Genomic DNA, 230,686 nt, shown 5'->3' with positions numbered 1-230,686 from the left:
ATGCTTTTTCGGCACCAGCTCTGGATGAACCAAACAGAAGACTTAGAAAAACTGAAGCATGAACTCATGCTCCACAAAGATCAAATGAATGATCAACTGCAATATTATTTTTACTTTTTTCTCGGTTTATACGAATCTTTAAAGAGCGATCAAAATGATGCCATTCATTATCTTGAAAAAGCAGAAGAAAAACTGCCCCTGCTAGACGATGAACTTGAGGAAGCGGAGTTTCATTTCCGTACAAGTGGTGTTTATTATAACAACCGCTATTCACTGTTATCCATTCGACATGTTGAAAAAGCCATGGATATCTTTGCAAAGCACGGGGATATCCACAGCATTTATCGGTGCAAAATTGTGCTCGCCCTTAACTTTAGTGATCAAAAAAAATATGAAGAAGCAGAAGCTATTTTGATTGAAATTATCGAATACGTGAAAATGATTGATGACCAAGAACTGCTTGGTATCGTGTATTATGACGCTGGTTTTATCAAGTCGAGACAGAATCGTCATAAGGAAGCACTAGAATACTTTAAAAAAGCGCTTCGGCTCCCAGCATACCGGAAATCTGCCCACTCCTATGTATCGTGTCTCTATGAAACTGTGCGTTCCTGCTTTAAAGAGAATTTAACTGATGAAGGAATGAAGTATATTCAAAAAGGGCTAAAAGAAGCCGTTGATGCCCAATTTGATCTATTAAGAATCAAGTTCCAAATTTTATTCCTTCTCTACAGCCAAACGCCCAAGGCAGATGAACAGATTGCTACACTCGTCACATGTCTTGAACGAAAAGAAGCCTGGATTGATCTTGAAGATCTGCTTGCAGATGTCTCAGATTTTTATAAAAAAAAGGGCGACTTTGAGCGAGCCGCCTTTTTTATCATGAGAGGCTGACATCCGCCTGCTCATTATCGAATGGTATTAATGAGTCCTAGCATCTGATCGCCCATCGTAATGGTTCTTGAGTTCATCTGATACGAACGCTGTGTTGTCATGAGGTCTGTTAATTCTTTAGACATGTCCACATTCGACGTTTCAAGTGCACCTTGCTGAAGTTGAATGGCCTGACGGTTTGCCCCATTCAGTGCCATTAAAGCGCCTTGATAGTTGCCGTCGACTGAGAACAAATTTTCTCCTTCAGAGATGAGTGCTGAAGAATTATTCACTTGAACAACCCCAAGATTCACCTGCTGATTCGGTTGATTGCCTCGAGAAATAGCTGTAAGCCGGCCATTTTTATCGATAGAAATATCACGGAAATTCGCATTTAAGACAATCTCATTCCCGTTTTCGTCAAGAATCGGATGGCCTTCGCTTGTCACCAGCTGGACTTGATTCCGATTATTTCCTGGCTGTAAATAAAGAGAGCCATCTCTTGTATACCGGATGTTACCGCCAGCATTAACCTGCAAATACTGAGATGGCGCACCAAATGCAACATCAAGGTCACGGCCTGTTTCTTTAATAGACCCTTGCAATGAGTTAATGGATGCATTGACCATCGTTCCAGTTCCAAGCCTTAAACCAGCAGGTGTCAGACGACTGTTTGCCACCTGCTCATTTTTTTCATCTACCTGATTAAACTGTTGTCTGACCAGCTCTGAAAAACGGGTGTTTTTCGCGCGATACCCTGTTGTTTCACTGTTTGCGATGTTATTACTAATGATATCAAGCTGCTTTTGCACCTCGTTCATCGACACAGCTGCATTGATCATCGTTCTAAGCATGAGAATCCTCCTCTCTCTTCATTTCTTCATTAATACACTCTTCCGATTTCGTTCACTGCTTTTTCTAAACTCTTATCATATGCCTGAACCACTTTTTGGTTTGTTTCAAATGCGCGGTAGGCTGTTGTCATTTCTGTATATGATTTCGTCACATCAACGTTCGACAGCTCTGATACACCTTGGCTTAATGTATAGGACATTTGACCGTTATTGACCGCACTTGGAAGAGGCTGATTATCAGCTGTACGGTATAAATCATTTCCTTCACGCGCAAGGTTTCTTGTATCCATTGCAACACGTACATCAATTTGTCCAAGGTTTTGTCCGTTTTCACTCACGGTTCCATCTGCGTTCACTTTGAAATTCTCACTTTGAACGGTAATCGGCTGGCCCGTCACGGAAAGAAGGGCACGTCCATTGATCGTCAACTGATTTTGATCATTCAATGTAATGGAACTGCTTTTCGTATAACGAACGCCTTCTGGTGTATTCACAGCATAAAAAAGCGCTGACTTTTGATTTGTCTCTGGGTTGATGGGTACATTATTTTCTACTAATGCGATATCCGTTGTTTGATCCGTTGTTTTTAATGTTCCTTGTGTAAATTGAGGAATTAACTCCTGCATGTATGTTCCCGTATTAATTCCGCCAATCGCCGTTTGCTGCGGGATACTAAAGCCTTTGCCTGAAGATGTTTGGAAACGTCCTGATTCCATTCGGCTTAGCAGCATTTCTGGAAATGCGCGCATGGCCCCTTCATCTGCTTTATAGCCTGGAGTATTCGCATTTGCGATATTATTTGAAAGCATTTCTGTCCGCCGCTCTTGAGCGATCATGGCAGATGTTGCGGTGTATAGTCCTTTTAACACGTGCTCACCTCATTCAAATTCTTTCACATGACCTAAGATCATCAGTACACAATCTTCTATGAAATATATCGGCATATTGGCAGGCTTCTTTAATAAAAATCCCCCATTCTTTCTAAAAAGAATGAGGGAAATCATTAGCTGAGTTTACGCTTTGGCAGCTTGTCCATATTATCAAGCATCACGCCAGTACCAACTGCTACACAATCCATTGGATTTTCTGCAACGAAAACTGGTACTTTCAGCTCTTCTGCAAGCAATTGATCAAGCCCGTTTAGAAGCGCTCCGCCACCAGTAATGATGACGCCGCGGTCAATGATATCAGCTGATAATTCAGGTGGTGTTCTTTCAAGAACTTGTTTCGCAGCCTGAACAATGGCAGATACAGATTCACGTAATGCTTCTTCTACTTCTTTGCTTGTGACGGTAATCGTTCTTGGTAATCCTGTCACCATGTCTCGTCCACGAATCGAAATCTCTTCGTGACGTGCGTCTGGGAATACCGTTGCAACTTGGATCTTAATGTCCTCTGCAGTTCGCTCACCGATCAACAGCTTGTACTCTTTTTTAATGTAGTTTAGAATTTCCAGGTCAAATTTGTCTCCAGCCATTTTAATAGAAGAGGCGGTTACAATGTCACCCATCGAGATGACAGCGATATCTGTCGTTCCGCCTCCAATATCTACGACCATGTTTCCACTTGGCTGAAAAATATCCATACCAGCACCAATTGCTGCTACTTTTGGCTCTTCTTCAAGAAATACATGCTTCCCGCCGCTTTTTTCAGCAGCTTCTTTGATTGCCTTCTGCTCAACAGATGTAATGTTTGTCGGGCAGCAGATGAGCATACGCGGCTTAGAGAACAGCCCTTTCACATTCAATTTGTTAATAAAATGCTTGAGCATCGCTTCAGTTACTTCAAAATCAGCAATTACGCCATCTTTTAATGGACGAATCGCAACAATATTCCCAGGCGTACGTCCAACCATACGTCTCGCTTCTTCTCCAACAGCTAATACTTTCCCGCTGTTTTTATCAAGAGCGACAACAGATGGTTCATTTAACACAATTCCTTTTCCTTTGACATGAATCAGTACATTTGCAGTACCAAGATCAATTCCAATATCCCTAGCAAACATCTATATATATCCTCCTTGAAAATCTGTTTCCATAGCAAATACCACATTCTGCCCTAATTATATATTCTATCATAATTTGCAGAAAAAAAGATATTTCTTTACAAAAGTCTTTACAAAATTTGTGGTTAGAAACTACCGATAAGAGGAAGATATATATATCATGTTTATGAACAAAGAACTAAAGCTTACTGTTTTACAGGCTCACCTTCTAAAATTTCTTCTTTTTTATACTTTAACTTTGTGGCTTCTCCCCCTCGCAGGTGACGGATTGATTTATGATAATCCAGTATCTCCTTCACTTCGTTAGCCAGATCTGGATTAATTTCTGGCAGTCTTTCTGTTAGATCCTTGTGTACAGTACTTTTAGAGACTCCAAATTCTTTCGCAATTACACGAACGGTTTTCTTTGTCTCCACGATATACTTTCCTATCTTGATTGTTCGCTCTTTGATGTAATCGTGCACACCACTCGACCTCCCTAAAATGGATGTGAGAAGTGTGAAATGAGATCCGTATCAATATTATCCATTTTCAGCGGCGCTTGTTCGTCTAAATTTCTCATCCATTAGGTAGCAAATGCCAAACACGATCCCTCACCTCAAACACTCTCTTTGTCAGGTTTGTAACAGTGTATTAGCATTGCATAGGGAATATGCTAAAAATGAAGATGGGACAAGGGATTTATCAGAAAAGACAAAACAAAAAATCATTTCGAGTGCCGAAAATTTTCACTTTACAAGCATCGGTGTAACACGTAAAATAGGAAAGGTGAATTTATTTACCTAGATAAATAATGAATAAAGGTGAGCCTATGGATACGTTAAACAGAGAGTGTTTACATCAAATACATCAAAGCGCGCGGCTGCTGTCTAAAAAAGCGAACGAAGCGCTTGCTGCTTATGACTTGTACATGTCCCAGTGGACTGTACTTTTTTGTTTGGATACATTCGGCCCTAAAACGCAAAAAGACATTTGGACCTATTTGAACGTTGAAGCACCGACGACTACAAGAACCGTGACGCGTCTAGAAGCAAACGGCTGGGTGAAACGAGTCCAAGGAAAAGACAAACGTGAGAATCTCATCGTCATGACAGACGATGCAAAAGCAAAGTTTAAAGAAATCAAACAGACGATGGAACAATTTGAAGAAGAGTGTCTTTCAGATTTTACCTACGAAGAAAAACAACTCCTCCATACACTTTTACACAAATTATCAACTGAATAGGAAGTGACATACACCATGAACGAACGCATTTGGACAAAAGACTTTATCATGATTGTCCTGGTGAATTTATTTACATTCACCTCTTTTTATGCCCTTTTGACACTACTCCCCATTTACACAATGGATGAATTAAATGGAACAGAATCACAGGGCGGCCTCCTTGTGACGGTCTTCTTATTATCAGCAATTGTGACAAGACCATTTTCAGGGGCCATTATTGAGAAATTCGGCAAGAAACGCATGGCGATTTTTTCTTCAACGGCTTTTGCCCTGCTCACTTATTTATACATTCCAATTGATCAATTCCAAACACTTCTCATGCTGCGTTTCGTGCAAGGAATCTTCTTCAGCATTTTGACAACCGTAGCAAGTGCCATTGCAGCTGATATGATTCCGAAACATAAACGAGGAGAGGGTCTTGGATACTTTGTGATGTCAATGAACCTTGCCGTGGTCATCGGTCCGTTTATCGCACTGAATCAAGTCGGAAAAGTAGGATTCCATTCTTTATTTCTTCTCTTTTCGATCATCGTCTCTATCGGTGCAGCTTTCACGATGCTGATTAGACAGCCAGAGCCTGAAAACGGCGGAAGTGTCATCTTTCGATTCACTTTTTCTCACCTGTTTGAAAAAGGTGCTTTAAAAACGGCAGCAGTTGGAATCATTATCTCCTTCTGTTACTCGCCAATCATTTCATTTATTTCAGTCTATGCCAATTCCCTGAACCTAATGGGTGCAAGCAGTTATTTCTTCATTGTATTTGCAGCTGCGATGCTTGGATCACGTCCATTTACAGGCAGACTGTTTGACCGAGTCGGGCCTCATATTGTGATCTATCCATCGATTGCTCTCTTTGCGATTGGTTTATGGATGCTGACCGCTACACAAACAGCCACCATGCTTCTTTTATCCGGCGCTGTCATCGGCCTTGGCTACGGCTCTTTGGTGCCATGTCTACAAACACTTGCGATACAGCACTCACCAGCACACCGTACAGGCTACGCCACAGCAACTTTCTTTACCCTATATGATACGGGGATTGCCGCTGGATCATTTGTCTTCGGACTGCTTGTCAGCTTCACAGATTTTTCAAATGTATATCTCATTGCGGGCGTTGTCGTGTTACTCAGCATGGGCGTTTTTTATTGGAGCGAACGAAAACCGCAAGAAGCAAAAGCACAAAAGGTTTCCCTATCAGAATAGGATACTGTTTTAAACTTCACTGAAAACATGCTAAAATATAGGATATTTCAAATGAACAGATAGGTCTTTTGAAAAATAGTTGGCGTTAAGCGAAAGTATAGGTGATGTTTTGAATTACGAATTGTTTAAAGTCATACACGGGATGGCTCATCATTCTGAGTTTTTAGATCAGGCCATGATTTTCATTACGAAAAAGGCCATTCTCGTATATGCCCTCGTCTTATTGATTTGCTGGTTTTTAGGTAATCACAAATTTAAGAAGCATGTCTTCTTTTCCGGTGTAACAGGCATCGTGGCACTCATCGTCAATTTTGCCATTACGCTGTTTTATTATGAAGAGCGGCCGTTTGTGGCGCACAAAGTCGACACACTCATCCCGCACTCAGCAGACGCTTCCTTCCCAAGTGACCACACAACAGGTGCACTGGCTCTTTCACTAGCCATTCGATCCCGTAATAAAAAACTCGGCAATATTTTGCTTGTTTTTGGATTACTGACAGGGTTCTCCCGCATCTGGGTCGGTCATCATTATCCATTTGATGTATTAGGCAGCTTGATCGTATCGATTGTGGTTGTCTTTATCATGAATAAATTATGGAAGTTCTTTGACTCTCCAATTGACCGTATCGTGACATTTTACGAGAACATTGTGGGCAAAATTTTCAGAAGGAAGCAAAAGGACCAAGGGTCAGACCTGTCCAACTCTTAAGCGGCTTGCGATAAAGTATGGAAGACCTCTCTTCTACTTTATCCCAGCCGCTTTTTTCATTGTTTGTTTTCCTCTGACCATACTCGAAAAATAAAGGCTGACGCTAATGCCGACAAGAGAAATCATGATCAATGTCCAGCCTAATTGGTCAAAATGAGAACCTGCAATTTCCTCACCAAACAGCATGCCAAGCACGGCAGATGACAGAATGGAACCGAGGTACCTGCATGTTTGAAAAAGCCCAGAGGTCGTGCCAATCATTTGTTGAGGGCTCGCTTTTAACATCGCAGCTTGAAGCGCAACATTTCCAATCCCGTAACTGAGTCCAAGCAAAGCAAGAACCAGTCCTTTCCCCCAGAATGGCGCAGGAATAAAAAAGAAAGTCATGGCGGAAGCGCCGGCCAGCATGAGCACAGCACTTGCCAAAACAGGATGCCGTTCATCGCCGCGATCTACCCACTTGCCAGTCAGCGGCGATACCATAATGCTCACGCCAGACATGCAAAGCATAAAGAGACCCGTCATCTCCACACGCCAGCCCAATTCATCCTGAAAATAACTTGGCAAGCCAAAAAAGAGACAATAGAAGAAAATATTTAAAATGATAAATTGCACATACACAAGTGAAAGCCGTTTCTCCTGCCTGAACATCCGAATTTGGATAAATGGCTCATCCACCTGATGCTCCCACCATATAAAAGCACCCGCACTCAAAAGACAGAGAATGCCCTGTACATACTGAATACCATCAGATAGTGATAATAAAAAAGAAAGCAAAAGGACAATACAAACTGTAAATAGCAACATCCCTGGCAAATCAAGCTTTCGGACAGTGTCTCCGATACGCAATTTTTTCTTCTTCTCCTTAGGAAATAAGGAAAAGCCTAGAAAAAAACTGATCAATATGAATGGCAGATTCACTAAAAAGATCGCCGGCCAGCTGCCGATCGTCATCAAAAACCCGCCAAGTGTCGGCCCGAGTGCTGTCATCGCTGAAGCAAAGATGGACAATACCGCTAAAGCAGAAGCTTGTCGTTCCTTCACATGATCCCGAATCAGTCCAACACCTGAAGGATAGATCGCACTGCTTCCAATCGCCTGAAGAAGCCGGATCACAATCAGCACCGCAAAAGTCGGGGCAAACGGCGCACAAATGGCTGAGACTGCCACTAGAACTAGTCCAAATAAAAATAAGGTTCTCCGGCTCATCACATGATCTCCAATTCGTCCACTCACCGGCTGCGTGACCGCGCTGGCCAAATAAAAGGTTGAAATGAGCCAAGATACCGTCGTAAACGACAAACCGAACTCATGCTGAATTTGATGCAAGGCTAAAGAAATCATCGAGGAATTCAGTGGATTTAACATCGTGCCAAAAGCAATCGCCGTTAAAAAAACATTCCGGTTGTCTTTCCATTTGATCATACACCCGCCCCCTTCTTTTGACATACACGTTCTTTGTCTATCTCCTCGTTATTATGAGATTCATTTCCCTTTTTTACCCTTAGCAATTCAAGTTCTCTCTCCGAAAAGCAAGACATACATTCTAAAAAGGGCAAGTGTTGGAAAAGCGCATATAAAATTGAGAATATGAGGAACAAATGGTAAGATGCTACACATATTTAAAAGCCTACTTTCTCCTTATACGGAGAACGGCTGAAAAGGAGGAGAAGCTTATTATTAAAAAAAGACGGTTTTGGGTCCCAGCCCTTTTCTCGGTTGCAGTATTACTTCTGTCTTCGTGCGGTTCAAATGAAACAAATGGGAACGGAGATAAACGTAATTCTACAGCGAAAGGGTCGCCGATTTTGGAAGATGGGAAATTTATTTTTGCAGCATCAGGTGAATTCCACCCATTCAGTTACATGGATGGAAACCAGATGTCCGGCTTTGATATTGATGTCGGCAATGCGATTAGCGACAAGATAGGCCTCGAGCCTGTACAGAAAAAATATAAATTCGCAGGCATCGTCGAAGGCGTCAAAGCAGGCAAATTTGATGCGGCCGTTGCAAGTCATACCATCAACGAGGAACGAAAAAAACACGTCCTTTTTTCTCAACCGTATTACTACTCCGGTCCGCAAATCTTCACAAGACCCGGCGCAGACATTCACAGTGCAAATGACTTAAAAAACAAAGAAATCGCTGTCTCTAAAGGTTCGTCCTATGCGGATATTGCCAAAGAACATAGCGGGCAGGAACCAAAATATTACGACAGTGATGTTGTCGCTTTAGAAGCACTAGCCAACGGCAAACACGATGCGGTCGTCACTGATTTTGCCACAGGTGCAGAAGCCATGAAGAAAAAACTTAAAATTGAAGCACAAGAAAGACTCGGGCAAAGTGAGCAAGCAATCGCTGTCTCTAAAGACAATAAAGAGCTCATGAAAGAGATCAATGATGCGATTGATGCACTCAAAAAAGACGGAACATTAAGACAAATTAGCGAAAAGTATTTTGACGAAGATATTACCGTCAAACAGGATTAAAACCACGATTGTGCGCCTTTCTCTAGGCGCACTTTCTTCAAATGGAGATGATTGTTTTGCCTACCTTATCACACTTTTTTCAAACGCTGATTGATTCTAGAGGCGTTTTCTTAGAAGGAATGCTGCTTACCTTACAACTCACTGTCATCAGTATTTTCATCGGCATGTTCATCGGGCTTTTCTTTGCCTTACTAAAAATATCCCGCGTAGCCGTTTTCGGTTATATCGCAAATGCCTATATCTTCCTTGTACGCGGGACACCACTCATTGTGCAGATTTTTATCCTGTATTTTGGGCTTACAGAATTAAATATACCCGACTTTTGGGCAGCCTCTATTGCGCTTGCCTTCCATAACGGTGCCTATATAGCAGAAATATTTAGAGGTGCGATTCAATCAATCGATCAAGGTCAAAAAGAAGCAGGACGTTCTCTTGGCATGGGGCGATTTCTAACCATGAGACGTATCATTCTCCCGCAAGCGATGCGGCGTGCCCTTCCCCCTCTCGGCAATCAGTTTATTATCGGCTTAAAAGATTCATCACTTGCCGCCTTCATCAGCGTCAATGAACTCTTTAACATAGCCACCACTCAAGGTTCCAACAGTTTTGACAACATGACGTACTTACTTGTCGTGGCTGTCTATTACTTAGTTCTTGTCCTGCTGTTAACATTCGCTGTGCAAACCGTTGAGAAGAAACTTTCAGTCAGTGATCATTAGGAGGAGAAGCATGACAGAATCAAAAGAGATCATTCGTGTTGAAAAACTGAATAAATACTTTGGAGAGCTGCATGTCTTAAAAGATATCGATCTCACTGTATATGAAAATGATGTCGTCGTCTTAATTGGTGCAAGCGGCTCTGGGAAAAGCACCTTGCTCCGTTGTATGAATTTTTTAGAAATAAAAAATGACGGTCAGATCATCATTGATGGCAGTCCCGTTCATCCAAAACGAGATCAATTAAACGAAATGAGGCAGAAAATAGGCATGGTGTTTCAGCATTTTAATCTCTTCCCGCACAAAACCGTGCTTGAAAACATCATCGAAGCACCGGTCATGGTGAAAAAAACAAAGAAAGCACAAGCGATAACTGAAGCCAATGTCTTATTAGAGAAAGTCGGACTAGCGGATAAAGCAAAAGTGTACCCTTCAAAGCTATCAGGCGGTCAAAAACAGCGCGTTGCCATCGCACGAGCTCTCGCCATGAAGCCCGATGTCATGTTATTTGACGAGCCTACTTCTGCGCTGGACCCAGAGCTTGTAGGCGAAGTGCTGCAAACCATGAAAAGTCTTGCCAAAGAAGGCATGACAATGGTCATCGTCACTCATGAAATGGGCTTCGCAAAAGAAGTAGCTGACCGAGTTGTTTATATGCATGAAGGACGAATCGTCGAACAAGGTACCCCATCAGAATTATTTGATTCTCCTCAAGAGGAGCGAACCAAATTGTTTCTCAGTTCGATTTTATAGGTCAAACGCCCTTTATTTTTCGTGATTCATGCACGTTTATTCTCATTTTTTACGAACTTTTCATCCATTTATATTGATAATGACCAAAAAACCATGTTAGATAAACTTACATGAATATGTTATATATGACTTTTCTCTCTATAATGAAGAATTAAGAAATCTATTAATTCTGAATGATTCGGGGGAATGCAGCATGCAAATGGGTGATACAGTATTTATGTTCTTCTGCGCACTACTCGTGTGGTTAATGACACCGGGTTTAGCCTTATTCTACGGAGGACTTGTGAGAAGTAAAAACGTGTTAAGTACGACAATGCACAGCTTAACCTCACTAGCCATTGTCTCTATCGTCTGGATCGTGTTTGGGTATTCACTCGCCTTTGCGCCAGGCAATGCATGGATCGGAGGCTTTGACTGGGTTGGACTAAAAGGCGTTGGCTTTGAACCTGGTTCATATAGTGACACGATTCCACATTCATTGTTCATGATGTTCCAAATGACCTTTGCCGTCCTCACAACAGCCATTATCTCTGGTGCCTTCGCTGAACGTATTCGTTACTCAGCGGTGGTCGTGTTTACACTCCTTTGGGTCACATTTGTATACGCTCCAGTCGCACACTGGGTATGGGGCGGCGGCTGGATTGGAGAAATGGGAGCACTTGACTTCGCCGGTGGAAACGTCGTCCACATATCATCCGGTGTGGCTGGTCTAGTCGTAGCCATTGTTCTCGGGAAGCGAAAAGAAGCGGCAAGTTCTTCTCCGCATAACTTGATCTACACACTTCTTGGTGGAGCTGTGATTTGGTTTGGCTGGTTTGGGTTTAACGTAGGAAGTGCCCTCACATTAGACAGTGTCGCCATGTATGCCTTTATTAACACCAATACAGCAGCTGCTGCAGGAATCATCGGCTGGCTGTTAGTCGAATGGATGATCAACAAAAAACCAACGATGCTAGGTGCAATCTCTGGAGCCATTGCAGGCCTAGTAGCGATTACACCTGCCGCAGGCTTTGTCACACCATTCGCTTCGATCATCATCGGAATCATCGGCGGAATCGTTTGTTTCTGGGGCGTCTATTCACTCAAAGCCAAGTTCGGCTATGACGATGCACTGGATGCATTCGGTCTCCACGGAATCGGCGGTACGTGGGGAGGCATTGCTACAGGCCTTTTCGCCACTACATCTGTCAATGATGGCGGAGCCAACGGCTTATTTTACGGCGATCCAAGCTTACTTTGGAAACAAGTTGTCGCCATCGTGGCCACATACGTCTTTGTTGCAGTTGTCACATACGTGATCATCAAAGTCGTCAACATCTTCTTCAAGATCCGCGCAACTGAAGAAGAAGAATCAGTCGGTCTTGATTTAACGATGCACGGCGAAAAAGCATATCAAGATTAAAGAAAAAAGGGGTGTCTCTATGAGCAAAATGTATAAAGTGGAGATTGTCACACGTCCAGCTAATTTTGAAACATTAAAGGTGGAGCTTGGAAAGATTGGTGTCACCTCGATTACCTTTTCCAATGTGCACGGCTGCGGATTACAAAAGGGACATACGGAACTATACCGTGGCGTCAAAAAGGAAAGCAATGTGTACGAACGTTTAAAGATTGAAATCGTCTTAAGCAAAGTACCTGTTGAACAGGTCGTGGAAACAGCACAGAAAGTACTGCGTACAGGCGAACCAGGGGATGGGAAGATTTTTATATATGAGATAGAAAATGCAATCAACATTCGGACAGGTGAAGAAGGACCTGCCGCCTTATAGCATCCCCTCCGCCATATGGCGGAGGTTTTTTTAAAGACAGAAAAAAACCTCTGTGCATTTATCTACACAGAGGATCTGACATGACATTAAGATTGTTTTGTTTCTTCTGACTGACTGCGGTCTTTAGAGGAATCAGAAGACTTTTCTTGATCAGAGGATTTCCCCTTCTCATCAGACTTATCTTCAGATTTTTCTTCAGCCGGCTCTTTTGCCTTATCGTCAGCAGCAGGTTCCTTCGTTTTTTCATCAGCCTTTGGCTGTGCAGGTTCTTTTGCTTCTTCTGTCACTTCTTGCGCTGCTTTTTCAATGGAAGAAACAGGCTTATCAATGAAGCTAAGCGGATTAAGCGCTAAACCTTCCATACGAATTTCAAAGTGAACATGGTTGCCGCTTTCAGCACCATATAGATTCTTACCAGAAGCACCGATGACATCATTCTGCTTTACTTCATCGCCTTCTTTTACACTCACTTGAGACAACGATTGATACACAGTAGACAATCCATCTTCATGTTCAATTTCAACAACGTGACCGAGAACTGGATCTTTTTTCGCCTGAACGACTGTTCCACTAAGAGCAGCTGTGACATCAAACACTTTGCCATCTTTATCTGCAAGATCAATACCTTTGCTTAAGGTATAGGTGTTATTATAGTTTACAAGTGCTGCTTCTTTTTCTTTTTGATCAGCATCTGCTTCATAGAACTTTTTCACGACAGAAACATTCTCAGAATTCTGGACCGGCATAGCAACATTTTCAATTGGCTTTCCAACTTCAACGGCATCATCACGCTGTTCTTGTCCTGTTTGATTTCCATCAGATAATTGGTCTTTCACATCTTTCGATACAGCTTGATACCAAAGAACGGCTGTTAACACGACCGCTGCGCTGACCAAGTAAATAGCAGGGAATACCCAGCGCTTACGGAAAAATTGCTGAACTTTTGTGATTTTGGAAGTACGTTTCTTTTCTTCCTCTCTCATTTTTCATCACCTCAGCAACATTCTGAACACTTTTCAAAAAATATATACACACGAAATCATTTTTCTTTTTATTTTGCGCAATCGCATCAATAATATGTATGATGAATGAAAAAAGATGGGGGTACATATGGTGAAAACTTTCAACCGCATGGCAACAGAAGATGACCTCAAAGAGATCGTCGATATCTACAATTCAACGATTGCTTCAAGAGAAGTAACGGCCGATACAGAACCTGTTACAGTAGAAGACCGCCGTCAGTGGTTTTTGAATCATTCAGAGAAACGTCCTCTCTATGTGAAAACAGATGAGGAAGGAAATATCTACGGCTGGCTCAGTTTTGAAACGTTTTACGGCAGACCTGCATACAACGGTACTGTTGAAATGAGTATTTACTTGAACCAAAACTATCGAGGAAAAGGTTTAGGGTCACTGTTCTTACAAGAGGCGCTCGAATTGGCACCCTCATTAGGCATCCGAACGTTACTTGCCTTTATTTTCGGCCACAACGAAGCCAGCATCAAATTATTTAAGAAGCACGGATTTGAGACTTGGGGACATTTGCCACGCATCGCAGAAATGGACGGCAATCGGTACGACTTAGATATTTTAGGAAAAGAATTATAAACTGAGCGTCTCTTGAAGAAAGACACGCTTTAGATTGTTGACAAAGGGCTAAAATGAACTTTAATTTAGCCCTTTGTCTTCTTTTCAGCGTGATAGAAAACCTTTGCAGCCCGAGGAAGGACGAGTACTGGCGCGGAGCGAATGTCACATTCGTGAGCACCAGCACGCAGGACTGACAAAGAATGCGAAGGTTTGTCTACACGCTGGAGCGTCTCTTGAAGAAAGAGACGCTTTTTTATGAAGCATGCACCAACTGCTCAAATTGCTTCGCATTTTGAAGCGATTTTCTTTTCAGAATGATACCATGTTCATCAATCAGAAGCGCTTGCGGAACAACTGTTACTCCATACAACTCCATAATTTGTGATGAGCGCATATAAACAGCTTGCTCCGGCAGCAATTGAAGAAGCGAGGCATCATCGGCTTGTTCATCTCCATTAATAACAATCACATGAGCATCATCATGTGAAGTTTGAGGCTGCACATCAGACAAAATACTTTTACAAGTCATACAAGTAGAATTCACAAATAACAGCATCACAGCTCGCCCATTTTGCAAATACTCCTTCAAGATCACCTTTTCACCTACATGCGAATAACTGCGAAATAACGGAGCCGGGTCACCAATATCCGCTTCCTTCAATTCAATTCCATCAAGAGATTTTATTTTATTCATAAATCTCCCGATAAAACGGGCAAGCAAAAACACGACAGCCAGCTGGGCAATGACAATTAATAACACAATGATTAATAAAATATCTGTCATTTCATTTTATCTCCTTCTATAATTGATCCATCTGCAATCTGGAATGAGTCGATCCACTTTCGCTTCAATAGCACAATTTCTTGGCTGACCGCTATGATCAAACAGACAGCCGCTGCAATGAGAAAACAAATCATTTTCAACCGCAATGAAATCATTTCAACACTAGGATGTACATAAAATAACCCTGCCACAAGAGTAAGCATCAGCAGATTACGAATCACAATCCCCCAATGCAGGCGATCGTTTTCCAGTAATCCTCCACAACCGCACGAAATATCACGATGCCCCCTCATTAAATTGAACGTAACCGCTCCAGAGTAAATACATAACAGGGCTGTAAGGCCCACTGCAGGCAGGACAGACATGTTCCATATAAACAAATGAATCGTACAAACCAACTCAATCAACAAAAATAAATAAAACATGGGTGCCGCGAAAGAAGGCGGCAGCAGCCGATAAGCATTGATCTGCTGGACATGTGCCTTCTGTTTCCTTGCTTTATCCAGCCATGCACCTGCAAAAATGATTCCTAGTAAATAGACTCCTATGAAATAAAAGACACTCACCTTACACCATCTCCTTTTGTTGAAATAGTTGAGATTGTGCCTCGTATAGCCTTCTGTATTCTCCGTGTAATGCCATCAGTTCATCATGGTTGCCCTCTTCAATGAAAGCACCATCTTTCATGACGATGATACGGTCTGCTAAGCGGGCCGCTCCCATACGATGTGTAATAAACAAAACACCTTGATCCTGCGTATGATCGAACAACTTTCGAATGAGTGAGATCTCCGACAATGGATCGAGAGCAGAGGTCGGTTCATCTAAAATAATAAAATCACTTTCTCTAAAGAAGGTTCTCGCCATCGCAAGCTTTTGCCATTGTCCGCCAGACAATTCATGTCCCTCTTCAAAAAAGCGACCTAGCTGCGCATCATATGTGTCTTCCATTTCATTAATTCTTTTCTCTATACCTGCTTGACGGGCGGCTGAAATCAACCGCTCTTCCTCTTCTATATCATCAATACGGCCAAACCCTATGTTTTCTCTCACAGTGAACTCGTACTTCATAAAATCTTGAAAAAGAACAGCCATTCTCGCATGATAGGTCTTTTTATGGATGGTGGAAATATCCTCTCCATTGACTTTGTGCATATTCTGTTGATCTGGATCGTATAAGCCGGTTAAACATTTGATTAAAGTGGTTTTACCGGACCCATTATCTCCTACTAATGCAATTCGTTCACCTTTATTCATATGAAAATGAATATGCTCAATCGCTGGTTTTTTCATATTCGGATAAGTAAAAGAGAGATTGTCTAATGTAATGGACTGGATATGCTCAATTCCCTGAAGCGACGCTGCCTCTTCCGTCTGTTCATGCATTTCCTCTTCTCTCTTTAGAAAAGCTCTCATTTCATCAACATATAGGCTCGTTTCATATAAACTAGAACATTCCCTCGTTAAATCTTGAAACCCACTTTGAATGTTTTGTACAGCTTGTAGCACTGCAACAAACGTACCCGCAGCTAATTTTTTTTGAAAAATAAGAAAGACAATCAATAAACCACAGCACACATAGGCCAATGTCATGAGCAACCCGCCTGCCATCTCCCAGCGCACTTGGCGTTTCAGCAAATTATATTTTTCATCTGCACTTTTAACGTAGTGACCTCTCCACTTTTGAAGAAGATAATTCCCTATTCCATATAAACGAACTTCCTTTAAAGAATCTCGCTGTGCGACGAGATCAGATACATACATTTCTCTTCGATCATTAGCCGTTAACAAACGATTTAATCGATAACGTGCGCCTCCAAAGAAAAGTTCAATCCATAATACTGGCAAGGTAAACAAGAACAATATGACCGCTAAGCCCCAATGAATACCGATCATATAAATAAGAAGTGATACAACAGTAATCAACGCGCTCATCATTGTAAAAATACTTCTCACCATACTGAGAACATGCTGATGACTGTTCATCACACGTTGACTTTCATTGTAAAAGGACGGGTGCTCAAACGTAATAAACGGCAGTCTTATCGCTTTTTGAAGCAATTCACCTTTCAAATGGAGACCGATCAGATTTGTTGCTTTCTGTTGACTAAGCTGAAGAATAAATTGAAGCCCATATCCTAAAATCACAATGACCATTTGCAGTCCAAATAACCACAAAACCTTTTGGATGTCACCTGAAGACGTCATAAATAAAATAATTTCATTAATCAAAGTTTGAATAATCCAGACACTAGCCAAAGGCATAAAACCAACGATCACTTGAATGAACAAAGTTAAAAGAAGATAAGAACGACTTTTTTTCCAAGTATAGGAGATTGCATATAAACAATGGTTCACTGTACTCATGAGATGCTCCACCTTACACCATTTAGTATAATTGACATATTTTTGATATTTGTAATATGATAGCTTTGCGTAACTTCACTTTGAGAGGACGATATACGATGAATTCAATTTTTCTTATACAGCTCGCTCTTATGATTTGCAGTCTTCTATTAACGGCTGGAATTATCATCTATTTAAAACAACAGATGCAGCTTATCATCTTACCTATAGAACACGTGGGGCAGAAACTTGCGCATCCACTTCTCGAACAGCCATCACCCATTCACATGAATGATCTGCTGCAAACAAATCGTACACAACAATTACTGATCTTCACTGACACAGCATGTCCGCACTGCATTCCATCACTCGAACAATTCCTAGAAACAAAAAAGCAGCGTAAACTAAACGTTTCATTGAGTATTTTGTTGAAAAACGGGCAAAAAAAGGACCAAGAATTATATCGTGATAACGAAACAAACTTGCGAATTATTCCGGTAGACGAACAATTGATAAACGCATTCCAAATTCAGGAGTTTCCGTTCTACATTATGGTAGAAGACAATGATACCATCTCATATGCAGCACCTTTTCCAGACGGTCTTTATTCAAGACTAGCTGCAAACTAAAGATAAATGAGGCATGTGAAGAGCATCAAACACATGCCTCATTTTTTATTATTGTGAATTCGGCTGAACATCCTTCCCTTTTTCCTCTGCAGCGATTTCATTAGCTTCGCTTGAAGCGGATGTTTGTTCCTCAGCTTGTTCAAACTCACTGCGAGCTTCATTTGAAATGTCAACTTGATCACCGTGCTGATTCACAGTAACGGAAGAAGACCCCTCTTTTTGAACCTCTTTCTCTAGTTCCTTTAATTTAGAAACATGAAGCTCTAAATCTTTTCCTTGCTGAACTAAAGTCAGTTGTTGAAATAACGCCTTTCTCTCTTCTGGAGAATGGTCGCCTTGAACAATTTGCGCTGCTTGGGTCAAAAAAGAATTTGATGTATGGCCAGCTTGACGCTTATTTGACGTCTGCATAGCATTTGTTACTAATGAAATTGGAGTTATGCTCATGCGTTCACACCCTAATAAATAAGATACTTAAATTTAGCAGCCACATTTAACGCGTTCTTGGCTAGTACAAATCTCACCTGTGTCACGATCCACATAGTAACGGAAAGTTCCAACGCCTTGAAGGAAACAAGTTGGTGCTGATTGGCAAGAAGTTACCAATCTTTGCAAAATACATCTAGCAGCTGCAGGTTGAACATTGGTCATTTTGTTTAAAATTCGATCTAACATATGAATTCCACCTTCCAATTTTTATGGTAATACAATACAATAATAACCAATGGATAGACAACTAACAACATATTTTGATAAATTTTCTAATTACTTCAAACTACTTTTCTTATTTACGACAAAATTTTTCGATTAGAATTGTAGTAATTGTTACTTTTTTCGTATTCGAAAATAATTTATTTATCCATAAAAAGTAAATAAAAGATAGAAATAAGGTCAATTCACTCTTCCTAAAGTACTACTTGCTCAAGTATGATATAGAGTGAATACATAAAGGAGTGAACACAATTGCAACAAACTGAGAAAATCATTCAATCTCTTCATTCAATAACAAAGTGGGGAAAGGTTGGGAGCATCTTTCTCTATATTTCAGGTGGTCTATCCATCCTCAGTGGGTTTTGGCTTGTTCTTCCTGCTGCCATTGGCGTTTTTCTGATTATGATGGGAATTCATGTCCAAAAATCCGTGAAAGCAGCTGAACAATTGATTCAAGCGCCTGATACTTCTTACGAAGAATTATTGGAACAATATGCTAAGATGATGAAAATGCAGACACTGTTTGCCATTTCAAGTATTGCCGCAGTTATTCTCTCATTCATCGCTATCGTTTTGATGTTTATACTAGGCGGGCTAGCCTTTCTCCAAGAGCTTCCTACCGATGTCCAACAGTACGAAGATTATTACGAAGAAGAACTTGGTGACTTTTATTAATAGAAAGGGGTATCAATAAAATGCGATACCCCTTTTTTATTTGAGTTGGCATAGCCTTGATACTAAACTTGACAATCAGCCTTTATCATTTTAAAATACAAATCGTAATCATTACGGAATAAAGGAGGGTTATAGCACTTATGCGCGTGAAAATCACCTTAGCCTGTACAGAAACAGGTGACAGAAACTATATCACTACAAAAAATAAACGAACGAACCCAGACAGATTGGAGTTAAAAAAATATTCTCCACGATTAAAGAAATACACCCTTCATCGGGAAACAAAATAATTTTCGGGATTCAAATCGTAACAATTACTATTTAAGCGAGGCGGCATACAAAATGATTATGTTCAAAAGGACTAAACCAAATGGATAAGAGAATACCTGTCACAGTTCTAAGCGGCTTTTTAGGAGCTGGAAAAACCACGATATTAAATCATGTTCTACAGAATCGTAAAGGGCTAAAAGTAGCTGTTATTGTCAATGACATGAGCGAAATAAATATTGATGCAGAATTAGTTAAGCAAGGCGGAGAACTCTCTCGATCAGATGAGAAACTGGTTGAACTATCTAATGGTTGTATTTGTTGCACATTGAGAGAAGATTTATTAATTGAAGTAGAACGCCTTTGTAAGGCTGGGAATATCGATTATATTGTCATTGAATCTACAGGTATTAGTGAACCAATTCCTGTCGCTCAAACTTTCTCTTACATTGATGAAGAAATGGGCATAGATTTGACACGTTTTTGCAGATTAGACACGATGGTAACGGTGGTAGATGCAAACCGTTTCTGGACAGATTTCCAGTCAGGAGAAAGTTTATTGGATCGTAAAGAAGCAGTTTCAGATGATGATGAACGAGAGATTTCCGATTTACTTATTGATCAAATTGAATTTTGTGATGTGCTCATTATCAATAAATGTGATCTTGTATCAGCATCAGAACTAGATCGGCTTGAGCACGTGTTAACCAAACTTCAACCAGAAGCAGCCATTATTAGAACCTCTAAAGGTAACGTACAGCCTAGTGATATTTTGAATACTGGTTTATTCAATTTTGAAAAATCTAGTGCTTCTGCGGGCTGGATCAAAGAAATTAATGCTGGACACTCTCAGCATACGCCTGAAACAGAAGAATACCAAATCTCATCTTTTGTTTATGAAAGAAGGCTTCCTTTTCATACTGGCAGACTGAATGCATGGTTAGATCAAATGCCAGAGCAGATTGTTCGAGCGAAAGGATTTATATGGCTAGCGACACATCATGATTTAACCATTTTAATTTCACAAGCCGGAAAATCTGTTGCAATTGAACCAATCGCATACTGGATTGCTGCCTTACCTGAGCAAGAACGATCACGGATCTTAAATCAGGAACCAGAAATTCTAGATGAGTGGGATGCAGAGTTTGGTGATCGACATACAAAACTTGTCTTTATCGGTGTAGATTTACCTAAAGCAGATATTATTCGTACACTAGATCAATGCTTACTCACACCTGAAGAATTTGATCAAGATTGGACAACGTTTGAAGACCCCTTTCAATGGAACATACACACTTAAACCAGGAGGGTTTTAAATGGCAAAGAAATCAAAAATAGCAAAAGAAAAAAAGCGGCAGCAGCTCGTTTTGAAATATGCACAATTAAGGAAAGAGCTAAAAGAAAAAGGTGACTATGAAGCTTTGCAGAAACTACCTAGAGACTCTTCACCCACTCGCTTAAAAAACCGCTGTGAATTAACTGGCCGTCCTAGAGGTTACTTGAGAAAATTTAAAATGTCTCGAATTGCTTTTCGTGAGCTTGCCTATAAAGGACAGATTCCAGGAGTGAAAAAATCGAGTTGGTAAATATTGATTTGATCTTAGCATAGTTCCTGTCAATGTAAAGTAGGACAAAATGAATAAAAATCTTTTTTTCATCCTTACTCCGTCAATTTTGAGGTACAAAATAGCATTTTAAAAAAACAGCAGAATCTCTGCTGTTTTTTTATGGGGATGAGCTTATAGGAAAAATTGTCCTGATGTTAAAAGAAGATTTTCAACAGTGATTATAGCATTTTCTCTTCTTTTCAAAAATCGATGATCATGATACTTTGTTGTCATTACCCGCCGATGTAGGACATCTCAACTTTTTTCTGATCTTTCTTTTGCTCTCTCTCAGCTGAATATTGATCCTGTCTGTTTGACCAAAGTTCCTTCAATATGTTCACTAGATATTCATCATTTTCTGAATTACGGATAAATCGTCTCAGATCAAAGCCCGATGATGCAAAAAGACAGGTGAATAATTCGCCACGTGCAGATAGTCTAGCTCTATTACACGATCCACAAAAAGCATCTGAAACGGAAGAAATAATGCCAATCTCTCCTGACCCATCCTCATAAAAATAACGCTTGGCTACTTCACCTTGATATCGAGGGGGTTCTGGTTTAATAGGGTATTTTGAATGAATTAGCTCCATAATCTCTTTTTTCGTCAATACATGCTTGAGATTCCATTTGTTCGTATTGCCAACATCCATGAATTCAATAAATCGTAGAATGTGTCCTTCTTTTTTAAAATAGGCTGCCATTGGTAAGATATCTTGATCATTCACACCTTTTTGGACAACCATATTGATCTTAATAGCAAGTCCAGCTTTTTTTGCAGCCTCTATCCCATCAAATACTTTTTGGATAGAAATGTGTCTTCCATTCATCTGCTTAAAACGATCTGGATTTAAAGAATCTAAACTAATGGTGACTCTATTCAGACCTGCTTTCTTTAGCTTATCTGCGTACAAAGGTAACAGCGTTCCATTGGTTGTCATCGCGATGTCTTCAATACCTGGAATTTTTGCGAGTTTTTCTATCAAAACGGGCAAATCTTTACGCATTAAAGGTTCACCGCCCGTAATACGTAATTTCACCACACCTAATTCCTTTGCAAAAAGCGCAGCAAGTCGTTCAATTTCCTCGAAGCTAAGCAGCTCTTCTTTATCTAAAAAAGGATAATCTGGTCCAAAGATTTCAGCAGGCATACAGTACGTACATCTAAAATTACAGCGATCTGTTACGGATATTCTTAAATCGCGCAATGGTCGATGTCTTTTATCCAAAATACTGACCATACTTAGCCTCCTATTCTGTAATACGCTGATGATGAGTATAGATATTAAAAGATTCTCCTCTTACGAACCCAACTGTTGTTATATTTAATTCTTCTGCCATTTTAAGTGCTAACTCAGTAGGAGCTGATTTTGATATGACGATTGATACTCCTAATTTTGCTGCCTTCAACAGAACTTCAGATGATATCCGGCCGCTAAATACAAGGATTTTATCTCTCAGTGGGATTTTATGAAGTAAACAATATCCATAGATTTTATCCAACGCATTATGCCGTCCTATATCCGTCCTAGTGATGAATAGCTTTTCTGTATCACACAGTCCAGCATTATGGACACCACCAGTATGCTGAAATAGCTGACTTTCCTCCTGTAAACATTTCATTAAATGAATACAAGTTTCAGCAGAAATGCTGATTCGGTCAATGGCTGTTTTTGCCGTCTTCACATCTTGGAGAAAATAAAAATGTCTTCCTTTCCCACAGCAAGATCCGATCACTCGTTTTGTAAAATCTGAGGATTGGAAATGAGTTGAGTGATGTAAGTCAACATATGCAAAACCCATACTTTCATCTATTGTAAACCTTTTAATCTCTTTTTCAAATCGAATGACTCCTTCTGAAGCTAAAAAACCGATCACCAATTCTTTCAAATGATCCGGTGAACAAACGAGTGTGACAAACTCTTCACCATTCACTAGCACGGTTAAAGGGAATTCTTCTACAACTTCATCTGTTTTACATGTCATTTGACCTTTGCGATATTGGTGTATGCGTCGTTTCGTTTTAACAGAAGGATTCATGATCTGATCTTCCTTTCAACACAAATTTAGTTATATGAACCAGACGAATTGTGATATTATTTTAAAAAGTCATAAAAATGTAACATATTTCTATCTTATCAAACTTTTTGTTTGCTTTATATGGAGGGAACACAATGAATAAAACAAAAAATCGTTGGCTGATCGCTACAAGTGCTGTGGGGATTCATTTATCTATCGGATCTGTTTATGCATGGAGTGTTTTTACGAATCCTTTACATCAAACCTTTCAATGGTCATTAACAGAAATAAGCCTGACATTTAGCATCGCTATTTTATTTTTAGGTTTATCGGCTGCCTTTATGGGGCATTTCGTTGAAAAGTATGGGCCGAGGGCATCAGGGCTCTTCTCAGCTATTTTCTTCGGCATTGGGATGACTGGATCAGGGTTTGCTGTCCACATGTCTTCATTACCTCTCCTCTATTTATTTTATGGTGTACTCGCTGGAATCGGATTAGGTGTAGGCTATATTGCTCCAGTATCCACATTAGTCAAATGGTTTCCAGATCGAAGAGGACTCGCAACGGGTTTAGCCATTATGGGTTTTGGGTTTGCTTCTCTGATTTGCAGTCCCATTATTCAATTTCTCATTGAAAAAGTTGATATTGCAAACACCTTCTATATTCTCGGAATCTCTTATTTTATCATCATGGTCGTTTCATCTCTTTATTTATCACCACCAACACCTGATGATGTCAAACAATTTAACGTGCTAAAAACAAGCCAAAGGAAAATTCCTCAAGATTTATCACAGCTCACAGCAAATGAAGCCATTAAAACACGGCGTTTTTATTATTTGTGGGTCATGCTCTTTATTAATATCACATGCGGAATTGCCATTATTTCTGTAGCATCACCGCTTGCTCAAGAAAGTGTTGGTTTCACGGCCGGTGCAGCAGCTACTCTTGTTGGAATTTTAGGTGCTTTTAATGGGCTAGGACGGATCGGATGGGCATCCTTCTCTGATTATATCGGAAGGCCAAATACGTATACGATTTTCTTTACTATACAGCTCATTGCTTTTCCCTTACTTCCCTACTTAAAAGAACCGCTCATCTTTTCAATCGTGATGGCAATCATTTATACGTGCTACGGAGGAGGGTTTGCTTCAATTCCAGCCTATATCGGAGATTTATTTGGTACGAAGCAGCTAGGTGCCATACACGGTTATATTCTCACCGCTTGGGCCGCTGCTGGTTTAGCAGGACCTTTATTTTCCTCCTTTATTCGTGACATTACAGGCAATTACACACAAAGTCTCATGGTCTTCTCTGGCCTATTTTTCATTGCGTTTATCATATCTCTTCTCATTCGGAAGGATATTAAACAACTTCGTGAATCAAATCTTACTGCTCCTTCTTCTGTCACGGTCCGCTCTTAAGATGAATTTGACAGAATGACAATCTACAGGTAATTTTTAGATATGAAAACGCTTTACAAAGTGATAGGAGGGTGACGATATCATGGGAAAAACAAAACACAAGGGGCCTATTAAACTCAACAAAAAACCCTCACCAAAGCTATGGGCCTCTTTTGCTCCTATGGGGCTTGGAAAAGTAAAACCGAAACACATTCGAGACACACTGAAAGTGGCATGGGAGAACAAAGATAACCTCCCCTATGCGTACCGTATATTGACTCAGGGCGTTTGTGACGGCTGCGCTCTTGGTGTATCAGGTTTATACGATCAAACACTAGCAGGACCCCATATATGCACAACAAGACTGAATGTGCTACGGCTTAACACAATGCCAGCTATTGATCCAAAATGGTTCGAAGATATTGAGCGGCTCAAACAAATGGATAGCACGTCTCTTCGAAAACTTGGGCGTATTCCTTATCCCCTGATTCGAAAAAAAGGTGAGAATGCCTTTACACGCATTTCTTGGGATGGTGCATTAGATCAAATCGCCGCTAAAATCAAATCGATTGATAAACGTCAGCTTGCTTTCTATTTAACAGCTAGAGGGATTACGAATGAAGTGTACTATACTGCGGCGAAAGCTGCGCGATATATTGGAACAAATCATATCGATAATGCTTCTCGTATTTGCCATTCACCAAGCAAAACCGCTCTTAAACGCTCCCTTGGTATAGGTGCATCCAGCTGTAATTACAGTGATTGGATTGGAACAGATGTATTGATTTTTTGGGGCTCTGTTGCAGCAAACAACCAGCCGGTTTCCACTAAATATATGTACGCCGCTAAAAAGAAAGGAACCAAGATCATTGTCATCAATCCATATAAAGAGCCTGCAATGGAAAAATATTGGGTCCCTTCTATCCCAGAAAGTGCTTTATTCGGCACAAAAATAGCGGATGATTTTTATCAAGTCAATATAGGCGGCGATATTGCGTTTATGAATGGTGTCATCAAACATTGGTTTGAAATGGAAGAGCAAGCGCCTCATTCCGCTCTTGACCATGAATTTATCCAAGCGCATACAACCGGCATAAAAGATGTAAAGCAGCATGTCACTCAGTTAAAATGGTCGGATCTCGAAGCATCGTCAGGCTTATCTAAAGAAAGAATGAAGGAATTCGCTGTACTGCTTGCCAATGCCAATTCAGGGGTGTTTATTTGGAGTATGGGTCTCACTCAGCATCGCTTTGCCACTGATAATATATCACAAGTCGCAAACCTTGCCATGTTACGCGGGTTTATTGGCAGAAAACATTGTGGCGTTATGCCTATTCGTGGCCATAGCGGTGTCCAAGGTTCAGGCGAAATGGGTGCCGATCCATTCGTATTGCCCGGCAGTGATTTTGATGAAGAGAATATTAAAAGAATCGAGAAGATATGGGGATTTGATATTCCAAAATGGCATGGTGACACGATTGGGCAATCATTTGAAAAAATGGCTCTTCCAAAAGAACACCCGCAAAAGCTGAAGATGCTGTTTACTAGCGGTGGAAACTTTTTAGAAACAATGCCAAATCCTGAAGCGATTGAAAAAGCACTATCCGAGCTTGAACTCCGTGTCCATCAAGATATTATTTTGAACACCTCTACACTGGTAGAAGCAGAAGAGACTGTGATTGTTCTGCCTGCAATGACAAGATATGAACAGCCAGGCGGCGGTACATCAACCAGTACGGAACGCATGGTGTATTTCAGTCCGGAAATTGAAGGGCCACGCATTGAAGAAGCCAGAGCTGAATGGGACATTTATATTGACCTAGCAAAAAGGGTTCGTCCAGAAGATGCGAAGCTGATTCATTTTGACCATGCTGAAGACATTCGTCGTGAGATTGCCATCGCAAATCGGAACTATGATGGGATCCAGCATTTGCGTCATAAAGGGGATGTCTTTCAATGGGGTGGCGCATGGCTTTGCGAAGATGGGGTGTGTCCAACACCGGATGGAAAAGGACACCTGCTCCCAGCACAGCTGCCCCAATATCGAAAAACTGAGGGGCATTTCAATATCACGACAAGACGAGGCAAGCAATTCAACTCTATGATTTACAGTGAAAAGGATGCCTTTAATGGTGGAAAGCGGCATTCTATCTTGATGAATGAAGAAGATGCGAAAGAGCTTTACGTCCAAGAAGGCGATCCTGTTGTCCTTTTCAATCAATATGGATCCTACCAAGGAGTTGCTCAATTCGGAGAGCTGAAACGTGGAAATATTGCAGTTTATTGGCCTGAAGGAAACGTGTTAATACCAAAAGGAGTTTACGAAAGCTATTCCCAGATTCCAGAATACAATACCACCGCGATATTAGAAAAAGCCGAAACCTTTCATGCAAGAAAAGATCAGCACTACGTGGAGAAACGGATTGATGAATTAGAAACGACTTTAAATTGATCCTTTATGAAAAAACAGCTGGGGGTTTCTCCCCAGCTGTCTATTCACATCTTATTGACCAAAAGCGTTCGCTTCTTTTTGAAGAATATGATTCAATTCTTCTGCATTTGCTGCTGGTTGATATTGTCCACCACCAGCTTTGGCAACAGATTTTAGACTTTTTGCTTCTTTTTCATTTACATCGAAGCCAATGATATTGACGATTGTGTCAATACCTTCTTCATGTAATTGCTTCGCTGCTTGTGATGGGCTTCCGCCGCATGTTTCCTCACCATCGCTGACAACATATACAATATTTTTTCCTTTAGCTTGGTGATCTTCAAAATCTTGTTTCGTATCAGTTAATGCTTTGGCAAGTGGTGTCCAGCCTGTTGGACCATACACATTTAGCGCTTGTTGAAAGGTTGCTTGCTCATATGTTCCAAATCCATAAACTGCTTCGGAACTTGCACAAGAAACGGCTTTTCCTGCATTTTTATTCGTTCCTTCATGACCAAAAACACGAAGCAAGACTTGTGTATCTTCTGATAAAATACTTGCGAAACTTTGGATCGAGCGTTTTGCGATATCGATTTTCTTTTCGCCTTCAACCGATTGTGCCATGCTTCCGCTTAAATCAAGTAAAATCACCACATGAGCAGGCTCCTTTTTCGTTACAGCATGAGCTGGTGAAGAAAGAAGCAGAACAAGACTCGCTAAAACGGTTAATATAATATTTCTTTTCATTAAAAAATCTCCCTTTTTTTCATTTGTACAGAAAAAGAGAAACGAAAGCATCAATCAATCGTTTCCCTTTTCTTCAGCAAGTTATTCGTGTAGTTTTAATGATTCTGCTGTAAGGATAGAACCCATTTCTTTCCCAGTGCTTGCTTGGTAGTAATGACCTTTACCAGCTTTAGCTACTTGCTTCAATTGACCTTCATAGCCATCGTTAAAGTCTAATCCAATCACATTGACTACAGTAGATCCTTTTGAGTTATGAAGCTCTTTCGCTACTTTCACTGGATCTCCACCACAAGTTTCTTCACCATCAGTAATTAAGTACACAATGTGTTTTGTTCCCTTATGAAGCTGTTTATCCGCTTGCTTTGCACTTTCAAGAGCACGTGCAATCGGTGTCCAGCCATTTGGTCCAAGACCGTTTAGAGAGTTTTCGAAACTATCCTTTTCATAAGGCTGAACGCCATAAACGCCTCTAATGACTTCACATGATTGAGCTTTACCTGAGTTTTTGTTGTTTCCTTCAGACCCAAACAAACTCATACGGATTTTAGCATCTTTCGGAAGAGACTGAGCAAATTTAAATACCTCTTGTTTTGCTAAATCGAATTTGCGCTCTCCATCCACTTTTCTTGCCATACTTCCACTTGCATCAAGTAAGATGGTCACTCTTACATCTTTCTTATGTTTTTTGGCTGATGCTGCTTCTGCAAATACTGGTGAAGAGATTGACATTGATAATGTCAATACAGCTAAGGTTACGAGTGTAAATACTTTTTTCAACATGCTTTTCCTTCCTCCTTATGTATTTGATTGAAACATCTTAATCGTAAAATATTCTGTCTTGGAATGGTATAGGACTCGATCCCTTTTTCTCTTTCATCAAAATCACTAAAATTCTGTCAGATGTCTAGATATATTCACCTAAAGACTCTTTTGTCACCCTCGTTTTCTCATTCTTTCGAGGGGCTTTGTATCGGCCATCGGTTCTTGTCGGGATGTAAATGTTTAAGATTTCCTGAGGTGCGTCTTAAGTCGCAATTTGTCACATTCTGTTCAAACCTCTTCACACATAAAAAAAGATGCCCCCATTTTGAGGCACCTTTGCTTTTATTTCTTAGCCATATATGTGTTCAGAAAGCGATCAGCTGATTCAATTTTTATCCCTTGATAATAATGTTTCACGATCGCCTCTACTTTTTTGCCTGACTGTGCCATATAATGTGCACCATACTGACTCATGCCCACACCATGGCCATACCCTTTTGTCGTAATCACGATTTGCTGACCCTTTCGTTCCCATGTAAAGTCTGCAGAGTGCAATCCTAGTGATTCGCGAATGTCTCTGCCCGACAATGTTTTTCCGTTAATGACGGCTTTGGCTACTTGATTGCCTGGTGTTCGTTCTACAATTTCTCCCACCTGCTGCTGGCCAAGGGTCACACCCAGTTTTTGCTGAAATTCACTCACTGTGATGGTTTTCTTGTTTTGGAATTTGGGTGATTTTTCGTCCCATTTACTTGAGACGCTTTTCAAATAAGGGATTTCATTTTTCCAATAAGCTTCTGCATTTTCGGTTTTCCCATTACTTGTTGAAAAGAAGGAAGCATCAATTGGTTTTTCGTCATACGTCAGTACTTTCCCTTGTGTACTGGCAACCGCTTCTGTGACCTTTTTTAATTTCCAATTGTACGCTTTTCCCCAAATTTTCTTCAGTTCCTGTTTATTTTTGTACACTTGGAACATTTGGGTGTCATCTACAAGAGAACCCTGTGGAGATTTGACGGTTTTATCAATGATCATTTGTCTGACGATATACGTTCTAGCGGCGAGTGCCTGTGCCTTGAGCGCCTCTATTTCAAAATCGGCTGGCATTTCAGAAGCGACGACACCGATCACATACTCTTCTAAGGGGATGTTTTCTACCTGCTGATGCGCTGAACGGTAGACGGGAATGGAGACGGGTGATTGTTTCAATTTGACTGAACCTTTCACTTCTTTTTTAACTGATGGTTCTGCTGCTACGTGTTGGCTGGCTGCTGGTTTTCCTTGGAACGTCGGCAACACGAGTAAGGTTGGAATCATTAAAATGATGATGCAAATTCCTGCGATTGTCCATATCATTGGTTTCATATTGGCTGCCCCCATTTGTCATTGAATCTCTTTTATCCTATGGGCAAGGACAAGCTAATATGACAGCTTCTTTCATTCATTGGACAAGTCTTTTGGTGATATGTTTGTGCTCTTCATCATTTGATTTACTGTTCGTCTTTATGAATAAAATTTAAAACGATTGGATACACTAATGATAAGCTTTTGAAAATGAAACCAGTCTATGATTCTAAAAAAAAAAAATCAGCATACCCAAATGGACACACTGATTTCTTTTATGATTATGCGTTTAGATCTGATACAACTTGTTCTTGTGTCACATCTGCTGATTCATCATTTACTCTTTCAATGTCTGCACCGATTGCTGCTAGTTTTTGGTGGAAGTTCACATATCCACGGTCAATATGCTTCAATTCAGTGACACGTGTATGACCTTCTGCCACTAATCCAGCAAGTACAAGTGCTGCTCCTGCTCTTAAATCAGTCGCTGCCACTTCAGCACCTTGAAGTTGAACAGGTCCATTGATTATCACAGAGCGACCCTCAATTTTAATATCGCCATTCATGCGGCGGAATTCTTCAGCATGCATAAAACGATTTTCAAACACAGTTTCTGTGATCATGCTTGTTCCGTTCGCACGAAGCAATAGCGCCATCATCTGAGATTGCATATCCGTTGGGAAACCAGGATGCGGCATTGTTTTTAGATCGATTGGCTTGAGCTCAGATGGTCCAATGACTCTTAAACCTTCTTCTTCTTCAATGATCTGAATACCCATTTCTTCCATTTTCGCCACAAGTGAAGTCATGTGCTCAGGCACAGCGCCTTTTACAAGAACATTTCCTTCAGTAATGGCTGCTGCCACCATAAACGTACCAGCTTCAATTCGGTCAGGGATGATGTTGTGTTTTGCACCGTGAAGTGTTTCTACACCTTCGATTTTGATTGTACCAGTTCCAGCACCGCGAACCTTACCGCCCATGGCATTGATATAGTTTGCCAAATCAACAATTTCAGGTTCTTTTGCTACGTTTTCTAAAATCGTCGTTCCTTCAGCCAATGCTGCTGCCATGATGATGTTTTCAGTTGCCCCTACACTTGGGAAATCCAAATAGATTTTTGCACCTTTTAAACGGCCATTTACTTCAGCCTCGATGAAACCATTACCTACTTGAATTTTAGCTCCCATTGCTTCAAAGCCTTTTAAATGCTGATCAATTGGTCTTGAACCAATCGCACAACCACCAGGTAATGCAACTCTTGCATGACCTGTTCTAGCTAAAAGTGGTCCCATGACGAGCACAGATGCTCTCATTTTACGGACGTACTCAAACGGAGCCTCAGTTTCTAGTGCATGAGATGCATCTACTGATACTTCGTTATTTTCAAAATGTACTTCTGCTCCTAAATGACGTAACACTTCATTGATTGTATATACATCGGAGAGCGTAGGTACATCACAAATTACGCTTTTTTCTGTACTTGCTAACAAAGATGCAGCGATAACTGGTAAAACGGCATTTTTTGCGCCTTCTACTTTAACTGTGCCGTTTAACTTTTGACCGCCGCGGACGATGATTTTTTCCAAGGTCTTCCCCTCCGCGTCCCAAATTCTCTATATTAATATTCAGTCGTTACGATTGGTGTGCCAACCGTAATCGTATGATTTTCGTTCATTTCCGAACTTCTGATGGCAATTTGAACATTCATTTTATCATTTGAAGTCATAATGAACTGTTCCCACTTCTCTGTGTAAGCGGAAAGCGACACAAAATTAGACTCAACGAGATACTCAACTGGTTTTGCTTGAAATTCATTTGCTATCATTTCAGCTTTTTTTTGCAAAACAACATCCATCATACCATTTACATGACCATCGAGACAAGTAAAAATCACAAATTTTTCTTGTAATATGCTTTTTGCATGACGTACGAACTGATCATATGTATGCTCCCAGGTATTCAGTGGGCGAGCACCTTTTTGCTCATATAATAAATACGACTTTTGGTTTGATTTTGTGTCGGTCTTCACGAGTAAAATTTTCGATAATGTATCATTTTTTTCATCTTTGTAAATTCCTGTGACTTTGGTGACATGTTTCTCTTTTTTTTCGGTCCACTCATACTGTCGTAGTTCGTCTTTCAAACGTTTCACTTTTTTTGAAAATTGTTCGGATGAAATGTCTATATTTGTTTTGGCATGAAGCGTCCATCCACTTACTTCGATTTGCTGGTTTTTCATACCTTCTGCTATTTGGGCGAGCGTCGATGTTTCTTCTGCCCGAACACCTTGAATCATCAGAACAAAAAAAAGAATAAATGCAAATAATGGCCAACCTTTTAAATACTTTCTCACTTGTCATTCCCCCTTGCTACAAGTGTTGCCGCAAGGAGATCAATGCATACGTGGAAAAGTCATCAAAGGCCATATTTTTGACACTTCTTTTTACGTTCCCGCAGAAGGCAGTGACCAAACCTTTTATGTTAAAACATATAAGGGATTTGTCTGGAGAAATTTAAATAATCAAGGAAGAAATTGCTGACTGCCGATGCAATAGCAATCGTGAGCAGCATCATGAGCAATCTAGCTTGAATAATTTTTCCTTTTTTAATCAGTGGATCGATATTCACCGCAAGCAATGCCCACCACGTAATGGCGATAAAAAATAGGTGGATCACAATACTGACAATTGCTTGTTGTCCTACGTCTTCCATACACTTGAATCCTCCTTTTATTGATTTCTGTAAAGGAAAACTCCCTTTCATTATATCCTCCAAAATCGGAAAGATGAATCATTTGGAAAAAAGAGCTACATTTAGAGTGAATCCCCTCTTATTCTGATGCGAAGGAGATGATATACTGCGGTGGAAGGAGCTGATCATATTTGAAAGATTCTTTTCCTGACTTTGTTGATTTGTACGGAGAACTGGTTCCCTCATTTGAACATGAATGGGAAGCCATTGCTTTCTACTTTGATTATAGACAGACACAGCTAGAAGAATTAGCACAATTGTGTCATTTTCATAACATTTCTTTGGATTACTCAGAGGAAAGCCTTTATCAGTTAGAGTCATTATACTTCGATGCCTTCCGTCAGCAGCTTTTTGCTGAGTGGAAAATGCCTATTGATGCATTGGAAGCGATGTTGAGTGTGTACATGGGAGAGGTTGTCATCAAGCATCATTCAGATGCTGATTGGGTCGTGCGGCCTTATATGGACTCTTCGCATCAATATACCCTTGGCTTGCGCCGAAACAATAAAACGTGGCATAGTACGCATTTTTGCGAGCATTTATATCTTGAAAAGCAAGCATCTCATCCGTATGTGTCGATGTATCAGTCTCTCATGTCATCCTAAAAAAATCCTTCTTATCGCAATGATAAGAAGGATTTTCTGTTTTATTTCCCTGCTACATTTAAACGGTTTAATGCCCGTTTTAATGCGAGTTCCGCCCTGCGTACATCACTTTCATTCGGGTGGTTCAAATGCTCTTCAGCACGCTGTTTCGCTGATTTAGCGCGATCAACATCAACTTTGTCTGATGTTTCAGCAGCCTGAGCAAGAATGGTTACTTTTTCGGGGCGAACTTCAACAAATCCACCGCTTACTGCAACCAATTCAGTTGATCCACTATGTTTTAAGCGAACTGCACCGATTTTTAGCGGAGCAACCATTGGAACGTGGCCAGCTAAAATCCCAAGCTCACCGCTTTCTGCTCTTACACTGACCATTTCCACATCCGCTTCATACACTGGGCCGTCGGGAGTAACGATATTGACTTGAACGGTCTTCATGCTTTTACCCTCCTAAGGACCAGATTAGGCCTCTACACCCATCTCTTTGGCTTTTTCAACCACTTCTTCAATGCGGCCGACTAAGCGGAATGCATCTTCTGGAAGGTGATCGTATTTACCAGATAAGATTTCCTTGAAGCCTTTAACAGTTTCTTGCAATGGCACATAAGAACCTTTTTGGCCAGTGAACTGTTCTGCTACGTGGAAGTTTTGAGATAGGAAGAATTGAACACGACGAGCTCTGTGTACCACAAGCTTATCGTCCTCAGATAATTCATCCATACCTAAAATGGCAATGATATCTTGCAATTCTTTATAACGTTGCAATGTTTGCTGAACTTCACGCGCGATCGCATAATGCTCTTCGCCAACAATCTCAGGTGCAAGGGCACGAGATGTTGAAGCAAGTGGATCTACCGCTGGGTAAATCCCCATCTCTGTCAACTTACGCTCAAGGTTTGTCGTTGCATCAAGGTGAGCGAACGTTGTAGCTGGAGCTGGATCTGTATAGTCATCCGCAGGTACATAAATCGCTTGAATCGATGTAACCGATCCTACGTTTGTAGACGTGATACGCTCTTGAAGCTGACCCATTTCTGTTGCAAGAGTTGGCTGATAACCTACCGCTGAAGGCATACGTCCAAGAAGGGCTGATACTTCAGAACCTGCTTGTGTAAAGCGATAGATGTTATCGATGAAGAACAATACGTCTTGACCTTGTTCATCACGGAAATGCTCTGCCATTGTCAAACCAGTTAGAGCTACACGCATACGTGCACCTGGTGGCTCGTTCATTTGGCCGAAGACCATCGCTGTTTTTTCGATAACGCCAGAATCTTTCATTTCGTAGTAAAGGTCATTTCCTTCACGTGTACGCTCTCCAACACCAGCGAATACAGAAATACCGCCGTGTTCTTGTGCGATGTTGTTGATCAATTCTTGAATCAGAACGGTTTTACCAACACCGGCTCCACCGAATAGACCGATCTTTCCACCTTTGATGTAAGGAGCAAGAAGGTCAACAACTTTGATACCTGTTTCAAGAATTTCAACTTCTGTAGAAAGTTGATCAAAAGAAGGCGCTTGTCTGTGGATTGGGTCTCTTTGCGCTTCCACACCAAGTGGCTCATCTAAGTCAATGTTATCTCCCAGTACGTTGAATACACGTCCAAGTGTTACGTTACCAACTGGTACTGAAATTGGTTTTCCAAGGTCTACAGCTTCCATACCGCGCTTCACACCGTCTGTTGATGCCATTGCGATGGTTCTCACTGTATCATCACCTAAATGTAGTGCTACTTCTAAAGTTAAGTCGATATCAACTTCACTTTCGCTTTCCGCTTTATGCGAAACTTTGATCGCATTATAAATCTCAGGCAAGTGACCGTCTTCAAAACGAACGTCTACGACTGGTCCCATGATCTGACTGATGCGTCCTGTTTTCATTGCATTCCCTCCTGACAATTATTTCTATTCTAAGGCAGCTGCTCCGCCGACAATTTCTGTAATCTCTTGTGTAATCGCTGCTTGACGAGCACGGTTGTAAGAGAGTGTCAGGCTGTCGATCAATTCTTTTGCGTTGTCTGTTGCACTCTTCATCGCTGTCATCCTTGCAGCATGTTCACTTGCTTTGCTGTCAAGAAGCGCACCGAAAATCAAACTCTCTGCATATTGAGGAAGGAGAACTTCAAGAATTTCTTCTTCAGAAGGCTCAAACTCATAAGATGCGGAACGTTTATTTGGTGTCGCTGCGGCCGAAAGGTCCGTTAGCGGCAATAATTTTTTCTCTGTTACTTCTTGTGAAATGGCACTGACGAAATGGTTATAGAACATGTAAAGCTCATCAAACGCTTCATCAGAGAACATTTGCACTGTACTGCTTGCTAATTCTTTAATATCAGCAAACGCTACTTCGTCTCCAAGCCCTGTTACTTCAGAAATAACTGGAATACCACGCTTTTTGAAGAAGTCGCGTCCGATTTTACCAATCACAATCACCGCATATTCATCAGCAGATTGATGACGAGATTGAATGGCTTGGTAAGCGGCACGTAAAATCGAGCTGTTAAAAGGTCCTGCAAGTCCTCGATCAGATGTAATGACGAGATACCCTGTTTTCTTAACAGGTCTTGAAAGAAGCATTGGGTGCTTAGCACTTGTTCCAGTTGCGATTGCCGCAACGACTTCTTGGATTTTCTCCATGTATGGAACAAAGGACTTCGCATTATTTTCAGCACGATTCAGTTTCGCAGCTGATACCATTTGCATCGCTTTTGTGATCTGACTCGATTTTTTTGTTGACGTGATCCTTGACTTAATATCGCGTAATGAGGCCAAAGATTTCACCACCTTTTTTCAGGAATCCGTGTTCATTTACGTGAAAAGAGAGAAAAAGAGAATCTTTTTCTCTCGGAAAGATTACTAATTAGTTGCTTGGTGCAAACGTACGTTTAAAGCCTTCGATCGCTGCTTTCCACTCTTCATCAGCAGGCATGTTTCCTGTTTGAGAGATTGTGTCAAACAAGTCTTTATGGTTTTCTTCAATGTACATGAATAACTCAGCTTCAAAGCGTTTGACATCAGCAATCGCTACATCATCTAAGTATCCTCTTGTCAGTGCATAAAGAATCGCTACTTGTTTTTCAACTTTCAGCGGTTTGTTCAAGTCTTGTTTTAAGACTTCAACTGTTCTAGCACCACGGTTTAATTTGGCTTGAGTCGCTTGGTCTAGATCAGATCCAAACTGAGCGAATGCTTCAAGCTCACGATAAGAAGCAAGATCCAAACGAAGTGTACCTGCTACCTTTTTCATCGCTTTGATTTGTGCAGAACCACCTACACGAGATACAGACAATCCTGCGTTTACCGCTGGACGTACGCCTGAGAAGAAGAGGTCAGATTGTAAGAAGATCTGTCCATCTGTGATTGAGATAACGTTTGTTGGGATATATGCAGAGATATCACCAGCTTGCGTTTCTACGAAAGGCAATGCTGTGATAGAACCGCCACCCTTTTCATCACTAAGCTTCGCTGCACGCTCTAATAAACGAGAGTGAAGATAGAAAACATCACCAGGGAATGCTTCACGACCTGGAGGACGACGAAGCAATAATGAAAGCTCACGGTAAGCTGCCGCTTGTTTAGAAAGGTCATCATACACAACAAGCACATGCTTGCCGTTATACATGAATTCCTCACCCATCGTTACACCTGCATAAGGAGCAAGGTAAAGAAGTGGAGCTGGCTGTGATGCAGAAGCTGTGACAACGATTGTGTAGTCAAGCGCACCATGCTTACGAAGTGTTTCAACAACACCACGAACAGTTGATTCTTTTTGTCCGATCGCTACATAGATACAGATCATGTCTTGATCTTTTTGGTTCAGGATCGTATCGATTGCAACAGATGTTTTACCTGTTTGACGGTCCCCAATGATCAATTCACGCTGTCCGCGTCCGATTGGAATCAAGGCATCAATTGCTTTAATTCCCGTTTGAAGCGGCTCATGTACCGATTTACGATCCATAACGCCTGGTGCTTCACTTTCGATTGGACGTGTTTTGCTTGTTAAAATTGGACCTAGTCCATCAACAGGCTGACCAAGTGGGTTCACAATACGTCCGATTAACTCTTCCCCTACTGGAACCTCCATGATACGACCTGTACGTTTTACGTCGTCACCTTCACGGATATCTTTGTAAGGTCCTAAGATTACGATACCTACGTTAGACTCCTCAAGGTTTTGAGCCATACCCATTACACCGTTAGAGAACTCAACAAGCTCTCCTGCCATAATGTTGTCAAGGCCATGTACACGCGCGATACCGTCCCCTACTTGAATGACTGTACCGACATCTTTTACTTCAATTTCAGATTGATAGTTTTGGATTTGCTGCTTTATCAGCGCGCTAATCTCTTCAGCTTTGATACTCACTAAGGTTTCACCCCTTCTAACGATTTTCGCCTGCAAGCTGACGTTCAATGCGGGAAAGCTTTCCGCTGACACTGCCGTCATAAATGCGGTTTCCGATACGGATTTTCACTCCGCCTATTAGATCCTTGTCAATCACGTTTTCAACACGCAGTGATGTGACTCCGGCTTTTTTGGCAAATACTTCAGATAAAGATTGAATTTCAGCTCCGCTGAGCGGTTTAACTGAATACACGATCGCATCGTCTATTTGTTTCGTACGGTTTGCAAGTTTCACAAACTCAGACGCCATTTCAGGAAAAATATTCGTGCGTCCGCGGTCAATCAATAAATACATTGTGTGCAAAACATATGTCGAAACACCTTTGAAAGCTTCTGCAATCAGATGTTTCTTTTTGTCTGCCGTAATCTTCGGATGAACAAGAAAGTCATTTAATTCTTGGTCAGCCTTCAGAACTTTTTTGATCTCATTCAGCTCTTTTTCAGTTTCGTCTACTGCCGAAGAAGCAAGAACGATGTCAAAAAGAGCAGAAGCGTAACGCTTAGAGACAATAGTCACGCTCATCGGCTTTCGCCTGCCTCTTTAAGATACTCTTGGATCAATTTCTCTTGTGCTTGCTCATCAAGTTCTTTTTCAATCACTTTAGAAGCAATTAATACAGAAAGTGATGCAACTTGCTCGCGCAGTGCAGCCACAGCTTGTTCTTTTTCTTTCACGATTTCAGTTCTAGCAGACTCTTTCAAGCGCTCTGATTCTTGACGTGCTGCTTGAATGATGTCTTCTTTTTGTTTCTCACCAATCTTTTTCGCATTTTCGATGAGTGTATGTGATTCTTCGCGTGCTTCTTTTAATAAGACACGTTGTTCTTCAAGAAGCTTTTCAGCTTGAACGTGCTTTTCTTCAGCACTTGAAATTTCATTTCCTATATAATCTTCACGCTGTTTCATAATCCCTAATAAAGGCTTAAGCGCAAATTTCTTTAAAAGTGCAAGCAGGATGAGCATAGCGATTAGCTGGAACAACATATCCCCGGCATTAAAACTTAAGCCCCCTGCTCCTAAAACCACTGGTAACTGAGACATTTAGTACGGCAACTCCCTTCTTTAAATAATATGTTAAGAAACAAAACATAAAGGAATGGCGAAGTTTCGAACTAATCTGATCTTCGCCATTAAAATTCATATTAGAACGCTTCTCACATATTAACCAAAGAATGCCAAGAATGCGATAACGACAGCGATAATTGGAAGTGCCTCAACTAAAGCTACCCCGATGAACATAAGTGTTCTTAGTTCTCTACCAGCCTCTGGCTGACGAGCGATTCCTTCAACTGTTTTAGATACGATTAGACCGTTACCAATACCTGCTCCTAGTGCTCCTAAACCGATTGCAATTGCTGCTGCTATTAAATTCATTAAAAAGCTCCTCCTTTAAAATAACGTCCTTTTTGGACTCTCAATTTTTTAGTGTTCGTCGCTGACTTTATGGGAGATATACACCATTGTCAGCATGGTGAAGATAAATGCCTGGATGGTTCCGACAAACAAACTGAATGCCTGCCATACAATCATCGGCACGATGGCACCTAATGTACCAATGATACCTAGTGCAAGGTTTTGCGAATAGAAATTAGTCGCAAGTCCTGCAAGTAAACCAAGAAGAATCTCTCCAGCGAAAATATTTCCATAAAGACGCAAACCAAGTGTTAATGTGTTTGCAAATTCTTCAATAATTTTCAGCGGTACTAAAAGTGGGATTGGTCTAAAGTAGTCTTTTGTATATTCCTTGACTCCTTTTGCTTTAACACCATAGTAGTGTGTCAATCCCATGACCATAACCGCTAGTGTCATTGTGATTGCAGGATCAGCAGTTGGTGATTTCCACCATAAGTTGTGATCGACCGTAATCGAGAATGGCAGTCCAAGCATGTTTGAAACAAATATGTACATGAGTAATGTAACGCCAAGCGCTAGAAATGGGGCTCCTGTTTTCATGTCCATCGAACTACCTATGATATTTCGAACAAAATCAACAATCCATTCCATGAAGTTCTGCGCCTTTGTCGGACGAATAGCCAGAACACGAGTAGTCAGCACCGCTATGAGAAGAACGATGATACTAGCAATCGTAATCATGAGAACATTGGATAAGTTGAACGTTAACCCTAAAAATTCTGTAGTTTTTGAACTGTGACCCAAAGAGTATTCACCTCTCTTCCATAGTAGAACGTTTAAGTTGAATGAAGGAATCTATCATAATGACAGGATATATTGTCATTAATCCTATAACAACACCTGCCAGATGAACTTCGTTAGGGTAACGCCAAGCAATCGCTACTGCGAGAATTGCGTTGGCCCACCTGGCTGTACTTCCCATTGAACGAATAGATTTTCCTTTTTTAACTGCTCGATCAAAAGCATGCATTCTCCGAATAAGCAGGAATAAATTAAAGAAAGCAAAAATTGTGCCGATAATGAAACCAAGAAACAGTGGTTTAAAACCAGGCATGGCATAGCCAAACACAAAAATTGCCAATAAATAGAACATATATTTACTCTGTCTGCGGAAAATGACGTTTGGATCGTTCATTCATCTGACTCCCGATGAAAAATATTGTAAAAAAGGTGATAAATGGTGATGAAAACTGCGTAGAAGACGCTTATGATAAGCCGTCCTGTTTGAAAAAAATCAATCACCCATCGGTCTAATTGTGCAATCAGACTTGAAATCTTTAGATCTATGGGATTCTGCTTCATTCGCTGATACAAACCCTGATTATTAAAGGGTTCACAATGAGGATTAGTAGAGTGCTATAGGCTATGAAAACCTTACCATAATACCCTCGTTTAGCATACAATAGCGTCTATGATGTGTCAATCCGTTGAAAGTTAAAAAACTTTTCTATAATGAGAGAGCACACAAAATGTTCACAATTTCATCAAACTTTAGGAGAGTTGTGACATTCATGCAAAAAAACTGCTAATGTTCAGTATACATTGATTTTTCTAAGAACGATATCAACCGTTTGTCATATTTTTCAAAAAAGCCCACATGCACGTTTGCATGTGGGCTTTTCATGAATCATTCTTATTTTGTTCCATACATACGGTCACCAGCATCACCAAGACCTGGGATGATGTAACCTTTTTCGTTTAACTTCTCATCTAATGCCGCAATGTAGATATCAACATCTGGATGATGTTTTTGCATTTCTTCTACACCTTCTGGCGCAGCAATCAGACACATGAAGCGGATGTTTTTCGCACCGCGTTTTTTCAAACTGTTTAATGCTTCTACTGCTGATCCGCCCGTTGCAAGCATTGGGTCTACTACGATAAATTCACGCTCTTCCACATCAGATGGAAGCTTCACATAATATTCAACAGGCTTTAATGTCTTCGGATCACGGTATAAACCGACATGTCCCACTTTGGCAGCTGGAATGAGTTTCAAAATCCCGTCTACCATTCCAAGACCTGCTCTTAAAATCGGCACAACTCCGAGTTTTTTACCTGAGATCACGTTTGATTTAGCGACTTGTACAGGTGTTTCTACATCTACCTCTTCAAGCGGTAAGTCTCTTGTGATTTCAAATGCCATTAATGTTGCGACTTCATCCACTAGCTCTCTAAATTCTTTTGTTCCTGTATGAACGTCACGAATATATGTAAGTTTGTGCTGAATAAGCGGGTGATCAAATACATAAACCTTTGCCATTGCTTGCTACAACTCCTTTTCTGTCATCTTCCGGTGAACTTTGCACACTTCCTACAATTCTACATAAAAAGACATCATCTTTCAATATGATTCGCAAATCCTACAAAAAAAACCCACATGCCAAAAATAGGCAAATGGGTCTGCATCTTAATAATCTAATTCTTGATATAGAGGGAAACGAGCTGTCAGATCAGATACACGCTTTTTCGCCTCTTCTAATTTCGCTTCATCTTCATGATGTTTCAGCGCAAGCGCAATGATGGAACCAACTTCTTTCATCGCTTCTTGATCGAAGCCACGGCTTGTCACTGCTGCTGTACCTACACGTACACCACTTGTAACAAATGGTTTCTCTGGATCATAAGGAATCGCATTTTTGTTCACTGTGATACCAATTTCATCAAGAACGTTTTCTGCAATTTTTCCTGTAATGCCAAGAGAGCGCAAGTCGATGAGAACAAGATGGTTATCTGTTCCACCAGATACAAGCTGAATATCCTCAGATAAAAGTGTTTCAGCTAGTTGTTTTGCGTTATCAATCACGTTTTGTGCATATGTTTTGAAATCTCCGTTCAATACTTCACCGAAAGAAACAGCTTTTGCAGAGATCACATGCATGAGTGGTCCACCTTGAATACCAGGGAAGATCGATTTGTCGATCTTTTTACCAAACTCTTCACGGCATAGAATCATTCCGCCGCGAGGTCCGCGCAATGTTTTGTGAGTTGTCGTTGTCACAAAATCAGCGTAAGGAACTGGATTTGGATGAAGACCTGCTGCAACAAGACCCGCGATGTGAGCCATGTCCACCATAAAGTAAGCACCGACTTCATCGGCAATTTCACGGAACTTTTTGAAATCAATTTGACGTGGGTAAGCACTTGCACCCGCTACGATTAGTTTCGGCTTATGCTCACGTGCTTTTTCAAGTACATCTTGGTAGTCGATATGTTGTGTTTCTTTATCTACACCGTATTCTACAAAGTTGTACTGTACGCCGCTAAAGTTTACAGGGCTTCCATGTGTTAAATGCCCGCCATGTGATAAGTTCATGCCTAGCACTGTATCGCCATGCTCAAGGATTGTAAAGTATACGGCCATATTCGCTTGAGCTCCTGAGTGAGGCTGTACGTTCACATACTCAGCGCCAAAAATTTCTTTTGCGCGGTCACGTGCGATATCTTCTACAACGTCTACATGTTCACAGCCGCCATAGTAGCGTTTACCAGGGTAACCTTCTGCATATTTGTTTGTTAAGACAGAGCCCTGCGCTTCCATGACTGCTTCGCTTACGAAGTTTTCTGATGCAATTAATTCGATTTTGTCCTGCTGGCGTTTCCGCTCTAGTTGAATTGCTTTGAATACTTGTGCGTCTTGCTCAGGTAAATGTTTCATCAGCGAAATCCTCTCCAATCTATTTCCATTCGATGTTTTCACCATCTCATTGTACACGGTTTTTGAGTAAAATGTAAAAGTTTTTTTGGAAAATCGACTTCTTTTTTATGAAAACCCGAATATTCAAAGGGTGAAGCGTCTTCATCATTCAACATTATATTAGAAATATATCCGAACTATGATCTTGTATAAACGGCTCGTTCTCCGCCAATCAGCTTTGGACGAGTTTTTGCAAACGTCACATGTGCTTGTCCTAATTGATGACGGCTGAGACGGATCGGTACGGCTACCCGCTTTAAGTGCATGCCGATGAATGTATCACCGATATCAATCCCTGCATGCGCTGAAATGGATTCAACCAGCACAGGGTGTTCCATTTGCTGATACGCATGAGCCGCCATAGAACCACCCGCCTTACGGACAGGTACAGCCGCTACAATCTCTAAGTTAAGCCGGTACGCCACCTCTTCTTCCACAACGAGGGCACGATTCAAATGCTCGCAGCATTGGAAAGCCAATTCGATTCCTGTCTCGCGTCTCAGTTGATCGAGCTCTTGATAAATAGCTTCAGCAATTTGCTCACTTCCCGCTGTCCCAATGTGCTCGCCAGCCACTTCTGACGTACTGCAGCCAATCACTAAAATGTGGCCGGCTCGCAGTTCAACTGTTTGATGAAACTCTTTTAACATTTCAAGCCAATCTTGACCAATGTTCATGTTAAGCGCTCCTTACAGGTGCTTTTCTTCGTAATCAGCGATTTTACCAATCCGCACAGCATGACGTCCTGCAGTAAATTCTGTTGTCAGCCAAATGTGAGCAATCTCTCTTGCCAATCCTGGTCCAATGACTCGTTCTCCCATCGCAAGAACATTTGTATCGTTATGTTCTCTCGTCGCCTTTGCACTGAATGTATCATGCGCCAGTGCACAGCGGATGCCTTTCACTTTGTTTGCTGAAATGCTCATACCAATACCTGTCCCGCAAATCAAAATGCCACGATCGACTTCTCCGTTTGCCACCATGTTGGCTACAGGAAAAGCATAGTCTGGGTAGTCTACAGAACCTGATCCACATTCACAACCCATATCAATGTATTCAATCTTTAATTCATCCATTAATTGTTTGATTTCTTCACGAATATTCGTTCCGCCGTGATCGGATGCAATGGCTACTTTCATCGGGCAATTCCTCCTAAGGGTGAGTTGATCTGTCATGTCTTACATTCATTCTTTATTTACAGTTATATTTTAACCTCTGCCTAGTCATTTGCAAACAAAAGCAGAAAAACCGTTTGCGCAACGGTTTTACAGGTTGTCCATTTATGAGGATTTGTGATCCTGTTTAAGCTTTTTAGCAAGTTGATACAATAGCGTTTCTAGTTCATCTCGTGTCTCCTGATAAATGGAGAGACTCCCTCCAAATGGATCCGACACGTCACCTTCTGATCCTGTCGCAAATTCTTTTAGAGTGAAGACCTTGTCTTTCACATGAGCATATTGCTCCACAATCAACTGCTTATGCTGAATCGTCATGGTGAAGACATAATCTGCTTCATGAAGAAGTTCTTCTGTTAGTTTAGATGATGAGTGATTCAGTGGAATGCTTTTCTCAAATAATGCTTCGACTGCTTGAGGAGAAGCCTTCCCTGCATCAGAGGCGAAGATGCCCGCTGATTTTACAGTGACCTGTAAGCCTTTTTCATCTGCAATGGAGGAAAAAAGGGCTTGAGCCATCGGACTTCTGCAAGTATTTCCCGTACAAACAAATAAGATATTCATCTTTCGACCTCCTTTTCTTCTATTATATAGCATTTCATTCTACATGTTATGTAAGGAGACTGGCTAGAGCGGAAATAATAATTTGATTCCAAAGGCTAGTAAAATAAACCCGCCAAGCGCACCGCTATATGAACCTACCCATGACCGAACCTGTTTACCGAGTAATAATCCAAGCCATGTGAGCATCATACTAAAAAAGCCAAACAATAAAATGGTCATCAACACCCGAGAACCGTAAATCCCCAGGCTTAAGCCAACGGAAAAACTATCTAAACTCACACTTGTTGCAAAAAGAACGAGACCGGCCCCAACAGGTGCGATAAATGGCTTATCTTCTTTTCGGATAGAAGCGATGATCATTTGCAGACCCAGCACCAAAAGCAGCGCCCCGCCAATATAGGTTGCTAGGAGCCCAAGCCAGCCAGATAAAAGCTGACCTGTCAGCATGCCAAAAAGAGGCATAAACATATGAAATATCCCAATGACAAGTCCAATATAAAGGATCTGGCGGAATCTCAGCTGAATCATCCCCATGCCGAGTCCAACCGAAAAGGCATCCATTCCAAGTGCAAAAGCCATGATACTGAGTGTCAGCAATTCGCCAGCTAGTTCATTCATGTAAATCCCCCTTGGACACGCATTCTCCTTTAACCTATGTTTGTCCAAGAGAGGTTAGAACTATTTGAACGAAGAGAGGGTACGCCCTCCTGCCGCTTTTTGCAGACGGTTCATGATCGCAGAACCCACTCCCTGCTCTGAGAAGGCTTCTGAAATGATCAAGTCTACATCCGTTTCATCAAATTGTCTCAGCACACGATATAAGTTTGCCGCAACCGTTTCAGGCTTTTCTCTCCATCCACAGCTAAAGATAACATCTGCCGCAAACCATTCCTTCTTTTCTTCTGTCGTCAGCACACCTACTTTTAGCCCTTCAGCTCGGTACTTCTGAATGTGCAGCTGCATGTCTTCATCACTTCCATGAAATATATACATTTGTGCTTCAGGTGCATAATGTGTGTATTTCATTCCCGGCGATACAGGCGCCTCATCCTTTTTCGTCAGCCCTGGATCTATGTTGACTGTTCCTACGACCTCTTCTAACGCTTCTTTTGTAATACCGCCCGGCCTTAAGATCACTGGAATCTCGTCTATACAGGATACAACCGTTGACTCCACGCCAATACCTGTTGAACCACCATCGACAATGCCAGCAATTTTCCCATCAAGATCACTCGCGACATGATCCGCAAGTGTCGGCGACGGTTTTCCCGAACGGTTGGCACTAGGCGCGGCAATTGGCAGACCAGCTGCTCGGATGAGTTCAAGCGCAACAGGATGATCAGGCATTCTTACGCCTACTGTAGATAAACCTGCCGTCACCTGCTTTGATAATGTGCCCGGCTTACAAGGTAGAACAATGGTGAGAGCGCCTGGCCAAAAAGCATCCATCAGCGCTGTTACTTTTTCATTTTCTATTTGCGCAAATTCATGAAGCTGTTGAACATCCGCAATGTGAACAATCAACGGATTATCACTTGGGCGTCCTTTCGCTTCATAAATTTTCTTCACAGCCTCTGTCTCTTTTGCATTTGCCCCTAGTCCATAAACCGTTTCTGTCGGAAAAGCGACCACTTCATTCTGTCGCAACAACAGAGCTGCTTGTTCAATTTGTGGATAGTATGTGGATAAATCCTTTTTAAAATCCACAGACCACCTTTTTGTATTTAACATCATACAAACTCCTTTTAAAAAAGATAAAACTGTTGATATATCTCAATTATCCTTTTGAAAGTATAAAAGATGATGCTAAATAAAACAAGCGTTGTCCACAATTTGTGGATAACGCTTGTTTTACAGTGGATAAGTATGTGAATAAGTCCGGTGTTTTGTGATTAACTAGCTGTTTTTTGCAGCACAACCGCCTGCTCTTTTCCCAATGACTCTTTTGCATGCGCAGATACCCACACACTTTCTGGGATTTCCTCTATAGGCGTAAAGCCCATCAGCGCTAAAAAATCATGCGAAGAGGAGTGATTGGCTACAACATAAAAGGTGTCCACACCTTGTTTTTCCCCTAGCGTTTGAACACTTTGGAACAGAGAAACGATATGCCCCTGACCCAGTTTATCTGATATCACAAGTGATCTTAGCAATCCTTCTTGTTCATTTAGTCGTTCAAGACCTAAACAGCCTGCAAGCTCACCGTCTGCATCTTCCATGACCACAAATGACGTACGCTCTGCAATCGTCACCCCGCCTTTTGCTTGGCCTTTTTCAAGAAAGGCATTAATGGCCGGGGCATCTTCTTCTGTCGCTATTCTTAATTGATAATACATGCTTTCACCTCTTTTTGTTCTCTTACTTCAACTCTATGAGGCAAAAACAGATTTAGACCTTTTTTAAGAGAAAAGACTAGAGACCCATTCGAACAGAAAGAATTTCACTTCACCCGTCTCTTCTTCTTTTACCACTTCATTGACAGATTCATTTGATGGCTCTGCGGCTACCTGCTCTTTATCATCTCCTTCTGGTGAGGCGATCGCTTCTCCGTTTGAAAAATCGATAAAGCAGAGAGGTGGGAATAACACACACCACCAATTGGCTCCGTCTCCTTCCCCTAACGTAATCAAAATGGCTTCATATTTCCCAGCAGGATAAACAAAGTTGCCATAAAGCTTTGTTGGAAATGAGGCTTTTTGAAAGCTGACCGATACGGATTGATCAATGTGTTGTTCCTTTAATTTTGCTTTGGCGATACGATTGATGTCTGGAAGCTTTGAACGAATTACACGTCTGGCTTCTTCAATGGATGTGAGGTCTTTCACCCACTCTGTTATATTGGCATTGACCTCATCTCGAATACTTCGTTTCACATCTTGATCTGCCGACTGGTCACTGTTGGCTAAAATGCGTAAACGAATGGCTTCATCTGGAATCACAACAGGCTGATTAGCAGAAGCAGCCGCCGTCTCCTCTTTTCCAAGGTTTGCAAAAGCACCACATAATAATAGAAACATATAAAGACAAATCATCATTTTACTTTTGAACATGATGTGTTCCCCCCACTTTTTCTCTTCGCTACAAACATTGTGTCCAGGAAACGCATCTCGTAAACAGCAAAAATGATTTTTTTAATAGATTATGAGTAAAAAGCAACTACATGAGGTGAGCGAATCAATGTTTTTTCTGCATGCAAAAAAGCCATTCAACAACTTATGAACGGCTTTTTAGTGAGGATTGGTAATCGGAAGGGTACAATCTCCCATCCCAATCTCGGCTGATTTTTAAACCCGAATCTGTTTTGATGACTGTCATTGCGCCTTTTTTCTCAATTTCCTTTTTGACCTTTCCTTTATGGTCAATAAATTGAATGATCATTTCATAGTCAAATTCAATCCTGTCATCGCTTTCATCTGAAGGTGTAAACGTAATTTTTTTCAGTTTAATTTGACAATCTTGATCTTTTGCTGCTTCTAATACACTTGGAAACATGCTGTCTTGTGTATATTCTTGATACTCATGCTCGGTTAAATAATCCTTCAACTTCTCCTTCATGTCAGATAGGTCATCCGTCCGATTCACTGTGTATTGTGCTTTTTTATAGTTTTCCCCAAATGCTGCTGCTTCTTTTTTAAAGCTCGGTTTACCGCAAGCACTCACAATCAATAGTACACTGACGATGACCAACACCATCGCATACCTTCTGTTCACACCATTCGCTCCTTCAAAACAAATTTATGTAAAAAATCATGATCAGAATGTTCATTCTTCTATATATACGTTTCCCTTTTACCATAAGTTTCATCTTTACATAATAAAATAGTCCGACTTTATTCAGCCGGACTTCCGTTTTGAATGTGTGCGCAAACCGCTCGATCCTTTCCGTTGATGTCCTTGATGATATGAACATCAGCTGAAGGGAACGCCTGCAAAAGAAGCGCTTTTACATCTTGTGCTTGTGTATGTCCTATTTCAAAGACAACCACCGCTTGCTGATGAAGTACCTTGTGGAGATCACAGGCGATACGCTCATAAAACCACAGGCCATCACGCCCATCTGTCAGCGCATTGACAGGTTCATGCTTTGTGACAACCTCTGATAAACCATCCATTTCTTCTGCCGCAATATAAGGCGGATTGGAAATAAACACATCGACTTTGATGCCTTGAGCCATAATCGGTTCAAGTAAATCCCCTTGGACAAAATGAACGTCTGCACCAAGCGCTTCTTGATTTCGCTTTGCTACTTCAAGTGCTTCATGTGAAATATCCGTCGCTGTCACAGTGAGAGATTCTTTTTCAAGAGCTAACGTAATCGCAATTGCACCGCTACCTGTTCCTACATCAACAGCTTTGAGCGGCTGATCATCAGGAAACACACGATTCATCATGTTCAATGCCGCCAGCACCACTTCCTCCGTTTCAGGACGAGGAATCAGAACGTGTTTGTTTACCTCAAAAGGACGCCCATAAAAAAATTCAACACCCGTTAAATGCTGCACAGGCACTCCACGCTTGTGCTGCGCGACGAACTCGCGGAATTGTGAATCTTGCTCCTCTGGCAGTGGATCATGAAAACGGGCAAGAAGTTCACTTCTGCTCCATCCAAGCACATGCATCAACATTAACTCTGCTGCGTTTTGGTCTCTGCCCGCTTCCTTTAACAAAGAAGAAGCCCATTTAAGGGCTTCAAAGATCGTTCGCTCTTTATTTTGCATTTTGAAGTTTTCTTGCTTGGTCTTCCATAATTAATGCATCAATGACCTCGTCAAGTTTTCCTTCTAAAATTTGATCAAGCTTTTGAATCGTCAATCCGATACGGTGGTCCGTCACGCGGTTTTGCGGGAAATTGTACGTACGGATACGCTCTGAACGATCCCCTGTTCCAACAGCAGATTTACGGGTTTGGTCATATTCAGCTTGTGCTTCACGCTGGAATTTATCATAAATTCTCGCACGCAAAACTTTCATCGCTTTTTCTTTGTTTTTGATTTGTGATTTCTCATCCTGACAGGAAACCACTACACCTGTTGGAAGGTGAGTCAAACGAACAGCAGACATTGTGGTATTAACACTTTGTCCCCCTGGTCCGCTTGATGCGAATGTATCCACACGAATATCTTTTTCGTGGATATCAATTTCAACTTCCTCAGCCTCAGGTAATACAGCAACTGTCGCAGTTGATGTATGAATACGGCCGCCTGACTCAGTTTCAGGAACACGCTGCACGCGGTGTGCACCGTTTTCAAACTTTAGTTTAGAATATGCACCTTTACCGCTAATCATAAAGATGATCTCCTTATAACCGCCAGTTCCAGTGACACTCGCTTCCATGACTTCCGTTTTCCAGCCTTGCATTTCAGCATAACGGCTGTACATACGGTACAGGTTTCCTGCAAACAGCGCAGCCTCTTCTCCGCCCGCTGCACCACGAACCTCCACAATAACGTTCTTATCGTCATTTGGATCTTTCGGGATGAGCAAGATTTTCAGCTCGTCTTCTAAACGTTCTGTTTCATCTGTGAGCTCTGAAATTTCTTCTTTGACCATGTCGCGCATGTCGGCATCCAGCTTATCCTCAAGCATGGCTTTCGCATCACTTAGCTGATCGTATGCCGCACGATATTGTCTATATACCTCAACAGTTTCTTGAATATCAGATTGTTCCTTCGAGTATTCGCGAAGCTTCTTAGGGTCGTTCACCACTTCAGGGTCACTTAAATATTCATTTAGCTTTTCATAGCGTTCTTCAATTGATTTTAAACGGTCTAACATGGTCTTCACCTCTGTTTTGTGCGTAACAGTCTAATTATAGTATAGCGGGGTATGACAGTCAAAAAAATTTCCAAAACAATTGATTTTCTGCAATTTTTCACTAGAAAACACGATCTTTGGCGATTGGTTACTTGTTTTGTCTAACGTGAAGGAACGGATGCTCCCGAAAGAGAATGGTACTTATAATTGAAAAAAGGGAGGGCATTTGGTTTGAATACAAATGAGGTTGCAAAGGAAATTGGTGTATCTTCAAAAACAATTCAGCGCTGGGTCAAACAGCTCAACATCCCTGTCGCCCGGAATGAACTTGGACATTACGAATTTCACGATGATATTGTCCAGCTGCTCAAAGAGGTCAAACACCAAATGAACGAAGGTGTGATTTTCCATGACATTAGACTGCCGATCCATGAAGAAACCGCCCAGCAATTATCACCTGCTGTAGAAACTTCTGACTCATCAAAACGGATAGAAGCCTTAGAAGAACAAGTGAAACAGCTCCTTCAAGAGCAATCACACGTCAGTCATATTGAAGCGCGTTTTCAAGAAATGGAACGGAAACTCGCTAAGAAAGCAGATGAAGGTGTCTCCTACCAGCTCCTCCAGCACAGAAGAGAAATTGAAGAATTAACTGCAAAATTAGAACGCCTCACAGCCACATTGACAAAACCAAAACCATCAAAAGAAGAAGAAAAGGAAAAGGCACATCCCGAAATGAAAAAAAAGCGTGTGCTCTTCCCTCTGTTTCATTCATTTCGCTAAGAAAGGCTGCCTATAAGGCAGCCTTTCTACTATATTATACGGTAAGTGCAATAATGATCGGTAATGTAATGAGTGACATGATCGCACTGATCACAAATGCCGATGCTGTTTCTGCTTCCTGTTTCTCAAATCGAGTGGCGATCATGGCCGCAACAGCTGAACCTGGGAAGGCAACAAGCAATACAGCTTTTGTAATTTCATCCGCCGAAAGACCCATAAGAATGGCGATAAAATACATAAGTAACGGTTGTACAGCTACTTTGAGCAATGCGATACTGAAAGCTGGTAAGCTCAGTTTAATTTTGCGGATACCGACTGTGACACCGACTGCAAAGAGCGCAACCCCTGATGTCACACTTCCGATTTCCTCTAGCATTTCATGTCCGATTTCAGGAAGTTTAAATCCTAAAAGAACAAGAATGATACTTGCTAACGGTGCAAGCGCAAGCGGCTCTGATAAACCGTGCAAAATCGCTTTCGTCGTCATTTTTAGGAAACTTTCGCCGTCTTTGGCTTTTCCTTTTGTTTTTTCACCGACAGTTGACACAATAATAGCAATTGGATCAAGCAATGCATTTACAACTATTCCGGTAATAGCAATCGGAATTGCAACTTCTTGAGCCCCAAATAAACTACCCAAGACCGGAATCCCCATAAATGCAAAGGTCGGTTGTGCTGAGTTTAATGAGAAAACAGATGAATCTGTTAAATCATATTTAAAAGCAAATTTCGTAACTAAAAGGATAATGATATAAAAGCCTACGATTCCGAGAATCAATGCAACGAAAAATGGAATTTGACTATAGAATTTATCTTTTGGAGTTGACAGAATGCTGGCGATAAAGTGCGCTGGCAAAGCATACTTTGTAACAAGTGTACTTACACCTTTTGCAGATTTAGCGTCATAGCTGCCGAAGTTCCCTGCGAACCAACCCAGCGCGATAACGAAAAAAATCGGTGCTAGGAGGATCAAAATATTTAAAAAGTCCATCTTACTATTCCTCCTTGAATCCTTTACATGTTTCTTATTTTATAGCGGCATTGCTTACATTACCCGAAACAATGCCGCATTACACATTTTATTATGCTCTTACAATTTTTTTATATTCAGGAATCCACATAGCATCTTTCACAGCTTGTTCGATGTTGTCAGGCGTTCTTCTTGCGACACCATCTTTAATTGCTGCTTTTGCTACTTCAACAGCTACCTTGATTGATACTTCTTGCAATTTATCAATGCTTGGAAGCAGTCCAGCGCCTGGTTTTTCATGATCAACCATTTCAGCGATCGCATTTGCAGAAGCAACGAACATGCCTTTTGTGATAATTTTTGATTCCGTTACGATTGAACCAAGACCAAGTCCAGGGAAAACGAACGCATTGTTTGATTGTCCGATTTCATGTTCAATTCCGTTATACTCGACATTTTCGAATGGGCTTCCAGTTGCAACAAGCGCACGACCGTCTGTCCATTTGAATAGATCTTCCGGTACTGCTTCAGCAAGTGGAGTTGGGTTAGACATCGGCATGATCACTGGACGCTCTGTATGAGCTGCGATTTCTTTAATAATTTCTTCAGTGAATGCGCCACCTTGACCTGATGTACCAATAAGAATGGTTGGCTTCACCTTGCGAACAGCTTCAGCAAATGAGATTTGTCCTTTTTCATCACGAGCCCAGCCTTCTACTTCATCAGAAGAACGAAGGTATGGTTTTTGGAAATCAAGCACTTCATCTTCAAACTGATCTGTTAGCAATCCTCTGTAGTCTAACGTCCAGAATGCATTGTTTGCTTCTTCTTCACTTAGACCTTCAAGAACCATTGTGTCACGCATTTGATCGGCGATTCCGATTCCAGCTGATCCAGCTCCGAAAATCATCACACGGTGATCTTTCAATTGAGTACCAGTTTTCTTGACAGCTGCAAGAACACCCGCTAAAGTAATGGCACCAGTACCTTGGATATCATCATTAAATGTTAAGATGTTGTCGTTGTATTTTTTCATGATGTTACGCGCATTTTTGTTTCCAAGGTCTTCCCAGTGAAGCAATGCTTTCGGGAAGAATTTAAGCGCTGCTTTTACATACGCATCAATGAACTCTTCGTATTTTTCACCTTGTACACGTTTGTGGTGGTTCCCGATGTACAATGGATCATTCAATAATTTCTCATTGTTAGTTCCAACATCTAATACAACTGGAATCACGCGGCTTGGATCAATCCCTGCTGCAGCCGTGTAAACAGCTAATTTACCAATTGCGATGTTGATACCACCAACACCCCAGTCACCAATTCCAAGAATACTCTCAGAGTCAGTTGCTACGATGAGGTCGATGTCGCCTGCTGTTGCATGTAAGTTTTCAAATGCTTTCTCAATACCGTCAATGTTGTCGATTGAAAGGTAGACACCATGAGGTCTTCTGTATTCATGGCTGTATTCTTGAATCGCTTCACCAACAGTTGGTGTGTAAACAACAGGAAGCATTTCACGAAGCTTGTCCGTTAGAAGCTTATAGAATAATACTTCGTTACGGTTTTGCAAATCACTTAAGTATACGTTTTGACGAAGACGATCTGGCTGAGCTAGAAATTGCTTGTATGCTCTCTCTGCTTGCTGTTCTAAAGTCAGAACAGTTGGAGGAAGTAATCCTTCTAGTCCAAGCTCTTGTCTTTCTTCTTCAGAGAAAGCAACGCCTTTGTTCAACGTTGGAATCGATAATACATCTTTACCTGTCAAAGTGGTTTCGAGGTACCCTTCTTTTGTTTTCTTCACGTTGTTCATCAAAAACTACCCTCTTTCTAAAATATAAATAAAGTGAACTATTAATACAAAGAACGATCAAGGAGAAAAATCCTTAATCAAAAAAATTATGACAAGAAATCGAACTTTTCGTTTAAATGCTTTACACTACAGTTAGTCATTTTATGCCTGCTTATACCAAAACGCAAGCGTTGAAAATTAGATAATTTTTTCGTAGCGTTATTTAATTTATTTAAGTACAAATGATGGGTGTTCAGCCAAAATCTCGAAAAACGAAACACAGCGGCATTTGCTATTTTTTTAATTGTCAAGTGTTGTACCAACATCTAATTTTGGTACTTCATGGTGATGTCTGCATCGTGCTTCGTATGATTCCTGCGCACCTACTAAAATAATGGGATCATCATAGGATGCGGGTTTACCGTCGATCAAGCGTTGTGTTCTACTCGCTGGGGAGCCGCATACCGAACAAACTGCCTGAAGTTTTGTTACAAGCTCTGCACATGCCATTAAATGCGGAACAACACCAAATGGCTCTCCTCTGAAGTCTTGATCAAGGCCTGCAACAATGACTCGGTAGCCTTTATCAGCCAACTGAGTGACAATATCAATGATTGTCTCATCAAAAAATTGCACCTCATCAATGCCAATGACATCGGTTCGTTCTGATATGTGCGTTATTATGTCTTTTGGTGAGGTTACTGCAATCCCATCGACCGATGAACCGTTATGTGACACAACTGAGCTTGTGCTATACCGGTTATCAATCGCTGGTTTGAATATTTTTACTTCTTGTTTGGCAAAGGTGGCTCTTTTGGCTCTCCGAATCAATTCTTCCGACTTTCCAGAAAACATACTTCCGCAGATGACTTCAAGCCAACCGCTTTGTTTCATCACATACATAAGGTCTTCTCCCCCGTTTTAAAGTTCCATCAATCCACGTAAAAAAACAGGCAAGAACGGATTCCTGCCTGTTTATTGTATCTATTATTACTTAAGACCGTATTTTTTGTTAAAGCGGTCAACACGTCCATCAGCAGAAGCGAATTTTTGACGGCCTGTATAGAAAGGATGGCACTCAGAGCAAATCTCGATGCGTACCTCTTCTTTTACTGATCCAGTTTCAAACTCATTTCCACAAGCGCATTTGACTGTAGCTTTTTTGTAGTTAGGATGAATTCCTGTTTTCATCTACTGTCATCTCCTTCCGCCCTGAATCCAATTCGGAAACAGAGTTAATATCTCAGAATAAATTCTGAAACGCACATGATAAAATTATAACAGTGTGAGTCTATGATTGCAAATGTATTTTTTTAAGAAGCTATCTTCTTGATGCAGACATATTTGCTTGTTTCCACTCTTGCGTTAAAATATCGAAAAATTCTTGGTTTGTCTTTGTTTTTCTCATTTTGCGCATGAATTTCTCAGCGAAATCAGGTGTATCTGACATTGATTTTCTCATCGCCCATAGACGATCAAGATGTTCTTTAGGCACAAGCAGTTCTTCTTTTCTTGTACCGGAACGACGAATGTCGATGGCTGGGAAAATTCTTCTTTCTGCAAGAGAACGATCTAAATGGAGCTCCATGTTTCCTGTTCCTTTAAACTCTTCATAAATCACATCGTCCATACGTGATCCCGTATCAACAAGTGCAGTAGCTAAAATGGTCAAGCTCCCACCTTCTTCGATGTTACGCGCAGCACCAAAGAAGCGTTTTGGACGGTGGAAAGCCGCTGGATCAATACCGCCGGAAAGCGTTCGGCCGCTTGGCGGGATGACAAGGTTGTATGCACGAGCAAGCCTTGTGATGCTGTCCATTAAGATGATGACATCTTTTTTATGTTCAACAAGACGCATCGCACGCTCTAATACAAGCTCTGCTACTTTAATGTGGTTTTCCGGTACTTCGTCAAAGGTTGAGCTAACGACATCACCTGCAACAGAACGTTCGATATCTGTTACTTCCTCTGGACGTTCGTCAATAAGAAGAACAATCAGTTCTGCCTCTGGATGATTTTCAGAGATGCTGTTGGCAATTTCTTTGAGCAAAATGGTTTTCCCAGCCTTAGGCGGTGCAACAATTAAACCACGTTGCCCAAACCCAACTGGCGCCATCATATCCATAATTCTAGTAGACAGGTGATTAGGCTGTGTTTCAAGAATCATTTGACGATCAGGGAATAGCGGCGTGAGTGCAGGAAAGTGAACACGTTCCTTAGCTGATTCTGGGTCGTCCCCATTTACCGCTTCGACATGAAGGAGGCCATAGTAGCGTTCATTCTCTTTTGGAGGTCGTACCTTTCCAGACACCTTATCACCATTTCTTAAATCAAAGCGTCTGATTTGTGAAGCTGAAATATAAATGTCTTCAGAACTTGGGGAGTAGTTAATTGGTCTTAAGAAACCAAATCCCTCTGACTGAATAATTTCTAGAACCCCTTCCATAAATAAGAGATCCTCTTGCTCAGCATTCGCCTTTAAGATGGCAAAAATTAATTCTTTTTTTGTTAGTTTGCTGTAATAAGAGATTTTGTACTTTTTTGCTAACTCATACAGCTCTTTTAATTTCATATTTTCCAAAGATGAAATCGAAACATCTTTCAATATGGACACCACACTTTTCTAGTCAATGTATTTCATTACAAATGCATGACCATTGTATTTGATTAGCTTTTAATTCCGTTTTTGTTGGAATGACCTCGCTCTCATGGTAACGCTCCCACTCGTTTTATCGTAAAGATAGGAACAATGATAAATTGAGCTTTGTCAACATAGAGAAGGATAATGAGTATATCGTCATGATGCGGCAGTATTTAAACTTGTTGAAGCTTAAAAGAAGTAAATTCGCAGAAAATTTCGCAGCACTCTTTAGTTTTACCTCATTTGCAGGGAATATTCAACTTTAAAAAGAAAATGATATATATTTGACACCTATATGAAAAGCGGGTAAAGAATACCCGCTTTCAGATTACGGACGAATGACAAGATTCGGTTTTTTCTTTAAACTGTGTCTGCCATCGACGAATCGAACAGTACCTGATTTCGCACGCATGACAACACTATGTGTTGTTCCAACAGAGCCTTTAAATTGAACACCTTTTAATAACTCGCCATCTGTTACACCTGTCGCTGCAAAAATGGCGTCATCGCCTTTCACGAGGTCTTCCATTCTGAGGACTTTTCCAACATCCAGTCCCATTTTCTCACAGCGTCTCAGCTCTTCTTCACTTTGTGGAAGAAGCTTACCGTGGATTTCTCCACCAAGTGCTTTTAACGCAACAGCAGAAAGGACACCTTCAGGCGCTCCACCTGAACCAAATAGAATATCAACACCTGTGTGATCAAATGCTGTATTAATGGCTCCTGCAACGTCACCATCATCGATCAGCTTGATTCTTGCTCCAGCTTCTCTCAGCTCAGCAATGATCTTTTCATGTCGCTCTCTGTTTAAAATTGTCGCAACAACATCTTCAATATCTTTGTTTTTCGCTTTTGCAACAGCACGAAGATTGTCAATGACAGGCGCTTCAATGTCGATGCAGCCTACCGCTTCTGGACCTACTGCGATCTTATCCATGTACATATCAGGTGCATTCAGCAAGTTGCCATGATCTGCAACAGCAATAACAGCTAAAGCATTCCAGCCGCCGCTTGCCACAATATTTGTTCCTTCCAATGGATCAACAGCGACATCCACGCGAGGTCCATATCCGTTTCCAAGCTTTTCCCCAATATAAAGCATTGGCGCTTCGTCCATTTCTCCCTCGCCGATGACCACAGTTCCCTTCATCGGAATCGTATCAAATACATCACGCATGGCACTTGTTGCAGCATCATCCGCTTCGTCTTTTAAACCTCTACCCATCCAACGAGCAGATTTTAATGCAGCTGCTTCTGTCACCCGTACTAGTTCCATCGATAAACTTCTTTCCATTTTTGTCCAAATCTCCTCTCACAGTCAAAGCCTTATGAATTTTGAAGTTCTTCTATTTCTTGGTCATTCAGCTTTTCACGCCAGATGGTTGCACCCAAGCCTTCAAGCTTCTCCTCAAGCATACTATATCCTCTGTCTATATGTTCAAGCCCTGTGATTTCGGTCACACCGTCTGCCATTAACCCTGCAACAACGAGACAAGCACCTGCTCGCAGATCACTTGCTTTGACCTTTGCACCTTGAAGCTGCGTTTGACCTGTAATAATGGCAGATCTTCCTTCCACCTTCATGTTAGCACCCATTCGACGCAATTCGTCAATGTGTTTAAAGCGGGCAGAGTAAATGGTATCTGTCACGACACTCGTGCCTTTCGCCTTTGTTAACAAAGCCGTCATCGGCTGTTGAAGATCGGTCGGAAAGCCCGGATACACAAGGGTTTTGATATCGACAGGCTTGAGTCCTTCATTTCTGCCAACGATCAGCATTTGATCGTTGCTTGTTTCAATTGTGAATCCCATCTCTCTAAGTTTCGCCGTAATTGATTCTAAATGAGTTGGGATCACATTATCAAGCACAACTTCATCCCCCATCGCTGCACCTGCAATTAAAAATGTACCTGCTTCTATGCGGTCAGGGATGATGGAATGCCTGCAGCCATGAAGAGATTCCACACCTTCGATCCGAATCACATCCGTCCCCGCACCTTTGATTTTAGCTCCCATGCTTGCAAGCAGTGTCGCTACATCAATAATTTCGGGTTCTTTTGCGGCATTTTCAATCACTGTTTTCCCTTCAGCTAGCACGGCTGCCAGCATGATGTTGATGGTCGCACCTACACTGACAACATCAAGATAAATACGGGCTCCGACTAATTTTTCAGCGCGCAAATAAATCGCACCCTGTTCGTTTGTCACCTCGGCTCCAAGTGCTTCAAAGCCTTTGATATGCTGATCGATCGGTCTAGGTCCTAAGTGACATCCTCCTGGCAATCCAATGACAGCCTGCTTGAATCTACCGAGCATGGCGCCCATTAAATAATAGGATGCTCGTAGTTTCTTCACTTTCCCATTAGGAAGCGGCATACTGATCATGGAGGCAGGATTGACAACCATCTCACCTTTTTCAAACGTGACCTTTCCGCCAATCTCTTCTAACAGATCTCGTAATGTGTCAATATCTGAAATATGCGGAAGGCCTTCAATGGTTACTGGAGAATCAGCGAGAATCGTGGCAGGAATCAGTGCCACAGCACTATTTTTCGCACCACTAATATGTACGGTCCCGCGCAAGGGGTCACCGCCGGCAATGTTTAACTTTTCCATATTTGTCTCCCTTCTTAAAGAAGATCACTGTTGGAGTTATACTGTTTGTGGATGTCGCGCTTTAAAAGGTCTTGTCCAAAATTTAGCCAATATCAAGAGAAAGAATACAGGTTAAACGAAATTTGTCGGAAGAAAAATAATCGAAGCTTTGCGAGGCTGTGATGTTCTCTTCTTTGCACAAAACATTTCTTAGCGTATTTAAGGAAAACTGCGGCAAACGGATGCGTATCCGTCTGCCACAATCACTTATTTATTCCAGTCTGCTAAAAATTGCTCAATGCCTGCATCCGTTAATGGGTGTTTTGTCAGCTGCTTGATGACTTTCAGCGGCATTGTGCCGATATGAGCACCTCTAAGCGCAGCTTCTGTCACATGTTGCGGGTGACGAATGGATGCAGCAATGATTTGTGTATCTAATCCATGAACATCAAAAATGGTTTTCACTTCACTAATGAGATCAAGACCATTTTGGCCAATGTCATCTAAGCGGCCGAGGAATGGAGAGACATACGTCGCACCAGCTCTAGCTGCAAGAAGTGCCTGGTTTGCACTAAAAATCAACGTGACGTTTGTTTTAATCCCAAGGTCTGTTAACGCTTTGACTGCTTTAAGACCGTCTGTTGTCATTGGGATTTTCACTGTGATATTTGGTGCAATAGCAGCCAGCTCTTTTCCTTCTTCAATCATTTCTTCTGCTTTGAGAGAAATGACTTCCGCACTAACTGAACCTGATACCACGTCAGTGATTTCACGAAGGCGGTCGTGGAACGATACATCCTTTTCTTTCGCTACTAAACTAGGGTTTGTTGTCACGCCTGCTAAAATGCCAAGCTCGTGTGCCTCTTTGATGTCTGCGATATTCGCTGTGTCTACGAAAAATAACATAACTGTGCCACTCTCCTATCAATAAATTGTCTGAAATGTAAATTTGATTGCGCTTTCTCAAGATATGGAGAAAACCGCCTGTGACTCAGGCGGCTTTCGGTTCTCATCAAATTATGCTTGGTTAGAAGAACCAAATTCACGCATTTTGCCGATAACAGTCGCTTTAATTGCGTCACGAGCTGGTCCAAGATATTTACGTGGATCATACTCTTCTGTTTTTGCAGCAAGTGTTTCGCGAACTGCTTTCGCAGAAGCAATTTGGTTTTCAGTGTTTACATTGATTTTTGCTGTACCAAGTGAAATCGCACGCTTGATGTCAGCAGTTGGGATACCTGTTCCGCCGTGAAGAACAAGTGGAAGTCCAGTTGTTTTACCGATTTCTTCCATTTCAGCAAAACCAAGGTTTGGTTCACCTTTGTATGGACCATGAACTGAACCTAGTGCAGGCGCAAGGCAGTCAATACCAGTACGTTCTACAAGCTCTTGGCACTCTTTTGGATCAGCATAAATAACGCCCTCAGCGATGACGTCGTCTTCTTGTCCACCAACAGTTCCAAGCTCTGCTTCTACAGATACACCGTGGAAATGTGCAAGCTCAACTACTTTTGCAGTTGTCGCTACGTTCTCATCAAATGGATGGTGAGAAGCATCAATCATCACAGAAGTAAATCCTGCATGAATGGCTTTTGCACAAGATTCAAAGCTTGAACCGTGATCTAAATGAATCGCAACAGGAACTGTTACATTATATTCTTCGATTAACGCTTTTACCATTGCGACAACTGTTTTAAAGCCGCCCATGTAGCGTCCTGCTCCTTCAGATACTCCTAAGATAACTGGAGATTTCTCTTCTTCAGCAGCTTGTAAAATCGCTTGCGTGAATTCTAAGTTATTTAAGTTAAACTGTCCAACAGCGTAACCTTTTTCCTTTGCGTCTTTCAACATTTCTGTCATTGAAACTAAAGGCATGATGAAAAATCCTCCCTATGTAGCTAATTTGCTTACTAAAAAAAGCTCTCCACCCTAGCATGACCAGAATTTCTCGCCATATGTAAACTTTCAAAGTCAGATCGCTTTCTTCTTCTTATCTAGAATACCAATTATTCGACAAATCGGCAACAGAATGACTTGATTCAATCATTTCCATCTAGCCATTTGTTTCGAGCGGCAAGTATTCTTTGACCGCATCACGGATTTCATCAATATCAAATGGTTTAGCAAAATGCGTTAATGCACCGAGCTCTTTAGACTCTTGAATCATATCTAGTTCGCCATAAGCTGTCATAATGATCACGCGGATGTCTTCATCAATTAATTTCATGCGTTTTAAAATCTCAATGCCATCCATTCCGGGAATCTTCATATCAAGCAGGACGAGGTTTGGTCTATGGTTTTTCACAATATCTAATGCCTGTAGTCCGTTAGCGGCTTGAAAGGTTTGATAGCCTTCTTTATGAAACACTTCATTCAGCAATATTCTAATACCGTACTGATCATCGACAATTAAAATTTTCTCATTCATCTGTTACACCCCATTGCTTTCATTTTTCGCCATAAAAAGAGCTGTTGTTAAATAATTCTGTTTGATTTTCACATTTCCTTTAATTATAATAGTTTACTTTACGACATTTTCTGAGCATTTTTCCTAATATTCTCTTTATATTCTATTATAAAATGATCTGACAGAAGGAGGAAATGAGTCTTGTTAAAAATTTTCACTACCCAATTATCAGGTATTTTTTCACGTATTGGAGATAAGCAGGCCGAAGCGATCGAAGACGGTGCACGCCTTCTTGCTCAGGCCGTTGTCAGTGGACATGCCGTGTATTTTCATGGCAAGAATGAACTGGCGGCTGTAGCCTTAGAGGCATCTGAGAGCAAGGAGCCGTTTCCGGGTGCGAAGGTTCTGCCGCTGGATCAAAAGGAGCGCAGCTTACTTCATCCAAGTGACAGGGTGCTTTTATTTTATTCAGATCCAGAAGATCAAGAGATTCAATCCCTTGTCAAAGAGCTGCACGAACAAGGTACACCTATTGTCGGGGTCGGTCCTGCACAAAAGGAGACGTCATTCATTGAAGAGCATTGTGATGTCCACATTGATTTTCAGCTCAAAAAACCACTTGTGCCTGCTGAAGATGGAACAAGGTTCGGCTATCCTGCACTGATGACCTGCTTATATGTCTACCATGCTCTATCGTTTACTGTGAAAGAAATCGTTGAGGAATATGAATAAAAAAACTGCCGAGAAGATGATATTCTCGGCAGTTTTTTGTTTTATTTTGATTCAGATGCCTGTAGTGAAGCACCAACGAAATCTCTAAATAACGGCTGTGGTCTTGTCGGTCTTGAAATGAATTCTGGGTGGAACTGAGAAGCAAGGAACCATGGGTGATCCTTCAGTTCAATGATTTCAACAAGGCGTCCGTCTGGGCTTGTACCAGAGAAGACAAAACCTGCTGCTTCCATTTGCTGTCTGAATTCGTTATTAAACTCATAGCGATGACGGTGGCGTTCGTACACGACTTCGTCATTGTATGCAGCAAATGCTTTTGAGTCTTCGTTTAATTTACAAGGATATAGGCCGAGGCGAAGTGTTCCACCTAAGTCATCAACATCCTTCTGTTCTGGAAGAAGGTCGATGATTGGGAATGCTGTTTCTGGATCAATTTCAGCGGAATGTGCTCCCTCTAAACCTAGTACGTTTCTCGCATATTCGATAGATGCGACTTGCATACCTAAGCAGATTCCGAAGAATGGCACTTTGTTTTCGCGCGCATATTGTGTTGCAATGATTTTCCCTTCTACTCCGCGGTCTCCGAAGCCTCCAGGAACAATAATGCCGTCTACATCTTGAGCGAAATCAGCCATATTTTCTGCTGTGACTTCTTCTGCGTTGATCCATTTGATTTGAACATCCGCATCAAATGCATAGCCCGCATGACGAAGGGATTCAACGACAGAAATGTATGCATCCTGCAGCTCAACATATTTCCCTACAAGACCGATCGTGACTTGTTTTGAAAGGTTTTGCACTTTATCAACAAGCGCCGTCCACTCCGTCATGTCCGCATCTTGACAGTCAAGCTTCATGTGCTCACATACAAGCTTGTCTAATCCTTGTTTTTGTAAATCAAGCGGAATCGAATAAAGGGTATCTGCATCCTGACATTCGATGACTGCTTTCGTATCAATATCACAGAATAGCGCAATTTTGTCCTTCATGTCTTGTGCCAATGGCATTTCAGTTCTGACCACAATGACGTTTGGCTGAATACCTAGACTACGAAGTTCTTTTACACTATGCTGTGTTGGTTTTGTTTTCAGTTCGCCTGCAGCACGGATGTAAGGAACAAGAGTACAATGAATGTACATCACGTTTTCACGGCCGATGTCACTCTTCATTTGACGAATCGCTTCAAGGAATGGAAGGGATTCGATGTCTCCTACTGTTCCACCGATTTCTGTAATGACCACATCTGCACCCGTTTCTTTCCCGGCACGGTACACACGGTCTTTGATTTCATTTGTAATGTGGGGAATAACCTGTACTGTTCCACCTAAGTAGTCGCCGCGGCGCTCTTTCTTCAAAACAGTAGAGTAGATTTTACCTGTTGTAACGTTGCTGTACTTATTTAAGTTAATGTCAATGAAACGCTCGTAGTGACCTAAGTCAAGGTCTGTTTCAGCACCGTCGTCTGTAACAAATACCTCACCGTGCTGGTATGGACTCATTGTCCCTGGGTCTACGTTGATATATGGATCAAATTTTTGAATGGTGACATCCATCCCTCTATTTTTCAGAAGGCGGCCTAACGATGCAGCCGTGATCCCTTTTCCAAGTGAGGAAACAACTCCTCCTGTTACAAAAATATACTTTGTCATTTCGTATGCTCCTCTCTTTTTTACCCTTGCATGACTAGACATGCACAGCTTCATCCTTTTAGAGTGTATCCCTAAATCTCTTGAAAAATAAGAAAGCTCCCTTTCAAATAAATGAAAGGGAGCGTAAATGAACGTATCTTTACGTACTCTTTTTTAGAGAGCCCAAAATACATACTACATAGTTCGCTCTGGAAAGTCAAGACGGTTTTGTCCTGTTTTCAGGACCGGTTTGTGAGGGTTATTTGTCTTCCTCATCATCGTCTAAATCGTCTTCATCAATTTCCGTTAAGCCGTCATCATCTTCATCATCATCTTCGTCGAAGTCTTCTATCTCTTCATCGATTTCTTCATCATCTAGGTCAAGGTCCTCGTCGTCTTCAACAAGATCAAGATCTTCTTCAAGCTCGTCGATTTCTTCTTCCTCTTCAATATCATCGAAGTCTTCTTCAACGACAGCAGCTTTTGTTTTTTTCTTTTTCGCTTTTGTTTTCACAGCTGGCTGAACTTCTTCTTCGATTTGATCAACTGGATACCAGCTGCGAAGTCCCCATCTCTGATCACCTAACGAAATAAAGCGGCCATCTATATTTAAGTCTGTATAAAATTGAGCAAGTCGATCATCAAGATCTGATTTTTGTATCCCTTGCAAACGGACCATTTCATCTATTAACTCGGAAAACGTAATCGGTGTTTTGCTGTCTCTGAAAATTTCATAAGCAAGTTCAACTAAAGACATTTGTTTGAGCTGTTCCTGTGAGTATTCTTTCAAACTCAAGGTCAGACACTCCCTTTCTATTACATGTATGTATCCATTTATCAGTGAAATAATAAGTATTTATACCTTATTCTTACGACAAACCATACCTCTCATTATAAACAAATTAGGGGAGTTTATGCCACCTTTATTGATGTTAATTTTTGATTTTTTCGTATGAAGAGCGTTAAAATCCAGTCATTTGCGTTAAATTGGCGTTATTCCTGTGTGTGATATACTTTTTGCAAGTGTCCCTTCTATGAAAGGCAATGTTAGGAATGAATACAATAAAGACAATGCACCTGATCGGCTATCGATTGAACGAAGCGATTATCCATTTTATAAAAAGGTACACATAAACGGGTTTAAGTCTACGTGTACCTTTTTATAAAACTTCTTGTACATTTTTTAGATGCATCTTTTCTTAACTTGCATTAATATGCTTCCCCTTTTTCACAGACCTTGTTTATAAACTACCTATAAGTGCAAGTTCATGCTCTACTTATCATACATCACAGTATAGAGACAATTTCTTTCCCTAAGGAGATTAATGCATCAATGATAAACGGCGCAGCAAAAAGAATTGATGCTTTCCAGTTCTCTTTTTTGTACTGGAAAAAGAGCAAAATGAGAACAGACCCTATAAGCGCTGTCAACATGTACAACAATAAGTTATCTATCTGCAAAATCCCCATGCATATTACATTGATAAACATAATGAGAATCTTAGGAATCAGAGCATAAAACAACTTACTCTTAACTTCAGGAGCAAAGATCATCAATAAGAATTTACCAATTAGATACTGCACTAAAAGGCTTATTGTTGTTAAAGTTGTAGTGATGACAACAATTAGATTCAGCATTGTTTCATAGGAGATATCCTCTAACAAAGCTTTCAAATCATCTAGTTTAGAAATGTAGCCATTCAACTCAATAGCAAAAGTTACAAAATAATAATTGACAAAAATAAAAATGACCAATGATATCAGTGATGTTATTCTTGGACGTTGTTCCATAAAAGCATCCCATCTCCTATACTAAAAATGCTTGAATTATCATTTAAGTGTTTATTGACCATGCTATGGGAAACATAAATAATGGTTGCATTTTTTTTAGAAATTTTCACTAACCTTTCAGATAGCATATCTATACTTTCTGAATCGAGCGATGACATGGTTTCATCAATTAGTATTGTTTCCCAATCTTTTACGAACACTAAAGATAACCCTACCTTCGCTTTCATACCCGTAGATGCTCTACTATACGAACCATCTAGGTTGCCATCAAAAAAATCATTCACATTACACATTTGTTCTTCATTAGGTGTAATATTAAACGTATTCCACAAGATCTCTAGATTTTCTCTAATCGTAAATGGGTGAATACCAATAGAGTCCACATTTAAATAAAGAGTCGATTCTTTGTTTATCTCAATAACCCCAGAGTATCTTTTATCTAAACCAGATATCATTCTAAGGAGAGTACTTTTACCTGCACCATTTCGGCCTACTAAATGAAAGAGACCCGATGGAATTGAAAAATTCACTTTATCCAGTATCATATTATTTTTGAATTTCTTTGTACATTCTACAAATTCTAATCCCACTTGAATCCCCTTCTCTGTAATATAGAGTCTTCAATAAAATCAGCTAATGTTGATAATGATAGAAAATAATAAGGAATCATACCCTTCAATAAAGGCAGCTATTATTAGGATGACTAACGATAGGACATAATAAGGAATCATTTTTTTCATGACACCTAGAGCAGCTTTAATTGACTTCGTATAGATTAATGTGAAAAGCACATACTGGCTTATTCCTTGATACAGCAGCATATTTGGGAATTCTAATAAACCATGAGGAATTAATTTATCTAAAGCTTCTTGCGCTCCTAACGTCCTAAAACCCATTGTAATAACGAAGGACGAACCTCCGAAATCCATTATTTGAAATAATGGCGAAAATAAAAAACCCAATAAATACATTCCAAAATTCGTTAAGTTATGCATCAGCACTACAGACATAAAATCTTGACCCGAAGTTGGCGGTACTGCTTCAAATAATTCTTTGTTGACTATGTTTCCAAAATAAATTCCTATACTAATCAGTAATATACAGTAGCTAGAATAGTACCAAAGAAAACATTTAAATCTTTTATTTATCATTTTCCTCCTCTTTTCATGAAGTAATAGTAAATATTGTAATGCATATTAGTAATAAAATAGGCAAAGAAAGTTTCAGCAATGTATGTTGATAATCGTTGATTAATAGTTCGGTTTTTCTGAAATATACAACCCCAATAAAGATTATTATAGGAATCGACAACATATTTTTAAGATTAATTGAGATATCAGAAGTGTTTATCATTACTCCGACTATTCCACACGCACTTATAAAAATGAGCACAAGGCATAGTAAATAAATCGTACTAGATTTAAATCTCTCATATGGACCTACAATCAAAGATGCTTGTAACATCTCAACTCTGGCCTTATCAAGCATGATCTCTTCCTTTTTTGACCCTATTAAAATTTCTAAGATCGTTATAAAGTTTATATAGACTAGAATTAGCGCAGGCAGGTTTTCTACTTTTGTTAAAAGAGATTGGGCAAAATAAGTAAGCACTGAAGCTAGGGTACCTATTAAGACTATTAATATTTTATTGCTATTCATATAGGATAAAAATAGATGCAGAATATTACCAGATCTATATTTCTTATTAGCACTTTTTAAAAATGAAAGTCCAATTGTCATCGGTATTCTATGAGAATTACTTATGTAAATATAAATAAGAAGAGATTGTACTATCTGCAGTATAATAACTGCTTCAAGAATAGATGTTATAATATACCAAAATTGCAACAAAAGAAGTACTCTATTCATAATGTTGAATAAACCCGACAATAATTGAGATGCAAATGAAAGTATTATAGCAACAATAGATAGTATAATAATTAAATATTCCTTTTCTACTAACAAAAAGATTGAAGAGATTAAACAAGCAAGAAGTAGTTGAACTGCATATCCTTTTTTCATAGTAAAGAATAAATGTTTCATCAACAATTGTTTAGAGATAAAGACCAAGCCTGGTTGTTGTCTTCTGTATGGTAATACACAACGATTGATATTAGCTGTAGCCACAATATATATTGAAGTAAAAATAAAGCTGTTCAGGTAAGAGTTAGGAATCATGCCACGATAGAAAATAATCCCTACCATGACAATAAAAGAAAAAAGGATCGTCCCAATATAATTGAGGTACCCCATTATACTTCGATCATACATTTTAAATAACTTATTTAGTTTGTACATAAGTCACTTTAACAAGCAGTAGCTTTGGCTTTCCCATGCACAGCCAAAATACCAGCATTCCCATTACTAACACCCAACTTTACTTCAATCAAAGAACCTCTACCACCAAAAAAAGCTGCCATTGTAACTGCAAATAACAATGATGAGAATAAGTAAGTTTTTTTGGGTTTTATCATCAAAAAAATACCTCCTAATTGATGTTTTATAATAATCCAAAATGGGCATACAATGTTAAATTATCTTTAAAGTTACCATTTATTGACCATACAATAATATTGGAAAAAATCATCTCAATAAAGATTGAGATGATTTTTTCTGAGATTAAAAAGCAGCAGCTTTAGCTTTTCCTTTTTTCTTGAGGATAGCCAAAATAGAAGCAGCTACACCTGCACTAATTGTTCCGACGCCAGTGAACATGCCAACGATAGTAATGACAGTTGCTACCGAGGACCAAGTATCTAAGAAATTAACTATTGTAAATGCGGTTCCAGTACTAACACCAAGATTTGCTGCAATCAAAGAACCATTACCAATCACTAAAGCTACTGATGTTACCGCCAGAAGTGACAGCGATAATAAAACATAAAACCTAGAATCTGTTGCTTTCGTCATAATTTGACCTCCTTCGATTATTTACTACTCCTTTAGTCTAACAAGAATTAAATTACATTTCAATATTTTTTTGGAAAATTTGTAATAATTATTTATATAGAGGTATTTATAATCAATTTTTTAGGGATTAAGCTCTTTTTCCATTTTACAGGTTACTTATGTAATGGCATAAAACACTCTAATTCGCCAAACTCTAGTCAAAATTTCTAATAAAACACTATTAAAAATCAATTCATCTCATATCTTTAGTCTTAGAGGTAGGTAACTTTTATCATGACTGAGATAATTATGGCATTTATATTTTTAAGATATGATTAGCTCCTTTATTTCTTGAATTTATTAATATAATGTTCTTAATAAAATAAGTCCATCTTCACTAAAGACAGAGGCAGAGCCAAATTTAATGATTAGATCTCTCTCATTTTATTTTCTATAAACTGCTCACGGATGTAGAATAAAAAGGGCGTTCTTGGGCATTAATCGAATCAATGAATTGAATTGGCAGTACTAATCCTACCCCCTTGAACCTTGTAAAGACAAGATCTTTATAATTTTTTAAAATTATATTAGTATGATCGAACATGTCAGTATCTTTATACATCGCAATTCCTATGAAAGTCTTCAAAAAGTTGAAAAATATTAGAAAATACGATAAACATGCTACTCTTAAAAACCCAACATAAGTCCCTGTATATGGATGTTGAAAAAGACTGGAACGGATGAAGTCAACCAATGAAATTGTACCAATTTCTTGTATTCCAAAAAATCGAGACACTCATTATGAGATGTCCCGATTTAGGTTGATAACAGAATAAAGGTACTTTAATAAAGGTTTTATTTTCATTTTAAAGGTTACTAGTATTAATTTTGGCTATTTTGTATTAAATACCTCACGGAGATCTTTTCAATTTCGGACAAATAAAATTTTTTCCTCATCTATGTTTGAATAATATCCAGCATTTTAGAAATTCATTCTCTTTTAGAAATAAGCTAATTATTGATTTGTTATATATTTCTCAAACATTGAGATTTGCTTTAAATATGTAATGTCTGTGAGACGATCGCCTCACTTATAAATATGTTTAAAAATTAAATGATGAAAACTTTATAGCTATACACTTTTATTTATCTTAATCTAAAGTTTTTGAAATAATGAAATTACTACAGCTATGGTCAATACAATTCCTGCAAACATTAATACAATTAATTTTCTACGACTGTTTTCTTTTTGATCACTGTCCTTTTTTGAATTCTTAGAAAGTTCTGTCGAAACCAAAATCCATATAACCATTGTTACGATTCCTAAGATGGTAGTAGTGGTCATAATAACCTCCAAATATTTATATTTCTTCAATTTTAACATAACCCCATGATAAAATGGGTCGATACTGGAAATTATCTTAAATTCAGGAAAAAACGGCTATTACCTTTTGTACAGATTTAGTTACTCCTTTATTTAGTGTCTAATACTTTAGTAGGTTTGTTGCCAGTTCATATGAATCAATACTCTCTACATCATCGGTGACAGATCACTCTTAAGTTAAAGCTGGTTATATTACTATACAATCCTTTTCCACCCTAAAAAAACCTTTAGATTTTGTTACTGTTTTAAAATTTTAAAACTAATTGAACCGTACCAAAAAAGACCCCCTCACATCAGGTGGTCTTTACTTGGTTTCTACATATCTAGCAGTTTCCGTGAGATGACCAGCCGCTGGATTTCTTGTGTCCCTTCATAGATTTGAGTGATTTTCGCATCACGCATGTATCGTTCGACTGGGTAATCCTTTGTATAGCCGTATCCGCCGAAGATTTGTACGGCTTCTGTCGTCACCTTCATGGCTGTATCACCGGCAAAGAGCTTGGACATAGCTGATTCTTTCCCATACGGAAGCCCTTTCGTTTCAAGCCATGCTGCCTGATAGGTGAGCAGTCTTGAGGCCTCAATTGCCGTTGCCATATCCGCTAACTTAAAAGCAATGCCTTGCTGCTGAATGATTGGTTTGCCGAATTGTTTGCGCTCCTTTGCATAATTGACTGCTGCATCCAGAGCACCTTGAGCAATGCCAACAGCTTGTGCGGCAATACCGTTTCTGCCGCCGTCAAGTGTCATCATCGCTATCTTAAAACCTTCGCCTTCTTGACCAAGCCGGTTCCTTTCGGGTATACGACAGTCTTCAAAGATGATTTCTGTCGTTGGCGATGAGCGGATGCCCAGTTTGCTTTCTTTTTTGCCGATTGAGAAGCCTTGCGTCTCTTTTTCTACTATAAAAGCGGTTGTATTACGGGATGAAGGATCTTGGTCGGTAACGGCAAACACAATATAATAATCCGCAATGCCTCCATTGGTAATAAAAATCTTTGCCCCGTTCAAGACGTATTCATTCCCTGCTTTTACTGCTGTTGTTTTCATTCCGCCGGCATCTGAGCCCGAGCCGCTCTCGGTCAGTGCGTATGCGCCGATCTTCTGTCCTTCTGCAAGCGGCTTTAAATACGTCTCCTTTTGCTCATCTGTTCCGAATGTATAGATTGGCCATGAGGCGAGTGATGTGTGAGCAGATAGGGTGACGCCTGTTGAGGCGCACACTCGTGAGAGCTCTTCAACCGCTATGACATAGGCCAAATAATCACTACCAATCCCCCCATTTTCTTCTGGCCAAGGGATTCCCGTTAAACCAAGCTCCGCCATTTGACGAAAAATAGCGGGATCATACGATTCTGTTTCATCTCGCTCTGCTGCTGTTGGCTCCACTTCATTTTTCGCAAAGTCTCTCACCATTTTTTGTATCATTTCGTGTTCGTCACTTAATTGGAACTGCATCATGAGCCACCTCACTTCATATTAGCTGTTTACAAATAACCAGCCTTTGTATTTCACTTGTTCCTTCATAAATCTCACAAATTTTCGCATCACGAAAGTACTGCTCTGCTCGGTATTGCTTCGTGTAACCGACTAGACCAAGCAAATGGATGACTTCTGTACTAATATCAACCGCTGTTTTAGATGCAAATAACTTCGCCATCGACGCTTCCTTCGTGACAGGGCGATTGGCCTCTTTATAAGAGGCGGCTTGATAGACAAGAAGTTTTGCCGCTTCCAGCTTGGTGCCCAGATCGCCCAACCGAATGGTCGTTTCAAGGCCAGCTGGGTGCTGCTTTAAATACGTCACCGCCTCATCTAATGCGGCTTCTGCAATGCCAAGGCTTTGAGCCGCAATGCCAATTCTCCCCGCATTTAAGCTAGACATGGCAATCCGAAAGCCTTCTCCTTCTGCACCGAGCAGCTGTTTTTTTGGAATTCGAACACCGTCAAAATGAAGTGTGACTGTTTTTGATCCATGCAGGCCCATCTTCTTCTCATCTTTTCCGATCGTAAATCCTGGTGTCCCTTTCTCCACAATAAACGCTGATATATTTTTCTTAGTAGAAGCAGGGTCTGTCACAGCAAATACAAGATACACTTCCGCTTCACCGCCGCTTGTGATAAAAATTTTCGTTCCATTTAACACATAGTGATCGTCTGAGCGCTCTGCTTTCAACTGAATACTAGAGGCATCTGATCCTGCCTTCGGTTCAGTTAGACAAAAGGCGCCCAGCTTCTGCCCGGACGCAAGCTTGGGAACGTAGGATTCTTTTTGTTCAGTTGTTCCAAACGCCAAAATAGGCATCGTCACAACAGATGTATGAACGGATACAATGACACCGATGGTTGCACTTACTTTGGATAATTCATGAATCGCCAAGATATAGGTTGTGAAATCTGCCCCTAATCCATGATACTTATCTGGGATCGGAATGCCTAAAAAGCCTTGCCGACCCATTTCAGCTAAAAGCGTTTTCGGGAACACGCCCTGTTCCATCACTTCTATTTCAGGGAAGACATGCTGGCGTGCAAATTCTGCTACTCGTTTTCTCCAAAGACGTTGTTTTTCTGTCAGCAACACATCCATCTTGACTCCCCCTATGAGTGGTCGTGGTAAGTGTAAAAACCTCTCTTTGTCTTTTTGCCCAGCCAGCCTGCGTTCACGTATTTTTTCAAAAGAGGACAAGGTCGATATTTGCTATCTCCAAGACCCTCGTGAAGGGTATTCATAATAAATAAACAAGTATCGAGCCCGATGAGGTCGGCGAGACGAAGCGGGCCCATTGGATGGTTCATTCCAAGCGTCATGATGCCGTCAATACTTTCTACATCTGCTACGCCTTCATAAAGGGTGTAAATGGCTTCATTAATCATCGGCATTAAAATGCGATTTGACACAAAACCGGGGAAGTCTTCCACTTCAATTGGCGTTTTGTCTAATGTCTTTGCTGTATCAAAAACAACTTGGTACGTGGCATCATCCGTTTGCAGCGCACGGATCACTTCAACAAGTTTCATCACGGGAACTGGATTCATAAAATGCATGCCAATCACTTTCTCTGGCCTGTTCGTCACGGCTGCTAATTCTGTGATCGACAAGGAAGACGTATTTGTCGCAAATATCGTGTCATCAGGTGCAAATTGATCGAGGGTTTCAAAGATTTGTTTTTTGATCTTCATTTGTTCAGATGCGGCTTCAATCACTAAATGCGCCTGCTGTACATCCTTTAAATCTGTTGAAACAGCCAGCCGCTGTGTAATATCACGGACTGCCTGATGTGCCAGCTTTCCTTTTTCTGCTCGTTTCGTCAGTTGTTTGGTCATTGAGGAAATGGCTCGATGAATCTGCTCCTCTTCTGTATCATGGAGCAGGACTGTATAACCTGACTGTGCAAATACTTGGGCAATACCTGAGCCCATTTGCCCAGCCCCAACGACCATGACGGTCTCTTCTATACTCATGACAATGAACGCCTCCCTTTTAATCCACCTTGATCATGATCGCATCACCTTGACCCCCGCCGCTGCAAATCGCCGCAATGCCGATCCCGCCGCCTCTTTGTCTGAGTGCATGGATCAAGGTCAATATAATACGTGTTCCGCTTGCTCCAATCGGGTGACCAATCGCGACTGCCCCTCCGTTCACATTCATTTTCCGCCGACCCAGCCCAAGCATTTTTTCGCATGCCAATGCAACCGCTGAAAAAGCCTCATTGATTTCAAACAAATCAATATCCTCTACTCGCTTCCCTGTTTTCTTTAACACTTTTTCGATGGCATAGGCTGGTGTTTTCGGAAAGTCCTTTGCCTCTACTGCTACTTGCGCATGCCCAAGCACAACTGCCAGAGGTTTTTCACCTTGCTGCATGGCGTATGTGTCTTTCATTAATAGAAGCGCACCTGCACCATCATTGACACCAGGTGCATTGCCAGCGGTGATCGTACCTGCCTGATCGAAAACGGGCGTCAGTTTTGACAAACGTTCATATGACGTATCACGCCTCGGGGCTTCATCTTCTGAAATCAGCTGATCTCCTTTTTTATTCTTGACGGTAACGGGGATGATCTCATTTTTAAAAAAGCCGCTTTTTTGCGCCTCAATGGCTCGTTCATGACTTCTTAACGCCCAAAGGTCTTGTTCTTCTCGTGTGATGCCAAGCTCTTTCGCCGCCATGCTTCCATACTCACCCATATGAACACCTGTAAACGAACAGGTTAATCCATCTAAAATCATGGCATCTTGTACAGCACCATCTCCCATTTTGTAACCCCATCGTGCTTTTTTTAGAAGATAAGGAGCATGGGACATGGATTCCATGCCGCCTGCCACGATCACCTTGGCATCTCCCGCTCGAATGATTTGATCGGCTGTCGTGACACTGCGCATTCCTGAAGCACAGACTTTGTTGATGGTTTGCGTCGGAACCGACCAAGGAAGATCTGCATGTCTAGCTGCCTGCCTTGAAGGAATTTGACCTTGTCCTCCTTGAAGGACACTGCCCATGATGACTTCATCCACTTCATGAACATTTGAGGCTCTTTCCAGCGCAGCTTTTATCGTCATCCCCCCTAATTCTGCAGCAGTCAAACGACTTAAAGTTCCACCTAGTTTTCCAAATGGTGTTCTCGCTCCAGATACAATGACCGTCGTGCTCATTTCTTTCCCCTCCTATTTGTTACCGCTTACATAAATGCTAGACATTTCATAAAATATCGGTGTCCACTGGCCGATGGACAGTAGATCCATCGGCCTGACACCTTTATGAAGCCTGCGTTCTCGTTTCGCCAAACACTGATTTTTCAAGAAGTTCTGCGACATCAAATGTGCCGACCTGCTCTTCTACTTCCTTCGCTTTCGTCCCATCCCCAAGCATGGTTAAACAATATGGGCACCCTGAGCTGATAATGGATGGCTGTACCTGTAAGGCCTGCTCCGTTCTCGCTGTGTTAATTCGAGTACCTGTCTCTTCTTCCATCCACATTAAGCCGCCGCCAGCACCACAGCACATCCCCGATTCACGATTCCGTTCCATTTCTTTCAGTGTCACACCAGGAATGGCTTTTAAAATATCTCTTGGCGGATCATAGACCTCGTTATATCTGCCTAGGTAGCAAGAATCGTGGAAAGTAATGACTTCGTTCACTTCATGAATAGGCGTTAATTTCCCCTCTTTTACTAGCTCTGCCAGTAATTCTGTATGATGGTACACCTCTGCCTCGAGCCCAAAGTCTGGGTATTCATTTTTAAATAAATTGTAAGCATGCGGATCGATCGTGACGATTTTGGTTACGTCATTTTTTTGGAATTCTTCGATGTTCTTTGCAGCAAGTTCTTGGAACAAAAATTCATTCCCAAGTCTTCTCGGTGTATCGCCTGAATTTTTCTCTTTATTGCCTAGGATGGCAAAAGAAACCCCTGCTTCATTGAGCAGTTTTGCGAAGGCAAGAGCAATCTTTTGGCTTCTATTGTCATATGCACCCATCGATCCAACCCAGAATAAATAGTCGAAGGTCTGATCTGCTTTTTTCAGTTCTTTCACCGTCGGTACGTGCACATCTTCTCTTAGTTCACGCCAGTTTTCTCTTTCTTTTCGGTTCAATCCCCATGGGTTCCCTTGTCGCTCGATGCTTGTCATCGCACGCTGTGCATCTGCATCCATTTTTCCTTCTGTCAGCACTAAGTATCTGCGCATATCAATGATTTTGTCGACGTGTTCGTTCATGACAGGACACTGATCTTCACAGTTTCGGCATGTCGTGCATGCCCAGATTTCTTCTTCTGTAATGACCTCACCAATGAGAGAAGGATGGTACATTGCGCTCGCCGCAGATTCTTCCGCTCCAGCTCCCCTTGCCTGTAATGCCAGCTGATTTCCTGTCGTCTGTTTGAAAGCAAGCTGCGGAACCCACGGTGTCTTTGAAGTAATGGCAGCCCCTTTATTTGTTAAATGATCTCTTAATCGTAAAATCAAATCCATTGGAGACAGCATTTTCCCCGTCCCTGTCGCCGGGCACATATTCGTACAGCGCCCGCACTCCACACAAGCGTAAAGATCGATCAGCTGAGATTGACGGAAATCTTCAATTTTCCCAACGCCGAACGTTTCTTGTGTCTCATCTTCAAAATCAATTTTTTGCAGTTTGCCTGGCGGGTCCAATCTGCTGACAAATACGTTGACCGGGCCAGCGATGAGATGGGCGTGCTTAGACTGCGGGACGTACACTAAGAACGTCAGTAAAATAAGAAGATGCACCCACCATGCGACATAGAACACAGTTGTTGCTACAAGTGGTGAAAGCCAGCCCAGCAAGAAAGCAATGCCGGAAGCAATTGGCTCAGTTGCTGATAGTGAGTGCCCATGCCAAATGATGTTCATTCCGTTTCCCAGTAATACGGTCAGCATCAATCCGCCAATAAACAAAAGGACAAGCCCTGATTTAAAGCCCCTTTTTAAACGGACTAACTTCTCGACATATCTTCTATGGAACGCCCAAACCACCGCCACTAAAATGAGAAGTGTGACTACCTCTTGGAAGAACGTAAAGACACCGTAAAGCGGACCTAATGGTAGCCCGCTGTCTGGAACAAGTCCCTTCATAATAAAATCAAGGGCTCCGAACTGCACTAAAATAAATCCATAGAAAAACAGCACATGAATGATGCCGCTCTTCTTGTCCTTCAGCAGTTTCTTTTGCCCAAACACATTCACCCAAACACGTTCTAAGCGTTTTTTCATGTCTTTTTGAAATTCTTCTTTTTTGCCAAGACGAATATACGCCGCTCGTGTTCGAATGAGATAAATAAACAAATACACAGCGTAAGCGGTCACTGCCGCAAATGCAATCAAGTTAACAATTAAAAGGCTATTCATCTTGCTCCCCCTTTCATTCCCCAAGACCCACTTTGTTCCGTTTCCATGTTGTACCTCTATCATAAATAATGAATGAGTATTCAGTCAATATTTTTTGCCCATTTGGGTACACTATCGTCATATGTAAAAAAGGAGGAACCTTCATGATCGCATGGATCATTTTACTCGTCGTCTTCGTCATTGTTCTACTCGTCAGGCTAGATCTTTATATAGGGAGAAAATATTTTTCTACCCATGCTTTTGAACGGTCTTTTGACCAAACAAGCGGCGATGCAGCCTTTTATCATGATGGCGAACCACTGTTTGATCAGCTTCTTACGGATATACAGCAAGCCTCTTCTTCTATTCATATGATGTTCTTTATTGTAAAGAACGACAAGATTGGGCAAAGGATTCTGCAAGCACTTAAAGCGAAAGCAGAGCAAGGTGTTTCGGTTTTTTTGCTCACTGATCGGTTAGGCTCCTATTCATTTGATCAAACATCCATTCAGATGCTAGAAAAAAGCGGCATTCAATTTTACTTTTTAAATAAACCACGTTTTCCTTTTTTCATTTATCGCTTGAACATGAGAAATCACCGGAAAATCACGGTGATCGATGGGAAGATCGGCTACATTGGCGGGTTTAATATTGGCGATGAATATGTAGGGAAAAACGGTAGGTTTGGCATTTGGAAGGACTATCACCTGCGCATGACAGGACAGGTTGTCGCAGACCTCCAGCATGTGTTTCTGAATGATTTGTACCGGTCATCTGGTATTCACCAGCTGCAATACGAGGTTTTTCCTACACTGGAACCGGGAACATTACAGTGCACAACACGTGCGACGGCAGGTTTTTCTTTAGAAGCCTTATTTCTTCACGATATTCAACAGGCGAAAAAGCAAATCACCATCTGCACGCCCTATTTTATTCCATCTGCTCCTCTTCTAAGCGCCCTTCTTGACGCACGGAAGCGAGGCGTGACTGTCGACATCATCATCCCAATGAAGGCAGATCACCCGCTTGTGAAAGAAGCTGGATTTCATTATTTGAAAGATCTGATCGCTGCCGGATGTCTTGTGTATCGTTTTTATAAAGGGTTTTATCATGCGAAAGCCATTCTCATCGATCATAGCCGTTGTATGATCAGTACGGCGAACTTTGATAAACGAAGTTTGTTTTTCAACGAAGAAGTGGATGTGGCCATTGATGATCCCGCCTTCACCGCACATGTAGAGGAAAAGATTCGTGAACACATGGAAGTTTCAGAACTGATGACTGAAGAAAAATACAAACAACGCCCACTTCTCACGCGTCCAATTGAGTGGATAGGCGCCCTGTTCTCGTATTTTTTATAAAGGAGTTGACCTATGCGTTATCGATTTGGTTATGTATCCAACGCCGTCACTTTATGGGAAGCTTCACCTGCCAAGTCGCTGACCTTTGCAAGATACAGTAAGCTCTCAAAGGAAGAGAGGACAGAGGCTCTATTGCGAACGACGAAAGCCAACCTCGTCAATACATTAAGAACACTTTATTTTGCGATTGCCCATGATATTCCGCTTTACCGTTTTTCAAGCTCGATTGTCCCGCTCGCCACCCATCCTGAGGTGCGGTGGGACTTTGTGACACCCTTTCGCAAAGAATTTCTAGAGATTGGTCAACTCGTAAAGCGGCACGGATTACGAGTGAGCTTTCACCCCAATCAATTTACTTTGTTCACAAGTCCAAAGCCATCCATTACAGAAAATGCCGTCATTGATATGACCTATCATTATGAAATGCTTGAGGCCATGGAGCTTGAAAAGGAAGGCTATATGAACATTCATGTCGGAGGTGCATATGGCGACAAGGCATCTGCTTTACAGCGTTTTGATGACAATATAAAGCAGCTTCCTGCACATATCAAGGCGAGAATGACGCTTGAAAATGATGACAAAACCTATACGTCATTAGAAACGCTTGATGTTTGTGAAAAGCATAGCATCCCGTTTGTATTTGATTACCACCATCACATGGAAAACAAAGATGATGATGCGGCGCTTGATGACATTCTGCCAAGAGTGTTTGACACGTGGGCAAACACTGGCATACCGCCTAAAATCCACTTATCCTCACCAAAATCAGAAAAGGCGATACGAAGCCATGCGGATGGAGTGGAGATGTCGTTTGTTTTGCCACTTTTTCAAGCTTTAAAGCCGTATGGTCGTGATGTGGATTTTATGATTGAGGCAAAGAAAAAGGATCAGGCCTTACTCCGTCTTGTTGAGGAGCTGTCAGCGATCAGAGGCAATCGGCGGACGGGCGGAGGCACCATTGAGTGGAAATCGTAGAGAAAGGTTTACCTCTATCACAACGGGGGTAACAAAGCTATTGTGAGAAAGTATTTAACAGGAGGATATGAAGATGTCACAAATCTATTCAATCCGAATTGCTGCGAAAGCATTGAATTTACATAAGCTTATTTCTCTATACGAAAAGTGCCAGCACGCTCAGCATCGTTTATATGTATATTCTAAAAAAACAATGTGCAACATTAAGAACATCGTAGAGCTAGAAACCTTTAGGCTTACTCATTTAGAATCAGACTATTTAATCGTGGTAGAAGGAAAAGAGGCACAAGACCTTCTACAGCCATTTGAAAAAGAACATGCTTCGTAAAGAAGAGCAGTATTAGAGCTGCTCTTTTTTCTATATCCACGCTTCTGTCAGCCAAACCTCGCGTGACGTTGCATTCATTTTTACTTGTGTACCGATTGGCATCGTGAGCATCGGATGCGTATGGGCACTGTCAAATTCTGCGATGAGCGGCCTCTTTGTATCTCCCAGTACTTCAAGTAAGAGATCGTGCGGCCTTTTGCCCGTTCCTTCATCATCAAACAGCTCATGTTTCCCTAAGAGGATACCAGATACCCGTTCAAACACACCATTTATCTTTAACAGAGAGAAGTTCTTTTCGACGATGGAGGCGGTTTTCATACAATCTTCAATGAGAAGGATATCGCCTTTTTGGATTTGAGGCATGAATTCACTTCCCCATATGCCATACATGGCATTTAGGTTCCCGCCGATCAGTCTGCCTTCTGCCTGCCCTTCAATGACGCACATCCACTCGTTTGGACGTTTTTCTTTTTCTCGTATTTTCTCTTCCCAGTTGATCCGTTCTTCCGTCCAGAAGGGCGGTTTTTTCACCTGATACGGGATGGGCTGCGGATGAATGAGAATGTCCTCGAAAGATTGATATGTATGATTGACAAATGGTTCAAACTCTCCAAAAGACGGCACAAGTGCAGGCCCGTAAAAAACAGGAAGACCCGTTTTTTCATAAGCCGCTAAAAGAATTGCCGTCGCATCTGAATAACCAATCATGATTTTCGGATGCTTCATCAGCAGCTCAAAGTCGAGATAAGGAAGCAAACTATTCGAGTTCGTCCCCCCAATCATCGACATGATACAGGACAAATCTTCTCTCGCCATCAGCTCATTCAGCTCAGCTGCTCGTTCTTGAATTGTTCCCGAACGATAGTGATCCTCTTTCCCTGTTAATGATCCTGGTACCACAATGAATCCTTTTTGTTCAAGCCATTCCTTCGCCCGCTCATACCTAAGAGGCGAGGTGGCAGATGCTGGACTTGAGGGAGAATAAATACCTATTTTATCGCCCTTCTGTAAATGCCGAAGCCCCTTCATTCCATCAGATCCTTCCTACACGAGTTTTTACTATCCTAGCAAAAAAAGCCCTTTTTCAAAAGGGCCTCGATTTAAAAATAAAGTACACTTCAATTTAACAGCTTAAACAGGCCAAATATGATGACAGTAAAACTGATGGCCAGCGTCGCAAATATCTCAATATGAAAAAGAGCCCAGCTTAATAACTGGACTCATTCAATCACTTCTCTTCAATGACCAAACTGCGCTTCATGCAGTCTGCTATAGACGCCGCCCATTTGGATTAAGTCTTGATGGCGGCCTTGTTCTTGGGTGCCTTCCTCTGTCACGACGATGATTCGGTCTGCATGTTTAATTGTCGCAAGGCGGTGAGCAATGACGAGTGTCGTCCGACCGACTGCCAGTTCGCTTAGTGCGTCTTGGATCGCTTTTTCTGTTTCTGTATCAAGTGCTGACGTCGCTTCATCCAAAATAAGAATAGACGGGTTTTTCAAAAACATCCGTGCAATTGACAGGCGTTGCTTTTGACCGCCGGATAGCTTAACACCGCGTTCACCAATGACCGTATTCAACCCTTCTGGGAAACGCTGAACGAGCTCCTCTAAATGGGCACGTCGCACCGCCTCCCAAATGTCTGCATCACTCGCTTCTAGGTTGCCGTACGCAATATTCTCACGAATGGTGCCTGAGAATAAAAAGACATCCTGCTGCACAATGCCAATCTGCTGTCTTAAAGAGGACAAGGTCATCGATTTCGTGCTCACACCATCAATGGTGATGTCTCCTTCGTCCACATCATAAAAACGAGGCAGCAGACTGCAAATGGTCGATTTCCCCGCTCCTGATGGCCCGACAAACGCAACCGTTTCTCCTTGTTTGATCTTTAAGTTGATATCCTTCAATACATGACTGTGCTCATCGTAGCCAAATGTCACGTTTCGATACTCAATTTCACCTTTCAAGCCGTAAATATCACGTGCTCCTTCTGTATCCTTCACATCTGGCTCTGTTTCAAGCAAATCGACATAGCTTTTAAAACCGGCAATGCCTTTTGGATACATTTCAATCACCGTGTTGATCTTATCAATTGGTCTGAATAACACATTTGTGATCAAGACAAAGGCGATAAATCCGCCTGCCGTTAATTGACCTTGAAGGACAAACCATGTACCTGCCAGAAGGACAAACAACGTCACAAGCCTTGTGAGAATATAGCTGATTGATCCGTTAACCGACATAATTTTATAGGAAAGAAGTTTCGCTTTTCGAAAGCGGTTGTTGTTTTCAGCAAAGCGCTTTTTCTCAAAATGTTCATTTGCAAAGGCTTGAACAAGACGAATACCGCCAATATTGTTCTCAACCCTTGCATGAAAATCTCCAATGTCATTGTTGAGTTGTGTAATTGCCTGTGTCATTTTTTTATTAAAATGAAGGGCTAACCAGATGATGACTGGCATAATCAAGAAGGTTAAAATGGCAAGCTGCCAGTTAATCATGAGCATGACGGCAAAGGCGCCAAGAATGGTCATAATCGCAATAAACAAATCCTCAGGTCCGTGATGCGCCACCTCACCAATATACATGAGGTCATTTGTCATCCGTGACATGAGTTTGCCTGTTTTGTTATTATCGAAAAATTTGAAGGACAGACGCTGAAAATGATCAAATAGCTTTTTTCTCATATCTGTCTCAATATTAATGCCAAGCATGTGCCCCCAATATGACACGATAAATTGCATCACTGAGCTGAGTGCGTAAATGACAAACAGCGCAAGTGCGGTCCAGGCAATGACCGTCCAGTTCCCTGTCGGCAGTAATGTATCAATGAAGTAGTTCACGATCAGCGGGAAACCTAGTTCCATGAGTCCGACGGCCACAGCACAAAAGAAATCTAAAAAGAACAGACCACGATAGGGCCTGTAATAGGCAAAAAAGCGTTTTAGCATATGTAAAAGAACCTCACTTCCTCTATAATTGATAATCATTTTCAATTATAGAGGAATCATTATCGAATTACTAGATCAGGAAATGATTTCTTCCCCTAGAAACCCTCACAATACACCTGAAAACAACCGAGCAAACGATTCCTTTAAACGTTCCTTTAAACCCCTTTTATAAAAATGAACCGGCCCCATTTGCTCACATTCTTTCATATCTTCCTCATAATGAGCCATCAATTGCTCGATCGGTTTCTTTGCCGCTGTAAAGACATTGACCTCAAAATTGAGTTGAAAGCTTCTCATATCAACATTGGCCGTTCCGACAGAGGCAAGTTCTCCGTCTGCAATCATGACCTTTTGATGCATGAATCCTTTTTGATAGTGATACACCTTGATGCCCTCTTTCAAAAGCTCAGAAAAATAAGATCGTGTGGCGTATTGCGTGAGAAATCCATCATTAATCTCAGGCACCATCACACGCACATCCACCCCTCTTGTCGCCGCAATTTTTAATGCTGTGCGGATGGATTCATTTGGGACAAAATAAGGCGTCGCAATCCAAACAAATTGCTGTGCATTCGAAATGAGCGCATCGTATAAATCACTCATACTTTCCTTCATATCAGGTCCAGTCGGCACGACCTGAATGACATCTTCTCCTGTCACAGGATGCGGGGTGTGATATTTCGGATCATCAATTAACACTTCATCTGATACATACTCCCAGTCCAGCATAAAAATGGAGTGAAGTGTCTGAACGGCTTCACCCTTTAACATCGTATGCGTGTCACGCCAAAAGCCGATATTTTCATCGCGTCCTACATATTCCTTCCCGACATTGAGCCCACCAACAAATCCTGTTTCTCCATCAATAATCACGATTTTTCGGTGATTTCGGAAATTGAATTTTTGATTAAAGAATCCGTATTTTAATGGCAGAAAAGGAGCGACCTTTATCCCCGCCTGCTTCAATCGTTTAATATCTTTTCGTGAGAAGCGAATGCTGCCAGCCGCATCATAGATGAATCGAACCTCTACTCCTTCTTTCACTTTTTCAATCAAGATCTCCATCATCCGGTGACCGAGAAAATCAGATTTGAACATGTAATATTCTATATGGATGAACGTTTTTGCCTTTTTTAATTCTTCAAAAATACGTGGAAAGGTTTCCTCTCCATTCTTTAAAATCTCCATATCACTATTTGTATTTACATGCATCCCTGTTGCTTTTTCTGTGTAATGAAAAAAAGCACGCTGATTATCGGTTAAACGCGTCTCATCCGGCTTACTCTCAAGCTCTGATATTCTGCGTAATTTTTCTCGGTTATACATTCTCTTTGATTTAAACAAATGTCCTTTGACATAAAGCTGTCCTGAGAACAAATAAAACATATAGCCGATGATCGGGAAAAAGATCAGTACATACATCCATAACAGCGTGTGCTGTGATGTCCGGTTCTCTAGCATAAGCGAGATAATACTAAATAAAATGATGGCGATGTAACTAGCTGCGTAAAGCTGAAAACCCCACGCTGGAACCGGCCACCAAAACACCACATATGCCCCAAATATCATGAAATATAAAAATAGAAATTCCAGTCTCCTCTTTTTCACATTCTCCGCCCTCATTCTGTCTTTTTCTTTTCCATACCCTTTGCACAGCTTGTCTGAAACGCACGGTTTGCTGCTTTCTTTTAGCTTTTACAGACTGGAGCGTTTTGATCCGATATAATGGAAAATATGTGAAGGAAGGGACGAATGACTGATGCGTACACCATCTGCTTTAAAAAAGGGAAGCCACATTCGGGTAATTGCTCCAAGCCGAAGTGCCAGCATTTTATCAGAAGAAGGAATGGCTCAGGCGAAAAAACGTTTAGAGGCATTAGGGTTCACTGTTTCTTTTGGACAACACGTGTTTGAATGTGATCTGCATTCCACTTCTTCTATTGAACACCGTTTATCTGATCTACATGAGGCATTCTCAAATGATGAAGTCGACGGTATTTTGACAGCAATCGGCGGCTTTAACTGCAATGAGCTTTTGCCTTATATAGATTATGATTTGATCCGTCAGCACCCAAAAGTTCTTTGCGGCTACAGTGATATTACCGCACTTGCAAACGCCATTACCGCCAAATGTGACATGGTGACGTACTCAGGTCCTCATTTCTCCAGTTTCCAAATGGAACAAGGACAAGAGGAGCAGACAGCCATGTTTCAAGCGTGCGTGATGAGTAGCGAGCCATTTGATGTCACCCCTTCTACAAAGTGGAGTGATGATGCGTGGTATCTTGATCAAGCAAATAGGCAGTTTCATCCGACAACATGGGGGATTTATCAGGAAGGAACAGCTGAAGGCACCTTGTATGGCGGAAATCTTTGTACACTGAACTTATTGCAAGGGACACCCTTTATGCCTCACCTCAAGGATGCCATCTTATTTGTGGAGGATGATGACTTGGTCTTTCCTGAAATGTTTGCCAGAGACCTTGCCTCGCTCTTGCAACATGCCGAATCTATTAAAGGGTTAATCATCGGACGTTTTCAAAAGAAATCCAAGATGACAGAGGAACATTTGAGGTTCATTCTAGATAAACATCCAATGCTCAAACACATCCCGGTGATCTATGATGTAGACATAGGACATACACAGCCGGTCTTCACCTTGCCGATTGGCGGGAGTGCTGAACTATCCTGCTACGGCGGACAAATCCAATGGCGTGTTCATCCATAAATAAAACCTAAAAAGCACCCTCATTTGTTGGTGCTTTTTCTATGCCATCATTTCTTTTTAAAATTTTTTAGAAAAAGTGATCCAACCCTTCATCCCCTTCGTTAAGTAGATGTAAAAAGAAAAGAGAGGAGGCAAAAACATGTTCTCTGATGTACTTAGTCAATTATTCGATTCTATTTCTAACATTATTAATACACTTGGATAATCCCATTAACGCACACATACTACATGCTTTCTGAAGGGAGGATACAAACTATGTTCTCTGATGTACTTAGCCAATTATTTGATTCTATTTCTAACATCATTAACACACTTGGGTAATTCCTATGACACGCACATACTACATGCTTTCTGAAAGGAGGATACGCTCATGTTCTCTGATGTACTTAGTCAATTATTCGATTCTATTTCTAACATTATTAATACGCTTGGTTAATCCCATTAACGCACACATACTACATGCTTGCCGAAGGGAGGATACGCTCATGTTCTCTGATGTACTTAGTCAATTATTCGATTCTATTTCTAACATTATTAATACGCTTGGTTAATGTTCAAAACCCGCTATCTCTCGAGAATAGCGGGTTTTTTATATAAAGAAGCCCCGCTCATAAAATAGAGCGGGGCTTTTTGCATTACATTTTTTCCGGTGCAGATACGCCAATGAGTTTTAATGCATTCGCAAGCGTGATTTGTGTTGCTTTCATGAGCGATAGACGTGCTGTTGTTTTTGTTTCATTTTCAACATCAATGACCTTCTCGGCATTGTAGAAACTGTGAAGGGCTGATGCTAGATCATAGATATAGTTTGTGACGCGGTGCGGAATACGTTTTTCTGCTGCTTCTGCTACAACCTCTGGGAAGCTGCCGATGATTTTCAGAAGATCGTATTCTTTATCGGACTGAATGTGAGAGAAATCTGCTTTTTCAAGGTTTGGCTCGTAGCCTTTTTCTTCCCCTTGACGGAGCATGCTGCAAATTCTCGCATGTGCATATTGCGCGTAGTACACAGGGTTTTCGTTAGACGTAGAAATCGCTAAGTCTAAGTCAAAGTCCATATGTGTCGCCGCACTTCTCATCGCAAAGAAATAACGAGTAGCATCTAAGCCCACTTCTTCAATCAAGTCACGCATTGTGACGGCTTTACCTGTACGTTTACTCATTTTCATCTTTTCACCGTTTTTGTAAAGGTGAACAAGCTGAATGATTTCGACTTCCAGTTTGTCCTCTGGATATCCGAGTGCTTGGATCGCCGCTTTCATTCGAGGAATGTAGCCGTGATGATCCGCTCCCCAAATGTTGATGAGCTGGTCAAAGCCTCTGTCTAATTTGTCCTTGTGATATGCGATATCTGGAAGCAAGTACGTGAAGCTGCCGTCTTTTTTAATCAGGACACGGTCCTTGTCATCACCAAAATCAGTTGAACGTAACCATGTTGCGCCATCTTCTTCAAAGACATAGCCTTTAGCGCGAAGTGTTTCTAGCGCTGGTTCGATTTTTCCGTTTTCATATAAAGACGTTTCAGAATACCACACATCAAATGGGACACGGAAATTCTCTAGGTCGACACGTAGTTTTTCTAGTTCATATTTTAAACCGTACTCACGGAAGAATTTCATACGCTCTTCTTCTGATTCATGCACGAAACGGTCACCAAATTCATCAGCCAGTTTCTGCCCGATGCCTTTGATGTCTTCTCCTCTGTACCCGTCCTCTGGCATTTCTTTTTCAAGACCGAGCGCCTCAAAGTAACGTACTTCTACAGATAGAGCAAGGTTATTGATCTGATTGCCTGCATCGTTGATATAGTATTCACGGCTCACGTCGAAGCCTGCTTTATCAAGGATGTTGCAAAGAGAATCTCCTACAGCTGCACCGCGGGCATGTCCAAGATGAAGGTCACCTGTTGGGTTGGCTGAGACGAATTCGACTTGCACTTTTTGACCGCCGCCTGTATTCGTTTCGCCATAAGCCTCTTTTGCTTCAAGAACTGCCGGAATCAGTTTCGTTAAATATTGATTGTTCATATAAAAGTTGATGAATCCTGGACCTGCAATATCCAGTTTTTCAATTGACGCTTTGCCTTTGTCAAATGCATTCACAATGTCCTCGGCGATTTGACGTGGTGCTTTTTTCGCAATGCGGGCAAGCTGCATCGCCATATTGGTGGAATAATCACCGTGAGTTTTGTCTTTTGGCACTTCCAAAAGAACATCCGGCACCTGGCTTTCATCAGCAAGTCCTGCTTTGACGACTGCCGCAATGATTTCTTCTTTTAACGCATCTTTGACCTGTTCTGCGATATTCATGAACGTAAATCCTCCTTATATGAAATCGATAATGTATGTAAATGCTTTTGATCTTCACCTGTCAGCATATCGTACGTAATGTGCAGAAGCCCATTGTCTACATCAAGATCAATGCCATGTGTGTGCACATCGAGCTGAAGTGTGCCAAATGGCATCGTGTAATGTGTCACGGTCGTTTCTCCAATGAGAAAGCGCTGCTTCATTTGAATTGCACCTGATCTCATGACAAAAATTTCTTTTTCACTTATTTTGACAACAGTTTTTACTTGACCCATTTCATGTTCTTCATGGTAAGTGAGATACGTTTTGTCATTCTTCTCTTGATACGTTCCAGTTGTTCGGAATTCGATCGTTTCAGCCGGTTCCGTCTCTGGTTTCATCACTGACTTTACATGAATTGAAATTTGGTTTTGTGTCATTTTGCACTTCCTTTGCTAAGACCCGTTTAACTAAAATAGTATACCATAATCCCGATTGCCTATCATCCCATCATTTCTCATCTTCGTGTGGATGAACCCCCCTTTTTGATCTTCACATGTCTCTTTAGAAAAAAAGAAAAATGAAGCTCACGCCTATCACGAGTCCAGTCTTGAGCCCTGCGCTTTTTCGATTGATGAGATAAAACAGTGCTTGGATACCTGAACTTGCCAAAAATGCCTGAAACAAATCAAATGGGAGAAGATGCCCTTGCTTATAAACAAACTGCAGCAACAGCGCAATGCCAGTGAGATAGAAAAAGCCTCGATCCTGAAACAGATGAACCATCTCATCCTTTGCCTCTTTTTTCGAGGTAAAAGTAGGCGGACTCGCTGCAAGCTCTCTTTTCAGCGTAAGAAAGCCTGCCGCTAACACACATAAAGCGAGTAATACCATCAATACAGAAGAAAACATGACCTGCCTCCTTTATCATGTCACCAATGTAAAAAAAGAGCTTGTCCATATGAGATGACAAGCTCCTCTATCAATGTTATTTCACAAAACCAAGCAGCATTTCACGTAAAAGTTTGCTTGCTGTATTCGCCGTTTGATCGGAATGATCATATACAGGCGCTACCTCTACAAGGTCTGCACCGACGACATGCACATCAGAACCAGCAATGGCATGAATAGATGCCAGTAATTCTTTTGACGTAATACCGCCAGCATCCACAGTTCCAGTACCAGGCGCATGTGCCGGGTCAAGTACATCGATGTCAATTGTCACATAAACTGGGCGGCCTTTCAGCTTTGGCAATACTTGCTTCAATGGCTCCAGCACTTCAAATTTAGAAATGTGCATACCTGCTTCTTTTGCCCATTCAAATTCTTCTTTCATCCCAGAACGGATGCCGAAAGAGTATACATTTTCAGGTCCAATAAGTCCTGCCACTTTACGAATCGGTGTCGAATGTGAAAGCGGCTCACCCTCATATTCCTCACGAAGATCGGTATGTGCGTCCATATGGATGATGGCCAAATCAGGGTATTTCTTATACATCGCACGGAAAACCGGCCAAGACACAAGATGCTCGCCGCCCATTCCTAATGGAAACTTCCCTTTTTCTAAAATGCTGTCAACATACTCTTCAATTAAATCTAAGCTTTTCTGTGCATTGCCAAATGGAAGCGGGATGTCGCCAGCATCAAAGAATGGCACCTCGTGCAGTTCACGATCTAAATAAGGGCTGTATTCCTCTAATCCAATGGATACTTCACGAATACGGTTCGGGCCAAAACGTGAGCCTGGACGGTAACTGACGGTCCAATCCATCGGCATCCCGTATAAAATGACTTTTGCATCTTCCCATGTCGGATGACTTCCAATAAACACTTTTCCTGAGTAAGCCTCGTCGAATCTCATGCAAGATTCCTCCTTTTACGCTTCAAAAAATGCGCAAACTGACATTTGCGCATTTCCATTTCGCTTGATTTATTTGATTAAATCGCTCACAAATTTTGGCAGAACGAATGCCGCTTTGTGCAATTCTTTTGTGTAATATTTCGTATCAATATCAAAGAAACGGCTGTCTTCTACAGCAAGTGGATCATACTTCTTAGAACCGATAGTAAATGTCCAAAGACCGCTTGGATATGTTGGGATATTCGCTGTATAAAGCTTCGTAATCGGGAAAATTTCTTTCACATCACGCTGTACATTTGTAATTAACTCAGGTGTGAACCAAGGGTTGTCCGTCTGTGCAACGAAAATACCGTCTTCTTTTAGTGCTTTTGAGATTCCTGCATAGAAACCTTTAGAGAACAAGTTCACAGCTGGTCCAACTGGCTCAGTTGAGTCAACCATGATCACGTCATATTCGTTGTCGGCTTCCGCAATGTGCATAAAGCCGTCTCCGACTTTTACATCTACACGAGGATCGTCTAGTTTCCCAGCAATTGAAGGAAGGAACTTCTTCGAGTATTCAATGACCTTGCCATCAATATCAACAAGTGTCGCTTTTTTCACACTTGGGTGCTTGAGGATCTCACGAATAACACCGCCGTCTCCTCCGCCTACAACAAGGACATTTTCCGGGTTTGGATGAGTGAAAAGAGGAACATGTGCCACCATTTCGTGGTATACAAACTCATCTTTCTCTGATGTCATCACCATACCGTCTAAAAACAGCATATTGCCAAACTCTTCTGTTTCCACCATTTCTAAATGCTGAAAATCTGTTTGTTCTGTGTGAAGGGTTTTGTTCACCTTCAATGTAATGCCAAAATTCTTCGTTTGCTTCTCTGTATACCAAAGTTCGCTCATTGTTCATCTTCCTCTCATCCAATAATAAACAAACATCTATTGTTAGCGCCTTTTATCAGCTATGACTATATCGATTGTCCAAGAAAAAAGTATAGTGGATTCATATCAAATTGTAAAGAACCGCATGAGATAACTTCATTTTTAAAGCGCACCCTTGCAGTCGCCTGTTTAAAACGGTTTTCTTTGTCCCATACTGATAAAAAACCGTCAAAATGGGGGCTTTGCATGGACACAATCATGAGTAATAAAAAAATCCGCATGACCGTGAAAACGATTCGAGCCTGTTTTTTTATCGGCTTGCTCGCTTTTCTATTTGCAGGCACAGTCTTTTTGACGATTCTTTTACTTGCTAAGTGGCAAGGCGCTCCCTCTGTTCAAGTTCCCCAATCCACGACCATTTATGCAGCCGATGGGTCTAAACTTGGCGAATCAAACTTTGGAGAAAAGAGATATTGGGTTCCGTTAAAGGACATGTCCCCTCATATACAGCAGGCAGTGGTCGCGGTTGAGGATAAAACCTTTTATCAGCATCACGGCTTTGATGTGAAACGCATGGCGGGTGCTGCGGTGGCAGACATTCGTGCAATGGCAAAGGTACAAGGCGCCAGCACGATCACCCAGCAATACGCACGAAATTTATATTTAGATCATGATAAAACATGGAAGCGAAAGTGGAATGAAGCCTTTTACACGATCCGCTTAGAACAAAACTATACAAAAGATGAGATATTAGAAGGATACTTGAACACCATTTATTATGGCCACGGCGCATACGGCGTGGAAGCGGCATCCCGCCTTTACTTTGGAAAAAAAGCGAAGAACTTAACTTTAGCTGAGTCTGCCTTGCTTGCCGGTATTCCTAAGGGGCCTTCTCTCTACTCCCCTTATGTGAACGAAGAAAGAGCCGAAGCAAGAAAAAAGATGATCCTAAAGCAAATGCAAGAGGATGGCATGATTACGAAAAAAGCGGTTGCTGATGCCAGCAAGGAAAAGCTGTCCTATCGCCCGCTCAAACAAAAACAGCTACAAGCAAAGCAGGCCCCGTATTTTTATGATGATGTGATTCGCGAACTGAAACAAACGCTGGGTTTAACCGAGGAACAAATTGAAACGTATGGTCTTCATATCGAAACGACCTTACAACCTGAATTACAAAAAATCGCTGAAAAGACTTTAACCAACATCATGGATGCTGAATCAGATATCCAAATCGGCTTTGCTGCCATCCATCCCCAAACAGGTCATGTCCTTGCCCTCATCGGGGGAAGAGATTACGAGAAAAGCCCATTCAATCGGGTCACACAAGCGAAAAGACAGCCGGGTTCAACAATGAAACCGCTTCTCTATTACATGGCTTTGCAAAATGGGTTTACACCAGCAACCGTGATGCGCAGTGAAGAAACCGTTTTTGAACTGGATGAACAAGGAAGCGGCGCTGCTTATTCACCAAGCAACTATCACGGCTATTACGCCAATGACGGCATTACAATGCTTCAAGCTTTAGCGCTATCTGATAATATTTACGCTGTGAAAACCCATCTATTTTTAGGAATGGAACAGCTTGTACGTGCAGGCAAGACGTTCGGGATTCACGAAAAACTAGATCAAGTGCCTTCACTTGCGCTAGGTACTTCACCTGTCAAACCAATCGAAATGACCAATGCTTACGCGATGCTGGTCAATGGAGGAAAACGCGTCAAGCCAACCTTTATTACGAAAGTAACGGACGCAAAGGGCAACGTACTCTTTGAGGAGAAACAAAAACGAGAGCAAGTACTAGATGAAAAAGCAGCATTTGTCACCACTGACATGATGTCAGGGATGTTCAATCATCAATTAAATGGCTATACAAGTGTCACAGGTCGTACCATTTCAAAAGATCTTACCAGAACGTATGGAGGGAAATCGGGGACGACAGGTGCTGACAGCTGGATGATCGGCTTCTCTCCCCAACTCGTCACAGGTGTGTGGACCGGCTACGATAAAGGACGCACCATTGACTCGGTCAAAGAAACCGCCTATGCGAAAAAGATATGGGCTTCCTTTATGGAATCAGCCCTCTCGAATCAGCCAGCCTCCTCCTTCATGCCGCCAGACGGTGTAAAAGGCGTATATATCAATCCAAAAACCGGTGATCTCGCAGGCCCAGGATGCGAATCAAAGGTATTTACCTATTTTATAGAAGGAACGGAGCCGACCGGTGTCTGCTATGGTGCCGAGAACAAAGCTTCTGAGCAAGACAAAGCTCAAGATCAACAGCCTAAGAAATGGTGGGAAAAGTGGCTGAAACGTTAAAAATGGACATGAAAAACCCCGAGATCTGCATCTCGGGACTCTCCATGTCCTAGCTTTAACACCAGTTTACTGAAAAAACGCTTGGAATTGGTATCCATTCATCATTCTTCACAAAAATTTCACAATTACTCAGGAACAGCCAATCCTTCTTTTAATTCATCTGTAGATGCTTCCCATAACGCTTCATTGTGACTCTTCAAGAAATCAGCGAGCACCTTTTTCGATACATCATCCATATGACTGACAACGATTTTACGCTTCATGGATTTATCCATTAAATTCACATGCTCAGGAAGTGACTTATATCCTCTGCGGATCGAGCGGTCAACTGTCATTTCACAAGCTGTGACTCCTGCATAATATGGCCCCTCTTCTCTGCGGTCAATCGTCACCCATACGAGCCAATACGGTTTTCCGTTAGGTACCTCTTCTTTGGTTTTTAAAAATTTAATTCCTTTTTCGACGGCACTTCTTGCATGCATCGCACCAATATCAATGACGGCTTCCTTTTCCTCCACATCAATGATCACCGGCGAGATATTATCAAGGCTGAGGGCACCTGCCCCAAAACCTCCATGTCCATCCGTTGCATCTGTTTTTTTAATGATATTAAAACCAATTGGTTTCTTCTTTTTACCTTCCATTCATTAGACCTCCTAAAGCAGCGGCTTCAAAATAAGATTAAACCAGTATATGATTTGATCCCGCATTCCGATCAATGGAACAAAAACAAACTGACCTAGCGGTGTGATGACGAAGATGAGGAAAATGATGATCCCATACTGTTCAAATTGCGTCATCTTTGCACGGATGCCGGGACTGACAACATCCTCAATAATACGATATCCGTCCAGCGGCGGAATCGGTAATAAGTTAAATAGGAACAAAATCACGTTCAAGTTAATAAAGATTTGGAAGAAATAATCAACCCCCGGCTCAAAGCGCATGAGCGACTCCCCGCCAAATTTCTGAAGAAGCGCATACACACAAAAGCCCAAAAATGCCAAAACCAAATTGCTTAAAGGTCCTGCGATCGACACACATATCCCTGCGAGACGTGGGTTTTTGAAATGGTACCGATTCACAGGTACAGGCCTCGCCCAGCCAAACCCAGCCACAAAGATCAAGATCGTCCCGAAAATATCAAGGTGCTTCAATGGATTGAGCGTCAGTCTCCCTTGATTTTTAGCTGTCGGATCTCCAAAACGATACGCAACATATGCATGCGCCAGCTCGTGCATCGTAAAAGCCACAACAAGCGTAATGGCGACATATGGAATCAGTTCTAATGGATAAACAAGAAATTGGTTCAAAGGCATGAATCCCTCTTTCTTTCTATACAATGATTTACTTCATTCAGTATACTATAAGAAGTCCCTTAAACTAAAGGGAAGCGTAGCACTACAGGAAAAAGGAGGTTGCCATTATGCCGATTATCACCGTTCAAATGCTTGAAGGAAGAACAGATGAGCAGAAAAGAGCTCTTGTGGAGAAAGTCACAGATGCCGTTGTTGAAACAACAGGTGCAGGTGCAGAGAAAGTCTCTGTCATTATTGAAGAAATGAAAAAAGAACATTATGCTGTAGCAGGAAAGCGAATGAGCGACCTGTAAGCATATAAAAAGGACAAACACTTTTTCGGTGTTTGTCCTTTTTTCTCTTACCTTATCTGTACCAAGCTTTATTACGGTTCACTTGATTTTTATGAGCCGCATCGAAGAAATCGACAGTGTAAGAATAATCATAATTCATTAAGCAGACAATTCCGCTTCCTTGAGGATCATGCGGTAAGCCAAAGTTATGGCCGTATTCATGCGTAGCCGCTTTTGCTGTATTCGCTGTTCCTTGGTCAAGGTTAACGGCGAATGCACTTCCGCTTGGTGCACTATTGTAGACATAAGCGATTCCGCCAGCATCAAAGTTTGGATTTGCTGTAAATCCTGTGACAAAATCGTATCCTCTGCCATCAAAGCTGCGCTGAAGGTTAGACAAAATTTGTGATGCATTTGATCCTGAAGACGTCCAAGACCCTACGGCTTGTACGACAAAGTCCACATCATGATCACGGTTAAATGTCACATCCGCTTGCTCAATGATGCTGACAATGCGCGTCTGCCAATCACTATATTTCGCACGATACTGCGCATCAGCTACTGCATAGACGGTCACTTTCTGACTGCCTGTACTAGCTTTTGTTGAAATCGAATCTCCTGTATTTGCTTTAAAGGTTCTAGACCCTACCTGTTTACCAGACTCATCTAAAATCTTTGTTGTCACATCTCTTTCAATAGGAGGTGCCTTCGTCAAATCTTTAAAATCGTTTGCCTTTGGCAACCCTTCACTAATATGTGTTTCAAACGGCGCATGACCATGATCATGCCCATGACCTGCACTTGCAACTGGTGCAGAAGCTGAACTTACCCCCGGTAACAAACTACCTACCAATAAAAATGACAAAAAGACTGAACGCTTTTTCATTCCTATCCCTCCTTTGTTTTTCACAAGGTTATATATTCACTGAAAATTCACCATTTTCCTTCTATTCAGTCAAAAACAGGGAATTGGATATACAGGAAGAAAGTCGAAACATGTCATTTTCACTAATTTTTCGGATATTTTGACACACATTTTATTCAAAAATAGCGCTTTCGGTCCGGGTCTTACAAAACAAAAAAAGCCCAAAAATTGGGCTTTTGCAAAGTTAGTTCAATTCCTTCAACTGATCAATATACGCAAGGGCTGCCTCAAATTCTTCGTCCGTATAGCGCTGCTTGCTTTTAATGGTGAAGACCTTTTCCTTTACCTCATCTTTTGGCAGATCATCAAAGTATAAAATCGTTGAGACAAGCTCTAGAAAACGAGACGATTGCTCATTCATCTGCTGCGTCAGCACTTTGAGGTCAGGCATGTCCACTTCACACTGATCGAGAAACTCTTTCCCATTGTCCGTCAGCGAATAGCGATATTGAAAGTATCCGCCCTTTTTTTCCTTCATTTCGTCCAAGAATCCAAGGTTGCACAGCTCTTCAATTCTGAGCGTCAACTCCTCTGAATAAGGGCCATAAAAATGAAAATCGTATTTCTCGTAAAAAGGCAAATCTAGCTTTTTTGCTATGTAAATCATTTTTTGCAGCTTCTTCCGTCCAACGATTTCCCCAGATTCAGAGAACACCTTCATCAACTTTGCATGCTCTTTCAACAAATTCCCGACATCTCCTTTTTCAGTACTTCCTTATCCCAATCCAAGCAGCTTCATGATCGCCTTCTTTTCTTCAGCTTTTTCCGACATATCTACAATTAAGTCCATCGGGAAATAAAGTTTATGATCGGTTCTTCGTTTACCGGAAATGGCGTCAACAATATCTGACTGTCTCGACAGTTCTTTAATATGACCACTTTGCGTCAAGAGATGGATCGGCAGCCGTTCTTCTTCTTCGCCCGGTCTATAGAAGTCATAAGGCAAATCAGAGGAAGAGTCGACCACTAAATAATAGTCAGGATCAATTCCTGCTTCTTTGAACAAAGCCGTCAGCTTGAAATATTTCGTCATTTCTTCATTTGGATTAAACTCTGTATATTGGAATAAACGGCGGTTCATAAAACGGCGGCACAAATCAGCCAGCACGTGATCTTCTTCATCTTCCCACGCCTGAAAATAAAATAAGACAATGGATTCATCCAGCTTAATATAGTCCTCTGTGGTGACATTTCCTTCAAAAATTGAATAAAAATGCACAGGAGCATGTGTGAAAATATAGCCCGTTTCATGCAGCTCTTTTGCACGATGGAGAATTTTCGTTAAAATGACTTCCGCACTGCGTGTCACTGGGTGGAAATAGACTTGCCAGTACATTTGATAGCGGCTCATAATATAATCCTCTACGGCATGCATCCCGCTCTGTTTCATCACAATCTGATCTTCTCTTGGACGCATTACGCGTAAAATACGTTCCATATCAAAGTGACCATAGCTGACGCCTGTATAGTAAGCATCACGCTGCAAGTAATCCATTCGGTCGGCATCAATTTGACTTGAAATCAAACTGACCACCTGTTTGTTTTGATACGTTTTGGCAATGACTTCTGCTACATGCTTTGGAAAATCGTCACTGACCCGGCGCAGCACTTCATTTACTTCCGTCTGCCCTAAAATGATATCTCTTGTAAACGATTCATGATCTAAATGAAAGACCTTTTCAAAGGAATGAGAAAACGGACCATGTCCAAGGTCATGAAGTAGGGCGGCACTCAGTACAAGCTCACGCTCCCCTTCATCCCATTCGGGTCTTCCTTTAAACACATCATCCACAATTCGTCTGACAATCTCGTATACACCGAGTGAATGATTAAATCGGCTGTGTTCTGCCCCATGAAACGTTAAATAAGTGGTGCCTAGCTGTTTAATTCGTCTAAGGCGCTGGAACTCTCTCGTTCCGATTAAATCCCATATCAATGCATCCCGTACGTGAACATAGCGGTGCACAGGATCTTTAAATACCTTTTCTTCGGATAATTTCCCTTTTGGATACGCCATCGTTTCGTCCCTCTTTTTTTAAGACGTGTTTCTATTATATCGGGTAACTTTTCCCGAAAACATCCTTGAATTTGCTGGCGAATGTGTTCTCATAGATTGAACGGACGTAAAAAGCCCGACCTGACAGGGACGGACCTCTTTTTAGGTCGACTGAACACATTCAGTGACATTTATTTGACTTTTTTTTGAACCTTTTCGAGTAACTCATCTTCTGTTGGTGCGGATAATGGGCGATTGTTCACAAACGCAAAAGCCTTTTTTCGTCCTGGACCGCAATACGATTGACAGCCAATCTCAATTTTTGCATCAGGGTCAACCGATTTAAGTCGAGGCAATAACGTTTTTAGGTTCGTCGCATCACAATCGTCACATACGCGAAACTCATTAGCCATGTTCTTACGCTTCCTTTCAATGATGAAACTTCATTCTATATGAAACAGTTGGACAACTAAGAGTGAATAATATACCACCCAACATTGTACATCGAAGCGACTGGAGTTGCAAGAAGCATTGTCAGCACAGAGACGTATTCACATAAAAGCTAGTATTTTCCACTATCCTTTTAGCAAACTTGTATAAACCTTCTTGAACTTGGCTAATCTAATACCATCAAATCTTATGGGGGTTTAAACACATGTCAAAACAAAGACAAGATGCTTGGTCAGAGGAAAATGATCTCCTTCTGGCAGAAACCGTCTTACGTCACGTCAGAGAGGGCAGTACACAACTGAACGCATTTGAAGAAGTTGGAGACAAGCTAAACCGTACCTCAGCGGCATGCGGATTTAGATGGAATGCTGTCGTGAGGCATCAATATGAAAAAGCATTGGCACTTGCCAAAAAACAGCGTAAACAACGCATGCGTGCACTCGGCAATGGACAGCCTGCGAAAAAACGTTTGCTCTATCAGCCGCAAGTTGAAGAAACGATCACACAGGAAGAGTTCTCTCAAGAACTGGAACCTGCGCAAGAAGAAACATTTGCACCTGCAGCCGAAACAGCCGAACAGCTTCAGTTTGTGGATCAAAGCTACAATGAAGAGTTAGCTAGTTTATCACATTTATTGTCACAGGCTTCTCAAGTGACAGAGAAAAAGCCAGAAGCCAATCCATTTGGGCAGCGCCAAGAGTTAACCATTGAGGATATCATTGATTTCTTACGCCGCTATGAAGGCGATGGACAGCAATCATCTGCCTTACGGATGGAAAACAGCCGGTTAAAACGAGAAAACAACGAACTTTCACATAAAGTGTCTCAACTAGAAGCTGAAGTGAAAAAGCTTGAAAAGGATCAGCTCACCATTCAAGAAGATTATGAAACACTCGTCAAAATCATGAACCGTGCAAGAAAACTAGTTTTGTTTGAAGAGGACGACAGTGCCGCACCAACCTTTAAAATGGACCGGAACGGCAACCTTGAAAAAATGGCAGAATAACCAAAAAGTGCTCCCCACCTGCGGGAAGCACTTTTTTAAATATCCAAAAATAGCATCACGCTAAAAAGGACATTGATCAAGAAGACGAACATAAAAATGTACCTAACTTGCCTCACCTGAAAATCACCAAAGATAAAAATATAAAGCCCTGCGATACCAAGCGTCAGTACAGGCTGAAGAAACGGCACGAAAAGCGAAATGCCGTAGCCGGCTCCTATGATGACAGGAAGCCATAGTAAATAGAGGTAACCGCCATTTTTAGATTTCAAGAAACCACTCCCTCTCTTTCTTCTATCTGCTTGATTTCAGGCTGAACAAACTTGAGTCCGGCCATTGTACGACCTCGCTTTTGTGATGTCCAAATCGCAATCGCCGGCTGATCCGTTAGAGATTCTGTGTCAATGGTGATCAGCACTTGCCCATTTAATTCAATTGAATCTTCAAACTCAATTTTGCACCCAGATAAACTGATATCATGTATGATCACCGGCATCTTCTCTGCTAGTCGGTCCTCATAGGCGATCGTGCCTGTCACACCTTGCAATGGCCTTCTCATCCATTTGCGCCGTAGAGCCTTTGGTACCTTCTCCGTTTCTCTTAAAAAGCGGAGAAACGTCCGAACAGCATACGATTTTTTCTCACGATCCGTCACCGCTACATGCTCTCGTGTGAATAAGAAACGGATCAGTGATAAATACTCTGATTTTTGTGTGTCAGTAAAAGCAACACCAACCATCAGCTTGTCTCCCTCTGGATAGCTCCAAACCACGTCACACGCCACACTTTCATCCTCTGAAAAGAATAATTGCGTTTGTCCTTGATAAAGAGAAGACGCTTGGTCCAATGGAATGGATAGACGCGCACCTGAATCACTCATATCTAGTAGAAAACAAGCAATCGACTGATCTTGATGATCAGAACGAAGATGCCCCTCTTTTTCAATGACAAATCGCTCTGATTTCCGATAACGCGGTCGATCAAACGCCACAAGCAGTGCCATGAATAAGCCTGCACCGTTATAAAGCACCCAAAAAATATTAATCAACATGAGATCAGCGTTCATCGTCCCATTTACCTTCACATCGTAACCTATTTTCACAAGGGCAAGCAATGAGAGCAACAAGAAGATCAGATGGGGAATCATCGTTTTCAGATGAAAATGCCTTTTGTCCGTTTGAATCCCCTTCGGTGTCACCAGAAATTCAACACGTTTTTTCAAGAACAGTTCACTGAGTGCCACACCAGCTAAGTGGAATGCCATTGAACTTTCATAAATATGACTCCAAAACATACTTCTTTTTTGATTCGACACAAGTTTAAATGCTAAATACGAGCTAAAGAACGCCGGCAGCCAAAACATGAAAACGGACTGGAAATCTGCCCAGAAACTTTGAATACCAAACAATAAAAACAAAATCGGTGTGAGAATATAAATCATTTTAAACAAACCGTTAAACCAATATACAATGCCATCTAAATAAAGAACACGCTGCATCAGCGTTAAGCCGCGAACCTTCAAAGGATTAAACTTACGGGCACACTGAATGTTCCCTCTCGACCAGCGATCTCTCTGCTTTAACAGATCAAGCCAGCTTTCAGGTGCCAGACCGACGGCTAATACTTCTCCGACAGACACAGATTTTAATTTCCCTTGGAGAAGCATTCCTGTTGCCATGTCTTCTGTAATCACTCCAGTCGCAAATCCGCCAATTTCATCTAATGCCGTTCTTCTAAAAACCGTATTACTCCCAACATACATGACGGCATTAAACCGATCCTTACCAGCTTGGAGAGTTTGCATGAAGAAGTCCTGCTCATTTGGAATTCGATCTTTCGAGAACATATTATATTGGAAAGGATCTTCGTTATAAAACGCCTGTGGAACTTGAACAAACGCAGTTGCCCCATCATGAAAATAGGGCACTGTTTTTTCTAAAAATGAAGGAAGAGGAACCATATCTGCATCAAGCGTCAGAATCAGCTCTCCATCCGTTTGAGACATCGCATGATTTAAATTACCTGCCTTAGCAAATCTGTTATCTGTTCTTGTCAGATAATGAACACCAAACTCAGAAGCAAGCTGCTCTACAACTTCCCTATTGCCATCATCACATAAATAAATTTGAAAGCTTTCCTTCGGATAAGAGAGATTCAAACAACCTGCAACAGTGCGTTTCAGCACCTCAATCGGTTCATTATATGTAGCTATGAAAATATCAACTGTTGGCAGCCTGTCAAGATCACTGATCATGACTTGTTTCCGATTTGAAGGCTTCCAAACCAGTGTATAAAACACAAGCAGCTGGATAAACCCAATGCATTCACAGGCAACAAGCAAAATGCCCATGACAATATTAAAAGTACCTTCATGCGGCAATGTAAAGAAGAGGCGCCAGCAAATATAGGCAGCATTTGTTAACACACATAGCACAATGATGACTTTTTTCACAGTAGAGGCCATTGGCTGGATACGATATATCATATACAACAGAGACAAAATACAAAGCATAAACAGCGGGTAATACGTGGTGATGAGTGACAAAACATTTTCCTTCTTTCTTATGTCATAAAGGACTATCACATATAAAATGTCATAGCAAAGGAGGGGATTCTTCCATTACATTGCCCCTCCATGTCTATATAAATCATTTCCACAATCGATCTAACTGATTTGAATAAAAATCAATGGCCTTTCGATAACTCAAAATAGCAGGATCATTTGTCGTCTCAGTTAAACAGTTCAGTAATATTTCCATTGCTTTGCTATGTTCATTTAAATTATACAAAGTCATGGCATAAAACGTTTGAATGGCTTTATTATGCGGATAAGCTTCCATCGCATGGAGGAATATTTGTTTTGACTTTTCATATTCCCCTAAGGTTCTGTATGTACTTCCTAATCCTAAGAAAGCATCTTCTCTTTCTTCTGAAGACAAACCTAGTTCAAGGGCCCTCTCATAAAAAAAGACAGCTTGTTTTTCCTTCCCTAACACATCATAGCTCCAAGCACATTGATAGTGAATGGAGGCATGATCTGGATACTCTTCTACAAGACGGATGAGCATGTCATTGGATTCTTGAAGATGGCCATTTTCTCGAAGTTCAATCGCTTTCAGAAGTTTCGTTTCCATTACATCACCCCTATTTTTAAGATGGCTGGAAAGATATGTTTACGAGAACACTTTCTCATTCCGCTCAATCATCCGTGTCATGTTTTTCTCAAACTCCAGTTGTTCCTCGGTGGTCAACCCTGAAGCGGTCAGTTGCTCGCTCAGCTTTTGAAGTTCTTCTAGTAAAAGACGCATGAGAAGCGCACAGTCAATGGGTTCTCCAGTTAATTCTGATAGGGATGCCATCGTATCAGGCTGTATATCAGGGAATACCGCTTTCACCTCATGCCGTTTATCCTTTAAGGCTGCCTCATAAAAACGGCGAATCAAATCAGCTCGTTCCCGGCCGCTTCCATCTGCACACAAATAGATTTGCACAGCGACCCCTCCGCGTAATCTACGCTGAGAAATGCCGGCAAATTTCTTTCCATTGATGCTCAAATCGTAGCTACCTGGACAGTAAGAGCCGACAATTTCATAGGCTTCAATGTCCACCTCATACATCGACAGCATCCGGCGGATCAATTCCACCATCGCATCATATCCTCGGTCAATATCAATGCCCTTCTTTTGTTCCGCAAAGATTAAAGACACATTTAGTACGCCTTCATCCAGCACAACAGCAAGACCGCCTGAATTGCGTACAATCACGCGATATCCCTCTTCCTCAAGAAGCTTTACACCCTCTTGGAGAAATGGAAGCCTTGTATCCTGAATCCCAAGAACGATCGTATTGTGGTGCACCCAAGAACGTGCTGTCGCTGGTGAGAGTCCTTTCCCGACCGACGCACAAAGCGTATCATCCATCGCAAAAGATTGCTTTGGGTCTACATAGAGACCAAGGCTCGATTGATCTATGATTCGCCATGTCGGCTGCGTCAATAACTCAATAGGTTCATTTTTCATGTCCTGCATATCCTCTCGTTCATAAACTGTGTTTATTATAACATGGAGGGAGAATGAGAGAGAAAAAAGCTCTATGACAAGGAACGTCACAGAGCTTTTCAACTGGATTTGGTTTTCTTGTTCTTCCTTTTCGAAATGAAATAAACAGCTGCAATCAAAACGACAGGAACCCCAACCACGAGGCATGCAGCGATCAATGTGTTCCACGGCAAATCGATCATCTCCTTAATAGACTAAACTTCTATGAAACAGCCGTGACTTACCCAGCTTAACAAGTCTTCAGCCACCAATTCCGCATGCTGAGGGTCCATCACACCAGCATCGACGATCCACACTTTTTTCTCCTCTTCTGCCTGCCGCATAAGAAATACTCGCCCGCCGCCATCGTCACCAATGGCTACATAGCCGCTGGCATAATGATGGACTTCCCATGTTTTATTGCGTTCTACTATGTCTTCAGTTCCGTATAGAAGAACATCGCCTCCAATGGAACATCCATCTGATTGTTTCAGTAAGACTTGATGGGCATGAGGAAACATCATATTTAGTTCAGCTTCTGCCTCTTTGATATGTATGTCACTTGCTGGTTTGTTTATGATCAGGTTGGGAATCTGAGAAAAATGAATCATTTTGAACGCCTCCTAAAAGGTTGAACTAGCGTTTATTCAGCTGATTTTGTCATAATCCTTTTATACACCCGCAGGAGCACCTTTAATAGAAAATAGAAAATGATGACATCGAGTATAAAACCTAAAAATAGAAATTCAACACCATAATTTGAATGCAGGACTAGCCAATCAATGGGAAAACCTCGATAATCCGAACCGGCATGTGGGACATAAACCCCTCTCATAAAAGCTGTCCCAATGACGAGAAGAACACTGATGCTTAATAGCCAATTGAATGTTTTTTTGTTGATGTGTTTTTTCTGATTCATACGAATTCCTTTCTGTGTTTTTGTATCGCTTTCTAATACAAAGACTTCTACCTATCACTATATAATCAATACAACAATTCTTTTAGTAGACTTTCCGCTTTATGTAATTCATCTAAAAATGGATTTAGATAATCATTATGACTATCCAAGTAAGCCCTAACTCCGCCAATAATAAAGACCTTTTGGAGATCATCATTTGCTTGCATGATTCTTTGGGCATTCTTGTATCTTCTATATATTAATTCAAGTACACCTTGATTGATCTCTTGCGAATATTCTTTTTCTAGGATGTTGATGACCGTTTGGATTTGTTTTGTTAGTTCTTGTTTTTTGTGCATTTAATGCTCCTTAAGACTTTGGCTCATACTAATAAATATCTAACCGTTGACAATTAAAACTTATAAAATCGCCTTCATTTATATCTCCCGGTATATTGTAATCTAATTCTAATAAAAGTCCGCCTACCTTCACTTTTTCATCACGCTTATCAATTAATTGTCCTAAAAAACTATAACTGAAATTATCATCTAATTTTTCAATTCTATACTCTGACAATTCAGCTTTCACTAAGTCTGACACGTCTAAACAATAAATAGGTTCTAATAGTTCATTTTCTTCAAGGTAATTTAATGGTTGAGCAAAACACATTATTTCCAGTTCGCCATCTGTTACAATCACTTCAGCTTCTGAGGCTTCTTGTGAAATCCAGTTTATTTTTTTTATTTTCAATACGGTCACCTTTTCTATCACTTATTCTCATTTTTTTCGAAAAGAACCTGGTCTTTCCCACTCCTATTAGAGGTTCAGTTAACGATACATTCAGGTGAAAATTTCACAAAAACAGAGTTTGTACCATCATCCATCATTCTTTTTAATTCCTTACCTAATGAATAATTAGAATCTGGTTCTGTTTGCAATACACAAACAATATTTCCACCCTCACCTTGAGTAAGACAGGTTAATTGTAAATATTCATTGTTATCATAAATAAAAGAAACGATGTAATCATAGAAATTACGTTCTAGGTTATCCTTATTTAATTCCTCCGTAAAAACTCTAACTACGGTTCCGGCCCATATTTGAGTATCATCTTCAACTTCCTGAACAGTTATCCAATCATTATTCATCATTCTATTACATCCCTACTTTAATCCTACTTTCACTTCACCATTATGAAATATTTCAATAACATAACCAGAAGATGGTGAAAAAATCCATGTATCAAAACTGACTGCAGTAACATCATCTATAGCTTCAAAAACTTTATCTAAAGTAGATTGAATAATTGGTAACGTCCCTTCATCCCAAATGATATAAACAACATCATTATACTCATCCATTTTTTGATTTAAAAAGGATTGTATCTCATCAAACGTATTCACTTCAGCATAAGAAGATAAATTTTTCCATTCAATTTGCCCCCAATCAGAAAATGGAAATGAACTTTCAAAATGGCTTAATATTTTCTCCCTACTATTATCATATAAAACGTGTACATTCTCACCAAGTGCCTCAATACATTCTTCAAATAAACTCATATAAAATCTCCTTATCTATTCAGATGTTTTAATAAAGATTTAAAAGTACCTTCGTTACCTTCAAATGGTATAGCGATTTTCTTTGCATTAGCTCCTTTGCCATTACGAAAATCTTCAATATTTATATGTGGTCCCTTATTAGGATCATAATCTAATCTCCATCTTACTTTTCCGTCAGCAGACTGCCTACCAACAACTTTACCATACCCAGCACTCGACTTAAGCGTACCTGTATATGGTTGTGCATTGGGTCCTAGGTCTCCAACTAAGTCTACTGTCTTATTTCTGGCTTGTTCATAGGTTTTAACTTTATCTAATATTTGTTCTCCTCTTCCAATACCCTTTGCACTCTTCTCAACCCTCTTAGCTACCTTCTCCCCTTTAATAATCTTAAAAACATATTTCCCCACTTTAACAATGTTAGCGCTTGGAACCATGTACACCCCTGATACCAAACGATCCATACCTGCGACTTTATCACCTGTTATTGGATCTCTTCCTGTAATAACCCGAATCGCGTCGTTTATTCCTGTAAATTCAACTGCTGCATTTAAAATATTTTGGGGTTGATCGCCTGTTTTCACATCAGAAATCGGTTTAACGCTCTCAATCGTTACTTTGTTTTTTTCTGATATCCGTAACCGATACAGCATTCCATCTCTCATGACTTCAACCGTCTTTGCATTTTCGAAGTTAATCTTTTTGTACTCATTTAACTTGTATACTTTTCCATTTAAGGTTACGGTGGTTTGATTAATTTTACTAGACGACATTTCCCGAACCACCGTCTCCACATCCGCCTGTTGTTTCTCTCTCAGCTTCTTCAACATGATCATCATCGGGTTTTCTTTCATGTTGTCTATTTTGTCATTCAATCCGCTGATCGTGCTGCTTATTTTTTCTTCTTTTCCATTTTTGAAAATAGACCCTTTTTGATAGCTCGTGATGTCAATTTTTGGGCCGGTGAACATGGTGCTTAGCGTGTTGATGTATTGCTTCATTGTTTGCAATGCACTTGTTGTTTCATTCATAGCACTTGTTTGTTCTCTGTCAAAGGCATGGAGCAGTCCAATGGTTCTGGATGTCTCAAGCCACGCTTTTTGATAGCTCTGTTGAAAAGCAGACTCGTCTACATGAGGCAAGTGAACGATATGACTGACCCTGCCGATCGCCTGGCTCACATCTGAAACGATGTCAGAAATCGCTCGCTCCGCTTTTTTTAAACCTGAATCAAGTTCGTGTTCAATAAATGCTTGTGATATAAAGCCTTGCTGATTTGATTCAAGTGCATGAAGCGCCTGCTTTGTTTGTTTGAGCTCAGAGCTGTATTCCTCAATGACAACCTGAAAAAATTGCAGGAAGGGAATATGGCATTCTGTATAAAAGGAGCGGATGGCTTGTCCCGCCTCTCCCTTTAGTGCGCCATCAAGTGAGATGATCTGTTGGATTTGTTTTTCTATGGAGCTAATCTGTTGTGATTGCTGTTTTAATGTATTCAGCGTTTGGTCAATTCCGTTTATTAGCGCAAAAGCATCAAGGGTTTTCATTGCGTTCTCCTTTATTTTCTTTTACTGCTGGAAGCAAGCGCCTTGTCCGTTTCGATCATGGTGTTCACCGCTTGTTCTGTTTGTACAAGTTGTTTCTGAAGAATGTCTATATAGGATGTACTTAATTCGTTCAGCTGCTGATTGACTTTTTCTAATGTGTCTGCCGTCAGGAGCTGATTTCTTCCTTTGATGGTTGTTGGAAGTGTTGCATTCATTTGAGCGCCTGATTGTTTTGCATGCTGCAATACTCGTTTGACCTGACTGGCATCTATTTTAATTTCTCTGCTCATGTGACTACCCTCTTTTTTCTTCCAATTGTTTCTGCTTTTCTTTCTCTATTTTTCTTTCAACCGAATGAATTTCATGTTCTAATGAATGGATCTCTGATTTTAAGTCGCTGATTTTCTCATCAATTCGGTTCACTAGATTGGTCAGCTGTATACTTTTTATCTCTTGACTGGCGGATGCCATCTCGGCTCGAATGTCATCAAACGTATCTGCGAGATGGCCAAACCATGTATGTGATGTCAGATCTGGATGAGTCATTTTCTTGTTAGCATCTGCCAGAGCAGACTTTGCTTCTTTTATTTCTTTTCGACACATGTTCAGTTCTATGATTTGTTCTTTTTTTATGGATATGTCTGCCTTTAACGAATACAAGGCTGTTGTATAACCGATGATAGCTCCAGACATCGTCAAACACCTCTATTCCTCAAATAGTCCTCCGTTATGTTACCATTTACTAGCACAAGAGGCATATGATTGAAAACGAATTCACTAAAAAATGAATCGTATGTATTGGGTTTTTATACCTAATTCACATAAAAAAAGCTGAATCCTTCGATAGGATCCAGCTTTTGATGCTTATTTTAAAGTCTCACCGACTGATGCTGAGCCATGATCGTTACATGCAGCGTCTTTCTTCTCAGGGATATAATGGAGTGAAAACCCGACAAGGCTAAAAAAGGCACTTAACACCAGTGTTGGGTTTTTAAATAGGTTCGTACTAGCAATGATCATATCTCCCTTTTGCAAGAGAATTCCTAGTATTTGACCGAATACCAACAACGTTCCTGACGTTAGAAATAGGACAAGCAGCACTTTAAATAAGAATTCCATCAATACTCTCATCTGTTTCTCCTTTCTATACGGGAAGTATCTCCATTCCAATGAGCCAGCCAATGCCAACGATCGGAAGCATATAATAGAGGATCAGTGGGATAAAGGTTTTTTCTGGTCTGGCCCCTGCTAGACCAGAAGCGATAAATATGGACCCTGATGCAGGCGGGGAAGCGCCTTCAGTTGATGAAAAAGCAAGAATGGCAACTACAGCCACAACTGGGTCCACTCCAACTGAGATTAAAGCTGAAAATGAGACAAGCCCAACTGCTGTTAATGTCGCTGTTGAAGATAGAGGGCCAGCCACCAGTGTGACAAGAACACCCACAATGAGCACCATGAGCCATTTCGGAATGGCAAGTACTGATGTGATTTGCGTCAAATCATCTGCGAGCCCTAATTCAGCAAGCACTTGACTAGCAGCCACTGCAAACAGCATCAAAGCGCCAATCGTTGTGAATTTAGGAATGGCTGATTTGAAAAATTGAGACCAATCTAAAGCAGACGCCTTTTTTCTTCCAATTGTTAGACTAATTAATATCATGAGAATCGGAATCCACGTAATTAAAGAAATTTGATCCATTGCCTCCGGTCCGATGTTTGGATTACTTTTTAAGTAGTTTGCCAACGGACCAATGGTGATCATGATAGGAATCAAGGCACCGAAAAAAATAAAGATCGACTTCCACCCTTGTTTCACAGCTTCCCAGAAAGGAAGAATATCATCTGGCGGCATGGCCTGAATTTTATTCTTTTTCACCAGAAGATACACCAAAATAAATCGGTATACGACTTGATACAGTCCTCCTATTAGAAGGGCAATATATAAATCTCCCTCAGATACAAGGGCGGCAACCGGGGCAAACCCAAGCATGATAAACATGGAAGAGTTCGGAGGCAGTGCCGCTCCAAGTCCGCCATTCCCTGCTAGAATCGTGGCCGTATGGGTCCGGCTCCACCCGGATTTAATCATCCAAGAGGCGGTGATAGAGCCAGTCGCAGCTGTGTTTGCAGAATTTGAACCTGAAAGAGCGCCTAACACTGCTGAACCTAACGTACTCATATAAGCCGCTCCACCAGGAAGTTTGCCTACAACCGAATTTAGGATTCGTAAGAGTGCATGAATTAATTCCAACTTTTCGATTAAATAGGCCATAAATACAAATGCGACAGCTGCATAAAGCACCTCATATGTGGATGCAAATATTAAACCATCCCAGAAAAGTCTTAACGCATCCAATCCGCCAAATAATGTGGTCGCAATAAAGCCTAGTAGCATGGCTTCTCCCATATTCCGTTTCACCATAACATTCCATATAATGATGACAGCTATGAACACAATCAACGCAATAAAACCCATATCGTTTCTTCGCCTCCCCTTTATTAAATAAAACGCTTACAATTTATTCCCCTTGCTGCATCACGTCAATGACTTCTTCCCAGCTAGCAGGTTTTACCCCGTCAAATCGTTCAGCAAAGTGAAAGTCTGCTAATCTCTCAAGCTTCTGTTGTGCTGCCCGAGACATGCTGGCATCAATCTCTGCTTCATCTAGCATTTCAATAGAGCCAAGCAGCTCAATCGCCCGTCTTTTTGCATGCAATGCACTCCCTGTCACAAGACGGTTCATGGTCTCTTCAAAACTTTTGCTATCGATTGTATCGCTTAGTGAAGAAATTACTTGATGTTCCACATTATATTTTTTGGAAATTTCCAAAAATTCAATCAAGAGACCGACAATCCCCTTCATATAAATGCTTCTGATTAGCTTTAGTGCCGAAGCATCTCCTGGCTGGTCACTAATTTTTGTGATATTCATACCATAAGCATTCATCACTTTCATGAATTGGTCAACTCCACTGCCGCTTGCCGTGATCGGAACCTTGTGTTTGTTGATTGGAAGAGGCCCTAGCATGGCGGCATCTACAAATAGAGCTTCTTGCTTTTCAATTTCGTTTGCTACTTGTTTTTTGATGTCTGGTGTTGATGCCGATACATCGACATATAATTGATTCTTTTTCAAACTTCCCGATACGGATTGTGCCACTTCTAAGGTTTTATTCGCTGGCACAGCTGCAATCACAAGATCAGATTTCTCAATGACTTCGCTAATACTGCTCGTTAATTGAACGCCTGTTTGCGATGCTTTTTCTTTCAATGAGCCAGCTAATTTCTCACTTTGTAATAGGACATCATACGCATAAAATTGATTTAATCCTTCTGTTTTCAATCCCGTTGACAGCTCATATGCTGCTTCACCATATCCGATAAAGCCTATTTTCATCACCGATTCCCCTATCCTTGAAATTTTTTCATTCTGCCTTCCAGCCATGCCGGTGCTAAGAGACTGATGTCTTGCTTTCCTTCGTCCACATACTGTTGAATCGTTTTTAATCTCTGATGTTCATACGCTTGTTTCTCTTCCGCTAGTGTCAGCAGGTGTTCCGCCTTTTCCTTTGGAACGATGACGACTCCATCATCGTCAGCAATGACTAGATCACCTGGGGCTACTTTGACACCGCCGCACGAGATGGTTTGATTCAATTCCCCAGGACCATCTTTAAAAGGTCCGTTTGGCATAAATCCCTTACTGTAGATTGGAAAAGCCAGCTCCTCTAAAGAGAGTTTGTCGCGAACAAGCCCGTCAATCACGATTCCTTCTATTCCTACAGCCTTTGCTGAATGTGCCATCAATTCCCCTAAATAGGCATGACCCTTATGGTCTTTCCCATCCACAATCAGTACATCTCCTTCTTTAGCAGAGTAGATCGCTTGATGAAGAAATAAATTATCCCCTGGCCGTAAGCTAACAGTAAAAGCTGTGCCGACTACATTCATGCCTTTCGCAACTGGTTTGATCTGATGATCCATCGCGCCGGTGCATCCCATTACGTCTGACAGCAAGGTCGAGTTAAGCTTTTTTGCCCTAGCGATAAGATCATTTGACACGAAATGAACAGTACTCATTGTTTCCATCATCCCCTTTGAGTTATATTCATTACACTTATTTTTATTAAAGTAATATTTATTACTTTTGTGATATGATCATACCACCTCATTTTCAATTAGTAAAGCGCTTTCAAAAAATAAAAAATGAGTTCCACACGACTAATGTGTTGTGTGGTAACTCATTTTCGTTAACATATGATTGATTTGATCTAAACGTGGTTTTGTTCTTTCAGGATCATTCATCGCTAAGGCACTTAAAATGTAATCGACGATAAAGATAGCAGATACGACAGAGTTATGAGAGCCTACACTTGCTGAGGAACATGGTAATACATATTGTGCATATTTGGTTAATGGAGAGCTGTAGCTGTCTGTGATTAAAAGCACTTCCACCCCATAAGACTTCGCTACTTCGAGCAAGTCCTTCATGCGTTTTGCATACCGCGGATAGCTGACCGCTATAATGAAATCATCAGAATGAAAATGAACGAGATCATCCACCCAGTCGCTTTTGTCTGCATCAATGTATTGGCAATTCCCCAATAACCGATTGATTCCGAGTGACAGATACTCACCAACAGGTCTTCCACTTCGAACACTTGTACACAAAACGTGGCGTGCGCTGGCTATTTTCCCAACAATCTGCTGAAAGGTTTCTTCCGTGATATTGTCTAGTGCATACTGGATATTTTGAAATTGCAGTTCTACATGGTCATGCAGGAGCTTATTCTTATTTGAATGCTTGAGATTCGCTTCAAGTCTCGTTTGAGGGTCGGCTTTATGCTTCATAGCTGACTGAAGCTCTTTTTGGAACTCAGAAAAACCGGAATACCCCATCGCAGCAGAGAATCGCATGATCGTTGCTGTACTCGTCCCGACTTTTGACGCCAATTTATCGACAGTTAAAAAAGCGACTTCCATTGGATTTTGTACGATATAATCTGCAATTCTCCTCTGCGCATCGGTTAAAAATGCGACCTTATGCTGAAGTTTATATATTAAATCCTCCATTATAGCACCTGCCTATCCTATCGGCTTTATCTACGATTCGTGTTTTCTTTTCACTCTTTATTGTACACATTTGGACAAAATAAAAAAACAGCCAGCACGAATCTATCGTACTGACTGCTCTAGTCGAGATGCTATTTTATAGTGCTTGAGCTGCTGTAATCAGCGCAAGATTGTAAACGTCTTCGGCATTACAGCCTCTTGAAAGATCGTTTACTGGCTGATTTAGACCTTGCAGGATTGGACCTACAGCTTCAAAGTTACCTAAGCGCTGGGCAATTTTGTAGCCAATGTTTCCTGCTTCAAGGCTAGGGAAAACAAATACGCTAGCATCGCCTTTGATGACGGAATCTGGTGCTTTTTTCGCTGCCACTGAAGGAACGAACGCTGCATCGAATTGGAACTCTCCATCAAGAACAAGCTCAGGTGCTTTTTCTTTTGCAATGCGAACCGCTTCAGATACTTTGTCTGTTTCGTCTGATTTTGCTGAACCTTTTGTAGAGAAGCTAAGCATTGCTACACGTGGTTCGATGTCAAACATTTTTGCTGTGTTTGCGCTTTCGATCGCAATTTCAGCAAGATCTTGGCTGTCTGGTGCAATGTTGATCGCACAATCAGCAAACACATATTGCTCTTCGCCGCGAGCCATAATGAAGACGCCAGAAGTTTTCTTTACGCCTTCTTTTGTTTTAATGATTTGAAGTGCTGGGCGCACTGTGTCAGCAGTTGAGTGTGCTGCTCCGCTTACAAGGCCGTCTGCTAGACCTTTATACACAAGCATTGTACCGAAGTAGTTTTCATCCAGTAATGCTTTTCTCGCTTGCTCTTCTGTCGCTTTGCCTTTACGTCTTTCAACGAAAGCTTGTACAAGATCTTCAAAACCTTCATATGTATGAGGATCATACACGTCAACACCATCAAGTGTAAGACCTAATTCTTTTGCTTTTGCTTCTACTTCTTCTTTCTTACCTACAACAATTGGCTGCAATACTTTGCCATCTGCTAGTTTTTGAACGGCTGTTAGAATGCGTTCGTCCATTCCCTCAGGAAAAACGATCTTAACTCCTTTACCTGCAACCTTTTCCTGAACTGTTGAAAAAATATCTGCCACTTCAATACCCTCCTTGATTTTACAAAAAAAGCGTTCTCTTTTAAGCATACTCTTCTTCTACATAAATTCAAACTACCAACTTACATTATAGCGCTTACAATTTAAATTCTTATTTTTCAAACTAATTAAATCAATTTCTAGAAAAGCGTTTTCGTCGTTCAAGTTTTGATCACATCTTCATTTGGACAAACTATGTTATAGTTGGAACAGATGGAAAACTGTAAATAGGAGTGAAAGAAATGAGCGAACAACATACAACAAATGAAGCAGCTCAAACACTAGATGGCTGGTATGCGCTGCATGATTTTAGAACGATCGACTGGACGGCTTGGAAGCTACTGACAAGCGATGAGCGTCAAGCGATCATTCATGAGTTCACAGGTCTATTAGAAAAATGGAAAACAGCCGAGCACCATCAGGCTGGAAGCCAAACAATCTATAGTATTGTCGGCCAAAAAGCAGATATTATGCTCATGATTTTACGTCCGACCATGGAAGAACTAGGTGAAATTGAACTTGAATTCAACAAGACACGACTAGCTGAGTTTACGATTCCAGCTTATTCTTACGTGTCAGTTGTTGAACTCAGCAACTACTTAGCAGGAGGCGGAGATGGCGGAGACCCTTACGAGAACCCGCATGTACGTGCGCGCCTCTATCCAGAGCTTCCTTCTTCTCAATATGTCTGTTTCTATCCAATGGATAAAAGACGTTCTGGCAATGACAACTGGTACATGCTTTCAATGGATGAACGTAAATCCCTTATGAGAAGCCATGGCTTAATTGGCAGAAGCTATGCTGGGAAAGTAAAACAGATCATTACAGGTTCTGTTGGCTTTGATGATTATGAGTGGGGCGTCACTCTTTTCTCTGATGATGTGCTTCAATTTAAAAAATTGGTTTACGAAATGCGATTTGATGAAGTGAGTGCACGTTACGGCGAATTTGGTTCCTTCTTTGTTGGAAACCGATTAGCAAACGAGCAACTAGCGTCTTATTTCCATGTATGATAAACTCTTAAGGCTTCGGATCTTTCCGAAGCCTTTTTATGTATTTGTTTAGAAAGGTGATCTCATCATGAAAAACTTCCCCATCGCTATTTTTGCGTTAACGCTCGGTGCGTTTTCGATTGGCATGACTGAATTTGTGATCATGGGACTTTTGCCAAATGTAGCAGATGATCTTCATGTATCTATTTCTGCTTCAGGTCAGCTGATTACCGGATATGCACTCGGTGTCGCAGTTGGCGGCCCTATTTTAACGTTATCAACTGGAAAAATGTCGAGAAAACGTCTCCTCATTCTATTAATGATTCTTTTCGTAGCAGGAAATGCTGTCGCAGCTGTATCGTCTTCTTATGGTCTCTTGATGGCTGCACGTATTTTAACGTCATTTGCTCATGGTACCTTCTTTGGTGTCGGCGCCATTATGGCTGCACGGCTCGTTCCTAAGGAGCGAAGCGCAAGTGCGATCAGCTTCATGTTTACAGGACTGACAGTAGCCAATGTACTGGGTGTGCCATTTGGCACCTTTATCGGAAATCAATTCGGCTGGCGCATGTCATTTCTCGTCATTGCCGTCATTGGTCTCATTTCCTTAATCGGTATAATCAGTTTAGTACCAAATCAATCGAAAGAAGAAGTATTAGATATTCGAAATGAAATATCGGTGTTGAAAAAGCCGCAGGTTCTCGTCTCCTTTGCGATGACGATATTCGGTTTTGCGGGTGTGTTTACCGCCTTTACGTATATCAGCCCGATCCTGCTGCAAGTGACTGGCTTTCAGGAAAACGGGGTCACCCTCATTCTTGTCCTCTTTGGGCTTGGGGTCACCATTGGGAATTTAGTCGGCGGAAAGCTTGCCGACTGGAAGCTGATGCCGAGTATTATCATCACATTGATCTTGCTGATGGCTGTTCTGTTGTTATTCACATATACATCTGCCTTTAAAGTGCCTGCCGTGCTGACGATTTTTGTTTGGGGAATTATTTCATTTATTCTCGTTCCTACCTTGCAATACCGCACGATGAACATGGCACATGAAGCCCCGACACTCGCATCAACGCTCAGTCATTCTGCCTTTAATATTGGAAATGCCGGCGGTGCAGCGCTTGGCGGTCTTGCTATCGAAATCACACATTTACAGCTTGTCCCACTCTTTGCGGCAGGTGTAACATTCATTGGATTGATCATTACGATCATGAGCTATCAGTCAGATAAACGAATCAAAAGGACCTGAGGGCAGGTCCTTTTTCTATTTCACCACGGTCATTTCTGGCTCTTCTATTTGTTTCACACGTTCCTGAATGGGATGGGTAAAGGAATGCTCTGATAAGACAATATGGGAGACCGTTTTTGTGAAGCCAGACACATCTTGAATAAAGGCTTCAATTTCTTCAAGAGAAGAAACAGACAGCTTAATGAAAAAACAGGACTGTCCTGCCACTCGATAAGCAAAAAAGGCGCGTGGATGCTGGTTCATAAATGTCACAAAACGCTGATACTCCCCATTTAATACGGTGACTTCCAGTAAACAGTCTATCATCAGACCCAGCTTTTTATAATTGACTTGAACAGAATACCCTTCGATAATCCCTGCATCCTCTAGTTTTCGCACTCTTTCTGCTACCGCAGGCGCCGATAAATTCACTCGTTTGGACAATTCCCTCATTGATAAGCGGGCATCTTCTCTCAATTCGTTTAAAATATGCACATCCACATCGGTGATTTTCATTCGTTACGCTCCTATCCCAAAATCGTTCCATTTGAAAAGTATTTTATGATGATACTTATGATACGAAATGTAAAATAAAACTAAATAATGGTAGAATTTATTTTAACGGAATTGAATGAAAAAGCAAGTATGGAGGGATCACTTGATGAAAGAATCTTTAGACAGCCAGGCTTCTAAAACATTTCCCATCACACTTGCCATTGCACTCACACTTGGCGTTTTTGCGGCGGGATCGGAGGAACTGGTGATTTCACCACTGCTGCCTGATTTATCAAACTCCTTTCAGCACTCTCTTGATGTTCTCGCTCTTTCCATCAGCATTTATGGGTTAGCTGTGCTGGTTGGAGCTCCGCTACTCGTTCCTTTAGGGGACCGATATTCAAGAGAGCTGTGTTTGATAATTGGGCTGTCCTTCTTTTTAATTGGAACAGTGATGTGTGCTGCTGCCCCAAATTTGGCAGTGTTTTTTGCAGGCCGTGCTATTTCTGGGCTGGCGACAGGTGTATTTGTGCCAACAGCCTATGCTCTTGTGGGCGACCGGGTTCCATACGAATACCGCGGCAAAGTGATGGGACTCATTGTATCGAGCTGGTCTCTTTCTCTTGTCCTTGGTGTGCCCATTGGCGCCTTTATCGGCCAGAGTTTAAACTGGCGCTGGACGTTTTGGATCTTCGCTATGATGAGTCTCATTGTCCTGCTGCTCGTCATCCTTGAATCAAGAAAACAAGTCAGAGCAGCTGATCCGAAGGCACCTCAAGCTAGAGAGACAACAGGCTCTTTATGGGGAGCTTTGAAAATTGATCGTGTGCCTGCCTATTTGACTGTGACGTTTTGCAATATGCTTGGATTTTACGGCATGTACTCGTTTTTAGGTGCTTATCTGCAAAGTCTGTTTGATGGCGGACAATCAACAGCTGGACTTCTTATTATGGCTTATGGCGTCGGCTTTTCTATGAGTATGTTTACTGGAAAATTAGCAGACTGGTTCGGTAAAACCCGTTCCCTTGTCTTCGTGCTGGGTGGAATTGCGCTTGTTCTAGCCTTGCTTCCTTATGCGCCATTCTCGTGGATGTTGCTGATTTTCGCCCTATTTATTTGGGGTGCAATGCAAAGCTTATCTGTCACGCTTCTAAGCACCGTTCTAAGCGACTGCTCTCAAACCCATCGCGGGAAAGTGATGGCTTTTTACAGCCTGGCCTCCAACCTTGCTGTTATGCTCGGTTCCGCACTGATGGGACCCGTTTATGTCCATTTCGGATATCATACGGTAGGTCTTGTCTGTGCATTGATCACACTTGTTGGTTTTATCATCAGCTTCGGCAGCTATAAACGAGAACGTGCCTTACAGAAAAAACAGCCAACTACACTTGAAACGTAAGCACATTTCACTGCACATCTCGATATGTGCAGTTTTTTAGATCAATTTTTAATATCATCATATATTACATTTTTTATAAAATTTGTTGACAATTGCCAATTTTAAATTTTATAATCTAGTAAAAATTTGAAAAAGATTGGATGGTAAACATGATCCTAAAGAATGATGATGTGTTTCATTTCAAAGAAGAGCCAAGCCCTTCACCTAAGATGTTTACAGTCAACACACTAGGCCCTAAGGGGACAAGCAGTGAATACGCAGCAAAACATTTCATCTCTCAATCCACCACTACACTCGGCACTCATACGAAACTATCCCTTTATGACACATTCGAAACTTGCATTGAACATACTCTCTCTCAACCACTTCAATTTACTCTCGTTCCACACGCATATGAAGGCATCAAACACTTCTACATGAGACCAGATCTACAGCTTTTACAAATTTTCAGATGTGACACGCCCATGTATGGTTTGGCTGTCAGACCTGATTTCCCATTCAATGAACAAATGCTACACCATTTAAAAATTGTCTCACATCCTGCACCTGTCAATTTAATTCAATATTTCATTCACCAAAATGCTGAATTTGAACTTGTTAATTCTACAAGTACTGCCGCGCAGAAAGTAAGGGACGGCGAATTTGATTTTGCTTTAACGAATGAGGTGGCAAGAGCCACATATGGCCTCATCTTCATTCGAACGTTTAAAAGTATACCCATGAGCTGGTCCATATTCGGAAAAGGAGAGATATAAGATGCAAACTGAACAAAAGACGCAAGAACGATATTTTCCTCAAGCGAAAAAATTAGAATGGGATAATGGCGTTATCCAATATTCCACTGTAAGAGGCGGTACGGAAGTATTAATTTCATACGTCCCTCCCCGCACGATCATTGAACCTCACGAACATCCCGAAGCACAAATCGGCATTGTATTAAAAGGCGAGCTTCAAATGACTGTCGGCCAATCGACTCAACTGCTCACCCCATTAGAATCAGCCTATATCGCACCACCGTTTGTCCCTCACGGCGCTTCAAATCTGACAGATGAAGAAGTGATCGCCATTGATATTAAGAGATTAAAGGATGACGAAGAATATACAGCTCCCCCCACTTATTTCTTAGACATTTTCAAAACACGGGATTTACTCCCTGGCATGGAAGTGACTTTTTTTGTGGAGGATTGGATGGAGCTGATGATTGCCAATATCCCTGGAAACGGTGGAGAAATGCCTTTTCATAAACATAGAAATGAACAAATCGGTATTTGCATCAGCGGAGGGTATGATATGACAATCGAAGGCTTTACAGAAAAGATGGAATTTGGCACCACCTATTTCTGTGACCCACGGGAAGATCATGGGGCCATCAATCCAAAGCCAGAAGCATCAAAGTCTATTAATCTCTTCTTCCCTCCCCGCTATAATCGCTTGAAGCCAAAGGCATCTAAGGTGAAGAAATGAAGCTGGATGGAAAAGTTGTCCTCATTACAGGAGGTGCGTCGGGGATTGGGCTTGCTGCTGTCAAGCTCTTCCTCGAGCATGGAGCAAAAGTAGCTGTCGCTGACATCAATGAAAGCAGCGGCAACCAACTCATTGAGTCATTACCGCATGAGCACCTTGCATTTTTTATAACAGATATTACGAAGGAGTCTGACTGTCACCAAACCGTTCAGAGCGTGCTGAGCCGATTCGGTGCCATTGATGTCCTCATTAACAATGCAGGCATCGAAATTGTCTCACCCATTCATGAGATGGCACTGGAGGATTGGCATCGTATTCTTCAGGTCAACCTGACCGGCGTCTTTCTCATGAGTAAGCATACATTGCCGCATATGCTTGAAAAGAAGAGTGGAAGTATTATCAATACCGGATCTGTCGGAGGTCTTGTGGGTTGGCCTGACATTCCTGCATACAACGCAACAAAAGGCGGTGTCATTCAGCTCACCAAATCAATGGCCATCGACTATGCCGCTCATCAAATCAGGGTGAATTGTATTGCCCCTGGCATCATTGATACACCATTAAACGAGAAGTCCTTTTTAGACAATCACACAGAAAGTCTCGAGATCGTCAAAAAGGAAAAAGCAAAGGTGAATCCTATGCTACGGCTTGGAAAACCTGAAGAAATTGCTGGCGTGATGCTGTTTCTCGCCTCTGACCTATCCAGCTATATGACTGGAAGTGTCGTCACTGCAGATGGCGGTTACACCGCTAGATAAAAGGAGTGCTTTCATTGAGTAAAAAAACTGTACTTGTCATTGCTGACTTAGGAGGGTGCCCGCCCCATATGTTTTATGAAAGCGTGGCGGCATCATACCATATCGTTTCTTATATCCCAAGACCCTTTGCGATTACAAAGGGACATGCCGAGCTAATCGAAAAATACTCCATTGCCGTCATCAAAGACCGTGATTATTTTGAGACACACCCTTCTTTTGAACACCCTGATTCTATTTACTGGGCACATGATGATTATCCAAAATCAGAAGAAGAAGTTGTGGAAGACTTCATTCGAGTAGCTTCCTTTTTCAAAGCAGATGCAATCACGACCAATAATGAATTATTCATTGCACCGATGGCAAAGGCCGCTGAACGTCTTGGGCTACGAGGTGCCGGTGTCAAGGCAGCCGAAATGGCGCGTGATAAAAGCCAAATGAGGGCTGCATTCAATGCCTCTGGCGTCAAAGCGGTGAAAACTCAGCCTGTCACGACTTTATCTGATTTCCAACAAGCCATTGAGTCTATCGGAACACCGCTCATTTTAAAGCCTACATATTTAGCCAGTTCTATTGGCGTCACCTTGTTTCATGACAAAGCCGGAAGTGATGACTTGTTTTTACAAGTACAATCGTATTTGGAAACCATACCAGTCCCAGACGCTGTCACGTATGAAGCACCGTTTGTCGCTGAAACATATTTAGAGGGTGCTTACGAAGATTGGTATGAAGATGAAGGATATGCTGATTATGTCAGTGTAGAAGGGCTGGTCGTAGAGGGCGAATATCTCCCTTTTGTCATACATGATAAAACCCCTCAAATCGGTTTTACAGAAACGGCTCATATCACTCCGACGATCTTAGACAATGAAGCCAAGCAAATCATCATTGAAGCAGCAAGGAAGGCAAATGAAGGGCTAGGTCTTGAACATTGTGCAACCCATACAGAAATCAAACTCATGAAAAATCGAGAAACTGGACTGATCGAATCAGCGGCTCGATTCGCTGGCTGGAATATGATCCCGAATATTAAAAAAGTCTTTGGCGTCGATATGGCGAAGCTATTGATTGATGTATTAGTTGATGGTAAAAAGGCTGTACTGCCAAAACAGCTGCTTTCTGGACATACATTTTATGTAGCGGACTGCCACCTGTACCCTCAGCATTTTAAAGAGAGTGGGCATATCCCACCTGAAGCCACACATATCACCATTGATCATGTGTCTATTCCAGAGGAGGCATTCGTTGGAGATACTGCGATTGTCAGTCAATCATTCCCTGCCAAAGGGACTATGGTGAATCTTGATTTATTTGAAGCTTTTAATGGTATCGTATCCCTTGAATTAAAAGGATCATCCTCACAAGACGTTGCCGCGTCCATCCGCAACATTCAGAAACAGGCAACGATTCAGTTAATGGATGAATTAGTGAAGGGATAGAAAGAGAGGCTGCTGTGGTGAAAATGTTAGCATCTAAAATGATTGAACGGCTGCCTGAACAGAAATTCGGCACCGTCTTTGAAAAAATAGCTCAAAAGACAAAAAACGGAGCAAACATCATGAATCTAGGTCAGGGGAACCCTGATCTACCAACTCCTCCCCATATCGTGAGTGCCCTACAGGAGTCAGCGGGTGTTTTGCCATTTCAACAGTATGCCCCTTTTAGAGGCTTTGACTTTTTCAAACAAGCCATTGCAGATTTTTATAGATCGGAATTCGGTGCTGAGATTGATCCGCAGAAGGAAATTGCTCTTTTCACTGGCGGAAAAACGGGGCTGTATGTCATGAGTCAGTGTCTGCTTGATCCAGGAGATATCGCACTCGTTCCCGATCCAGGATACCCTGAATATCATTCAGGCATTTTGATGGCAGACGCCAAGCCATACAGTATCAAACTTGAAGAGAAAAATGGCTATTTACCAGATCTCTCCTCAATTGATCCTGACATAGTCAAAAAAGCAAAAGTACTGTTCTTGAATTATCCGAATAACCCCACGGGTGCTGTTGCAAATGAGGCATTTTTCGAAGAGGTTGCTGCCTTTGCGGCCGCTCACGAGCTGTATGTTATTCATGATTTCGCCTATGGTTCATTTCATTATGAACAAACACCCGTGAGCTTCATGAATACTCCTCTCGGGGAAAGTGTAGGAGTGGAATTATATTCTCTATCAAAGACTTTTAATATGGCAGGATGGAGAGTCGCTTTTGCTGTTGGAAATGAGGAGATCATCCAAGCCATCAACACCTTCCAAGACCACGTGTTTGTCAGTATGTATGGCGGATTTCAACACGCTGCGACTGCTGCCTTGCAAAGTGATGACCGTCATATTCAATCATTAAGGGCGATATACCTTGAACGAATCAATTTCTTCATCCGGCAAGCGGCGAGAAAGCTTGGTTGGACAATCGAACGTCCACCCGGCGCCTTTTATTTATGGGCTCCGATTCCTGATGACTTTGAACATTCTCATGCCTTTGCTGACTATTTACTCGAACATGCCGATGTTGTCGTCACGCCTGGAGGAGTATTTGGAGCCAATGGAAGCCGTCATGTACGCATTTCCATGGTTGCCCCGATTGAGGAGCTTGCTCTCTTTATCGATCGCCTGTCCATCCTCCCCATTCGATTTCATCAAAAAACCCGCCAATAGCGGGTTTTTTTCAGTTTATATACTTTTCATCGTTCCACCGTCTACGGAGATTTGTTGACCTGTGATATAAGAAGCTTCCTCTGATGCCATAAAAGCTGCCAATGACGCCATCTCACTCGCTGAGCCCACTCTTTGCATTGGAATACCTGATGCGACAGCTTGTACAGCCTGCTCTCGTGACAATCCCTGATTCGTCATCATATTGCCGATAAATTGTTCATACCGATCGGTTGCAATAAAACCTGGATTTAAACAATTTACCGTAATACTAGACGACGCGAGCTGTGTCGCTGCATTTTTACTGGCATTAATAATCGCTGCATTCATCATACTATTCGTAAACATTTGTTCACCAGGTTCCTTCCACAGGTTCCCGACAATTTGAATGATCCGTCCATATTCATGTCTTTTCATCAATGCTGCTGCACGCTTCATTGTATCGACGTAAGCGATGGCTTTTTGGGAGAAAGCAGCCAGCATCTGGTCAGTTTCACATGAATCAAATGTATCTGGCTTTCCTCCTGGAATGTTATTGATCAGCACATCGAGTCTGCCAAACTCCTTTTCTATTTGTTCAAAGGCTTCCGACCTCACTGCTTCAAGCGACATATCTCCACAGAATAGAGACAGCGGTTCCTTTGTTTCTGTCATATCTTGAATGTGCTGTTTCGTCTGTTCAAGTGAGGCCATATTTCTAGAGTTGATGATCACCTTCATATCGCTCTGAGCGGCAAGTTTTATTGCGATTGCCTTTCCAATGCCTGTACTTGCCCCTGTTACAAATGCAATTCTTTTAGACAAACTCATCCACATCCCTTTTCATCAATATACATAAAATGACACATATAGAATGTATTTCAACAAAAAAAGACCTTTCTCCTGCGAAAGGCCTCTCTTCTCTATTTAAATGTCGTTTCCCAGTTAAATCCGATCGCCTCATCATTCCACGCAATTCTCTTCTCATCTGGTTTTTTTGGGTCGTACGATTCTGTTGTAAAATAAACAATCTGCAGCGGCGTCTCCCCTAATACGCGGTAGCCATGGGCAACTCCCTTTGGGATGAGGAGCAGCATCGGATTATCTTCTCCCATATAATACACATCGGTTTGATCCTTTGTCGGAGAATCTTCTCTCAAATCGTATAAAACGACCTGTGCATGACCTGCTGGGAAAAACCAAACATCGTCTTGTTTTTCATGATAATGAAAGGCTTTGATGACTCCTGGGAAACTTTTCGACCACGACGCCTGCCCAAAGCGCTTCAGCATCGGTTCGTCATCTCGAATAAGCTCTGCGAAAAAGCCGCGATCATCACAATGTTTCATGAGTTTTTTCGTTTGTACACCATCAATCATGCTGCTCGAATCTCCCTTCTTTCTGCAAGTATTCGTGAAGTGCATCCTTCCAATGTCTTGGCTTCCAGCCTGTCGCTTCAATCGCTTGAAGATCTAAAACAGAGTAGGCGGGCCGAGGTGTTTGGAAACCATACTCTTCAGTGGAAATGGGTTCAATTGTCGTAGACAGACCGCTTGCTGCCACAATTTCTGTCGCAAAGTCAAACCATGAACAGCTTGCTCGGTTACTGACATGATAAATACCTGCTTTCTGGTCAAACAAGTGAATCAAAGCTTCTGCGGCATCCTTTGTATAAGTAGGAGACCCTAACTGATCATTGACGATGCGCAAATGATCCTTCGTTTCAGCCAGCCGAAGAATGGTATTCACAAAATTATGTCCCTCATGTCCATAAAGCCACGATGTCCGAATGATCTTCACTTCATCTGATACAAGATGAATCAATTCTTCTCCAAGTTTTTTACTCTTTCCATAAATGGTTTGTGGATCTGCTTGTGCGTCGATTTGATAAGGGGTATCCGCTTGCCCATCAAATACATAATCTGTGCTGACATGTAACACATCTGCCCCTACGTTTTTAGCTTCAAGCGCTGTATAGTAGGCGCCAATCCCATTCACAAGATAGGCTTTTTCCGTTTCTGTTTCGCATTGATCGACAGACGTATAAGCAGCCGCACTGACAACAATATCCGGACGGAAATGTCTCATTGCATGTCTGACTGCCTGTTGATCTGTGATATTCAGCATACTCCTTGTTAAAGCAATGACGGTGATGTCTTTTTCTTTCAGCTGTTTCGTCAATTCTTTCCCTAATTGGCCGCCTGCACCGGTGATTAAAACTTTCATCGGTCACCCTTCTTCACTTTGATCATATTTGGCACGGTACCAATCAATCGTTTTTTCGATACCTTTTTCGAATGAAGTTGCCTGCACCCAGCCAAGCTCTTCTTTTAGCTTACTGGCATCAATGGCATACCGCCTGTCATGCCCTTTCCGGTCTTGAATAAACTCGATTTGGTCATGAGAGATGCCTAGATGTGTGAGAATGGTTTTGGTTAAATCAAGATTTGTTTTCTCGTTGCCTCCGCCAATATTGTACACCTGACCGGCTGTTCCGTTTTCTACTACTTGTTTTACGGCTCTCGCATGATCCTCTACATAGAGCCAATCGCGAATCTGCTGGCCGTCTCCGTAAATCGGAATCTTTTCACCATTGACCGCTTTTCTAATAATGGTTGGGATTAATTTTTCTTCATGCTGATAAGGTCCGTAGTTGTTGCTGCATCTTGTGATCATGGCAGGTATTTGGTGGGTGTGGATATAAGATTTCACAAGCAGGTCTGAACTTGCCTTGCTTGCTGAATAAGGATTATTCGGTGAGAGTGGTGTTTGTTCTGTGAAAGCAGGATCATCCGGCTCCAAATCTCCATATACTTCATCTGTGGAAATATGAATGAGTTTATTCGCCTTTCCCTTTAAGACCGCTTCAAGCATACGATAGGTACCAAGGACATTTGTTTGGATAAAGGGTTCTGCTGACTCAATACTGCGATCGACATGTGATTCTGCTGCGAAATGAATGATGGCATCATAGGCTTCATCAAATACTTGATCTAGTTCGTCTTGCAGCGTGATATCTCCTTGGACAAAACGGACATGAGGCAGCTTTGATAAATATTCCATCTCCTCTGGATGACTGGCATATGTTAATTTATCAAATACGGTCAGCCGGACATCGGATTCTTGAAGCAGCAGCTTCACAAAATTCAGTCCAATAAACCCTGCTCCACCTGTAATTAAATAAGACTTCGTCATTCGTATCCCTCTTTTTCCTTCATCGTTTCAAACATTTTTGTTGATGCTTCGTGGAGAGATTCATGAGTTCCTGCATCAATCCACCACCCTTTTAACATATCATAGGTCAGCTGGCTATTTGAGATGTAGAGATTGTTCACATCAGTAATCTCTAGTTCACCTCGATCTGACGGCGAGATTTCCTCGATATATTGAAAGACGTCTTGATCATAAAAATAGATGCCCGTGACGCAGTAAGATGACGTCGGATGCTCTGGCTTTTCTTCAATTGATAAAATTCGGTGATGAGCAGGATCAATTTCTGCAATGCCAAACCGTTTTGGATCTGCCACCTCTTTCAATAAAACCTTGGCTCCGCTTTCTTGTTGCCTAAAGGCGTCGACAAAAGGGCGTAATGAATCTTCAAATACATTATCACCAAGCATCAGCACAAATTTTTCCCCTTGAGCAAAGGACTTTGCATAGGATAAACCATCGGAAATACCAGACGCTTCTGGCTGTACTTGATACACAATGTTCATCCCAAGTTCACGATCATCTTCCAGTAACTTTTGAAACAACGGAATTTGTTCTTCCTGTGAAATCAGCATCACATCTACAATTCCTGCTTCTTTCAGTTTGAATAATGACCAATAAATCATCGGGTATGGACCAACCGGCAGCAAGTGTTTGTTGAAAATCTTCGTTAATGGTGCCAGCCGTGATCCCTTTCCTCCTGCTAAAATAACTCCCTTCACATCTACACATCCTTATGTTCTTTTTGGTGTGAATTCATGAGGTGTATAAGAATGTTTTTCACTCGTTCGATTCCTTTTCCATCAATGAGTGAACGTCCATTAAGATGAATGCTTCTGCGGAGAAAATAGCTGTCAGACAGTTTTTGAACAGCTTGCAACAGGTCATTTTCTTCCACAAGGGCACCTAATCCAAGGTGAAAACAAGCGCCCTTTTGCGCAAACATGCTCGCTGTCACTGCTTGGTGGTCTACTTGCGATAGGACAATGCTGGGCACCCCGATACAAATTACCTCATATAACGTCATACCGCCTGCTACGATAGCCACATCAGCTTCTGATAAAAGAACCGGTAGTTGATCTGTATGTTGAATGAATTGGATATGTTCCGCCTCTACTTGCTCTTTGATGTGAGAGGCTTTTCCTGCGACCGCTAAAATGTCTAGGTGATTTGTTTGAAGAAGCGCCGATACAGCCTTTGATAACAGGCCGCACGGATCACTGCCCCCAAGGCTGATGACCACCTTTTTACATTCTTTCCGAACCTCATATGTGTCTTTGAATCGATTAATCTCGTGATCTAACAATAAATAGGGCGTTCCATGATAATAAGCCGTGCCATTAAGCTGCTCGTGCTTCCCGTCCAGACCGCCATAAATGCCGTTTATGACCGTGTCTGCAAGCTGACAGGCTTCCTCTCTTTTTTCCTCAAATAAGACCAGCCTCGCACTATCGCAGGAATCTTTGATCGTTTGAAGAAACTGAAGATCACAATCAAGGACATCTATGACTAAAAGGTCAGGCTTTAGCTTTTTGATGTCTTGTTGGATTTGTAGAAGCGCATTCGACTCATGCACCATCTGAACGTGCCACTCTGGGTTCGAAAGCATTTCTACACAAATCTGATCATTTGTATAGAAATATAAATCGTTCCCTTCCTGAAGCAGTTCTTTTGCCAAACGTTTCATTCTGACGACATGACCCATTCCTCTTAAAAAACCCCCATAAACAACAATCATGATTTTTTTGTTCATTCAGCATCCTTCTGTCTCACAGATTGATTCAAACGAACAATGTCTGGATGTTGTTCACAGATGGAAATGAGCTCAGCTGTCGGCACAGCAATAGAACCACCAGCTTTCTCTAATAAACGGGTAGCAAACACATAATCTTCTTCTGTATCAATCGTGAATCGATAAGCAGGATATGCAAGTTCTTTGGGCGGTGTGAATAATTGAAGGTGAAATTGCTCGGGATGCTTTCTGATATACAGCGTGACATGCTCACGTTCTGAATAAGTGAGGGGAAATTTGTCGATTTCACATAAAATAGATGCCTCAATCATTTCCCCGGAAATACCGAGTGGTGTTCCGTTCGTATATGTGTAATCAGCATTTTCCTGTTTATGTTTTTCAAGCATTTTCGACAAAAGCGAAGGATCTATAAATGGATTGTCCCCCGTTAAACGTACAACCGTTTTAGGTTCAAATTGGCGGACAATCTGCGCAAACCGCTCAAGCACATCTGCCTCACTACCTCGAAACACCTTATAACCCTTTGACATACAGTATTGAGCCAAATAGTCATCCTCTGGCTCGACCGTTGTGGCAATCATAAGATTTTGCATTTTGTGATGGTAATCATCTGATTGCTTCACCCGCTCCACAATCAAATCAATCAGCGCCATGCCGCCGATCGGTTTCATCACTTTTTTGGGCAGTCTTGTTGACCCCATCCTAGCCTGAATGACAAAAAGCACATCATGCATCATCATGAGACTCCTGCGTGAGTACGTCTTTCCACGAAACACCTGTATGAGCTGGGATGTCTCTCACAGCCTTTGTGCCAAGTAGAACCGGCATATATCGCGGATGCAACCCCTGATTTTTTTGTCCAGGGCGCAGCACGGCTACATTTTCTGACGTGAGGGTCTCACCCTTTGCAATGCCTTTTGTCGTAAAAATTCCTCGATACGCAAATTCTCGAATCTGCCCTTCAATGGCTGTTGTTGTTTTATAAGAACTGCCAAGAAGCTCCTCTGGTAATGAATGAACGTCTATTTCCGCTTGATTCCGCTGCTTTTCTGCCGCTCGAATGTGCTGAACCATTTCCTTTAATTCTTCAGGATCAAGAGCAAATGAATGATCCGCTCCGGGTAATGTTTTATCTATTGTAAAATGTTTTTCAATCATTGCTGCCCCGAGCTTCACAGCGGCTACTGGCGCTTCCGTCGGGTGTTCACTATGATCTGAAAAGCCAATGACTGCTTCAGGGAAAGCGGATCTTAAGGTTTTAATCACCCGCAGGTTCGTATATGCTCTAGGCGCTGGATACTTTGCCACACAATGCATGATGGCGACTTGCTTATTTTGCTGGCTCGTAATCGTTTCGTATGCTTCATGAACATCTGCAATGGTGGCCCCAGCTGTTGAAAAAATGATCGGCTTTTGAAAAGAAGCCGTATGACGCAAAAGAGGCAAATGGTTGATTTCATAGGATGCCAGTTTAAAAGCAGGCGGATTCGTTTGATTCAATAAATCAGCCGATTCTTCGTCACACACGGTGCTTAAAAACATCAGTCCTTTTTCCTTACAACGTGTCAATAAGACAGGCAGCCATTCTGGCGGAAGCTCCATTTGTTCCACTAAAGAAAAAATAGACACTTCTTCTCCTTTGGCCGTTTCGTATAACCCCGGTTCCTTTTGATACATCCGATCCGCTTGAAACATTTGAAACTTCACCGCATCAGCCCCTGCTTCTTTTGCCACATCAATTAAAGCAAGTGCCTGATCCAGCTTTCCATCATGGTTAATGCCTGCCTCTGCAATGATAAAGACAGGCGCATCATCTCCCACTTTGCGATCTCCGATATAGAAATGCGCCATCTTACCTCTCTCCTTTTTTCGGCCACACATGGTAATACAAAAAGGCATTTGTTGTCCTAAATCCCATCTTTTCGTACAGCTGGATGGCTGTCGTATTATGAAGCTGTGTCCCCGCAGAAATGAAGTGATGCCCTCTGTCATGAGACACTTTCATCATCTCAATAAACAGCTTTTTTCCGATCCCTTTTCCTTGAACATCCGGTCTAATCGCAAAAAGCTCAAGCCCCATCTCATGACCCTTTGTCATACCTTGAATCAAGCCAACCACTTCATCATTCACCTTGGCAACGAGGTTGATATCTGCGCGTCCGAGTAGGTTGTTTCTCATCCACTCCTGATAAAAATGCTGAACAACACGCTGGTCTAAATATGGATCAAGGGCATAACGACTTTTCACAAAAGCCTGATCACCTAGTAAGACCGCCTCATCGTAATCCTTTTCATCTGGCACACCCATCACCACATCTTGATCAGATGATGGCATCTCCATGAGGGCAGGCGGTGCCTCAAGCCTAGTGAGACCACCGACATAATACACATGGGATAGTTTTTGAACAATGCGGTTTTTTTCAAGATCAGCCGCCTCAAGCCGTAAAAAGAAAAAATCACATTTTTCTGTTCTCATCCAATTGATGAATCTCTCCATCAATTCTTTAAAGAGCAGCGCTGATTCAGCTTCCACAAACTTCACATGAAAAATATGCTTGTCAAAAATGCCGCTCTCCCATTTGGACCATTCGTATAACAGCACTGCTTTGAGCTTAGCGCCGCTGACAAGAGCAAACTGCTTGAATTCTGCCATGCGTTCCGCTTCATGATCATATGTTTTCAGCCAAGATGCCAGCACCTGATCGTCTATTGCATGAACGACTTTCATGAAGAGGCCTTCTTGTCTTTCAAAATAGACACGACTGCGGTGATGACATCCTGCACATCTTCATCTGTCATACTTGGATAGAGCGGGAGCGAAAGCGTTCGTTTGTAATAAGTGAGTGCCTCAGGGAAATCCTCTGGTGAATGGTTGTAGGTCTCTTGATAATATGGATGCAAGTGAACGGGAATAAAATGAACACTCGTGCCGATTTTATATTCCTTTTGCAGCTGATCAATCATGTCATCGCGTGTGATCAATGCTTCTTTTGGATCAACTTGTAGCACATATAAATGCCACGCATGTCTTCCCTCATCATGTACAGGCGGCAAGATGAGACCAGCTTCATGTTGAAATGCCTGATTGTATGTCTTCGCAATCTGTTCTCTGCGTGTCTGCATCTCCTTCAATCGGCTTAGCTGAACGAGCCCTAACGATGCTTGCACGTCAAACATGTTCATTTTATAGCCCGGTTCCTCGACCTCGTAATACCATGTTCCCTTTTCTCCATAACGATTCCACGCTCCCTTACTCATGCCATGGAGCGCCAGCCTTCTGATTCTAGCTGCAAGTGCATCATCATTTGTCGTCAGCATGCCGCCTTCACCAGTCGCTATGTTTTTCGTTGCATAAAAGCTAAAAGCGGTCGCATCACCAATTGATCCAATCGGTTGATCGTGATAGGTCGTATAAAGGGCATGAGCGGCATCCTCCAGCACGAACAAATCATACTTTTTGGCAATCGCTAAAATTCGGTCCATATCACACGATTGACCAGCAAAATGTACAGGGACAACCGCTTTTGTATGTGGTGTAATGGCCGCTTCTAATTTCTCCGCATCTAGATTGAGTGTCGCCGGATCAATATCCACGAAAATAGGGGCTGCCCCCGTATGGATGATCGTATTGGCTGTTGCGCAGAACGTCAGAGGCGTTGTGATGACCTCATCACCAGCTCCAATGCCTCTCGCCTTTAACGCTAAAAATAGAGCAGCTGTACATGAATTAACTGCTATCGCGTGCTTCGCTCCAGTCAGCTGCCTAAACTCTTCTTCAAACTGTCTCACTTTTGGTCCGGTGGACAACCAGCCGGACTTTAATGTTCCAATGACTTCATCAATTTCTTCCTGTTCAATAAAAGGCAGTGCATAAGGAAGAAATTGTGCTCTCTTTTGTCCCATATCGCTTGCACACCCCTATCTTCATCTCTGAAAATCCACGCCTGTTTTTGTTTTGAGCAGAGAAAGCAGAACATCGGTCGATTGTGCATGCGGATAATGTTCTTGAATGAAACGAGCCCCTTGCTGTTTCGCCAGCTTCATTTCTTGTTCATCCGATAAAATACGGATCGCTTTCTCGGCCAGCTCAATAGGGTTTTCCATGTGGCAGCTGCCAAGCGACTCGTAATAAGGGTATCTTCTGCCTTCTGTCATTTTTCCAATTAGTACACTCTTTTTAAAGAGCATTGCTTCCAGACCAACTGTTGATGTGAGCGTAATGACCATATCCATATACGGCAGGAGGTCATACAAGTCGATCTCTTTTTTAATTAATCTCACATGGTTCCCCGCGCGCTCAATCGCTGTATAGTCATTTAAACGATTTCGAGCGATTTCCCACGGGTGCGGCTTCATAATCAGCTGAATGTCTTTCCGTTTTGCAATCGTTTTAAGAACATCACCGTAAAAGGCTTCTGAAAACGGCTGTGTTGCCACAAGCACAGTCTTTTGGGCAGGGTTGAAGTTCAATTTACGAAAGACCACTTCCTGTTGAAGCGGTGTTCGCTCCTGCACCAAATCAAATCTCGGGTGACCTGTGATCTCCACCTGCTCAGGCTGACAGCCTTTGTCTACATACCAGTCCTTTTCATATTTTCCAAACACTCCGTGGCAGGTGGTGAAAATCGGCAAAAAGGCTTCGTCTCCCATGAGCGCACCGTGCTGAAGACAAATACTTGTGAGATGGCGCTTCACGGTTTGCAAGGCGAGCACACGGCTATAAGCATCCTCCGTCGTACCAACAACAACAGCTGCAATAGGCTGCATCTCAAATAGCGTTTCTATTTGGTCAATCACATCAATAAATTGCACAATGTCCTTCCGAAGCTTTTCTCTAAAAAAGACATTGCCAAAGACAGGATGCTGGGCGTAAGGTTTCAATAGAGCATTTGCTTTTTCAATATATTCAACATGGGCTTCTTTATTAACCTCTCCGGCTAATTCAGGCTTACTGATCACTGGTAATCCGAAATAATCAGCCTTCTTCCAGCGCGCGAGCACCACTGTTTGGTTCGGATGAAACCGCGTGTAATTTTGTTCAGTAAAACGCAAGTGTTCAAAGTGAAGAAGCACCTTTCCATGACTCGGACGATAAGGGGTACGCTTGATCTGCTGTTTATGCTGATCAAAAAAGGGCTGAATGTCTTGCGGCTTTGGACAAGTCGTTGTCAGCTCTTCACCAAACGCTTCATCTTCCATACGTTCCCTCACTTCAGGACTGATGTATTGATAAAAATTACTGATTAACCCAAGGGGTATGTGGCGATAGGATAAGTCTTTCATCAGATTCACATACTCAAAGTACACCTGCCAATAATGATGAATATAATGCGACACTTAAGGTCACCTCCCATGTCTTTGTTTTAATATATGGCGGAGCTCCCTGCAGGTAGACTGCGGAGGAAGTGCTTGAATAAAATCGCTTTTCTCTTCTTCTGCCAACTGATAATGAATAGACTGTTCTGTGATGTAGTTTGTATCCAATACCTCATCAAAAGGGTAGAACGGATAAAAGTGATTTAATCTAAAAAAGAACCGGGCATCCCCTATTCGATAAAAATGCGGACTCTCGTCCCAGTAGGATCCAAACTCAGCTCGAATCTTTGTTAAAATGGATGCACGATGTACAACTGAACAGTGATCAATAGCACAAGGTGCATTCCACTGCACCGTTTGCGCAGGTCGAATCGTTTCCTTTACTGGCTCTCTTTCGCTATTTAAATAGATAACTTTTGAACTAGAATAGACAATTTCTTCATTCGGACGAGCATCTAAATAATTCGTGAGCTTCTCTAAACGGTCTGGTGCGTAGACATTGTCATCTGTGGCATAGGAAATATACTCGCCCTTTGCCTGTTCTAATGCTTGATTAATGAGGACGGCATAGCGGGTTTTCGCCGTTCTTTCCTCCAGCGTTTTCACCCCGCTTTGGATAAAATGGACGCGTGGATCTTTACGGAAAGGCTCAATAGCAGCAAGGGTTTGTTCGTTTGATCCATCATCCATGATAAAAAGTTCAAGGTCTGACAAGGTCTGCTGCAGCACCGCTTCAATTGATCTGCCAACGTAGGCCGCTTTGTTGTAGCTCGTCATAATGACCGTTACTTTCGTCAATTTTTCCACCTCGGTCTCTTTTAAACTATGGTTATCATATGTGTCTCCTCTTAAAGAGACTGTAGAGTGACCTATTTTTTATAAAATTGGATTTTTTTCATGATCTATCTTTGAAAAACGTAAAAATTTTGGTAATATAAGTAATCATTTATGTGTATTAAAGGAGTAAAGAACATTGGAGTATATGAAGAGTGATCTCTCCCAAGAAGAGGAAGCAAAAGGTTTTTTTCGATTCTTTAAAATTTTTGTCGCGACAAAAACGATTATTCGCTCATATGAACATACCTCTATTCCCATGTGGCTGATGATACTCCTTGCAAGTATCGCTGGTACAAGCTGGATGTACGAAGGGTATTTTAGTGAGTATATGGGCAATCATATTCCATATCCTTTTATTCTGTTACACGGAGCAGGTTTTGGTATTTTAGTAGGCAATTTTCTTCTATTTTTTGGTTCATTCATTTTACAGTGGTTAGGACGACTGTTTTTTGGCAGTAAAGCGCCGTATCGAGATGTGCTCAAAGCTTGCACACTGACGGTCATTTTCCCTTCCACCTTATTTGCTCTTACTTGGATTTTTACTGTGGGGTTGCTTGGTCCGTATACATTTGTGAAAATCTCACCCTATTTAGACCAGCACTATGAAGTATGGTATTATCTCAGCGTTTTACCACTGGTTGATGCGTATACCAAAGCATGGATATTTGGGATGGCTGTTTTAGGCCTTGTTGCTGTGATGAAGCTGAGAATATGGCAGGCCTTTATCATTGCCATCACACCGATCGCCTTATTTTTTCTCATCATGACCCTTCTCTATGACGTGCAGCGGGCTATGAATTGGTTGATGTAAACAGGCATTCCTTAGATTGTTGAAAACCTTTGCATTCTAGGAATTACGAGTACGGGGTTTGCCTGAACACTGAGGAACTGCACAAAGCAGTTCCTTTTTTTCGTTCAATGTACATATTCTCTCTTCCTGTCTCATAGTGTGAAAGAGAAAAAGAATGCTATGGAAACAACAGGCGCTTTTCTGCCTTCTGTTTAGAACACCATGAGGAAAGAGGAGGAACGTTATGAAATTGAAAAATCAATTTGGGCAAGGTTCGGGTTTCGAAGGTCAAGATTTTCGCCAGCAACAATATGGAGCAAATCCGTATCCTGCGCAGCAGATGGGTTATTCAGTCCCTCCCCAAACGCAGGGTCAAATGCAAGGTCAAATGCAGCAGGGGTATTCGCCAATGCCGTCTACTGGTACTTCACAAGGAGGCCAAGGTGGGCAAAGTGGCGGGCAGCCCTATCAAATTCCTTCTGGACCGATTTATCAGCAGAACGTCACCGGTCAGCTGCCGCTTGAGCAGTCCTATATTGAAAATATTTTACGATTAAACCGCGGCAAAGTAGCCACGATCTATATGACGTTTGAGGCAAGTAAAGAATGGAACTCTAAGATTTTTAGAGGGGTCATTGAGGCCGCAGGACGTGATCACATTATCATCAGTGATAACAAAACAGGGACACGATACTTATTGTTAACGATCTATCTTGATTACATTACGTTTGATGGGGAAATTAAATATGACTATCCATACTCGATGTCTACGTATTCTCCGAGATAACCTCAAGGTCATATTAGCAGCAAGGTGCAGACGCCCTTGCTTTTTTCTTTTGTCTAGGTTTTTGACACACCTTCGGGGGAAGGCTCATAAGATGCCTAGTAGTTTTTATTAAACGCCTAGAGGTGACATCAATGACTGTTGAGCTGGATTATACATCGCCGAATGTCAAATATTCATTTGATTTGAATCAAAGCCCCCTTGTGAAATATGACCAACACAACCTGATTAATGTTTTAGGAAAAAAACAATTAAATTCGCTCGATCAAGTATCTCTGCTGGATATATATTTGAGTAAAAGCAAAGTAGTAGAGCCTCATTATCATCAAAATGCTGCCGAGCTTGTTTATTGTATCGCCGGCTCTGCTGCTGTATCCATGCTGAACCCTTTTACAAAAAAGCTGTCCACCTACACCATTACCCCCGGGCAGGTAGCCAATGTGCCACAAGGCTGGTGGCATTATGAAGTCGCCTTGCAGGACAAAACCCATTTGTTAGCCATTTTTAACGCATCGACGCCAGAAGTCATCTTAGGTTCAGACCTTCTAACCCTCACGCCTTCACACATCATGGCACATACTTATTGCATGAACGAAACGCAGTGGAAGCAGGCGACGCAGCCCGTGAAGCCTGGTGTGTTTATCGGACCGTTCTGCCACCGGGAGGAAGAGGCACAAACGCACCCTGTCCCCCCTTCTCACTATGTACCTTATTATCAAGCACCTCCGAACTATTCTCCTTATTGGAGTTAAGAAAAAAACCGATGCCCCTATGAGAGCATCGGTTTTTTATCTTATAAATTTTTTGCTGCTGCAATCACTAGCATGATCCAAGAAGCGATAAATGCCACTCCGCCAATTGGTGTAATGGCACCTAGAATCTTCACCTGAGTCAAGGCAAGCACATAAAGGCTTCCTGAGAAGAAAAGAATGCCTGCCAGCATCACCCAGCCAGCGGTCGGCACTAGGGAAACACCTGACAGCTTATCTGCCAGAAAGGCGACAATAAACAGGCCAATTGCATGGAACATCTGATATTGAACCCCTTTATTCCATATCTCAATATACTTTTCAGGAATTTTCCCTTCCAGTCCATGTGCACCGAAGGCTCCAAGACCAACCGCAAGCATGGCGTTAATGGCACCTAATATGAAAAATAGTTTCATTCGTCATTCTCCTTATCTCGTCAATTATGTTTATCATAGCGCGGGTCTTATCCAACATTCAACTTTCCTATGATGCTGACACGAGATTGTCGGATTTCTTCTTCTTTCGAAGCAGCACTTGATCGACCACAATCGCAATCAGTGTGCCAAGAACAAGACCATTGCTCAATAAAGAAATCAGCACAGGATGCATGCCTTTCAATGCCCCTTGTGGCACAAACATTGCGCCCACGCCTGCTAAAACAGCGATGCCAAGCACAAATCGAATGCGCGGGATGTCTTCTTTTTCATACTGATCGAATTCTGACATGGCAATCCCAATCATAGAAGAGAACACCACAAAGTTCACAGCAAGCCCCACAGGTGACGGCAATGCAGAGAAAAAGCTCATCAATAATGGAAATAAACTAATGAGGACAATGAGCAGACTGCCAAGAAAAAATGGCTTTCTCGATGGAATTTTTGTTGTTTGTATAAAGCCCGCTGCCCCTGAAATAGGAACAGGCGCAATCGCACCAATCAGTCCGCTCAGCAAATGACCAAATGCGGCGACAAAACCAGCCGGTCTGGCTCGTTTCCGCTCACGCAGTTCACCAAATGCCTTGACGGAACTTTCCACAATTCGAATACTTGCCAGCATATTCACAATGAGTAAGATCGTAATAAAAAAGGACGTAACAAGCAGTCCACTGTCAAAGACTGGCATGCCAAATGGAAATAGCTTTGGAAACTCAATGATCTGCTCAGGAATGCGAACAGGCTTCGCTAGTCCGAGTAAAGCAAATAACAGCCAACCGCCTGCAAGTGCGAATAACACAGAAAACTGTCTTAAATAATGCCATTTTGAGCGGCTGATCATGAAGGTGATGACAATAATCAAGATCGATAGACAAAAGACAAGCCCATCTACCTGATTTCCCCGATAGCCGATCCCCATCAGCCCTTTCATGATTGGCTGACTTAACTGCACAACAAGCAGCAGCAAATAAATACCTGTGACAACCGGCGTAAATAAAGACGCAAGCCAATTAATGATTTTAAAGAGACTAAAAATAAAAAAGAACGCTGCACTAAAAATTAACGCCCCTTGTAACGCTTGCAAGGTTTCAGGATATGTAGCAAAAATCGTCCCTGTCATGCCTGCATAAAGGGTATATACCCCCCACCACAGCCCTGCTGGACTTTCATTGATCGGCAGCATATGACCGCATAAACACTGCACCATCGCCACAAGTCCAAGTGAAAAGAATGTACTCTGAATCAGTTCCGCCGACTGCACTTGATTTAATTCAAATGCTTGTGCAATCGCAATCGGCACAGCAATAGAAGCTGCGATAAAAAATGCCATCCACTGAATGGCGCCCAAAAATAGTTTCAACCCGATCACCTTCCCTTTGTCGTGACAAGACCATTAAAAATCAAAAATAGAGTCACCGTTGCCATCTTTCTCTTGTTGACCCTCTTCTTTATGCTGAAATTTCTTTGCACCGCTAGTGCCCATCAATTTCTCTAGCATGGCTTGATCCGTAGACACAGCCGGTGCAGATGGTGTCTGTATAGATGGAGGTGGTGAAATGACCGAAGACTGCGGCATTTGCACCTGTGATGATGTGTCGAGAATGACATCACATAGTGAAGAGATGACCGCCGCTTGACGTTTCACCTCTTCATCATTTCCACTTTGTTTTGCTTTTTGAATGGCTTCCTCCATTTTTTGAAGCAGACTTGATATATGAATATTCAAGGGTAGACCCTCCAATCTAAAAAATTCGTTTTCCAACATTATTTTACCAAATGAACAAACCGAATGGGTTCCTTTTTTCAAAGCTGTGTGCTTCTGTTCCTCTTATTTGACCCTTACCCAAGATTCACACATAATAAAAAAGAAACAATATCGTCTTTGAAAGGACTGAAAGATGAGCAAACTCACTGAACTCATTCACAAACAAAAAAACGTGCAAACACCAGTGGTTCAAGAACGAATCCGTCTTCTTAACGATTTGAAAAAAGCCATTAAACATCATGAAAAGGACATATTACAAGCCTTAGCCCATGATTTACATAAATCCGAACAGGAAGCTTATACAACAGAAATTGGCATGGTATATGAAGAGATCAATCATACCGTCAAACATCTTCACAAATGGGCCAAACCATCTCGCGCGAAAACACCTCTGACCCATATCGGATCGAAAAGTATGATCATTAAGGAACCGTACGGAAGTGTTCTGATTATTGCCCCTTGGAACTATCCTTTCCAATTGGCCCTTTCGCCATTAGTTGGAGCCATTTCTGCCGGAAATGCCGTTACTTTAAAACCGTCAGAATTAACGCCGCATGTCTCAAACGTGATTGGCACGATTGTGGAAAGCGTGTTTCAAGAAGATCTTGCAGCGGTCGTTGAAGGCGGTGTGGATGTCAGCACAGAGCTTCTGAAACTGCCTTTTGATTATATTTTCTTTACTGGGAGTGTAGCCGTCGGCAAAGTCGTCATGGAAGCGGCCGCAAAACATCTCACACCTGTCACACTTGAGCTCGGCGGAAAAAGTCCATGCATTGTCATGCCTGATGCAGACATCAAACTCGCTGCGAAACGAATCACCTTTGGTAAATTCACAAATGCTGGTCAAACATGTATTGCACCAGACTATTTACTTGTTCATGAATCGATCAAAGAAGAACTATTGCGTGAAATGACGACCTGTATCCGAGACTTTTACGGGGACCAGCCTGAAACAAATCCGCATTTCGGAAAAAATGTCAGCCAGCGTCATTTTGATCGACTTTCACAATTTCTCTCAAATGGCACGATGGTGACAGGTGGACAGCGCAATGAACAAGAGCTCAAAATCGCACCGACCATTCTAGATCACATTACATGGGAAGATCCTGTGATGCAGGAGGAAATTTTCGGACCTATTTTGCCGGTCATCACATTTGGTTCTCTTCAAGAGGCAGCTGACATGATTAAGGCAAGACCGAAGCCGCTCGCTCTTTACTTATTTACAACAAATAAAGAAACAGAAGCTTATATTCTAGACAACCTCTCATTTGGCGGGGGCTGCATTAATGATACACTGATGCATGTCGCCACTCCATATTTACCATTTGGAGGCGTTGGTGAAAGCGGCATCGGACGATATCATGGAAAAGAAAGCTTTTTCACCTTTACACATGAAAAAAGCGTCCTGCGCCAGACCAATCGCTTTGATTTTTCTTTCCGCTATCCAAATGCGAAAAACGGACTCGACATTGTCCGCAAATTTTTAAAATAAACAGGACGAAGGGATTTTCCCTCGTCCTATTTTGATTCGATGTCCTTGATACACCAGTTGATTTCATCGATCCCCATTTGCTTTAAATAGGCGTTTACTTTTGAGAACGGACGGCTGCCAAAAAAGCCGTTTCTTGCAGAAAAAGGACTTGGATGAGGTGACTCAATGATGTAATGCTTGCTTTGATCAATGCGTTCTTTTTTATTTTGCGCATGTCTGCCCCAAAGCACAAAAACGACTGGCTGATCTCGGTCATTCAGGACGTCGATGACGCGGTCTGTCACACGTTCCCAGCCTTTGCCTTTATGCGAGTTCGCTTCTCCTTTTCTTACAGTGAGCACGGTGTTTAACAGCAAGACACCCTGCTCTGCCCAGCTGACAAGCGAGCCATGGTTAGAGACCGGACAGCCGAGGTCATCCTTTAGCTCCTGAAAAATATTTCTCAAAGATGGCGGATGTTTGACACCAGGCTGAACAGAAAAGCTTAATCCGTGTGCCTGTCCTGGCCCATGATAAGGGTCTTGTCCCAAAATCACGACCTTCACATCTTCATACGACGTCAAATGGAGGGCACGATAAATGTCATCTGGCTTTGGAAACACGATCTGCGTACGATATTCTTCCTTTACCCACTCACGTAATTCCTGATAATATGGCTGTTCAAATTCACTTTTCATCACAGCCCACCAGCTATCATTTAAAAATGGCTTCATTTCGGTTGTCCTCCTTCTGTCTGCTGTGCCAATCTTGAGATCATCGGTTTTCCATCCCATACAATCTCACTCTCTGATTCTCGTTTTTTCATCGCTGGTTCTTCTAATAGGACAGCAAAGTTCGCTGTCGGCAAATCACCGAGCCCATGCTTTTCACTCAGATCATCTAAATAGTTCTTCCTTGTTTCACCAAGATCACTCGACTGATTGCCCCCACCATCAAAGAACGCATAGATCACACTGGCAGCTGGCACTCGTTTGGTTCGTGCATGCTGCGTAACACGCAGGAAAAAGTCCCAGTCCCAGTAGTGATGCATCGCTGGATCAAAATAGCCGATCTCATCATGTATGCGGCGTTTGTACATACTGCCAGAAGGAACGTATGTAGAAAAAACACGCATGTCCTCAATGTCCGCTGTATAAGCAAACAAACGTCTTGATACTGGAAAACGAGTCGCACCTCGTTCTTCAAACGAAACAATTTCCGCATCCGAAAAGACAAAATCAGCGTCTTCCAACGCCTTGCTCATACGTTCAATATGACAAGGTGTAAAATAATCATCGTCATCACTCAGCATAATGACGTCACCTGTCAGCTCACGCACGCCAACATTTCTTGCGTTCACATGCTGGACATTCTCATCTAAATGAATCAAGCGGATTGGCAGCTCAGGATAGAGTTCCTGAATCACGTCCACTCGCTCTCCTGCATCATTTACGACCACAATTTCAAAAGGCTGTACGCTTTGTCTCGAGATGGATTCAAGCAGTTCACACAATGCGCTCAGCCGGTTATGTGTCACAATTAATAAAGAAATCTTCATATCGGCCTAACTCCTTTAATAGATTCGTCTTTTTCATTAAAACATAAATCGGCTTTCTTCTCATGATATAAAAGGCGGTTTGATTGATCGAGAAAATGGGAATTTTTGATGAAAAGGAGTGATGACGATGGAATTTTTCACGGTTGAGAATAGTAAAGAAGCCAAACAGACGATCGAACAGATACAATCCACAAAGGACGATGTGTTTGTTTTTGCGTATGACCCCGAACGCTCTGATACCGTTACTGAGTACACGGAAGCAAAGAGCATGACAGCTGTCGATCAAGGGATTTTAGATCAAATCGCCAATATCATTCGCACCAGGGATGATGAACTGATGGCCAAAATCATGTCGACCGGCGCCGATCAAGAATTAGCCTTAACGCTTTTAGAGGAGCTGAAAAAAGGGAAATTGGTGATTTGTAAAAGATAAAGAATGAGGCGTTCCATGAAGAGTGGAACGCTTTTTTGTGCCGTTTCATTGTGATAAATGGAAAAGCTGATTATAATAAGGGATAGAACAGTAACTGTTACACATCACATTGGAGGTTCAGCAACTATGTCTATGAATAAAGCACTCACCATCGCAGGTTCGGATTCAAGCGGCGGTGCAGGTATCCAAGCAGATTTAAAAACGTTTCAAGAAAAAAACGTCTACGGGATGACAGCTTTAACCGTTGTCGTTGCAATGGATCCTCATAACAACTGGGATCATCAAGTGTTTCCAATCGATACATCAACAATCCGCGCGCAGCTCTCGACGATCGTGGAAGGCATCGGTGTAGATGCGTTAAAAACAGGTATGCTGCCAACAGTTGACGTCATTGAACTCGCAGCTGAAACGATCAAAACATATGAGCTGAAAAATGTCGTCATTGATCCTGTTATGGTATGTAAAGGTGCGAACGAAGTCCTTTATCCAGAGCACGCTGAAGCATTGCGCGAAAAGCTTACACCACTGGCAACAGTTATCACACCTAACCTTTTCGAAGCAGGTCAATTAAGCGGCATTGGCGAGATCAAAACGATGGAACAAATGGAAGAAGCCGCAAAACGCATCCATGAACTTGGTGCAAAATATGTGGTCATCACTGGCGGCGGTAAGCTAAGCCCAGATAAAGCGATTGACTTGCTTTATGATGGACAAACCTTCGAACGCCTTGAAACAGACAAGATCGACACAGAGTACACACACGGCGCAGGCTGCACATTCTCAGCCGCAGTCACAGCTGAACTAGCAAACGGCTCAGACGTGAAAGAAGCCATTTATGCAGCAAAAGAATTCATCACAGCTGCCATTAAAGGCTCTTTCCAACTAAACGAATACATCGGACCAACGAAACATTCCGCACATCGTTTGGATAAATAAAACAAAAAAAACCGATCCGCCGCTTGGGTGAATCGGTTTTTTTTGTTTATCGTAAGCTGAGTCTCTGTGCAAATAACCAATCTGTTAAGCCTGGCGTCTCATAAGCAGGCGTCCATGATGCATGATCATACCCATACTTGCTTGCATACTCGGTATAAATCGGTCTTCCACCAGCTTTTTGAATCGCTTGAATTGTATTTCTCGCATAACTGATAGGAATAATGGAATCATCCTCTGCATGAAATGCCCATATTGGCTTGTTCGCTAAAATTCCTGCCTTACTTGGATCTGCACCCCCCGCAATAGGAATCATCGCTGCAAACAAACGAGGATATGTGATGTTCAACTGATACGAGCCAAATCCGCCTTGAGATAAACCAGTCGCATAAATCCTTTTCTGATCAATCTTATAAGAAGTTAACACATGCTGAAGCACTTCATACGCTTTGTGTAAATCTGGTGAAAATTGAAACACATTTGTCAGGTCGATCTCATTTTGCGCGTTTCTTGTTAAAGCAAAACCTCCATCCACATCATTTCGAGCCTGAGGCGCTAGAACATATGCAGGATGCTTCTTTTGAACTTCAGGAGAAGCCCATAAAACTGCACCATCATTTGCAAGTAACTGCTTTTGATTATCGGTCCCCCGCTCCCCTCCTCCATGTAAGAACAGGACGAGAGGATAAGCTTTACCCCTCTTATGATTTTTCGGAATGTATAACCGATAAGGCATTCCTTGATATTCAAAAGATAAAAAAGATGAGGCAATGTCCTCTCGTGTGACAAAACGATAGTTGTACGTAGACGTAGCAAGGCGATGCTTATTTTTGTAAACGCTTACTTTTAAAGTCGTATCGGTATCAATTTGAATAGGCTTTTTATATCGCTGACTTTGAGTTGTCGGCTGGCTGCCATCTGTTGTGTAATAAAGAGAAGCTTTTGGCACCTGAGAATGGAGTGCCACCTCTTGCGAGCGATAATATTGACCAGATGGTACGGAGGCAGTAGGTGTAAAAAATGATGTGTGTTGCGTTCGGGCAGATGAAACGGAAGGATGAAGAAAACTCATAGAAAATAGCACAATGATAAAGGTGATCAGACATTTCTTGGTTGCATGGTTCATATCGTTCCTCCTGTATATGCTCAGATGAATTTTTATTTATTTTGTATCATGACAAACAGAATGTCAACGCTTTCATTTATATTTCTGAATACTCTGACTAAAATAAAAAAAGCATACCCGCACCCAGGTACACTCTTTCACCATACTTTTTTACCTACTTTTGCTGATCGGATTCTTTCGCCATTTTTCGAATAAAGGCTTCAATGGATTCAACAAATAAGGCATATTCTTTCATTTGTTTATACGTATCTGACAGCTTCTCTTTTAATTCTTCCTGCTCTAGAGAAGGTTCACCGAGAATAGATTGGACTTGAATCAGCAATTCTTTATATTCTTCACGTTTATCTTCAACATGATCTGCCATTGTCTCCAAGCGTTTTCTAGTCGTCGGCTGCTGTTTTGAATTCAAGTAAACAACCCCTTTTTGTCCTACCGCATTTGGATAAACGTCAGCCTCAGCTGTATATATTTTAAAATGATACCATAATTGAACCTGTTATCATATATGTAAAACGTCATCAAACCGCTTTAGGCCAACCTTGTATATACATGATATAGGCTTTAAGATACAGGCTGATCTCACTAGAAAAAGCAGATCATTGATCTGCTTCTTTTTGCAAATGCCACGTCTTCAATTTAAGCTTCGTTTCATTTCTACCACTGATGGAGATTGATTTATTTCCCGGGGAAGGAAAGTAACGTGCAGTAAATACTTCCCGGCCTCCGTTGACAAAAATCTCAATCGATGATGCATCAATAAAGATATGCAAATCCTGTAATTCCTCAATTTCTACTTCACGAACTTCCTTTGTTCGATCTTCAAATCGATCTCTCTCTAACGTTAGTTTGCCATCATCTTTATCATAAATGATACGAGCAGCAGCACGAATACAGCATTCAAATCCTTTTTGTGTTTCAATTTGATCAATGAATACCTCTGCGCTCGTCATATCTTCAACAGGAATGGAGTGAACAGATCGTTTAACGTGAAAAACATGCTCCTGCTCATTTGTCCGCATAGATCGAAGTTCACTTACCGGCTGTTGAATAAGACGTCCTTCATCATCTAAACGAAGCTCTCTCGGAATCGTCAAGCAATGGATCCATTGATAAGAGATGGTTGGATGATGCTCTTCCCCTTGATCTGGTACACCCATCCATCCCATTAAAATGCGTCTGCCCGATTCATCTTGGAAAGTCTGCTGTGCATAAAAGTCAAAGCCACGATCCAGCTCCTCAAACGCTCCATGCGTATATTGGTAGGTACGATCATCCAATGTACCAACAAAATAACCAGATTGATGTGTATTGTTGTATTTGAATCCATCAGGCTTCAGCCCCTGTGGTGACACGATCAATACATCCTGACCGTCTAATTCAAACAGATCTGGACATTCCCACATGTATCCGAAATGATCTAATCCATTCTTTCCACTGCCTGCAATAATGCCTTGAAACGTCCAATTGTCTAATGTATCAGATGTGAATAAGACAAGATGTCCTTTGAGATCTTTACTTTGTGCTCCAAGGACCATGTACCACTTTCCATTCCGCTTCCACACCTTCGGGTCACGAAAATGTGCAGTAAATCCTGCTGGCAAAGTCGCCACGACACCTTTTTTCTCAAAATGAACCCCATCCTCTGACACAGCTAAACATTGATATGTCTCACGATTTCCTTGCTCATCACGGACATTTCCGGTATACATCACATACATACGACCATCGTCAATGACTGCACTGCCAGAATAACAGCCATTTTGATCAAACCAATCACTTGGCGTGAGGGCAGCCTCTTCATGCTGCCAATTCACTAGATCGGTTGATGTGTAGTGACCCCAGAATTTTGCCCCATGTCCTGTTTTAAATGGCTGCCACTGATAAAACACATGGTAGACTCCCTTCCACTGAATCAATCCATTCGGGTCATTTAAAAGACCGACTGGCGGCATTAAATGGAAGTTCTGACGGTACACATCTTTTTTCACCAAATGCTCATAGTTTCGAATACGATCTGTTACCTTTTGACGAAGTGCTGCGTCCGTTGTTGTCATCACTGTGACCACTCCTTGATTATTTTTCGACTTCTTTGACTTTAAAGATGATGGTAAGAATAAATGAAACAGCAACAGCTATTAACATACCAATAACATAATTTACCACATTTTGTAAACCGAATGGAGCTGCAATGGCAATCATCGGAATCCCTGTTAAACCATAAGCGTTGGCGGCTACCTTCGTGAAGACGACAAACGCCCCGCCTAATGCACCTCCGATCATTGCAGCAATAAATGGCTTACGATAACGAAGATTCACACCGAATATGACCGGCTCAGTAATACCTAAGAAAGCAGAAAATGCTGCTGGTAATGCAATTTCTTTTGTTTTTGCACGCTTTGCTAAGAAAAAGACCGCTAGCCCAGCTCCGCCTTGAGCGACGTTGGACATGGCCCAGATCGGCAGCAAATAATTCCGTCCAATATCATTCAGAAGTCCTGCCTCAATCGCATGGAAGCTATGATGAACACCTGTCAGTACAATTAAAGAATAAGCGCCTCCGAAAATCAGTCCAGCTAAGAATCCTGCATGGTCATAAACATAAGTGAGTGCATTCGAGATCCCTGTACCAAGCATTCTCCCTAGCGGTCCTACAGCAATAAACGTCACAAATCCAGTCACAATCACTGTCACAAACGGCGTCACAAGTAAATCAATACTGTTCGGCACAACTTTTCTTAAATTCTTTTCAATCACGCACATGATATACACAGTCAATAACACGGGAATGACCGTTCCTTGGTAACCAAGAAGAGCAATATCAAAGTTGAATAGATGCATATATTCTGGTTTTGCGTCTGTCAGTCCCCATGGATTCAGCAAGCTCGGGTGAATCATAATGCCCCCAATGACGGCTCCTAAATATGGATTTCCACCAAACTCTTTGGCTGCACTAACCCCAATTAAAATCGGTAAAATGATAAAGGCAGCACTTGAGAACATATCTAGCATTTGGAAGATGGCAGAGCTTGGATCAGCCCATTTGAAGGCTTTCATCATGCCTAATAGGCCCATTAATAAACCGCTTGCTACAATCGCTGGAATAATTGGTACAAAAATATTCGATAGCGTCTTGGAAAAACGTGCAAGTGGATTCATTTTTTGCTTCACGGCTTCATCATGGCTGGCAGGTTTTTGATTCTCGTCGTCTGCCTCAAGACCCGTCTCACGAGCAAAAGGCTCATATACTTTGTTGACAGAACCTGTTCCAAATATGATCTGGAATTGACCCGAGCTTGAGAAGGCACCCTTCACACCCTCAAGTTCTTCAATGGCATCTTTGTCAATCAACGCCTCATCTTTCATCACCAATCGGAGTCGTGTGGCACAATGTGTTGCGCTAATGACATTTTCTTTGCCGCCTAATAATGTTGTTAATTCTTTGGCTGTTTTTTGATAATCCATGTTGTCTCCCCCTTTTTTTAAAACAAAAAAGACCTAAAATTCACCAACGATGAAAGGACATACACGTCCCCTCGTTACGCAAATTTTAGGTCTTGCCTGCCTGACAGTCACAATCCCACGATATTGGTTTTTGATTACGCTTTCATCATAGTATAAGAGCGTGACCTGCGTCAACCTATTTTTTCGAATCAAATGACCCATATACACTAATTAGAGTAGTGTGCATAAAAAAAAGCCTGCGGACAGGCACAACCTTTACACCAATTCGGCATCCTGCAGACGCTGGACATGCAGCGTGATGTAGCCGATCTCCGATTCAGGGAGATGAAGTCCATATTCTTTTTTCAGCAAATCAGCCAGTCCAAGTGCACACCGGTAAGCCGAATCATACTTTGTTTGGATAAAAGTCAGCATGTCATCGTCCATGATTTGAAATGCTTCATTCGATTCCAACCTGCCTAATGCATACCTCAAATGTGTCACAAGCCGCTGATATGAAATACTATCCTCATCAATCGAGCGCTCAAAAACGCTTTCGATATGCTCGATCATTTCTTTGATCATCGTTGTGTATTTGACCGTCTTCTTCATGGACTCCGTATTCATTTTGGCCGTATGAATATGAAGTGCCACATACCCTGCCTCATCGTCCGGCAGGTCAACCCCAAGCCGCTCCTTTACATAACGAATGGCATACTTTCCAATATCATATTCCTGCTTATATAAGACTTTGATCTCACCAAGCAATTTATTATATAGCACAATGCCTTTTTGAACGCGTTCAATGGCAAAGGATAAATGATCTGTCAGTGAGATGTGGATATGATCACTGAGCGGCATCATGAGTTCACCCTCTGCATAACTAATAATATGCTCTGCCACTTCAATATGCGCTTCTGGCAATGTCGCAAGAATTTGTTTGAATTTCTCATTTTCTTCACGCACAACAAAAATCTTCTCTATTTTTTGAACGGGAACGACGTCATTTTTCCCCTTCTGAAAAGCAATTCCGGGCCCCATCACAATTTTCTCCTGATCACCCTCCTTTACAACCACTGCATTGTTATTCAATATTTTATATATCTTCAAGGGGCATCCTCTCCCACAGATAACGTGTCTTATGTGGGATTTTACCCTGTTTCAACTTTTCTGTAAAGATAAGAGCGGACCGGCACGCGCCTCTCTCGTTGTCTTTTCATAAAGCATCATCAGACTTTCTTGAAACGGCTTTTCTGTCCTGCGCTTCTTCTTCTTTTCATCTGCCAGTTTCTCTAGCTTTCTCTCATTCACCGCAAGAAAGAATCCTCCATCCACTGCTGCCACTTTCACCCCCTGCTTCTTCAGCAGCTCACCAGGATTCACAAGCACATTCATCACAAAACCAAACCATACACTCAACCAGTTCTTCCATTTCTTCACTGAACATCCCTCCGATTTCCTTAGAATCTAGCAGTTCTAGCAAATTAACTGTTCCTATCATATCCCGAGAAAAACGAGAGGTTTGTCACAATCTGGGTGAAAAAACGAACTAGTTTTCAGAAGTTTTGTTGAAAAGTGCAGAAGATGAGCATGTTCCACAATGTTTCTATGAAAATTTTATACACACACTATCCCAAAGATAAGCACATCTTATCAACAGGGTTTATCCACATATCAACACCCTCTTACTAGATTTTGTGTATGAGATTTTTTTATTTTCCATATATATATCTGAAAAATTGAGTTATCAACAGATTATTGTGCATAAGTGTGACTTTATAAACAAAATAGTTCTTTATGACTATGTAAAATAAGACCATTTCAGTAAAGGAATTGGTTTCGTCGTATGGAATACTTAATAACGGGCAGTGAATCTTTCCTATTTATCCACAAAAAGAAAGGCTATCTCCCTAAATATACAGCTAGAAAGGGGAAAATTAATTGAAAAAAGTAATCTCTCGTTCTTCTGTTCTATTGTTCTCCACTATTTTTACCTTATCCACATTCTTTTCAGGTCAGGCTGCTGCCGCTCCATCGAACAAACAGGTGGAACTGGAAAAAGCAGAAATCTTCGGCGAAATCAATGTTAAGTCTAGAAAACACACCACTGTCATTGTTGAATTAAAGGAAAAATCCTTAGTTGAAGCCAAGCAAGAAGGCGAAGCACAAACAAAAGCCTCCCTCAAAAAATCTCGAACTAAAGTAAAGAATGCAGCACTCAAAAAGTTAGATAAAGCGAGTGTTCGTCAAGAATATGAAAAAGTCTTCTCTGGTTTCTCTATGAAACTTCCTGCAAACGAAATCCCGAAACTGCTCGCAGTTGACGGAGTAAAAGCCGTTTATCCGGATGTTACATATCAAACAGATGAAGTGAAAAAGAAAAGCGTCCAGCTTCCTCATGAGGATGTCTCTCCACTCATGGATAAAAGTGCTCCATTTATCGGTGCCCCAAAAGCTTGGGATGCCGGCTACTCTGGAAAAGGAGTAAAAGTCGCTGTCATTGATACTGGAGTAGATTATACCCACCCTGATTTAAAAGGAAACTTCGGATTATACAAAGGCTATGACTTTGTTGATAATGACTATTCTCCACAAGAAACACCAAAAGGAGATCCTAGAGGCGAATCGACAGATCATGGTACACATGTCGCAGGAACAATTGCGGCAAATGGACAAATTAAAGGTGTCGCAAAAGATGCTACCCTTCTCGCCTACCGTGTCCTTGGACCAGGCGGATCAGGAACAACTGAAAATGTTCTTGCAGGCATCGATCGGGCTGTCACTGACGGAGCCGATGTCATGAACCTTTCTCTTGGAAACAGTGTGAATAACCCTGATTATGCAACAAGCATCGCACTGGATTGGGCCATGTCTGAAGGGGTTGTCGCTGTGACATCAAATGGAAACAGCGGGCCGAACAGCTGGACCGTTGGATCTCCTGGGACATCAAGAGATGCTATTTCTGTCGGAGCCACTCAGCTTCCGTACAGTCTATACAACGTGAAATTCCCGAACTATTCAACAGCAAAAGTGATGGGCTACTATCAAGAAAATGATTTAAAAGCACTTGACCAAAAACAAGTCACACTCGTCCAAGCAGGCATCGGTGACGAAAAAGCTTTTGAAAACATCGATGTCAAAGGAAAGGTGGCAGTGATTGAACGTGGAGCCATTGCCTTTGTTGATAAAGTGGACAATGCGAAAGCTGCTGGTGCGATCGGCGTTGTCATGTACAACAATACCGATGGAGAAATCCCTGTGGATGTACCAGGTCTAGCCCTTCCGACGATTAAGCTGTCAAAAGCGGAAGGAACAGCACTTGTTAAAGCCATTGAGGCTGGTAACAATACAACGACTTTCTCGATTCAATTTGTGAAAGAGTTAAGTGAACAAGTCGCTGACTTCTCATCTCGCGGACCTGTTGTCGATACGTGGATGATCAAACCAGATCTTTCAGCACCTGGCGTGAGTATTGTCAGCACCATTCCGACACACGATCCTTCTCAGCCATACGGCTATGGATCGAAGCAAGGAACAAGCATGGCATCTCCTCATGTAGCCGGAGTAGCAGCGATTATTAAACAAGCAAAACCATCCTATTCTACAGAACAAATTAAAGCGTTAATGATGAATACAGCAGAAACGTTGTATGACCCAAATGGTAACCCGTTCCCTCACAATACGCAGGGCACAGGCAGCGTTCGAATCATCGAATCACTTCAAGCGTCTTCTATTGTGTCTGATGCAAGCTATTCGTACGGCACTTTCTTAAAAGAAAAGGGCGTTCAAATCAAAACGAAAAAGTTCAAGGTAGAAAACCTGTCAAAAGCACCGAAAACCTATACTATTGATTATAAGTTCGATGGCAACGGCATTAGCACAAACGGCACGAAAAAAATCACAGTGAAAGGGAATTCCACAGGGTCCTTTACTTCCGCAGTACAAGTGAATTATGGGAAAACGAAAAAAGGAACGTACCAAGGCAGTATCACCATTCGCGAAAATGGCAGAAAGGTCACTGAAATCCCTACTTTATTGATTGTAAAAGAGCCTGATTACCCGCGCGTCACTTCGGTTTCTGTAGAGCCGGATAACCGTGCTGGAAGCTATGTTATTAGCAGCTATCTCCCAGGCGGTGCTGAGAACCTTGCATTCCTCGTCTACTCGACAGATGGAGAGTATTTAGGTGAAGCAGGAGTTTATCAACATGTTGATAAAGGAGAGCATCGTGTGAAATGGAATGGCACGATCAATAAAGGACAAAAGTTAGAAGCAGGTGAGTATACAATGCTTGCGTATGCGAGCCTGAAAGGTAAATCAGATACGGTTCAAACGAAAGAACCATTCGATATTTATCCTGAATAAACAAGAATCACATAAAAAGCCTTGTATGAGCCCATCAGCTCAACAAGGCTTTTCTATCATGTATGGAGGAAAGAGAAATTCATGTTGATATGGCTATGGATCGTTTCTTTTATGGCGGCTTTTTTTCTCACGATCACCTTGGTTTATTTTTTTACCTTTTTACATGCAAAACAGCCTCGTCCTTTTCATCAAGCATGTGAACTGACTGTCTATACCACCTGCATTTATCCTCTTAGCTTGGCGGTGACAGCTGCCTTTATTCTCACCATGATGCTCCTCTATCCCTTTTATTGGCTGCGCAAATGGTAAAATGACATACGTTAAGCATCAAAAGCTTCTTTTAATAAACGATACGATGTGAGACGGTCTTGCATGTGATGTGTGATGGTCACAGCGATCACTTCATCTGTACGATACGCCTTTGCGAGTGCTGTCAGCTGTTGCTTCACAGAGGACGGCGTGCCAACAACCATCCTCTGCCGATTGGCTGCTACTCGTTTTTGTTCATATGGACTGTAGGAATAGGCCTTTGCCTGTTCAAATGAAGGAAAGCCGCCAAGGTCCTGTCCTTGTTCGTTAGCTAATAATGATAAATCTAAGCTGACAGCCAATTTTTCTGCCTGTTCCTCTGTTTCTGCACATAAAACGAAGACCGCAAGACTGACACGCGGCTCATCACCAAATTCCGAAGGTTCAAATCGGCTGATATACTGCGACACAGAGTCTTCTCCGCCTTCTCCATTAATGAAAAGAGCAAACGTATAGCCTGCTCCAGCTTTTGCGGCAAGCCGTGCACTTCCTCCAGAAGAACCTAACATCCATACCTCTGGGGCAGTTTCTACCTTCGGAGAAGCAGTCAGGTGAGGCAGCGGATAAAATTCATCGGCTAAATCATGTAAATACACCCTTAATTCTTCTACCTGCTCAGGGTATTGATCACCAAGTCGCTTCCGTTCTCCATGATGAAGGGCAATGGAGGAGATCGGCATACCTCCAGGAGCACGTCCAATGCCAAGATCAATTCTGCCCGGAGCCAAGGCTTCGAGCACTCTGAAGTTCTCTGCTACTTTATAGGCACTGTAGTGGGGCAGCATGACGCCGCCTGAACCAATACGGATATGTGACGTCACAGCTGATAAATGACCGAGAAGCACCTCTGGACTCGATCCTGCGAGCCGGTTTGAAAAGTGATGCTCTGATACCCAAAAACGATGATAGCCCCATTTCTCTGCCTGCTTCGCCAGCTCGACTGTTTGCTTCAGTGCCTCAGCAGGCGTCGCATCTCCAATCAAAGGAGATTGATCCAGTATACTTAATTTCATGATGTCGCACCTCTTACACAAATCCCCCTCTCTCACTCGAAAGGGGGATTTCCTGATTTATTTTCGATTAAAGCCCTTCTCTTTCACAAAATCTCCGAGGAAAGCACGTTTTGGCTGGCTAAAGCCTCGAAGCATTTGCTCAGACCATGTATCTTTTCTCTCACCGTTTGTTCGTTCTTCATAATATGATGAAATACGATCATCGTATTCTTTTAAATAACGATCCACATGAGCTTCGTCTTGCTGATATGTGTTTTCATGGTAGATCAGCTCAACGGGCAGCCGTTCCTTTTGAGATGATGGATTGGCAGGATGTCCTACAGCCAATCCGAATAGCGGCAGCACATAGGAAGGTGTTTCAAGTAACTCGGATACTTCCTTCAGCTGATTACGCAGTCCGCCGATATAGCAGATGCCAAGTCCCATAGATTCTGCGGCGATACTGACATTTTGCGCAGCAAGCGCCGCATCAATCACACTGATAAGAAAGGCTTCAGTATTCTCAAGCGCTTCTTGATGGTTCTTTCCTGCTTTTTTTGCGATATAGTCGTGGCGTTTCAAGTCTGCACAGAAAACAAAAAAATGCCCATTCTTCTCAACGTATGGCTGATTTCCAGCCAGTTCAGCAAGCTTCGCCTTCTTCTCCTGATCTGTTACACCAATGATACTATACGCCTGCACATAGCTTGATGTCGAAGCAGCCTGTGCACTTTTGATAAGTGTCAGCACTTCTTCCTCTGTCAGACGCTCATCTGTAAACGAACGGATGGACCGATGATTTAAGATGGTTTCTATCGTTTTATTCAATTCGAAGACCTCCTTCACTCCTACTATCATAAGTCAAATGAATATTACTTTTCAAAAGTTAGAACTCACGCCAAAAAGGCAGCCTACGCTTAGACTGCCCTTTACCCGTTTTATTTAAATAAATAACTTTGATATTTCGTTAATTGAACACTTGCATTATAGGCGATACCAAATCCAATAAGAACAGATAAAACAGAGCTTCCCCCGAAGCTGATGAATAAGAGCGGTATCCCCGTTACAGGCATGACGCCTATGTTCATACCAATGTTCTGGAATGTATGGATGACAATCAATGCTGTATATCCTACACAGAAAAATGACGCAAACCGGCTATAAGGATGGATACGGTCGATCAGTACAACAAGCCGATAAATCAGGAAGAAGAACATGATGACCACAAATGCGCAGCCGACAAAACCAAAAGCTTCCCCTATGATAGAGAAAATCATATCTGTCTGAGCTTCTGGAACATATACTTTTAAGTTCTTCACACCGTTCCCGAAAATTTGTCCTGCCCCAATTGCCATAATGGCTTGCTCGACTTGATATTTATCCGATCCAGATGCATCCTGTGTCTGGGCTTGGTTGGCTGTCGAAGAACTATCAGGCAGCCAAGCGGTAATCCGGTTGATCTGATACTGCTGAATCCCGATTTTTTGTGCGAAATCAGGGAATAGAATAATCACGGCTAACACAGCGGCAACTAAAAGCACAACCACTGAACCGATGAGAGAGATCAATTTCCAGTTGACCCCTGATAAAAAGACCATGACAACGACAATAAACATACATACCGCAGCCGTACCTGCATCTTGCAAAAAGATGAGTCCGACTGGTACAGCAGCCACGCCAGCAATTTTTAATAGTAGGAAAATATCATCTTCTAATGTTCGTTTTCCTCTTGGGGTTGCTTTCCCAATGACAGAGGCGAGCATCATAATCAAACCAATTTTCATGAACTCTGAAGGCTGAAATGTTCCAATTCCCGGTAACACAAACCAACTTTTTGCACCATTTTTAATTGGAGCAAAATCATGACCTGCAATTTGTGCAGGAGCAATTTTCAAAAGAATTAAGAGCATAATGCCGCCTATAAAAATATATAAGCTTAACTTTTCTAATTGTTCCAGATCGAAGTAATTAATAGCCACAATACAGATGACCCCGACCATGTAGTAAATGATCTGTCTGGTCCATGCATTAGATCCATATTGCCCAAACTGTCCCGCAGCATAAATAGCGATGACACTGATGGCAAAGAAGGCTAAAAATATAAAAATCAAATCTCCTTGATAGTAAGGAGATGTATTCTGCTTGTTCATGAACTAACCACCCTTATTACAAAACATAAAAGCCCTTATTTATATTAGATTGAAATTTTCACAAAAGCAACTCACCTTAAATATGACGGAAGTGACACCTGAAAGGTTCCATTCTAATTTCAAAAAATGAAATACTTTTCATCCTAATAATAGGAAAAAATCCCTTTCTACTCTATCATGACAACCGATCATAAGTCCTTTAAAAAGATTATTTTACAGATTTTAAGGGGAAAATTCAATGACTTATGTGGCGATATGAAAGGTTAACATCTTGCCAGCATAAGCTTAACTGAGGTATAAGAAAAAAACAATTTCTGCGGAATAAGGCCCATTTTCCAATTATTGAGTTTACTTCAAAGTCAATTGTGGTATAATATTTGTAACAAAATGTTCACAATATCTCCTAAAAACAGACACAATTGCATCCTGACCTCTCATTTGAATTGAACATCAACTTACAAAGGAGTTGGATACGATGGATATGTTCTTTGCGTACCTATGTATTGCAACAGCTACACCCCTGTTTTTATGGTTGGAAAACAGAAAGATTGCATTAGCATCTATTCCACCCATCATGATTATGTGGATTTTCTTCGGTCTTTACATGACAAGCAGTTTATCTCCAGCAGGACATACCTTCATGATCGCATTCTTTGCCATTAACGTGATTCTGGCTCACATTGCAGCATTCCTCATCTATGGACTTCCATTCATTCGCAAAAGATTCAGCAGCAGGTAGATATTGCATCATCAATTGGAAGCGTTATCACAATCAGCATAAAAACCACTCACCTATGAAAGATGAGTGGTTTTTTATTATTTCTCTGAATGCTCAGACTGCTTTGGCGCAGATGGTGAATAACCGTCTTTGCTGTTCTCTCCGTGGCTGTAGTGAGCCGCGAAGATCCAAACAGACCCGATGACGAAAATGATCGCACAGAACAGACCAAACAAAGTATTTCCGACTTGAACAGTTCCGTTCTCACTCTCTGTCATGTGCATGAACATGAACAGCTGCAAGAATGCTTGAATGAAGGCAAAACCAAAGATAATCCATAGTTTCGCAGAACTGCCAATTTCAGCTCCGATGGCAATCCAGAATGCTAAGATGGTTAGCACAATGGAGAGAATGAAGCCGACTACGTGTTTCCAAGGGAAGTGTTCGTGCTCTGCTGAGGAATGTGTTTTTCCAGCCATATCACAAAAGCCCCCCTAATCCGATCAAGTACACAGCTGTGAAGATGAAAATCCATACAACATCAAGGAAATGCCAGTATAGACTTGAGATAAAGATCTTCGCTGCTGTTTGTGGTGTTAATCCACGTTTTTTAATTTGGAACAAGACACCTGTAATCCAGAAGATACCGATGGATACGTGTAATCCGTGAGTTCCTAAGAGAACAAAGAATGCAGACCAGTATGCACTTGTATGGATGCTCGCACCCTCATGTACATAATGGAAGAATTCGAAAATCTCAAAACCAACGAAGCCTGCACCTAGAAGCAGTGTCAGAATCGTCCAAATGACAACCCCTTTTGTACTTCCACGGCGCATTTCATGAACGGCAATCCCGCATGTAAATGAACTCACCAATAGCAGGAATGTCATGATCAATACAAGCTTCATATCAAATAGCTCAGCTGGCAAAACGCCGCCAGCTGTTCTGCCATGAAGAACAAAGTAGGTCGCAAAAAGTGTTGAGAATAACACGATTTCCGCGCCAAGGAATATCCAGAAACCAAGGATGTTTAAACGTCCTGTTTCAGACTGATATTCAAGCGGTGCATTTGCATAGCTGCTATCATTATGTCCCATTACTTCTGCGCCTCCTTATTCTTTTTCTCTGTTTCAATCACTTCTTCAACAGGAATATAGTAGCCATCGTCATATTCAAATGAACGTAAAATCATTGTTGCGAATACACCGATTAAGCCGATAACGCCAATCCAGTACCATTCAAATACAAGACCGAATGCACCAAGTCCGAAGAATGCAGACATGATAAGCGGTCTGCCTGAATTGTGCGGCATGTGAATTTTCTTGAATTCTTTTTCAGGATGAACGTCTACATTGTTTTGCTTCCAATGATGGAATGCATCTGGTGACGTCACTTCTGGAAGTGCTGCAAAGTTATAATGCGGCGGAATTGCAGAAGATGTCGCCCAGTCAAGCGTACGTCCTTCTCCCCAGCTGTCTCCAGACACTTCACGTTTCGCGTGTCTCCAGCTGTAGTAAATGTTATAGCAAAGGATGATGAATCCGATACCCATCATGAATGCACCAATTGTTGAAATAAAGTTCAGTGCAGTCCAGCCATCTTCTGGTCCATACGTATAAATACGTCTTGGCATTCCTTGCAGTCCTAAGAAGTACTGCGGGAAGAAACAGATGTTAAATCCGATCATGAATACCCAGAAGAACCATTTGCCGATTCGTTCGTTTAACTTGTAACCAAACATTTTCGGATACCAGAAAACTAGACCTGCAAAACAAGCAAATACAGTACCTGCGATTAATACATAGTGGAAGTGGGATACTAAGAAGTACGTGTTATGGTACTGGTAATCCGCAGCTGCCATCGCAAGCATAACCCCAGTCACACCACCGATTACGAAGTTCGGGATGAAACCAAGTGCCCAAAGCATTGGGGATGTAAAACTGATACGGCCTCGATACATTGTAAAGAGCCAGTTAAAGATTTTCACACCTGTTGGTACAGAAATCGCCATTGTTGTGATCGAGAAGAATGAGTTAACCGCTGCACTGTTCCCCATTGTAAAGAAGTGGTGAACCCACACAAGGAAACTAAGAACAGAGATTGCCACAATCGATACAACCATCGCTTTGTAACCAAACAACTGCTTTCTTGAGAACGTCGCAAAGATTTCTGAGAAAATACCGAAAGCCGGCAGGATAACGATATATACCTCAGGATGTCCCCAAATCCAGAAAAGGTTCGCCCAAAGCATTGGCATACCGCCCGCTTCGAGTGTAAAGAATGCTGAACCGAATAAACGATCGAATGTCATAAGTGCTAAAGCAACTGTTAAAACAGGGAATGCGAAAACGATAATGACAGACGTGATCAATGTTGTCCATGTAAACATCGGCATACGCATAAGCGTCATACCTTTTGTACGCATTTTTAAGATGGTCACCATGAAGTTAATACCTGTCATTAGTGTACCAATACCTGCAATTTGGAGCCCGAGCAAGTAGTAGTTCTGTCCAGGTCCTGGTGAGAAATCATTTCCGGCGAGCGGCATGTAACTCGTCCAGCCTGCACTCGGTGATCCTCCAATAACGAAGGAAATGTTGAACAGCATTGCTCCGACCATAAATGTCCAGAAGCTCAAGTTGTTCAAATACGGGAATGCAACGTCACGTGCACCAATTTGAAGAGGAACCACGACGTTGATTAAACCAATTAAGAATGGCATCGCCATGAATAAAATCATGATCGTACCATGCGTTGTGAAAATTTCATTATAGTGGTTTGAATCTAAAAACGTATTATTAGGAAGCGCCAGCTGCGCGCGCATCATCAGTCCGTCTACCCCACCGCGGAAGAACATAATCACAGCAGCAAGGATATACATGATTCCAAGCTTTTTATGATCAACTGATGTCAGCCATTCTTTCCAGAGCCATTTCCACTTTTTGAAGTAGGTTAAAACAAACACAATGGCAATGGAAGTAAGAGCGATAGAAATTTGCGCACCAAGAATTAATGGGTCTCCAGTTACAAAAAACTCATCCCATTTTAAATGCATAACGGCCTCCTCCTTTCCTTAGTCAGTTTATTCGTTTTCTAGTTTTCTTTTATAGTTCTTCACATTCTCGAAAGGATCTGTCTTGGAATGCGGAGAAACTGATTGGTAACCTAAACGTTTGCGTGCTTGGAGTGCATATTCAGAATCCTCTCCGTGCTTCGCAAAAGATAAATGTGTTGATGAGAATGTCTGCACATCTGCAGCATCAGGAAGCATCAAGTAGTCATACGTTTTCTTCGTTAACTTTGGTGCTTCTTTTTTCGTTTTATTTACCCATTTATCATAGTCAGACTGCGTCATCGCATTGACTTTGAATTTTTGCTGAGCAAAGCCTTCGCCTGTGAAGTTGGCGTTTCTTCCTTCATATGTGCCTACTTCATCAGCTTGAAGATATTGTTCCATTTCCATTCCAGCCATCGCATACTTCTCCCCGCCTAGCTGAGGAATCCATAGTGATGCCATTGTATCAGCGGAAGTGATTTTGAATAAAACCGGCTGATCTTTTGGAATGTTTAAGTAGTTCACTGTTTCAATATTTTCCTCTGGATAACTGAAGATCCATTTCCAATCAACTGCTGTAGCATAAACGACAAGTGGATCTTTATGACTTGTTGCTTGAGGCGCCTCTTCCAAAGAGTAAATGGTTTTTACAGTTGGAACTGAAAGGGCAGCAACGATTAATATTGGGATCACTGTCCAGACAACTTCTAGAAGCGTATTCCCGTGTAGTTCTGGGTTATAAGAGGCGTTTCCAACGTCCTTACGCTCACGGTATTTAACCAAAATGATGGTAAACAGTACAAATACCGCACCAACGATAAAGAGCATGAATCCAATAGATAAAAGGATTAAGTCTTTTTGTTGTGCTGCGACTGGTCCTTTAGGATCTAAAACAGCGATATTGCTGCAACCTCCTAATACAAAAACACTCACGAGCATCGCTAATAAAAGCATAGGTTTAATGGCTCTGAACAAGAAGATCACCATCCTTCCTTAAATAATGTATAAATTGCTGAATAATTGTGAAAAGCCATCTGCCTTCGAAAACTTTTCTTCCCTTTGTAATGCTATCAAAATCTGTTGGAGTTAGCTCCCCTTTTTTCAAAAGTTCATTTATTTTTCAACAGATTTCTATTGAAATGTCATAAATTCGCCATAAATTTATATTATTGCACACACAATAAATTTCTAGGAATTTGAAAAGTTGAGAGTTGAAGGCAAAGGACAAACAATCAAGAACTTTGTCAAATTTAGGTTTACCACAATAAAAAAGTTTGGTCAAATTTCAATTTAACTTCATGAAATTTTATCTAGGTAAACAATTCTAAAATAGGTATCCCCATATTTAACAAAAACCTTACTCATTTTAACGCAAGTCGACAAGAAAAGAAAGTATCGATCCTCCCCCTATGCGCTGTAATGATTGGTAATGGTGATAAATGAGTGGAAACTCGCTAAAGACTTCCAGCAAAAAACCGGCTCATCGCCGGTTTCTCATTTATTCATCTCTCACCAAAATGTCTGGTCGCCTATAGATGCTTCTTTCATGTTCTACGTCTATATACGTCCACTTGCCTGTATAGGTTAAAAAGCGATTCCCCTCTTTCTCTACGACCATCGTATCCTCTGATTTCAATCCTGGTAAGGAAGGATTCCAAGTGAATACTTGATGAAGCTGGATCTCTTCCACGGATGAAGGAACTGCAATGATCTCTCTAGACACAAATCCAGTCTTCCCTCCTTGGTGAAGCTTTTTCCAGCTATCAGGAAATCCTTCTTTTTCATATTGAGCAATGCCTGCCTTCAATACATCTCCAATGGTGTTCCCTGGACGAGTGGCCGCATTCATGACCGTGTCAATTCGCGCAAGCCTTTCTTTGTTTTCTTCAAGCTCCTTTGGTAGCTGTCCAAAGTAAACGGATCTTGTGACATTTGCCACGAGTCCATGCCGTTCAGCACAAAGGACAACCAGTGCATGCTTTTGAAGTGCTTTTTCTGTTGGGATCGGGTGGCGATATTGATGAATCCGGTCATCTGTCGCCACAAGCAGCACTTCTATCGTCATCCCCTGCCCGATCGCTCTTTGAGCAACAAGCGAAGCAATTTCATGCTCCGTCTGTCCTGGAACGATTTCTTGACAGACACTTTCTACAATAACCGCTGTTTCATGACAAAGGGTTTCGTATTGGCTGAGCTGTGGCGCTGAAAGGATCGATCGAACACGAGACAAATCGGGTTCGATCCATTCCACTCCTTCCATTTGAATGTCCGCACCGATTCGTTTGTCTTTTATGAGTGTTTGAATGTAAGGAGTCTCATCCTCAAACCAATCCATTGTGACGACTTGAAAGGGATGGTCAAAATACGCCATTTCTTCTTCAATGATTCGTTTTTCTTCCATTTGATTCACAACTAGAACAATGTCGTCTTTCAACACAAGTAGCTGACAAACGCCCTCTGGCGTGTTTAACACAATGTGGTTTCTTCTTCCTCCTGTAAGCCAAGAAAAGTTATTACGCTTTTGAATGAGAACACCGTCGAGTTGTTTTTCTTCCATTAAAGTTCTTACCTGTTCAATCATCAACTCATCACCTGCCTGTATGGAGTGTTTGAACGAAACGTTTAAATGCTGTTTTCCCTTGCTCTGTTCTTTTAAACACACCCGCCTGCGCGAGTATACGAGAAAAAATGAGGCCGATTTCTTTTTGTAAAATGGTTTCTACGTTGTCCTTCGTAAAGGTATTCTCTTCGATCAGACGCTCTGCCCATGACTCGTGCTTCATGATAGACGGGCAGGCTTTGATTTCTTCAAGAGGGTGTTTGGATAGCAGCGCCGCTTTTAGCTGGCTTAATTCCTCTGCTAATCTTCCAGGAAGGACGGCGAGACCCATGACCTCAATTAAACCGATATTCTCTTTTTTAATATGATGAACTTCTTTGTGCGGGTGGAAGATTCCGCCTGGGTGCTGCTTGTCTGTACGATTATTTCGTAGCACGAGATCTAATTCGTACTCATCCCCATGACGGCGTGCGATTGGTGTAATGGTATTGTGCGGGGTCTCTCCTGTATGAGAGAACAGCCCCGCTTCTGGATCTGAATACATTTTCCACTCATGTAATATAAAATCCGCTGCCTCCGCAAGTGTCTGCTGGTCGCTGCTTTGAAGCCTGATCACTGACATCGGCCATTTCACAATACCCGCCTTCACCCTCGGAAACTTTTCGAGAGAAAACACTTCTTCCATCTTTGCTTTCGCCATCGGAAATTCATGAGCACCACCTTGAAAGTGGTCATGACTTAATATGCTGCCTCCAACAATGGGAAGATCAGCATTTGATCCTATGAAATAGTGCGGATATATAGATATGAAGGAAAGCAGACGCTCGAAGGTCTTTTTAGATATCTGCATTGGTTCATGCTCGCCCTTGAACACAATACAATGTTCGTTGTAATACACATACGGCGAGAATTGCATAAACCACGACTCATTTGTAAGTGTTACCGGAATAATCCGGTGATTCTGTCTTGCTGGGTGATTGATGCGTCCCCCAAACCCAACGTTTTCTTTACAAAGGAGACAAAGAGGATATTGCTTTTGACTAAGCTTTTTGGCTTCAGCGATCGCTTTTGGGTCCTTTTCCGGTTTCGATAGATTAATCGTGATCTCAAGCTCACCATCTTCTGTCGGTGTAAACCACTGCACATTTTTGGCAATTCTGCCTGTATGAATATAGTGGGCATGCTGCTGCATTTCATAAAACCAGCTTGTCGCTGCCTTTGGTCCGCAATGCTTGCGTTTCTCTTCAAACTTTGCATAGATGACACTCGGAGGCGCCACCAAGCAACCCATGATTTTGGCATCTAATAAATCACGATACGTATCTGTCCCGTCAGGAATAAGGCCTGTTTCAACTGCCCAATCGAGCATCGGCATTAAGATGTCTTCAAGGTCGCTGTCTCCTGAGACTGTTCTTGCCTCAGCATCATCGAGACCAAGCACCTCTAGCAGCCGGTTCCTTGTATAATCAATATCTAGTGGTGATATCAGCTCTTTATTAACCCCATATTGAATCAGCTGTTCTAGCTTTTCAAAAATATCAATCGCCATTCCCTTTGTCTCCTCCCCTGCCTGCTACACGTTACTCACTTTGATAGCCATCTGGATGTTTCTGAAACCAATCCCATGCACTTTGAATGATGGTGTGGAGATCTGCATATTGCGGCTTCCACCCTAGTTCTTTCAGCGCTTTTTCTGATGAAGCAATCAGCTTAGCTGGATCACCCGCACGTCTTTCTGCCACCTGTGCTGGAATGGCATGACCCGTCACTTCTCTTGCGGCTTCTACGACCTGCTTCACAGAGAAGCCTGTGCCGTTCCCTAAGTTGTACGTCGCGCTTCCTTTTCCTTCACGCAGACGCTCAACCGCTAGAATGTGCGCCTCTACTAAATCCATGACATGAATGTAGTCTCTAATGCATGTGCCATCCTCTGTTTCATAATCATCACCGTAAATCATGATTTGATCACGTTTTCCTAAAGCCACTTGCAGAATAATTGGGATTAAATGCGTTTCTGGCTGATGATCTTCACCGACAATCCCTTCTGTATGAGCACCGGCTACATTAAAATAACGAAGCACAACGTATTCGATACCATATGCCTGCTCAGACCACTTCAGCATTTTCTCAATCGCGAGCTTCGTTTCCCCATAAGGATTTGTTGGGTTCGTCTCATCCGTTTCAACGATCGGTACACGCTTTGGTTCACCATATGTCGCAGCAGTTGAAGAGAATACAATGCGTTTCACATCAAATTCATTCATCACCTGAAGTAAAGCCGTTGCCCCTCCGACATTGTTGTCATAGTACTTCAGCGGGTCTGTTACACTTTCTCCAACAAGTGAATCTGCCGCAAAGTGCATGACCGCTTCAATGTCATGTGTTTGAAAAACACTTCTTAAAAAAGCGTGATTCCTTAAATCTCCCTCTTCTAATACGGCACCCTTTACGACTGCCTCTTTATGACCTGTCTGCAAATTATCCACAATCACCACTTGTTCTCCTTTAGCCAAAAGAGCCGCTACCGCATGACTGCCAATAAAACCTGCTCCCCCACATACTAAAATTGCCATCAAAATTCCTCCTTCGTTAATTCTCTAGCGCCGCCTCCAATTCCAGCTGTGTAAAAAGAGGCTTGAATGCCTGTTTTTTCTTGATAAATCGCACCTGTTTCTTCTATAAATGAGTCCAGTAGCTCTTCTTTCACAATGCTGACGGTACAACCCCCAAAGCCAGCACCTGTCATACGGGAACCAATCGCCCCTGGATGTTGCCATGCGGCTTCCGCCAGTGCATCTAGCTCAAGCCCAGTGACTTCATAATCATTCTTTAAAGAAAGGTGAGATGCCTTCATGAGTGCACCTAGTTCTTTCATTTTATCATCTTTCAGAAAATTTACTGCTTTCATGGTCCTCTCGTTTTCCGTGATGGCATGTCTTGCACGTCTTCTACACGTTTCATTTTGTATCAAATGTTCATGCGTAGCGAATTCATCCACCGTGAGCTCACATAAATGACCGATATCTAATTCTTTTCTAAGATCGCTTAAAGCAGATTGACATTCCGAACGGCGCTCATTGTATTTGGAATCTGCAAGTGTTCGTTTTTTATTTGTATTGGCAATGACAAGTGCCAGACCCTCTTGCCGAAATGGGCTGTATTCAAAGGAAAGCGTGTCACAATTGAGCAAAATAGCGTGACCTTCTTTTCCAAGACTAATTGAAAATTGATCCATAATGCCGCAGTTCACGCCAATAAACTCATTTTCAGCACGCTGCGCAAGAAGGGCTAGGTCGATTTGCGTTACGCCGAATGACGACCATTCATTGATCAAGACAGCCGTGACGAGCTCAATAGAGGCAGAAGATGACAGACCTGCGCCATTTGGAATATTGCCAGCATACACAATATCAAAGCCTTCTTTCACATCCATGCCTGCTTCGATAAACTGTTGGAATACTCCCTTCGGATAGTTCGCCCAGCCGTCCGATTCTGAGAAAGCGATTTCAAAAAGATCGAACTCTTTCACACCTTCTTCTTCAAAATTCAAGGAATACATTCTGACGCGTCCATCTGATCGTCTTGCTCCCGCAGCATATGTACCAAGGGTGAGTGCACATGGAAAGACATGGCCCCCATTATAATCTGTGTGTTCACCAATCAGATTGACTCTGCCTGGGGCGAAAAAATAGCGGAGTTCTTCCTGATCTCCAAATTGCTGGTGAAATGCTGCTCTTAATGTGTCGATCATATCCATTCCCCTTTTCTCTTCTGATAATCTTATTTTAGTTGCCCCGTCAGCTGAAGTTCAATGGTAAAAAAATCGTTAAAAAATACCCTTTTTTTGCTGTGAATGGTACGATGTGATATGAGGTGTAACATGATTCAAAATAGAAAAAGGTTGTTTTTTGCTGTGAAGGAGGGTTTCCAATTTGAAGAAGGAAGCATTTGCATTTCGTTTTCACCATTCTGATGTGACATTGCCGGCCCAAATCTGGTCTGTTGGCTGGGAAGTTCAATCATCTTCGTTATACAGCTGGAATGGCGTAGAGCGGAAGGATCAGGGCAAGTGCATCTTTCAGCTCACACTGTCTGGACACGGCATGATTGAAATCGGACAGAAACGATTCAAAGTATTGCCTGGACAGGCCTTTCTGGTGAAAAGCCCCAGTGCTTATCAATACTATTTTCCAGAAGACAGTGAACATTGGGAATTTCTCTATTTAACACTTTATGGGGAAGCCTGTGACCTTTGCTTTGATCAATTTATCGATCAAGGAAAGCAGGTCATGCGTTTTCATCCGAATTCCAAACCGATCCGCCTGCTAAAGAAGATTTATGATGAAGCCAGTGAAAGACGGATTACCAATCCATTTGAGGGGTCTAGCCTTGCTTATCAATTTGTCATGGAACTGTATTCATATTTGCCAAAGCTTGAGGGACAAATGGAGAAATGGCCTGAGCCCATCGTCCAAGCGGCCTTATTTGCAAGCCACCATTTTCACGAGGAGATTGGGCCTGACGATATGGCAGCTGCGGCACGTTTATCCAAAAGTCATTTTACGAGGGAATTCAAAAAGGCCACTGGCTTCACACCGATTCATTATTTAACCAATATTCGTTTAGAAAAGGCGGAAACGTTACTGAAAACAACGAAATACTCGATTGAAGAAATCGCCATACAGTGCGGCTACCGAAACGCGAATTACTTGAATAAAGTCTTTCGAAAGAAAATCGGCATGTCTCCAAAGCAACTCCGGGAAACAAGCGATGCATAATAAAAAGCAGCCGCTTTTCAATTGGCTGCTTCTTTTACGCTTTCGTCAGGTCAACACGAATTCTCCCTTGTCTTAAAACAATGGTCATTTGCGTATCAGGGGTCATTAAATTTTCTAAAATGTCCGTTGCTGTTTGAAGCGCAATGTCCATTCGGTTGATCTTTTCCTTTTCTTGCTCAGAAAATGCTTCTGGATGTGCGGTCATTTCCTTGACTAGCCTCAACACTTGTTCATGCTGCTTTTCTGTTTGTTGATATATGGCATCATATAATTCGTCTGGCCTGCTGCTCATTTCACATCACCTATCTTTTTCATGTGTTAAATCGCATCTTCTTTTGTTTTCTTGAAGACGAACCATTTACTGGCGACATAATTGACCACGACAATCACAAAGTTAACAAGAATTTTTGCGACGGTTTCGTTGAGCGCCATTTGGCTCACAAATAAAATCATCAACCCCAGATCTACACCTAGAGACATGAGACGGACACTAAAAAATGAAGAAAGCTCACGCATCAGGCTTTTTGTGTCACGAGCCTTTTGCTTGAAGACATACTTCTTATTGGTGATATAAGCAAAGAGCACAGCAAATACCCATGAAACAACCGTTGCTGTTTTGTAATCCATAGAAAACATCTCAACGAATAAATAGAAGCTGACTATGTTGACAATGGTTGTACACACACCCATGATCAGATACATGACAACTTCTTGATACTTTTGAAAAAGGCTATACATGTCTTTCTTCATTCCTTCTTGGTGAATTCTGTTTCTTTTAGAATACCATCTTAAGAAGAACTTCCCAAACGAACAATATGTGCGTCCTGTAAAGATGAACTTTGTTCTCGCTGATGACATATGTCAACCTTATGGGTTTATATGAGTCAAATGATTTAGGTCTTTATCATTATTTTAATTTATAATCTTTTAACTGACTTTACAATTGTTTATTATGAGAAGTAAGAATTCAATATTTATGGGTTTTTTAGTCATTTTTTTAGGGACGTGGTAGGTGATAGATTTTACAAAATAGGTTAAATGTCATCATTTTTCGACAAAAATCTATTTTTGTACTCCATTCACATACACGTACAGTTACTAGACGGTTTGTTCAAGTCATTGGTTGCAGATGAATATGTCTTATTGAACTGGAGGATATTATGGATACGCAAGTGAAAAGAAGAGTTGACGAAGAGTGGGTTTATTTGATTCAAGAAGCGAAAAAAATTGGACTAGGCATCGAGGAAATACAAGCTTTTTTAACATCCAACGGTGATCAGAAGATGATAAACAAACCGTAATCAACGCCGTTATCCTTTGTCTTTCAGATTGCTTTGGCTAAAGTTCTAACCTGTCAATTGACCTTTTAAACATCCTTTCATGACGATACGCTACAATAATTGAACACCTCATCATACCAATCCCTTCCACTCAATGGGGTTCTGTCTTTCTATTTTTAGGAGGACAGTCCGTTCCCTGTTCTTTATATGACCCCTTTTTAGCTGTCATTCATGAAAATTGCCCATTTTCGTTATAAAACCAAGCTCCCCACCCATATATTAAGCATAAGACACAAGAAAGAAGAAAGGTGGGTGGCGCGTGAGTTCAGATTCCCTATCTTATTATCATCAAAAGAAGGATCAATATTATCACGGTGTGAACCCTGTGATTGTCCATCGTATTCGCAAGGAATGGACGTCTATCTTGGATATCGGATGCGGCACAGGCCAGCTTGGAAAAGTCTTAAAACAACAAGACCGTACCATATATGGAATTGAATCTTTTGAAGATGCAGCAAAGCAGGCTGAGAAAGCGCTGGATCATGTTTTATGCGGCAATATTGAACAGATGGCGCTGCCTTATCAGCATGAACAATTTGACTGCATCATTTTCGGAGATGTTCTTGAACATTTATTGGACCCTTGGGCCGTTTTAAAAAAGGTCAAACCTTTTCTGAAAAAGGAAGGGGTCATCTTGTCTTCCATTCCGAATATTGGTCATATTTCAACGGTTTTAGAATTACTGGCTGGGAGATTCTCTTATACAGATGCAGGATTAATGGATCAAACACATTTACGCTTCTTTACCCTTCACGAAATTCATGCCCTCTTTCAGTCAGCCGGGTTTCATGTTCGTGAGCTTGAAACCATTCGTGTACAACACCCTTCCTATACGGGCGTCATGAATGATCTACATGAATTACTCGTAAAACATGGCATCCGTTTTGATTTTAACGAGGCAGCGACAGCCTATCAATACGTGGTTGAGGCGGTTCAACTCAATGAGTAGCCCCACCATCTTATTTGTTTTATGTGTAAATGATGAGTCGATGTTTCAAGCTTGCTTCCGGCAGCTCGCTTCACTTCCTGCTCCGCACGGGTATCATGTAGAGGTTTTGCCCATTAGACATGCATCAAGTATGGCCTCTGCATACAATGAAGCTCTCGCTCATCCTGCACAGTTTAAAATTTATCTTCATCAAGATACACTCATCGTCAAACAGCATATGCTTCTCGAGCTGATTCCACTTTTCTTGCAAAATCCGTCACTTGGCATGCTTGGGGTAATAGGTGCAGAAAGTGTGCCAGACAATGGAATCTGGTGGGAGAGCCATGATTGCAGAGGGAAAGTCATTGAATATCGGCACGACACCTATCAGCTACTGACGTTTGAATCTGGTCATCCACAGACAGAGCCCCAAGGTTATATCAAAGCTTCTGCTATTGACGGTCTTTTTATGGCAACACAATATGATATCAAGTGGCGTGAGGATCTTTTAGACGGCTTTCATTTTTATGATGTGTCACAGTCTTTTGAGTTTGCACAGCAGGGATATGAGGTTGGGATTGCAAGGCAAGTGGAGCCCTGGTGTATTCACAAATGCGGAGATCATTTTGATGCAGAAGCATATGAAAAAGCAAGACAAACATTTCTTGCGCATTATCGGTAGAAAGCACCCTTTTCGGGTGCCCAGAATGTAGAGAAACTCATGTTTTTCTACATTCTTTTTTATTTTCCACGTCATGATGTTAGGTGAGAATGAATGAAAAGGCTTTCCACACATGTCTTGAAATGGCCTTTTGGTGCTTTTGAGATCTTGTGCAGCTTTCAAGAAAAGGACACGGAGCACATGCTTTCGGATCTGATTTGTAGAACCGATAACCACTCCGATCCGTTATTGTATATGCTTTTCTCTATTATAAAATGGAGAGATGTAAGTTTTAATGGGGACAATTAGGCTGTCGAGATTTCCTCGACAGCCTGACAGACCCTAAAGATCTGTTTGATTCATCAAGTAGATAATCTAGAATCACGGGTTCCAAAACGAACATCAGGATTTTCACTAGAACGGGTTCCGTTCCTCACAGCAAAATCGTTATCTTGTTGAGATAAAGTTATAAGAGGAAAATCCTCAGTAGTAACGCTACTGCCTGTAGCATTTCTTACAGTCAGATCAGTGGATTCTGGAGAAGTAGCATTTCTTGAATTCACATCAAAATCGACAGATGATAATGAGATCACACCTAGCAATGCTGAAGCACTCAAAAAACCAGTAAGAACCGTTTTAAAATTCATATGAACAGTCGCCCCTTTGGATTTGTTTTCGGGCGTACATCACTTTTTCATACATTTTTACAGATTCATCCATACGCCCATTCTCATTATAGTACCGAGCCGCTTCGAGCGCTAGGTCTTCCATGTATGGATAACCCCTCTCATTCTCTAATTTTTCCAATGAGCTCAAGACTTCACTTAGGTTTGCTGTTTTTAAAAATAAAATGTCCAATACCATCAGTAACGATAAAAATAGATCATTTTTTCTATTCTTCGCTTCTTCCAAGCCTCTTTTGAAAAATCTTTCACCCTCAATAAATTCCTTTTGACTCAAATGAAATAACGATAATTCATAATAAACCAAAAGCAACTCTGTAGCATTAATAGGCTCTCCTTCTAGAATCACCTGATTAAAATAAGCTAGTGACCTATTAAAATCACCTAATCCTTTAAAACAACACCCAATATTAAATAATGACTTCACAATCATTGACTTATTAGACATTGCCTTAGATTTTTCTAAAGCTGACAATAAATGAGGAAGCGCCTTTTCTCTGCATTCAAAATCAATGAAATTACCTGCCATAACAGTTAGACAATTAATTTCTCGAATCATATAAAGAGAATTGCTCTTATGTGCCTTATAAGTATCATAAGAAAGACCAACGTAATACATAGACACGTGTGTCTGTTTCATGTGATAAAACACTTCTGATAATTTATAATAAAATTCCGCTCTCTCTAACTCATCCCCTACTTGCTCTAGGCGCTTTTCCGCGCGCTTATAGAACACAATAGCTCTAATAAACTCTCCTTTTTTGAATTCATACATCCCTTGAAAAAAATTAAAATAGTATTCAAGAATGGCTGACATCTTCTTTCCTTGTCCTTCTACAGCTTTCAAGTAATCCGATTTTTCAAGTGGTTCTTTAGAAGGCTGCACATAGTCTGTCATCAATTGATGACGGAACTCCATCAACTGAAAATAAAGAACCGCCTGTTCATCTTCTTCCATGACATCGATTTCTTTTCTAACCTCTTCTCTTAGCTTCTGAGCCTCTTTAACATTGAATCTTTTTATTTGCTTATACCATTCATTTATCTTGATCGCTACAACTGGAGACGGTATAGAAGCCATTTACAATCCCCCTAGAAAACCAATTTTTAATAAATGTTAGCATAACAACTCCTAATAAAACCCTATTTATCCATTGATTTGTAAAATTTTCGGCATAGCGCAAGCATTTTTTAAGCAAGTAGGGCACAAGACATATCGATTTTTATACGTAATCGCAGTGGTGTTTTTGTATTTTAAGTAACAAAAAACAGGCTCTTCAGCCTGTTCTTTATTATCCAGTAATGACCATATTGATGAATGGGACACTCAATAAAAAGAAAACAACAGCAAAATAACAAGCACCATTTAACATCATCAATACTGATATTACCGTCATCATACATTCGCCTCCCATATAAAAGAACCTAAATTGCGGTCACCGCAACCCAAAAAGAAATTTTCCAATGAATTCCCAAATTCAAACCGATCAATGATAGGATGAAAACATGTCAAAAAAGGAGGGAGTACTATGAATTATTATGCTGTTGTATTTTTTTACGCCGCCACTTAATAAAAGCCACTGAAAACACAAGAAGTAAAATCGCAATAAGCTTGAAAATAAAGCGAGTGAAGAAAGTAGCATCTTCGAACTCCGTTGCAAAGATACAAGCCCCTATGATTATCCCGATCATGCCTACTACCCAATTCCAAAACACATCAATCACTCCTCAATTAACTTTTTTTAAAAGAAAAGCATTTTTTATCCATATGTTTATTATTGCACAAAAAACAAGGGGGAAATATCCAAAATGAAAAAGTTCATAATCGGGCTTTTAGGCATGACGCTATTTTTAACAGTTCCATTACAAACCGTAGCCGCAGTAACCCTAGAACCTCAAGGAATTAAAGAATCTTATCAAACTGAAATTGAAGGCAAACTACATACTTTCAATTCTGTAGTTAAAGGCAGCACTCAAACAATAACGATTGATAATGGTGAACAAATAGATACCGTCTCTTTTGATCGGGCAACAGAAGAACTTCGTATCAACAATGAACTAGTAGACATTAAAGAATTTAAAGAAGCTGGACCAGAATTATTAAGTGAAGACGGCGAATTTAACACAAAATCAAACAAAGATTATCAATGGAGACTTGTAAAAACCTATAAAAACAAATTCAACGTTACTCTTGCTATTGTCGTTCTTGTGACAACAACAATTTTGGCATTACCGACAGGGACCGGTGCTGTAGCTGGCGCAGTCTTGACACTAAAAGTAATAGCCATACTCGCTACAACAGTAACTACAGCTTCAGGATCAACCGGTCAAAAAGTCTTTCATTACACATTCAAAACATACTACAGCCCGAAAAATGGATACTGGAACAACAAATTTGTCTTATCTGTCTACAAAGATTCCAAGCGTAAAAAGCATGTTAAAACAGTTTCACATACGACACGTCTTGGGAAAAAATATTAAAAGAGAAGCAGGCTCCATCAGCCTGCTTCTCTACATGTTTATGTAATGTAATTCTTGATATTAATATGCCAACGCATTATGACCTCAAATGTTTCATTTGCTAAATCGAATCTACAGACCATGTGACAATGGATATCATAGAGTTTTTTTCTTTGATCTTATATTTGATTTCCAGCTTCTTGTGTTTATTTTCATTTTCCCAATATTTATATCCACAATTGATCAGGCTAAACACCCTTTTCGGGTGCCTTTTTTATGATATACTGTCATAAACAACCAGATCGTCTCATATGCATTGGAGTACCTTGTCCCTAATTCGTACAAAGGAGGAAACAATGGCAGACAAAAACGTTCATTATAAGAAGGTTGCCGCTTCAAAGGATTTTCGAAAACTTCTTGAGGAAAAACGCAGATTTATCGTACCGATGACGATTTTCTTTTTTCTCTTTTACTTTTCACTTCCGGTTGCTACATCCTACTTCACCTTTTTGAACACGCCAGCAATTGGAGCGATCACGTGGGCTTGGTTATTTGCCCTCACGCAATTTGTGATGACATGGGTTTTATGTGGGCTTTATGCAAAAAAAGCAGCTCAGTTCGACAAATATGTAAGCGCTTTAAAAACCGAATCTAGAGGTGATGACGAATGAGTATGACCGCTTTTATTTTATTCATAGCGATCGTAGGGCTCACATTGGTCATCACGTATTTTGCTGCGAAAAAAACAAGCAATGCGAGTGATTTTTACACCGCAGGCGGCGGACTGACTGGATTTCAAAATGGCCTTGCCATCGCCGGGGACTATATGTCTGCTGCTTCATTTTTAGGGATCGCCGGCATGATCGCCTTAAATGGATTTGACGGCTTTTTCTATAGTATTGGCTTTCTTGTAGCGTATCTTGTCGTCCTTTATGTCGTGGCTGAACCGCTTCGAAATCTAGGAAAATATACGATGGCTGATATGATTGCTGCACGATTTAAGCGTCCTGCCATTCGAGGGGTAGCCGCATTTAACACAATCACAGTCTCGACTTTTTATATGATTGCACAGCTTGTTGGGGCAGGTGCATTAATCAAACTGCTTCTTGGCATTGATTACTGGATTGCGGTGCTGATCGTAGGTGTCTTGATGACCATTTATGTCGTGTTTGGCGGCATGATCGCAACCAGCTGGGTACAGATCACGAAAGCTGTGCTTCTCATGCTGGGCACGCTGATTATTTCGCTGCTTGTGTTTGCCAAGTTTGATTTTAGCCTGCTGAAGATGTTTGAGCAGATGAAAACAGCGACCCCGCTTGGTGGGGCATTTCTTCACCCGGGAAATAAATATGATGTGCCTTTAGAGACCCTGTCTCTGAACCTTGCCCTTGTGCTAGGAACAGCAGGTTTGCCGCACATTTTGATCCGTTTTTATACAGTAAAGGATGCCATTTCTGCGCGTAAATCTGTTCTATCCGCTACATGGATTATCGGGATTTTTTATTTAATGACGGTTTTCCTCGGCTTCGGTGCCGCTGCTTTTGTCGGAACAGATGCAATTACGGCAGCCGATGCAGCAGGAAACATGGCAGCGCCACTGCTTGCACAGGCACTGGGGGGAGATTTATTATTTGCCTTTGTTTCCGCTATTGCCTTTGCGACTATACTGGCAGTGGTCACCGGTCTCGTTTTATCCGCCGCGTCTGCCTTTGCTCATGACTTTTATAGCCAGATTATCCGCAAAGGAAAAGCGAGTGAACGTGAACAGGTGAAGGCGGCACGCTTTGCTTCTATCGGCGTGGCCATCCTTTCCATCATTCTTGCATTATTTGCGCAATCTTTAAACGTCGCTTTTCTTGTATCACTTGCCTTCGCAGTGGCAGCAAGTGCGAATTTACCGTTGATTATCTTCACTGTCTTTTGGAAACGATTTAACTCAACAGGTGCTATCGCAGGAAGCTTAACAGGCCTTCTGAGCGCACTCCTGATCGTGTCACTCAGCCCAAGCGTCTGGGACCCATCAGGGGCAGCCATTTTCACAGGAGAACCGCTTATCCCACTATCGAACCCTGGGATTATCTCGATCCCGCTCGGATTCCTTGCGGCTTACTTAGGCACCATTTTCTCCTCTGAAAAAGCAGATGAAGACACCTTTACAGAAATTCAGGTAAAAGCACACACAGGTATGCATATGGATACAGATTGATGAGAAAAAGCCGGCTGCTCTGCCGGCTTTTTCAGTGCTTGCTATTTCAAAACTGTACTCAATATGGGATAAATTGGCCTTTTAATCTCTCTTTATATCTTTCTAACTTGTCACATTTCCTCAACGTGATCAACGAACAGCATGTGATGACGATCAGCAGAATTTCATGAACTTCTCCTCTGTTATCAATGATTCTTTTCAACCCTATTACCCCCATAGACTTCTCTTGTTATTCCTATGTTATCATTTTAAACACATACTGGAAATTCACCCCACAAGGAAGAAGTGAAACATATGCATAAATTGTACTCAGCAAAATTATTATTTGAATCTAGCTCCTCACCAAAGGTGAGACCGGATAAAATCTTTGAGGAACGAATCATTTTAGTGAGAGCAAAAAACAATCGAAAAGTGAAACAAATCGTCAAAGACCATTTTCCAGATGAGACATTTGAAAATGGAGATTATGGACAAACAACCACAAAACTAGTAGCCGTACTAGATATCTTTGAGCTAGTTGAAAACTTAGACGAAGGTCCCCTGCATTTAAGCGAAGTGTACAGCCGATATCTTCTTTTTGATCACGAAACATCTGCTAAAGAAGTGATTGACGCTTATTCGTTAGACAAATAAAAGAAGTCTAAGCTACCAGTGTGTGAACTCAAATTGCTATACAGTTAGATAAGAGGGATAAGCGCGCTAATAATGGTTGGTAGATATATATTAGGAGGAATGTTGTGAAGAGTATGATCAAGTATGCAGTGATGCTTTTATTTATGAGTGTATTTTTCTATTATTACAATATGTTTGTACCTAAAAATGTTCTGTACATTTTCATTGCATTTCCATTTTGTTTTGTTGCTATAAGTTTGATTGATAAGCTATTTACGGATAAATAAATCTAATAATAAGCAAGCCTCATGCTTGCTTATTATCTCATACTGTCTAATTAGAGGGGGATAATATCTGCTCTGCCGGCTTTTTAATATCGCTGGAATAACTCTGGATTTTTCGGGACGTTTTCTAAATAAACGATCTTTCCTTGATCATCCAGCTCCGCAATATCAATGCCTTCTGCTGTATATACACGACCGTCTGTTAACTTTCCGCAAACAGCCCAGTTTGTTTCATACTTCCCATCTTCACGTTTCACCCAGCCATCCCACATATGCTTAATGTCTTCATGTACGTGGAAAAATGTGTTCAAAAACTGTGTGAACGATTGGATGCCAGGCTTTTCAGCACCATTTAAGACAATCATGACATCATCTGAAAACAATGCCAACAATTCATTCATTTGCTCTTGCCCTTTTCCCGCTTCATCATATCGACGAAAATACGTATCGAGCACTTCCATCATTCATTCTCCTTTATTTACCTGTCATTTCGAAAACAATCGAACAATTAGATTGTACACAATTGTATCTCTTCTGTCTATTTTTCACGTAGATAAGAAAAGATATGGATGAGTTAATCCATGTCTCAGATTGTTGACAAAGGGCTAAAATGAACTTTATTTTAGCCCTTTGTCTTCTTTTCAGCGTGATAGAAAACCTTTGAAGTCTAGGAAGGACAGCTACTTTCACGGAGCGAATTTGACATTCGTGAGTACCAGCGCACAGGACTGACACCGAATGCGAGGGTTTGTCTACACGCTGAGACATGGATGAGTTAATCCATGTCTTTTACAGATGAAAGAGCTGCTTTCTCTGACTCGACAAGAGATGTTAGTTCTTCCGCAACTTTTTTCGGATCAGCGCTTTGGCTAATGGCGCTGATGATGCTAATGCCATCGGCTCCCGCTTGGATGACTGGTGCCGCATTTTCATACGTGATCCCGCCGATGCCCACAATAGGAATGTGAAGACCGTGTTGACGTACTTCGTTGATTAAAGAAACACCCTGGACACTGCGTGTATCCTTTTTTGTTTCTGTAGGATAGACTGGACCCATCCCAACGTAGTCTGCCCCGTCCTTCATCGCTTGCCTCACTTCATCTAGATTGTGCGTGGACACGCCTAATATTTTATTCCCGATTCTTTGCCGTACATCTTGTGCAAGTGTATCTTCCTGCCCAACATGGACACCATCTGCATCAAGATCGATTGCAAGCTGTACATCATCATTTACGATAAAGGGGATATTCGCTTCTTGGCAAAGTGCTTGAATCTGTTGAGCGATTTTTTTCTTTTCTTCACCTTGCAGAGCACCTTCACCCTTTTCACGAAACTGAAACATCGTGATCCCGCCTTGAATGGCCTCTTTCACCACATCAAGTGGATGCCGGCTTGTATTCGCTGTTCCCATAATAAAATAAACCGATAATTGCTGTTTGATTAGCTGCTGATCAACCTTCGTCATGCAAAACTCCCCCTATTTTCCCTAACGTGATCACATCTTGACCATTTGTATTGGATAGCGCATTTAACAATTCGATTTGAAAGGTGCCTGGCCCTTTCTCTTCTGTCTGCTGAGCTGCCATTTCTGCAGCGACACCATAAAACAGCAGAGCTGATGCCGACGCATGAATGGGCCGTTCCCCTGTTGCACAAAATGCCCCTATGACAGAGGTGAGTAAACAGCCAGTCCCTGTCACCTTGGTTAACCATTCGTGTCCATTATGAATAGATAGAACCTCTTCTCCATCTGACACGACATCCACTTTTCCCGTAATCGCCACAACGGTTTGAAGGGCTTTTGCCGCCTGCTTTGCTAAAGACGATACATCTCCATTTGCCCCTTTTGCATCAATCCCTTTTGACTGCCAGCCATTCACTCCAATTAAATGAGCTATTTCAGCAGCATTCCCTCTGACAACAGTGATGTCCACTTGCTGTAACAGCTGTTTCGCCGCACTCGTCCGAAACGTTGTCGCACCAACACCAACAGGATCTAATAGAACCGGTACACCTTTTTCATTGGCCGCTTGTCCAGCAATGACCATTGCCTCCACTGTATCCTTTGTTAGTGTGCCGATATTCAGCACAAGTGCATCCGCTAATTGCGCCATTTCTGCCACTTCTTCTTTGGCGTTTGCCATGACTGGAGAAGCACCTAAAGCAAGCAGTCCATTCGCTGTAAAGTTCGTCACAACTTGGTTGGTGATATTATGGACAAGCGGATTTTCCGCTCGAACCTTTTCCAAAAGATGAGACACGCAGCTTAATTTCATCTGTATCGTCCTCCCTTTTACTCTGCATCCCACACATAGGATTTTGTATGCTTTAACCATTCTCTTGCAGCAAAGGACAAGTAGCGGTCCTTTCGCCAAATGACACCCAAATGCCACGGAATAGACGGATTTAAGGAAATGATCCTCACTTTATCAGGATCTAGATCACGGCAAATCCGTTCAGGCAGAAGCCCGATTCCAAGGTTCTCAGCAACCATTTCACTGATGAAATCCCATTGTGACGTTTCATAAATAACGTTCGGCCTGAATCCAGCATTCATACATTCATTTAAGATTCGGCTGTGCAGAACGAAATCTTCTCGAAAGAAAATAAAAGACTCTTCCTTTAAATCAGCCAAATGAACCTCATCACGACCTGCCATCGGATGTGATGGATGGGTGACAAGCTTCATATTCTCTTTAATGATGGTGTATGTATGAAAAATTTTATCATTTGCAGGCAGAACAATGACACCAATATCTAATGATCCATCCTCTACCCCTTCCTCTACTTTAATGGAGCCGTGCTCCACCAATTGAAAGGTGACATCTGGATACTGCTGGCGGAATTCTCCCATCACATTTGGGAAAAAGCTTGATCCAATCATGGGCGGCAGTCCTATTCGGATATGTCCTTTTTTCACATTCATTAAATCATTTAATTCACTCGTTAAATTCTGAAAGGATTGTGTGATTTCACTCGCCTGTGTATACATGGTTTGTCCAGCATCTGTCATTTCAACCTGTCTGCCATTACGGTAAAACAACTGCACACCTAGCTCATCCTCCAGATTTTTGACCATCTTGGAAATGGTCGGCTGCGACACATAGAGCGATTGCGATGCTTTCGTAAAACTCTTTAACCGTGCCACTTCTAAGAAATATGTTAAATGTCTGATGTCCACATGGTTCACCCTTTCTATAGACAAAAGGAATACTAACTATTCGATATATGTATTTTACCTATAATAGAACGTGCTGTACACTTTAAAGTAAGCTCACCGATTAGAACGTTGTGTTGTTTTTGTGAAACAGTGAACAATTTATATAGAAAAAGGAGTGAACAGAAAGTGCAATTGCTCAAAACGTCGCTGATTGCTACCCTTCAGATTATGGCTTTATTTGCTTTTGCGAAATTGATGAATGTGCTGGCGGCCTTTTTGCATTTAAGAATTCCGGGCACGATCTTAGGCATTCTTGTCATTTTCTTATTACTTCATTTTAACATCATTAAATTAAAATGGATTGAACTTGGCGCCGTATGGCTGCTCGGAGAACTGCTGCTCTTCTTTATCCCTTCAGCAGTAGGTGTGATTGATTACGGAACATTACTTTCTCAATCTGGCACAAGTATTGTCCTTGTGGTTTTACTTAGTACCTTTGTGGTCATGCTCTCGACTGGCATAATGACGCAGATGATTGCGAAAAGAAAGGAGCGAAAAAAGCTATGTTAGTTGGTGGACTATTTTTGATCCTAACCATTCTGATCTATCTCGGATCAAAAGCGGTTTATAAACGTCATCCGAAAGTCTATGTCTCCCCTTTACTTGTAACACCGGTTGTTCTTGTGGTCTTGTTGTTAATCGTGAACATTCCTTACGATGCTTACAATCAAGGCGGAAAATGGCTGACAAATATGCTTCAACCTGCGACTGTGGCATTTGCCATTCCTTTATATAAGTATTTTCACATTCTGAAGAAGCATGCAGTAGAAATTATTTTAAATGTGGCTTGCGGTTCTATCGTTGCGATTTTATCAACAGCGTTTATCGCCAAATTGTTTCATTTGGATACGAGTCTGATCGAGAGCCTCGTCCCAAGATCCGTCACAACACCTGTTGCAATGAGTGTGTCTGAGATGATTGGCGGGATGCCGTCCGTTACGGCTGTATTCGTCATTTTAACAGCATTATTTGGCTCAATCATTGGACCATTGGTTATCCGTTATTTCCGTATTGATAATGACATTGCAATGGGCGTTCTGCTTGGTACAGGAGCACATGGTGCAGGCACATCGAAGGCCTTTGAACTGAGCTCGGTCTCAGGCACGATCTCAAGTGTGTCCATGATCATTTCGGCCATTATTACATTATGTGCAGCGCCTATCCTGATGTCGTTTGCCCTATAGAAAAAGCCATTTCCCCTTATCGGAAAATGGCTTTTTCTTATGCTTGGATGAAGACAACCTTTAAATAGTTCCCCTCAGGATAATTTTTCGTTGTACGGAAGTCCTCAGGAAGTGAATATTCCTCAAGAATACGATACGTTTTCCCAGATTCTTTAAAGGCCTGTGCAATAAATCCTTTAAACTTTTTCATCCCAAATGCACTGCTATTGGTTGACGCCACAATGACGCCGTTCTCAGCTGTGATCTGGATGGCTTCTTTTAATAGTTTCTTATAATCCTTCGCTGCACTGAATGTGTGTTTCTTCGTTCGTGCAAAGGAGGGTGGGTCCAAGATCACGACATCATAGCTCCAGCCTTTTTTCGCCGCAAACGGGAAATATTTAAAGACATCCATGACTTTGATATCCTGCCCGTCTACATCAATGCCATTCACTTCAAACTGCTCAGATGTTTTTTTCAAACTGCGGTTTGCAACATCTACACTTGTCGTACGGCTTGCCCCGCCAAGCGCTGCTGCTACAGAGAAAGCGCCGGTATAAGAGAACGTATTAAGGACGGTCTTTCCTTTTGCATAGCGGTCTCGAATTGCTTTTCGCACATGACGCTGATCAAGGAAAATACCTGTCATCGCACCATCATTTAGATAAACCGCCACGTTCATCCCATTTTCTTTGACGATAAGAGGAAATTCACCTTTCTCCCCTTTTACAAAATCGTCATCTTCGATATATTGTCCAGACGTATCAAATCGTTTCTTTTCATAAATGCCTTTATAGTCAGGGTACACCTGCTCAATCGCAGCCAATACATCTTCTTTTAATGTATAAACACCTTCGCTATACCATTGGATGAGATAGAATCCATCATAATAATCAATCGTGATTCCACCAATTCCATCCCCTTCTCCATTGAACACACGGAAAGCCGTCGTCTGTGCATCACGAAATAGATGAGTTCTGCTTTTGGATGCCTGTTCAAGTTTAGAAACAAAAAAGGCCTGATCTATTTTTTCGTTAGCGTCAAAGGAAAGTACCCAACCGATGCCTTTATTTTGCACACCATAATATCCTTTCCCTAAAAAAGAGCCTCTTTCATCTACCCATTCAATGAGTTCGCCTTCCTGTACACCATTCACACGCGACACAGCATCTTTTGAAATAAGCGGATATCCCTTTTTCACTTGTTCTGCAAATGTTTGTTTTAATGAGATTTTTTTCATTTGTGTCATCCTTATCCTAAATTGACTCTCTCTATCCTACCATATGAATGTATACGTTACTTCTATTATGATAAGATGAGGAGAAAAATATCAACTCGACATAGAGGAGGCTCTTTTTTGACAACATTACGCTTAGATCATACAGGGATTATGGTGACAAATATTGATCAGTCCATTGATTTTTATGAAAAAGTGGTGGGCATGAAATTAAAGGATCGCATCACTCATACAAACGGAGTCATTGAACTTGCCTTTCTTGGCTTTAAAGACGAAGCAGAAACGGAAATCGAACTCATTCAAGGGTATAGCAGTGACCTTCCATCTGAAGGAAAGGTCCACCATCTCGCCTTCACAACAGATAATATCCACGCGGAATTCAACCGTATTCAAAAGCTGCAAATTGAGCTAATAGATGAAGAAATCACAACATTGCCCAATGGCTATTGCTACTTCTTTTTCCGAGGGCCAGACCAAGAGTGGATTGAGTTCTTCCAACGATAATATTTCCTAGGAAATGCATGTGAATCGGTATATTCATTCTCGTCACAAAAGAAAAAGAGTAAGAGCATGTGTACCTGCTCTTACTCTTTTTTTATAGCACCTTACTAAGAAATGATTTGGTACGCTCATGCTGCGGGTTTCCAAAGAGTGCTTCTGGTTTGTCTTCTTCGACGATATATCCGCCATCCATAAAGATCACGCGATCTCCCACTTCTCTTGCAAAGCCCATTTCATGTGTGACGACAATCATCGTCATTCCTTCGACTGCTAATTGTTTCATAACAGCTAATACATCCCCAACGACCTCAGGGTCAAGAGCAGATGTCGGCTCATCGAATAAGAGCACTTTCGGGTCCATCGCCAAGGCTCTTGCAATGGCAACACGCTGTTTTTGTCCACCAGATAATTGGTTAGGGTAACTTTTGGCCTTGTCTTTCAAGCCGACCTTTTCAAGCAAGTCTAATGCTTTATCGACTGCGGCTTTCTTCTCCATCCCTTTTACTTTCACCGGTGCGATCGTGATATTTTCTAACACGGTTTTATGAGGAAATAAATTAAAGTGCTGAAATACCATACCAACTTCTTGTCGTACTTTATTGATATTCACTTTTGGGTCTGTAATCGTATGTCCGTGGACAACAACTTCCCCAGCCGTAATATCCTCTAATTTATTGAGACATCTTAGGAATGTGCTTTTCCCTGATCCTGAAGGACCAATGACACATACAACCTCTTTTTCCTCGATGACTGCATTAATATCCTTTAAAACTTCGTTGTCACCAAAGGATTTCTTTAAGTTTTTCACCGTAATCATACTCATTTCACATCAAATCTCCTTTCTGCGTAGCTAGCCAGTAGAGAAAGTAAATAAATGATCACGAAATAAATGACACCGACAATGAGCCAGACATTCAAAGGATCAAAGGTAGCAGATGCTTGAACTTGTCCCCGCTGCATGATATCAGCAATACCGATAATCGATAAGAGAGAGGTGTCCTTCAAACTGATGATGGCTTGGTTAGTAATGGCTGGAAGCATACGGCGAAATGCCTGTGGAAGGACGATAAAGCGCATGTTTTGTCCACCTGTGAATCCTAAAGAGCGTGCGGCTTCAGTTTGTCCTTTATCGATGGACTGAATCCCTGCACGAATAATTTCTGAGAAATAAGCTCCTGCGTTAATCGCTACTGTAATAATCCCTGCCGGCACTCGGTCAAGTGAAATGAATTCAAGTGTATTTAGCCCAAAATAAATGAAGAATAGCTGTACGATAAATGGCGTACCTCGAATGGCATTGACAAAAATGAGTGAAATAAAGTTCAAGATTTTAAATGGTGACAGGCGGAATAGCGCCACAATCAACCCGATGATAAAACCTAAAATGATAGCAACAACAAAGATATATAAAGTGGTTTGCAAACCCTCCATTAAATACGGAAATGCATTAACAATCGTATCCATGTTTCTCCCTCCCTAATTCACATACGGTTGACACATAAAGAAAGCGCGCTCTGAGCGCGCCTCGCTTGTGTTATGACTTCAAATATTTCTCAATAATTTTGTCATATTCACCGTTTTTCTTTAGGTTTTCCAGCCCTTTATTGATTTTCTTCAATAAGTCTTGGTTTTTCCCCTTCATCACTGAGATCCCGTATTGGTCTCCATTCAAGCGATCTCCAACTGTTTTCAATTTCAAGTCTTGCTGTGCGATCGCATACGTAATGACAGGATAATCCTCAATTAAAGCATCTGCATTTCCATTAGATACTTCTTGGAACATAGATGGACTGTCATTGAATTGAACTACTTCATACCCATATTTGTCTGCGTTATCTGTTGCAAATTTTGCACCTGTTGTCCCATTTTTAACAGCTAGCTTTTTCCCCTTTAAATCATCAATTGATTTGATGCTGCTGTCCTTTTTCACAACAACTGTCAGACCAGCGTCGAAGTATGGATCTGAGAAATCCACTTTCTTTTTACGCTCATCTGTAATACTCATACCACCCATTCCAACATCAAGCTGACCTGCTTGCATCGCTGGAATAATCCCTGAGAAATCCATTGCTTCAAGCTTCACTTTGAAGTCTTGGTCTTTCGCAATGGCGTTAATTAAATCAACGTCTATTCCCACAGTTTTACCGCCCTTTTCAAATTCAAATGGCGGATATGTTACATCTATCCCGATTTTATATGTGCCTTTGCCTTCTCCCGAACCGCTGTCTGATTTTGAACCACAGGCTGCCATGACGAGCACAACAATTAGTCCCATGATCAGTAACATCGATTTCTTCATAAAACACGACCCCCAATTGTCAGTTTTGTCTAAATATTCGCAACAACAATCTTACTATACCACGCTAAAGCTATACTGTGTGATATTTTTTATCAATACCAAAGATCCATACAATTCTAGATCGATAGTCTCTTTAAATTTTACTTTTTTGCGAATAACTCATTTTATTCTGAAAGAAGCATGTTTCACAATATTCATGTGATATAATCTCACAAAAAACCGAGAACACTCCTTTATAAATAACACTTCTTTCTCACCTATGAAAAAACCCTCTTTCACTGTCTCTCTTCCTCTATTGATATCCTGATATATTTTTTTCAATATCCTCTTTTTACCTAAAAAAATGTAAGCGTATACAATCCGATCGTTACTCCCTATTTTTTTCACTACTGGTTGAATTTACATCAAAAAACATGTTTTACAAATTGAGATAGACCGCTTAAAATATAAGAAGATACTTAATATGGAAAGATGATTCAGACAAATAAGAATCAGCAGAAATGAATAGGTGAAGAAAGGAGGATACCAATTGGCAGAAACAGGTGTTTTGTCATCCGTTGATGTAGCAAATATGCTAAATGACTGGTATGTCTTGATGAAAAAAAGAGACATACAAGAAGCAATACAGCTAAAAGAAGAGATTCTTCAAGCATTTGATCGAATGGAAGAGAATCAAGACGTCTTACTCTACTATCAACTTTTAGAATACCGTTTCAAAGATTTAGTCGAAGATACAGCTTCGTTAGATCACAGTCTTTTTGTAGATGAAAATGCGATTCGTACAGATGATATGCTCAGCTACTATTTCTATTTCTTTAAAGGCATGTATGAAATGCGCAGAGGGAATCAAGATACAGCATTTCACCATTTGAAATTGGCCGAGGATAAATTAGATCTCGTACATGATGACATTGAAAAGGCAGAATTCCATTATAAAACAGGATGTCTATACTATAATATAAGATCCACACTTCTCTCCATCCACCACTTAAAAAAGGCTTCGTCTATTTACGACGCAGATCCATGTTATGTGAAAAAATCAATCAGCTGTCAAATGATGCTTGCTCTGAATTATGCGGATCAATCGAAATATGAAGAGGCAGAAGCTTTGTTCGGACAGGTGATTCACTCACTCGAACAGATGGAGGATCCAGATTTACTTGGTCACGCGTATTGCAATGCAGCCTTTATTAAAAGTCTAAGAAATGAATACAGTGAAGCTGTACCGCTCCTAGAAAAGGCTTTATTGATTGAGGCATTCGAAACTTCTTCTCCAGGCGGCTATTTACTGGCCTTGTATGCCTACACGAAAGCGCTGTTTAAGCTGAAAAAGCCTGGTTTGTTCCACTATTATGTACAGCTTTCACTTCAAAAAGCAGAAAATTTAAAACAACGAAACATTTCACTTAAATTATCCATTTTAGAAACATTGATGCTCCAGCCAGACAACATGATTGAGCAGATCATTTCTTATTGTGACCAATTAGAATCTATGAATTTCCTTGTTGATCTTGAGGCTATCTGTCAGGATGTAGCCGCCTACTTAACTGAAAATGGTCTTCCGAAAGAAGCGATGTATTTTCAGAACAAGGCATTGTCATTCAAAACTTGTTAAGAAGATGGAGTGATGTATGATGAAAAAATGGCTGATCTCAAGTGCGATTTTTGCGCTCTTGTTCACAGGTGTTTGGATTGGCACTTCTACACAAAAAGGCAGCCCGTCCGCACAATCGCAAGATGACGGTACGATCATTCAAAAGAGAGATCGAGGCACCAACCCTTAATAAGACTGAAAAGAGTAGCTGTCATTCAAAACAGCTACTCTTTTTATTGGTTAATCAATTTCTCGTTTGATATTTTGCATTTTTTCATCTAAGTAGTGAGCGATATCTGCCGCTTCCTTTAGTTCATCGGTGAGCTGATGAGGAACATCGTTTTGCAGTTTATAATAGATTTTATGTTCGAGACTCGCCCAGAAATCCATCGCAATGGTCCGCACCTGAATTTCAACCTTCACATGCTCCACACGATTCGTTAAGTAAACAGGAATCTCAACAATTAAATGAAGACTTCGATAGCCATTTGGTTTCGGATGCTGAATGTAATCCTTCACTTCAAGAATCTTTAAATCCTCTCTTTGCCTCAAAACATCAATAATGTTATAGATATCTTGAATAAACGAACAAATGATGCGGACACCAGCGATATCATGTATGTACTCCTTGGCACATTGTGTGGTGATGTCACATCCTTTTCTCGCTAGTTTATTCACGATGCTTTCAAAGGATTTGATCCGTGATTTTGTATGCTCTATTGGGTTGTGTCCATGGATTAAATTATATTCCTGACTAATAATCGAAAACTTTGTATCCATTTCATCTAATGCAAATTTATATACTAATAATTCATTTTTCCAGTCTTCCATGACACTTTTCAAATCTTCTACATGAGTTGCTGACATATTCATTCTTTTTGTCATCTCCTTTTGGCAAACAGCTGTTACACTGCTTTCCGTTTACTAGACGGAGAGAGGACACAAATGGTTTTAAAAAAATACATCTTAGCCCCGTTGTTTGTAATAAGTCAGCGCGAGTGCCAGTGCAAGCACAGATCCTTTCACGATATCCATTGCATAATACGGGACAGACATCATCACAAGTCCATTTTGCAAAATACCGATGAGCACCGCACCAATAAATGTACCGAATGCGTTTGGTTTACCTGCTCCCATGACTGAAAAACCAATAAAAGCAGCAGCTACCCCATCCATTAAATATGGCGTTCCTGCGTTAATTTCTGCTGTCATCACCCTTGATGCCAGCACGATACCACCGATCGCCGCAAATAAGGCAGACAACAGATATGCTGCGATTTTGTATTTGTTCACATGAATACCAGATAATCGAGCGGCTTCTTTATTTCCACCGATGATATACATCAATCGCCCATGCTTTGTGTAAGTCATAAAAACATGGGCAAAAAGCACAATGGCCGCCATAATCAAAATGATATAGGGGACCTGCCCAATCTTGCTGAAAAAGGCAGGGATGGTGCCAGTTGAAAAAGTGCCATCAGGCAGCACCATATTTTCAGAAATGGTCGCACCTTTCGTATAGGTTTGTGCGAGCCCTTGAATGATAAACATCATGGCTAGTGTCATGAGCATATCTGGAATCTTCATTTTGACAATCATCCAAGCATTCAGCAAACCGACAATAAGAGAAGCCGCCAGCGCAGAAAGGATCGCAATGAGTGGGTTTTGCGAGAACCATACAAACATGGAGATCACAATTGCATTTGATAACGTAGCAACTGAGCCTACAGATAAATCAAAGCCGTTCACTGCTAGGGAGATCGTCAGCCCTACCGCAATGATGGTTACAATCGAGATCGATCGTAAAATGTTGATGATATTTCCTGACTGTAAAAATGCCGGATTGGCTGCCGCAAAGACAACAATCAATACGACAATCGTTAAGATGGTGCCATATTGATAAAAGAAATCAAACAGATGAAAGGATGGCCGCTGTTTCTTGATTTGTTGAACTGGGGCTGAAACTTGTCGTTCACTCATGATTGTCCTCCTGTTGAATGATATAAAAGCTCTTCTTCAGTCATTGGTGCCGTCATTTCCCGGGCAATGCTGCCATCATATAAGACGTATACTCGGTCGGCAATTCCTGCAATTTCTGAAAGCTCACTTGAAACATAAATCACCGCTTTTCCTCTTGCAGCTAGTTCTGCAATGAGGGAGAAAATGTCCTTTTTGGCTCCAACGTCTACACCTTTGGTTGGTTCATCAAAGAGATAGACATCCGCCTCAGCCAACAGCCATTTCCCAATCGCAATCTTTTGTTGATTTCCACCGGATAGATGCTTCACCTTCGCTTCAAGAGAAGGTGTCTTGACGCCAAGCCGCTTGACGATTCCATCTGCTGCCTTCCGTTCCTTAGAACGATGTAAGAAGCTGAACGGCCGTGTAAACGAACGTAGACTTGCAGCTGTTACGTTCCATCCAACAGTTTCTTCTGTTAGAATCCCTTCTTTTCTCCGTTCTTCAGGCACAAGGGCAATACCCGCTCTCACAGCGTGATGAGGCGACTTGATATGAATGGTTTGACCATGCAGCTGCACAGTGCCTGACTTTTTTTCTGAGGCGCCGAATAGGGCTTTGCACAATTCTGTTTTACCAGCACCGACTAATCCTGCAATCCCGAGAATTTCTCCTTTTTTCACATGAAGATGAATGTTGTTTAATTTATGCTGGTCATGCAACTCTTTCACGTCAAGCACAATCGGTGCATCCTCTAGCGGTGTACGGAATGGGAATTGATCCTCTAATGGCGCGCCAAGCATTTCTTCAATGACCTGCTTTGGATCAGTTTCTTTAATGAGGTGCGCCGCCACATCGGTTCCATTCTTCATCACAGTCAGTTCATCACAGATGTTGAAAATTTCTGGCATGCGATGCGAAATAAAAATGATGCCTGTGCCGTTCTTTTTCAATTGATGAATCATTGAGAATAGCTTACTTGTTTCTGCATGGCTAAGTGGAGCGGTTGGTTCATCTAAAATTAAAATGCTGCATTTGATCGACACAGCCTTGGCAATGAGCACCATTTGTTTTTCTGCCAGTGTCAAATCACTCACAAGACGCTTCGTTGAGATGTCAATGTCCATCTCTTGTAACAGCTGTGCTGCCTTGCGGTGAATCTCTTTCCAACGGACGAATGGTTTTTTCTCAATTTCATGAATCATCATATTTTCGCCAACACTTAAATATGGCACTAGAGCTGTATCCACTTCTTGATGGACGGTCTGCACACCGTATGAGGCCGCATCCTTCGGTGTATGAATGGTCGCCGCCTCGCCATTGATGTGGATGGTTCCTTCAAAATGTGAATGAGCACCAGAGAGAACTTTCATTAACGTTGACTTCCCAGCGCCGTTCGCCCCAATCAGGGCATGGACTGTGCCTTTTTTTAATGTGAAATTTGCTTGATCTAACGCTTTGACTCCTGGGAATTCAATCGAAATGTTTTTCATATGAACAAGCGGCGTTGTCATAGGTGTCCTCCTTCTCTCCTGATCGTCAATTGAAAAACGAAACACCCTCTATGAAAAGAGAGTGCACGTTGTTTATTTTGCATAATGCTTCTTCAAGGTCTTCATCCAGTCTTCTTCAAAAGCAGTCGATGATCCGAATCCTTTTACTTCATCTGCAAGATTGACCATATTGATGGCCTTTCCTGCATCCTGAAGCTGCTTTTGTGAAATGAGAGAGGCCTCAAGGTCATAGGAAGATGGCGTTTTCTCGCCAGCTAGTTTCTTCGCAAGAATCCTTACGTCGATTGCACCAATGAGCTTCGGATCGACAGCGGCAGTGTACTTCCAAGGACTGTCTTTCGCAGTCATTTCTTGCAGATCGGCATTAGACACATCAATACCGTATATTTTCACTTCGGTTCTTCCTGCTTCTTTTAAAGCTCTTGCGGCACCAATCGCAAATGCATCCCACGTGGCAAAAATCGCATCCAGTTTACCCTTTGGATATTTATTTAGCATAGCCGCAACCGCATTTTGTGTTTGAACTGATGTATCAGAGGCCGCAACGCCAAATCGGTCAAGTTCCTTGATTCCTGTATGCTGTTTGAGCGTTTCTTGGTACACCTTGTTTCGTCTCACCATTGGAGGGAATCCGTCTACCCAAAGATACGCAATATTTGCTTTCCCTTTAAAATCAGCCACGAGTGCATCTAATGATTTTTTCGCTAATTGCTCGTCATCTTGAGACGTCACTGTGACCCCTTTGATGTCCTTCAGCTTCGGATTTGAATCAAACGCCACAACTGGAATGCCTTTCGCTGTGATCTTCTTCACATCAGCGACTGTCGCCTCATCATCCCCATGAGAGATGATAAAGCCATCATAGTTTTCTTCTAGTGCTTGAGAAATAGCATCATGAAACTTCGCCGTATCACCATTTGCCGTGTAGACATCTACTGTAAAGCCTAGCGCTTCACCTTCTGCCTTCGTTCCTGCTAAAAACTGAGCAGTATGATCGTCCCCGCCAATTTTACGGATGACTTTAATTTTTGCTCCCTGTCCTTTTGCAAATCGCTTCGGGACATTGTCAAAGGAGACCTTTTCGTTTGCATTAGCCTTTGAGCCTGCGCTTGATCCCGTACCGCAACCAGATAATAGCACGGTCAGGACCGTCAATAATACAAGAGATGATGTCCAATATTTACGTTTCATTGCTGTTCCTCCTCAAGTTGTTTTATTTTTCACATCGGAAAACTAGGTAAAGAAGTGGAAATATGCCTGTGAACCCAGTCTTTTGATTCTAAAAAAAGAGATCAAAAAAGCCTCTCTTGATAAAGAGAGGCTTGATCACCGTTGCATGAAACATGTATCGGGAAGTCTTCCTCTCTTATCTGTCAAAGCTGTAACAGCTTTGCAGGAATTAGCACCAATTTCTTAAATAGAAACGGTTGCTGGGCGTCATAGGGCCAGTCCCTCTGCCTCTCTTGATAAGAGATCCGTTATGAAATTTGTTTTAGTTGAAATGTCTTCTTTACTTTAATGTGATGTCTCATCAATGTCAATGACTTTTTTGAAAATTTCTAAAATGATCATTTGCACCGAATGCCTTGTTTAACTGCCGATGATTTTCTTAGCAGGTGATGATGCCTTAAGACGGAAATCATATTTTTTCTCATTCACAAATTGGGGATTGAGGTGTGCTGATCCTTTATCTTGACCGCTTTTCGAGCGATACGTTTTGTAGCCTTCCAGCCATTTCCCGCGCCATACCCACTGTGAGGCTTTTGCACCTTTGCGGTCATCGTAGACATTCTTTTGGAATGTATTCTTCTTGTTCACTTCGTAGAGATTCACGACTAAGTAATGCGAAGCACTGGCTGTCATGATATTATTCGTGATTCGATTGTTCACCGATTGATATTGCATGAGCAATTGACCGCCTTCTAAGCCGGCTGTGTCATTTTTGTACAAAATGTTATGGGAGATGGTCGTGTTTGTGGTTCCGCCCCGCTTCTTGTCATAGCCGCCAATGGAGATGCCTGTATAACGATTTAAATATACTTGATTGTGCTCAATGCGAATGCGTTCGGCCATCTTCCCTTTATGTTCACTTGTGACCTCAATCCCAAGGTCATTATGATGGCTGATGTTATGATCAATCACGATGTCTTTCCCGCCATCCACATAGATTCCTCCTGCGGAGATGTCCTTGCCGTACGCTGGATTCCCAACACTCGTAATCTCATAAACTTTGTTTCTAGATACGACACCATTTCGCACTTGATCATACTTTTTAGAAGGTGCGACATTCTCAAAACCAATTAAATCAATCCCGATATTGTCCGTATGCCGGACTGTATTATGTGTCACACGGAATTTTTTAACGTTTCCGTTTAGCACAAGGGCTTCACTAAAACCCAGCTTTAACTTTTCCACAGTGTTTCCTTTGATTTCGATGTCTTCAATGGCTGCAGGTGCTTTCGTTCCATAGACCGCAATGCCATGAGCATTCCCATTTTGATGTGTCGTCTGAATGTCGTACACACGGTTGTTAAGCAGTTTGACGCCTTTGCCGCTTCCTGTGATGAATATACCGATGGGTGTCACATCTTCTTGATTCGTTTTAATATGACCGACTGTCAAACCTTTCAGGGTGATATAGCTTTTTTGGTCAAGCTTCACGAGACCTCCGTCTGCTTGATTTCCTTTAAGAGATGCTCCGCTAATGACAGGTTTCTCTTTTCCATACGCTTGAAAAACAACTGGTGCTTTCTTTGTTCCAGAATGGCGGACAATCAATCTCTCTTTGTATGTACCGCCTCTCATATAAACTGTTGTCCCAGCTTTCGCGATACTTGCCGCTTTTTTCAGCGTACGGAAAGGCTTTTGCTTTGTCCCTGGATGTTTGTCGTTCCCATTTGCTGCGACGTAATAGGCAGTACCTTGCTTCGCACCAGCCTCCTCCGTCATCGCTTGACAGCCAAAACTAATGGCGGTCATCAATAAAATCAATAAGGCGCCTGATATCATTCGTTTCATCTCGTTGTTTGCTCCCTTCCACTCTCTTCTACCTTTATCGGTTAAAAAAAAGAGGATTAAAATATGGCAATGCCCCTTGCAATGTACTAGTCAAAAGGTGTATGGTTGAAAGAATATCTTACAGGAAAATAAATCGCTTTTAAATTGTCAGATTAATCAGTTAATAATGAAATTGGATTTTATTTCTAAGGGGAAACTTCAGTAAAACCACGACAGAGAGGAGGAAAGCGCTTTAACAGATTTTTCTTGTCTGAATTCCAGAAAACCTATTGCTAATATTTTGTGAAGGTATAGAATAGAATCATAATTATTTCATATTATTAGAATTTTCAAATAATCAAACAGCAAGGAGATTTACGATGCCAAAACAACCCATCCGTGTTGAACTTAGTTCAACAAAAAAACCAAAACCTCAATCTGATCAACTTGAATTCGGAAAAATCTTCACAGACCACATGTTTGTGATGGATTATTCAATTGATAAAGGCTGGTATGATCCGAGAATTATTCCTTATCAGGCGATTCCAATGGACCCAGCTTCTATGGTTTATCATTATGGCCAATCTGTTTTTGAAGGCTTGAAGGCGTATGTGTCTGAGGATCAAAAGATTCTCTTATTCCGTCCCGAAAAAAATATGGAACGCTTAAACAGATCAAATGACCGCCTATGTATCCCGCAAATTGATACAGAAACGGTTTTAGAAGGCTTAAATGAACTCATTCGCATTGATAAGGATTGGGTACCTGATGCAGAGGGCACTTCTTTGTATATTCGACCATTCATTATTTCTACTGAGCCCTATTTAGGTGTTGCACCGTCAAGCACCTACAAGCTGATCATCATTTTATCTCCAGTAGGTTCTTATTATAAAGAAGGCATCCATCCGGTCAAAATTGCGGTGGAAAACGAATTTGTCCGCGCTGTTAAAGGCGGAACAGGAAATGCCAAAACAGCTGGAAACTATGCATCGAGCTTGAAAGCACAGCAAGTTGCTGAAACAAAAGGATTTTCACAAGTCCTGTGGCTTGATGGCATCGAGAAAAAGTACATTGAAGAAGTCGGCAGTATGAATATCTTCTTTAAAATCAACGGAGAAATCGTGACGCCTGAACTGAACGGCAGCATTTTAGAAGGGATCACACGGAATTCTGTGCTTGAGTTGTTAAAGCATTGGGAAATCCCTGTGACAGAACGTAAAATTTCAATTGATGAGTTAATTGAAGCACATCAGTCAGGTGAACTTGAAGAAATCTTCGGAACAGGAACGGCAGCCGTCATTTCTCCTGTCGGTGAATTAATTTATCACGATCAGCCATACGTCATTCAAAATGGTCAAACAGGCGAAGTATCGAAGAAATTGTACGAAGCGATTACTGGAATCCAAAAAGGAACTCAGCCAGATATCTTCGGCTGGACAGTAGAAGTCGATTCGGTCGTCAAGCAGGCATAAGCAAGCGAAAGAACCTTTCATTTGATGAAGGGTTCTTTTTTTGTTTCTTTATCTCCTTCACTACCTCATAATGGAAAATATGGATCTATTCCACACTTAAGGAGTGATGATATGTTTTTTACTTATTTACTAGCGTTCTTTGGGATTTGCATCGGATCAATCATCATCGCTACAGGTTTCGACGATTCACCGTTCTTCACCCGTTTTCTATTTAAGTTTCTCGGGATTTCTATCTTTGTTCTTTCCATTACTTTTGTAAAAGTGAGGCGAAAGAGGTTACGCAACAAAAAGGCGAAAAAGACTTAGATGTCAGTCAGCCTCTCATCAAATCGTGCACCAAAACAAGACCGATATCCCCACAATGGCCCCTGCATATATCCACTGTTTGCCTTTGATACTCCGCTTTCTCTCGATCAGTAAAAAGATCTCTGGTAAAAAGACGATGATGATTTCTAGGATAAAAACAAGATGATAAACTGGCGGCATCGGCTGGAAATCAAAGTCTCTTTCATCTCCACCGATGGTTGCGAAATACATTAACAGATTGGTTACTGGAATAGTAAAACAAACGAGCAGGCGGAGAACATACATCCACACATCCTGTCTATGCCGAATCAGACCAATAAACGAAGCGATGATTCCATACAAAAACAAAACCACTGTGCCGTAACTAAGTAGAGGTTGAACGATAAAGCCGTAAAGCATTAACCCAATTGCCACCATATTCTAACCGTCCTTTCTTTGAAGCAGTACATGTTGTTTTTTCTATCATACACTGCTTTCTCCGGTTTCCATATGAAAAAATCATAAAAAACGACCCCATTAAGGGGCCATTTTATTTAAAGCATTCACTGATTTGAAGAACTGCGGTAAATATTCACGGTGCGCTTCCAGCATTTCATCTAAGATTTGCTTTGCAATTTCATCAGATGGAACGAGTGGATTGATGGTCATGGCGACAAGAGCCGTCTCGTAATCTCCTGTCACAGCTGCTTCAGCTGCCACACGCTCGAAGGACTTGATTTGTTGAACGAGTCCTCTCACAGCCACAGGCAGATCACCTGTCGCGATTGGTTTCGGTCCGTCCTTTGTAATGATACAGTTCACTTCAACCGCTGATTCGGCCGGAATGCTGGCAATCGCTCCTCTGTTCACTGTGTTTACCGGTTGAATGTCATGTTTATCATTGTAGATGGAGCTGATCAAATTACATGCTGCATCGCTGTAATAAGCCCCGCCTCTTTTTTCGAGCTGCGGCGGTTTAATCGATAAATCTGGGTCTTTATATAACTCAAATAGTTCATGCTCGACTTGCTGCACAACCTCTGCTCTTGTTCCTTTTTCTTGAGCCGCTTTTTGTTCTTCCTCCAGCATATCTTTCGTTTTATAGTAATAACGATGATACGGACATGGGATGACCCCTAAGCCTTTGACGAAAGAAGGCTCCCAGTTTTTCGCTTCAATATTCCTCATGGACCACTGGCTATTTGGATTTCCTAATTCATCGAGTACTTGATCCATAATGCTGACCCCGTCTAAATACACATCTAAGCCATAGACCATGTGATTGAGGCCTGCAAATTGTACTTCAATGCGTTCGACATCGACATCCAGCGCTTTTGCAATGCCCATTTTGATTCCAATCGGCACATTGCATAGACCGACTACTTTTTTCAGATTCGTGTAGCGTAACACCGCCTCTGTGACCATGCCTGCTGGATTTGTAAAGTTCACCAGCCAGGCATCTGGGCAAAGCTCTTCCATATCCTTCACGATGTCTAGAATGACTGGAATGGTGCGTAGACCTTTAAATAACCCGCCTGGACCATTCGTTTCCTGTCCAATGACGCCATATTTAAGCGGGATTCTCTCATCCTTTGCTCTGGCTTCGAGCAGTCCTACACGGAATTGTGTCGTGACAAAGTCCGCATCTTTCAGAGCTGCCCGGCGGTCAAGGGTGAGGTGCACTTCAATCGGCAAACCCGCTTTTTCGACCATACGTTTTGCAAGGGCACCCACGATGTTCAACTTTTCCTGACCTGCTTCAATATCCACAAGCCATAATTCCTTTACAGGCAATTCTTGATATCGTTTAATAAACCCTTCGACGAGCTCAGGCGTATAGCTTGATCCTCCGCCTATTGTGACAATTTTGATTCCGTCTTTCATGAATTGACACCTCCGAATTGCTTCATTTTTTCATGGAGCTCAATGATTTCAGCTGCAAGCTCCTTGACGGTCATAGCGTTCATCAGATGATCCTGTGCATGAATCATCAAGAGACTGACGTCGGTTTTCTCTCCTCTGATTTCTCCCTGGATCAGCTCTGTCTGTGCGTGATGCGCCTCATTTAACGCGTCTTGTGCTTCCTGCAATTTTTGCTTCGCCTCATCAAAATTGCCTTGCTTTGCACATGTAATGGCCTCCATGGCCGAGCTTCTGCCATTACCACCGTGCAGGATGAGTTGAAACACAATTTGTTCCATTTCCATCGGCCGCATCCCCCTTGTTCCCTCTATTACATGCTGACGACATTTTCATCTGTTGATGCTTTTGCTTCAAGCTCATTTTCTTCTTTCAATTTCTGCTTATCCCACATTCTAAAGAATGGATAGTATAGCGCAAATGACAAGGCAAGGTTAATCAGCTGCATGACCGCGCCAGAAATTTTCCCGCCTGTTGCGAGATAGCCTGAAATGATTGGCGGCATTGTCCACGGGACAGCGATCCCTGCCGGTTTTGCTACAAGTCCTGTGCTCATTCCGATATATGTGGTGATGATCATCATAATTGGCGTAAGGATAAACGGAATGAGAAGCATTGGGTTCATCACAATCGGCATTCCAAAAATGATCGGTTCGTTGATGTTAAAGATGGCTGGCCCAATCGCAAGACGGCCAAGCTGTTTCATTTGTTTACTTCTCGCACGCAAGATCATGGTCAGTACCAAAGCAAGCGTCGCGCCGCTTCCGCCGACATTGATAAAGATTTCAAAGAACTGCGCTGTGAAAATATTCGGCAGCACTTCTCCTGCTTGGAAGGCAAGACGGTTTTCATCCATCGCACCGAGCCAAATCGGACCCATGACTCCTCCGACAATGGTGGCTCCGTGAATACCACATGCCCAGAGGAGCATTTGCACACCGATGGCAACGATACTTCCGCCTAAGCTTCCACCAAGAATGGATAGTGGTGTGCCGATTAAGACCGTGATGATATTATGAATACTCTCAAAAGGTGTCATCTCAATCAGAAGCCTAGCGACCCAGATCAGCGTGATGACCACAAAACCTGGAATAAGTGCGATAAACGATTTACTAACTGCTGGCGGTACACCATCAGGCATTTTGATGACGATATTCCGCTGTACAATAAAGCGGTAAATTTCGGTGGAAAGCATGGCAATAATCATGGCAACGAATAGCCCTTTACTGCCCATCAGTGTGACGGGAATACCGCCATTCACTAGGATAGCTTCTGTTGATCCTTCAGGTGTGAACGGTACTTGATAAGGTGTGGCTAGGAGGAAAGCTGCGACAGCAATTGCACCAGATGACAGTGCATCGACTGCATACTTTTCAGCTAACCTGTATGCGATCCCAAAGGTCGCAACAAGTGCCATAATGTCAAAGGTGGCATTCACAGGATAGGATAGTTTCGTGGCCCATTCGGCTCCGAAGACACTTGCCATAAAATCGCTGTATCCTGGAATCGGAAGGTTGGCTAAAATAAGAAACAGTGAACCGACGATAATGAGAGGCATGGTTAAAACAATTCCGTCACGCAATGCTTGTAAATGTCTTTGAGCGGCAATCTTCCCTGCAAACGGCATAACCTTCTCTTCTAGAAATCGGTTGAATCCATTCATCCCTTCCGCCCCCTTTATCCGTTCACTAACTGTTCAGCAGATTTTAAAACCTCAGCGCCATTACATACGCCATAATGCACGGTATTAATCACATCTACTGGAATTCCTTTGTCTTCTCCGAGTTTTTTCATTTGCGGTAATAAATAACGAACTTGAGGTCCTAATAAAAGCACATCGGCTTGATCAATATGATTTTTAGCAGCATCTCCAGATACTGCCCAAATACGATAGTCTTTTCCTTGTTCTTGTGCACTCTTCTCCATTTTTGTGACAAGTAAGCTTGTTGACATACCTGCTGCACAAACTAATAAAATGTTCATTGTAAACGCCCCCTTTTTGAAGTATGAAGCTTTTCTTTACACATTCATCATATTATGAAACCGCTTTCATAAACACCCATACTTTTTCCTTTAGGAAGCGGAAAAAGTTAATATCACACCATTAGTTCTTGTACGAAGGCGCTTTTTTATCCATGACATCCAGCATGTCTTCAAAGGTGTCACAGGTGATGAGGTGCTGAATAAATTTCACATGATGGACAAGCTCTCCAAGCAGACGGTACATGCCTTTTAAGTCTTTGGCGTTCTCCTTTTCGACACAAAGCAAGCACACAAATTGAACTTTTTTCTCTCCCCAAATGATCGGTTTTTCTAATGTACAGATCGCCCAAAACGTCTCTTCTGTCAGCGGGGTCATCGGATGCGGAATCGCTGTATAATGCCCAAATGAAGTCGGTGCAGACTCTTCTCTTTCCATCACAGATTGTGTAAGTTCTGCTGGCGCTAAGCCCATGTCAATGACCTTTTGCGTGAGAAAGTGTATGACCTCTTCCTTTGTTTGAAAGGCGCGTTTTGTAAAGACCAATTCCTTTTTCATATATTGCGTGGCTAATGTCACTCTTGTTTCACTTGTCAAAGCTTCTTCTATTTTTAAAAAATCACTGCCTCCTAAAATCGTGTTCACTTGAATGACCGGAATCGGTAAATCCATATGAATGGGAATGGTTGTAATAATTAAATCCAATGCATGTAAAGAGACATGCGGAAGCGAATAAAGCTCTGCTGTTCCTAAAATGGTCAGCTTTGACCCAAATTGTGACCGCAAACGATCTTGAAGTAGCCTTGCACTCCCTGCACCAGACGCACAGACAATCAGGCATCGCTTCGGTGGTATCTCCATTTTCCTGCGCTCTAAGGCCGCACCAAAATGAAGTGCCATATAGCCGATCTCATTTTCATGAATGGACAAACCTGTCTCTTCTTCAATGACCCTGCTCGCCACAATCCCTGCTTCAAAGGCAATTGGATAGCCCGCTTTGATCTCATCAAGCATTGGATTTCTTAAATTCATTCCATACTTACACCGATTGATCGCTGGTTTTAAGTGCAAACTGAGGCCAATCAGCAATTCCGCATCTCCCGCTAAATCCAGCTGCAATTTTTGATCAATGGCTTTCAGCATCAGCTGAACAAGACGGCTCGTGTCATCATCCACAATTTGTTTTTGACCGCCCGTTGAAAAAGACTGTACCATTTTGGCTGTTCCTAGCAAATGGATGGCGATATAAACGATTTCCTCTTGTGGAAATGAGACATCTAGCAGCCCTTCAAGACGCTCAACCATTTTTTTAGCTACCTTGTATTCTTTTGCCCTTGGGATTTCGTTGATTTCTTCAGGCAGCACAGATACATAGTTTCCGTGTCTAATCCGTTTACAGGCAATAGCAATATGAACAATTAAATTATTCATGCAAATGTCTGATAGATTCATTTTTTCCTCGTTGATATAATCAATCATGGTTCTCTGAATCAATTCCAGCTCATGTTTTGGCAAAATCGTAACCGCCGTGTTCAGCATGGTTTGATAGGAACGCCGTTCATTGAATAAATATTCTGACATGCAATAACGGATTTTCATCTCAGATCCTTTGATCCGGCAGCCTTTATTCGGCTTTGCTTCCAGCTTCAGATCAAAGGGTTCGAGCTTACGTTTGACCCATTTCATGTCATTACTCATCGTCGATTTACTAATAAACAGCTGCTCCTGTAAGTCTTCCAGCTTCACATATGATTCCGCTAGAAGCAGCTTTTTCAAAATAAATCGAACTCGTTCTTCTGGAAGAACAGCAAGCGGTTCTTCCTGTTCGACTTCTTCCTTCATAAAACGGCGAAAGGCATTCTCATCGTTGATCAACAGCTCATAGCCAGCGCCTCTAACAGCTGATACAGCTGCTTGATAAGGGGCTAGACGCTCATTCAGTTCCTTGATGTCTGTTCGGATGGTGCGGCTTGTCACTTGTAAACTGACAGAAAGCGCAGCGCTCGTGAGAGGAGTCTCAGCTGCCATCAGCTGACTTAAAATGTGCGCCAGTCTTTTACTCAGCATTAGGTCGGCCTCCTTCATTTAGGGTGGAGAATCTGCCTTGTTTGGACAGGTTGTATACGCTTACAGTTCTCTTCATTACTCATATTCTACTGAAAAGAAATAAAAATTGCCAACTCATTTATATGACAAACGCCCCTATTTATACAACCAACCATATCTAATGACCTATGAATCTTCTTCTAAGATGCTGTTGTGAAAATCATAAGAAAAAGGCGTTACACCTCCGTGTATCCGCCTTTTTCTTATGAGGAAATCAGTTGTGTAAAGACAACCAATCTTTTTTCATGTGTACCGGCTGCATGATCAAAAGTTCCCGTACATGTGATGAAATTGAGATTCCGTGTAAAGGCGTACCCGAAAAAAGCATTTGGTTTCTCTTCGCGCGGATAGCTTTTCACCTTGAGAACCTCAAAGGTTCGCTTTTCCCCTGACGAGGATGTCACAATGACTTTGTCTCCCTTTTTTAGCTCCTTTAATCGATAAAAAACAGCTGGACCCCATTTATTATCAACATGACCATTTATGACAGCATTCCCTTTATCACCAGGCTTCGGACCATCTTCAAACCAAGCCGTGTGATCTGTATTTTGCGGAACACCCATACTGCCATCCTTTGATAAAGTCGTTTTCTCCACTTTTGCTTGGACATCAATCGCTGGAATGGAGATGTCAGCGGGGACAATACCCGATGGCTCATCTTTTAACGTGTCGTGTGAATGAGATGGATTCTTGGCTTGTTTTGCTGTCATTGGCTCAGGAGATGATGCAGTTTCAGAGGATGACTTTTCATCTATTGATTGGGATGCGCAGCCCGTGATGATGAGAAGCGTAAGAATACTAAACAGCCATCTTTTCACGCAAGTCGACCTCCTTTTGAAGAAAGGAACGGCACGATTGTGCACGTTCCCTCTTGTCTTGATATTGTTTAATTTGATGGTTTACGGCGAATGAGGAAGAACGCCCCCACTGCACCTCCGGCTAAGATGAGACTTGCCATCATCCCAGCAAATGCTTCATATGACATACCTAATGGACCGGCTGTGCCTCCCATACCTGTTTTCGGCATCTCATTTGGCATGTTGGATTTGAATAATTCAGGATGCTGATCGACAATAGCTGATGCGACATCTTGACCAACCATGAACATATGGCCGTATGCTTCTCTGACAGTCGGGTACAGCTGATCATATTCGCCATTGTGATAAGACGTGTACGTTTTGATGAGCTCATCAATATGGGTTTTCAACCCGGCTTCTAAGTCAGCCGCCTTCAAGCGGCCATCTGTCGCTTGATCTAAAAATTTTGCTTGTTTCATACGGTAAGCATCTAAATCTTTGACAGCCTTCTCTTTTGCTTGCTCGTCTCCTGATGCATCCGCTTTAACATAATCAACTAAATATCCGATATGACTTGACCAGATCTTTTTAAATTGTTTTCCTGCATCTTTTCCATAAACAGAAGCGATCGCATCTGATAGATCATTCGTGTTTTCATTTAAGGCTGCTGCCGCTTGGTCAAAGTCCTTGCTGCCATCATTCCCTTTTTGCATAGCCACTACCGCGAGTGCCAAATGCTCTGAGAACAAGTAGTTTAAATCCTCACGAAGATCTGCGGCTGGAGTATCGACTGATTTTTGATCAAATTTCCCAGGAAATTGATCTGTAATCGCCCATGATACGCCTTTACCTACTTCAAACATATGATGAATGGATTTTCTGACCGTTTCATAGGTTGTATCAAAATCCTTCTCCGTGTAACTGTCAAAAGCTTTTAGCAGTTCATTGACGTGCATTTTTAAACCTTCTTCAAGTTCACTTGCTTTCAATCTTCCACCTGTTGCTTTATCAAGCATATCAGCTTGTTTCATGCGGTATTGATCAAGCTCTTTGACCGCTTTCTTTTTACCTGCTTCATCTTTTTTCGCTGTTGCTTGTACATAATCAACGAAGTAGCCGATATGGCTTGACCAAATCTCTTTAAATTGTTTCCCTGCTTTTTTTCCATACACAGAGGCGATCGCATCTGATAGATCATTCGTGTTTTCATTTAACGCTGCGGCTGCTTGATCAAAATCTTTACTGCCATCAATTCCCTTTTGCATCGTGATCACTGCTAAATAAGCATGTTCTGAGAACAGCTGATCAAGCGCTGCGCGAAGATCCGTTGCTTTATTTGACACCTCTTGTGATGATGACGACTTTTTTGCATCCCCATGCATATGTCCTTCGTGTGCACTTGCCATTTGAGCAGTTGGTAATAATAATGCTGCACTAAGCGGGATCGTTAAAAATGCTTTTTTCATTTTCATCTGTTTTGCCTCCTCTTTCCGTTTGTTATGTACTTAACGGAGAGAGAAGTGAAATGGATCATTCCCACAGCATATTTTTTTGTTTCATTCATTTCATAAAAAAAAGCCGGATTACCCGGCTGATACGTTACGACTTTTGGATGCTTTTCGTTCTTTGTATATTTTCCTCACCACTGGATAAATCACTGGTGCCCATTTGACAATTTGTTTCAGCCACTTTTTCATTTTCTCCCGCGCCTCCTTATTGTCATTCTTACAAGACGATTCCCGATCTTGTCATGAAATAAACAGGTGCGGGAGAGCAGGAGTTAAATAACGCCTTGTGCGATCATGGCATCTGCCACTTTGCGAAATCCTGCAATATTTGCGCCTACCATTAAGTTTCCAGAGTGTCCGTATTCTTCAGCTGTCTCGGTACACTGACGATAAATCGACTGCATCATTTGTTTCAACTGACCATCTACTTCTTCAAAAGTCCAAGACATTCTCGCACTGTTTTGCGCCATTTCTAACGCCGAAACACCCACTCCGCCAGCATTTGCCGCTTTTGCTGGTGCAAACAAAATATCATGTTGTTCAAATATTTTGACGGCCTCAAGTGTGGACGGCATATTGGCCCCTTCTCCTACAGCGATGACACCGTTTGCCACTAGCTGCTGTGCTTGCGACTCTGAAATTTCATTTTGGGTCGCACATGGCAGCGCAATGTCACAAGGGAGAGACCAAATTTGTTCGCAATCTTCAATCAATTCAGCATGCGGGTGAATGTCTATGTAGGCACTAATTCTCTGGTTATCGACTTCCTTCAGCTGCTTCACTGTCTCAAGTGAAATGCCTTGAGGGTCGTAAATGGCTCCGCTTGAATCACTACAAGCCACAACCTTTCCGCCTAATTCCAATACTTTTTCCATCGCATAAATCGATACATTTCCTGACCCAGATACAACAACAGATCGTCCTTCAAATTGCATTCCGTGGGCTTTTAACATTTCTTCCATAAAGTACACCAGTCCATAGCCGGTCGCTTCTTTTCTTGCTAAACTGCCTCCGAAGCCAGGGCTCTTTCCTGTCAGGACACCTGCTTCATACGCACCACGCATTTTTTTGTACTGGCCGAACATATAGCCGATTTCGCGTGCGCCTACCCCAATATCTCCTGCCGGTACATCTTGATCAGGTCCAATATAACGACTGAGTTCACTCATAAAGCTTTGAACAAAACGCATGATTTCTCCATCAGATTTCCCTTTAGGGTCAAAATCTGATCCACCTTTTCCTCCGCCGATCGGCAAACCTGTCAGTGCGTTTTTAAAGATTTGTTCAAATCCTAAAAACTTGATGATGCTTGCATTGACCGATGGGTGGAAACGAATGCCCCCCTTATAAGGACCGATGGCACTATTAAATTGAACCCTGAATCCTCTGTTCACCTGTACTTTGCCTTCATCGTCTACCCACGGTACACGAAACATCACAAGCCGCTCAGGCTCAATTAAGCGTTCTAAGATCCCCTGTTTTTCATACTCTGGGTGTTTTGCAAAAACCGGGACGAGGGATTCCAGAATTTCTTTCACGGCTTGTTGGAATTCCGCCTCACCTGGATTCCGTTTTTCTACATCCTCTAGCACACGGTGGATGTAGCTTTGTGCTGTTTGTGCTGCTCGATCTAAGGTCAACATGTCTCATCTGCCTCCTTGTCAATATCTCACTCTTTGGTTGTTAGATTTTCTAACGCATATTGAGATTAATTTAACACCATTTGTAAAAACTGATCAATATTGATAACAGATGAAAACGATGCCGAAATGAGATAGATCAAGCAGAATCACCTTCCGTCATGAAAATGACCCGCTCAAAGAATGACTATCGTGCTAGAAATGACGAACTGGACGTTCAACATCCCGCTTTCTTTGACACATTCATGAAACTTTCATTGTTTCTAGATGATGATCATTCAAAAAAAAGGTCAAAAGTTTTACAACGTCTTTCAATCTTTCCTGAGCTTTTCTCCTCTTTTACGATCAGGTAAGACAACACACAGCCAATATAAAATAGAAGAAGATGGGAAGTTGATTAATCCAATGATGCCCCAGAACCATTTATAACGCCCTCTTTTCTTGGCATCCATAAATAAGAGAAATCCCTGTGCAAACAGTAACGGTAATGCGCACAATAAGATGATCATTTCCGTCTGACTCATAAGGAGGACCCTCCTTTAATATGTTGGTATTCCTTGATGCCGACAACCACACAGAGTGGCACGCTCACCACTTGGAGAAGAATGAAGATGATGGGCAAATGAGTAATGGCAGCTGCAAAAAGTGTCATGATGGTCAGACTGACGATGATGTACGCCAGCACTTCTTGTTTAAAACGTTTTTTCTCTTTTTCCTTTGCCTGCTTTAGCATCAACATCAAAGCTTGTTCACTCGGCTTTTCTACTTCGATTTGTTCATCGAGCTCCTGCAACTCCTCTTTTAAACGATCGGCGAAACGATCTTCTTTCATCAGTCCCACTCCTTTCGAATTTTCTTGATCCCATGATGAACCCTCGATTTCACCGTACCTTCTCTCACCCCGAGCATCGAAGCGATTTCAGGGTAAGTAAAGCCATAATAGTAGTGGAGAAGGATCGGTGCTCTCTCCTGAGCCTTTAACTCATTTAGAGCATCCCACATGTCATGCCAAGTATAGCCTTTTTGCTGAACATCCCATTTGAACCGGCGAATGGCTTCTTGATTCGCCTTTCCTTCTCTCTTTTGTTCACGTTTTCTTTTCTTTTGATGATCTAAAAATTGTCTAGATGCAATGGACATGAGCCATGTTGAAAATAATGAATCTCCTCTAAAAGAAGAAAGTTTCATGTACGCTTTGAGCATCGTTTCTTGCATGATCTCCTCTGTCAGCTCTTGTTGAAGGGTCAATTTCATCAAATAACGGTAAAGAAACGAATAATGATGCCGATAAAGGGCGGTAAATGCGGCATCATCCCCCTGTTTTGCCCGCTTGATCCATAAAGTCTCCTCGGTCTGCTCCAAACACGTCCCTCCTTCCTTTCTATCTCTTATTGATTAGACGACACCGGTGATCGCATCGTTTAAAATAGACCTTCTTTTTTTAAATTGGAGCCTTTTCTACCTGTTGTTTAGCGCATGGATCTATTTGATATCCAATTTTTTCTTATGTAATGATTATGACATGTCTTTGTCTCTAACAAAATGACGCTTTCGTAATCATCTTGATTTTCCTTGAAAAGAAGAACGTCCTTTTCATAATCACTAGGTTACCCCAATACCTATCGTCAATGATCCTTGTCTCATGTAGATAAATTGAAATAATCATTGCCTTAGTTTCCTTGAAAATCGTGGAATACTTCGTTCCAATTCTTAGCCGATGATACCTTTTTGCGTGCTATGCTCTTCCTACATTCCGAAAGAGGCGATGCTGGCGAAGGAAGGAGGAGCGGTTGAATCGCAGCTTATTTTGGAAACGTTTACATTAAAACAAAATATAGAATGGAGATGTTCATGTTGAAGAAAAAAGTTCCAATGTTAGCTGGTGTGTTAGCGGTTGGTCTCGTGACTTCATTATTTGCGCCAAATGGGGAGGCAAAAGCAGCAACGAAATATCCAGAAAGCCCTTCGATTATGGCCAATTTTAATCAGCAAGGATTCTCCACATTAAATGGCGGTACAACAGGCGGTGAAGGCGGTAAAACGGTGACGGTGAAAACCGGAAATGAACTATTAGCTGCCCTCAAAAGCAAAGGAACAAATGAAAAATTGAAAATCGTGGTAGACGGAACGATTACTCCTTCTAATACTTCGGCCAATAAAATTGATGTGAAAGATACAAACAATGTCTCCATCGTCGGTAAAGGGAAAAACGGCGAATTTAATGGGATTGGTATTAAAGTATGGCGTGCTAATAACGTCATCATCCGCAACCTCAAAATCCATCACAGCAAAATCGGTGATAAAGATGCCATCGGAATCGAAGGTGGCTCTAAAAACGTATGGGTCGACCATAATGAACTCTACAACACTTTGAACTCTGGGAAAGATGACTATGATGGGTTATTCGATGTGAAAAATGACTCCGATTACATTACGTTCTCATGGAACTATGTCCATGACAGCTGGAAAACGATGCTTATGGGCAACTCAGATAACGATAACTACAACCGTAAAATTACGTTCCACAACAACCGCTTTGAAAACTTGAACTCTCGTGTACCTTCTATGCGCTACGGAGAAGGCCATCTGTATAACAACTACTACAAAGGCATCAAGACAACCGCCATTAACTCTCGTATGGGCGCAAAAATGAGAATTGAGCACAACGTATTTGAAAATACAAACAATGCCATTGGCAGCTGGGACAGCCGTCAAGTCGGTACATGGCATGTCATCAACAACTCATATATTAATAGCACAGGCAGTCTGCCAACGTCTTCAACAGGTACGTACAACCCTCCTTATAACTACTCTTTGCTTAACGTGAACAATGTGAAATCAGAAGTTGTATCAAATGCGGGTGTAGGAAAAGTAAACCCTTAAGCCAAAAAAAACGTTCGGGCAGAAATCTTCTGTCCGAACGTTCTTGTCATACATTTTTTACACGTTCGAAAATGGACGATCCATTTCATACAGCTTTTGATAACGTACATTTTCTTTCAGCAAATCATGATGCTGCCCCTCCATCTCAATGCGTCCACCTTCAATAAACATCATACGGTCACATGCCTCACAGCCAGTGAGATGATGGGTAATCCAAATGACTGTTTTTCCTTTTAACACACGGAAGATTGTTTCAAGCAATTCACGCTCTGTGCGTGGATCAAGCCCGACGGTTGGCTCATCTAATACAACAATCGGTGTGTTTTGCAGCAAAATCCGTGCTAGAGCTATACGCTGTCTTTCTCCACCAGAGAAACGAACCCCTGTCTCTTGTACACCTGTGTGATAACCTTCTGGCAAAGACTCAATGTAATCGTGCAGCTGCACTTGCCGGGCGGCTTCTTTTACTTGCTCTTCTGTCGCTTCTGGAGAACCTAAGCGAATGTTGTTTAAAACAGACGTATCGAATAAATAGGGCTGTTGATTGAGCACAGACACATAAGAGGATATCTCCTCTTGAATGCTTTGTACCGGTTTCCCCTGAATGCTGACAACCCCTTGATTTGGCACGACTGCCCCTTCTAACAATTTTAAAATGGTCGATTTGCCTGCACCGCTTTTTCCTAAGAGAGCGAGCGATTCACCTTGCTTCAGGGAAAACGAAAAATGCTTTAGTACATGTTGATCTACTTCATATCCGAAGGTGACTTGATCAAAACAGACCGCTTCAACACCATCAGAGACGGGTGTCTCGTCTGCTGCCTTCCTCTCCACTAATCCTTCATACGACTGCTCTTCATAATGATTTAATCTGCTGACGGCATGCTGATAAACAGGAATATCGCCTGCTGCATCTGACAGCGGAAGAAAGGCTTCTGTTAATGGAAACAGCACAAGCACAAAGGCTGCGATGAGCGTGTGCGGCATAGAACCAGCCTGAACGACTGAGCCGCTCCAATACACGACAAGGACGACTGCTCCTCCAATGACTAGCTGTGCTAAAAATTGGCGCAGACGGATAAACCGGTGCTTTGCCGATTCGAGTGCTAATAGCTTTGCTTCTTTTCGTTCATAACCTTCAACAAAATCGTTCTGTCTGCCGCTAAACAACCAGTCACTCACGCCCATGACGGCATCTGTTAAATGGCTGTACAGTTCATTTCTGCCTTTCTTCATTTGAATTTGTCTCGCCCGGTTCACAAGTACTGTGATGTATGGGAATACAAATACGAGCAGCGCCATATAAAGCAGCATCAATCCGGCAAAAGGCCATGAAAAAAGCCCAAGGGCTCCAATCGAAGCGGCATATAAAAGCAGCGCACCGATGGATGGAAAGATTGTTTTTAAATACGCATCCTGTAATCTCTCCACATCTTCTGATAACAGCCCAAGCATTTCACCTGTTCCAAGCTTCGTCTGTTTGGCACTTCGTTCAGCCATGTCATAAAGACGTACCCGCATTTTTTCAATCATCGTCAAAATGAGCTGATGGCTCGCCAGTCTCTCTGCATAACGAGCCGCTGAGCGTGAAATACCAAAGGTACGTACTGCCACGATTGGGACATAGACCATCAAGATATTCTCAGGTCTTGTGGCAGCTTTTGAAATGAGGAACCCTGACGTATACATGAGCATAGAAGCAGAAAACACCGCAATCGCCCCTAAAAAAAGCACCAAGGCAAACAGCTTTTGATTCTCCTTGATATAAGGTATAAACCAGCCTTTACTGACCATGTGTGACCGCCCCCATTTGTTCCTGTACCAATTGATAGTACACACCTTTTCTTTTCATTAATGATTCATGAGTCCCCATCTCTGCAATCGTCCCATGATCCATCACAATGATTTCATCCATATCCGTCATCCAATGAAGTCTGTGTGTGGCTAAAAACACAAGTTTATTTTCAAACAATGGAAGCATTGTTTTCTTCAATTCATACTCTGTCTCAATATCCAGATGAGCCGTTGGTTCATCTAACAGCATAATGGATCGCTGGCCGAGCACTGTGCGAGCGAGGGCAATCCGCTGCGCTTGTCCACCGCTCAGTCCTCTGCCCTGTTCGCCAATGACCTCATCCAGTCCATTGGGGAGATCCGCTACAAGCTGAGACAAACCTGCCTCTTCCACCGCTCTTTCGACGTCTTCATCGGTTGCATTCGGTTCATAAAAACGAATGTTTTCTCTCAGTGTCATGTGAAATAAATAAGGATGCTGCGGCATATAAACGACTTCTTTTTGCCATGCCGCCAGCTGTAAATGAGCAAGCGGCTTTCCGTTTAGGATGATTTCACCTGCAGACGGTTCAACAAAACCGCCGAGAACATCCGTTAACGTCGATTTCCCCGAACCACTGGCACCGATGATCCCAATCTTTTTCTTTCCTTTCACAGTGAGGTCCACATCCTGAATCGAATATGGTGCATGCTCATCATGCAAGACACTGACATCTTGCAGTGTGAGCTCAGATTGCTCATTCCACTCGTTCAGCTGCACGGATTCTGTCTCCTGCTCTCGGAAGCCCTTTTCCTCTAAAATCACTTGAATCGCCTCATTCGCTTCTTTACCGTTTAACGTCGCATGATAATCATTCCCCACTTCACGGACTGGCAAAAAATATTCTGGCGCAAGCATTAGTGCGGTCAAAGCGGGCAATAACAAAAGATCTCCTTCAATTAAGCGCAAGCCGAGAAATACAGCGACAGTCGCAATGGACAGCATAGAAAAGAAATCGAGAGCAAAAGATGAAAGAAAGGCGACTTTCAGTGTGCTCATCGTCGCCTTTCGATAACGCTTTGAGACCTCTGCAATATTGCGAGAATGCTTTTTGCTAATCCCTAAGTAGCGAAGCGTTTCAAGACCACGGAGAGAATCAGTAAAATGATTGGATAATTTCTCATACGATCTCCATTGTTTGGCCGCTTTACGCTGAGCGACAAGTCCTAGCAAAATCATAAAAACAATTAAAATCGGCAGCGTGACAATGAGAATGACAGCAGATGTTTCATCTAATGTCCAAACATAGACAAGCACCATCACCGGAATTACTGCCATGTTCACCATTTTCGGCAAAAACAGCTGTAAATACTGACGATATTGGGCAATGCCCTCCATCGCCAATGTCACAAGCTTTCCTGTTCCTTTTTTCTTCGTGAAAGCTGGCCCTAAACGGAACAGCTGGTCCAACAGCTGCTTTCTCACGTCTGCTCCAATTCGGGAAGAATAGGTGAACATGACCTTCTCCCGCATCAAGGTGAGACCGTGCCGCACCAGAAAGGCAGCAAGAAACAGCAAGACATAAGGTGTTGCCTGCATGAGGCTCTTCCCGTCAAACAGCGTTGTTATGGCATGTGCCAGCCACTGTGCTTGAAAAATAATACTTGCTCCTTGGATGATTGACACAATACCTAAGAGGGCAAGAAGCCCCCTCATTCCTTTTAGTTGAAGCAAACGTTTATCCATTAGTAGGTCATTGGCTCCTTACCGCTTACACGTTTACGGAAGACATAGTAGCTCCAGATTTGATACCCAAGCACAAAAGGCAGCAAAGAAATGGCAACAATCGTCATGACCGTCAGTGAATAAGATCCTGATGCAGCGTTTTGAATGGTGAGGTCGAATGCATGGTTGATCGAACTAATCATGACACGCGGGAATAATGCTGTGAAAAGCATGGTCACCGTCACCATAATACCTGCACCTGTGAATAAAAATGTCCAGCCATCACGCTCTTTTCTCATAAAGAATAGAGCCGCTACATAACAAACCACAATAAGTACAGTTAAAGGGATCGTAATGATCGGACGCACGGTATAAATGTCTGTTTCAAGAATAGACACACCAACAAATAGAACAAGAACTGGTAGTGCAATCAATAAAACACGCTGACCGAGCTTTCTTGCACGATTTCTTAAATCACCCTCAGTGCGGAGTGTGACGAAAATCAATCCATGCAGGAGGCAAAGCACCGTCACGGCTACCCCGCCGATCACTGAATAAAGATTCACAAAGTCTGTAAATCCAGCGTACATATTCATGCTTTGATCAATGGGCATTCCTCGTAAAATGCTTGTGAATAGCACGCCGAGTAAAAATGGCGGAAGCAGGCTACCAAAGAAGATAACCCAGTCCCACGTTTTGATCCATGAAGCCTTCTCGACCTTCCCTCTAAATTCAAAGGCGACCCCCCGCCCAATGAGCGCTAATAAAAGAACTGCAAACGGAATATAGTATCCGCTGAACATCGTAGCGTACCAGTGAGGAAAAGCGGCGAAAATAGCCCCGCCAGCTGTAATCAGCCAGACCTCATTCGCATCCCAGAAAGGGCCAATCGTATTGATTAAAATGCGGCGCTCATGTGCATCTTTTCCAAGCAGCTGCATGGACATCCCGACACCAAAATCAAATCCTTCTAAGAAGAAAAATCCAACAAACAATACTGCGACAAGAATAAACCAAATCTCGTTAAGATATGCCATGATATGCGCCTCCATCAAATGGATCTGTAGACAGGTCCGTTTCATCCTTTTGATCTGTATTCTCTTCAGAATGTGCACCTTTTTTAATTTCTCGAATGAATAAGTAGGCAAGCACGATGGCAAGAATCAGATAAATGGTCGTAAAGCTAATGACTGAGAATAGCAACATGCCGTACGATACGTTTGGTGAAATGGATTGTGCGGTTGTCATCATACCAAAGACTGTCCACGGCTGACGCCCAATTTCCGTCATGATCCAGCCAGCTGAGTTTGCAATAAACGGGAACGCAATCATCCATACCATGAAGCGTAAATACCATTTGTTTGATTCTAGTTTTTTTCTAAAGCTCAAATACAAACCAATCATACTAGCAAAAATCATCAACATGCCGGCACCCACCATGATTCTAAAGCTCCAGAAGGTTGTTTTGACTGGAGGAATGTAATCCCCAGGACCAAACTTTGCTTCATATTCTTTTTGAAGGGTCAGCATGCCTGGCACATCTCCACTAAACTTCGAATAGGCCAAGTAACTTAAAGCAAACGGAATATTGATCTCCGCAGAGTTTTCTTTTTTATCTGTATCAATGTTGGCAAATAGTGTCCAAGCCGCTGGATCTCCACTATCCTTCCAAAGGGCTTCACTTGCTGCCATCTTCATCGGCTGTGATTCCATTAAGTGCTTCGCTTGATCATGTCCAGAGAACGCCACACCTAAGCCAGAAATGAAAGCAAGCACCATGGCAATCTGGAAAGATTTTTTGAAAAAGGTCACTTCTTGTTTTTTGATCATTTTATAGGCACTAACACCCGCGATAAAGAAAGCACCGGTTGCCAATGCACCAAACAGAACGTGCGGGAACTCTACCCAAAGTTGCGGATTTGTCACGAGCGCCCCAAAGTCATTCATTTCTGCACGGCCATTTTTAATCACAAATCCAACTGGCTCCTGCATAAATGAGTTGGCGAGTAAAATCCAAAACGCCGAAAAGATCGTACCAAGAGAAACGAGCCAAATACATAACAAATGAATTTTTTTCGGTAGACGGTCCCAGCCGAATATCCAAAGACCAATAAAGGTCGATTCAAGGAAAAAGGCCAATAGCGCTTCAATGGCAAGCGGTGCACCAAAGACATCACCGACAAACCTTGAATAATCTGACCAGTTCATCCCAAACTGGAATTCTTGCAGAATCCCTGTCACCACACCTACTGCAAAGTTAATTAAGAAAAGGTGACCCCAAAATTTTGCCATCTTTTTATAAATCTCTTTTTTCTTGACGACATAAAGGGTTTGCATCAATGCAACGATAAATACCAAACCTATAGACATAGGAACAAAAATAAAATGAAATAATGTCGTTGAGGCAAATTGAAATCTTGCTAAAAACAGCTCACTCACAGCCTTACATCCTCCCTTACTTTCGCATGCCGAATGATTCGAGATATTTATGCTCACCATTTCACAAAAAGTTCACTATTTGTTCAATGATTCACAAGTGGAAGTCCATTTGATATAGTTCACTCGGTGAAATTTTACTCTTGATTTTCATTCGGTTAGTTATTTATACCTGTACTTTACACCCATGCGCTTCAAAAATAAAGTAAATTTTACCTAAAATTTGGATGGGATTGTGTCAGTTGTTTGAATACTTTGTCAAAAATATGTGACGGAAAGAGACAATCACAAAAAAATAGCGCTGCTTCTTCGCTGCAGCGCTTTTGAATATTTAGGCTTTTTTCTGTAAAGCGGGTCTTGTGACTTGCACTTCATAGTACGTAATTTTGTTTTTTAACAGGCCTTCAGGTTTCGCCTTTCCGTGAGCGTGCGCATCACCAAATGCCTGAGATTTTGTCCAATTCACAAAGTCTTCTTTTCGATTCCAGCGGGTGTGAATGGTCACTTCATCGTAATCAGTTGTCTGCTGAGTGACCCATACTTCCATACCTAAAAATCCTTCCATAAATTCTACTTGTCCCTGCTTGTTAAACCGTTTAACAAGGTGGTCTGCACTGCCCTTTTCTACTCTTACTTGGTTGTTTACAATAATCATGTTTGGTTCATCTCCCTTTTGTTGTTGAATGGAGGCAATGGGGATAATGAGTGGATGCGGTCCGTCTAAGTGAACCTCTGCCTGAATCCCAAAAACCTCCTTGAAAAAGTCTTCTGTTAACACTTCTTTTGGTGAGCCAATTTGATGCACCTGACCTCGCTTCATAGCAATGAGACGGTCACAATATTTTGCGGCCTGCTGCAAGTCATGGAGAACCATTAAAATGGTGATGCCATGTGTTTGATTCAGCTGTTTGAGCAGCTCCAATAATTCAAGCTGATGTGCAATGTCTAAATAAGTGGTTGGCTCATCCAGAATGATGGTCTCTGTCTTCTGAGCCAGTGCCATTGCAATATATGCCTTTTGTCTTTCTCCGCCTGATAATGTATGAAGCATTCTATTTGCATTCATGCGGCTATTCGTCACCTCAAGCGCCCACTCAATCGCTTCATGATCTGACGTGGTGCTTTTTTTCCAGATGGAACGATGCGGACTGCGTCCAAGTGCGACCAACTCACGTACTGTCATCGATGGAATGGCGGTTCTTGTTTGCATGAGAACTGCCACCTCCTTGGCGATCTCCTGTGCCGTCATCTCTTTTTGCGGGATGTCGTGAATGTAAATCATGCCGCTTTCGATTGAGGTCAGTCGTGCGGCCGCTTTGATAAAAGTCGACTTACCTGACCCATTCGGGCCAATGATTCCGGTCACACTCCCTTTAGGAACAGCTGCTGAAATGGAAGACAGCCGAAAGCCGCCTTGACTGAGACTCACGTCATCCATTGCAATGACATCCATCTTAACCCCTCCCTTTCTTTTTTAATAAATAGAGGAAGAAAGGTGCACCGATGCAGGCAAGCAAGATCCCTACAGGCAATTCAACCGGTGTAAACCAGACCCGTGCCGCTGTATCGGCAAAGACCACAAGCACGCCCCCTCCAAGCATTGAAATCGGTAGCAAATACCGGTAGTCATCTCCGATTAAAAGACGGATAAAATGAGGCACAACAAGCCCTACAAATCCGATTAAACCACTGACACTGACAGCCGCTCCAGCTAAAAGAGCGGCCAGCGCAATGAGAAAAAATCGAGTCCGCTCTACTCGAAGACCCAATAACTGAGCCGATTCATCGCCAAGCAAAAGGAGATTGGACGGTTTAATGGCGAAAAAGCAAAGACATAATCCAGCCAGCGCATATGGCGACACGAAGCTAAGATGATGCCAGCTCCGTCCGTTTAATCCCCCTGATAGAAAAGGCAAAACAGCCTGCACACGCTCACTATAAAGCACCATAAACCCATTCATTACCGCACCAAGGAGCGCATTGACGGCAACACCTGCCAAGATCAATTTAAGCGGTGAAACCCCTTGATCAAATGACAGCATATACACGACAAGAGCTGCTAATAAGGCGCCCAGAAAAGCGGCTGCCGGAAGCAAATACGTGAATTGTGGAAGAACAATCATGCTGAGTACAGCAGCTAACCCGCCGCCCGCAGTCACACCAATGATCCCAGGGTCAGCCAGTGGATTTCGGACAACTCCTTGTAAAATCGCCCCTGATGCAGCGAGGCAGGCCCCAACGAGAAAACCAATGAGCACACGGGGCAGCCGTAAATCCATAACAATTTTTTCATGAACAGGCAGACCTGATCCCGTGAACACAGCCATTAAATCCGTCAGCGATAATTGGACAGAACCTACCGCAAGTCCTAGACAGACGCCCACACATAAAGTGAGAAACAATCCTGGTAACAGCCATTTTCGTCTTGACTGCCTTTTTTGAAAATCTAGTTCTGCATTCATCTTCATGATGACAATCGCTTCAATTTCTTCTCTAATTCATCGATCGCTCTGATGACTTCTGCGCCTGGATTTGTCCCAAATAGGTCACTTGGCAGAATCTCAACGTGTCCATTTTTGACAGCTGATACATCGTGCCACGCCGCATTTTGCTTCATTTCACTCATAAAGCCTGCTTTGACATCTTCAGGATTGCTGTGTGTCATCAGCAAAATGAGATCTGGATCGGCCTCGATTACCTTTTCTGCATTGATTTGTGCATATTGCGGAAACTTTTCGAGTGCTGGTTCATTTTCAGCAATATTCGCCCCACCAGCGATCCGCAGCAGATCACCGCTTAAAGATTGTGGAAGTGCCGCCATATATGTACCGGGCGCACCATATACAACGAGCGTCTTTACTTTTTTCTCAGGCTGCTTCACTTGCTTGATCCGCTGGTCGATTTGAGCATTGAGCGCTTTGGCCTTTTGCTGCTTTCCAAGTAAATCACCAAATAAAGTAACTTGACGCTGGATATCCTTCACTGAGTTGGCACTTGTCAAAAGAAGCTGTGAACCAATTCCTTCTATAGTAGAGATATCCTTGCTGTTTAATGATTCATTCCCAAGCACCACATCGGGCTTTAAACTCGTGATCAGCTCGACATCAAATTGATGGGTTGTGCCAATTGATTGTACGGACTTTGCCTTTTGTAGATTGTCTGGCAATTCGGCAGTTGGCCGGCCGACAACCTGGCCACCTAAGGCATAAATGATGCTCATGTCGCCAGTTGACAACGAGACGATCCGTTCAGGTGATTCATGAAACGATAATGTTCTGCCGGCAAAATCCTGAATGTTGAGCGCACCTTGCTTGCTCTCATTCTCGACAGGCGCCGCCTGGCTGCATCCGCCGAGGAGAAGCACGACGACGAGTCCTGCCCAAATCACATGTAAACATTTCAACCGTCTGTCTCTCCTTTTCTAGTAAACTTTCTTTAGCTTCGCCTGTACCACGAGACGCTTGTTTTTAGGTGCCAGCACGTGATCACAGGTCGATAATGTGAGAATCAAGTCATCTGTGGATACGTCTGTTTTCGTTTGATAGATGGACTTCTTACGCACAGCTTGCAAGTAGTGCGCATATTCACCAAGATCCTGAAAATCAGTCTGAATATAATCGAAATCGACTGTCGTCTCATACACAGCAAAAATCTCTGCTTCATAGCTTTGATACAGCGTATCGTACTGAAATGTGCGATGATCTTGGAAGAAATCTTTTTTCAAATAGTTTGTGAGACCAGCAAACATAGACCCATCCCTCATCCGATGACCGTACACCACTGTATTGGGACTTTCATGCAAGACGTCATTACGATAATCCATAAAGATACTGCCTGCCCGTGTGTCATCCTTTACATAATTACGAGTTAAATAGAATGCATTATCGTTTGACTGAACAATTGGATACTGAATCATCGTGTCCTTCATATCAATCCAACCGACAATGTCTTCATTCACCTTTCGCAAATCATCAAATGACTGACGGATTTCTCCAGGTTTTCGCTGTTTCATTCCATCCTCGTGTGTGTAAAGTGTCTGAGCCTTTGCAAGCACCTGACGATTTTGATAATAGCCAAAGAGCTCCAAGCCAATGGCAGTACCGCTATATAGAAAAACACCTAAACAGACGATCGTCAGCATTCGCTGCCCGATCCTTTTCCCTCGTTTCACACTGTCTCACCTGCTTTTTGCACAACTTATATGCCTACAGGCACGATATACATCCCTGTTTCTGCATCTTGCTTAATTGTGACGGACACATGATAAATGTGCCGCACCATCTCTTCTGTTAACACATCATTTGGCCGTCCTTCGCGAATAATTTGTCCATCTTTCATGGCGATGATAACATCACTATAGCGAATCGCCTGATTCATATCGTGCAGGACCATCACGATGGTTAATCCATGCTCGACATTGAGCTCTCGAATGAGCTCAAGAATGTCAAATTGATAATACATATCCAAATAAGTCGTCGGTTCATCTAAGAAAAGGATCGGTGTTTTTTGCGCTAAAGCCATCGCAATCCATACACGCTGCCGTTCTCCGCCTGACAATGAGGCGAGAGGCACTTTTCGCTTATCCGTCAGCTTTGTACAGGACAGTGCCCACTCAATTGCTTTCTCATCCTCTTCCTTGTCACTGCCGCGCATCGTCTGGTAGGGCGTTCTCCCAAATGCCACGACTCGTTCGATCGTTAAATCGAGCGGCGCTTCATTTTGCTGATGTACGACTGCCAGCTTTCTCGCGAGTTCCCTTGGCTTGAACGCATTCAGCTCTTGTCCATCTAAATGAATCTGTCCTTTATGTGGACAATGGTTATGTGCCATCAAGGAAAGCAGCGTGGATTTGCCCGAGCCATTTGGACCGATAATGGTCGTAATTTTCCCCTTTTCGATATGCGTGGTGACCGATTGAACAATGTCCCTCTGTCGATCATAGGAAAACGACACCTCACGAATGTCCATGCAGACGATCCCCCCTTCTTAATAAAAAGATCAGAAACGGTCCGCCAATGACAGCCATGATTGTAGAAGCAGGGATTTCATTTGGTGCCACAAGCGTTCTGCCGAGCGTATCAGCCGTCAAAATGAGCAAGGCCCCGCTTAACGCAGAAAATGGAATCAGTACCCGGTGGTCAGAGCCGACGAGCCTTCTAGAGATATGGGGAATGAGCAAACCGACAAAGGCAATCACGCCCGCTACCGCAGCAGTCACCGCTGCTAATAACACCGCCGTGATTGAAATCAAAAGGCGCATTCTGGTCACACGCAATCCTAAGTTTTTCGCCGTCTTATCCTGAAGGGCAAGCAAGTTACACCATCTGCTAAAGAAAAGCGCAACCACAAGCCCAATGACGCCATAGACACCGATTAAACGGACATCTCCCCACGTTTTCATCGTCAGATTCGACTGTCCCGACTGATTAATGGTGATATTGAAATAGCTGCAAATGGTCACAAACGCTTCTGCCATCCCTGTAAACATGGCATTGATGGCGATCCCCACCAGAATCATTCGAATCGGGCTTAAGCCGCCTTTCCAAGACAACACGTATACGAGGAAGCAGGCAATTGCCCCGCCTAAAACTGAAAATAAAGGAGAGTAGAAATAAAATTGAGGAAGCGCTGTAATTGCCATTAAAGAAAAGAAGCTAGCTCCCGATGAAATACCAATAACACCGGCATCTGCTAATGGATTCCTCATCACAGACTGCAAGAGGACACCGGAGACAGATAAAGCCGCCCCTGTAAACATCGCAATGAGCATGCGGGGGATTCTTAAATCTTTAATGATTTCTACCTGTGCATGTTGACCGGTCATAAGCCCTTCCAATAATTCAATCGGTGTAACATGAATGCTCCCCGTAATGGCGGAATAAATAAATACGCCGGCTAGTAAGAGACTGACTATCAGAAATAAAATCCCTGTTTTTTTCATCTTGAACGTCCTTTTATCATTAAGATTCGCCGCTTATGACGGGTACAACATACGAGTTAATTCATCTAATGCCTCTGCTGCCTTTAAGTTGCCTGTTGTCCCGAATAAGCTTTCTTCGAGGTCGTACACCCGGTCTTGTTTGACCGCATGAAAATGTTTCCAAATATCATTTGTTTTAAATTCTTGATCAAACATTTTGACGACTTCATCCGGCATCCCATGTGCAGCTCGGAGAATGATATCTGGATTGGCTTTTTGTAAATACTCCGTATTGGATGCCAAATACTCCATTTTCTCACCTTTTACGATGTTCTTTCCTCCTGCAATACGCACAAGATCACCGATATACGAATTCTCTGTTGCCACTAAATAACTGCCTGGTACACCAAGCAAAATGAGAACGGATGGCTTCGTCTTTCCCTTCGTTCTCTCTTGTATGTCTTTCTTTTTTTGTTCAAAATCATCCACAATGCGTTTCGCTTGTGTCTTTCTATCATATTTTTCTCCAAGCTTTGTGATGGCGTTCTCCATCTTGTCCAGGCTCTCAAGGTTGAGGTATGTCGCAGGGACAGAAGCTTGTTGAAAAGGCGTTTCTAAATCATATTGAAGGGTCGTGACAGACAGGACATCTGTCGGTTGAAGTGATTGGATGATTTCCATGTCCGGGCTCATTGGGTTACCGACTTCTGGGAGTCCTTTGTATCGAGCCGGCAAGGATTTTTGACTTGTTGGCACCCCGACAAGATCTACCTCTAGCGCATCCATGATCTCAGCAGCAGCTACAGTCGTTGCCACAATGCGGGCACTTGATGCTGCGCTTTTTTTGCCTTTCGCTGAGCTTTCAGCTGATTGTGAGCAGCCTGCTAAGAAGACGCACACACATAGAGCCGTGATCAGGGTACATAACATTCGATGCTTCAAAAAACAGAAGCCTCCTTTCGAAAAAAGGAAGTGGATGCGCCGAGATGAATGGCGCACCTCACTTAACATAGATTCTTTATCTTGTACGAGTTTGATACTTTCTGACGAGCACGAATAGTGACCCGCCGAATAAAAGAATGTACACCCAAAGAAGTGAAGTATCTCCTGTTTTCGGGTTCAGCTGACCTGTCTCAGACTTGGTTTGGTCATCTGATGGCGTAAAGGTCATCTGCTCTGCGCCCGTTTCCTCTGGTGCGAAATTCGCAAGCTGGTTTGGTTGAGAATCGTGATCATTCGGATTTTTCACAAAGCCGATGCTCTCATCGTCTCCGATCACCGTCGCAATTCCGCTTCCTTCACCACTTGCGATGCCTTTCGTATCATAGACAAGTTTGACATCGTACTGCTCATGATAATTGGCAGCTGGAATGTCAATTTTCACGCGTGCTGCCTGATCACTACTCAAACTTTTTGCTTCATATTGAATCACTCGTGTATCTGCTTTTTGATCAGCCTTTGCAACTAGCGTCTCTTCAAATTTACCGCCGGTTCCTACTTGGAACGACGTGATGGCTGAGCTGTTCTTCACAGTGTATGAAACGAAATGGCGGCCATTTTTCACCACCAATGTCGCAGGGCTCACGACGTAATCGTTCATGCGAGAAAGCTCATCTTTGTCTGCTTTCTTCATTGAAAAAGGAAGCTTGTACACTCCGTCTTTTAGCTGAACTGTCTCTTGATTCGTTCCGCCGTTCGTTGTGTCTGGTGCTGGTTTATTTGGTTTTGGTGTTTCTGGTGTAGCCGGGGTTTCTTCCTCTATTTGACCGTCCTTCAGTGGAACGATACTTTTTGAATCAAATTGAAAACGAATATCGTACGTTTGATCATAGTGAGCGGCTGCTACCACAATGTGTACTTTTCCGTTAACTGCTTTTTTCAGATCAGATACTTCAAATGAAACCACTCTTGTGTTCTTTGCTTGATCTGTGCTCACGTTTTTCACTTCTTGATAAGAACCGTTTTTCTCTATTTTCAAAGAATCAACTGACGTATGATCCTTCACCGTAAAGGAAACGGTTTGCGTTCCATTTTTAACGGTTAACGATGCTGGATGTGAGAAGTATTGGCTCATCCGAGATGCCTCATCCTCATCGCCCTTCAGCACACTGTAGTTGATACGATACACACCATCTTTTAATTGGTTCTGCGCTGAATCAACTGGTGTTGTGCCGTTTTGATCATCTGGCTTTGTTTCGCTGTCGCCTGGCGTCGTGCCGCTTTGATCATCCGGCTTTGTTTCGCTGTCGCCTGGCGTCGTACCGTTTTGATCATCAGGTGTTGTTTCACTATCGTCTGGCTTCGCAGGCGTGACAAGTGTGAGACTGCTCTCGTCGAAAGCGAGCTGTACGTCATACGCCTCATCATAAATAAAGCCGCCTAAGTCCCAGTAAATTTTGACCCAGCCATTTAATTTGGCTGATACATCGGCTACATCAAATTTGATCACACGCGTATTCGCTGTCTCATCTTCACTGACCGTTTCAGTGGTGACGAGAGAGCCATTTTGTTCGACCTTGAAATCTGTAATTTCTTTGCTTTGCTTCAGTGTAAGATAGGCAGTCGTCTTGCCATTTTCGATGACGAGCTTAGCTGGCTTTTCTGTATACGTATCCATCATGGATGCTTCAGTGCTACCATTTTTTAAAATGGTGAATCCGGCTGTATATTCACCATCAACCAATGATGCCGCCTGAGCCGTTCCTTGAGGCAGCTGAAACGCAGTCAACAAACTGAATAAAACGAGCAGAATAGCTGTCTGTAGATGAAAAAGACGTTTCAAAAGATGACACTTCCTTCCGTTAATGCTTGATGATCCACTTTCTCGCTAAAAACCCGCCTGAACATAAGACAAGCACAAGGAGCCATCCCATCTGGCTTGTATCACCAGTTTGAGGATTTTCTTCTTGTTTTGTTTTGGTGGATGAATCAGTTGTTTTGGTTGTTTCTTTTGATGATTCTTGATGTTTTGCTGCACCTGCTGTTTCTTTTGAACTGTCAGAAGAAAGTGACTTGATGCTGCTTTCATCGAATTTCAGCTGGATGGTATAGTCGTGATCATAATCAGCCGATTTGACTGTGACATGGATTTTTGACTTGATTGGTTTAGACAAACTCTGTGCTTGGAATTGAACAAGCCTTGTATTGGCTTTCTTATTCGTTGATAGGACCGTCGTATCGACATAGCCACCATTTCCCGGCACTTTAAATTCCGTTACCCAGCTGCTGTTTTTAATGGTCATTTGCACAGTCAGCTTGCCATTTTTCACGATCACTTTTGCCGGCTTCAGCCAGTAATCATTTGCCATCGAAACGGCAGTTCCTTCGGCCTTCATCACAGTGTAATTGACGGAGTATGTACCATCATTTAATGAGGCAGCCTGTGCATTTGAAAAAGGCAGTATAAGTGCCAGCAATAATGCAGCCACAAAGGCTGGCATCCTGATCCATTTTTTCATCAGATGAATTTCCTCCCTTTTTATTGAACAGTTGCTGCATCAAACTTGACGCGAATGTCGTAATTGCCTGTATATCCAATGACCGGTACAGTCACACTCACTTTAGCTGGTACAACATCTGTCAGGCTGTTGACATTGAACTCTACCGTTCTCTTATTAGCAGCTGTGTTTGTACTGATCACCTTTGCATCTTTGTAGACACCTTGATCCAATGTTTTAAAGCTTGTAATCCAAGAGCTGTTCGTTAACGTGACTTGCGCTTTGATTTTTCCATCCTTCACAACAAGCTTAGCTGGTTTTTCAAAATACGTATTTGCTGTTGACGTTGAATCACTGTCTGCTTTCCATACCACATATTGTGCTGAATATTGACCATCTGCTAAGCCTGCTGCTGAGGCAGAGCTAACCGGGGCTAGAGCAAACAATAGAACAAAGCTAAAGAATAATAAGACGTGTGATGCTGAACGAAGTGATTTCATATATATCCTCCTAATTGATATTGATAATTATTCTCAATAGATAATAAAAAAAATAACCTTTATCAGCGTATGAATCACACTCATAAATGATTATGATAATCATTATCAATTGAGTTTAAAAAATAAATCTTTGCTTTCGACAAGTCAAAGATGTCTGCTGCTACATGATGTAGTGATACACGGTTTAGGTAATCTGTCCCATTCATGATACCATGGCATAACCTCCCCATTCCATTACAGGGAAAAGAACCCTCTTCTCCTTGATATTATATGATGAATGAATTTATTGTCAACATCATTTTTCATACTATTGACTTAGATTTCTGGAAAATCACAAAAAAAATCGATCAGGGACACTGATCGAAATTGATTAAGAAGGGATATGTTCACCCTTTTCACTATTTTTACGCTCTAAAGACCAAGCATACATTTCCCGTATGACTGGTTCAATTTTCTTTCCTTGTTCTGTTAGTTCATATTCAATCCGCACGGGAATGTCGGGATATACTTTTTTCTCAACAAGGCCTTCAGCTTCTAGATCTTTCAGCCTTTCTGATAATAACCGTCCGCTGATGTTCATTTCATTTTCAAGCTGACAAAAACGTTTTGGCCCTGTCAAAAGCTGATTGATGATGAGAATCACCCACTTCTTCCCTAAAATCTCCATGGCATCTGTAATTGGGCAGCCATCTACTTGAGCCATACTTTACTCCCTCCTGCTTTTCTCTACTTTTTTTCATTATAACATAATTAATTACTTGAAATAAGTTACTAACTATTATATAGTTTAGTTACTAAAAGTAACAAGGTAATCATTTTTATCAATTTTCAATAAACCATTGAACATGCAGATGCATATAACATGAAGGAGATGACCGAGCTTTGAATACAATAGAGCAGGTAAGATTAGGTGTAACAGAATTACATGTGTCCAGCTTTGAGCGTTCTTTGCCTTTTTATACAGACATTTTAGGTTTTACTTTATTAGAACAGACGGATTCTACTGTCACGCTTGGCAGCAACGCAAAGGAACCAATCCTTGTGCTGAAAGAAGATGTGCAGCTGAAAGAGAAGCCGGATCATGAGCCAGGACTTTATCATTTTGCGGTTTTATTACCTACCAGAAAAAACCTGGGCACATGGCTGGCGCATGTGATCAAAAAAGGCTATCCTTTAATTGGAGCGAGCGATCACTTTTTCAGTGAAGCCATTTATTTAAGTGATCCAGATGGCATCGGCGTTGAGATTTATGCTGATCGTCCTCAGGACATATGGGTAGGTGAGCATGGAGAGCTGAAAGGTGGCGGAAATGCTCCGCTTGATGGAGATGGTCTCCTGCAAGAAGCCGCTGATTCCACCTGGGAAGGACTCCCGGCTGGTACAGTCATGGGACACTTGCATTTCCATCTCAACCCAGAAGAAGCCGATTCCTTTTATGTGAACACGCTCGGTTTCCATATCCGAATGGCTCCCCCAGCCAGCTTATTCGTTGCTGGTGGCGTCTATCATCACCACCTTGCCTTTAATGCATGGGGACGCGGGAGAAAAGGAGCCATTGATCCACGTTTTTCAGGAATTAGAAGCTATACACTGGTTTTCCCAAAAGAAAGCGATAGAACATCCGTCGTCGAACGTCTGACAAAAGCAGGCGTTCACATGAACACGACAGGAAAAAGTAACGAATTTATTGATCCATTTGGCGTTCTCGTTCGTTTACAGATTGAAGAAACAGACAAAAAAGAAGGTGCAGAATATGGACAAACACACAGAGGTTAAAACAGCCATTTTAAAAGATAAAATCAAACGAGTACAGCAAGAAGACGGATTTATATATATCACTGGACCTATTAAACTGCCAGTGAATTTAGACGGTAGAACGGTCATGTTTAACTGGTATTCATGGTTAAAAGATGACGGGAAAGAACCATTATCAGATGAAGCTTTAATCGAAAGCCTTTCCTCCCGTGAGCTTGCAGATCACCAGCAATCAAGCGTCCTTGTTTACGGAGATTTCGAACATGCTGATGAAGCGCTGATCCGCATGCATTCCATCTGCCACACCGGCGATATTTTCGGAAGCAAACGCTGCGATTGCGGGTTCCAATTGAAACAGTCTATGCGAATGATTGAGGACAATGGAGCAGGCGCACTGTTTTATTTAGCCAACCATGAAGGACGCGGGATCGGTCTTTTCAGTAAAGCCATGGCCTACATCTTGCAAGAAAACGGCTACGATACAGTAGAAGCAAACGAAGCACTGGGCTTTGAAGATGATACACGTCAATATGAAGAAGCGATTGCTGTTCTTCAAACACTTCGTACAAAGCCAGTCAGACTTATCACAAATAATCCGAAAAAGACGGATGCCATCAGCCATGCAGGCCTTTCTCTTTCTGGACGGATTCCACTTTGGGGTGATGTCTCTGAGTTCAATGAGAAATACTTGCAGACAAAAATTAACCGCTCAGGTCATATGAAGGCGGATCAAGAGGTGCGTACGATTGCCACATCATGAGCGATATATGAAACTAGCCCTTGAAAATGCTGAAGCAATGAAAGGTCAGACATCTCCCAATCCGCTTGTCGGGGCTGTGATTGTGCGAGAAAATGAAATTGTTGGGGTCGGGGCGCATATGAAGGCCGGCGAACCACATGCAGAAATTCATGCACTTAAAATGGCTGGAGACAAGGCAAAAGGTGCCACGATCTATGTAACACTAGAGCCTTGTTCCCACCATGGCCGCACAGGCCCATGCGCTGAAGCACTTGTGAAAGCTGGCGTAGAAAAAGTCGTCGTTGCTGCACTGGATCCGAACCCGCTTGTTGCCGGGCGCGGGATTGCCATTTTACAAGATGCAGGTATTCAAGTCATCACAGGCGTCATGGAGCAGGAATCCATTCTCATGAATGAAGTGTTCAACCACTTTATTACGAAAAAAACGCCTTTCGTGACACTCAAAGCAGGCATTACGTTAGACGGAAAAATTGCATCTGCTACGTCTGACAGCAAGTGGATTACATCAGAAACGTCCCGTTATGATGCGCACCACATTCGCAGTATCAACGATGCGATCTTGGTCGGTGCGCAAACCGTCATTCACGACGATCCTTCATTAACAGCACGGATTCCAAACGGTCATCATCCAATTCGAATTGTCTTAGACTCTAAGCTGTCTATCCCGCTGACGGCAAAGGTGGTCACGGATCAAATGACGCCAACATGGATCTTTACAACAAAACAAGCCGATGAAGAAAAACGAGCTGTTTTAGAAGCAGCTGGCGTCAGCGTCATCATGACGGATAGCGATATCCGGGTGCCCTTACAAGAAGTACTTCAAGTGCTCGGAGAAAGAAATATCTCCTCCCTGATGATTGAAGGCGGAGGACAAATCAATGCCTCATTTTTAGAACAGCAGCTGGTCGATAAACTCGTCATCTACATGGCGCCCAAGCTCATTGGCGGACGACTCTCTCCTTCTTTTTTCGGAGGCGAAGGCATACGCCTCATGAGTGATGCAATTGAACTCGATCAACTCTCTCTTGAACCACTCGGAAAAGATATAAAGATAACGGGTTATCCTGTTTATCAATAAACAACAAAGCTTGTAGATTGAGTCTGCAAGCTTTTTTCTCATCATTGAATTTGAGGTGATTAAATTGAACATCAAAGGAATAAACCATTTATTATTTTCTGTTTCTGATTTAGAGACATCTATTGATTTTTACACAAAGGTCTTTAATGCCAAATTGTTAACAAAGGGCAGAACGACAGCTTACTTTGATTTGAACGGCCTGTGGCTTGCCCTCAATGTAGAAAAAGACATTCCTCGTCAAGACATCCATCACTCTTACACACACATCGCTTTTTCTATTGATGAGGAGGATGTAGATCCAATGTATAACAAACTAAAAGATTTGAACGTCAACATCTTACCAAGCCGGCCAAGAGACGAAAGAGATCAGAAGTCGATTTATTTCACAGACCCTGATGGACATAAATTTGAATTTCATACAGGAACCTTGAAAGATCGATTGGATTATTACAAACTAGAGAAAACACATATGGAGTTTTATGAATGAAACGCAAAGAAAAACAGAGAGGAAACAACAAGGTGCTATTCGTCATTAAATAGGAAAGATGGTAAAATATACATAGAAACGTGTTGCAAACGATAGTCCTCCCCCCTTCCATACTAAAGGTGTTTTTATGCCTAGAAAGGAGGGGTCAGTTTGAGAACAAAACTTGTGCGTTCACGCGTTGAGAGACGCAAAAACAAAAAGAAAAAAGCTTGTACCTGTAAGTACAAGCTTTGGTTCCTTATCTTAAATTCAATCCGAACTCTAGTCCAGTTCATCATATGGATTTTAGATAAGAGAACGTTCTGAATGAACCCTTAAGATGATAATGAAAAATAAAGCGGCACCTTCATTACCCCTAGTCAAGGTAATGCTGGTTCTATCTCGTTTCTGTTTTTTGGAGGGCTGCTTTATTTTTTCATATTATTTCAGTTTATTCCTCACATTTTAAATTTATACATAGAAAAAGCACACGGTAGTCAGCCGAGTGCCCAAATTAAATTTCTTTTCAGTTGTATGGTGAACGTTCAAGAAATTCACCTTGAAGCTCTCGTGCTTCAGTTTGAAAACTAGTTCAACTTAGTCCGAGTTGAACAAAAAACTTGTGCAACAATATGTTACCATAAGTAACAATTTGTTACCATAGTTAAGCTTATTTTTTAATCTTACTTATTCATTTCAAATGCAGAATTTTCATTATTTCAAATAAATTATACAGCTTTTTGTTATGCAATGAATCAAATATACTGAACAACACTCAAAATAACTTTCAAGTATAATAACCTGTACTTTTCTTCTAAGCCCTCCTACTTTCTATTGGCAATTGTAAGACCTTATTAAGTTAAATAAAAAAGAATCAGTATATAAAAAACTGATTCTTTCTGCATACATTTATCTCAAACAAATCGTATTTAATCCACGAAACTTGTCGTAAAATGTTTCATGTGAAACATCTGTGATCTAATATTGATCAATTTCCCTCTATCAGCCTGCCAAAGCTTTCGGGTGAAAGTCCCGGTGAAATGCGCAGGCGGTGTAAGGACATCATGCCTTGTTCCTTTTTCGCATGTCCTGGTTCAGTGGTCACAGCCATTTCATATCCTGCTTCCTTCGCCAGCTTCAGCGTGTCTTCGTTATAGCGACCGACCGGATAGCTGACCATGACCGTTTGTTGGGAAAACCGCTGGTCAAAGAATACCTTCGATCCTTTTAATTCTTCTTCCTGCTGCTTCTGTGATAAACGATTGAGCTCTAAATGATGAATGGTGTGACTCTCTATTGAAATACCATGCGCCACCATATCATCCATTTGGGCATCGGTTAAATGATGCGGGCGGCCGATGGACTGCTCGATCATAAAAATCGTGGCTTTCATTCCATATTCCTTTAAAATCGGAAATGCCTTTGTGTAGTTATCCGTATATCCATCGTCAAATGTGATAAGAACATACTTTTCACTTGGTGTCGAATTGGTCGCGAGAACTTGATATGCCTCTTTCGGCGACAGCGTGACATAGCCGTTGTCTTTCAGCCATTTCATATGAGCTGCAAATTCGCTTTTTGGCACACGTAACGAATTACCGCTAGAGATACTGTGATACATCAAGATTGGAAGCGCAACGGGTTCCTTTTGCTGAATCCAGTTTTGTTTGTCTATCTCTGCTGCTTCAATTTGCTGCGTTTCTGTTGTTTCTTTCGTTTGTACTTGACCCTTTACCTCTTTGATGGCTTGCTGGTTTCCTTCTGTTTGCTGTTTCGTACCCATACAGCCCGAAATGAGCAGCATGACTAGACCAACTGCAAGCCACATACATGTTTTTTTCATTCACCAATCCCGCTTTCTCTTTATCTACCGAATGATTATAACAGAAATTGGTTAATAACGGATATCTATTTTGACAGGGTATTCATTTTTTTACACATTTCGATCATTTCAATGGCAAGCAGATGGATGGTCTCTGTTGTGAGCATTTGGTCTTCTGCATGTATGAGCAGTAAAGAAAAGGGAAGCTGTTCCCCCGCCGCCTCTTTTTGTATCAGCGACAAGTGAAGGTCATGGATGCTTCGAAACGCTTCCTCCCCTTTTTCAATCAACTGCTGCGCTGCTTCAAAGTCATCCGCTCTTGCTAGACGAATGGCTTCTACATAATAGCTTCGTGCCTCACCTGCATGGGCAATGATTTGAAAGGCTGCTCCCTGCATTTCCTCTAATACCGTCATCTGCTTCTCCTCCGAATGCTCAAGATTCATTTGCTAGTTTCAGTGCATGTTCTAGAATTTTTTCTCCATTCGCCGTTCCATATAATCTTACATTTATCACATCGACAGGTATATGATAAGGTGCCGCTGTTTTTTCTGCTGCCTTTCTCATAAAGCTAACTTGCGGTCCTAGCAAAATGACCTTTACATCGTCCCCATGCTCTTCTAATTCATCCGCAATGGCCCCTTCAGGTATCGCATAAATTTCATAATCCAGCCCTTTTCCTTCTGCGGCTGCCTTCATTTTAGATACCACAATCGACGTCGACATTCCTGCTGCACAAGCGAGAATGATTCGCTTCATATCCCATCACTCCTATTGATAAATGACATCTGGTTCATCCCTTAATTTCCTCGTTTGGATTAATGTCTTGTACCAGTACCCTGACGCTTTCATCTGACGATTCCGTTCATTCTCCAGCTGGATCTCTACTAATCCGTAGCGATTCTTGAATGCATTCATCGGTGAGACATTATCCGTAAAAGCCCACAGCATATATCCCTTGCAGTTTGAACCTTCTTTTTTCGCTTGAAGGGCTTTTTTCAAATGCTGGCTGATAAATGAAATTCGGTACTGATCATCAATGATGCCGTCTTCGTTTTTAAACCGCTCTTCCTGCTCGACCCCCATACCGTTTTCAGCCACAAACCACTCGATATTGCCGTATTCTTCTTTTATTCTCATGCCCATATCATAGACGATATTCGGATAGATTTCCCAGCCTCTGAATGGATTCATTTTTCTCCCTGGGAGCTCAAATAGATCGTAATAATAAGATGGATGAAACGGTGTATTTTCGTTCCAAGCCTTGCTAGGTGCCTTAACGCGATGCGGATAGTATAAATTAAGACCGACCACATCGACTGTATGATCTTTAATGATCTGAAGCTCTTCTTCCGTTGCATCGAAAAGAATGTCATGCTTTTTCAATACATCAAGCAGTTCTTCTGGATACACGCCTTTAATGGAGGGATCTAAGAACACGCGATTAAAAAACAAATCATACATGCGGGCAGCTTCTTGATCATGCGACGCAGTCGATCTCGCATACGTCACTTCTGGATTGAGAATGACCCCGATTTTTGCACCGGCTGATTCCTTCAAGCCCATTTCCTGAAACAGCTTCACCACTTTTGATGTCGCCAAGGCTTTATGATAGTTCCACTGCATCCATTTCTTCGTATTTTGCTCGAAAGGATAACGAATAGCATCTAGATACACACGAGTCTGAACAACAATCGGTTCATTAAAGGTAAACCAATGTTTGACCCGGTCTCCATAGCGTTCAAACACCTTTTCTGCATAGAGAACAAACAGCTCGACAACATGTTTAGATGACCAGCCGCCGTACTTTTCAAGCAAAACGGCAGGAAGCTCATAATGCTCTAAGCAAAACATTGGCTCTACACCTGCTTCAAGTAATTCATTGATGAAATCATCAATATAACGAGCATAGGCCTCATCTACAATTCCATTCTCGTAATCGATGAGAAACCTCGACCAATTGATCGATGTCCGGTAATGAGATAACCCAATTTCCTTCATAAGGGCGACATCTTCAGGATAGCGCTCGTAAAAATTCGTTGCTCCTGCTGGTCCGTATCCTTCGTGCCATACGTGATACCCCTCCTTATACCAAAGGTCTATATACGAATCCTGATGCGGTTTCTTCCCTTTCCAACCCTCCGTCTGCCAAGCAGAAGCCGCAGCACCTAGAATAAAGTCATTGGGTATGTCGATTTTGTTCATGTTGCCACCTGACCTTTCTTCGTGTGAATTTGAAGTCCTTCCCACATCCCTTGTAAATACATAGCTCCAAGTGCCCGGTCGTATAATCCATAGCCAGGTCTGCCCGTCTCACCAAAGATCATTCGTCCATGATCTGGCCGAACATAGCCAGCAAATCCTTCCTTAAACAATACGTTCACAATCGCTCCCATATCGAGGCTACCTGCTGACGACAGGTGTGCCGACTCTTCAAAATCACCGTTTTCATACAAATTGACATTGCGTAAATGAGCAAAGTGTATACGCCCTTTTTTAGCATACTTTCTCGCAAGTGCAGGAACATCATTTTTCGCATTACAGCCTAGGGAACCGGAACAAAAGGTCAGTCCATGCTGTGAGCGTTCATCGAGCTGAAGGATACGATCTATTTGTTCTTCACAGCTGACAATGCGGGGCAGACCAAATATGTTCCAAGGAGGGTCATCTGGATGCAGTGCCATGTTCATGTTCTCTTCCGCTGCAACTGGAAGGATATTTCCCAAGAAATAGTCTAGGTTCTCAAACAACCCTTCCTCCCCCAATGCCCTGTATGCAGCCATCAACTTTCTCATTTCTTCCTGCGTATAAGACGTATCCCACCCTGGTAAGGAAAGTCGATCTTTTTCTATATCCATCTGTTCAAGCTGATGCTGAAAATAAACAAGGGTCGTCGATTGATCGGCTAGTGGGAAATCAAGCTCTGTTCGTGTCCAATCAAGGACTGGCATGAAGTTATAACAAATGACCTTCACACCATGCCTTGCTAATCTCCGAATATTTTCTTGATAATGCTCGATATAAACATCCCGGCTAGGCTTTCCCAGCTTAATATCTTCATGAACCGGGAGACTTTCTACGACTTCAAAAGCAAGATCGTGACGTTCAATTTCCGCTTTTAAATGAGCAATACTTTCCTCCGGCCACAGATCACCAGCCGGCACATCATAGACTGCACTGACAATCCCTTTCATGCCTGGAATTTGCCGAATATATGAAAGGGAGACAGGATCTTCTTTGCCATACCATCTAAATTGCATGTTCATTCATGAGCCCTCCTTCTATTCTGAATCAGGTGCTGCTTCTGGCTTCCGGTTGGATAAGAGGACAAAAGGTAAATAGATGAAAACAGCGACAACAATACAGATAAGCTGTGTGATGACGGCCCCCATACTGCCAGCGGTAGACAGCCAAGCATTCACAATCGGAGGTGTCGTCCACGGCACCATCACCACCGCTTTCCCGGCAAAACCTGTAGCGGTAGCGATATAACCAATCGTACCTGTCACGAGTGGTGTAACGATAAACGGAATTGCCATCACAGGGTTCAACATGACAGGTAATCCGAAAATAACTGGTTCATTGATGTTAAACAGTCCAGGTCCTGATGAAAGCTTGGCAATGCTCCGCATCTCTTCCCTTCTTCCTGCTATA

General features: G+C 41.9%; 244 protein-coding genes and 1 riboswitch (2 of these 245 only partly in view). Of the genes, 63 read left to right on the top strand and 181 right to left on the bottom strand.

Annotation, left to right across the window (positions count from 1 at the left end; translation table 11 throughout):
• Nucleotides 1-894, top strand: the 3' portion of a protein-coding gene (locus EBQ12_RS06755) for a tetratricopeptide repeat protein (protein WP_045033942.1). 162 nt of this gene lie to the left of the window's left edge; the window shows 894 of its 1,056 coding nt (coding positions 163-1,056); its start codon lies off the left edge, out of view; the stop codon is at nucleotides 892-894.
• A 14-nt stretch (nucleotides 895-908) separates the two neighbouring features.
• On the opposite strand, the gene EBQ12_RS06750 is transcribed toward EBQ12_RS06755, so the two are convergent.
• The 4 genes from EBQ12_RS06750 to spoIIID form a co-directional block, all read right to left on the bottom strand.
• The gene (locus EBQ12_RS06750; RefSeq protein WP_025208118.1) at nucleotides 909-1,727 is read right to left on the bottom strand and encodes a flagellar hook-basal body protein; all 819 of its coding nucleotides are present in this window, start codon (nucleotides 1,725-1,727) and stop codon (nucleotides 909-911) included.
• Between the two features lie 29 nt (nucleotides 1,728-1,756).
• Nucleotides 1,757-2,596, bottom strand: coding sequence for a flagellar hook-basal body protein (locus EBQ12_RS06745; RefSeq protein WP_017360018.1), 840 nt, complete (start codon nucleotides 2,594-2,596; stop codon nucleotides 1,757-1,759).
• A gap of 134 nt (nucleotides 2,597-2,730) precedes the next feature.
• A complete protein-coding gene (mbl, locus tag EBQ12_RS06740; RefSeq protein ID WP_007497573.1) occupies nucleotides 2,731-3,732 on the bottom strand; it encodes a cell shape-determining protein Mbl in 1,002 nt (333 codons plus the stop codon).
• A gap of 185 nt (nucleotides 3,733-3,917) precedes the next feature.
• A complete protein-coding gene (gene spoIIID, locus EBQ12_RS06735; RefSeq protein ID WP_008343327.1) occupies nucleotides 3,918-4,196 on the bottom strand; it encodes a sporulation transcriptional regulator SpoIIID in 279 nt (92 codons plus the stop codon).
• Between the two features lie 347 nt (nucleotides 4,197-4,543).
• Here spoIIID and EBQ12_RS06730 point away from each other — a divergent pair, with 347 nt between their 5' ends.
• The 3 genes from EBQ12_RS06730 to EBQ12_RS06720 all read left to right on the top strand — a co-directional run bounded on the left by EBQ12_RS06730 (nucleotide 4,544) and on the right by EBQ12_RS06720 (nucleotide 6,869).
• Nucleotides 4,544-4,957 (top strand): MarR family winged helix-turn-helix transcriptional regulator, encoded by a 414-nt coding sequence (locus tag EBQ12_RS06730; RefSeq protein WP_079919360.1) that lies wholly within the window; start codon nucleotides 4,544-4,546, stop codon nucleotides 4,955-4,957.
• A 15-nt stretch (nucleotides 4,958-4,972) separates the two neighbouring features.
• On the top strand, nucleotides 4,973-6,160 hold the full coding sequence (locus EBQ12_RS06725; RefSeq protein WP_007497577.1) for an MFS transporter: 1,188 nt from the start codon (nucleotides 4,973-4,975) through the stop codon (nucleotides 6,158-6,160).
• A 109-nt stretch (nucleotides 6,161-6,269) separates the two neighbouring features.
• On the top strand, nucleotides 6,270-6,869 hold the full coding sequence (locus tag EBQ12_RS06720) for an undecaprenyl-diphosphatase (RefSeq protein WP_008343330.1): 600 nt from the start codon (nucleotides 6,270-6,272) through the stop codon (nucleotides 6,867-6,869).
• 33 nt (nucleotides 6,870-6,902) lie between these two features.
• Here EBQ12_RS06720 and EBQ12_RS06715 read toward each other — a convergent pair whose 3' ends face one another.
• The gene (locus tag EBQ12_RS06715) at nucleotides 6,903-8,294 is read right to left on the bottom strand and encodes an MFS transporter (RefSeq protein WP_017360021.1); all 1,392 of its coding nucleotides are present in this window, start codon (nucleotides 8,292-8,294) and stop codon (nucleotides 6,903-6,905) included.
• Between the two features lie 176 nt (nucleotides 8,295-8,470).
• Between EBQ12_RS06715 and EBQ12_RS06710 the strand changes: the two genes are divergently transcribed.
• The 5 genes from EBQ12_RS06710 (at nucleotide 8,471) to EBQ12_RS06690 (ending at nucleotide 12,597) form a co-directional block, all read left to right on the top strand.
• Entirely contained in the window at nucleotides 8,471-9,358 is an 888-nt protein-coding gene (locus EBQ12_RS06710) for a transporter substrate-binding domain-containing protein (RefSeq protein ID WP_017360022.1), read from the top strand.
• A 41-nt stretch (nucleotides 9,359-9,399) separates the two neighbouring features.
• Entirely contained in the window at nucleotides 9,400-10,077 is a 678-nt protein-coding gene (locus tag EBQ12_RS06705) for an amino acid ABC transporter permease (protein WP_007497584.1), read from the top strand.
• 10 nt (nucleotides 10,078-10,087) lie between these two features.
• Complete coding sequence (locus EBQ12_RS06700; RefSeq protein WP_008343342.1) at nucleotides 10,088-10,828, top strand: amino acid ABC transporter ATP-binding protein; 741 nt, start codon at nucleotides 10,088-10,090, stop codon at nucleotides 10,826-10,828.
• 193 nt (nucleotides 10,829-11,021) lie between these two features.
• Nucleotides 11,022-12,230 (top strand): ammonium transporter, encoded by a 1,209-nt coding sequence (locus tag EBQ12_RS06695; RefSeq protein ID WP_008343343.1) that lies wholly within the window; start codon nucleotides 11,022-11,024, stop codon nucleotides 12,228-12,230.
• A 19-nt stretch (nucleotides 12,231-12,249) separates the two neighbouring features.
• Nucleotides 12,250-12,597, top strand: coding sequence for a P-II family nitrogen regulator (locus EBQ12_RS06690; protein WP_125589427.1), 348 nt, complete (start codon nucleotides 12,250-12,252; stop codon nucleotides 12,595-12,597).
• A gap of 86 nt (nucleotides 12,598-12,683) precedes the next feature.
• On the opposite strand, the gene spoIIQ is transcribed toward EBQ12_RS06690, so the two are convergent.
• Entirely contained in the window at nucleotides 12,684-13,580 is an 897-nt protein-coding gene (gene spoIIQ, locus EBQ12_RS06685) for a stage II sporulation protein SpoIIQ (RefSeq protein ID WP_007497590.1), read from the bottom strand.
• A gap of 127 nt (nucleotides 13,581-13,707) precedes the next feature.
• Here spoIIQ and EBQ12_RS06680 point away from each other — a divergent pair, with 127 nt between their 5' ends.
• Nucleotides 13,708-14,205, top strand: coding sequence for a GNAT family N-acetyltransferase (locus tag EBQ12_RS06680; protein ID WP_008343345.1), 498 nt, complete (start codon nucleotides 13,708-13,710; stop codon nucleotides 14,203-14,205).
• 235 nt (nucleotides 14,206-14,440) lie between these two features.
• On the opposite strand, the gene EBQ12_RS06675 is transcribed toward EBQ12_RS06680, so the two are convergent.
• The 3 genes from EBQ12_RS06675 to EBQ12_RS06665 are packed head-to-tail and all read right to left on the bottom strand — an operon-like array spanning nucleotide 14,441 to nucleotide 17,338.
• Nucleotides 14,441-14,971 carry a TlpA family protein disulfide reductase gene (locus EBQ12_RS06675; protein ID WP_007497592.1) on the bottom strand — a complete coding sequence of 177 codons (531 nt, stop codon included), beginning with the start codon at nucleotides 14,969-14,971 and terminating at the stop codon, nucleotides 14,441-14,443.
• Nucleotides 14,968-15,537 (bottom strand): MauE/DoxX family redox-associated membrane protein, encoded by a 570-nt coding sequence (locus EBQ12_RS06670; protein WP_041091419.1) that lies wholly within the window; start codon nucleotides 15,535-15,537, stop codon nucleotides 14,968-14,970. The genes EBQ12_RS06675 and EBQ12_RS06670 overlap by 4 nt, the downstream gene beginning before the upstream one ends.
• 1 nt (nucleotide 15,538) lies before the next feature.
• Nucleotides 15,539-17,338: an ABC transporter ATP-binding protein gene (locus EBQ12_RS06665; protein WP_017360026.1), complete on the bottom strand. Its 1,800-nt coding sequence runs from the start codon at nucleotides 17,336-17,338 to the stop codon at nucleotides 15,539-15,541.
• A 98-nt stretch (nucleotides 17,339-17,436) separates the two neighbouring features.
• On the opposite strand from EBQ12_RS06665, the gene EBQ12_RS06660 reads away from it, so the two are divergent.
• Complete coding sequence (locus tag EBQ12_RS06660) at nucleotides 17,437-17,946, top strand: hypothetical protein (protein ID WP_017360027.1); 510 nt, start codon at nucleotides 17,437-17,439, stop codon at nucleotides 17,944-17,946.
• Nucleotides 17,947-17,994: 48 nt separating this feature from the next.
• Here EBQ12_RS06660 and EBQ12_RS06655 read toward each other — a convergent pair whose 3' ends face one another.
• Entirely contained in the window at nucleotides 17,995-18,393 is a 399-nt protein-coding gene (locus EBQ12_RS06655) for a hypothetical protein (protein ID WP_007497596.1), read from the bottom strand.
• A gap of 516 nt (nucleotides 18,394-18,909) precedes the next feature.
• On the opposite strand from EBQ12_RS06655, the gene EBQ12_RS06645 reads away from it, so the two are divergent.
• The 4 genes from EBQ12_RS06645 to rpsN all read left to right on the top strand — a co-directional run bounded on the left by EBQ12_RS06645 (nucleotide 18,910) and on the right by rpsN (nucleotide 21,185).
• The gene (locus EBQ12_RS06645; RefSeq protein WP_007497598.1) at nucleotides 18,910-19,332 is read left to right on the top strand and encodes a DUF5362 family protein; all 423 of its coding nucleotides are present in this window, start codon (nucleotides 18,910-18,912) and stop codon (nucleotides 19,330-19,332) included.
• 140 nt (nucleotides 19,333-19,472) lie between these two features.
• The gene (gene rpmG / locus EBQ12_RS06640) at nucleotides 19,473-19,622 is read left to right on the top strand and encodes a 50S ribosomal protein L33 (protein WP_003214771.1); all 150 of its coding nucleotides are present in this window, start codon (nucleotides 19,473-19,475) and stop codon (nucleotides 19,620-19,622) included.
• A gap of 80 nt (nucleotides 19,623-19,702) precedes the next feature.
• On the top strand, nucleotides 19,703-20,899 hold the full coding sequence (locus EBQ12_RS06635; protein ID WP_052320293.1) for a GTP-binding protein: 1,197 nt from the start codon (nucleotides 19,703-19,705) through the stop codon (nucleotides 20,897-20,899).
• Between the two features lie 16 nt (nucleotides 20,900-20,915).
• Nucleotides 20,916-21,185: a 30S ribosomal protein S14 gene (rpsN, locus tag EBQ12_RS06630; protein WP_008343369.1), complete on the top strand. Its 270-nt coding sequence runs from the start codon at nucleotides 20,916-20,918 to the stop codon at nucleotides 21,183-21,185.
• Between the two features lie 254 nt (nucleotides 21,186-21,439).
• On the opposite strand, the gene moaA is transcribed toward rpsN, so the two are convergent.
• The gene (gene moaA, locus EBQ12_RS06625; RefSeq protein WP_017360030.1) at nucleotides 21,440-22,447 is read right to left on the bottom strand and encodes a GTP 3',8-cyclase MoaA; all 1,008 of its coding nucleotides are present in this window, start codon (nucleotides 22,445-22,447) and stop codon (nucleotides 21,440-21,442) included.
• A 10-nt stretch (nucleotides 22,448-22,457) separates the two neighbouring features.
• Nucleotides 22,458-23,246, bottom strand: a complete 789-nt coding sequence (gene fdhD / locus EBQ12_RS06620; protein ID WP_056704216.1) for a formate dehydrogenase accessory sulfurtransferase FdhD — start codon at nucleotides 23,244-23,246, stop codon at nucleotides 22,458-22,460.
• Nucleotides 23,247-23,380: 134 nt separating this feature from the next.
• On the opposite strand from fdhD, the gene EBQ12_RS06615 reads away from it, so the two are divergent.
• Together EBQ12_RS06615 and EBQ12_RS06610 are read left to right on the top strand one after the other, a co-directional pair.
• Nucleotides 23,381-24,646, top strand: a complete 1,266-nt coding sequence (locus EBQ12_RS06615; protein ID WP_025208127.1) for an L-lactate MFS transporter — start codon at nucleotides 23,381-23,383, stop codon at nucleotides 24,644-24,646.
• 82 nt (nucleotides 24,647-24,728) lie between these two features.
• The gene (locus tag EBQ12_RS06610; protein WP_125589425.1) at nucleotides 24,729-27,077 is read left to right on the top strand and encodes an FdhF/YdeP family oxidoreductase; all 2,349 of its coding nucleotides are present in this window, start codon (nucleotides 24,729-24,731) and stop codon (nucleotides 27,075-27,077) included.
• 51 nt (nucleotides 27,078-27,128) lie between these two features.
• Here EBQ12_RS06610 and EBQ12_RS06605 read toward each other — a convergent pair whose 3' ends face one another.
• The 6 genes from EBQ12_RS06605 to EBQ12_RS06580 all read right to left on the bottom strand — a co-directional run bounded on the left by EBQ12_RS06605 (nucleotide 27,129) and on the right by EBQ12_RS06580 (nucleotide 32,624).
• Nucleotides 27,129-27,803 carry a VWA domain-containing protein gene (locus EBQ12_RS06605; protein ID WP_041091498.1) on the bottom strand — a complete coding sequence of 225 codons (675 nt, stop codon included), beginning with the start codon at nucleotides 27,801-27,803 and terminating at the stop codon, nucleotides 27,129-27,131.
• Nucleotides 27,804-27,884: 81 nt separating this feature from the next.
• Complete coding sequence (locus EBQ12_RS06600) at nucleotides 27,885-28,583, bottom strand: VWA domain-containing protein (protein ID WP_008343379.1); 699 nt, start codon at nucleotides 28,581-28,583, stop codon at nucleotides 27,885-27,887.
• A 324-nt stretch (nucleotides 28,584-28,907) separates the two neighbouring features.
• Nucleotides 28,908-29,930 carry a stage II sporulation protein D gene (gene spoIID, locus EBQ12_RS06595; protein WP_008343381.1) on the bottom strand — a complete coding sequence of 341 codons (1,023 nt, stop codon included), beginning with the start codon at nucleotides 29,928-29,930 and terminating at the stop codon, nucleotides 28,908-28,910.
• A gap of 260 nt (nucleotides 29,931-30,190) precedes the next feature.
• A complete protein-coding gene (gene murA / locus EBQ12_RS06590; protein ID WP_007497616.1) occupies nucleotides 30,191-31,498 on the bottom strand; it encodes a UDP-N-acetylglucosamine 1-carboxyvinyltransferase in 1,308 nt (435 codons plus the stop codon).
• A gap of 32 nt (nucleotides 31,499-31,530) precedes the next feature.
• Entirely contained in the window at nucleotides 31,531-32,265 is a 735-nt protein-coding gene (locus EBQ12_RS06585) for a YwmB family TATA-box binding protein (protein ID WP_008343385.1), read from the bottom strand.
• A gap of 128 nt (nucleotides 32,266-32,393) precedes the next feature.
• Nucleotides 32,394-32,624: a DUF1146 family protein gene (locus tag EBQ12_RS06580; protein ID WP_008343389.1), complete on the bottom strand. Its 231-nt coding sequence runs from the start codon at nucleotides 32,622-32,624 to the stop codon at nucleotides 32,394-32,396.
• Between the two features lie 170 nt (nucleotides 32,625-32,794).
• Here EBQ12_RS06580 and EBQ12_RS06575 point away from each other — a divergent pair, with 170 nt between their 5' ends.
• On the top strand, nucleotides 32,795-33,268 hold the full coding sequence (locus EBQ12_RS06575) for a hypothetical protein (RefSeq protein ID WP_019743250.1): 474 nt from the start codon (nucleotides 32,795-32,797) through the stop codon (nucleotides 33,266-33,268).
• A 41-nt stretch (nucleotides 33,269-33,309) separates the two neighbouring features.
• Here the strand turns inward: EBQ12_RS06575 and EBQ12_RS06570 are convergent, their stop codons facing one another.
• From EBQ12_RS06570 to prfA, 21 genes are all read right to left on the bottom strand, one after another.
• On the bottom strand, nucleotides 33,310-33,705 hold the full coding sequence (locus EBQ12_RS06570; RefSeq protein WP_008343393.1) for a F0F1 ATP synthase subunit epsilon: 396 nt from the start codon (nucleotides 33,703-33,705) through the stop codon (nucleotides 33,310-33,312).
• 24 nt (nucleotides 33,706-33,729) lie between these two features.
• On the bottom strand, nucleotides 33,730-35,151 hold the full coding sequence (atpD, locus tag EBQ12_RS06565; RefSeq protein ID WP_008343395.1) for a F0F1 ATP synthase subunit beta: 1,422 nt from the start codon (nucleotides 35,149-35,151) through the stop codon (nucleotides 33,730-33,732).
• 24 nt (nucleotides 35,152-35,175) lie between these two features.
• On the bottom strand, nucleotides 35,176-36,042 hold the full coding sequence (locus EBQ12_RS06560) for a F0F1 ATP synthase subunit gamma (protein WP_007497628.1): 867 nt from the start codon (nucleotides 36,040-36,042) through the stop codon (nucleotides 35,176-35,178).
• An 88-nt stretch (nucleotides 36,043-36,130) separates the two neighbouring features.
• Nucleotides 36,131-37,639 carry a F0F1 ATP synthase subunit alpha gene (gene atpA / locus EBQ12_RS06555; protein ID WP_008343398.1) on the bottom strand — a complete coding sequence of 503 codons (1,509 nt, stop codon included), beginning with the start codon at nucleotides 37,637-37,639 and terminating at the stop codon, nucleotides 36,131-36,133.
• Between the two features lie 16 nt (nucleotides 37,640-37,655).
• Nucleotides 37,656-38,201, bottom strand: a complete 546-nt coding sequence (locus tag EBQ12_RS06550; protein WP_007497632.1) for a F0F1 ATP synthase subunit delta — start codon at nucleotides 38,199-38,201, stop codon at nucleotides 37,656-37,658.
• Nucleotides 38,198-38,719 (bottom strand): F0F1 ATP synthase subunit B, encoded by a 522-nt coding sequence (atpF, locus tag EBQ12_RS06545; protein WP_017360037.1) that lies wholly within the window; start codon nucleotides 38,717-38,719, stop codon nucleotides 38,198-38,200. Before atpF ends, EBQ12_RS06550 begins: the two co-directional genes overlap by 4 nt.
• A gap of 120 nt (nucleotides 38,720-38,839) precedes the next feature.
• Complete coding sequence (atpE, locus tag EBQ12_RS06540; RefSeq protein WP_003214968.1) at nucleotides 38,840-39,052, bottom strand: F0F1 ATP synthase subunit C; 213 nt, start codon at nucleotides 39,050-39,052, stop codon at nucleotides 38,840-38,842.
• Between the two features lie 48 nt (nucleotides 39,053-39,100).
• Complete coding sequence (atpB, locus tag EBQ12_RS06535; RefSeq protein ID WP_007497637.1) at nucleotides 39,101-39,835, bottom strand: F0F1 ATP synthase subunit A; 735 nt, start codon at nucleotides 39,833-39,835, stop codon at nucleotides 39,101-39,103.
• 7 nt (nucleotides 39,836-39,842) lie between these two features.
• Nucleotides 39,843-40,226: an ATP synthase subunit I gene (locus tag EBQ12_RS06530; RefSeq protein ID WP_007497639.1), complete on the bottom strand. Its 384-nt coding sequence runs from the start codon at nucleotides 40,224-40,226 to the stop codon at nucleotides 39,843-39,845.
• 498 nt (nucleotides 40,227-40,724) lie between these two features.
• Nucleotides 40,725-41,354, bottom strand: coding sequence for a uracil phosphoribosyltransferase (gene upp, locus EBQ12_RS06525; RefSeq protein WP_003214553.1), 630 nt, complete (start codon nucleotides 41,352-41,354; stop codon nucleotides 40,725-40,727).
• A 147-nt stretch (nucleotides 41,355-41,501) separates the two neighbouring features.
• Entirely contained in the window at nucleotides 41,502-42,749 is a 1,248-nt protein-coding gene (gene glyA / locus EBQ12_RS06520; protein ID WP_024718755.1) for a serine hydroxymethyltransferase, read from the bottom strand.
• A 176-nt stretch (nucleotides 42,750-42,925) separates the two neighbouring features.
• The gene (locus EBQ12_RS06515) at nucleotides 42,926-43,465 is read right to left on the bottom strand and encodes a TIGR01440 family protein (RefSeq protein WP_060832724.1); all 540 of its coding nucleotides are present in this window, start codon (nucleotides 43,463-43,465) and stop codon (nucleotides 42,926-42,928) included.
• 12 nt (nucleotides 43,466-43,477) lie between these two features.
• Entirely contained in the window at nucleotides 43,478-43,927 is a 450-nt protein-coding gene (rpiB, locus tag EBQ12_RS06510; RefSeq protein WP_003214714.1) for a ribose 5-phosphate isomerase B, read from the bottom strand.
• A 141-nt stretch (nucleotides 43,928-44,068) separates the two neighbouring features.
• The gene (locus EBQ12_RS06505) at nucleotides 44,069-44,527 is read right to left on the bottom strand and encodes a low molecular weight protein arginine phosphatase (protein ID WP_017360042.1); all 459 of its coding nucleotides are present in this window, start codon (nucleotides 44,525-44,527) and stop codon (nucleotides 44,069-44,071) included.
• A 63-nt stretch (nucleotides 44,528-44,590) separates the two neighbouring features.
• Nucleotides 44,591-45,145, bottom strand: coding sequence for a manganese efflux pump MntP (locus tag EBQ12_RS06500; protein WP_052320298.1), 555 nt, complete (start codon nucleotides 45,143-45,145; stop codon nucleotides 44,591-44,593).
• Nucleotides 45,146-45,205: 60 nt separating this feature from the next.
• Nucleotides 45,206-46,258, bottom strand: coding sequence for an L-threonylcarbamoyladenylate synthase (locus EBQ12_RS06495; protein WP_081091415.1), 1,053 nt, complete (start codon nucleotides 46,256-46,258; stop codon nucleotides 45,206-45,208).
• A gap of 161 nt (nucleotides 46,259-46,419) precedes the next feature.
• Entirely contained in the window at nucleotides 46,420-46,863 is a 444-nt protein-coding gene (locus EBQ12_RS06490; protein WP_007497650.1) for a GNAT family N-acetyltransferase, read from the bottom strand.
• Nucleotides 46,864-46,926: 63 nt separating this feature from the next.
• The gene (gene spoIIR, locus EBQ12_RS06485; protein ID WP_017360045.1) at nucleotides 46,927-47,577 is read right to left on the bottom strand and encodes a stage II sporulation protein R; all 651 of its coding nucleotides are present in this window, start codon (nucleotides 47,575-47,577) and stop codon (nucleotides 46,927-46,929) included.
• 163 nt (nucleotides 47,578-47,740) lie between these two features.
• The gene (locus tag EBQ12_RS06480) at nucleotides 47,741-48,220 is read right to left on the bottom strand and encodes a hypothetical protein (RefSeq protein ID WP_017360046.1); all 480 of its coding nucleotides are present in this window, start codon (nucleotides 48,218-48,220) and stop codon (nucleotides 47,741-47,743) included.
• Between the two features lie 137 nt (nucleotides 48,221-48,357).
• The gene (gene prmC, locus EBQ12_RS06475) at nucleotides 48,358-49,245 is read right to left on the bottom strand and encodes a peptide chain release factor N(5)-glutamine methyltransferase (protein ID WP_017360047.1); all 888 of its coding nucleotides are present in this window, start codon (nucleotides 49,243-49,245) and stop codon (nucleotides 48,358-48,360) included.
• Nucleotides 49,235-50,302, bottom strand: coding sequence for a peptide chain release factor 1 (prfA, locus tag EBQ12_RS06470; RefSeq protein ID WP_017360048.1), 1,068 nt, complete (start codon nucleotides 50,300-50,302; stop codon nucleotides 49,235-49,237). Before prfA ends, prmC begins: the two co-directional genes overlap by 11 nt.
• Nucleotides 50,303-50,512: 210 nt before the next feature.
• Between prfA and racA the strand changes: the two genes are divergently transcribed.
• Nucleotides 50,513-51,064, top strand: a complete 552-nt coding sequence (racA, locus tag EBQ12_RS06465) for a chromosome-anchoring protein RacA (RefSeq protein WP_060832727.1) — start codon at nucleotides 50,513-50,515, stop codon at nucleotides 51,062-51,064.
• A 34-nt stretch (nucleotides 51,065-51,098) separates the two neighbouring features.
• Here racA and EBQ12_RS06460 read toward each other — a convergent pair whose 3' ends face one another.
• From EBQ12_RS06460 to EBQ12_RS06415, 10 genes are all read right to left on the bottom strand, one after another.
• Nucleotides 51,099-52,055, bottom strand: coding sequence for an AEC family transporter (locus tag EBQ12_RS06460; protein WP_007497662.1), 957 nt, complete (start codon nucleotides 52,053-52,055; stop codon nucleotides 51,099-51,101).
• 91 nt (nucleotides 52,056-52,146) lie between these two features.
• Nucleotides 52,147-53,847, bottom strand: coding sequence for an oxaloacetate-decarboxylating malate dehydrogenase (gene malS / locus EBQ12_RS06455; RefSeq protein WP_024718762.1), 1,701 nt, complete (start codon nucleotides 53,845-53,847; stop codon nucleotides 52,147-52,149).
• Between the two features lie 279 nt (nucleotides 53,848-54,126).
• A complete protein-coding gene (locus EBQ12_RS06450) occupies nucleotides 54,127-54,729 on the bottom strand; it encodes a thymidine kinase (protein WP_007497666.1) in 603 nt (200 codons plus the stop codon).
• An 87-nt stretch (nucleotides 54,730-54,816) separates the two neighbouring features.
• Complete coding sequence (gene rpmE, locus EBQ12_RS06445) at nucleotides 54,817-55,017, bottom strand: 50S ribosomal protein L31 (RefSeq protein ID WP_003215407.1); 201 nt, start codon at nucleotides 55,015-55,017, stop codon at nucleotides 54,817-54,819.
• 130 nt (nucleotides 55,018-55,147) lie between these two features.
• A complete protein-coding gene (gene rho / locus EBQ12_RS06440) occupies nucleotides 55,148-56,431 on the bottom strand; it encodes a transcription termination factor Rho (protein ID WP_007497667.1) in 1,284 nt (427 codons plus the stop codon).
• A gap of 364 nt (nucleotides 56,432-56,795) precedes the next feature.
• Nucleotides 56,796-57,761 carry a class II fructose-bisphosphatase gene (gene glpX / locus EBQ12_RS06435; RefSeq protein ID WP_007497670.1) on the bottom strand — a complete coding sequence of 322 codons (966 nt, stop codon included), beginning with the start codon at nucleotides 57,759-57,761 and terminating at the stop codon, nucleotides 56,796-56,798.
• A gap of 32 nt (nucleotides 57,762-57,793) precedes the next feature.
• Nucleotides 57,794-59,083 (bottom strand): UDP-N-acetylglucosamine 1-carboxyvinyltransferase, encoded by a 1,290-nt coding sequence (locus EBQ12_RS06430; RefSeq protein WP_007497673.1) that lies wholly within the window; start codon nucleotides 59,081-59,083, stop codon nucleotides 57,794-57,796.
• A 246-nt stretch (nucleotides 59,084-59,329) separates the two neighbouring features.
• The gene (fsa, locus tag EBQ12_RS06425; protein ID WP_003215343.1) at nucleotides 59,330-59,968 is read right to left on the bottom strand and encodes a fructose-6-phosphate aldolase; all 639 of its coding nucleotides are present in this window, start codon (nucleotides 59,966-59,968) and stop codon (nucleotides 59,330-59,332) included.
• Between the two features lie 111 nt (nucleotides 59,969-60,079).
• Entirely contained in the window at nucleotides 60,080-60,937 is an 858-nt protein-coding gene (locus tag EBQ12_RS06420; RefSeq protein ID WP_007497678.1) for a class II fructose-bisphosphate aldolase, read from the bottom strand.
• A gap of 178 nt (nucleotides 60,938-61,115) precedes the next feature.
• Nucleotides 61,116-61,490 (bottom strand): response regulator, encoded by a 375-nt coding sequence (locus tag EBQ12_RS06415; RefSeq protein WP_003214681.1) that lies wholly within the window; start codon nucleotides 61,488-61,490, stop codon nucleotides 61,116-61,118.
• A 180-nt stretch (nucleotides 61,491-61,670) separates the two neighbouring features.
• On the opposite strand from EBQ12_RS06415, the gene EBQ12_RS06410 reads away from it, so the two are divergent.
• Nucleotides 61,671-62,201 carry a DUF2529 domain-containing protein gene (locus EBQ12_RS06410; RefSeq protein ID WP_008343445.1) on the top strand — a complete coding sequence of 177 codons (531 nt, stop codon included), beginning with the start codon at nucleotides 61,671-61,673 and terminating at the stop codon, nucleotides 62,199-62,201.
• 41 nt (nucleotides 62,202-62,242) lie between these two features.
• Here the strand turns inward: EBQ12_RS06410 and pyrG are convergent, their stop codons facing one another.
• The 13 genes from pyrG to EBQ12_RS06345 form a co-directional block, all read right to left on the bottom strand.
• The gene (pyrG, locus tag EBQ12_RS06405) at nucleotides 62,243-63,850 is read right to left on the bottom strand and encodes a glutamine hydrolyzing CTP synthase (protein WP_017360053.1); all 1,608 of its coding nucleotides are present in this window, start codon (nucleotides 63,848-63,850) and stop codon (nucleotides 62,243-62,245) included.
• A 238-nt stretch (nucleotides 63,851-64,088) separates the two neighbouring features.
• Nucleotides 64,089-64,625, bottom strand: a complete 537-nt coding sequence (rpoE, locus tag EBQ12_RS06400; RefSeq protein ID WP_035389808.1) for a DNA-directed RNA polymerase subunit delta — start codon at nucleotides 64,623-64,625, stop codon at nucleotides 64,089-64,091.
• 491 nt (nucleotides 64,626-65,116) lie between these two features.
• Entirely contained in the window at nucleotides 65,117-65,620 is a 504-nt protein-coding gene (locus EBQ12_RS06395; RefSeq protein ID WP_008354991.1) for a hypothetical protein, read from the bottom strand.
• The gene (locus tag EBQ12_RS06390) at nucleotides 65,599-66,210 is read right to left on the bottom strand and encodes an ATP-binding cassette domain-containing protein (protein ID WP_125589423.1); all 612 of its coding nucleotides are present in this window, start codon (nucleotides 66,208-66,210) and stop codon (nucleotides 65,599-65,601) included. Before EBQ12_RS06390 ends, EBQ12_RS06395 begins: the two co-directional genes overlap by 22 nt.
• Nucleotides 66,211-66,249: 39 nt before the next feature.
• Nucleotides 66,250-66,771 carry a stage II sporulation protein M gene (locus tag EBQ12_RS06385; RefSeq protein WP_125589421.1) on the bottom strand — a complete coding sequence of 174 codons (522 nt, stop codon included), beginning with the start codon at nucleotides 66,769-66,771 and terminating at the stop codon, nucleotides 66,250-66,252.
• A gap of 13 nt (nucleotides 66,772-66,784) precedes the next feature.
• On the bottom strand, nucleotides 66,785-67,891 hold the full coding sequence (locus EBQ12_RS06380) for a hypothetical protein (RefSeq protein WP_235620932.1): 1,107 nt from the start codon (nucleotides 67,889-67,891) through the stop codon (nucleotides 66,785-66,787).
• A gap of 35 nt (nucleotides 67,892-67,926) precedes the next feature.
• Nucleotides 67,927-68,094 (bottom strand): hypothetical protein, encoded by a 168-nt coding sequence (locus EBQ12_RS19320; protein WP_008343458.1) that lies wholly within the window; start codon nucleotides 68,092-68,094, stop codon nucleotides 67,927-67,929.
• Between the two features lie 145 nt (nucleotides 68,095-68,239).
• The gene (locus EBQ12_RS06375; protein ID WP_008343460.1) at nucleotides 68,240-68,530 is read right to left on the bottom strand and encodes an uberolysin/carnocyclin family circular bacteriocin; all 291 of its coding nucleotides are present in this window, start codon (nucleotides 68,528-68,530) and stop codon (nucleotides 68,240-68,242) included.
• 1,678 nt (nucleotides 68,531-70,208) lie between these two features.
• Nucleotides 70,209-71,351, bottom strand: coding sequence for an acyl-CoA dehydrogenase (locus EBQ12_RS06365; RefSeq protein WP_047945753.1), 1,143 nt, complete (start codon nucleotides 71,349-71,351; stop codon nucleotides 70,209-70,211).
• A gap of 16 nt (nucleotides 71,352-71,367) precedes the next feature.
• Entirely contained in the window at nucleotides 71,368-72,480 is a 1,113-nt protein-coding gene (locus EBQ12_RS06360) for an acyl-CoA dehydrogenase family protein (RefSeq protein WP_125589419.1), read from the bottom strand.
• An 11-nt stretch (nucleotides 72,481-72,491) separates the two neighbouring features.
• Nucleotides 72,492-73,355, bottom strand: coding sequence for a 3-hydroxybutyryl-CoA dehydrogenase (locus EBQ12_RS06355; protein ID WP_035389816.1), 864 nt, complete (start codon nucleotides 73,353-73,355; stop codon nucleotides 72,492-72,494).
• A 19-nt stretch (nucleotides 73,356-73,374) separates the two neighbouring features.
• The gene (locus EBQ12_RS06350; RefSeq protein WP_125589417.1) at nucleotides 73,375-74,550 is read right to left on the bottom strand and encodes an acetyl-CoA C-acetyltransferase; all 1,176 of its coding nucleotides are present in this window, start codon (nucleotides 74,548-74,550) and stop codon (nucleotides 73,375-73,377) included.
• A gap of 103 nt (nucleotides 74,551-74,653) precedes the next feature.
• On the bottom strand, nucleotides 74,654-76,765 hold the full coding sequence (locus EBQ12_RS06345; RefSeq protein WP_125589415.1) for a (Fe-S)-binding protein: 2,112 nt from the start codon (nucleotides 76,763-76,765) through the stop codon (nucleotides 74,654-74,656).
• A gap of 143 nt (nucleotides 76,766-76,908) precedes the next feature.
• Between EBQ12_RS06345 and cls (EBQ12_RS06340) the strand changes: the two genes are divergently transcribed.
• From cls (EBQ12_RS06340) to EBQ12_RS06330, 3 genes are all read left to right on the top strand, one after another.
• Complete coding sequence (cls, locus tag EBQ12_RS06340; RefSeq protein WP_125589413.1) at nucleotides 76,909-78,105, top strand: cardiolipin synthase; 1,197 nt, start codon at nucleotides 76,909-76,911, stop codon at nucleotides 78,103-78,105.
• Between the two features lie 12 nt (nucleotides 78,106-78,117).
• Nucleotides 78,118-79,080, top strand: coding sequence for a UV DNA damage repair endonuclease UvsE (uvsE, locus tag EBQ12_RS06335; RefSeq protein ID WP_125589411.1), 963 nt, complete (start codon nucleotides 78,118-78,120; stop codon nucleotides 79,078-79,080).
• 73 nt (nucleotides 79,081-79,153) lie between these two features.
• Entirely contained in the window at nucleotides 79,154-79,408 is a 255-nt protein-coding gene (locus EBQ12_RS06330) for a hypothetical protein (protein ID WP_017360064.1), read from the top strand.
• A 30-nt stretch (nucleotides 79,409-79,438) separates the two neighbouring features.
• Here EBQ12_RS06330 and EBQ12_RS06325 read toward each other — a convergent pair whose 3' ends face one another.
• From EBQ12_RS06325 to cls (EBQ12_RS06315), 3 genes are all read right to left on the bottom strand, one after another.
• Complete coding sequence (locus EBQ12_RS06325; RefSeq protein ID WP_050826691.1) at nucleotides 79,439-80,437, bottom strand: S66 family peptidase; 999 nt, start codon at nucleotides 80,435-80,437, stop codon at nucleotides 79,439-79,441.
• A 209-nt stretch (nucleotides 80,438-80,646) separates the two neighbouring features.
• Nucleotides 80,647-82,362 (bottom strand): ABC transporter ATP-binding protein, encoded by a 1,716-nt coding sequence (locus EBQ12_RS06320; RefSeq protein ID WP_008343498.1) that lies wholly within the window; start codon nucleotides 82,360-82,362, stop codon nucleotides 80,647-80,649.
• Nucleotides 82,363-82,467: 105 nt separating this feature from the next.
• Nucleotides 82,468-83,970: a cardiolipin synthase gene (gene cls / locus EBQ12_RS06315; protein ID WP_025208143.1), complete on the bottom strand. Its 1,503-nt coding sequence runs from the start codon at nucleotides 83,968-83,970 to the stop codon at nucleotides 82,468-82,470.
• 151 nt (nucleotides 83,971-84,121) lie between these two features.
• On the opposite strand from cls (EBQ12_RS06315), the gene EBQ12_RS06310 reads away from it, so the two are divergent.
• On the top strand, nucleotides 84,122-85,090 hold the full coding sequence (locus EBQ12_RS06310; RefSeq protein ID WP_060781521.1) for a S66 family peptidase: 969 nt from the start codon (nucleotides 84,122-84,124) through the stop codon (nucleotides 85,088-85,090).
• Nucleotides 85,091-85,725: 635 nt separating this feature from the next.
• On the opposite strand, the gene argS is transcribed toward EBQ12_RS06310, so the two are convergent.
• The 5 genes from argS to speE all read right to left on the bottom strand — a co-directional run bounded on the left by argS (nucleotide 85,726) and on the right by speE (nucleotide 90,139).
• Nucleotides 85,726-87,399 (bottom strand): arginine--tRNA ligase, encoded by a 1,674-nt coding sequence (gene argS, locus EBQ12_RS06305; RefSeq protein WP_017360071.1) that lies wholly within the window; start codon nucleotides 87,397-87,399, stop codon nucleotides 85,726-85,728.
• On the bottom strand, nucleotides 87,396-87,818 hold the full coding sequence (locus tag EBQ12_RS06300; RefSeq protein WP_007497707.1) for a YwiB family protein: 423 nt from the start codon (nucleotides 87,816-87,818) through the stop codon (nucleotides 87,396-87,398). The genes argS and EBQ12_RS06300 overlap by 4 nt, the downstream gene beginning before the upstream one ends.
• Nucleotides 87,819-87,942: 124 nt before the next feature.
• Nucleotides 87,943-88,290: a hypothetical protein gene (locus tag EBQ12_RS06295; RefSeq protein WP_125589409.1), complete on the bottom strand. Its 348-nt coding sequence runs from the start codon at nucleotides 88,288-88,290 to the stop codon at nucleotides 87,943-87,945.
• Between the two features lie 76 nt (nucleotides 88,291-88,366).
• Nucleotides 88,367-89,239, bottom strand: coding sequence for an agmatinase (gene speB, locus EBQ12_RS06290; protein ID WP_017360073.1), 873 nt, complete (start codon nucleotides 89,237-89,239; stop codon nucleotides 88,367-88,369).
• 69 nt (nucleotides 89,240-89,308) lie between these two features.
• A complete protein-coding gene (gene speE, locus EBQ12_RS06285) occupies nucleotides 89,309-90,139 on the bottom strand; it encodes a spermidine synthase (RefSeq protein WP_003214614.1) in 831 nt (276 codons plus the stop codon).
• Between the two features lie 225 nt (nucleotides 90,140-90,364).
• On the opposite strand from speE, the gene EBQ12_RS06280 reads away from it, so the two are divergent.
• Entirely contained in the window at nucleotides 90,365-92,434 is a 2,070-nt protein-coding gene (locus EBQ12_RS06280; RefSeq protein WP_125589407.1) for a transglycosylase domain-containing protein, read from the top strand.
• A gap of 125 nt (nucleotides 92,435-92,559) precedes the next feature.
• Here EBQ12_RS06280 and EBQ12_RS06275 read toward each other — a convergent pair whose 3' ends face one another.
• Nucleotides 92,560-93,078: a YwhD family protein gene (locus tag EBQ12_RS06275; protein WP_012011599.1), complete on the bottom strand. Its 519-nt coding sequence runs from the start codon at nucleotides 93,076-93,078 to the stop codon at nucleotides 92,560-92,562.
• A gap of 12 nt (nucleotides 93,079-93,090) precedes the next feature.
• The gene (locus EBQ12_RS06270) at nucleotides 93,091-93,753 is read right to left on the bottom strand and encodes a site-2 protease family protein (protein WP_058337043.1); all 663 of its coding nucleotides are present in this window, start codon (nucleotides 93,751-93,753) and stop codon (nucleotides 93,091-93,093) included.
• 107 nt (nucleotides 93,754-93,860) lie between these two features.
• Between EBQ12_RS06270 and EBQ12_RS06265 the strand changes: the two genes are divergently transcribed.
• Nucleotides 93,861-94,046: a 2-hydroxymuconate tautomerase gene (locus EBQ12_RS06265; RefSeq protein ID WP_008343530.1), complete on the top strand. Its 186-nt coding sequence runs from the start codon at nucleotides 93,861-93,863 to the stop codon at nucleotides 94,044-94,046.
• Between the two features lie 52 nt (nucleotides 94,047-94,098).
• Here EBQ12_RS06265 and EBQ12_RS06260 read toward each other — a convergent pair whose 3' ends face one another.
• From EBQ12_RS06260 to EBQ12_RS06245, 4 genes are all read right to left on the bottom strand, one after another.
• The gene (locus EBQ12_RS06260) at nucleotides 94,099-94,911 is read right to left on the bottom strand and encodes a zinc-dependent metalloprotease (protein ID WP_024719439.1); all 813 of its coding nucleotides are present in this window, start codon (nucleotides 94,909-94,911) and stop codon (nucleotides 94,099-94,101) included.
• A 223-nt stretch (nucleotides 94,912-95,134) separates the two neighbouring features.
• Nucleotides 95,135-95,635 (bottom strand): YwgA family protein, encoded by a 501-nt coding sequence (locus EBQ12_RS06255; protein ID WP_024719448.1) that lies wholly within the window; start codon nucleotides 95,633-95,635, stop codon nucleotides 95,135-95,137.
• 30 nt (nucleotides 95,636-95,665) lie between these two features.
• Nucleotides 95,666-96,967 (bottom strand): HD domain-containing protein, encoded by a 1,302-nt coding sequence (locus EBQ12_RS06250; protein WP_007497716.1) that lies wholly within the window; start codon nucleotides 96,965-96,967, stop codon nucleotides 95,666-95,668.
• Nucleotides 96,968-97,137: 170 nt separating this feature from the next.
• Nucleotides 97,138-97,359: a YuzB family protein gene (locus tag EBQ12_RS06245; RefSeq protein ID WP_003215259.1), complete on the bottom strand. Its 222-nt coding sequence runs from the start codon at nucleotides 97,357-97,359 to the stop codon at nucleotides 97,138-97,140.
• A 242-nt stretch (nucleotides 97,360-97,601) separates the two neighbouring features.
• Between EBQ12_RS06245 and EBQ12_RS06240 the strand changes: the two genes are divergently transcribed.
• Nucleotides 97,602-98,402, top strand: a complete 801-nt coding sequence (locus EBQ12_RS06240) for an RsfA family transcriptional regulator (RefSeq protein ID WP_007497717.1) — start codon at nucleotides 97,602-97,604, stop codon at nucleotides 98,400-98,402.
• Nucleotides 98,403-98,437: 35 nt separating this feature from the next.
• Here EBQ12_RS06240 and EBQ12_RS06235 read toward each other — a convergent pair whose 3' ends face one another.
• The 19 genes from EBQ12_RS06235 to pta form a co-directional block, all read right to left on the bottom strand.
• A complete protein-coding gene (locus EBQ12_RS06235; protein ID WP_008343557.1) occupies nucleotides 98,438-98,671 on the bottom strand; it encodes a DUF5970 family protein in 234 nt (77 codons plus the stop codon).
• Nucleotides 98,668-100,944: a glycosyltransferase gene (locus tag EBQ12_RS06230; protein WP_125589405.1), complete on the bottom strand. Its 2,277-nt coding sequence runs from the start codon at nucleotides 100,942-100,944 to the stop codon at nucleotides 98,668-98,670. The genes EBQ12_RS06235 and EBQ12_RS06230 overlap by 4 nt, the downstream gene beginning before the upstream one ends.
• 103 nt (nucleotides 100,945-101,047) lie before the next feature.
• Nucleotides 101,048-101,533, bottom strand: coding sequence for a tetratricopeptide repeat protein (locus EBQ12_RS06225; RefSeq protein WP_019743229.1), 486 nt, complete (start codon nucleotides 101,531-101,533; stop codon nucleotides 101,048-101,050).
• Between the two features lie 39 nt (nucleotides 101,534-101,572).
• Nucleotides 101,573-102,418: an octanoyl-[GcvH]:protein N-octanoyltransferase gene (gene lipL, locus EBQ12_RS06220; protein ID WP_074042138.1), complete on the bottom strand. Its 846-nt coding sequence runs from the start codon at nucleotides 102,416-102,418 to the stop codon at nucleotides 101,573-101,575.
• Nucleotides 102,419-102,651: 233 nt separating this feature from the next.
• On the bottom strand, nucleotides 102,652-103,047 hold the full coding sequence (locus EBQ12_RS06215; protein WP_125589403.1) for an SMI1/KNR4 family protein: 396 nt from the start codon (nucleotides 103,045-103,047) through the stop codon (nucleotides 102,652-102,654).
• 32 nt (nucleotides 103,048-103,079) lie between these two features.
• Nucleotides 103,080-103,355, bottom strand: coding sequence for a hypothetical protein (locus EBQ12_RS06210; RefSeq protein ID WP_073413029.1), 276 nt, complete (start codon nucleotides 103,353-103,355; stop codon nucleotides 103,080-103,082).
• Nucleotides 103,356-103,420: 65 nt separating this feature from the next.
• Entirely contained in the window at nucleotides 103,421-103,693 is a 273-nt protein-coding gene (locus tag EBQ12_RS06205; RefSeq protein ID WP_017368246.1) for a hypothetical protein, read from the bottom strand.
• A gap of 28 nt (nucleotides 103,694-103,721) precedes the next feature.
• Nucleotides 103,722-104,084 (bottom strand): hypothetical protein, encoded by a 363-nt coding sequence (locus EBQ12_RS06200; RefSeq protein ID WP_017360093.1) that lies wholly within the window; start codon nucleotides 104,082-104,084, stop codon nucleotides 103,722-103,724.
• A gap of 74 nt (nucleotides 104,085-104,158) precedes the next feature.
• On the bottom strand, nucleotides 104,159-104,485 hold the full coding sequence (locus tag EBQ12_RS06195) for a hypothetical protein (protein ID WP_125589401.1): 327 nt from the start codon (nucleotides 104,483-104,485) through the stop codon (nucleotides 104,159-104,161).
• Between the two features lie 12 nt (nucleotides 104,486-104,497).
• Nucleotides 104,498-104,893, bottom strand: a complete 396-nt coding sequence (locus EBQ12_RS06190; RefSeq protein ID WP_125589399.1) for a CDI toxin immunity protein — start codon at nucleotides 104,891-104,893, stop codon at nucleotides 104,498-104,500.
• An 11-nt stretch (nucleotides 104,894-104,904) separates the two neighbouring features.
• The gene (locus EBQ12_RS06185; protein ID WP_125589397.1) at nucleotides 104,905-106,440 is read right to left on the bottom strand and encodes a T7SS effector LXG polymorphic toxin; all 1,536 of its coding nucleotides are present in this window, start codon (nucleotides 106,438-106,440) and stop codon (nucleotides 104,905-104,907) included.
• Nucleotides 106,441-106,451: 11 nt separating this feature from the next.
• Nucleotides 106,452-106,730 (bottom strand): YwqI/YxiC family protein, encoded by a 279-nt coding sequence (locus EBQ12_RS06180; protein WP_035702411.1) that lies wholly within the window; start codon nucleotides 106,728-106,730, stop codon nucleotides 106,452-106,454.
• Between the two features lie 4 nt (nucleotides 106,731-106,734).
• Nucleotides 106,735-107,133, bottom strand: coding sequence for a YwqH-like family protein (locus EBQ12_RS06175; protein ID WP_125589395.1), 399 nt, complete (start codon nucleotides 107,131-107,133; stop codon nucleotides 106,735-106,737).
• Between the two features lie 171 nt (nucleotides 107,134-107,304).
• Complete coding sequence (locus tag EBQ12_RS06170) at nucleotides 107,305-107,571, bottom strand: hypothetical protein (RefSeq protein WP_125589393.1); 267 nt, start codon at nucleotides 107,569-107,571, stop codon at nucleotides 107,305-107,307.
• Nucleotides 107,572-107,584: 13 nt separating this feature from the next.
• Complete coding sequence (locus EBQ12_RS06165) at nucleotides 107,585-108,919, bottom strand: TRAP transporter large permease subunit (protein WP_035389849.1); 1,335 nt, start codon at nucleotides 108,917-108,919, stop codon at nucleotides 107,585-107,587.
• A 43-nt stretch (nucleotides 108,920-108,962) separates the two neighbouring features.
• Nucleotides 108,963-109,841 (bottom strand): prephenate dehydrogenase/arogenate dehydrogenase family protein, encoded by an 879-nt coding sequence (locus tag EBQ12_RS06160; protein WP_007497737.1) that lies wholly within the window; start codon nucleotides 109,839-109,841, stop codon nucleotides 108,963-108,965.
• A gap of 11 nt (nucleotides 109,842-109,852) precedes the next feature.
• The gene (locus EBQ12_RS06155) at nucleotides 109,853-110,524 is read right to left on the bottom strand and encodes an RraA family protein (protein WP_079919313.1); all 672 of its coding nucleotides are present in this window, start codon (nucleotides 110,522-110,524) and stop codon (nucleotides 109,853-109,855) included.
• 141 nt (nucleotides 110,525-110,665) lie between these two features.
• Entirely contained in the window at nucleotides 110,666-111,517 is an 852-nt protein-coding gene (locus EBQ12_RS06150) for a MurR/RpiR family transcriptional regulator (protein ID WP_046344706.1), read from the bottom strand.
• A gap of 136 nt (nucleotides 111,518-111,653) precedes the next feature.
• Nucleotides 111,654-112,625: a phosphate acetyltransferase gene (gene pta / locus EBQ12_RS06145; protein ID WP_008343597.1), complete on the bottom strand. Its 972-nt coding sequence runs from the start codon at nucleotides 112,623-112,625 to the stop codon at nucleotides 111,654-111,656.
• A gap of 239 nt (nucleotides 112,626-112,864) precedes the next feature.
• On the opposite strand from pta, the gene hemQ reads away from it, so the two are divergent.
• Both hemQ and EBQ12_RS06135 read left to right on the top strand, forming a co-directional pair.
• Complete coding sequence (gene hemQ, locus EBQ12_RS06140; protein ID WP_007497744.1) at nucleotides 112,865-113,635, top strand: hydrogen peroxide-dependent heme synthase; 771 nt, start codon at nucleotides 112,865-112,867, stop codon at nucleotides 113,633-113,635.
• A gap of 67 nt (nucleotides 113,636-113,702) precedes the next feature.
• Entirely contained in the window at nucleotides 113,703-114,863 is a 1,161-nt protein-coding gene (locus tag EBQ12_RS06135) for an MFS transporter (RefSeq protein ID WP_017368254.1), read from the top strand.
• 15 nt (nucleotides 114,864-114,878) lie between these two features.
• Here EBQ12_RS06135 and EBQ12_RS06130 read toward each other — a convergent pair whose 3' ends face one another.
• On the bottom strand, nucleotides 114,879-115,358 hold the full coding sequence (locus tag EBQ12_RS06130) for an Lrp/AsnC family transcriptional regulator (protein ID WP_008343601.1): 480 nt from the start codon (nucleotides 115,356-115,358) through the stop codon (nucleotides 114,879-114,881).
• Between the two features lie 145 nt (nucleotides 115,359-115,503).
• Between EBQ12_RS06130 and EBQ12_RS06125 the strand changes: the two genes are divergently transcribed.
• The 6 genes from EBQ12_RS06125 to EBQ12_RS06100 all read left to right on the top strand — a co-directional run bounded on the left by EBQ12_RS06125 (nucleotide 115,504) and on the right by EBQ12_RS06100 (nucleotide 121,605).
• The gene (locus EBQ12_RS06125; RefSeq protein WP_039963017.1) at nucleotides 115,504-116,736 is read left to right on the top strand and encodes an MFS transporter; all 1,233 of its coding nucleotides are present in this window, start codon (nucleotides 115,504-115,506) and stop codon (nucleotides 116,734-116,736) included.
• 149 nt (nucleotides 116,737-116,885) lie between these two features.
• Complete coding sequence (locus EBQ12_RS06120) at nucleotides 116,886-117,491, top strand: bacilysin biosynthesis protein BacA (RefSeq protein ID WP_024719463.1); 606 nt, start codon at nucleotides 116,886-116,888, stop codon at nucleotides 117,489-117,491.
• A gap of 1 nt (nucleotide 117,492) precedes the next feature.
• Entirely contained in the window at nucleotides 117,493-118,200 is a 708-nt protein-coding gene (bacB, locus tag EBQ12_RS06115) for a 3-((4R)-4-hydroxycyclohexa-1,5-dien-1-yl)-2-oxopropanoate isomerase (protein WP_017368257.1), read from the top strand.
• Nucleotides 118,197-118,958 carry an SDR family NAD(P)-dependent oxidoreductase gene (locus EBQ12_RS06110; RefSeq protein ID WP_007497757.1) on the top strand — a complete coding sequence of 254 codons (762 nt, stop codon included), beginning with the start codon at nucleotides 118,197-118,199 and terminating at the stop codon, nucleotides 118,956-118,958. Before bacB ends, EBQ12_RS06110 begins: the two co-directional genes overlap by 4 nt.
• Before the next feature lie 14 nt (nucleotides 118,959-118,972).
• The gene (gene bacD, locus EBQ12_RS06105; RefSeq protein ID WP_125589391.1) at nucleotides 118,973-120,394 is read left to right on the top strand and encodes an alanine--anticapsin ligase; all 1,422 of its coding nucleotides are present in this window, start codon (nucleotides 118,973-118,975) and stop codon (nucleotides 120,392-120,394) included.
• 17 nt (nucleotides 120,395-120,411) lie between these two features.
• On the top strand, nucleotides 120,412-121,605 hold the full coding sequence (locus EBQ12_RS06100) for an aminotransferase class I/II-fold pyridoxal phosphate-dependent enzyme (RefSeq protein ID WP_206428013.1): 1,194 nt from the start codon (nucleotides 120,412-120,414) through the stop codon (nucleotides 121,603-121,605).
• 15 nt (nucleotides 121,606-121,620) lie between these two features.
• Here the strand turns inward: EBQ12_RS06100 and EBQ12_RS06095 are convergent, their stop codons facing one another.
• The 12 genes from EBQ12_RS06095 to EBQ12_RS06040 all read right to left on the bottom strand — a co-directional run bounded on the left by EBQ12_RS06095 (nucleotide 121,621) and on the right by EBQ12_RS06040 (nucleotide 132,658).
• Nucleotides 121,621-122,412, bottom strand: a complete 792-nt coding sequence (locus EBQ12_RS06095) for an SDR family oxidoreductase (protein WP_017368261.1) — start codon at nucleotides 122,410-122,412, stop codon at nucleotides 121,621-121,623.
• A gap of 92 nt (nucleotides 122,413-122,504) precedes the next feature.
• Nucleotides 122,505-122,960: a dTDP-4-dehydrorhamnose 3,5-epimerase family protein gene (locus EBQ12_RS06090; RefSeq protein ID WP_017360110.1), complete on the bottom strand. Its 456-nt coding sequence runs from the start codon at nucleotides 122,958-122,960 to the stop codon at nucleotides 122,505-122,507.
• Complete coding sequence (gene rfbD, locus EBQ12_RS06085; RefSeq protein ID WP_017360111.1) at nucleotides 122,953-123,807, bottom strand: dTDP-4-dehydrorhamnose reductase; 855 nt, start codon at nucleotides 123,805-123,807, stop codon at nucleotides 122,953-122,955. Before rfbD ends, EBQ12_RS06090 begins: the two co-directional genes overlap by 8 nt.
• A 3-nt stretch (nucleotides 123,808-123,810) precedes the next feature.
• Nucleotides 123,811-124,776, bottom strand: coding sequence for a dTDP-glucose 4,6-dehydratase (gene rfbB, locus EBQ12_RS06080; RefSeq protein ID WP_125589387.1), 966 nt, complete (start codon nucleotides 124,774-124,776; stop codon nucleotides 123,811-123,813).
• On the bottom strand, nucleotides 124,773-125,513 hold the full coding sequence (locus EBQ12_RS06075; protein WP_017360113.1) for a sugar phosphate nucleotidyltransferase: 741 nt from the start codon (nucleotides 125,511-125,513) through the stop codon (nucleotides 124,773-124,775). Before EBQ12_RS06075 ends, rfbB begins: the two co-directional genes overlap by 4 nt.
• Before the next feature lie 2 nt (nucleotides 125,514-125,515).
• The gene (locus tag EBQ12_RS06070; RefSeq protein WP_125589385.1) at nucleotides 125,516-126,544 is read right to left on the bottom strand and encodes a glycosyltransferase; all 1,029 of its coding nucleotides are present in this window, start codon (nucleotides 126,542-126,544) and stop codon (nucleotides 125,516-125,518) included.
• Nucleotides 126,541-127,281 (bottom strand): cytidylyltransferase domain-containing protein, encoded by a 741-nt coding sequence (locus EBQ12_RS06065; protein WP_125589383.1) that lies wholly within the window; start codon nucleotides 127,279-127,281, stop codon nucleotides 126,541-126,543. The genes EBQ12_RS06070 and EBQ12_RS06065 overlap by 4 nt, the downstream gene beginning before the upstream one ends.
• Nucleotides 127,271-128,395, bottom strand: coding sequence for an N-acetylneuraminate synthase family protein (locus EBQ12_RS06060; protein WP_079919335.1), 1,125 nt, complete (start codon nucleotides 128,393-128,395; stop codon nucleotides 127,271-127,273). The genes EBQ12_RS06065 and EBQ12_RS06060 overlap by 11 nt, the downstream gene beginning before the upstream one ends.
• A gap of 1 nt (nucleotide 128,396) precedes the next feature.
• Complete coding sequence (locus tag EBQ12_RS06055) at nucleotides 128,397-129,272, bottom strand: GNAT family N-acetyltransferase (RefSeq protein ID WP_057078901.1); 876 nt, start codon at nucleotides 129,270-129,272, stop codon at nucleotides 128,397-128,399.
• Nucleotides 129,269-130,447 (bottom strand): DegT/DnrJ/EryC1/StrS family aminotransferase, encoded by a 1,179-nt coding sequence (locus EBQ12_RS06050; protein ID WP_057078900.1) that lies wholly within the window; start codon nucleotides 130,445-130,447, stop codon nucleotides 129,269-129,271. The genes EBQ12_RS06055 and EBQ12_RS06050 overlap by 4 nt, the downstream gene beginning before the upstream one ends.
• A 21-nt stretch (nucleotides 130,448-130,468) precedes the next feature.
• Nucleotides 130,469-131,881, bottom strand: a complete 1,413-nt coding sequence (locus tag EBQ12_RS06045) for a capsular polysaccharide export protein, LipB/KpsS family (protein ID WP_125589381.1) — start codon at nucleotides 131,879-131,881, stop codon at nucleotides 130,469-130,471.
• Nucleotides 131,882-131,887: 6 nt separating this feature from the next.
• Nucleotides 131,888-132,658: a glycosyltransferase family 2 protein gene (locus EBQ12_RS06040; protein WP_025208175.1), complete on the bottom strand. Its 771-nt coding sequence runs from the start codon at nucleotides 132,656-132,658 to the stop codon at nucleotides 131,888-131,890.
• Between the two features lie 175 nt (nucleotides 132,659-132,833).
• Here EBQ12_RS06040 and EBQ12_RS06035 point away from each other — a divergent pair, with 175 nt between their 5' ends.
• From EBQ12_RS06035 to EBQ12_RS06025, 3 genes are all read left to right on the top strand, one after another.
• A complete protein-coding gene (locus tag EBQ12_RS06035) occupies nucleotides 132,834-133,508 on the top strand; it encodes a YIP1 family protein (protein WP_017360120.1) in 675 nt (224 codons plus the stop codon).
• Between the two features lie 223 nt (nucleotides 133,509-133,731).
• A complete protein-coding gene (gerQ, locus tag EBQ12_RS06030; RefSeq protein ID WP_125589377.1) occupies nucleotides 133,732-134,274 on the top strand; it encodes a spore coat protein GerQ in 543 nt (180 codons plus the stop codon).
• A 131-nt stretch (nucleotides 134,275-134,405) separates the two neighbouring features.
• Nucleotides 134,406-135,023, top strand: coding sequence for a cupin domain-containing protein (locus EBQ12_RS06025; RefSeq protein ID WP_007497783.1), 618 nt, complete (start codon nucleotides 134,406-134,408; stop codon nucleotides 135,021-135,023).
• A gap of 41 nt (nucleotides 135,024-135,064) precedes the next feature.
• Here EBQ12_RS06025 and EBQ12_RS06020 read toward each other — a convergent pair whose 3' ends face one another.
• The 3 genes from EBQ12_RS06020 to EBQ12_RS06010 all read right to left on the bottom strand — a co-directional run bounded on the left by EBQ12_RS06020 (nucleotide 135,065) and on the right by EBQ12_RS06010 (nucleotide 137,180).
• Nucleotides 135,065-135,436: a DUF423 domain-containing protein gene (locus EBQ12_RS06020; RefSeq protein ID WP_003215282.1), complete on the bottom strand. Its 372-nt coding sequence runs from the start codon at nucleotides 135,434-135,436 to the stop codon at nucleotides 135,065-135,067.
• A gap of 67 nt (nucleotides 135,437-135,503) precedes the next feature.
• Nucleotides 135,504-136,814 carry a purine/pyrimidine permease gene (locus EBQ12_RS06015; protein ID WP_007497786.1) on the bottom strand — a complete coding sequence of 437 codons (1,311 nt, stop codon included), beginning with the start codon at nucleotides 136,812-136,814 and terminating at the stop codon, nucleotides 135,504-135,506.
• Nucleotides 136,815-136,847: 33 nt separating this feature from the next.
• Nucleotides 136,848-137,180 carry a YwdI family protein gene (locus EBQ12_RS06010; protein ID WP_008343634.1) on the bottom strand — a complete coding sequence of 111 codons (333 nt, stop codon included), beginning with the start codon at nucleotides 137,178-137,180 and terminating at the stop codon, nucleotides 136,848-136,850.
• Nucleotides 137,181-137,352: 172 nt separating this feature from the next.
• Between EBQ12_RS06010 and EBQ12_RS06005 the strand changes: the two genes are divergently transcribed.
• A complete protein-coding gene (locus tag EBQ12_RS06005; protein ID WP_125589375.1) occupies nucleotides 137,353-138,711 on the top strand; it encodes an aldehyde dehydrogenase in 1,359 nt (452 codons plus the stop codon).
• A 26-nt stretch (nucleotides 138,712-138,737) separates the two neighbouring features.
• On the opposite strand, the gene EBQ12_RS06000 is transcribed toward EBQ12_RS06005, so the two are convergent.
• Nucleotides 138,738-139,424 carry a uracil-DNA glycosylase gene (locus EBQ12_RS06000; RefSeq protein WP_125589373.1) on the bottom strand — a complete coding sequence of 229 codons (687 nt, stop codon included), beginning with the start codon at nucleotides 139,422-139,424 and terminating at the stop codon, nucleotides 138,738-138,740.
• Nucleotides 139,421-140,248 carry a glycosyltransferase family 2 protein gene (locus tag EBQ12_RS05995; protein ID WP_125589371.1) on the bottom strand — a complete coding sequence of 276 codons (828 nt, stop codon included), beginning with the start codon at nucleotides 140,246-140,248 and terminating at the stop codon, nucleotides 139,421-139,423. Before EBQ12_RS05995 ends, EBQ12_RS06000 begins: the two co-directional genes overlap by 4 nt.
• Before the next feature lie 127 nt (nucleotides 140,249-140,375).
• Between EBQ12_RS05995 and EBQ12_RS05990 the strand changes: the two genes are divergently transcribed.
• Together EBQ12_RS05990 and EBQ12_RS05985 are read left to right on the top strand one after the other, a co-directional pair.
• On the top strand, nucleotides 140,376-140,681 hold the full coding sequence (locus tag EBQ12_RS05990) for a general stress protein (protein ID WP_125589369.1): 306 nt from the start codon (nucleotides 140,376-140,378) through the stop codon (nucleotides 140,679-140,681).
• Nucleotides 140,682-140,807: 126 nt separating this feature from the next.
• Nucleotides 140,808-141,617 (top strand): bifunctional hydroxymethylpyrimidine kinase/phosphomethylpyrimidine kinase, encoded by an 810-nt coding sequence (locus EBQ12_RS05985; RefSeq protein ID WP_008343648.1) that lies wholly within the window; start codon nucleotides 140,808-140,810, stop codon nucleotides 141,615-141,617.
• 46 nt (nucleotides 141,618-141,663) lie between these two features.
• On the opposite strand, the gene EBQ12_RS05980 is transcribed toward EBQ12_RS05985, so the two are convergent.
• The 6 genes from EBQ12_RS05980 to EBQ12_RS05955 form a co-directional block, all read right to left on the bottom strand.
• On the bottom strand, nucleotides 141,664-142,740 hold the full coding sequence (locus EBQ12_RS05980; RefSeq protein WP_125589367.1) for a chitobiase/beta-hexosaminidase C-terminal domain-containing protein: 1,077 nt from the start codon (nucleotides 142,738-142,740) through the stop codon (nucleotides 141,664-141,666).
• Between the two features lie 154 nt (nucleotides 142,741-142,894).
• Entirely contained in the window at nucleotides 142,895-143,149 is a 255-nt protein-coding gene (locus tag EBQ12_RS05975; RefSeq protein WP_008359596.1) for a hypothetical protein, read from the bottom strand.
• A 187-nt stretch (nucleotides 143,150-143,336) separates the two neighbouring features.
• Nucleotides 143,337-144,794 carry a glycoside hydrolase family 32 protein gene (locus EBQ12_RS05970; protein ID WP_125589365.1) on the bottom strand — a complete coding sequence of 486 codons (1,458 nt, stop codon included), beginning with the start codon at nucleotides 144,792-144,794 and terminating at the stop codon, nucleotides 143,337-143,339.
• 19 nt (nucleotides 144,795-144,813) lie between these two features.
• Entirely contained in the window at nucleotides 144,814-146,202 is a 1,389-nt protein-coding gene (locus EBQ12_RS05965) for a sucrose-specific PTS transporter subunit IIBC (RefSeq protein ID WP_125589363.1), read from the bottom strand.
• A 255-nt stretch (nucleotides 146,203-146,457) separates the two neighbouring features.
• Complete coding sequence (locus EBQ12_RS05960) at nucleotides 146,458-147,291, bottom strand: PRD domain-containing protein (RefSeq protein WP_026050173.1); 834 nt, start codon at nucleotides 147,289-147,291, stop codon at nucleotides 146,458-146,460.
• A 51-nt stretch (nucleotides 147,292-147,342) separates the two neighbouring features.
• The gene (locus tag EBQ12_RS05955) at nucleotides 147,343-147,621 is read right to left on the bottom strand and encodes a hypothetical protein (protein WP_041091342.1); all 279 of its coding nucleotides are present in this window, start codon (nucleotides 147,619-147,621) and stop codon (nucleotides 147,343-147,345) included.
• Between the two features lie 501 nt (nucleotides 147,622-148,122).
• Here EBQ12_RS05955 and EBQ12_RS05950 point away from each other — a divergent pair.
• Together EBQ12_RS05950 and EBQ12_RS05945 are read left to right on the top strand one after the other, a co-directional pair.
• On the top strand, nucleotides 148,123-150,546 hold the full coding sequence (locus tag EBQ12_RS05950; protein ID WP_024719489.1) for a S8 family peptidase: 2,424 nt from the start codon (nucleotides 148,123-148,125) through the stop codon (nucleotides 150,544-150,546).
• An 81-nt stretch (nucleotides 150,547-150,627) separates the two neighbouring features.
• A complete protein-coding gene (locus EBQ12_RS05945) occupies nucleotides 150,628-150,855 on the top strand; it encodes a hypothetical protein (RefSeq protein ID WP_125589361.1) in 228 nt (75 codons plus the stop codon).
• A gap of 11 nt (nucleotides 150,856-150,866) precedes the next feature.
• Here EBQ12_RS05945 and EBQ12_RS05940 read toward each other — a convergent pair whose 3' ends face one another.
• The 3 genes from EBQ12_RS05940 to EBQ12_RS05930 form a co-directional block, all read right to left on the bottom strand.
• A complete protein-coding gene (locus EBQ12_RS05940) occupies nucleotides 150,867-151,871 on the bottom strand; it encodes an LLM class flavin-dependent oxidoreductase (RefSeq protein ID WP_283491039.1) in 1,005 nt (334 codons plus the stop codon).
• Between the two features lie 54 nt (nucleotides 151,872-151,925).
• Nucleotides 151,926-152,675: an oxygen-insensitive NADPH nitroreductase gene (gene nfsA, locus EBQ12_RS05935; protein ID WP_125589357.1), complete on the bottom strand. Its 750-nt coding sequence runs from the start codon at nucleotides 152,673-152,675 to the stop codon at nucleotides 151,926-151,928.
• 110 nt (nucleotides 152,676-152,785) lie between these two features.
• Nucleotides 152,786-153,997, bottom strand: coding sequence for an FtsW/RodA/SpoVE family cell cycle protein (locus EBQ12_RS05930; protein WP_008345489.1), 1,212 nt, complete (start codon nucleotides 153,995-153,997; stop codon nucleotides 152,786-152,788).
• Between the two features lie 475 nt (nucleotides 153,998-154,472).
• Here EBQ12_RS05930 and EBQ12_RS05925 point away from each other — a divergent pair, with 475 nt between their 5' ends.
• Nucleotides 154,473-154,736 carry a spore morphogenesis/germination protein YwcE gene (locus EBQ12_RS05925; RefSeq protein ID WP_008345491.1) on the top strand — a complete coding sequence of 88 codons (264 nt, stop codon included), beginning with the start codon at nucleotides 154,473-154,475 and terminating at the stop codon, nucleotides 154,734-154,736.
• A gap of 77 nt (nucleotides 154,737-154,813) precedes the next feature.
• On the opposite strand, the gene qoxD is transcribed toward EBQ12_RS05925, so the two are convergent.
• From qoxD to EBQ12_RS05885, 8 genes are all read right to left on the bottom strand, one after another.
• Nucleotides 154,814-155,194, bottom strand: a complete 381-nt coding sequence (gene qoxD, locus EBQ12_RS05920; RefSeq protein ID WP_007497818.1) for a cytochrome aa3 quinol oxidase subunit IV — start codon at nucleotides 155,192-155,194, stop codon at nucleotides 154,814-154,816.
• A 1-nt stretch (nucleotide 155,195) separates the two neighbouring features.
• Complete coding sequence (gene qoxC / locus EBQ12_RS05915) at nucleotides 155,196-155,813, bottom strand: cytochrome aa3 quinol oxidase subunit III (RefSeq protein ID WP_007497820.1); 618 nt, start codon at nucleotides 155,811-155,813, stop codon at nucleotides 155,196-155,198.
• Nucleotides 155,813-157,771: a cytochrome aa3 quinol oxidase subunit I gene (qoxB, locus tag EBQ12_RS05910; protein ID WP_008345496.1), complete on the bottom strand. Its 1,959-nt coding sequence runs from the start codon at nucleotides 157,769-157,771 to the stop codon at nucleotides 155,813-155,815. The genes qoxC and qoxB overlap by 1 nt, the downstream gene beginning before the upstream one ends.
• A 27-nt stretch (nucleotides 157,772-157,798) precedes the next feature.
• A complete protein-coding gene (qoxA, locus tag EBQ12_RS05905) occupies nucleotides 157,799-158,755 on the bottom strand; it encodes a cytochrome aa3 quinol oxidase subunit II (RefSeq protein WP_089374137.1) in 957 nt (318 codons plus the stop codon).
• Between the two features lie 514 nt (nucleotides 158,756-159,269).
• Complete coding sequence (locus tag EBQ12_RS05900) at nucleotides 159,270-160,352, bottom strand: M24 family metallopeptidase (RefSeq protein WP_125589355.1); 1,083 nt, start codon at nucleotides 160,350-160,352, stop codon at nucleotides 159,270-159,272.
• 7 nt (nucleotides 160,353-160,359) lie between these two features.
• Nucleotides 160,360-161,880 carry a UDP-glucose--hexose-1-phosphate uridylyltransferase gene (galT, locus tag EBQ12_RS05895; protein ID WP_125589353.1) on the bottom strand — a complete coding sequence of 507 codons (1,521 nt, stop codon included), beginning with the start codon at nucleotides 161,878-161,880 and terminating at the stop codon, nucleotides 160,360-160,362.
• A gap of 31 nt (nucleotides 161,881-161,911) precedes the next feature.
• Nucleotides 161,912-162,904, bottom strand: a complete 993-nt coding sequence (galE, locus tag EBQ12_RS05890) for a UDP-glucose 4-epimerase GalE (protein WP_098680502.1) — start codon at nucleotides 162,902-162,904, stop codon at nucleotides 161,912-161,914.
• The gene (locus tag EBQ12_RS05885; RefSeq protein WP_430384046.1) at nucleotides 162,904-164,082 is read right to left on the bottom strand and encodes a galactokinase; all 1,179 of its coding nucleotides are present in this window, start codon (nucleotides 164,080-164,082) and stop codon (nucleotides 162,904-162,906) included. Before EBQ12_RS05885 ends, galE begins: the two co-directional genes overlap by 1 nt.
• A gap of 181 nt (nucleotides 164,083-164,263) precedes the next feature.
• On the opposite strand from EBQ12_RS05885, the gene EBQ12_RS05880 reads away from it, so the two are divergent.
• The gene (locus EBQ12_RS05880; RefSeq protein ID WP_007497828.1) at nucleotides 164,264-165,109 is read left to right on the top strand and encodes an AraC family transcriptional regulator; all 846 of its coding nucleotides are present in this window, start codon (nucleotides 164,264-164,266) and stop codon (nucleotides 165,107-165,109) included.
• Nucleotides 165,110-165,143: 34 nt separating this feature from the next.
• Here the strand turns inward: EBQ12_RS05880 and EBQ12_RS05875 are convergent, their stop codons facing one another.
• Nucleotides 165,144-165,401 carry a hypothetical protein gene (locus tag EBQ12_RS05875; protein ID WP_008345502.1) on the bottom strand — a complete coding sequence of 86 codons (258 nt, stop codon included), beginning with the start codon at nucleotides 165,399-165,401 and terminating at the stop codon, nucleotides 165,144-165,146.
• A gap of 26 nt (nucleotides 165,402-165,427) precedes the next feature.
• Nucleotides 165,428-165,811: a GtrA family protein gene (locus tag EBQ12_RS05870; protein WP_024719496.1), complete on the bottom strand. Its 384-nt coding sequence runs from the start codon at nucleotides 165,809-165,811 to the stop codon at nucleotides 165,428-165,430.
• Between the two features lie 458 nt (nucleotides 165,812-166,269).
• Between EBQ12_RS05870 and EBQ12_RS05865 the strand changes: the two genes are divergently transcribed.
• From EBQ12_RS05865 to EBQ12_RS05855, 3 genes are all read left to right on the top strand, one after another.
• Nucleotides 166,270-166,410, top strand: coding sequence for an anti-repressor SinI family protein (locus EBQ12_RS05865; RefSeq protein WP_008345506.1), 141 nt, complete (start codon nucleotides 166,270-166,272; stop codon nucleotides 166,408-166,410).
• Between the two features lie 298 nt (nucleotides 166,411-166,708).
• Nucleotides 166,709-167,398 (top strand): class I SAM-dependent methyltransferase, encoded by a 690-nt coding sequence (locus tag EBQ12_RS05860; RefSeq protein ID WP_017368290.1) that lies wholly within the window; start codon nucleotides 166,709-166,711, stop codon nucleotides 167,396-167,398.
• On the top strand, nucleotides 167,391-168,059 hold the full coding sequence (locus EBQ12_RS05855) for a glycosyltransferase family protein (protein WP_125589349.1): 669 nt from the start codon (nucleotides 167,391-167,393) through the stop codon (nucleotides 168,057-168,059). Before EBQ12_RS05860 ends, EBQ12_RS05855 begins: the two co-directional genes overlap by 8 nt.
• Nucleotides 168,060-168,400: 341 nt before the next feature.
• Here the strand turns inward: EBQ12_RS05855 and EBQ12_RS05845 are convergent, their stop codons facing one another.
• On the bottom strand, nucleotides 168,401-168,685 hold the full coding sequence (locus EBQ12_RS05845; RefSeq protein WP_017360144.1) for a hypothetical protein: 285 nt from the start codon (nucleotides 168,683-168,685) through the stop codon (nucleotides 168,401-168,403).
• Nucleotides 168,675-169,802 (bottom strand): response regulator aspartate phosphatase, encoded by a 1,128-nt coding sequence (locus EBQ12_RS05840; RefSeq protein ID WP_125589345.1) that lies wholly within the window; start codon nucleotides 169,800-169,802, stop codon nucleotides 168,675-168,677. Before EBQ12_RS05840 ends, EBQ12_RS05845 begins: the two co-directional genes overlap by 11 nt.
• 728 nt (nucleotides 169,803-170,530) lie before the next feature.
• Between EBQ12_RS05840 and EBQ12_RS05830 the strand changes: the two genes are divergently transcribed.
• The 4 genes from EBQ12_RS05830 (at nucleotide 170,531) to EBQ12_RS05815 (ending at nucleotide 174,020) form a co-directional block, all read left to right on the top strand.
• Nucleotides 170,531-171,202, top strand: coding sequence for a hypothetical protein (locus tag EBQ12_RS05830; RefSeq protein WP_048001151.1), 672 nt, complete (start codon nucleotides 170,531-170,533; stop codon nucleotides 171,200-171,202).
• Nucleotides 171,203-171,537: 335 nt separating this feature from the next.
• Entirely contained in the window at nucleotides 171,538-171,852 is a 315-nt protein-coding gene (locus EBQ12_RS05825) for a DUF485 domain-containing protein (protein WP_025208191.1), read from the top strand.
• The gene (locus EBQ12_RS05820) at nucleotides 171,849-173,387 is read left to right on the top strand and encodes a solute symporter family protein (protein WP_017360150.1); all 1,539 of its coding nucleotides are present in this window, start codon (nucleotides 171,849-171,851) and stop codon (nucleotides 173,385-173,387) included. Before EBQ12_RS05825 ends, EBQ12_RS05820 begins: the two co-directional genes overlap by 4 nt.
• Nucleotides 173,388-173,681: 294 nt before the next feature.
• Entirely contained in the window at nucleotides 173,682-174,020 is a 339-nt protein-coding gene (locus EBQ12_RS05815; protein WP_125589343.1) for a DUF4288 domain-containing protein, read from the top strand.
• 349 nt (nucleotides 174,021-174,369) lie between these two features.
• Here EBQ12_RS05815 and EBQ12_RS05810 read toward each other — a convergent pair whose 3' ends face one another.
• The 4 genes from EBQ12_RS05810 to cidR all read right to left on the bottom strand — a co-directional run bounded on the left by EBQ12_RS05810 (nucleotide 174,370) and on the right by cidR (nucleotide 177,464).
• Nucleotides 174,370-174,744, bottom strand: a complete 375-nt coding sequence (locus tag EBQ12_RS05810; RefSeq protein ID WP_017368295.1) for a nuclear transport factor 2 family protein — start codon at nucleotides 174,742-174,744, stop codon at nucleotides 174,370-174,372.
• A 314-nt stretch (nucleotides 174,745-175,058) separates the two neighbouring features.
• Nucleotides 175,059-175,748 carry a thiamine phosphate synthase gene (gene thiE, locus EBQ12_RS05800; protein ID WP_125589341.1) on the bottom strand — a complete coding sequence of 230 codons (690 nt, stop codon included), beginning with the start codon at nucleotides 175,746-175,748 and terminating at the stop codon, nucleotides 175,059-175,061.
• A complete protein-coding gene (gene thiM, locus EBQ12_RS05795) occupies nucleotides 175,735-176,559 on the bottom strand; it encodes a hydroxyethylthiazole kinase (protein WP_125589339.1) in 825 nt (274 codons plus the stop codon). Before thiM ends, thiE begins: the two co-directional genes overlap by 14 nt.
• A 17-nt stretch (nucleotides 176,560-176,576) precedes the next feature.
• Nucleotides 176,577-177,464, bottom strand: a complete 888-nt coding sequence (gene cidR / locus EBQ12_RS05790) for a cidABC operon transcriptional activator CidR (protein ID WP_008345526.1) — start codon at nucleotides 177,462-177,464, stop codon at nucleotides 176,577-176,579.
• Nucleotides 177,465-177,629: 165 nt separating this feature from the next.
• Here cidR and EBQ12_RS05785 point away from each other — a divergent pair, with 165 nt between their 5' ends.
• Together EBQ12_RS05785 and EBQ12_RS05780 are read left to right on the top strand one after the other, a co-directional pair.
• Nucleotides 177,630-178,013, top strand: coding sequence for a CidA/LrgA family holin-like protein (locus EBQ12_RS05785; protein ID WP_017368298.1), 384 nt, complete (start codon nucleotides 177,630-177,632; stop codon nucleotides 178,011-178,013).
• Nucleotides 178,007-178,687, top strand: a complete 681-nt coding sequence (locus EBQ12_RS05780) for a CidB/LrgB family autolysis modulator (protein ID WP_007497850.1) — start codon at nucleotides 178,007-178,009, stop codon at nucleotides 178,685-178,687. The genes EBQ12_RS05785 and EBQ12_RS05780 overlap by 7 nt, the downstream gene beginning before the upstream one ends.
• A 37-nt stretch (nucleotides 178,688-178,724) precedes the next feature.
• Here EBQ12_RS05780 and EBQ12_RS05775 read toward each other — a convergent pair whose 3' ends face one another.
• On the bottom strand, nucleotides 178,725-179,906 hold the full coding sequence (locus EBQ12_RS05775; RefSeq protein ID WP_125589337.1) for a class I SAM-dependent rRNA methyltransferase: 1,182 nt from the start codon (nucleotides 179,904-179,906) through the stop codon (nucleotides 178,725-178,727).
• A 117-nt stretch (nucleotides 179,907-180,023) separates the two neighbouring features.
• On the opposite strand from EBQ12_RS05775, the gene EBQ12_RS05770 reads away from it, so the two are divergent.
• Entirely contained in the window at nucleotides 180,024-180,407 is a 384-nt protein-coding gene (locus EBQ12_RS05770; RefSeq protein WP_008345541.1) for a VOC family protein, read from the top strand.
• A 91-nt stretch (nucleotides 180,408-180,498) separates the two neighbouring features.
• On the opposite strand, the gene EBQ12_RS05765 is transcribed toward EBQ12_RS05770, so the two are convergent.
• From EBQ12_RS05765 to EBQ12_RS05755, 3 genes are all read right to left on the bottom strand, one after another.
• On the bottom strand, nucleotides 180,499-181,227 hold the full coding sequence (locus tag EBQ12_RS05765; protein WP_025208197.1) for an amino acid ABC transporter ATP-binding protein: 729 nt from the start codon (nucleotides 181,225-181,227) through the stop codon (nucleotides 180,499-180,501).
• Entirely contained in the window at nucleotides 181,224-181,868 is a 645-nt protein-coding gene (locus tag EBQ12_RS05760; RefSeq protein WP_039165129.1) for an amino acid ABC transporter permease, read from the bottom strand. Before EBQ12_RS05760 ends, EBQ12_RS05765 begins: the two co-directional genes overlap by 4 nt.
• Nucleotides 181,869-181,938: 70 nt before the next feature.
• Complete coding sequence (locus EBQ12_RS05755) at nucleotides 181,939-182,703, bottom strand: transporter substrate-binding domain-containing protein (RefSeq protein WP_007497862.1); 765 nt, start codon at nucleotides 182,701-182,703, stop codon at nucleotides 181,939-181,941.
• 529 nt (nucleotides 182,704-183,232) lie between these two features.
• Between EBQ12_RS05755 and EBQ12_RS05745 the strand changes: the two genes are divergently transcribed.
• Together EBQ12_RS05745 and EBQ12_RS19315 are read left to right on the top strand one after the other, a co-directional pair.
• Nucleotides 183,233-184,318, top strand: coding sequence for a response regulator aspartate phosphatase (locus EBQ12_RS05745; protein ID WP_058337081.1), 1,086 nt, complete (start codon nucleotides 183,233-183,235; stop codon nucleotides 184,316-184,318).
• Between the two features lie 19 nt (nucleotides 184,319-184,337).
• Nucleotides 184,338-184,487 carry a hypothetical protein gene (locus tag EBQ12_RS19315; RefSeq protein ID WP_017368302.1) on the top strand — a complete coding sequence of 50 codons (150 nt, stop codon included), beginning with the start codon at nucleotides 184,338-184,340 and terminating at the stop codon, nucleotides 184,485-184,487.
• Between the two features lie 50 nt (nucleotides 184,488-184,537).
• On the opposite strand, the gene ywaC is transcribed toward EBQ12_RS19315, so the two are convergent.
• The 5 genes from ywaC to EBQ12_RS05720 all read right to left on the bottom strand — a co-directional run bounded on the left by ywaC (nucleotide 184,538) and on the right by EBQ12_RS05720 (nucleotide 190,788).
• Nucleotides 184,538-185,170, bottom strand: a complete 633-nt coding sequence (gene ywaC / locus EBQ12_RS05740) for a GTP pyrophosphokinase YwaC (RefSeq protein WP_007497867.1) — start codon at nucleotides 185,168-185,170, stop codon at nucleotides 184,538-184,540.
• 93 nt (nucleotides 185,171-185,263) lie between these two features.
• Complete coding sequence (locus EBQ12_RS05735) at nucleotides 185,264-186,277, bottom strand: ABC transporter permease (RefSeq protein WP_017368303.1); 1,014 nt, start codon at nucleotides 186,275-186,277, stop codon at nucleotides 185,264-185,266.
• Nucleotides 186,274-187,770, bottom strand: a complete 1,497-nt coding sequence (locus EBQ12_RS05730) for a sugar ABC transporter ATP-binding protein (RefSeq protein WP_125589335.1) — start codon at nucleotides 187,768-187,770, stop codon at nucleotides 186,274-186,276. Before EBQ12_RS05730 ends, EBQ12_RS05735 begins: the two co-directional genes overlap by 4 nt.
• Nucleotides 187,771-187,842: 72 nt before the next feature.
• A complete protein-coding gene (locus EBQ12_RS05725; RefSeq protein WP_007497873.1) occupies nucleotides 187,843-188,961 on the bottom strand; it encodes a sugar ABC transporter substrate-binding protein in 1,119 nt (372 codons plus the stop codon).
• 172 nt (nucleotides 188,962-189,133) lie between these two features.
• A riboswitch (SAM riboswitch) is annotated at nucleotides 189,134-189,243 on the bottom strand.
• Nucleotides 189,244-189,360: 117 nt separating this feature from the next.
• Entirely contained in the window at nucleotides 189,361-190,788 is a 1,428-nt protein-coding gene (locus EBQ12_RS05720; RefSeq protein WP_125589333.1) for a DUF1565 domain-containing protein, read from the bottom strand.
• 359 nt (nucleotides 190,789-191,147) lie between these two features.
• On the opposite strand from EBQ12_RS05720, the gene EBQ12_RS05715 reads away from it, so the two are divergent.
• On the top strand, nucleotides 191,148-192,239 hold the full coding sequence (locus tag EBQ12_RS05715; RefSeq protein ID WP_008345553.1) for a branched-chain amino acid aminotransferase: 1,092 nt from the start codon (nucleotides 191,148-191,150) through the stop codon (nucleotides 192,237-192,239).
• Nucleotides 192,240-192,563: 324 nt separating this feature from the next.
• On the opposite strand, the gene EBQ12_RS05705 is transcribed toward EBQ12_RS05715, so the two are convergent.
• The 13 genes from EBQ12_RS05705 to sigY all read right to left on the bottom strand — a co-directional run bounded on the left by EBQ12_RS05705 (nucleotide 192,564) and on the right by sigY (nucleotide 203,838).
• Nucleotides 192,564-192,962, bottom strand: coding sequence for a hypothetical protein (locus EBQ12_RS05705; RefSeq protein ID WP_025208200.1), 399 nt, complete (start codon nucleotides 192,960-192,962; stop codon nucleotides 192,564-192,566).
• 99 nt (nucleotides 192,963-193,061) lie between these two features.
• A complete protein-coding gene (locus EBQ12_RS05700; RefSeq protein WP_125589331.1) occupies nucleotides 193,062-194,408 on the bottom strand; it encodes a 6-phospho-beta-glucosidase in 1,347 nt (448 codons plus the stop codon).
• On the bottom strand, nucleotides 194,405-194,731 hold the full coding sequence (locus EBQ12_RS05695; protein WP_008345561.1) for a PTS lactose/cellobiose transporter subunit IIA: 327 nt from the start codon (nucleotides 194,729-194,731) through the stop codon (nucleotides 194,405-194,407). Before EBQ12_RS05695 ends, EBQ12_RS05700 begins: the two co-directional genes overlap by 4 nt.
• A gap of 26 nt (nucleotides 194,732-194,757) precedes the next feature.
• A complete protein-coding gene (gene celB / locus EBQ12_RS05690; RefSeq protein WP_007497888.1) occupies nucleotides 194,758-196,107 on the bottom strand; it encodes a PTS cellobiose transporter subunit IIC in 1,350 nt (449 codons plus the stop codon).
• A 14-nt stretch (nucleotides 196,108-196,121) separates the two neighbouring features.
• Nucleotides 196,122-196,427, bottom strand: coding sequence for a PTS sugar transporter subunit IIB (locus EBQ12_RS05685; protein WP_007497889.1), 306 nt, complete (start codon nucleotides 196,425-196,427; stop codon nucleotides 196,122-196,124).
• A gap of 121 nt (nucleotides 196,428-196,548) precedes the next feature.
• Nucleotides 196,549-198,492 (bottom strand): BglG family transcription antiterminator, encoded by a 1,944-nt coding sequence (locus tag EBQ12_RS05680; RefSeq protein ID WP_125589329.1) that lies wholly within the window; start codon nucleotides 198,490-198,492, stop codon nucleotides 196,549-196,551.
• Between the two features lie 242 nt (nucleotides 198,493-198,734).
• The gene (locus tag EBQ12_RS05675) at nucleotides 198,735-199,349 is read right to left on the bottom strand and encodes a class F sortase (RefSeq protein WP_017368312.1); all 615 of its coding nucleotides are present in this window, start codon (nucleotides 199,347-199,349) and stop codon (nucleotides 198,735-198,737) included.
• Between the two features lie 68 nt (nucleotides 199,350-199,417).
• Nucleotides 199,418-200,800 (bottom strand): hypothetical protein, encoded by a 1,383-nt coding sequence (locus EBQ12_RS05670; protein ID WP_052320538.1) that lies wholly within the window; start codon nucleotides 200,798-200,800, stop codon nucleotides 199,418-199,420.
• A 111-nt stretch (nucleotides 200,801-200,911) separates the two neighbouring features.
• Complete coding sequence (locus EBQ12_RS19505) at nucleotides 200,912-201,025, bottom strand: hypothetical protein (RefSeq protein WP_008345567.1); 114 nt, start codon at nucleotides 201,023-201,025, stop codon at nucleotides 200,912-200,914.
• A gap of 83 nt (nucleotides 201,026-201,108) precedes the next feature.
• The gene (gene gdhA, locus EBQ12_RS05665; protein ID WP_125589327.1) at nucleotides 201,109-202,479 is read right to left on the bottom strand and encodes an NADP-specific glutamate dehydrogenase; all 1,371 of its coding nucleotides are present in this window, start codon (nucleotides 202,477-202,479) and stop codon (nucleotides 201,109-201,111) included.
• A 308-nt stretch (nucleotides 202,480-202,787) separates the two neighbouring features.
• Nucleotides 202,788-203,000, bottom strand: a complete 213-nt coding sequence (locus EBQ12_RS05660) for a hypothetical protein (RefSeq protein WP_008345569.1) — start codon at nucleotides 202,998-203,000, stop codon at nucleotides 202,788-202,790.
• Nucleotides 202,997-203,308 carry a YxlC family protein gene (locus EBQ12_RS05655; protein ID WP_035389913.1) on the bottom strand — a complete coding sequence of 104 codons (312 nt, stop codon included), beginning with the start codon at nucleotides 203,306-203,308 and terminating at the stop codon, nucleotides 202,997-202,999. Before EBQ12_RS05655 ends, EBQ12_RS05660 begins: the two co-directional genes overlap by 4 nt.
• A complete protein-coding gene (gene sigY, locus EBQ12_RS05650; RefSeq protein WP_125589325.1) occupies nucleotides 203,308-203,838 on the bottom strand; it encodes an RNA polymerase sigma factor SigY in 531 nt (176 codons plus the stop codon). Before sigY ends, EBQ12_RS05655 begins: the two co-directional genes overlap by 1 nt.
• A gap of 489 nt (nucleotides 203,839-204,327) precedes the next feature.
• Here sigY and EBQ12_RS05645 point away from each other — a divergent pair, with 489 nt between their 5' ends.
• Nucleotides 204,328-205,359 (top strand): pectate lyase family protein, encoded by a 1,032-nt coding sequence (locus EBQ12_RS05645; protein ID WP_125589323.1) that lies wholly within the window; start codon nucleotides 204,328-204,330, stop codon nucleotides 205,357-205,359.
• Nucleotides 205,360-205,416: 57 nt separating this feature from the next.
• On the opposite strand, the gene cydC is transcribed toward EBQ12_RS05645, so the two are convergent.
• From cydC to EBQ12_RS05570, 15 genes are all read right to left on the bottom strand, one after another.
• A complete protein-coding gene (gene cydC, locus EBQ12_RS05640) occupies nucleotides 205,417-207,153 on the bottom strand; it encodes a thiol reductant ABC exporter subunit CydC (RefSeq protein ID WP_125589321.1) in 1,737 nt (578 codons plus the stop codon).
• Nucleotides 207,143-208,879 (bottom strand): thiol reductant ABC exporter subunit CydD, encoded by a 1,737-nt coding sequence (gene cydD / locus EBQ12_RS05635; protein WP_125589319.1) that lies wholly within the window; start codon nucleotides 208,877-208,879, stop codon nucleotides 207,143-207,145. The genes cydC and cydD overlap by 11 nt, the downstream gene beginning before the upstream one ends.
• A complete protein-coding gene (gene cydB, locus EBQ12_RS05630) occupies nucleotides 208,879-209,895 on the bottom strand; it encodes a cytochrome d ubiquinol oxidase subunit II (RefSeq protein ID WP_025208210.1) in 1,017 nt (338 codons plus the stop codon). Before cydB ends, cydD begins: the two co-directional genes overlap by 1 nt.
• Nucleotides 209,882-211,297 (bottom strand): cytochrome ubiquinol oxidase subunit I, encoded by a 1,416-nt coding sequence (locus tag EBQ12_RS05625; RefSeq protein WP_008345582.1) that lies wholly within the window; start codon nucleotides 211,295-211,297, stop codon nucleotides 209,882-209,884. The genes cydB and EBQ12_RS05625 overlap by 14 nt, the downstream gene beginning before the upstream one ends.
• A gap of 328 nt (nucleotides 211,298-211,625) precedes the next feature.
• On the bottom strand, nucleotides 211,626-212,747 hold the full coding sequence (isdG, locus tag EBQ12_RS19615) for a heme oxygenase (RefSeq protein ID WP_025208211.1): 1,122 nt from the start codon (nucleotides 212,745-212,747) through the stop codon (nucleotides 211,626-211,628).
• A 1-nt stretch (nucleotide 212,748) separates the two neighbouring features.
• A complete protein-coding gene (locus EBQ12_RS05615; protein ID WP_099496941.1) occupies nucleotides 212,749-213,762 on the bottom strand; it encodes a FecCD family ABC transporter permease in 1,014 nt (337 codons plus the stop codon).
• Nucleotides 213,759-214,697, bottom strand: coding sequence for an ABC transporter substrate-binding protein (locus tag EBQ12_RS05610; protein ID WP_017358683.1), 939 nt, complete (start codon nucleotides 214,695-214,697; stop codon nucleotides 213,759-213,761). Before EBQ12_RS05610 ends, EBQ12_RS05615 begins: the two co-directional genes overlap by 4 nt.
• Before the next feature lie 18 nt (nucleotides 214,698-214,715).
• Nucleotides 214,716-215,465, bottom strand: coding sequence for a class B sortase (gene srtB, locus EBQ12_RS05605; protein ID WP_017358682.1), 750 nt, complete (start codon nucleotides 215,463-215,465; stop codon nucleotides 214,716-214,718).
• A gap of 26 nt (nucleotides 215,466-215,491) precedes the next feature.
• Nucleotides 215,492-216,262, bottom strand: a complete 771-nt coding sequence (locus tag EBQ12_RS05600) for an ABC transporter ATP-binding protein (protein WP_008345591.1) — start codon at nucleotides 216,260-216,262, stop codon at nucleotides 215,492-215,494.
• Complete coding sequence (locus EBQ12_RS05595) at nucleotides 216,249-217,235, bottom strand: FecCD family ABC transporter permease (protein ID WP_007497915.1); 987 nt, start codon at nucleotides 217,233-217,235, stop codon at nucleotides 216,249-216,251. The genes EBQ12_RS05600 and EBQ12_RS05595 overlap by 14 nt, the downstream gene beginning before the upstream one ends.
• Nucleotides 217,236-217,268: 33 nt before the next feature.
• Nucleotides 217,269-218,156: a heme ABC transporter substrate-binding protein IsdE gene (gene isdE / locus EBQ12_RS05590; protein ID WP_052320545.1), complete on the bottom strand. Its 888-nt coding sequence runs from the start codon at nucleotides 218,154-218,156 to the stop codon at nucleotides 217,269-217,271.
• A gap of 76 nt (nucleotides 218,157-218,232) precedes the next feature.
• Nucleotides 218,233-219,996 carry an NEAT domain-containing protein gene (locus EBQ12_RS05585; protein ID WP_125589317.1) on the bottom strand — a complete coding sequence of 588 codons (1,764 nt, stop codon included), beginning with the start codon at nucleotides 219,994-219,996 and terminating at the stop codon, nucleotides 218,233-218,235.
• A 19-nt stretch (nucleotides 219,997-220,015) separates the two neighbouring features.
• Nucleotides 220,016-220,672, bottom strand: coding sequence for a heme uptake protein IsdC (gene isdC / locus EBQ12_RS05580; protein WP_035702537.1), 657 nt, complete (start codon nucleotides 220,670-220,672; stop codon nucleotides 220,016-220,018).
• 20 nt (nucleotides 220,673-220,692) lie between these two features.
• Nucleotides 220,693-221,151, bottom strand: a complete 459-nt coding sequence (locus EBQ12_RS05575; protein WP_007497924.1) for an NEAT domain-containing protein — start codon at nucleotides 221,149-221,151, stop codon at nucleotides 220,693-220,695.
• 370 nt (nucleotides 221,152-221,521) lie between these two features.
• The gene (locus tag EBQ12_RS05570) at nucleotides 221,522-221,854 is read right to left on the bottom strand and encodes a winged helix-turn-helix transcriptional regulator (protein ID WP_125589315.1); all 333 of its coding nucleotides are present in this window, start codon (nucleotides 221,852-221,854) and stop codon (nucleotides 221,522-221,524) included.
• Between the two features lie 179 nt (nucleotides 221,855-222,033).
• Between EBQ12_RS05570 and EBQ12_RS05565 the strand changes: the two genes are divergently transcribed.
• The 4 genes from EBQ12_RS05565 to fosM all read left to right on the top strand — a co-directional run bounded on the left by EBQ12_RS05565 (nucleotide 222,034) and on the right by fosM (nucleotide 225,231).
• Nucleotides 222,034-222,927, top strand: coding sequence for a VOC family protein (locus EBQ12_RS05565; RefSeq protein ID WP_125589313.1), 894 nt, complete (start codon nucleotides 222,034-222,036; stop codon nucleotides 222,925-222,927).
• On the top strand, nucleotides 222,905-223,666 hold the full coding sequence (locus EBQ12_RS05560; RefSeq protein ID WP_008345606.1) for a GTP cyclohydrolase II: 762 nt from the start codon (nucleotides 222,905-222,907) through the stop codon (nucleotides 223,664-223,666). The genes EBQ12_RS05565 and EBQ12_RS05560 overlap by 23 nt, the downstream gene beginning before the upstream one ends.
• Nucleotides 223,653-224,744, top strand: coding sequence for a bifunctional diaminohydroxyphosphoribosylaminopyrimidine deaminase/5-amino-6-(5-phosphoribosylamino)uracil reductase RibD (ribD, locus tag EBQ12_RS05555; protein ID WP_125589311.1), 1,092 nt, complete (start codon nucleotides 223,653-223,655; stop codon nucleotides 224,742-224,744). The genes EBQ12_RS05560 and ribD overlap by 14 nt, the downstream gene beginning before the upstream one ends.
• Before the next feature lie 64 nt (nucleotides 224,745-224,808).
• Nucleotides 224,809-225,231, top strand: coding sequence for a FosM family fosfomycin resistance protein (gene fosM, locus EBQ12_RS05550; RefSeq protein WP_041091552.1), 423 nt, complete (start codon nucleotides 224,809-224,811; stop codon nucleotides 225,229-225,231).
• A gap of 967 nt (nucleotides 225,232-226,198) precedes the next feature.
• Here fosM and EBQ12_RS05545 read toward each other — a convergent pair.
• The 6 genes from EBQ12_RS05545 to EBQ12_RS05520 all read right to left on the bottom strand — a co-directional run.
• A complete protein-coding gene (locus EBQ12_RS05545) occupies nucleotides 226,199-227,053 on the bottom strand; it encodes a polysaccharide deacetylase family protein (protein WP_048002473.1) in 855 nt (284 codons plus the stop codon).
• A 65-nt stretch (nucleotides 227,054-227,118) separates the two neighbouring features.
• Nucleotides 227,119-227,448, bottom strand: coding sequence for a PTS sugar transporter subunit IIA (locus EBQ12_RS05540; RefSeq protein WP_039963057.1), 330 nt, complete (start codon nucleotides 227,446-227,448; stop codon nucleotides 227,119-227,121).
• A gap of 19 nt (nucleotides 227,449-227,467) precedes the next feature.
• Nucleotides 227,468-227,791, bottom strand: coding sequence for a PTS sugar transporter subunit IIB (locus EBQ12_RS05535; RefSeq protein WP_007497939.1), 324 nt, complete (start codon nucleotides 227,789-227,791; stop codon nucleotides 227,468-227,470).
• Between the two features lie 12 nt (nucleotides 227,792-227,803).
• Entirely contained in the window at nucleotides 227,804-229,237 is a 1,434-nt protein-coding gene (locus tag EBQ12_RS05530; RefSeq protein ID WP_125589309.1) for a glycoside hydrolase family 1 protein, read from the bottom strand.
• On the bottom strand, nucleotides 229,234-230,298 hold the full coding sequence (gene uxuA, locus EBQ12_RS05525; RefSeq protein ID WP_125589307.1) for a mannonate dehydratase: 1,065 nt from the start codon (nucleotides 230,296-230,298) through the stop codon (nucleotides 229,234-229,236). The genes EBQ12_RS05530 and uxuA overlap by 4 nt, the downstream gene beginning before the upstream one ends.
• Nucleotides 230,299-230,313: 15 nt before the next feature.
• Nucleotides 230,314-230,686: the 3' end of a PTS sugar transporter subunit IIC gene (locus EBQ12_RS05520; protein WP_024719533.1), read on the bottom strand. It continues 938 nt past the right edge of the window; only the last 373 of its 1,311 coding nucleotides appear in the window; its start codon lies off the right edge, out of view; its stop codon occupies nucleotides 230,314-230,316.

It is taken from the genome of Bacillus sp. 2B09 (assembly GCF_003946835.1).
In the GTDB taxonomy this organism is placed as follows: Bacteria; Bacillota; Bacilli; order Bacillales; family Bacillaceae; genus Bacillus; species Bacillus altitudinis.
This window is presented reverse-complemented; position numbering and strand designations above follow the sequence as displayed.

Coding starts and splice junctions, on each gene's coding strand:
- cls (WP_125589413.1), top strand. CDS start 76,909: ATGATCGCATGGATCATTTTACTCGTCGTCTTCGTCATTGTTCTACTC.
- EBQ12_RS06215 (WP_125589403.1), bottom strand. CDS start 103,047: ATGATTCATTTTTCTCAGATTCCCAACCTGATCATAAACAAACCAGCA.
- EBQ12_RS05615 (WP_099496941.1), bottom strand. CDS start 213,762: ATGAAGATGAATGCAGAACTAGATTTTCAAAAAAGGCAGTCAAGACGA.
- EBQ12_RS06325 (WP_050826691.1), bottom strand. CDS start 80,437: ATGAAGGGGCTTCGGCATTTACAGAAGGGCGATAAAATAGGTATTTAT.
- EBQ12_RS05825 (WP_025208191.1), top strand. CDS start 171,538: ATGGCAGACAAAAACGTTCATTATAAGAAGGTTGCCGCTTCAAAGGAT.
- EBQ12_RS06250 (WP_007497716.1), bottom strand. CDS start 96,967: ATGGCGTATCCAAAAGGGAAATTATCCGAAGAAAAGGTATTTAAAGAT.
- EBQ12_RS06680 (WP_008343345.1), top strand. CDS start 13,708: ATGGTGAAAACTTTCAACCGCATGGCAACAGAAGATGACCTCAAAGAG.
- EBQ12_RS05725 (WP_007497873.1), bottom strand. CDS start 188,961: ATGAAACGTAAATATTGGACATCATCTCTTGTATTATTGACGGTCCTG.
- EBQ12_RS06270 (WP_058337043.1), bottom strand. CDS start 93,753: ATGCCTTTGAACCAATTTCTTGTTTATCCATTAGAACTGATTCCATAT.
- EBQ12_RS06530 (WP_007497639.1), bottom strand. CDS start 40,226: ATGAACGATCCAAACGTCATTTTCCGCAGACAGAGTAAATATATGTTC.
- EBQ12_RS06110 (WP_007497757.1), top strand. CDS start 118,197: ATGAAGCTGGATGGAAAAGTTGTCCTCATTACAGGAGGTGCGTCGGGG.
- EBQ12_RS05870 (WP_024719496.1), bottom strand. CDS start 165,811: ATGTATCTGATCATGGGTGTGTGTACAACCATTGTCAACATAGTCAGC.
- EBQ12_RS05705 (WP_025208200.1), bottom strand. CDS start 192,962: ATGGTGGCAATTGGGTTAATGCTTTACGGCTTTATCGTTCAACCTCTA.
- EBQ12_RS06430 (WP_007497673.1), bottom strand. CDS start 59,083: ATGGAAAAGTTAAACATTGCCGGCGGTGACCCCTTGCGCGGGACCGTA.
- EBQ12_RS05840 (WP_125589345.1), bottom strand. CDS start 169,802: ATGGCTTCTATACCGTCTCCAGTTGTAGCGATCAAGATAAATGAATGG.
- EBQ12_RS05575 (WP_007497924.1), bottom strand. CDS start 221,151: ATGAAATCACTTCGTTCAGCATCACACGTCTTATTATTCTTTAGCTTT.
- fdhD (WP_056704216.1), bottom strand. CDS start 23,246: ATGAATCCTTCTGTTAAAACGAAACGACGCATACACCAATATCGCAAA.
- EBQ12_RS05875 (WP_008345502.1), bottom strand. CDS start 165,401: ATGAGCAGCAGGCCAGACGAATTATATGATGCCATATATCAACAAACA.
- cydD (WP_125589319.1), bottom strand. CDS start 208,879: ATGGATAAACGTTTGCTTCAACTAAAAGGAATGAGGGGGCTTCTTGCC.
- EBQ12_RS06690 (WP_125589427.1), top strand. CDS start 12,250: ATGAGCAAAATGTATAAAGTGGAGATTGTCACACGTCCAGCTAATTTT.
- glpX (WP_007497670.1), bottom strand. CDS start 57,761: ATGGAAAGAAGTTTATCGATGGAACTAGTACGGGTGACAGAAGCAGCT.
- EBQ12_RS05540 (WP_039963057.1), bottom strand. CDS start 227,448: ATGACGGTATTAGAGGAAATGCAGGGAGCAGCCTTTCAAATCATTGCC.
- EBQ12_RS06090 (WP_017360110.1), bottom strand. CDS start 122,960: ATGATTGATGGTGTACAAACGAAAAAACTCATGAAACATTGTGATGAT.
- spoIIR (WP_017360045.1), bottom strand. CDS start 47,577: ATGTTCAAAAGTAAAATGATGATTTGTCTTTATATGTTTCTATTATTA.
- EBQ12_RS06730 (WP_079919360.1), top strand. CDS start 4,544: ATGGATACGTTAAACAGAGAGTGTTTACATCAAATACATCAAAGCGCG.
- EBQ12_RS06300 (WP_007497707.1), bottom strand. CDS start 87,818: ATGACACAAAACCAAATTTCAATTCATGTAAAGTCAGTGATGAAACCA.
- EBQ12_RS05545 (WP_048002473.1), bottom strand. CDS start 227,053: ATGAAAAAAACATGTATGTGGCTTGCAGTTGGTCTAGTCATGCTGCTC.
- rpmE (WP_003215407.1), bottom strand. CDS start 55,017: ATGAAAACAGGAATTCATCCTAACTACAAAAAAGCTACAGTCAAATGC.
- EBQ12_RS06185 (WP_125589397.1), bottom strand. CDS start 106,440: ATGAAAACCCTTGATGCTTTTGCGCTAATAAACGGAATTGACCAAACG.
- EBQ12_RS06000 (WP_125589373.1), bottom strand. CDS start 139,424: ATGAAGCCATTTTTAAATGATAGCTGGTGGGCTGTGATGAAAAGTGAA.
- EBQ12_RS06310 (WP_060781521.1), top strand. CDS start 84,122: ATGCGTACACCATCTGCTTTAAAAAAGGGAAGCCACATTCGGGTAATT.
- argS (WP_017360071.1), bottom strand. CDS start 87,399: ATGAATATCGCAGAACAGGTCAAAGATGCGTTAAAAGAAGAAATCATT.
- EBQ12_RS06295 (WP_125589409.1), bottom strand. CDS start 88,290: ATGTTTTCTTCTGTATTGATGGTATTACTCGCTTTATGTGTGTTAGCG.
- isdG (WP_025208211.1), bottom strand. CDS start 212,747: ATGGATGTCATTGCAATGGATGACGTGAGTCTCAGTCAAGGCGGCTTT.
- EBQ12_RS06205 (WP_017368246.1), bottom strand. CDS start 103,693: ATGCACAAAAAACAAGAACTAACAAAACAAATCCAAACGGTCATCAAC.
- EBQ12_RS06395 (WP_008354991.1), bottom strand. CDS start 65,620: ATGGAACAACGTCCAAGAATAACATCACTGATATCATTGGTCATTTTT.
- upp (WP_003214553.1), bottom strand. CDS start 41,354: ATGGCAAAGGTTTATGTATTTGATCACCCGCTTATTCAGCACAAACTT.
- EBQ12_RS06065 (WP_125589383.1), bottom strand. CDS start 127,281: ATGATGCATGATGTGCTTTTTGTCATTCAGGCTAGGATGGGGTCAACA.
- EBQ12_RS06480 (WP_017360046.1), bottom strand. CDS start 48,220: ATGGTGTTGGTCATCGTCAGTGTACTATTGATTGTGAGTGCTTGCGGT.
- EBQ12_RS06050 (WP_057078900.1), bottom strand. CDS start 130,447: ATGGGACAAAAGAGAGCACAATTTCTTCCTTATGCACTGCCTTTTATT.
- EBQ12_RS06700 (WP_008343342.1), top strand. CDS start 10,088: ATGACAGAATCAAAAGAGATCATTCGTGTTGAAAAACTGAATAAATAC.
- EBQ12_RS06135 (WP_017368254.1), top strand. CDS start 113,703: ATGAAAAACTTCCCCATCGCTATTTTTGCGTTAACGCTCGGTGCGTTT.
- qoxB (WP_008345496.1), bottom strand. CDS start 157,771: ATGCATTTAAAATGGGATGAGTTTTTTGTAACTGGAGACCCATTAATT.
- EBQ12_RS06155 (WP_079919313.1), bottom strand. CDS start 110,524: ATGAGTACTGTTCATTTCGTGTCAAATGATCTTATCGCTAGGGCAAAA.
- spoIIQ (WP_007497590.1), bottom strand. CDS start 13,580: ATGAGAGAGGAAGAAAAGAAACGTACTTCCAAAATCACAAAAGTTCAG.
- galE (WP_098680502.1), bottom strand. CDS start 162,904: ATGGCAATTTTAGTATGTGGGGGAGCAGGTTTTATTGGCAGTCATGCG.
- EBQ12_RS06660 (WP_017360027.1), top strand. CDS start 17,437: ATGAATTCAATTTTTCTTATACAGCTCGCTCTTATGATTTGCAGTCTT.
- EBQ12_RS05595 (WP_007497915.1), bottom strand. CDS start 217,235: ATGAAAAAAACAGGGATTTTATTTCTGATAGTCAGTCTCTTACTAGCC.
- EBQ12_RS06170 (WP_125589393.1), bottom strand. CDS start 107,571: ATGAGAGTATTGATGGAATTCTTATTTAAAGTGCTGCTTGTCCTATTT.
- EBQ12_RS06360 (WP_125589419.1), bottom strand. CDS start 72,480: ATGGATGTGTTGCTGACAGAAAAACAACGTCTTTGGAGAAAACGAGTA.
- rpiB (WP_003214714.1), bottom strand. CDS start 43,927: ATGAAAGTAGCCATTGCATCCGATCACGGCGGAACGAATATTCGTGAA.
- EBQ12_RS05760 (WP_039165129.1), bottom strand. CDS start 181,868: ATGGATACGATTGTTAATGCATTTCCGTATTTAATGGAGGGTTTGCAA.
- EBQ12_RS19505 (WP_008345567.1), bottom strand. CDS start 201,025: ATGAAAAAGTGGCTGAAACAAATTGTCAAATGGGCACCAGTGATTTAT.
- EBQ12_RS05530 (WP_125589309.1), bottom strand. CDS start 229,237: ATGAACAAAATCGACATACCCAATGACTTTATTCTAGGTGCTGCGGCT.
- EBQ12_RS06265 (WP_008343530.1), top strand. CDS start 93,861: ATGCCGATTATCACCGTTCAAATGCTTGAAGGAAGAACAGATGAGCAG.
- EBQ12_RS06570 (WP_008343393.1), bottom strand. CDS start 33,705: ATGAAGACCGTTCAAGTCAATATCGTTACTCCCGACGGCCCAGTGTAT.
- qoxC (WP_007497820.1), bottom strand. CDS start 155,813: ATGGGACATAATGATAGCAGCTATGCAAATGCACCGCTTGAATATCAG.
- malS (WP_024718762.1), bottom strand. CDS start 53,847: ATGAACAACGTGAAGAAAACAAAAGAAGGGTACCTCGAAACCACTTTG.
- EBQ12_RS06725 (WP_007497577.1), top strand. CDS start 4,973: ATGAACGAACGCATTTGGACAAAAGACTTTATCATGATTGTCCTGGTG.
- EBQ12_RS06060 (WP_079919335.1), bottom strand. CDS start 128,395: ATGGCGCATTTCTATATCGGAGATCGCAAAGTGGGAGATGATGCGCCT.
- galT (WP_125589353.1), bottom strand. CDS start 161,880: ATGGCGATTGATATTTTTGAAAAGCTAGAACAGCTGATTCAATATGGG.
- EBQ12_RS05715 (WP_008345553.1), top strand. CDS start 191,148: ATGCCAAAACAACCCATCCGTGTTGAACTTAGTTCAACAAAAAAACCA.
- EBQ12_RS05660 (WP_008345569.1), bottom strand. CDS start 203,000: ATGAGTCAGACGGAAATGATCATCTTATTGTGCGCATTACCGTTACTG.
- EBQ12_RS06150 (WP_046344706.1), bottom strand. CDS start 111,517: ATGGAGGATTTAATATATAAACTTCAGCATAAGGTCGCATTTTTAACC.
- glyA (WP_024718755.1), bottom strand. CDS start 42,749: ATGAAACATTTACCTGAGCAAGACGCACAAGTATTCAAAGCAATTCAA.
- EBQ12_RS06190 (WP_125589399.1), bottom strand. CDS start 104,893: ATGAGTTTATTTGAAGAATGTATTGAGGCACTTGGTGAGAATGTACAC.
- EBQ12_RS05985 (WP_008343648.1), top strand. CDS start 140,808: ATGTCTATGAATAAAGCACTCACCATCGCAGGTTCGGATTCAAGCGGC.
- EBQ12_RS06550 (WP_007497632.1), bottom strand. CDS start 38,201: ATGAGCGTGACTATTGTCTCTAAGCGTTACGCTTCTGCTCTTTTTGAC.
- EBQ12_RS05670 (WP_052320538.1), bottom strand. CDS start 200,800: ATGAAAATGAAAAAAGCATTTTTAACGATCCCGCTTAGTGCAGCATTA.
- EBQ12_RS19320 (WP_008343458.1), bottom strand. CDS start 68,094: ATGATAAAACCCAAAAAAACTTACTTATTCTCATCATTGTTATTTGCA.
- EBQ12_RS05720 (WP_125589333.1), bottom strand. CDS start 190,788: ATGAAACGAATGATATCAGGCGCCTTATTGATTTTATTGATGACCGCC.
- EBQ12_RS05820 (WP_017360150.1), top strand. CDS start 171,849: ATGAGTATGACCGCTTTTATTTTATTCATAGCGATCGTAGGGCTCACA.
- EBQ12_RS06385 (WP_125589421.1), bottom strand. CDS start 66,771: ATGATAAATAAAAGATTTAAATGTTTTCTTTGGTACTATTCTAGCTAC.
- ywaC (WP_007497867.1), bottom strand. CDS start 185,170: ATGAATATGTCAGCAACTCATGTAGAAGATTTGAAAAGTGTCATGGAA.
- rfbB (WP_125589387.1), bottom strand. CDS start 124,776: ATGACGAAGTCTTATTTAATTACAGGTGGAGCAGGGTTTATTGGACTG.
- EBQ12_RS06210 (WP_073413029.1), bottom strand. CDS start 103,355: ATGAATCAGAAAAAACACATCAACAAAAAAACATTCAATTGGCTATTA.
- speE (WP_003214614.1), bottom strand. CDS start 90,139: ATGAGCGAACTTTGGTATACAGAGAAGCAAACGAAGAATTTTGGCATT.
- EBQ12_RS06320 (WP_008343498.1), bottom strand. CDS start 82,362: ATGCTAAAACGCTTTTTTGCCTATTACAGGCCCTATCGTGGTCTGTTC.
- EBQ12_RS06160 (WP_007497737.1), bottom strand. CDS start 109,841: ATGAAAATAGGCTTTATCGGATATGGTGAAGCAGCATATGAGCTGTCA.
- EBQ12_RS05815 (WP_125589343.1), top strand. CDS start 173,682: ATGCATAAATTGTACTCAGCAAAATTATTATTTGAATCTAGCTCCTCA.
- EBQ12_RS05680 (WP_125589329.1), bottom strand. CDS start 198,492: ATGCTGAGTAAAAGACTGGCGCACATTTTAAGTCAGCTGATGGCAGCT.
- uvsE (WP_125589411.1), top strand. CDS start 78,118: ATGCGTTATCGATTTGGTTATGTATCCAACGCCGTCACTTTATGGGAA.
- EBQ12_RS05645 (WP_125589323.1), top strand. CDS start 204,328: ATGTTGAAGAAAAAAGTTCCAATGTTAGCTGGTGTGTTAGCGGTTGGT.
- lipL (WP_074042138.1), bottom strand. CDS start 102,418: ATGAAAAATGAACCTATTGAGTTATTGACGCAGCCGACATGGCGAATC.
- EBQ12_RS05655 (WP_035389913.1), bottom strand. CDS start 203,308: ATGAAAGAAGATCGTTTCGCCGATCGTTTAAAAGAGGAGTTGCAGGAG.
- cydB (WP_025208210.1), bottom strand. CDS start 209,895: ATGGCATATCTTAACGAGATTTGGTTTATTCTTGTCGCAGTATTGTTT.
- EBQ12_RS06070 (WP_125589385.1), bottom strand. CDS start 126,544: ATGAACAAAAAAATCATGATTGTTGTTTATGGGGGTTTTTTAAGAGGA.
- EBQ12_RS06615 (WP_025208127.1), top strand. CDS start 23,381: ATGAATAAAACAAAAAATCGTTGGCTGATCGCTACAAGTGCTGTGGGG.
- EBQ12_RS06240 (WP_007497717.1), top strand. CDS start 97,602: ATGTCAAAACAAAGACAAGATGCTTGGTCAGAGGAAAATGATCTCCTT.
- EBQ12_RS05700 (WP_125589331.1), bottom strand. CDS start 194,408: ATGAAAGACGGAATCAAAATTGTCACAATAGGCGGAGGATCAAGCTAT.
- celB (WP_007497888.1), bottom strand. CDS start 196,107: ATGAATGGATTCAACCGATTTCTAGAAGAGAAGGTTATGCCGTTTGCA.
- EBQ12_RS05925 (WP_008345491.1), top strand. CDS start 154,473: ATGGATATGTTCTTTGCGTACCTATGTATTGCAACAGCTACACCCCTG.
- EBQ12_RS06165 (WP_035389849.1), bottom strand. CDS start 108,919: ATGGGTTTTATTGCGTTGATTGTGTTCATAGCTGTCATCATTATATGG.
- EBQ12_RS05830 (WP_048001151.1), top strand. CDS start 170,531: ATGAAAAAGTTCATAATCGGGCTTTTAGGCATGACGCTATTTTTAACA.
- EBQ12_RS05885 (WP_430384046.1), bottom strand. CDS start 164,082: ATGATCGACACATTAAGAGCAGCATTTCACCAGCAATTTGGAGATCAG.
- EBQ12_RS05780 (WP_007497850.1), top strand. CDS start 178,007: ATGTTAGTTGGTGGACTATTTTTGATCCTAACCATTCTGATCTATCTC.
- rpmG (WP_003214771.1), top strand. CDS start 19,473: ATGCGCGTGAAAATCACCTTAGCCTGTACAGAAACAGGTGACAGAAAC.
- EBQ12_RS06605 (WP_041091498.1), bottom strand. CDS start 27,803: ATGAAAAGAAATATTATATTAACCGTTTTAGCGAGTCTTGTTCTGCTT.
- EBQ12_RS06330 (WP_017360064.1), top strand. CDS start 79,154: ATGTCACAAATCTATTCAATCCGAATTGCTGCGAAAGCATTGAATTTA.
- EBQ12_RS06355 (WP_035389816.1), bottom strand. CDS start 73,355: ATGAGTATAGAAGAGACCGTCATGGTCGTTGGGGCTGGGCAAATGGGC.
- EBQ12_RS05730 (WP_125589335.1), bottom strand. CDS start 187,770: ATGACAACGCCGCTTGTTCATATGAAAAACATTTCGATTGAATTCCCA.
- EBQ12_RS05945 (WP_125589361.1), top strand. CDS start 150,628: ATGTTGATATGGCTATGGATCGTTTCTTTTATGGCGGCTTTTTTTCTC.
- hemQ (WP_007497744.1), top strand. CDS start 112,865: ATGAGCGAACAACATACAACAAATGAAGCAGCTCAAACACTAGATGGC.
- EBQ12_RS06345 (WP_125589415.1), bottom strand. CDS start 76,765: ATGAATAGCCTTTTAATTGTTAACTTGATTGCATTTGCGGCAGTGACC.
- EBQ12_RS06005 (WP_125589375.1), top strand. CDS start 137,353: ATGAGCAAACTCACTGAACTCATTCACAAACAAAAAAACGTGCAAACA.
- EBQ12_RS06705 (WP_007497584.1), top strand. CDS start 9,400: ATGGAGATGATTGTTTTGCCTACCTTATCACACTTTTTTCAAACGCTG.
- EBQ12_RS06610 (WP_125589425.1), top strand. CDS start 24,729: ATGGGAAAAACAAAACACAAGGGGCCTATTAAACTCAACAAAAAACCC.
- EBQ12_RS06175 (WP_125589395.1), bottom strand. CDS start 107,133: ATGTCTGGAGCTATCATCGGTTATACAACAGCCTTGTATTCGTTAAAG.
- EBQ12_RS05775 (WP_125589337.1), bottom strand. CDS start 179,906: ATGAAAAAAATCTCATTAAAACAAACATTTGCAGAACAAGTGAAAAAG.
- EBQ12_RS05855 (WP_125589349.1), top strand. CDS start 167,391: ATGAGTAGCCCCACCATCTTATTTGTTTTATGTGTAAATGATGAGTCG.
- EBQ12_RS06420 (WP_007497678.1), bottom strand. CDS start 60,937: ATGCCTTTAGTTTCAATGACAGAAATGTTGAAAGACGCAAAGGAAAAA.
- EBQ12_RS06490 (WP_007497650.1), bottom strand. CDS start 46,863: ATGTATTATCAATTAAGAATAGCGACAGAAGAAGATGCCCCGGCCATT.
- moaA (WP_017360030.1), bottom strand. CDS start 22,447: ATGGTCAGTATTTTGGATAAAAGACATCGACCATTGCGCGATTTAAGA.
- EBQ12_RS06600 (WP_008343379.1), bottom strand. CDS start 28,583: ATGTTGAAAAAAGTATTTACACTCGTAACCTTAGCTGTATTGACATTA.
- EBQ12_RS06655 (WP_007497596.1), bottom strand. CDS start 18,393: ATGAGCATAACTCCAATTTCATTAGTAACAAATGCTATGCAGACGTCA.
- EBQ12_RS19315 (WP_017368302.1), top strand. CDS start 184,338: ATGAAAAAATGGCTGATCTCAAGTGCGATTTTTGCGCTCTTGTTCACA.
- EBQ12_RS06515 (WP_060832724.1), bottom strand. CDS start 43,465: ATGAACATTGGTCAAGATTGGCTTGAAATGTTAAAAGAGTTTCATCAA.
- EBQ12_RS06635 (WP_052320293.1), top strand. CDS start 19,703: ATGGATAAGAGAATACCTGTCACAGTTCTAAGCGGCTTTTTAGGAGCT.
- EBQ12_RS06260 (WP_024719439.1), bottom strand. CDS start 94,911: ATGAAAAAGCGTTCAGTCTTTTTGTCATTTTTATTGGTAGGTAGTTTG.
- EBQ12_RS06460 (WP_007497662.1), bottom strand. CDS start 52,055: ATGGACTTTTTAAATATTTTGATCCTCCTAGCACCGATTTTTTTCGTT.
- thiE (WP_125589341.1), bottom strand. CDS start 175,748: ATGACGAAGGTTGATCAGCAGCTAATCAAACAGCAATTATCGGTTTAT.
- isdC (WP_035702537.1), bottom strand. CDS start 220,672: ATGAAAAAATGGATCAGGATGCCAGCCTTTGTGGCTGCATTATTGCTG.
- EBQ12_RS06125 (WP_039963017.1), top strand. CDS start 115,504: ATGAAAGAATCTTTAGACAGCCAGGCTTCTAAAACATTTCCCATCACA.
- EBQ12_RS06495 (WP_081091415.1), bottom strand. CDS start 46,258: ATGTTAAATACAAAAAGGTGGTCTGTGGATTTTAAAAAGGATTTATCC.
- atpE (WP_003214968.1), bottom strand. CDS start 39,052: ATGAATTTAATAGCAGCAGCAATTGCAATCGGTTTAGGAGCACTAGGA.
- EBQ12_RS06130 (WP_008343601.1), bottom strand. CDS start 115,358: ATGAAAATCACCGATGTGGATGTGCATATTTTAAACGAATTGAGAGAA.
- EBQ12_RS05845 (WP_017360144.1), bottom strand. CDS start 168,685: ATGAATTTTAAAACGGTTCTTACTGGTTTTTTGAGTGCTTCAGCATTG.
- rpsN (WP_008343369.1), top strand. CDS start 20,916: ATGGCAAAGAAATCAAAAATAGCAAAAGAAAAAAAGCGGCAGCAGCTC.
- EBQ12_RS05995 (WP_125589371.1), bottom strand. CDS start 140,248: ATGAAGATTTCTTTATTAATTGTGACACATAACCGGCTGAGCGCATTG.
- thiM (WP_125589339.1), bottom strand. CDS start 176,559: ATGAAATTAAGCTGCGTGTCTCATCTTTTGGAAAAGGTTCGAGCGGAA.
- EBQ12_RS06505 (WP_017360042.1), bottom strand. CDS start 44,527: ATGAATATCTTATTTGTTTGTACGGGAAATACTTGCAGAAGTCCGATG.
- EBQ12_RS06120 (WP_024719463.1), top strand. CDS start 116,886: ATGATCCTAAAGAATGATGATGTGTTTCATTTCAAAGAAGAGCCAAGC.
- EBQ12_RS06275 (WP_012011599.1), bottom strand. CDS start 93,078: ATGGAAGGTAAAAAGAAGAAACCAATTGGTTTTAATATCATTAAAAAA.
- EBQ12_RS05535 (WP_007497939.1), bottom strand. CDS start 227,791: ATGAAGCGAATCATTCTCGCTTGTGCAGCAGGAATGTCGACGTCGATT.
- EBQ12_RS05755 (WP_007497862.1), bottom strand. CDS start 182,703: ATGAAGAAATCGATGTTACTGATCATGGGACTAATTGTTGTGCTCGTC.
- EBQ12_RS06180 (WP_035702411.1), bottom strand. CDS start 106,730: ATGAGCAGAGAAATTAAAATAGATGCCAGTCAGGTCAAACGAGTATTG.
- rfbD (WP_017360111.1), bottom strand. CDS start 123,807: ATGAAAGTTTTAATCACCGGTGCAGGCGGCCAATTAGGGAAAGAATTG.
- EBQ12_RS06500 (WP_052320298.1), bottom strand. CDS start 45,145: ATGAATGAACTAGCTGGCGAATTGCTGACACTCAGTATCATGGCTTTT.
- EBQ12_RS06710 (WP_017360022.1), top strand. CDS start 8,471: ATGGTAAGATGCTACACATATTTAAAAGCCTACTTTCTCCTTATACGG.
- EBQ12_RS06695 (WP_008343343.1), top strand. CDS start 11,022: ATGCAAATGGGTGATACAGTATTTATGTTCTTCTGCGCACTACTCGTG.
- prmC (WP_017360047.1), bottom strand. CDS start 49,245: ATGCAAAATAAAGAGCGAACGATCTTTGAAGCCCTTAAATGGGCTTCT.
- atpD (WP_008343395.1), bottom strand. CDS start 35,151: ATGAAAACAGGACGCATCAGTCAGATCATGGGACCAGTCGTAGACGTT.
- EBQ12_RS06450 (WP_007497666.1), bottom strand. CDS start 54,729: ATGTATGTGATGAAACAAAGCGGTTGGCTTGAAGTCATCTGCGGAAGT.
- EBQ12_RS06055 (WP_057078901.1), bottom strand. CDS start 129,272: ATGAAAGTCGTTCATGCAATAGACGATCAGGTGCTGGCATCTTGGCTG.
- EBQ12_RS05990 (WP_125589369.1), top strand. CDS start 140,376: ATGGAATTTTTCACGGTTGAGAATAGTAAAGAAGCCAAACAGACGATC.
- EBQ12_RS06020 (WP_003215282.1), bottom strand. CDS start 135,436: ATGAAACTATTTTTCATATTAGGTGCCATTAACGCCATGCTTGCGGTT.
- EBQ12_RS05930 (WP_008345489.1), bottom strand. CDS start 153,997: ATGAACAAGCAGAATACATCTCCTTACTATCAAGGAGATTTGATTTTT.
- fsa (WP_003215343.1), bottom strand. CDS start 59,968: ATGTTATTTTTCGTAGACACAGCGAATATCGCAGACATCAAAGAGGCA.
- EBQ12_RS06380 (WP_235620932.1), bottom strand. CDS start 67,891: ATGTATGATCGAAGTATAATGGGGTACCTCAATTATATTGGGACGATC.
- EBQ12_RS06280 (WP_125589407.1), top strand. CDS start 90,365: ATGGACACAATCATGAGTAATAAAAAAATCCGCATGACCGTGAAAACG.
- EBQ12_RS06195 (WP_125589401.1), bottom strand. CDS start 104,485: ATGATGAATAATGATTGGATAACTGTTCAGGAAGTTGAAGATGATACT.
- EBQ12_RS06350 (WP_125589417.1), bottom strand. CDS start 74,550: ATGAGCACGACGGTCATTGTATCTGGAGCGAGAACACCATTTGGAAAA.
- pyrG (WP_017360053.1), bottom strand. CDS start 63,850: ATGACAAAGTATATTTTTGTAACAGGAGGAGTTGTTTCCTCACTTGGA.
- EBQ12_RS05685 (WP_007497889.1), bottom strand. CDS start 196,427: ATGAACATTTTATTAGTTTGTGCAGCAGGTATGTCAACAAGCTTACTT.
- EBQ12_RS05570 (WP_125589315.1), bottom strand. CDS start 221,854: ATGGCTCAAGTAGATGGCTGCCCAATTACAGATGCCATGGAGATTTTA.
- cydC (WP_125589321.1), bottom strand. CDS start 207,153: ATGGTCAGTAAAGGCTGGTTTATACCTTATATCAAGGAGAATCAAAAG.
- EBQ12_RS06095 (WP_017368261.1), bottom strand. CDS start 122,412: ATGAGTTTGTCTAAAAGAATTGCATTTGTAACAGGGGCAAGTACAGGC.
- atpF (WP_017360037.1), bottom strand. CDS start 38,719: ATGTCTCAGTTACCAGTGGTTTTAGGAGCAGGGGGCTTAAGTTTTAAT.
- EBQ12_RS06245 (WP_003215259.1), bottom strand. CDS start 97,359: ATGGCTAATGAGTTTCGCGTATGTGACGATTGTGATGCGACGAACCTA.
- EBQ12_RS06580 (WP_008343389.1), bottom strand. CDS start 32,624: ATGGAAGACGTAGGACAACAAGCAATTGTCAGTATTGTGATCCACCTA.
- uxuA (WP_125589307.1), bottom strand. CDS start 230,298: ATGAACATGCAATTTAGATGGTATGGCAAAGAAGATCCTGTCTCCCTT.
- prfA (WP_017360048.1), bottom strand. CDS start 50,302: ATGTTAGACCGTTTAAAATCAATTGAAGAACGCTATGAAAAGCTAAAT.
- EBQ12_RS06750 (WP_025208118.1), bottom strand. CDS start 1,727: ATGCTTAGAACGATGATCAATGCAGCTGTGTCGATGAACGAGGTGCAA.
- mbl (WP_007497573.1), bottom strand. CDS start 3,732: ATGTTTGCTAGGGATATTGGAATTGATCTTGGTACTGCAAATGTACTG.
- EBQ12_RS05900 (WP_125589355.1), bottom strand. CDS start 160,352: ATGATTGAACAGGTAAGAACTTTAATGGAAGAAAAACAACTCGACGGT.
- gdhA (WP_125589327.1), bottom strand. CDS start 202,479: ATGTTGACCTTAGATCGAGCAGCACAAACAGCACAAAGCTACATCCAC.
- EBQ12_RS06225 (WP_019743229.1), bottom strand. CDS start 101,533: ATGGAAACGAAACTTCTGAAAGCGATTGAACTTCGAGAAAATGGCCAT.
- EBQ12_RS06025 (WP_007497783.1), top strand. CDS start 134,406: ATGACTGTTGAGCTGGATTATACATCGCCGAATGTCAAATATTCATTT.
- EBQ12_RS05735 (WP_017368303.1), bottom strand. CDS start 186,277: ATGAGTGAACGACAAGTTTCAGCCCCAGTTCAACAAATCAAGAAACAG.
- EBQ12_RS06365 (WP_047945753.1), bottom strand. CDS start 71,351: ATGCAGTTCCAATTAAGTGACGAACACGAAATGATACAAAAAATGGTG.
- EBQ12_RS06665 (WP_017360026.1), bottom strand. CDS start 17,338: ATGAGTACAGTGAACCATTGTTTATATGCAATCTCCTATACTTGGAAA.
- EBQ12_RS06715 (WP_017360021.1), bottom strand. CDS start 8,294: ATGATCAAATGGAAAGACAACCGGAATGTTTTTTTAACGGCGATTGCT.
- spoIID (WP_008343381.1), bottom strand. CDS start 29,930: ATGAAACCAATGATATGGACAATCGCAGGAATTTGCATCATCATTTTA.
- gerQ (WP_125589377.1), top strand. CDS start 133,732: ATGAAATTGAAAAATCAATTTGGGCAAGGTTCGGGTTTCGAAGGTCAA.
- EBQ12_RS05980 (WP_125589367.1), bottom strand. CDS start 142,740: ATGAACCATGCAACCAAGAAATGTCTGATCACCTTTATCATTGTGCTA.
- EBQ12_RS05765 (WP_025208197.1), bottom strand. CDS start 181,227: ATGAGTATGATTACGGTGAAAAACTTAAAGAAATCCTTTGGTGACAAC.
- bacB (WP_017368257.1), top strand. CDS start 117,493: ATGCAAACTGAACAAAAGACGCAAGAACGATATTTTCCTCAAGCGAAA.
- EBQ12_RS05970 (WP_125589365.1), bottom strand. CDS start 144,794: ATGACAACAACGGACGCAGCACTTCGTCAAAAGGTAACAGATCGTATT.
- EBQ12_RS05810 (WP_017368295.1), bottom strand. CDS start 174,744: ATGGAAGTGCTCGATACGTATTTTCGTCGATATGATGAAGCGGGAAAA.
- speB (WP_017360073.1), bottom strand. CDS start 89,239: ATGAGATTCGACGAGGCTTACTCAGGAAAAGTGTTTATTGGAAGTCAT.
- EBQ12_RS06675 (WP_007497592.1), bottom strand. CDS start 14,971: ATGACAGATATTTTATTAATCATTGTGTTATTAATTGTCATTGCCCAG.
- EBQ12_RS06415 (WP_003214681.1), bottom strand. CDS start 61,490: ATGAATGAGAAAATTTTAATTGTCGATGATCAGTACGGTATTAGAATA.
- qoxD (WP_007497818.1), bottom strand. CDS start 155,194: ATGGCTGGAAAAACACATTCCTCAGCAGAGCACGAACACTTCCCTTGG.
- EBQ12_RS05965 (WP_125589363.1), bottom strand. CDS start 146,202: ATGGATTATCAAAAAACAGCCAAAGAATTAACAACATTATTAGGCGGC.
- EBQ12_RS05560 (WP_008345606.1), top strand. CDS start 222,905: ATGGACAAACACACAGAGGTTAAAACAGCCATTTTAAAAGATAAAATC.
- EBQ12_RS05695 (WP_008345561.1), bottom strand. CDS start 194,731: ATGGAAATGGAACAAATTGTGTTTCAACTCATCCTGCACGGTGGTAAT.
- EBQ12_RS06375 (WP_008343460.1), bottom strand. CDS start 68,530: ATGACGAAAGCAACAGATTCTAGGTTTTATGTTTTATTATCGCTGTCA.
- EBQ12_RS05600 (WP_008345591.1), bottom strand. CDS start 216,262: ATGGACATTCGTGAGGTGTCGTTTTCCTATGATCGACAGAGGGACATT.
- EBQ12_RS05865 (WP_008345506.1), top strand. CDS start 166,270: ATGGATACGCAAGTGAAAAGAAGAGTTGACGAAGAGTGGGTTTATTTG.